The 227,711-nt window shown below is 72.4% G+C and carries 210 protein-coding genes and 3 pseudogenes (1 of these 213 running past the window's edge); 134 read left to right on the top strand and 79 right to left on the bottom strand.

From position 1 onward, the window contains the following. Nucleotides 1-336, bottom strand: the beginning of a protein-coding gene (locus ABZV00_RS12025; RefSeq protein WP_355604753.1) for a DUF3866 family protein. It extends 750 nt beyond the left edge of the window; 336 of the gene's 1,086 nt are visible here — the first part of the coding sequence; it begins with the start codon at nt 334-336; its stop codon lies off the left edge, out of view. Nucleotides 337-396: 60 nt separating this feature from the next. Next, nucleotides 397-1,398: a cation diffusion facilitator family transporter gene (locus ABZV00_RS12020; RefSeq protein WP_355604751.1), complete on the bottom strand. Its 1,002-nt coding sequence runs from the start codon at nt 1,396-1,398 to the stop codon at nt 397-399. 127 nt (nt 1,399-1,525) lie between these two features. On the opposite strand from ABZV00_RS12020, the gene ABZV00_RS12015 reads away from it, so the two are divergent. The 6 genes from ABZV00_RS12015 to ABZV00_RS11990 all read left to right on the top strand — a co-directional run bounded on the left by ABZV00_RS12015 (nt 1,526) and on the right by ABZV00_RS11990 (nt 6,424). Beyond that, nucleotides 1,526-2,524 (top strand): WYL domain-containing protein, encoded by a 999-nt coding sequence (locus ABZV00_RS12015; protein ID WP_328416862.1) that lies wholly within the window; start codon nt 1,526-1,528, stop codon nt 2,522-2,524. Next, nucleotides 2,521-3,615 carry a YafY family protein gene (locus ABZV00_RS12010; RefSeq protein WP_355604748.1) on the top strand — a complete coding sequence of 365 codons (1,095 nt, stop codon included), beginning with the start codon at nt 2,521-2,523 and terminating at the stop codon, nt 3,613-3,615. Before ABZV00_RS12015 ends, ABZV00_RS12010 begins: the two co-directional genes overlap by 4 nt. A 10-nt stretch (nt 3,616-3,625) precedes the next feature. Further along, nucleotides 3,626-3,871: a hypothetical protein gene (locus tag ABZV00_RS12005; RefSeq protein WP_328416858.1), complete on the top strand. Its 246-nt coding sequence runs from the start codon at nt 3,626-3,628 to the stop codon at nt 3,869-3,871. 181 nt (nt 3,872-4,052) lie between these two features. After that, nucleotides 4,053-4,346: a Sec-independent protein translocase subunit TatA gene (gene tatA, locus ABZV00_RS12000; protein WP_252414657.1), complete on the top strand. Its 294-nt coding sequence runs from the start codon at nt 4,053-4,055 to the stop codon at nt 4,344-4,346. Nucleotides 4,347-4,364: 18 nt separating this feature from the next. Beyond that, nucleotides 4,365-5,318 (top strand): twin-arginine translocase subunit TatC, encoded by a 954-nt coding sequence (gene tatC, locus ABZV00_RS11995; protein ID WP_328416852.1) that lies wholly within the window; start codon nt 4,365-4,367, stop codon nt 5,316-5,318. Between the two features lie 167 nt (nt 5,319-5,485). Further along, complete coding sequence (locus tag ABZV00_RS11990; protein ID WP_355604743.1) at nt 5,486-6,424, top strand: diacylglycerol kinase; 939 nt, start codon at nt 5,486-5,488, stop codon at nt 6,422-6,424. Here ABZV00_RS11990 and ABZV00_RS11985 read toward each other — a convergent pair. Continuing rightward, the gene (locus ABZV00_RS11985; protein ID WP_328416848.1) at nt 6,387-7,301 is read right to left on the bottom strand and encodes an EamA family transporter; all 915 of its coding nucleotides are present in this window, start codon (nt 7,299-7,301) and stop codon (nt 6,387-6,389) included. The two genes, ABZV00_RS11990 and ABZV00_RS11985, sit on opposite strands and share 38 nt — an antisense overlap. 70 nt (nt 7,302-7,371) lie before the next feature. On the opposite strand from ABZV00_RS11985, the gene ABZV00_RS11980 reads away from it, so the two are divergent. After that, entirely contained in the window at nt 7,372-8,226 is an 855-nt protein-coding gene (locus tag ABZV00_RS11980) for a LysR family transcriptional regulator (RefSeq protein ID WP_328416846.1), read from the top strand. Nucleotides 8,227-8,276: 50 nt separating this feature from the next. On the opposite strand, the gene ABZV00_RS11975 is transcribed toward ABZV00_RS11980, so the two are convergent. Beyond that, nucleotides 8,277-9,023, bottom strand: coding sequence for an HAD-IA family hydrolase (locus ABZV00_RS11975; protein ID WP_355604786.1), 747 nt, complete (start codon nt 9,021-9,023; stop codon nt 8,277-8,279). Nucleotides 9,024-9,133: 110 nt separating this feature from the next. Between ABZV00_RS11975 and ABZV00_RS11970 the strand changes: the two genes are divergently transcribed. From ABZV00_RS11970 to ABZV00_RS11960, 3 genes are all read left to right on the top strand, one after another. Next, nucleotides 9,134-11,935, top strand: coding sequence for a DEAD/DEAH box helicase (locus tag ABZV00_RS11970; protein WP_355604740.1), 2,802 nt, complete (start codon nt 9,134-9,136; stop codon nt 11,933-11,935). Between the two features lie 164 nt (nt 11,936-12,099). Next, nucleotides 12,100-12,993, top strand: coding sequence for an MHYT domain-containing protein (locus ABZV00_RS11965; RefSeq protein ID WP_355604737.1), 894 nt, complete (start codon nt 12,100-12,102; stop codon nt 12,991-12,993). Between the two features lie 16 nt (nt 12,994-13,009). Further along, nucleotides 13,010-13,381 (top strand): metalloregulator ArsR/SmtB family transcription factor, encoded by a 372-nt coding sequence (locus ABZV00_RS11960; protein WP_328416840.1) that lies wholly within the window; start codon nt 13,010-13,012, stop codon nt 13,379-13,381. Nucleotides 13,382-13,406: 25 nt separating this feature from the next. Here the strand turns inward: ABZV00_RS11960 and ABZV00_RS11955 are convergent, their stop codons facing one another. Both ABZV00_RS11955 and ABZV00_RS11950 read right to left on the bottom strand, forming a co-directional pair. Continuing rightward, a complete protein-coding gene (locus ABZV00_RS11955) occupies nt 13,407-14,069 on the bottom strand; it encodes a response regulator transcription factor (RefSeq protein ID WP_355604734.1) in 663 nt (220 codons plus the stop codon). Next, nucleotides 14,066-15,196, bottom strand: a complete 1,131-nt coding sequence (locus ABZV00_RS11950; RefSeq protein WP_355604731.1) for a histidine kinase — start codon at nt 15,194-15,196, stop codon at nt 14,066-14,068. Before ABZV00_RS11950 ends, ABZV00_RS11955 begins: the two co-directional genes overlap by 4 nt. 274 nt (nt 15,197-15,470) lie before the next feature. On the opposite strand from ABZV00_RS11950, the gene ABZV00_RS11945 reads away from it, so the two are divergent. Further along, nucleotides 15,471-15,869 (top strand): DUF6223 family protein, encoded by a 399-nt coding sequence (locus ABZV00_RS11945; protein ID WP_355604728.1) that lies wholly within the window; start codon nt 15,471-15,473, stop codon nt 15,867-15,869. A gap of 74 nt (nt 15,870-15,943) precedes the next feature. Here ABZV00_RS11945 and ABZV00_RS11940 read toward each other — a convergent pair whose 3' ends face one another. After that, nucleotides 15,944-18,580 (bottom strand): AAA family ATPase, encoded by a 2,637-nt coding sequence (locus tag ABZV00_RS11940; RefSeq protein WP_355604725.1) that lies wholly within the window; start codon nt 18,578-18,580, stop codon nt 15,944-15,946. A gap of 321 nt (nt 18,581-18,901) precedes the next feature. On the opposite strand from ABZV00_RS11940, the gene ABZV00_RS11935 reads away from it, so the two are divergent. The 7 genes from ABZV00_RS11935 to ABZV00_RS11905 all read left to right on the top strand — a co-directional run bounded on the left by ABZV00_RS11935 (nt 18,902) and on the right by ABZV00_RS11905 (nt 26,786). Continuing rightward, a complete protein-coding gene (locus ABZV00_RS11935) occupies nt 18,902-19,084 on the top strand; it encodes a mersacidin/lichenicidin family type 2 lantibiotic (protein WP_328416831.1) in 183 nt (60 codons plus the stop codon). 91 nt (nt 19,085-19,175) lie between these two features. Then, nucleotides 19,176-22,358, top strand: a complete 3,183-nt coding sequence (locus ABZV00_RS11930) for a type 2 lanthipeptide synthetase LanM family protein (protein ID WP_355604722.1) — start codon at nt 19,176-19,178, stop codon at nt 22,356-22,358. Nucleotides 22,359-22,402: 44 nt separating this feature from the next. Beyond that, entirely contained in the window at nt 22,403-24,571 is a 2,169-nt protein-coding gene (locus tag ABZV00_RS11925; RefSeq protein ID WP_355604784.1) for a peptidase domain-containing ABC transporter, read from the top strand. Beyond that, nucleotides 24,553-25,176 (top strand): flavoprotein, encoded by a 624-nt coding sequence (locus tag ABZV00_RS11920; protein WP_355604719.1) that lies wholly within the window; start codon nt 24,553-24,555, stop codon nt 25,174-25,176. The genes ABZV00_RS11925 and ABZV00_RS11920 overlap by 19 nt, the downstream gene beginning before the upstream one ends. Beyond that, a complete protein-coding gene (locus ABZV00_RS11915) occupies nt 25,169-25,825 on the top strand; it encodes a DUF3105 domain-containing protein (protein WP_355604717.1) in 657 nt (218 codons plus the stop codon). Before ABZV00_RS11920 ends, ABZV00_RS11915 begins: the two co-directional genes overlap by 8 nt. A 125-nt stretch (nt 25,826-25,950) precedes the next feature. Continuing rightward, nucleotides 25,951-26,196: a hypothetical protein gene (locus ABZV00_RS11910; protein WP_355604714.1), complete on the top strand. Its 246-nt coding sequence runs from the start codon at nt 25,951-25,953 to the stop codon at nt 26,194-26,196. Between the two features lie 119 nt (nt 26,197-26,315). Further along, the gene (locus tag ABZV00_RS11905) at nt 26,316-26,786 is read left to right on the top strand and encodes a phage holin family protein (protein ID WP_355604711.1); all 471 of its coding nucleotides are present in this window, start codon (nt 26,316-26,318) and stop codon (nt 26,784-26,786) included. Nucleotides 26,787-27,214: 428 nt separating this feature from the next. On the opposite strand, the gene ABZV00_RS11900 is transcribed toward ABZV00_RS11905, so the two are convergent. Then, nucleotides 27,215-27,721, bottom strand: coding sequence for a MarR family transcriptional regulator (locus tag ABZV00_RS11900; RefSeq protein WP_355604709.1), 507 nt, complete (start codon nt 27,719-27,721; stop codon nt 27,215-27,217). Nucleotides 27,722-27,813: 92 nt separating this feature from the next. Between ABZV00_RS11900 and ABZV00_RS11895 the strand changes: the two genes are divergently transcribed. The 4 genes from ABZV00_RS11895 to ABZV00_RS11880 all read left to right on the top strand — a co-directional run bounded on the left by ABZV00_RS11895 (nt 27,814) and on the right by ABZV00_RS11880 (nt 31,189). Beyond that, a complete protein-coding gene (locus tag ABZV00_RS11895) occupies nt 27,814-29,127 on the top strand; it encodes an MFS transporter (protein ID WP_355604706.1) in 1,314 nt (437 codons plus the stop codon). 38 nt (nt 29,128-29,165) lie between these two features. Next, on the top strand, nt 29,166-30,086 hold the full coding sequence (locus ABZV00_RS11890; protein WP_355604703.1) for an EamA family transporter: 921 nt from the start codon (nt 29,166-29,168) through the stop codon (nt 30,084-30,086). Between the two features lie 76 nt (nt 30,087-30,162). Next, nucleotides 30,163-30,612 carry a hypothetical protein gene (locus tag ABZV00_RS11885; protein ID WP_355604700.1) on the top strand — a complete coding sequence of 150 codons (450 nt, stop codon included), beginning with the start codon at nt 30,163-30,165 and terminating at the stop codon, nt 30,610-30,612. A gap of 139 nt (nt 30,613-30,751) precedes the next feature. After that, the gene (locus ABZV00_RS11880) at nt 30,752-31,189 is read left to right on the top strand and encodes a nitroreductase/quinone reductase family protein (protein ID WP_355604697.1); all 438 of its coding nucleotides are present in this window, start codon (nt 30,752-30,754) and stop codon (nt 31,187-31,189) included. Between the two features lie 267 nt (nt 31,190-31,456). Here ABZV00_RS11880 and ABZV00_RS11875 read toward each other — a convergent pair whose 3' ends face one another. From ABZV00_RS11875 to ABZV00_RS11865, 3 genes and pseudogenes are all read right to left on the bottom strand, one after another. Further along, on the bottom strand, nt 31,457-32,383 hold the full coding sequence (locus ABZV00_RS11875) for a 5'-3' exonuclease (protein WP_355604694.1): 927 nt from the start codon (nt 32,381-32,383) through the stop codon (nt 31,457-31,459). 58 nt (nt 32,384-32,441) lie between these two features. After that, the gene (locus ABZV00_RS11870) at nt 32,442-32,669 is read right to left on the bottom strand and encodes a hypothetical protein (protein ID WP_328416802.1); all 228 of its coding nucleotides are present in this window, start codon (nt 32,667-32,669) and stop codon (nt 32,442-32,444) included. Between the two features lie 189 nt (nt 32,670-32,858). After that, nucleotides 32,859-34,135, bottom strand: a pseudogene (locus ABZV00_RS11865) (MFS transporter). Nucleotides 34,136-34,218: 83 nt separating this feature from the next. Here ABZV00_RS11865 and ABZV00_RS11860 point away from each other — a divergent pair. After that, a complete protein-coding gene (locus ABZV00_RS11860) occupies nt 34,219-35,100 on the top strand; it encodes a winged helix-turn-helix transcriptional regulator (protein ID WP_355604691.1) in 882 nt (293 codons plus the stop codon). A gap of 62 nt (nt 35,101-35,162) precedes the next feature. Here the strand turns inward: ABZV00_RS11860 and ABZV00_RS11855 are convergent, their stop codons facing one another. Further along, the gene (locus ABZV00_RS11855) at nt 35,163-36,533 is read right to left on the bottom strand and encodes a glycosyl hydrolase family 18 protein (protein WP_355604689.1); all 1,371 of its coding nucleotides are present in this window, start codon (nt 36,531-36,533) and stop codon (nt 35,163-35,165) included. Nucleotides 36,534-36,767: 234 nt separating this feature from the next. Here ABZV00_RS11855 and ABZV00_RS11850 point away from each other — a divergent pair, with 234 nt between their 5' ends. From ABZV00_RS11850 to ABZV00_RS11840, 3 genes are all read left to right on the top strand, one after another. Next, the gene (locus ABZV00_RS11850; RefSeq protein WP_355604686.1) at nt 36,768-37,883 is read left to right on the top strand and encodes a Xaa-Pro peptidase family protein; all 1,116 of its coding nucleotides are present in this window, start codon (nt 36,768-36,770) and stop codon (nt 37,881-37,883) included. Then, entirely contained in the window at nt 37,880-39,022 is a 1,143-nt protein-coding gene (locus ABZV00_RS11845) for an acyl-CoA dehydrogenase family protein (RefSeq protein ID WP_355604683.1), read from the top strand. The genes ABZV00_RS11850 and ABZV00_RS11845 overlap by 4 nt, the downstream gene beginning before the upstream one ends. Before the next feature lie 115 nt (nt 39,023-39,137). Further along, nucleotides 39,138-39,644, top strand: coding sequence for an Lrp/AsnC family transcriptional regulator (locus ABZV00_RS11840; protein ID WP_355604681.1), 507 nt, complete (start codon nt 39,138-39,140; stop codon nt 39,642-39,644). On the opposite strand, the gene ABZV00_RS11835 is transcribed toward ABZV00_RS11840, so the two are convergent. Next, entirely contained in the window at nt 39,574-40,185 is a 612-nt protein-coding gene (locus ABZV00_RS11835; RefSeq protein ID WP_328416788.1) for a histidine phosphatase family protein, read from the bottom strand. The genes ABZV00_RS11840 and ABZV00_RS11835 overlap by 71 nt on opposite strands. A 194-nt stretch (nt 40,186-40,379) precedes the next feature. On the opposite strand from ABZV00_RS11835, the gene ABZV00_RS11830 reads away from it, so the two are divergent. Further along, nucleotides 40,380-40,574 carry a CsbD family protein gene (locus tag ABZV00_RS11830; protein WP_355604678.1) on the top strand — a complete coding sequence of 65 codons (195 nt, stop codon included), beginning with the start codon at nt 40,380-40,382 and terminating at the stop codon, nt 40,572-40,574. A gap of 192 nt (nt 40,575-40,766) precedes the next feature. Then, entirely contained in the window at nt 40,767-41,663 is an 897-nt protein-coding gene (locus ABZV00_RS11825) for a polysaccharide deacetylase family protein (RefSeq protein ID WP_355604675.1), read from the top strand. A gap of 77 nt (nt 41,664-41,740) precedes the next feature. Here ABZV00_RS11825 and ABZV00_RS11820 read toward each other — a convergent pair whose 3' ends face one another. Continuing rightward, nucleotides 41,741-43,147: a lysine 2,3-aminomutase gene (locus ABZV00_RS11820; RefSeq protein ID WP_355604673.1), complete on the bottom strand. Its 1,407-nt coding sequence runs from the start codon at nt 43,145-43,147 to the stop codon at nt 41,741-41,743. 152 nt (nt 43,148-43,299) lie between these two features. Here ABZV00_RS11820 and ABZV00_RS11815 point away from each other — a divergent pair, with 152 nt between their 5' ends. The 9 genes from ABZV00_RS11815 (at nt 43,300) to ABZV00_RS11775 (ending at nt 53,614) form a co-directional block, all read left to right on the top strand. Continuing rightward, nucleotides 43,300-44,349 carry a zinc-binding alcohol dehydrogenase gene (locus tag ABZV00_RS11815; protein ID WP_355604781.1) on the top strand — a complete coding sequence of 350 codons (1,050 nt, stop codon included), beginning with the start codon at nt 43,300-43,302 and terminating at the stop codon, nt 44,347-44,349. 4 nt (nt 44,350-44,353) lie between these two features. Further along, nucleotides 44,354-45,916, top strand: a complete 1,563-nt coding sequence (locus tag ABZV00_RS11810) for an amidohydrolase (protein WP_355604670.1) — start codon at nt 44,354-44,356, stop codon at nt 45,914-45,916. A 100-nt stretch (nt 45,917-46,016) separates the two neighbouring features. Beyond that, on the top strand, nt 46,017-47,579 hold the full coding sequence (locus ABZV00_RS11805; protein WP_355604668.1) for a lysine 5,6-aminomutase subunit alpha: 1,563 nt from the start codon (nt 46,017-46,019) through the stop codon (nt 47,577-47,579). Beyond that, nucleotides 47,576-48,340: an OAM dimerization domain-containing protein gene (locus tag ABZV00_RS11800; RefSeq protein WP_355604665.1), complete on the top strand. Its 765-nt coding sequence runs from the start codon at nt 47,576-47,578 to the stop codon at nt 48,338-48,340. Before ABZV00_RS11805 ends, ABZV00_RS11800 begins: the two co-directional genes overlap by 4 nt. Next, the gene (locus ABZV00_RS11795) at nt 48,337-48,729 is read left to right on the top strand and encodes a hotdog domain-containing protein (RefSeq protein WP_328416777.1); all 393 of its coding nucleotides are present in this window, start codon (nt 48,337-48,339) and stop codon (nt 48,727-48,729) included. Before ABZV00_RS11800 ends, ABZV00_RS11795 begins: the two co-directional genes overlap by 4 nt. Then, entirely contained in the window at nt 48,726-50,063 is a 1,338-nt protein-coding gene (locus ABZV00_RS11790; RefSeq protein WP_355604662.1) for a glutamate mutase L, read from the top strand. The genes ABZV00_RS11795 and ABZV00_RS11790 overlap by 4 nt, the downstream gene beginning before the upstream one ends. 578 nt (nt 50,064-50,641) lie before the next feature. Next, complete coding sequence (gene lnt, locus ABZV00_RS11785; protein ID WP_355604779.1) at nt 50,642-52,180, top strand: apolipoprotein N-acyltransferase; 1,539 nt, start codon at nt 50,642-50,644, stop codon at nt 52,178-52,180. A gap of 34 nt (nt 52,181-52,214) precedes the next feature. Beyond that, the gene (locus tag ABZV00_RS11780; protein WP_355604659.1) at nt 52,215-53,024 is read left to right on the top strand and encodes a polyprenol monophosphomannose synthase; all 810 of its coding nucleotides are present in this window, start codon (nt 52,215-52,217) and stop codon (nt 53,022-53,024) included. A 65-nt stretch (nt 53,025-53,089) separates the two neighbouring features. Then, nucleotides 53,090-53,614 (top strand): FxsA family protein, encoded by a 525-nt coding sequence (locus tag ABZV00_RS11775; protein ID WP_328416771.1) that lies wholly within the window; start codon nt 53,090-53,092, stop codon nt 53,612-53,614. 64 nt (nt 53,615-53,678) lie between these two features. Here ABZV00_RS11775 and ABZV00_RS11770 read toward each other — a convergent pair whose 3' ends face one another. After that, nucleotides 53,679-54,020, bottom strand: coding sequence for an RNA polymerase-binding protein RbpA (locus tag ABZV00_RS11770; RefSeq protein WP_007460094.1), 342 nt, complete (start codon nt 54,018-54,020; stop codon nt 53,679-53,681). Nucleotides 54,021-54,242: 222 nt separating this feature from the next. Here ABZV00_RS11770 and ABZV00_RS11765 point away from each other — a divergent pair, with 222 nt between their 5' ends. Then, nucleotides 54,243-55,724: a peptide MFS transporter gene (locus ABZV00_RS11765; protein WP_355604656.1), complete on the top strand. Its 1,482-nt coding sequence runs from the start codon at nt 54,243-54,245 to the stop codon at nt 55,722-55,724. A 23-nt stretch (nt 55,725-55,747) separates the two neighbouring features. Here the strand turns inward: ABZV00_RS11765 and ABZV00_RS11760 are convergent, their stop codons facing one another. Both ABZV00_RS11760 and ABZV00_RS11755 read right to left on the bottom strand, forming a co-directional pair. Next, the gene (locus ABZV00_RS11760) at nt 55,748-56,905 is read right to left on the bottom strand and encodes a hypothetical protein (RefSeq protein WP_355604654.1); all 1,158 of its coding nucleotides are present in this window, start codon (nt 56,903-56,905) and stop codon (nt 55,748-55,750) included. A 46-nt stretch (nt 56,906-56,951) separates the two neighbouring features. Continuing rightward, nucleotides 56,952-58,301: an MFS transporter gene (locus ABZV00_RS11755; protein WP_355604651.1), complete on the bottom strand. Its 1,350-nt coding sequence runs from the start codon at nt 58,299-58,301 to the stop codon at nt 56,952-56,954. A 71-nt stretch (nt 58,302-58,372) separates the two neighbouring features. Here ABZV00_RS11755 and ABZV00_RS11750 point away from each other — a divergent pair, with 71 nt between their 5' ends. From ABZV00_RS11750 to ABZV00_RS11740, 3 genes are read left to right on the top strand one after another with little or no spacing between them, the layout of a single operon-like run. Continuing rightward, nucleotides 58,373-59,020: a TetR/AcrR family transcriptional regulator gene (locus ABZV00_RS11750; protein ID WP_355604648.1), complete on the top strand. Its 648-nt coding sequence runs from the start codon at nt 58,373-58,375 to the stop codon at nt 59,018-59,020. Nucleotides 59,021-59,076: 56 nt separating this feature from the next. Next, a complete protein-coding gene (locus ABZV00_RS11745; RefSeq protein WP_355604645.1) occupies nt 59,077-60,441 on the top strand; it encodes an NAD(P)-binding domain-containing protein in 1,365 nt (454 codons plus the stop codon). Continuing rightward, nucleotides 60,438-61,262: an SDR family oxidoreductase gene (locus tag ABZV00_RS11740; protein WP_355604642.1), complete on the top strand. Its 825-nt coding sequence runs from the start codon at nt 60,438-60,440 to the stop codon at nt 61,260-61,262. Before ABZV00_RS11745 ends, ABZV00_RS11740 begins: the two co-directional genes overlap by 4 nt. A gap of 13 nt (nt 61,263-61,275) precedes the next feature. Here ABZV00_RS11740 and ABZV00_RS11735 read toward each other — a convergent pair whose 3' ends face one another. Further along, nucleotides 61,276-61,926: a LysE family translocator gene (locus tag ABZV00_RS11735; protein ID WP_355604640.1), complete on the bottom strand. Its 651-nt coding sequence runs from the start codon at nt 61,924-61,926 to the stop codon at nt 61,276-61,278. A gap of 225 nt (nt 61,927-62,151) precedes the next feature. On the opposite strand from ABZV00_RS11735, the gene ABZV00_RS11730 reads away from it, so the two are divergent. Next, nucleotides 62,152-62,637, top strand: a complete 486-nt coding sequence (locus ABZV00_RS11730) for a DUF1992 domain-containing protein (RefSeq protein WP_328416746.1) — start codon at nt 62,152-62,154, stop codon at nt 62,635-62,637. A 51-nt stretch (nt 62,638-62,688) separates the two neighbouring features. Beyond that, the gene (locus tag ABZV00_RS11725) at nt 62,689-63,240 is read left to right on the top strand and encodes a GNAT family N-acetyltransferase (RefSeq protein ID WP_355604637.1); all 552 of its coding nucleotides are present in this window, start codon (nt 62,689-62,691) and stop codon (nt 63,238-63,240) included. A 7-nt stretch (nt 63,241-63,247) separates the two neighbouring features. Here the strand turns inward: ABZV00_RS11725 and ABZV00_RS11720 are convergent, their stop codons facing one another. The 5 genes from ABZV00_RS11720 to ABZV00_RS11700 all read right to left on the bottom strand — a co-directional run bounded on the left by ABZV00_RS11720 (nt 63,248) and on the right by ABZV00_RS11700 (nt 69,537). Continuing rightward, the gene (locus ABZV00_RS11720) at nt 63,248-63,814 is read right to left on the bottom strand and encodes a maleylpyruvate isomerase N-terminal domain-containing protein (RefSeq protein ID WP_355604776.1); all 567 of its coding nucleotides are present in this window, start codon (nt 63,812-63,814) and stop codon (nt 63,248-63,250) included. A gap of 117 nt (nt 63,815-63,931) precedes the next feature. Beyond that, nucleotides 63,932-65,737, bottom strand: a complete 1,806-nt coding sequence (locus ABZV00_RS11715) for a serine hydrolase (RefSeq protein WP_355604634.1) — start codon at nt 65,735-65,737, stop codon at nt 63,932-63,934. A gap of 11 nt (nt 65,738-65,748) precedes the next feature. Continuing rightward, nucleotides 65,749-67,053 (bottom strand): DUF1343 domain-containing protein, encoded by a 1,305-nt coding sequence (locus ABZV00_RS11710; protein ID WP_328416740.1) that lies wholly within the window; start codon nt 67,051-67,053, stop codon nt 65,749-65,751. An 11-nt stretch (nt 67,054-67,064) separates the two neighbouring features. After that, a complete protein-coding gene (locus ABZV00_RS11705; RefSeq protein WP_355604631.1) occupies nt 67,065-68,852 on the bottom strand; it encodes a glycoside hydrolase family 3 protein in 1,788 nt (595 codons plus the stop codon). Nucleotides 68,853-69,054: 202 nt separating this feature from the next. Further along, complete coding sequence (locus ABZV00_RS11700) at nt 69,055-69,537, bottom strand: hypothetical protein (RefSeq protein ID WP_355604628.1); 483 nt, start codon at nt 69,535-69,537, stop codon at nt 69,055-69,057. 126 nt (nt 69,538-69,663) lie between these two features. Between ABZV00_RS11700 and ABZV00_RS11695 the strand changes: the two genes are divergently transcribed. Together ABZV00_RS11695 and ABZV00_RS11690 are read left to right on the top strand one after the other, a co-directional pair. Continuing rightward, complete coding sequence (locus tag ABZV00_RS11695; protein ID WP_355604626.1) at nt 69,664-70,563, top strand: 2-hydroxyacid dehydrogenase; 900 nt, start codon at nt 69,664-69,666, stop codon at nt 70,561-70,563. A 147-nt stretch (nt 70,564-70,710) separates the two neighbouring features. Next, nucleotides 70,711-71,274, top strand: coding sequence for a GNAT family N-acetyltransferase (locus tag ABZV00_RS11690; RefSeq protein WP_355604623.1), 564 nt, complete (start codon nt 70,711-70,713; stop codon nt 71,272-71,274). 91 nt (nt 71,275-71,365) lie between these two features. Here the strand turns inward: ABZV00_RS11690 and ABZV00_RS11685 are convergent, their stop codons facing one another. The 3 genes from ABZV00_RS11685 to ABZV00_RS11675 all read right to left on the bottom strand — a co-directional run bounded on the left by ABZV00_RS11685 (nt 71,366) and on the right by ABZV00_RS11675 (nt 72,363). Continuing rightward, nucleotides 71,366-71,683 carry a DUF1048 domain-containing protein gene (locus ABZV00_RS11685; RefSeq protein WP_328416732.1) on the bottom strand — a complete coding sequence of 106 codons (318 nt, stop codon included), beginning with the start codon at nt 71,681-71,683 and terminating at the stop codon, nt 71,366-71,368. A gap of 1 nt (nt 71,684) precedes the next feature. After that, nucleotides 71,685-71,942, bottom strand: a complete 258-nt coding sequence (locus tag ABZV00_RS11680) for a DUF1048 domain-containing protein (protein ID WP_355604620.1) — start codon at nt 71,940-71,942, stop codon at nt 71,685-71,687. 94 nt (nt 71,943-72,036) lie between these two features. After that, entirely contained in the window at nt 72,037-72,363 is a 327-nt protein-coding gene (locus ABZV00_RS11675) for a PadR family transcriptional regulator (RefSeq protein ID WP_328416728.1), read from the bottom strand. A 257-nt stretch (nt 72,364-72,620) separates the two neighbouring features. Between ABZV00_RS11675 and ABZV00_RS11670 the strand changes: the two genes are divergently transcribed. Then, nucleotides 72,621-73,628, top strand: coding sequence for an RNA polymerase subunit sigma-70 (locus ABZV00_RS11670; protein ID WP_355604617.1), 1,008 nt, complete (start codon nt 72,621-72,623; stop codon nt 73,626-73,628). Between the two features lie 324 nt (nt 73,629-73,952). On the opposite strand, the gene ABZV00_RS11665 is transcribed toward ABZV00_RS11670, so the two are convergent. From ABZV00_RS11665 to ABZV00_RS11655, 3 genes and pseudogenes are all read right to left on the bottom strand, one after another. After that, nucleotides 73,953-74,537, bottom strand: coding sequence for a dihydrofolate reductase family protein (locus ABZV00_RS11665; protein ID WP_355604773.1), 585 nt, complete (start codon nt 74,535-74,537; stop codon nt 73,953-73,955). Between the two features lie 156 nt (nt 74,538-74,693). Then, nucleotides 74,694-75,611, bottom strand: a pseudogene (locus ABZV00_RS11660) (Tn3 family transposase); the annotation flags it as partial. 338 nt (nt 75,612-75,949) lie between these two features. Then, entirely contained in the window at nt 75,950-76,909 is a 960-nt protein-coding gene (locus tag ABZV00_RS11655; protein ID WP_355604770.1) for an AraC family transcriptional regulator, read from the bottom strand. A 168-nt stretch (nt 76,910-77,077) separates the two neighbouring features. Here ABZV00_RS11655 and ABZV00_RS11650 point away from each other — a divergent pair, with 168 nt between their 5' ends. Continuing rightward, nucleotides 77,078-78,832, top strand: a complete 1,755-nt coding sequence (locus tag ABZV00_RS11650) for an NAD(P)H-binding protein (protein WP_355604614.1) — start codon at nt 77,078-77,080, stop codon at nt 78,830-78,832. A gap of 212 nt (nt 78,833-79,044) precedes the next feature. Here ABZV00_RS11650 and ABZV00_RS11645 read toward each other — a convergent pair whose 3' ends face one another. From ABZV00_RS11645 to ABZV00_RS11635, 3 genes are all read right to left on the bottom strand, one after another. Further along, on the bottom strand, nt 79,045-79,506 hold the full coding sequence (locus ABZV00_RS11645) for a hypothetical protein (protein ID WP_355604612.1): 462 nt from the start codon (nt 79,504-79,506) through the stop codon (nt 79,045-79,047). A gap of 115 nt (nt 79,507-79,621) precedes the next feature. Beyond that, the gene (locus ABZV00_RS11640; RefSeq protein WP_355604610.1) at nt 79,622-80,281 is read right to left on the bottom strand and encodes a dihydrofolate reductase family protein; all 660 of its coding nucleotides are present in this window, start codon (nt 80,279-80,281) and stop codon (nt 79,622-79,624) included. A gap of 39 nt (nt 80,282-80,320) precedes the next feature. Further along, nucleotides 80,321-80,962: a helix-turn-helix domain-containing protein gene (locus tag ABZV00_RS11635; RefSeq protein WP_355604607.1), complete on the bottom strand. Its 642-nt coding sequence runs from the start codon at nt 80,960-80,962 to the stop codon at nt 80,321-80,323. Between the two features lie 185 nt (nt 80,963-81,147). Here ABZV00_RS11635 and ABZV00_RS11630 point away from each other — a divergent pair, with 185 nt between their 5' ends. Further along, nucleotides 81,148-81,537 (top strand): VOC family protein, encoded by a 390-nt coding sequence (locus ABZV00_RS11630; RefSeq protein ID WP_355604604.1) that lies wholly within the window; start codon nt 81,148-81,150, stop codon nt 81,535-81,537. Between the two features lie 84 nt (nt 81,538-81,621). On the opposite strand, the gene ABZV00_RS11625 is transcribed toward ABZV00_RS11630, so the two are convergent. From ABZV00_RS11625 to ABZV00_RS11615, 3 genes are all read right to left on the bottom strand, one after another. Beyond that, nucleotides 81,622-82,077 carry a pyridoxamine 5'-phosphate oxidase family protein gene (locus tag ABZV00_RS11625; RefSeq protein ID WP_355604602.1) on the bottom strand — a complete coding sequence of 152 codons (456 nt, stop codon included), beginning with the start codon at nt 82,075-82,077 and terminating at the stop codon, nt 81,622-81,624. 55 nt (nt 82,078-82,132) lie between these two features. Beyond that, nucleotides 82,133-82,759: a glyoxalase gene (locus ABZV00_RS11620; protein ID WP_355604599.1), complete on the bottom strand. Its 627-nt coding sequence runs from the start codon at nt 82,757-82,759 to the stop codon at nt 82,133-82,135. Nucleotides 82,760-82,834: 75 nt separating this feature from the next. Further along, nucleotides 82,835-83,245: a VOC family protein gene (locus ABZV00_RS11615; protein ID WP_355604596.1), complete on the bottom strand. Its 411-nt coding sequence runs from the start codon at nt 83,243-83,245 to the stop codon at nt 82,835-82,837. On the opposite strand from ABZV00_RS11615, the gene ABZV00_RS11610 reads away from it, so the two are divergent. Further along, nucleotides 83,244-83,438: a hypothetical protein gene (locus tag ABZV00_RS11610; protein ID WP_355604594.1), complete on the top strand. Its 195-nt coding sequence runs from the start codon at nt 83,244-83,246 to the stop codon at nt 83,436-83,438. The genes ABZV00_RS11615 and ABZV00_RS11610 overlap by 2 nt on opposite strands. Here ABZV00_RS11610 and ABZV00_RS11605 read toward each other — a convergent pair. Then, entirely contained in the window at nt 83,423-84,370 is a 948-nt protein-coding gene (locus tag ABZV00_RS11605) for an EamA family transporter (protein WP_355604592.1), read from the bottom strand. The two genes, ABZV00_RS11610 and ABZV00_RS11605, sit on opposite strands and share 16 nt — an antisense overlap. Before the next feature lie 64 nt (nt 84,371-84,434). Between ABZV00_RS11605 and ABZV00_RS11600 the strand changes: the two genes are divergently transcribed. Further along, nucleotides 84,435-84,926: an Lrp/AsnC family transcriptional regulator gene (locus tag ABZV00_RS11600; RefSeq protein ID WP_355604767.1), complete on the top strand. Its 492-nt coding sequence runs from the start codon at nt 84,435-84,437 to the stop codon at nt 84,924-84,926. Nucleotides 84,927-84,952: 26 nt separating this feature from the next. On the opposite strand, the gene ABZV00_RS11595 is transcribed toward ABZV00_RS11600, so the two are convergent. Beyond that, entirely contained in the window at nt 84,953-85,414 is a 462-nt protein-coding gene (locus ABZV00_RS11595) for an HNH endonuclease (RefSeq protein ID WP_328416705.1), read from the bottom strand. A gap of 4 nt (nt 85,415-85,418) precedes the next feature. Then, on the bottom strand, nt 85,419-86,042 hold the full coding sequence (locus ABZV00_RS11590) for a nucleotidyltransferase family protein (protein WP_355604589.1): 624 nt from the start codon (nt 86,040-86,042) through the stop codon (nt 85,419-85,421). Between the two features lie 142 nt (nt 86,043-86,184). Here ABZV00_RS11590 and ABZV00_RS11585 point away from each other — a divergent pair, with 142 nt between their 5' ends. From ABZV00_RS11585 to ABZV00_RS11570, 4 genes are all read left to right on the top strand, one after another. After that, nucleotides 86,185-87,249: a phosphate acyltransferase PlsX gene (locus ABZV00_RS11585; RefSeq protein WP_355604587.1), complete on the top strand. Its 1,065-nt coding sequence runs from the start codon at nt 86,185-86,187 to the stop codon at nt 87,247-87,249. A 77-nt stretch (nt 87,250-87,326) separates the two neighbouring features. Continuing rightward, entirely contained in the window at nt 87,327-88,298 is a 972-nt protein-coding gene (locus ABZV00_RS11580; protein WP_355604584.1) for an ATP-binding cassette domain-containing protein, read from the top strand. Next, a complete protein-coding gene (locus tag ABZV00_RS11575) occupies nt 88,295-89,068 on the top strand; it encodes an ABC transporter permease (RefSeq protein WP_355604582.1) in 774 nt (257 codons plus the stop codon). Before ABZV00_RS11580 ends, ABZV00_RS11575 begins: the two co-directional genes overlap by 4 nt. Next, nucleotides 89,065-89,829: an ABC transporter permease gene (locus ABZV00_RS11570; protein ID WP_355604579.1), complete on the top strand. Its 765-nt coding sequence runs from the start codon at nt 89,065-89,067 to the stop codon at nt 89,827-89,829. Before ABZV00_RS11575 ends, ABZV00_RS11570 begins: the two co-directional genes overlap by 4 nt. Before the next feature lie 57 nt (nt 89,830-89,886). Here ABZV00_RS11570 and ABZV00_RS11565 read toward each other — a convergent pair whose 3' ends face one another. Continuing rightward, entirely contained in the window at nt 89,887-90,726 is an 840-nt protein-coding gene (locus ABZV00_RS11565) for a thioesterase family protein (RefSeq protein ID WP_355604576.1), read from the bottom strand. A gap of 78 nt (nt 90,727-90,804) precedes the next feature. On the opposite strand from ABZV00_RS11565, the gene ABZV00_RS11560 reads away from it, so the two are divergent. Then, nucleotides 90,805-91,965, top strand: coding sequence for an acyl-CoA dehydrogenase family protein (locus ABZV00_RS11560; protein ID WP_355604574.1), 1,161 nt, complete (start codon nt 90,805-90,807; stop codon nt 91,963-91,965). Between the two features lie 29 nt (nt 91,966-91,994). Continuing rightward, nucleotides 91,995-93,050 carry an acyl-CoA dehydrogenase gene (locus ABZV00_RS11555; protein WP_355604571.1) on the top strand — a complete coding sequence of 352 codons (1,056 nt, stop codon included), beginning with the start codon at nt 91,995-91,997 and terminating at the stop codon, nt 93,048-93,050. Between the two features lie 35 nt (nt 93,051-93,085). Here ABZV00_RS11555 and ABZV00_RS11550 read toward each other — a convergent pair whose 3' ends face one another. Next, nucleotides 93,086-93,481, bottom strand: coding sequence for a VOC family protein (locus tag ABZV00_RS11550; protein WP_355604569.1), 396 nt, complete (start codon nt 93,479-93,481; stop codon nt 93,086-93,088). Nucleotides 93,482-93,560: 79 nt separating this feature from the next. Between ABZV00_RS11550 and ABZV00_RS11545 the strand changes: the two genes are divergently transcribed. Next, nucleotides 93,561-95,099: a GMC family oxidoreductase N-terminal domain-containing protein gene (locus ABZV00_RS11545; protein WP_355604567.1), complete on the top strand. Its 1,539-nt coding sequence runs from the start codon at nt 93,561-93,563 to the stop codon at nt 95,097-95,099. On the opposite strand, the gene ABZV00_RS11540 is transcribed toward ABZV00_RS11545, so the two are convergent. Then, the gene (locus ABZV00_RS11540) at nt 95,096-96,373 is read right to left on the bottom strand and encodes a condensation domain-containing protein (RefSeq protein ID WP_355604565.1); all 1,278 of its coding nucleotides are present in this window, start codon (nt 96,371-96,373) and stop codon (nt 95,096-95,098) included. The two genes, ABZV00_RS11545 and ABZV00_RS11540, sit on opposite strands and share 4 nt — an antisense overlap. 78 nt (nt 96,374-96,451) lie before the next feature. Here ABZV00_RS11540 and ABZV00_RS11535 point away from each other — a divergent pair, with 78 nt between their 5' ends. From ABZV00_RS11535 to ABZV00_RS11495, 9 genes are read left to right on the top strand one after another with little or no spacing between them, the layout of a single operon-like run. Further along, entirely contained in the window at nt 96,452-97,420 is a 969-nt protein-coding gene (locus ABZV00_RS11535; protein ID WP_355604562.1) for a ferritin-like domain-containing protein, read from the top strand. Between the two features lie 16 nt (nt 97,421-97,436). Beyond that, nucleotides 97,437-103,871, top strand: coding sequence for an amino acid adenylation domain-containing protein (locus ABZV00_RS11530; RefSeq protein WP_355604559.1), 6,435 nt, complete (start codon nt 97,437-97,439; stop codon nt 103,869-103,871). Further along, complete coding sequence (locus ABZV00_RS11525; RefSeq protein ID WP_355604557.1) at nt 103,868-108,889, top strand: amino acid adenylation domain-containing protein; 5,022 nt, start codon at nt 103,868-103,870, stop codon at nt 108,887-108,889. The genes ABZV00_RS11530 and ABZV00_RS11525 overlap by 4 nt, the downstream gene beginning before the upstream one ends. Before the next feature lies 1 nt (nt 108,890). Beyond that, nucleotides 108,891-109,997: a saccharopine dehydrogenase NADP-binding domain-containing protein gene (locus tag ABZV00_RS11520; RefSeq protein ID WP_355604554.1), complete on the top strand. Its 1,107-nt coding sequence runs from the start codon at nt 108,891-108,893 to the stop codon at nt 109,995-109,997. Next, nucleotides 109,994-111,181 (top strand): Gfo/Idh/MocA family oxidoreductase, encoded by a 1,188-nt coding sequence (locus tag ABZV00_RS11515; RefSeq protein WP_355604552.1) that lies wholly within the window; start codon nt 109,994-109,996, stop codon nt 111,179-111,181. The genes ABZV00_RS11520 and ABZV00_RS11515 overlap by 4 nt, the downstream gene beginning before the upstream one ends. After that, nucleotides 111,178-111,954 carry an alpha/beta fold hydrolase gene (locus tag ABZV00_RS11510; protein WP_355604549.1) on the top strand — a complete coding sequence of 259 codons (777 nt, stop codon included), beginning with the start codon at nt 111,178-111,180 and terminating at the stop codon, nt 111,952-111,954. Before ABZV00_RS11515 ends, ABZV00_RS11510 begins: the two co-directional genes overlap by 4 nt. Further along, entirely contained in the window at nt 111,951-112,775 is an 825-nt protein-coding gene (locus ABZV00_RS11505; protein WP_355604546.1) for a xanthine dehydrogenase family protein subunit M, read from the top strand. The genes ABZV00_RS11510 and ABZV00_RS11505 overlap by 4 nt, the downstream gene beginning before the upstream one ends. Then, nucleotides 112,772-113,275: a (2Fe-2S)-binding protein gene (locus tag ABZV00_RS11500; protein ID WP_355604543.1), complete on the top strand. Its 504-nt coding sequence runs from the start codon at nt 112,772-112,774 to the stop codon at nt 113,273-113,275. Before ABZV00_RS11505 ends, ABZV00_RS11500 begins: the two co-directional genes overlap by 4 nt. Nucleotides 113,276-113,303: 28 nt before the next feature. Continuing rightward, nucleotides 113,304-114,995: a carbamoyltransferase C-terminal domain-containing protein gene (locus ABZV00_RS11495; RefSeq protein ID WP_355604540.1), complete on the top strand. Its 1,692-nt coding sequence runs from the start codon at nt 113,304-113,306 to the stop codon at nt 114,993-114,995. 54 nt (nt 114,996-115,049) lie between these two features. On the opposite strand, the gene ABZV00_RS11490 is transcribed toward ABZV00_RS11495, so the two are convergent. Continuing rightward, nucleotides 115,050-115,541, bottom strand: a complete 492-nt coding sequence (locus tag ABZV00_RS11490; protein WP_355604537.1) for a VOC family protein — start codon at nt 115,539-115,541, stop codon at nt 115,050-115,052. A 10-nt stretch (nt 115,542-115,551) separates the two neighbouring features. Further along, the gene (locus ABZV00_RS11485) at nt 115,552-116,625 is read right to left on the bottom strand and encodes a methyltransferase (protein WP_355604534.1); all 1,074 of its coding nucleotides are present in this window, start codon (nt 116,623-116,625) and stop codon (nt 115,552-115,554) included. A 59-nt stretch (nt 116,626-116,684) separates the two neighbouring features. Here ABZV00_RS11485 and ABZV00_RS11480 point away from each other — a divergent pair, with 59 nt between their 5' ends. Next, complete coding sequence (locus ABZV00_RS11480) at nt 116,685-118,082, top strand: LLM class flavin-dependent oxidoreductase (protein ID WP_355604531.1); 1,398 nt, start codon at nt 116,685-116,687, stop codon at nt 118,080-118,082. 97 nt (nt 118,083-118,179) lie between these two features. On the opposite strand, the gene ABZV00_RS11475 is transcribed toward ABZV00_RS11480, so the two are convergent. Beyond that, on the bottom strand, nt 118,180-119,331 hold the full coding sequence (locus tag ABZV00_RS11475) for an acyl-CoA dehydrogenase family protein (RefSeq protein WP_355604528.1): 1,152 nt from the start codon (nt 119,329-119,331) through the stop codon (nt 118,180-118,182). 92 nt (nt 119,332-119,423) lie between these two features. Here ABZV00_RS11475 and ABZV00_RS11470 point away from each other — a divergent pair, with 92 nt between their 5' ends. From ABZV00_RS11470 to ABZV00_RS11460, 3 genes are read left to right on the top strand one after another with little or no spacing between them, the layout of a single operon-like run. Then, on the top strand, nt 119,424-121,151 hold the full coding sequence (locus ABZV00_RS11470; RefSeq protein WP_355604525.1) for an AMP-binding protein: 1,728 nt from the start codon (nt 119,424-119,426) through the stop codon (nt 121,149-121,151). 24 nt (nt 121,152-121,175) lie between these two features. Then, nucleotides 121,176-121,481, top strand: a complete 306-nt coding sequence (locus ABZV00_RS11465; protein ID WP_355604522.1) for a phosphopantetheine-binding protein — start codon at nt 121,176-121,178, stop codon at nt 121,479-121,481. Then, nucleotides 121,478-122,614: a methyltransferase domain-containing protein gene (locus ABZV00_RS11460; protein ID WP_355604519.1), complete on the top strand. Its 1,137-nt coding sequence runs from the start codon at nt 121,478-121,480 to the stop codon at nt 122,612-122,614. The genes ABZV00_RS11465 and ABZV00_RS11460 overlap by 4 nt, the downstream gene beginning before the upstream one ends. Before the next feature lie 46 nt (nt 122,615-122,660). On the opposite strand, the gene ABZV00_RS11455 is transcribed toward ABZV00_RS11460, so the two are convergent. Beyond that, nucleotides 122,661-124,253, bottom strand: a complete 1,593-nt coding sequence (locus ABZV00_RS11455) for an AMP-binding protein (RefSeq protein ID WP_355604516.1) — start codon at nt 124,251-124,253, stop codon at nt 122,661-122,663. 95 nt (nt 124,254-124,348) lie between these two features. Here ABZV00_RS11455 and ABZV00_RS11450 point away from each other — a divergent pair, with 95 nt between their 5' ends. The 3 genes from ABZV00_RS11450 to ABZV00_RS11440 are packed head-to-tail and all read left to right on the top strand — an operon-like array spanning nt 124,349 to nt 126,619. Then, a complete protein-coding gene (locus ABZV00_RS11450; RefSeq protein ID WP_355604513.1) occupies nt 124,349-125,386 on the top strand; it encodes a methyltransferase in 1,038 nt (345 codons plus the stop codon). Between the two features lie 9 nt (nt 125,387-125,395). After that, a complete protein-coding gene (locus ABZV00_RS11445; RefSeq protein ID WP_355604510.1) occupies nt 125,396-126,421 on the top strand; it encodes a methyltransferase in 1,026 nt (341 codons plus the stop codon). A gap of 3 nt (nt 126,422-126,424) precedes the next feature. Further along, on the top strand, nt 126,425-126,619 hold the full coding sequence (locus ABZV00_RS11440; protein ID WP_355604507.1) for a ferredoxin: 195 nt from the start codon (nt 126,425-126,427) through the stop codon (nt 126,617-126,619). A gap of 43 nt (nt 126,620-126,662) precedes the next feature. On the opposite strand, the gene ABZV00_RS11435 is transcribed toward ABZV00_RS11440, so the two are convergent. Genes ABZV00_RS11435 through ABZV00_RS11425 form a run of 3 tightly spaced genes read right to left on the bottom strand, consistent with a single transcriptional unit; the run spans nt 126,663 to nt 131,395 of the window. Continuing rightward, entirely contained in the window at nt 126,663-128,927 is a 2,265-nt protein-coding gene (locus ABZV00_RS11435) for a xanthine dehydrogenase family protein molybdopterin-binding subunit (protein ID WP_355604504.1), read from the bottom strand. Nucleotides 128,928-128,978: 51 nt separating this feature from the next. Then, nucleotides 128,979-130,187: a cytochrome P450 gene (locus ABZV00_RS11430; protein WP_355604501.1), complete on the bottom strand. Its 1,209-nt coding sequence runs from the start codon at nt 130,185-130,187 to the stop codon at nt 128,979-128,981. Further along, nucleotides 130,184-131,395 carry a cytochrome P450 gene (locus ABZV00_RS11425; RefSeq protein ID WP_355604498.1) on the bottom strand — a complete coding sequence of 404 codons (1,212 nt, stop codon included), beginning with the start codon at nt 131,393-131,395 and terminating at the stop codon, nt 130,184-130,186. The genes ABZV00_RS11430 and ABZV00_RS11425 overlap by 4 nt, the downstream gene beginning before the upstream one ends. A 78-nt stretch (nt 131,396-131,473) precedes the next feature. Here ABZV00_RS11425 and ABZV00_RS11420 point away from each other — a divergent pair, with 78 nt between their 5' ends. The 18 genes from ABZV00_RS11420 to ABZV00_RS11335 are packed head-to-tail and all read left to right on the top strand — an operon-like array spanning nt 131,474 to nt 149,195. Next, nucleotides 131,474-132,748, top strand: coding sequence for a cytochrome P450 (locus ABZV00_RS11420; RefSeq protein ID WP_355604496.1), 1,275 nt, complete (start codon nt 131,474-131,476; stop codon nt 132,746-132,748). Between the two features lie 37 nt (nt 132,749-132,785). Continuing rightward, entirely contained in the window at nt 132,786-133,925 is a 1,140-nt protein-coding gene (locus tag ABZV00_RS11415) for a steroid 3-ketoacyl-CoA thiolase (RefSeq protein WP_355604493.1), read from the top strand. 18 nt (nt 133,926-133,943) lie between these two features. After that, entirely contained in the window at nt 133,944-135,203 is a 1,260-nt protein-coding gene (locus ABZV00_RS11410; RefSeq protein WP_355604765.1) for a CoA transferase, read from the top strand. Nucleotides 135,204-135,215: 12 nt separating this feature from the next. Continuing rightward, complete coding sequence (gene fabG, locus ABZV00_RS11405) at nt 135,216-135,968, top strand: 3-oxoacyl-ACP reductase FabG (protein ID WP_355604491.1); 753 nt, start codon at nt 135,216-135,218, stop codon at nt 135,966-135,968. Further along, on the top strand, nt 135,965-136,435 hold the full coding sequence (locus tag ABZV00_RS11400; protein ID WP_355604489.1) for a hypothetical protein: 471 nt from the start codon (nt 135,965-135,967) through the stop codon (nt 136,433-136,435). The genes fabG and ABZV00_RS11400 overlap by 4 nt, the downstream gene beginning before the upstream one ends. Then, nucleotides 136,435-136,905 carry a beta-hydroxyacyl-ACP dehydratase gene (locus ABZV00_RS11395; protein WP_355604488.1) on the top strand — a complete coding sequence of 157 codons (471 nt, stop codon included), beginning with the start codon at nt 136,435-136,437 and terminating at the stop codon, nt 136,903-136,905. The genes ABZV00_RS11400 and ABZV00_RS11395 overlap by 1 nt, the downstream gene beginning before the upstream one ends. A 21-nt stretch (nt 136,906-136,926) precedes the next feature. Then, nucleotides 136,927-137,181 carry an acyl carrier protein gene (locus ABZV00_RS11390; RefSeq protein ID WP_355604487.1) on the top strand — a complete coding sequence of 85 codons (255 nt, stop codon included), beginning with the start codon at nt 136,927-136,929 and terminating at the stop codon, nt 137,179-137,181. A 3-nt stretch (nt 137,182-137,184) separates the two neighbouring features. Then, nucleotides 137,185-138,390: a beta-ketoacyl-[acyl-carrier-protein] synthase family protein gene (locus tag ABZV00_RS11385; protein WP_355604484.1), complete on the top strand. Its 1,206-nt coding sequence runs from the start codon at nt 137,185-137,187 to the stop codon at nt 138,388-138,390. Continuing rightward, nucleotides 138,387-139,421: a beta-ketoacyl synthase N-terminal-like domain-containing protein gene (locus tag ABZV00_RS11380; RefSeq protein ID WP_355604481.1), complete on the top strand. Its 1,035-nt coding sequence runs from the start codon at nt 138,387-138,389 to the stop codon at nt 139,419-139,421. The genes ABZV00_RS11385 and ABZV00_RS11380 overlap by 4 nt, the downstream gene beginning before the upstream one ends. 3 nt (nt 139,422-139,424) lie before the next feature. Continuing rightward, complete coding sequence (locus ABZV00_RS11375; protein WP_355604478.1) at nt 139,425-140,540, top strand: beta-ketoacyl synthase N-terminal-like domain-containing protein; 1,116 nt, start codon at nt 139,425-139,427, stop codon at nt 140,538-140,540. After that, nucleotides 140,537-141,532, top strand: a complete 996-nt coding sequence (locus ABZV00_RS11370) for a beta-ketoacyl synthase N-terminal-like domain-containing protein (RefSeq protein WP_355604476.1) — start codon at nt 140,537-140,539, stop codon at nt 141,530-141,532. Before ABZV00_RS11375 ends, ABZV00_RS11370 begins: the two co-directional genes overlap by 4 nt. After that, the gene (locus ABZV00_RS11365) at nt 141,529-142,338 is read left to right on the top strand and encodes an alpha/beta hydrolase (RefSeq protein ID WP_355604473.1); all 810 of its coding nucleotides are present in this window, start codon (nt 141,529-141,531) and stop codon (nt 142,336-142,338) included. Before ABZV00_RS11370 ends, ABZV00_RS11365 begins: the two co-directional genes overlap by 4 nt. Continuing rightward, entirely contained in the window at nt 142,335-143,243 is a 909-nt protein-coding gene (locus ABZV00_RS11360; RefSeq protein WP_355604471.1) for a thioesterase family protein, read from the top strand. The genes ABZV00_RS11365 and ABZV00_RS11360 overlap by 4 nt, the downstream gene beginning before the upstream one ends. Beyond that, a complete protein-coding gene (locus tag ABZV00_RS11355) occupies nt 143,243-143,944 on the top strand; it encodes a DsbA family protein (protein ID WP_355604468.1) in 702 nt (233 codons plus the stop codon). The genes ABZV00_RS11360 and ABZV00_RS11355 overlap by 1 nt, the downstream gene beginning before the upstream one ends. Next, a complete protein-coding gene (locus ABZV00_RS11350; RefSeq protein ID WP_355604465.1) occupies nt 143,937-144,695 on the top strand; it encodes a class II aldolase/adducin family protein in 759 nt (252 codons plus the stop codon). Before ABZV00_RS11355 ends, ABZV00_RS11350 begins: the two co-directional genes overlap by 8 nt. Before the next feature lie 3 nt (nt 144,696-144,698). Beyond that, the gene (locus ABZV00_RS11345; protein ID WP_355604462.1) at nt 144,699-147,479 is read left to right on the top strand and encodes a cytochrome P450; all 2,781 of its coding nucleotides are present in this window, start codon (nt 144,699-144,701) and stop codon (nt 147,477-147,479) included. A 4-nt stretch (nt 147,480-147,483) separates the two neighbouring features. Further along, nucleotides 147,484-148,614: an LLM class flavin-dependent oxidoreductase gene (locus tag ABZV00_RS11340; RefSeq protein WP_355604459.1), complete on the top strand. Its 1,131-nt coding sequence runs from the start codon at nt 147,484-147,486 to the stop codon at nt 148,612-148,614. A gap of 23 nt (nt 148,615-148,637) precedes the next feature. Continuing rightward, on the top strand, nt 148,638-149,195 hold the full coding sequence (locus tag ABZV00_RS11335; RefSeq protein ID WP_355604458.1) for an NAD(P)H-dependent oxidoreductase: 558 nt from the start codon (nt 148,638-148,640) through the stop codon (nt 149,193-149,195). Here ABZV00_RS11335 and ABZV00_RS11330 read toward each other — a convergent pair. Both ABZV00_RS11330 and ABZV00_RS11325 read right to left on the bottom strand, forming a co-directional pair. Beyond that, the gene (locus ABZV00_RS11330; RefSeq protein WP_355604455.1) at nt 149,182-149,748 is read right to left on the bottom strand and encodes a hypothetical protein; all 567 of its coding nucleotides are present in this window, start codon (nt 149,746-149,748) and stop codon (nt 149,182-149,184) included. The two genes, ABZV00_RS11335 and ABZV00_RS11330, sit on opposite strands and share 14 nt — an antisense overlap. A gap of 177 nt (nt 149,749-149,925) precedes the next feature. Beyond that, the gene (locus tag ABZV00_RS11325) at nt 149,926-152,736 is read right to left on the bottom strand and encodes a LuxR C-terminal-related transcriptional regulator (RefSeq protein ID WP_355604453.1); all 2,811 of its coding nucleotides are present in this window, start codon (nt 152,734-152,736) and stop codon (nt 149,926-149,928) included. A 578-nt stretch (nt 152,737-153,314) separates the two neighbouring features. On the opposite strand from ABZV00_RS11325, the gene ABZV00_RS11320 reads away from it, so the two are divergent. Next, nucleotides 153,315-153,977, top strand: coding sequence for a hypothetical protein (locus ABZV00_RS11320; RefSeq protein ID WP_355604450.1), 663 nt, complete (start codon nt 153,315-153,317; stop codon nt 153,975-153,977). 82 nt (nt 153,978-154,059) lie between these two features. Here ABZV00_RS11320 and ABZV00_RS11315 read toward each other — a convergent pair whose 3' ends face one another. Together ABZV00_RS11315 and ABZV00_RS11310 are read right to left on the bottom strand one after the other, a co-directional pair. Beyond that, nucleotides 154,060-155,613, bottom strand: a complete 1,554-nt coding sequence (locus tag ABZV00_RS11315) for a glycosyltransferase family 39 protein (RefSeq protein ID WP_355604448.1) — start codon at nt 155,611-155,613, stop codon at nt 154,060-154,062. Between the two features lie 59 nt (nt 155,614-155,672). Further along, nucleotides 155,673-156,155, bottom strand: coding sequence for a hypothetical protein (locus ABZV00_RS11310; protein WP_355604445.1), 483 nt, complete (start codon nt 156,153-156,155; stop codon nt 155,673-155,675). Nucleotides 156,156-156,957: 802 nt separating this feature from the next. Between ABZV00_RS11310 and ABZV00_RS11305 the strand changes: the two genes are divergently transcribed. Genes ABZV00_RS11305 through ABZV00_RS11295 form a run of 3 tightly spaced genes read left to right on the top strand, consistent with a single transcriptional unit; the run spans nt 156,958 to nt 159,108 of the window. Continuing rightward, entirely contained in the window at nt 156,958-157,995 is a 1,038-nt protein-coding gene (locus ABZV00_RS11305) for an aldo/keto reductase (protein WP_355604442.1), read from the top strand. After that, nucleotides 157,992-158,498 (top strand): DUF664 domain-containing protein, encoded by a 507-nt coding sequence (locus tag ABZV00_RS11300; RefSeq protein ID WP_355604439.1) that lies wholly within the window; start codon nt 157,992-157,994, stop codon nt 158,496-158,498. The genes ABZV00_RS11305 and ABZV00_RS11300 overlap by 4 nt, the downstream gene beginning before the upstream one ends. A gap of 25 nt (nt 158,499-158,523) precedes the next feature. Then, nucleotides 158,524-159,108, top strand: coding sequence for a GNAT family N-acetyltransferase (locus tag ABZV00_RS11295; RefSeq protein WP_355604436.1), 585 nt, complete (start codon nt 158,524-158,526; stop codon nt 159,106-159,108). Nucleotides 159,109-159,154: 46 nt separating this feature from the next. On the opposite strand, the gene ABZV00_RS11290 is transcribed toward ABZV00_RS11295, so the two are convergent. Both ABZV00_RS11290 and ABZV00_RS11285 read right to left on the bottom strand, forming a co-directional pair. Then, nucleotides 159,155-160,438: an MFS transporter gene (locus tag ABZV00_RS11290; RefSeq protein ID WP_355604433.1), complete on the bottom strand. Its 1,284-nt coding sequence runs from the start codon at nt 160,436-160,438 to the stop codon at nt 159,155-159,157. Nucleotides 160,439-160,613: 175 nt separating this feature from the next. After that, the gene (locus ABZV00_RS11285) at nt 160,614-161,879 is read right to left on the bottom strand and encodes an MFS transporter (protein WP_355604430.1); all 1,266 of its coding nucleotides are present in this window, start codon (nt 161,877-161,879) and stop codon (nt 160,614-160,616) included. A 66-nt stretch (nt 161,880-161,945) separates the two neighbouring features. Between ABZV00_RS11285 and ABZV00_RS11280 the strand changes: the two genes are divergently transcribed. The 5 genes from ABZV00_RS11280 to ABZV00_RS11260 all read left to right on the top strand — a co-directional run bounded on the left by ABZV00_RS11280 (nt 161,946) and on the right by ABZV00_RS11260 (nt 164,724). Further along, nucleotides 161,946-162,470, top strand: a complete 525-nt coding sequence (locus tag ABZV00_RS11280) for a MarR family transcriptional regulator (RefSeq protein WP_355604428.1) — start codon at nt 161,946-161,948, stop codon at nt 162,468-162,470. Between the two features lie 97 nt (nt 162,471-162,567). After that, nucleotides 162,568-163,083: a DUF2087 domain-containing protein gene (locus ABZV00_RS11275; RefSeq protein WP_355604425.1), complete on the top strand. Its 516-nt coding sequence runs from the start codon at nt 162,568-162,570 to the stop codon at nt 163,081-163,083. Nucleotides 163,084-163,135: 52 nt separating this feature from the next. Continuing rightward, entirely contained in the window at nt 163,136-163,612 is a 477-nt protein-coding gene (locus ABZV00_RS11270; protein WP_355604422.1) for a MarR family transcriptional regulator, read from the top strand. Between the two features lie 76 nt (nt 163,613-163,688). Then, the gene (locus ABZV00_RS11265; protein WP_355604419.1) at nt 163,689-164,108 is read left to right on the top strand and encodes a DUF6069 family protein; all 420 of its coding nucleotides are present in this window, start codon (nt 163,689-163,691) and stop codon (nt 164,106-164,108) included. A 121-nt stretch (nt 164,109-164,229) separates the two neighbouring features. Continuing rightward, the gene (locus ABZV00_RS11260; protein ID WP_355604416.1) at nt 164,230-164,724 is read left to right on the top strand and encodes a GNAT family N-acetyltransferase; all 495 of its coding nucleotides are present in this window, start codon (nt 164,230-164,232) and stop codon (nt 164,722-164,724) included. A gap of 21 nt (nt 164,725-164,745) precedes the next feature. Here ABZV00_RS11260 and ABZV00_RS11255 read toward each other — a convergent pair whose 3' ends face one another. Beyond that, nucleotides 164,746-165,810, bottom strand: coding sequence for a WYL domain-containing protein (locus tag ABZV00_RS11255; protein ID WP_355604413.1), 1,065 nt, complete (start codon nt 165,808-165,810; stop codon nt 164,746-164,748). Nucleotides 165,811-165,907: 97 nt separating this feature from the next. On the opposite strand from ABZV00_RS11255, the gene ABZV00_RS11250 reads away from it, so the two are divergent. Both ABZV00_RS11250 and ABZV00_RS11245 read left to right on the top strand, forming a co-directional pair. Next, nucleotides 165,908-166,906 carry a tyrosine-type recombinase/integrase gene (locus tag ABZV00_RS11250; RefSeq protein WP_355604410.1) on the top strand — a complete coding sequence of 333 codons (999 nt, stop codon included), beginning with the start codon at nt 165,908-165,910 and terminating at the stop codon, nt 166,904-166,906. A gap of 30 nt (nt 166,907-166,936) precedes the next feature. After that, nucleotides 166,937-167,782 carry an LLM class flavin-dependent oxidoreductase gene (locus ABZV00_RS11245; protein WP_355604407.1) on the top strand — a complete coding sequence of 282 codons (846 nt, stop codon included), beginning with the start codon at nt 166,937-166,939 and terminating at the stop codon, nt 167,780-167,782. A 41-nt stretch (nt 167,783-167,823) separates the two neighbouring features. On the opposite strand, the gene ABZV00_RS11240 is transcribed toward ABZV00_RS11245, so the two are convergent. From ABZV00_RS11240 to ABZV00_RS11230, 3 genes are all read right to left on the bottom strand, one after another. Next, on the bottom strand, nt 167,824-168,195 hold the full coding sequence (locus tag ABZV00_RS11240) for a VOC family protein (protein WP_328416661.1): 372 nt from the start codon (nt 168,193-168,195) through the stop codon (nt 167,824-167,826). A 77-nt stretch (nt 168,196-168,272) separates the two neighbouring features. Continuing rightward, entirely contained in the window at nt 168,273-169,448 is a 1,176-nt protein-coding gene (locus ABZV00_RS11235; RefSeq protein ID WP_355604404.1) for a PQQ-binding-like beta-propeller repeat protein, read from the bottom strand. A gap of 30 nt (nt 169,449-169,478) precedes the next feature. Beyond that, complete coding sequence (locus ABZV00_RS11230) at nt 169,479-171,182, bottom strand: acyl-CoA dehydrogenase family protein (protein WP_355604401.1); 1,704 nt, start codon at nt 171,180-171,182, stop codon at nt 169,479-169,481. A gap of 142 nt (nt 171,183-171,324) precedes the next feature. Between ABZV00_RS11230 and ABZV00_RS11225 the strand changes: the two genes are divergently transcribed. Continuing rightward, nucleotides 171,325-171,783: a hypothetical protein gene (locus ABZV00_RS11225; protein ID WP_355604398.1), complete on the top strand. Its 459-nt coding sequence runs from the start codon at nt 171,325-171,327 to the stop codon at nt 171,781-171,783. Further along, a complete protein-coding gene (locus ABZV00_RS11220; RefSeq protein ID WP_355604395.1) occupies nt 171,770-173,002 on the top strand; it encodes a low temperature requirement protein A in 1,233 nt (410 codons plus the stop codon). The genes ABZV00_RS11225 and ABZV00_RS11220 overlap by 14 nt, the downstream gene beginning before the upstream one ends. Here the strand turns inward: ABZV00_RS11220 and ABZV00_RS11215 are convergent. From ABZV00_RS11215 to ABZV00_RS11195, 5 genes are all read right to left on the bottom strand, one after another. Next, nucleotides 172,969-173,577: a thymidine kinase gene (locus tag ABZV00_RS11215; RefSeq protein WP_328426627.1), complete on the bottom strand. Its 609-nt coding sequence runs from the start codon at nt 173,575-173,577 to the stop codon at nt 172,969-172,971. The two genes, ABZV00_RS11220 and ABZV00_RS11215, sit on opposite strands and share 34 nt — an antisense overlap. Nucleotides 173,578-173,739: 162 nt before the next feature. Further along, nucleotides 173,740-175,131 carry an MFS transporter gene (locus ABZV00_RS11210; protein WP_355604392.1) on the bottom strand — a complete coding sequence of 464 codons (1,392 nt, stop codon included), beginning with the start codon at nt 175,129-175,131 and terminating at the stop codon, nt 173,740-173,742. 16 nt (nt 175,132-175,147) lie between these two features. Then, on the bottom strand, nt 175,148-175,915 hold the full coding sequence (locus ABZV00_RS11205) for a glycerophosphodiester phosphodiesterase (protein ID WP_355604389.1): 768 nt from the start codon (nt 175,913-175,915) through the stop codon (nt 175,148-175,150). Between the two features lie 146 nt (nt 175,916-176,061). Next, complete coding sequence (locus ABZV00_RS11200) at nt 176,062-176,637, bottom strand: hypothetical protein (protein WP_355604386.1); 576 nt, start codon at nt 176,635-176,637, stop codon at nt 176,062-176,064. A 28-nt stretch (nt 176,638-176,665) separates the two neighbouring features. Then, nucleotides 176,666-177,442, bottom strand: coding sequence for a lysophospholipid acyltransferase family protein (locus tag ABZV00_RS11195; RefSeq protein WP_355604384.1), 777 nt, complete (start codon nt 177,440-177,442; stop codon nt 176,666-176,668). Between the two features lie 202 nt (nt 177,443-177,644). On the opposite strand from ABZV00_RS11195, the gene ABZV00_RS11190 reads away from it, so the two are divergent. The 3 genes from ABZV00_RS11190 to ABZV00_RS11180 all read left to right on the top strand — a co-directional run bounded on the left by ABZV00_RS11190 (nt 177,645) and on the right by ABZV00_RS11180 (nt 181,349). Next, complete coding sequence (locus ABZV00_RS11190) at nt 177,645-179,057, top strand: cytochrome ubiquinol oxidase subunit I (RefSeq protein WP_328426623.1); 1,413 nt, start codon at nt 177,645-177,647, stop codon at nt 179,055-179,057. Between the two features lie 14 nt (nt 179,058-179,071). After that, a complete protein-coding gene (gene cydB / locus ABZV00_RS11185; RefSeq protein WP_355604381.1) occupies nt 179,072-180,070 on the top strand; it encodes a cytochrome d ubiquinol oxidase subunit II in 999 nt (332 codons plus the stop codon). Nucleotides 180,071-180,155: 85 nt separating this feature from the next. Continuing rightward, the gene (locus ABZV00_RS11180; protein WP_355604379.1) at nt 180,156-181,349 is read left to right on the top strand and encodes a GNAT family N-acetyltransferase; all 1,194 of its coding nucleotides are present in this window, start codon (nt 180,156-180,158) and stop codon (nt 181,347-181,349) included. Here ABZV00_RS11180 and ABZV00_RS11175 read toward each other — a convergent pair whose 3' ends face one another. Then, nucleotides 181,350-181,808: a MarR family winged helix-turn-helix transcriptional regulator gene (locus ABZV00_RS11175; RefSeq protein WP_355604376.1), complete on the bottom strand. Its 459-nt coding sequence runs from the start codon at nt 181,806-181,808 to the stop codon at nt 181,350-181,352. Nucleotides 181,809-181,904: 96 nt separating this feature from the next. On the opposite strand from ABZV00_RS11175, the gene ABZV00_RS11170 reads away from it, so the two are divergent. Beyond that, the gene (locus ABZV00_RS11170) at nt 181,905-182,357 is read left to right on the top strand and encodes a MarR family winged helix-turn-helix transcriptional regulator (RefSeq protein ID WP_355604373.1); all 453 of its coding nucleotides are present in this window, start codon (nt 181,905-181,907) and stop codon (nt 182,355-182,357) included. A gap of 40 nt (nt 182,358-182,397) precedes the next feature. Here ABZV00_RS11170 and ABZV00_RS11165 read toward each other — a convergent pair whose 3' ends face one another. The 3 genes from ABZV00_RS11165 to ABZV00_RS11155 form a co-directional block, all read right to left on the bottom strand. Then, entirely contained in the window at nt 182,398-183,093 is a 696-nt protein-coding gene (locus tag ABZV00_RS11165; protein ID WP_355604370.1) for a hypothetical protein, read from the bottom strand. Between the two features lie 83 nt (nt 183,094-183,176). Further along, a complete protein-coding gene (locus tag ABZV00_RS11160; RefSeq protein WP_355604367.1) occupies nt 183,177-183,638 on the bottom strand; it encodes a peroxiredoxin in 462 nt (153 codons plus the stop codon). 45 nt (nt 183,639-183,683) lie between these two features. Beyond that, entirely contained in the window at nt 183,684-184,517 is an 834-nt protein-coding gene (locus ABZV00_RS11155; RefSeq protein ID WP_355604364.1) for a patatin-like phospholipase family protein, read from the bottom strand. An 88-nt stretch (nt 184,518-184,605) separates the two neighbouring features. On the opposite strand from ABZV00_RS11155, the gene ABZV00_RS11150 reads away from it, so the two are divergent. Next, nucleotides 184,606-185,334 carry an SDR family oxidoreductase gene (locus tag ABZV00_RS11150; RefSeq protein WP_355604361.1) on the top strand — a complete coding sequence of 243 codons (729 nt, stop codon included), beginning with the start codon at nt 184,606-184,608 and terminating at the stop codon, nt 185,332-185,334. A 46-nt stretch (nt 185,335-185,380) separates the two neighbouring features. Here the strand turns inward: ABZV00_RS11150 and ABZV00_RS11145 are convergent, their stop codons facing one another. Next, entirely contained in the window at nt 185,381-185,506 is a 126-nt protein-coding gene (locus ABZV00_RS11145; protein ID WP_328416631.1) for a hypothetical protein, read from the bottom strand. Further along, nucleotides 185,503-186,925, bottom strand: a pseudogene (locus ABZV00_RS11140) (OFA family MFS transporter). The gene ABZV00_RS11145 and the pseudogene ABZV00_RS11140 overlap by 4 nt, the downstream one beginning before the upstream one ends. Before the next feature lie 224 nt (nt 186,926-187,149). Here ABZV00_RS11140 and ABZV00_RS11135 point away from each other — a divergent pair. Next, a complete protein-coding gene (locus tag ABZV00_RS11135; protein ID WP_355604358.1) occupies nt 187,150-187,869 on the top strand; it encodes a VOC family protein in 720 nt (239 codons plus the stop codon). A 70-nt stretch (nt 187,870-187,939) separates the two neighbouring features. On the opposite strand, the gene ABZV00_RS11130 is transcribed toward ABZV00_RS11135, so the two are convergent. Then, complete coding sequence (locus tag ABZV00_RS11130) at nt 187,940-188,572, bottom strand: TetR family transcriptional regulator (RefSeq protein ID WP_355604355.1); 633 nt, start codon at nt 188,570-188,572, stop codon at nt 187,940-187,942. Nucleotides 188,573-188,659: 87 nt separating this feature from the next. Between ABZV00_RS11130 and ABZV00_RS11125 the strand changes: the two genes are divergently transcribed. Beyond that, on the top strand, nt 188,660-189,931 hold the full coding sequence (locus tag ABZV00_RS11125) for an NAD(P)/FAD-dependent oxidoreductase (RefSeq protein ID WP_355604352.1): 1,272 nt from the start codon (nt 188,660-188,662) through the stop codon (nt 189,929-189,931). 28 nt (nt 189,932-189,959) lie between these two features. On the opposite strand, the gene ABZV00_RS11120 is transcribed toward ABZV00_RS11125, so the two are convergent. After that, nucleotides 189,960-190,337 carry a DUF4267 domain-containing protein gene (locus ABZV00_RS11120; protein ID WP_355604349.1) on the bottom strand — a complete coding sequence of 126 codons (378 nt, stop codon included), beginning with the start codon at nt 190,335-190,337 and terminating at the stop codon, nt 189,960-189,962. 112 nt (nt 190,338-190,449) lie between these two features. Here ABZV00_RS11120 and ABZV00_RS11115 point away from each other — a divergent pair, with 112 nt between their 5' ends. Beyond that, the gene (locus ABZV00_RS11115) at nt 190,450-191,037 is read left to right on the top strand and encodes a TetR/AcrR family transcriptional regulator (protein WP_355604346.1); all 588 of its coding nucleotides are present in this window, start codon (nt 190,450-190,452) and stop codon (nt 191,035-191,037) included. A 61-nt stretch (nt 191,038-191,098) separates the two neighbouring features. Here ABZV00_RS11115 and zwf read toward each other — a convergent pair whose 3' ends face one another. Then, nucleotides 191,099-192,478: a glucose-6-phosphate dehydrogenase gene (gene zwf / locus ABZV00_RS11110; protein WP_355604343.1), complete on the bottom strand. Its 1,380-nt coding sequence runs from the start codon at nt 192,476-192,478 to the stop codon at nt 191,099-191,101. Nucleotides 192,479-192,701: 223 nt separating this feature from the next. Between zwf and ABZV00_RS11105 the strand changes: the two genes are divergently transcribed. The 4 genes from ABZV00_RS11105 (at nt 192,702) to ABZV00_RS11090 (ending at nt 197,595) form a co-directional block, all read left to right on the top strand. After that, the gene (locus ABZV00_RS11105) at nt 192,702-194,297 is read left to right on the top strand and encodes a beta-N-acetylhexosaminidase (RefSeq protein ID WP_355604340.1); all 1,596 of its coding nucleotides are present in this window, start codon (nt 192,702-192,704) and stop codon (nt 194,295-194,297) included. Between the two features lie 308 nt (nt 194,298-194,605). Next, nucleotides 194,606-195,394 carry a hypothetical protein gene (locus ABZV00_RS11100; protein ID WP_355604337.1) on the top strand — a complete coding sequence of 263 codons (789 nt, stop codon included), beginning with the start codon at nt 194,606-194,608 and terminating at the stop codon, nt 195,392-195,394. 2 nt (nt 195,395-195,396) lie between these two features. Next, nucleotides 195,397-196,596 (top strand): NAD(P)/FAD-dependent oxidoreductase, encoded by a 1,200-nt coding sequence (locus ABZV00_RS11095; protein ID WP_355604335.1) that lies wholly within the window; start codon nt 195,397-195,399, stop codon nt 196,594-196,596. A gap of 93 nt (nt 196,597-196,689) precedes the next feature. Continuing rightward, on the top strand, nt 196,690-197,595 hold the full coding sequence (locus ABZV00_RS11090; RefSeq protein WP_355604332.1) for an IclR family transcriptional regulator: 906 nt from the start codon (nt 196,690-196,692) through the stop codon (nt 197,593-197,595). On the opposite strand, the gene ABZV00_RS11085 is transcribed toward ABZV00_RS11090, so the two are convergent. Next, the gene (locus ABZV00_RS11085; protein ID WP_355604329.1) at nt 197,526-198,146 is read right to left on the bottom strand and encodes an isochorismatase family cysteine hydrolase; all 621 of its coding nucleotides are present in this window, start codon (nt 198,144-198,146) and stop codon (nt 197,526-197,528) included. The two genes, ABZV00_RS11090 and ABZV00_RS11085, sit on opposite strands and share 70 nt — an antisense overlap. A gap of 171 nt (nt 198,147-198,317) precedes the next feature. Here ABZV00_RS11085 and ABZV00_RS11080 point away from each other — a divergent pair, with 171 nt between their 5' ends. The 16 genes from ABZV00_RS11080 to ABZV00_RS11005 all read left to right on the top strand — a co-directional run bounded on the left by ABZV00_RS11080 (nt 198,318) and on the right by ABZV00_RS11005 (nt 216,028). Beyond that, nucleotides 198,318-199,112 (top strand): ABC transporter ATP-binding protein, encoded by a 795-nt coding sequence (locus ABZV00_RS11080; protein ID WP_355604326.1) that lies wholly within the window; start codon nt 198,318-198,320, stop codon nt 199,110-199,112. Nucleotides 199,113-199,133: 21 nt separating this feature from the next. Then, nucleotides 199,134-200,006 carry an ABC transporter permease gene (locus ABZV00_RS11075; protein ID WP_355604324.1) on the top strand — a complete coding sequence of 291 codons (873 nt, stop codon included), beginning with the start codon at nt 199,134-199,136 and terminating at the stop codon, nt 200,004-200,006. 123 nt (nt 200,007-200,129) lie between these two features. Beyond that, a complete protein-coding gene (locus ABZV00_RS11070; RefSeq protein WP_355604321.1) occupies nt 200,130-201,203 on the top strand; it encodes an ABC transporter substrate-binding protein in 1,074 nt (357 codons plus the stop codon). Further along, nucleotides 201,200-202,921, top strand: coding sequence for a thiamine pyrophosphate-dependent enzyme (locus ABZV00_RS11065; RefSeq protein WP_355604319.1), 1,722 nt, complete (start codon nt 201,200-201,202; stop codon nt 202,919-202,921). The genes ABZV00_RS11070 and ABZV00_RS11065 overlap by 4 nt, the downstream gene beginning before the upstream one ends. Then, entirely contained in the window at nt 202,914-204,338 is a 1,425-nt protein-coding gene (locus ABZV00_RS11060) for an aldehyde dehydrogenase family protein (RefSeq protein ID WP_355604316.1), read from the top strand. The genes ABZV00_RS11065 and ABZV00_RS11060 overlap by 8 nt, the downstream gene beginning before the upstream one ends. After that, a complete protein-coding gene (locus ABZV00_RS11055; RefSeq protein ID WP_355604314.1) occupies nt 204,325-205,614 on the top strand; it encodes an MFS transporter in 1,290 nt (429 codons plus the stop codon). Before ABZV00_RS11060 ends, ABZV00_RS11055 begins: the two co-directional genes overlap by 14 nt. A gap of 79 nt (nt 205,615-205,693) precedes the next feature. Beyond that, a complete protein-coding gene (locus tag ABZV00_RS11050) occupies nt 205,694-206,893 on the top strand; it encodes a CoA transferase (RefSeq protein WP_355604311.1) in 1,200 nt (399 codons plus the stop codon). A gap of 30 nt (nt 206,894-206,923) precedes the next feature. After that, complete coding sequence (locus tag ABZV00_RS11045) at nt 206,924-207,790, top strand: cyclase family protein (RefSeq protein WP_355604308.1); 867 nt, start codon at nt 206,924-206,926, stop codon at nt 207,788-207,790. Further along, on the top strand, nt 207,783-209,213 hold the full coding sequence (locus tag ABZV00_RS11040) for an MmgE/PrpD family protein (RefSeq protein WP_355604305.1): 1,431 nt from the start codon (nt 207,783-207,785) through the stop codon (nt 209,211-209,213). Before ABZV00_RS11045 ends, ABZV00_RS11040 begins: the two co-directional genes overlap by 8 nt. 40 nt (nt 209,214-209,253) lie before the next feature. Continuing rightward, complete coding sequence (locus ABZV00_RS11035) at nt 209,254-210,720, top strand: dihydroorotase family protein (protein ID WP_355604302.1); 1,467 nt, start codon at nt 209,254-209,256, stop codon at nt 210,718-210,720. Beyond that, a complete protein-coding gene (locus ABZV00_RS11030) occupies nt 210,717-211,601 on the top strand; it encodes a CoA ester lyase (RefSeq protein ID WP_355604299.1) in 885 nt (294 codons plus the stop codon). Before ABZV00_RS11035 ends, ABZV00_RS11030 begins: the two co-directional genes overlap by 4 nt. Before the next feature lie 129 nt (nt 211,602-211,730). Next, nucleotides 211,731-212,645: an FAD:protein FMN transferase gene (locus ABZV00_RS11025; RefSeq protein ID WP_355604296.1), complete on the top strand. Its 915-nt coding sequence runs from the start codon at nt 211,731-211,733 to the stop codon at nt 212,643-212,645. Continuing rightward, complete coding sequence (locus tag ABZV00_RS11020) at nt 212,626-213,156, top strand: flavin reductase family protein (protein WP_355604293.1); 531 nt, start codon at nt 212,626-212,628, stop codon at nt 213,154-213,156. Before ABZV00_RS11025 ends, ABZV00_RS11020 begins: the two co-directional genes overlap by 20 nt. 66 nt (nt 213,157-213,222) lie before the next feature. Beyond that, complete coding sequence (locus ABZV00_RS11015; RefSeq protein WP_355604290.1) at nt 213,223-214,065, top strand: alpha/beta fold hydrolase; 843 nt, start codon at nt 213,223-213,225, stop codon at nt 214,063-214,065. Then, nucleotides 214,062-214,820, top strand: a complete 759-nt coding sequence (locus tag ABZV00_RS11010; protein ID WP_355604287.1) for an alpha/beta hydrolase — start codon at nt 214,062-214,064, stop codon at nt 214,818-214,820. The genes ABZV00_RS11015 and ABZV00_RS11010 overlap by 4 nt, the downstream gene beginning before the upstream one ends. Further along, the gene (locus ABZV00_RS11005; protein WP_355604285.1) at nt 214,817-216,028 is read left to right on the top strand and encodes an LLM class flavin-dependent oxidoreductase; all 1,212 of its coding nucleotides are present in this window, start codon (nt 214,817-214,819) and stop codon (nt 216,026-216,028) included. The genes ABZV00_RS11010 and ABZV00_RS11005 overlap by 4 nt, the downstream gene beginning before the upstream one ends. 7 nt (nt 216,029-216,035) lie before the next feature. On the opposite strand, the gene ABZV00_RS11000 is transcribed toward ABZV00_RS11005, so the two are convergent. Continuing rightward, a complete protein-coding gene (locus ABZV00_RS11000) occupies nt 216,036-216,788 on the bottom strand; it encodes an FCD domain-containing protein (RefSeq protein WP_355604282.1) in 753 nt (250 codons plus the stop codon). 268 nt (nt 216,789-217,056) lie between these two features. Between ABZV00_RS11000 and ABZV00_RS10995 the strand changes: the two genes are divergently transcribed. Then, nucleotides 217,057-217,839, top strand: a complete 783-nt coding sequence (locus ABZV00_RS10995; protein ID WP_355604279.1) for an alpha/beta hydrolase — start codon at nt 217,057-217,059, stop codon at nt 217,837-217,839. Between the two features lie 14 nt (nt 217,840-217,853). Here ABZV00_RS10995 and ABZV00_RS10990 read toward each other — a convergent pair whose 3' ends face one another. The 5 genes from ABZV00_RS10990 to ABZV00_RS10970 form a co-directional block, all read right to left on the bottom strand. Further along, complete coding sequence (locus ABZV00_RS10990) at nt 217,854-220,637, bottom strand: hypothetical protein (protein WP_355604277.1); 2,784 nt, start codon at nt 220,635-220,637, stop codon at nt 217,854-217,856. Between the two features lie 14 nt (nt 220,638-220,651). Next, complete coding sequence (locus tag ABZV00_RS10985) at nt 220,652-222,217, bottom strand: hypothetical protein (RefSeq protein ID WP_355604274.1); 1,566 nt, start codon at nt 222,215-222,217, stop codon at nt 220,652-220,654. After that, complete coding sequence (locus tag ABZV00_RS10980) at nt 222,214-223,893, bottom strand: hypothetical protein (protein WP_355604271.1); 1,680 nt, start codon at nt 223,891-223,893, stop codon at nt 222,214-222,216. Before ABZV00_RS10980 ends, ABZV00_RS10985 begins: the two co-directional genes overlap by 4 nt. A 214-nt stretch (nt 223,894-224,107) precedes the next feature. Next, entirely contained in the window at nt 224,108-225,172 is a 1,065-nt protein-coding gene (locus ABZV00_RS10975) for a hypothetical protein (protein WP_355604268.1), read from the bottom strand. 415 nt (nt 225,173-225,587) lie between these two features. After that, nucleotides 225,588-226,022 carry a hypothetical protein gene (locus tag ABZV00_RS10970; protein ID WP_355604265.1) on the bottom strand — a complete coding sequence of 145 codons (435 nt, stop codon included), beginning with the start codon at nt 226,020-226,022 and terminating at the stop codon, nt 225,588-225,590. 37 nt (nt 226,023-226,059) lie between these two features. On the opposite strand from ABZV00_RS10970, the gene ABZV00_RS10965 reads away from it, so the two are divergent. Continuing rightward, nucleotides 226,060-227,223 carry a hypothetical protein gene (locus tag ABZV00_RS10965; RefSeq protein WP_355604263.1) on the top strand — a complete coding sequence of 388 codons (1,164 nt, stop codon included), beginning with the start codon at nt 226,060-226,062 and terminating at the stop codon, nt 227,221-227,223. Nucleotides 227,224-227,711: the final 488 nt, after the last annotated feature.

Here is a 227,711-nt window from a genome sequence, read left to right as displayed (position 1 = left end):
GGACGCCTCCTCGTCGACGCCGAGCAGGATCGGTTGCAGCGGGGTGTAGCGGGCCTTGACGAGGTGCCCGGTGTCGCGGGTGTCGCCGGAGGCCGGCGGGTCGGGCGGCAGCCGGTCCGGCAGCGCCACCACCAGGGCGTACCCGCCGGTGCCCAGCCCCATCAGCAGTGCACCGACGTTGAGCAGCACCCGGTCGCCGGGCTCGGGCGTGCCGACCAGCTCCGGGTAGGCCAGCGCCCGCATGCGGGTGCCGTCGGGCAGGTCGACGTCGAGCTCCATCGCCCCGGTCCACTGCCGCCGCAGCGCCGCCACCGTCCCCGCCCGCCATCGCACCATGACGGGCACGCTAGCCGCGCGGGCCCGGCGACCCGCGCCCGGGTGGTCTGGCGACGTGGTTCAGGTCGGGTCGGGTGCGCCGCCGGCGTCCGGGCTCGGGCCGGCCTGGGTGTTTCGGGCCTGGCCGCCGGCGCCGGGCAGCGAGCGGGTCGGGTCGAGGAAGACGTAGCGGATCTCCGGGAACCGCCCGGTGAGCCGCCGCTCGGCCTCGTCGGCGGTGGCCTCGATGGCCGCGCCGGTGGCCTCGTCACGGAAATCGACCTTCGCGGCGACCAGGATGTCGTCCGGGCCGAGCTGCATGGTCAGCAGGGTGTCGATCCGCTCCACCTCGGGCAGCCCGGCCATCTCCTGCTCGATCACGCGGCGCAGCCGCTCCGGGACCGCCCGGCCGACCAGCAGGGACAGGTTGTTGCTGGCCAGGATCCCGGCGACCGTCAGCAGCAGCAGCCCGATCAGAATCGACGCGACGCCGTCCCACACCTCGTCGCCGGTGGCCTCGGACAGGCCGACCCCGAGCCCGGCCAGCAGCAGACCGATCAGCGCCGCGCTGTCCTCCAGGAAGACCGCCTTGACGGTGGTGTCGGCGGTCAGCCGCAGGAACCGCCGGGGAGTGGTCTTCCAGCGCCGGGACTCGCGGCGGACCTGCCGCACGGCCCGGGCCAGCGAGATGGACTCGATGACGAACGACACCCCCAGCACGATGTACGAGACCAGATAGTCGCCGCTGTGCTGGTGCACCAGGATGGTGGTGACGCCGTGGGTGACGGCGAAACCGGCGCCCGCGACGAAGGTGAACATGGCCGCGAAGAACGCCCAGACGTAGCTTTCCTTGCCGTACCCGAAGGGGTGCCGGGTGTCCGCGGGCCGGGCGCCCCGGCGCAGCGCCTGGTAGAGCAGCACCTCGGTGGTGGTGTCGGCGATCGAGTGTGCCGCCTCGGAGAGCATCGCGGCCGAGCCGGAGATCAGCCCGGCGATCAGCTTGGCCACCGCGATGGCGAGGTTGGCGGCGCCGGCGACGACCACGGTGCCGACGCTCTCGGTCTTGACGCCCGCTTCCGCCATGAGAGTCACCCTATGACCGGCGACGACACCCCGCCGGGCTGCCGGCCCGGACACCCCGATCCGAACAGATGTGCGGCACGCCCGCGCGGATGCACGTCCCGGGCGCGTCGGCTGCTAGCGTCTACCCGTGTCGCGGACCCGCACCGAACGCCTGGTCAACCTGGTGATCTGCCTGCTGTCCACGCGACGGTTCCTGACCGCCGCGCAGATCGCCGCGACCGTGCCCGGCTACGAGCACGATCCCGACGACGCGCGCGACCACGAGGCGTTCCAGCGCAAGTTCGAACGGGACAAGGCCGAGCTGCGTGAGCTGGGCGTGCCGCTGGAGACCGGGACGGCCAGCGTCTTCGACGCCGAGCCCGGCTACCGGATCGCCCACCGCGAGTACGCGCTGCCCGACATCCCCCTCGAACCGGACGAGGCCGCCGCGGTCGGCATCGCCGCGCGGCTGTGGCAGCACGCCGGGCTCGCCGCCGCCGCGTCATCCGGGCTGGCCAAGCTGCGCGCCGCCGGGGTGGACGTGGACCCGCAGGCCACCCTGGGCCTGGAGCCGATGGTCACCGTCGACCCGGCGTTCGCGCCGCTGACCGCCGCCGCCCGGGATCGCCGCGAGGTCGGCTTCGACTACCGGGTGCCCGACCGGGACGCGCCCAGTCGCCGCCGGCTGCAGCCGTGGGGCGTGGTCTGCTGGCGCGGCCGGTGGTATGTGGTCGGCCACGACCTCGACCGTGCGGCGACCCGCTGCTTCCGGCTGTCCCGGGTGGTCGGCTCGGTCCGGGTGACCGGCGCGGCCGGCGGATATCAGCCGCCGGCCGGCGTCGACCTGATCAGCCACGTGGCCCGCTGGTCCGGCCCGGTTGAGCGCACCGGCCGGGCCACGGTGCTGGCCGCACCCGGCCGGGCCGCCGGGTTGCGCCGCTGGGCGGTGGAGGTGACCGCTGGGACGGACGGTGACCGGCTGGTCCTGCCGTACGCCGACCCGGACGGGATCGCCGGCCACCTCGTCGGGTACGGCCCGGACGTGCGGGTGCTCGACCCGCCGGAGGTCCGCGAGGCGGTCATCCAGCGTCTCAAGGAGATCGCCGCCCGGCACGACGACCTGGCTGTCACCGGGGGTGCCCGGTGACCCGGCCGGCCGCCCGCGGCGGCTCCCGGGCCTCCGCAGACCGCCTGGCCCGGCTTCTGAACCTGGTGCCCTACCTGCTGGCGCGACCGGGGATCGAGGTCGCCGAGGCCGCCGGCGATCTGGGCGTCACCGAGCGGCAGCTGCGCGAGGACCTGGAGCTGCTCTGGGTGTGCGGGCTGCCGGGTTACGGCCCCGGTGACCTGATCGACATGGCCTTCGACGGCGACCGGGTGACCATCACCTACGACGCCGGCATCGACCGGCCGCTGCGGCTCACCCCCGACGAGGCGTTGGCCCTCGTGGTGGCGCTGCGGATGCTCGCCGAGACACCCGGGGTGGCCAACCGGGAGGCCGTCGAGCGGGCCCTCGCGAAGATCGAGGACGCCGGGGACTTGGTGGGCGCGCCGGTGGCGGTCCGGCTGCCGGGGGACACCCGGCAGGTGGAGGCGCTGCGCGCCGCCGTGGAGGGCGGCCGGGCCCTGCGGATCACCTACTACACGGCGGCCCGGGACGAGACCACCGACCGTGTCATCGACCCGCTGCGGATGCTGATGGTCGGCGGCCGGGCGTACGTGGAAGCGTGGTGCCGGCGCGCCGAGGCGGTCCGACTGTTCCGGGCCGACCGGATCGACGCGATCACCGAGCTGGACGAGCCGGCCGCCGCACCACCGCAGGCCGTCCCGCACGACCTCACCGAGGGCGTCTTCCGTCCCTCGCCCGACCTGCCGCTGATCACCCTGCGGATCGCCCGCAGCGAGCGGTGGATCACCGAGTACTACCCGTGCGAGCGGGTGGAGGCCGGCGACGGCGACCAGTGGCTGGTCTCGCTGCGGGTGACCGACCTGGGGTGGGCCCGCCGGTTCGTGCTCGGCCTCGGCCCGGACGTCACCGTGGTCGCCCCGGTCGAGCTGGCTGAGCAGGTCCGGGCGACGGCGGCCGCCGCGTTGGACGCGTACGCCGTGCCGGCGCCCACCGCCGCACCCCGGCGGCCCGAGGCCGACCAGGCGACGCCCGAATCCGCGACACCTGGCCCGTCCGACCGGGCGGGCGCGCCCTCGGGCGACCCGGCGGTGGCCGGCCGCACCCAGTAGGCTGACCGCCGTGCTGAAATGGATCGTGCTCGCGGTGGTGCTGCTCCCGCTCGTGGCGCTCGCGCTGGCCGTGCGGCCGGTGCTGACCCGGCTGCCCCGGCTGCGCCGCGCCGCGGCGGCGTTGCAGCGACGGGCCGCCGAGGCCGAAGGGCTGCGGGAGACCGCCGAGGCGCTGCAGCAGCGCGCCGAGGGTGTCCAGCGCCAACTCGACACCGCCCAGCGGCGGCTCGCCGTGATCAAGGCCAAGCGCGGCTGATCGACCCCGTCCACGGCGCCTCGAGCGGCTGCCCGGCGGGTGGTTGACGGATCATCCCCGTTGGTCAAGACTTCACCGGCCGGGCCGGACCATCACCCCCCGGCGGGTGGCGTCCCGCCGATCCGCACGTACGATGGGCTGCGTACCACCCCCCGGACACACAGAGCGACTGGAGCTTCTCATGGGTGCCCTCAAGCCGTGGCACATCGCGGTTCTCGTGGTTGTGCTGATCCTGCTCTTCGGTGCGAAGCGGCTCCCCGACGCTGCGCGCTCGCTGGGTCGTTCGCTGCGGATCATCAAGGCCGAGACCAAGAGCCTGCAGGACGACGACCGCGACCTCGCCGAGAAGGCCGACGCGCAGGCCGGCTACCAGCCGCTGCCGCCGCACGCCGGGCAGCCGCAGCAGGCGCCGTACCAGGCCCCGCCGCAGCAGCAGCCGGTCGTCGACCCGGTGCACCGCGTCCGCGACAACTGATCGAGAGGCCCGAGCACCGTGGCCTTCGCACTGCGTAAGCGCGGCCCGAGCAGTTTCGAGCGGGCCGCCGACGGCTCGATGACGCTCATCGAGCACGTCCGCGAGCTGCGCAACCGCCTGTTCCGTGCCTCGCTGGCGATCCTGATCGGCTTCGGCATCGGCATCTGGCTGGCGACGCCGGTCCGGGTGCTGCTGTCGAAGCCGTACTGCGACCTGCCGGCGTCGATGGACCCGATCAGCGGGAAGTGCAAGTTCGTCCAGCTCGGCGTTGCGGACGTCTTCCTGTTGAACCTGAAGATCGGCCTGTGGGTGGGCCTGATCATCGCGGCGCCCATCTGGCTCTACCAGCTCTGGGCGTTCATCGCGCCCGGGCTGCACCGCAACGAGCGGCGCTACGCCTACATCTTCACGGCCCTGGCGGCGCCGCTCTTCGCCGCCGGTGCGGTGCTGGCCTTCTTCGTCACCACCAAGGGCCTCGAGTTCCTGCTGAATGTGTCCGGCGATGACATCTCGACCAACCTGGAAGTCACCCGGTACATATCGTTCGTCACCAACCTGATCTTGTTGTTCGGGGTGGCGTTCGAGTTCCCGCTGATCGTGCTGATGCTCAACTTCGTGGGCCTGGCCAGCGGGAAGAAGCTGCTCGGTTGGTGGCGGGTGGCGATCTTCGTGTTCTTCGCCTTCTCCGCCGTGGTGACCCCCACCCCGGACCCGTTCGGGATGACCGCCCTGGCGCTCTGCCTCTCCGCGCTCTACTTCGCCGCGGTCGGGGTCGCGTTCCTCAACGATCGCCGGCGAGGGCGCGGCAAGGAGGTCTACGCCGGCCTCGACGACGACGAGGTGTCGCCGCTGGAGCACGACGCCGAGCCGGTCGAGGCCGGGCAGCGGATCGACATGGCCACGCCGGTCGGCGCAGCCGATCCGATCGCCCCACCGGCCCCGATCGAACGTCGCTACGACGACATGACCTGACGGCCCCGCGCCGCCCGGTCCGCCGACGCCGTCCCCGCTTGCCGGGGGCGGCGTCGCCGCATGTGCCGGCGACGAGACCGCCACCCCCGCTGCACCGTGCGCGCGGACTCCGGCACCGATGGTGACGTCGCCGCCCCCGGTGACCGGCGGGCATCCGACCGGTTACGGTGCTGCCCGTGACCGCAGACGATCACCCGCCCGGCCCGCACACCGGGGGTCCCGTCGCCGTGCTCATCAACCCGACGGCCGGAAGGGAACGGCACCGCGCCCTGCTGCCCCGGCTGCTCGACGGGCTGTCCGCCGCCGGTCGACCGGTCCGGCTGCTGTCGGCGTCCAGTCCCGGCGAGGCAGAGGCGGCCTGCCACGCCGCGGTAGCCGACGGCGCCGGTGCGCTGGTCGCGGTCGGCGGGGACGGGACCGTGCACCGGGCGCTGCAGGCTGTCGCCGGCACCCATGTGCCGTTCGGCGCGGTGCCGGCCGGCACCGGTAACGACTTCGCCCTCGACACCGGCTTCCCGGCCGATCCGCTGGCGGCGGTGACGGTGATCGCCGAGGCGCTGCGCGCCGGCCGGAGCCACCTCGTCGACCTCGCCTCGATGACCGGCGCTGACGGCGTCCAGCGCTGGTACGGGGCGGTCCTCGCGGCCGGATTCGACGCGATCGTCAACGAGCGGGCCAATCGGATGCGCTGGCCGCGTGGCCCTCGCCGGTACGACCTGGCGATCCTCGTCGAGCTGGCACGGTTGCGGCCCCGCCGGTACACGCTCCGCCTGGACGGGGAGCAGCACGAGTTGGACGCGGTGCTGGTGGCGGTGGGCAACTGCCCGACCTACGGCGGGGGGATGCGAATCTGCCCCGACGCCGACCCGACCGACGGGCTGCTCGACGTGGTGGTGGGTGGCCGGATCAACCGGCGCACCCTGATCCGGGTCAAGCCGCGCATCTACCAGGGCACCCACGTCAGCCACCCCCTGGTCCGCACGTACCGGGCACGGACGGTGGAGCTGACCGCCGAGGGCATCACCACCTACGCCGACGGCGAGCGCTCGCTGGACCTGCCGGTGACGATCACTGCCGTGCCGGGCGCCCTGCGGCTGCTGCGCTGACCCGTACCGCGCCGATGCTGGCCGCGATGACCAGCACGATGGCGGCGCACTCCAGCAGGGTCAACGCCTGCCGCAGCACCAGCCAACCGGCCAGCGTGGCGATGGCCGGGCCGAGGCTCATCAGCACCGCGAACGTGGCCGTGGGCATCCGGCGCAGCGCCAGCAGCTCCAGCGTGTACGGCAGCCCGGAGGCGAGCACCGCGAGGGCCGTGCCGAGCGCCAGCACGGCCGGGTCGAGCAGCGCGGCGCCGCCGTCGATGATCCCGAGGGGCAGGGTGACGAGCGCGGCGAGGGTCAGCGCCAGGGCCAGCCCGTCCGCGCCCGGGAACCGGCTGCCGACCCGGGCGCTGAGCACGATGTACGCGGCCCACATGGCGCCCGCGCCGAACGCGAAGGCCACCCCGGCCGGGTTCAGCCGGTCGAAGCCACCCTGCCCGAGCAGCGCCACCCCGGCCAGCGCCAGCCCCGCCCAGCACCAGCTGGCCAGCCGGCGGGCGGTGAACACCGACAGCGCCAGTGGGCCGAGCACCTCCAGGGTCACCGCCGGGCCCAGCGGGATCCGCTCGATGGCCTGGTAGAACAGCGAGTTCATGCCGGCCAGTGCCAGCCCGAACGCGCCCGCCGCGGCCCAGGCCGCCCGGTCGTGGCCGCGCAGTCGGGGCCGGCAGACGATGAGCAGCAGCACGGCCGAGATCGTCAGTCGCAGGGTCACCGCGCCGGCCACCCCGCTACGCGGGAAGAGCAGGGCGGCCACGGCGGAGCCGAACTGCACCGACAGCGCCCCACCGAGCACCATGCCCACCGCGCCGACGCCACCGGCTCGGCCGGTCGGCGCGGGAGCGGGTGTCGGCCGGTCGGGCAGCAGGGTGTCGGTCACGGTTGCGACGCTAGGGGACGCGGCGCGGGGGAGGGAAATGCCGGTTCCACTGCGGTTATGCTCCCCAGTTATGACCGTGGAGCTGCGGCACCTGCGTGCCTTCCTGGCCATCGCCGAGGAGGGCAGCATCACCCGCGCCGCCGGGCGACTCCGGGTCACCCAGCCCGCGCTGTCGCGCACGCTCCGCCAGTTGGAGGACCATCTGGGGATCCGGTTGGTCGACCGGTCCACCCACCATCTGCACCTGACCCCGGCCGGCCGGTCGCTGCGTGACCGGGCCGCCGCCGCGGTCGCGGCCGTCGACGACGTGCTGGACCCGGGGTACGCCGCCGGGCGCCCGCTGCGGCTCGGGCACGCCTGGTCGGCGCTGGGCGGGCACACCGTCACCCTGCTGCGCCGGTGGCGGCGCGCCCACCCCGACACGCCGCTGGAGTTGCTCCGCATCGACGACCGCAGCGCAGGGCTGGCCCGGGGCGCCGTGGACGTCGCGGTGCTGCGCCAGCCGGTCGATCTGCCCGACGTACGCACCGTGCGGCTGCTCACCGAGCCCCGGCTGGCCACCGTGCCGGCGGACAGCCCGTTGGCCGAGCGGGCCGTACTCACCCTGGCCGACCTGGTCGACCAGCCGCTCGCGGTGAACACCGCCACCGGCACCACCACGCTCGACCTCTGGCCGGCGGGCGCCGCGCCGGCGACCGTGGTGCCGGTGGTGAACACCGACGACTGGCTCGCCGCGATCAGCGCCGGTCGGGCGGTCGGGGTCACCACCTCCGCGACCGCCGCGATGTATCCCACCCCGGCGGTGGCGTACCGGCCACTCACCGACGCTCCCGACATCACCGTGCTGCTGGCCTGGCGGCACCCGCCCCGACACCCGGGCGTCGCCGACCTGGTCGCACTCGCCCACGAGGTCGTCGCCGGCTGACCGCACCGCCTGGTGTGATGACCCGGTGAGCCCGGGTCGATCAGGCGCGCTCAGGCCGGCAGGGCCAGGTCCAGCACGGCGCCCAGCCCGTTCTCCCGGCCGGGGTCGGCGGCCGGCAGCACCAGCACCGCGCAGCCGGCGGCCACCGCGCCCGCGTCCGCCGGCGAGTCACCGACCATCAGCGTCTGCTCCGGGTCGACGCCGAGCATCCCGCAGGCGCGCAGGAAGATCGCCGGATCGGGCTTGCACCGCCCCACCTCGTACGAGAGCACGAACGCGTCCACCAGCCCGGTCAAGCCCCAGGCGTCGAAAAGCGGCCGCAGGTCGAAGCCGATGTTGCTGACCACCCCCACCCGCACGCCGGCGTCGCGCAGCGCGCTCAGGGTGGGGGCGGTGTCCGGGTACGGCACCCAGCCCTCGGCGATCAGCAGTCGCTCGTACAGGGCGTCGGCGAACCCCTCGATGCCCGCGTCAACGGTCTCGGCCAGCCCCGTGTACGCGCCCCGGTGGGCGTGCTCGTAGAGATCCCGGTCGGACCACAGCTCGGCCAGCCGTGGCGGCACCCGGGCCGGCAGTGGGCCGCCCGCCCGCCCGGCGGTCAACAGCCGGTCGGCCAGCGAGGTGGCCCGGACCCGATCCAGGGTGACCCCGCACGCCGCCGCGGCCGACAGCACCCATTGCCGGGGCTCCTCCACCTGCGCCAGGGTGCCGTGGAAGTCGAAGAGCACCGCCTTGACGGGCCGTCGGGACGCCCGGGGGGCGGCGGCATCTTCGGCGCTGCCCGGCGGACGAGTCAGGGGCGGTTCGGCATGGTCCGGCACGCCGTGCACCCTACCGACCGCCCCCGGCGGCGCCTCCAGACGGCCTTGTCGGGTGTCCTGTCCCGGCACGCACTAATCTTGGAACCATGTCGAGCCCCGCCGAGCGGTACGTCGCGGCGCGCCGCCGGGCCGCACAGGCCTCAGAGTTTCCGGCGCTGGACGAGTTCGCCCTTGACCTGGGGTTCGACCTCGACGACTTCCAGCGGGAGGCGTGTCAGTCCCTGGAGCGGGGCAGCGGGGTGCTGGTGTGCGCCCCCACCGGAGCCGGCAAGACCGTGGTCGGGGAGTTCGCCGTACACCTGGCGCTGCGCGGGCGGCCCGGCGACCCGGCGGCGTCCGACGATCCGGCGACCCCACCGGTCCGGCGCAAGTGCTTCTACACCACGCCGATCAAGGCGCTGTCCAACCAGAAGTACCACGACCTGGTCGCCCGGTACGGCGCCGCGCAGGTCGGTCTGCTCACCGGCGACAACGCGATCAACGGCGACGCGCCGGTGGTGGTGATGACCACCGAGGTGCTGCGCAACATGCTCTACGCGGGCTCCAGCACCCTGCAGGGGCTGGCCTACGTGGTGATGGACGAGGTGCACTACCTCGCCGACCGGTTCCGCGGCGGGGTGTGGGAAGAGGTGATCATCCACCTGCCCGCCTCGGTCACCCTGGTTTCGCTGTCGGCGACCGTCTCCAACGCCGAGGAGTTCGCCGACTGGCTGGTCACCGTGCGGGGCGAGACCGCCGTGGTGGTCAGCGAGCACCGGCCGGTGCCGCTGTGGCAGCACATGCTGGTCGGCAAGCGGATGTTCGACCTGTTCCACGACGCCGACGCCGCCCGCAAGCACGACGTGCACCCGGAGCTGCTGCGCTACACCCGCGACACCGTCCGCCGCCTGGAGCTGGGGGAGGGGCGCAGCGCCGGACCCGGCGCCGGCCGGCGCGGCCCGCGCTGGCGTGGCCCGATGCGCCCGGACATCGTCGACCGACTCGACCGTGAGGGTCTGCTGCCGGCGATCCTGTTCATCTTCAGCCGGGCCGGCTGCGCCGCCGCGGTGCAGCAGTGCCTCGCCGCCGGGCTGCGGCTCACCTCGCCCGAGGAGCGGGCCGAGATCCGCCGGGTGGTCGAGTCCCGGGTCACCGCCATCCCCGGCGAGGACCTGTCGGTGCTGGGCTACTGGGAGTGGCTCGACGGGTTGGAGCGCGGCCTGGCCGCCCACCACGCCGGCATGCTGCCGGTGTTCAAGGAGATCGTCGAGGAGCTGTTCGTCCGGGGCCTGGTCAAGGCGGTCTTCGCCACCGAGACCCTCGCGCTGGGCATCAACATGCCGGCCCGCTGCGTGGTCCTGGAGCGGCTGGTCAAGTACAACGGCGAGGCACACGTCGACCTGACCCCGGGGGAGTACACCCAGCTCACCGGGCGGGCCGGCCGGCGCGGCATCGACGTCGAGGGGCACGCCGTGGTGGTGTGGTCCCCGGAGACCGACCCGCGGCACGTGGCCGGGCTCGCCTCCACCCGCACCTACCCGCTGCGCTCCAGCTTCCGGCCCTCGTACAACATGGCGGTGAACCTGGTCGGCACGGTCGGGGCGGAGCCGGCCCGAGCCCTGCTGGAGTCCTCGTTCGCCCAGTTCCAGGCGGACCGGTCGGTGGTCGGCCTGGCGCGGCAGGTGCAACGCAACACCGAGACCATCGAGGCGTACGGCGCGGAGGCCGCCTGCCACCACGGCGAATTCGACGAGTACTTCGCGCTGCGGGTGGCGATCGCCGACCGGGAGAAGGCCATCGCCCGGCAGGGGCAGTCCCAGCGCAAGGCCGCCGCGGTGGCGTCTCTGGAGCGGCTGCGGATCGGTGACGTGATCCGGGTGCCGTCGGGCCGGCGGGCCGGGCTGGCCGTTGTGCTGGATCCGGCGACCGGCGGGTTCGGCGAGCCCCGGCCCCTGGTGCTCACCCAGGACCGTTGGGCCGGGCGGGTCAGCCCCGGCGACTTCACCACCCCGGCCGAGGTGCTGGCCCGGATCCGGGTGCCGAAGCACTTCAACCACCGCTCGCCGGGCGCCCGGCGCGATCTCGCCGCCGAGGTCAGCGGCACCGGCCTGGACCGGCACGGCGGCCGACGCGGTGGCCGCTCCCGGCAGGTGACCGGCGAGGACCACCGGCTCACTCAGCTCCGCACCGAGCTGCGCAACCACCCCTGTCACGCCTGCCCGGAGCGGGAGGAGCACGCCCGCTGGGCGGAGCGGCGCCGGCGCCTGGAGCGCGACACCGAGGAGTTGCGCGAGCGGGTCTCCGGGCGTACGGGCTCGTTGGCCCGGACCTTCGACCGGATCGTCGCCCTGCTGACCGAGCGCGGCTACCTCGCCCGCGACGGCGCGGTCACCGACGCCGGTCGGATGCTCGGCCGGATCTGGACCGAGGCGGATCTGCTGGTCGCCGAGTGCCTGCGCCGGGGCGTGTGGGACGGGCTCTCCCCGGCCGAGCTGGCCGCCGCGGTGTCCGTGGTGGTCTTCGAGGCGCGCCGCGACGTCGACGAGCGGGCGTCGCTGCCCCGCGGGCCGGTGGCCGACGCGGTGGACGAGACGCTGAAGCTGTGGGGCGAGATCGAGGCCGACGAGGCGGCGCGCGGCCTGACCGCGACCCGGGAGCCCGATCTCGGCTTCGCCTGGCCGGTCTTCCGGTGGGCCCGAGGCGAGGCGCTGGCCAAGGTGCTCGGCAGCGGACACGAGATCGACGGGGAGATGCCGGCCGGTGACTTCGTCCGGTGGGCGCGGCAGGTGGTCGATCTCCTCGGTCAACTTGCCGACTCCGGCGGCGCGTCGCCGGAGCTGCGCTCCACCGCCCGGCAGGCGATTTCGGCCATCAACCGGGGTGTGCTGGCCTACCACACCTCCGCCTGATCATCACTTTCGGTCATTGCCGCTGAGCAATCGATGCATCAGACGGTCACCGCAACAGCACCCCCCGAATTGGGCCCGGGGCGCTGTTGCGCCTGCTCCGGGCACCCCCGATCATTGCCCGGGCGCTTCCGTACGCGCCGGTAACGAAGGGGGAGAAGGCCGCCGTGGCGGAGATCAATCACTTTGAGTACGGGTGGATCACACCCGCGCTGAGCTACGCGCTGTCCGTCCTCGGTTCGGTCCTCGGGCTCATCTGCGCCGGGCGTATCCGTACGGCCGGAACCGCCGGCCAGCGTGCCTGGTGGGGGCTGCTGGCCGCCTGGGCCATCGGCGGCACCGCCATCTGGGCGATGCACTTCATGGCCATGCTCGGCTTCGCCGTCGACGGCACCCGGATCCGGTACGACGTACCGCTCACCGCGGCCAGTACGGTCATCGCCGTGGTGGCGGTCGGCATCGGTCTGGCCATCGTGGGCACCGGCCGGCTGAACCCGGTACGGCTGGTCGCCGGCGGCATCTTCACCGGTGTCGGCGTGGCCGCCATGCACTACACCGGGATGGCGGCGATGCGCCTGAACGGCAGCCTCGGCTACGACACCAGCCGGGTCGCGCTCTCGGTGGTGATCGCGGTCGTGGCGGCCACCGTCGCGCTGTGGCTCGCCATGAGCGTCCGCCGGCCGCTGGCGATCTTCGCTTCCGCGCTGGTCATGGGCGTCGCCGTGAACGGCATGCACTTCACCGGCATGAGCGCCCTCTCGGTGCACCAGCACGAGGCTGAGGGTGGCGTGACCGATGTGGCCGGCACCGGGATGGGCACCCTGCTGGTGCCGATCGTGTTGGCGGTGATCTTCGGAGTGGTCGGTCTGCTCTACGCCCTGCTCGCCGCGCCGACCGACGACGACCGGGCCGCCGCCGCGTACCTGGACGCCCGGCGGGCCCCGGAGTCGGCTGTCGCGCCGCCCACCGCCGCCCCGGACCCGGTCGGGCTGCGCGCCCGATCCACCCTCGGTCAGCCCGGCACGCCGTTCCCGTCCCGGCGGGAGATGCCGCCCCGCTGACGCCGACTGTGAAACGATGGAAGACGTGGGAGCTGCGAAAACTGGTATGCCTGCAATCTCGCCGCTGGCCGGCGAGCCGATCAAACGCGCCGATGCCGAGCGGCTCGCGGGAGTGCTGAAGGCATTCGCCGACCCGGCCCGGCTGCGACTGCTCAGTCTGATCCAGGCCGCTCCGCAGGGCGAGGCGTCCGTGACTGACCTCACCGCGCCGCTTGGCCTCTCCCAACCGACCGTGAGTCATCACCTTCGGATCCTCACCGAGGCCGGCCTGCTCGAGCGCGAGAAGCGCGGCGTCTGGGCGTACTACCGCCTCGTGCCCTCCGCGATCGCGGCAATCGCCGACCTGCTGACGCCGCCTCGCAAGCGGGCAACGAAGAAGACCCGCTGAGCCCCACCATCGAGGTCGGCGGGCGTCAGCGGTTGCGCGGGACCACCAGGCCGGATTCGTAGGCGAGGACCACGAGTTGGGCGCGGTCACGGGCGTGGAGCTTGGTCATCGCCCGGTTGATGTGGGTCTTGGCGGTCATCGGGCTGATCACCATGCGTTCGGCGATCTGGTCGTTGGACAGGCCCTGCGCGAGGAGGGCGACGGTCTCGCGTTCGCGGGTGGTCAGCCCCTTCAGCGTCGTGCCGACGCCGGTGTGGAGCGGCTCGGTGACGTACCGGTTGATCAGCTTGCGGGTGATCGACGGTGCGAGCAGCGCGTCGCCGCGCGCGGCGACCCGGATGGCGTGCAGAAAGTCCGCCGGCTCGATGTCCTTGACGAGGAACCCGGCGGCGCCGGCGCGCAGCGCGTGGAAGACGTGTTCGTCGAGGCCGTAGTTGGTCAGGATGACGACATGCACCCGGGCTAGGGTCGGGTCCGCGGCGATCCGCCGGGTCGCCTCGATGCCGTCCATGACCGGCATCTGGATGTCGATGAGCGCGATGTCGGGCAGGTGTTCCCTGGCGAGAGCCAGGCCCTCCCTGCCGTCGGCGGCCTCAGCCACCACCTCGATGTCGTCTTCGACGTCGAGGAGCGCGCGGAAGCCACTGCGCAGCAGCGGCTGGTCGTCGACCAGCAGTACGCGGATCATGACGTGCGGCCCACGGGGAGTTCGGCGTGGACGGTGAAGCCGCCCCCGTTCCGCGGCTCCGCCCGCAGGCGACCGCCGAGGGCGGTGACTCGTTCGCGCATCCCGAGCAGCCCGACGCCAGGCATCGGGGCGGTGTCCGGCGTGGCCTCGCCGTCGTCGTCGACTCGGATCGCGAGGGCGTCCGGACGGTAGTCGATCCGGACCGACGCCGTCGCGGCGGCCGCGTGACGGGCGATGTTGGTGAGGGACTCCTGAACGATCCGGTACGCGGTCCGGTCCACCGCGGCCGGCACCTCGTGGCGTTGCCCTCCGATCGTCAACGTCGCGTCCAGGCCGGTCAGCCGGGCCCGTTCCACCAGTTCCGGGAGATGGTCGAGCCCATGCGGCGGGGTCGTGTCGTCGTCGCGCAGCGCCTCCAGGGTCGCTCGCAGCTCCCGGGTCGCCTCGCGACCGGCCTCCCGGATCGCCAGCAGCGCCTCCGGCACCTCTTCACCCCGTTTGCGGGCCAGGTGGACGGCCACCTCGGCCTGCACCTTGATGATCGAGATCTGGTGGGTGAGCGAGTCGTGCAACTCCCGCGCGATGTGCAGCCGCTCCTCGTCGGCGCGGCGGCGCGCGGTCTCCTCCCGGGTGCGCTCGGCTTCGTCCGCCCGCCGCTCGGCCTGCCGTAGCGCTTCACCCGCGGCACCGGCGGCGACCAGCCAGGCCACCTCCAGGGCACCCCGGGCGCGAGCGAGCGCCTCGGCCACGGACATGTCCTGCGGCAGGGCGAGGGCCGCGAGCGGGAGAGCGGCCAGCATCAGCACCGCCGCCAGGACCGTGCTGACGCGGTGGCCCGCCCGTACGGCGGCGTACACCGCGAACAGGAACGCGACGGCGGGCACGTCAAAACCGACCGCCTGGTAACCCACCGCGCACAGCCCGGTGACGGCCAGGACGGGAACCGGAGCCCGGCGGCGCGCGACCAGAGCCAGCCCACCGGCCACCAACAGTACGTAGCCGAGTAGGTCAAGGTCCGTGGTGGAGTGGTTCTCGGACAGCCCGGCGACCACCAGCACCGCCGCCACGCAAACGGCGATCGCCCAATCGGTGACAGCGGCCCGATCGCCGAACCGTCCTGTGCTCATGGCCGCACCTTAGTCCGATGTCGCTGCTGGCGACTCCTGCTCACGGACGAGCGGCTGTCTACCGCGAACGCAGTACCTTCCCGGCGCCTGCGGCGTCGGCAGTAGTCGGGTGCGTCATCGGCGGCAGCGCAAATTGCCTGCATCTGCTGGACGACTGGCGGTGCGCCCGGCGACATGATCAGGCGGCATCCGAAACCTCGGCAGCCAGCCGCACGAAAGGGGAGAGAACATGAACCCACCGGGAGCCCTGACGTCAGTCCGACGTGTACTTACCGTGGCCGGAGCCGTCCTGATCGGAGGTTTCGGGTTCGCCGCACCGGCGGTAGCGAACGTCTCGGCCCAGCCGACCGCCGCCGATGTCTACGCCATGAGCGCCGGGCGACTCGGGGCAAGCGTGGCCGCCGTGCTGGGGCTGGCCGGCGCGATCATCGGTGGGCTGGCGCTGGCCCGCCCCACCGGTCGTATCGGCACCAGCAACGGGCTCCTCGGGGCCACCATGGCCCTGGCCGGAGGGCTGATCGGCCTGGCCCTCGGCGGGCTGGTGGTGGCCACCTCCGACAGCGGCATCGGCACCGGCAACGGGCGAGGCGGCGCCTACGTGGCCCTGGTGGTGGGGCTGATCGCCATGGTCCTCGGTGGGCTGGCGCTGGCCCGCTCCCGGCGCACCGGCTGACCGGCGCACCGGCTGACCCGGCATGGTGCCGGGTCACCGGATGCTGGACGGGTGCCGTGCGGTCGCAGCCGCCCTCAACCGGCCTGCCGTGCGTCGATCGCCTCGGTCAGTCCGTTCCGGCCCCGCACGCCGAGCTTGACGTACGCCCGCTGGAGATGGTTCTCCACGGTCCGCACCGACAACACCAACTCCGCCGCGATTGCCGCGTTGTCGTGCCCGGTCGAGGCCAGTTCGCAGATCTGCCGTTCCCGCGGAGTCAGCCCGTCCCGGTCCGTTGGCCGAGGGCTCAGGGGCGGCCAGTAACCGTCGCACCGTTCCCGTAGCAGATCCGCCCGCCGGGCCAGCAGGTTCGCCCGGCGTTGGTCGCCTCGGCGCCCGCACGCCGCCTCGGCGGCGACCACCGCCTCCAAGCCGAGCGTCAGGTATCCACTGGCCTCCAGCGCGGTGCCGACCCGTTCCAGCGCCGCCGGGTCGTCGCCGGCGAGCGCGTGGGCGTAGTCGGACCACAGTCCGAACAGCGGACTGTCACAGTCGGCCGTGGCCTTGGCCAGTTGCTCAGCGGTCGCGACGCTGGGCTCCAGGCGGGAGAGCAGGTGCAGGCACTCGACCGTGACCGTCGTCGCCTGCTCAGCCCGCCCGTGCAGCTCGCGCAGCATGGCGGTCGCCGTGGCCGGCCGTCCCTCGGCGGCGGTCAGCCAGGCCGTGGTCAGCTCGGCGTCGATGGCCACCAGGCCGCCGGAGTGCCCGTCGCCGTCGGCACGGTCGTCGATGAGCTGCCGCAGCAGTCGTCTGCTCTCGGCCAGCTCACCCAACTGCGCCGCCACGTAGGCGTTGGCCGACAGCACGTAGTCCCGGATCGGGAACAGGGTGTTGGCGGCGAGGGTGCGCGCCTCGTGCAGCCAGCGCATCGACCGGCGCATCTGCCCGGCGTGATAGGCACACTTGCCCCGGGAGAAGGCGAGCAGCCCGACCGCGTCCGCGACGCCCCGGGCCACCGCGTCCTGGTAGTAGCACTGAGCCAGCCGTTCGGCCTCGTGCAGCCGTCCGGACAACAGCAGGGACTGCACGTGGCAGGCCTGCGTCGCGGCCCGCATCGTCGGCCAGGTCTCCGGGATGTCGACGTCGCCGGTGTCGAACATCCGCACCGCCCGTCCCGGCTGCCCGCTGAACAGCAGGAGGTACGGGAGCAGCGCCGCGACGGCCGTCGCCAGCAGGGGGTCCCGGGGCCGATCGGCGGCCAACCGCGCCATGGACGCCCGGGCACCGCCCGCGTCGCCGCCGAACGCCGCGACCCCCACCTCCGCGGCGAGCAACCCGGAAAGTGCCTCGGTGGGCAGCTCGCGTCGGCCCGCGTCGATCACCGCACGGGCACGGTCGGGCCGTCGACCTCCCCAGTACATGTTCAAGGCCCGCAGCGCTGTCGCCTCCGAGCGGTCCCGCGGGTCGGTGAGGTCGGCCGCCGCGCGGGCCAGGTACCCGTCCGCTTCGTCGCTGCGCCCCTGGGCCACCAGTGCTCGACCCACCTGCCAGTCGCCGCGCGCGGAGTCGATTCGGCGGCCCAGCCGTTCGGCCAGCACCGCGTCGTGCCGGCGTAGCGCGTACTCCGACGCCACCAGCAGGTCGTCCGCGTTGACCGGCAGATCCGCCTCGCAGCGCCAGGCCGCGATCCGTGCCCGGTCGTCAGTGCCGCCGTCCACCGCGGCGAGTGCCTCGGCCAGGGTCCGGCGCAGCCGGCGGGCCCGCAGCGCCCCGGTGCGGTTGCGGACCACCTCGGCGTACAGCGGGTGGCCGGTCTGCACCAGCACCGCCGCATCGTGGCGGACCAGGCGGATCAGGCCCCGTTCCTCGAGCCGTTCCGCGACGAGCGGGTCCACCGTCCGCTCGATCAGGGCCAGTGGCGCCGGTTCGGCATGAGCGACGTACTGCAGCGCCTCGGCCTCCTCCGGGGTGAGCGTGCCGAGGGTCTGCTCGATGAGGTCGGCCAGATGAGTGGGACACAGTGACTCGGCCGGCCACGTCCACATCCCGTCGCGCTGGACCAGGCCGCCGTCGCGCAGCCCACACCGCACCGCCTCGCGCAGGAAGAGCGGGTTGCCCTGACTGATCCGCCACAGCGCGCCGAGGGTCAGACCGTCGACCGGGCCACCGAGCCCTTCGCGGACCAGCAGGGCGGTCTCGTCCGGGTTCAGCGGTGGCACGTGGACCCGGTCGACGGCTCGGGACCGTCGTAGCGCCGCCACCGGCGCGGCGTCCAGGGCGGCGCCGCGCACGCTCGCCACCACGCGCACGGTGCCCCCCGCCACGAGACGTTCGAGCAGTGCGGCGGACGCGTCGTCCAGCCAGTTGAGGTCGTCCACGCCGACCACCACGCCCCGGCCCGCCGCGACCTCGCGCAGGCGGCGCTCCGCGTCCCGGAAGACGTCGGCCACGCTCGCGTCCGACGGCTGCGGCAGGCGGCTGGCGAGCACGCCGAACGGTACGCCGCGCCAGCCTGGCGTGGCGGTGACCCGCAGTACGACATGTTGCCGTCGTAACGCGTGATCCAGCACCTCCTCCAGCAGCCGGCTCTTTCCCACCCCGGCATCGCCGGTGAGCAGGACCCCCTGACCCGCCGGCGCGGTGAGGGCCTCGACCGCCCGGTCCCGCTCGCGCATCCTGCCAACGAAGGGCCATCCGGTGTCTCCGTCGACGAAGCCTCCTGGTGCAGACACGGAACCCCTTCAACCCGGCCGGGTTCCCGCCCCGGGCCCGGTCGCCATCTCCGTCTCGACCCGCTCTCACAGCCGGTCGTGCGCACAGCGGTCTGGGTGGCGCGGGCCTCACCCTCACACACCCCGACGGGTGGTGCCGTCGCCTTCCAGACACGCCTGCACACCTGACGCCCCGATCCGCCGATTTGGTTGTCACGACCGTGACAGCGCCGGTCGGGGGTGAGGTACCGGCTACTCATGTGCCGGCACCCCCCTGGCACGGAGGCTGTTTCTGCCAGCGACCGCCGGGCAGGCCGGCGGTCGTCGTGAAAGGAGCCCTGAATGTCCATCACCGACATCGTCAGCAGCTGGAAGGACGAGTATCGCCGCGCCGCCTCGGCCGAGGCCGTGGAGAGCCACCCGGCCGGCGTGGTCGAGCTGGACCGTGACCAGCTGGAGACGGTGGCCGGCGGTGCCGCCGCGACCACCGGCCACACCACGGCCTGCTGCCACTGCGTCTGCTGATTTCGAACGACCGACCCTCGGGTCCGCACGGGGTCCGGGCCTGGCCCGGACCCCGTCGTCCCGCCCGAATCCACCGCCACGGGAGCACCGAATGTCCGTACCATCGCACCGCGCCGACGACGACCCGACCGCCCGCGCCGAGGAGCGCCTCCTGGCCGCGCTGACCATCACGGAACGGCTGGCCGCGCCCGTGTCGACGGAGACGCCGCCCGGCGAGCGGGCGCGGTGGCGGCTGTCCCGGTGGCGCACCGGCGGCGCGTTCACCGACGATGAGGACTGGCGACGCCGGCTGGCGGCGGAGGGTGCCGACGAGCAGGTGCTCCTCGCGCTCCTGGACGAGACGCCGGAACGGCTCGCCGCCCGCCTCGGCCGGCCCCCGGAGTGGATCCGCCGCCTGCTGGCCTGCTACGGCCACCCGATGGGCGGGGAGATTGAACCCGAGCTGCTGCCCGGCCGCCCGCTGGATGCCTGCCTCGCCCTGGTGGCGCCACTGGTCGCGCAGGCCCGCGCCCGGGTGGCGCGACGGACCCGCCAGCTCGCCGACGACGCCCCCGACCTGCTGCCCGCCGACTCCGACCGGCTGGGCCTGACCGGCCTGCTCGACGAGCTGGTGGTGGTCCTCAGCCGGGCCGTCGTTCTGGAACTCAACATTGACCGGCTGCGCGGCACGTCGCCCGGCGAGACGCCGCAGGAGCGCTTCGCGGCCTTTTTCCGCCGGTATCGCTCGCCCGAGGCCGCCCTGACCCTGCTGGCCGACTACCCGGTCCTGGCACGTCAGGCGTACGAGCTGACCCGCAACTGGGCGGAGCGCACGATCGAGTTCCTGGAGTGGCTCAGCAGTGACGCGCCAACGCTCGGCGCGATCTTCCACGCCGGTGCCCCGGTCGGTCGCCTGGTCGAGGTCCAGGAGACCGGCGACCCGCACCGCGACGGTCGCAGGGTGCTGGTGGCCACCTTCGACACCGGCCTGCGGCTGGTCTACAAGCCCCGCCCCGTCGACGTCGAGGCACGGTTCCAGGACCTGCTGGCCTGGCTCAACGAGCGCGGCGCCGACCTGCACACCTTCACCGTCCTGCCGCGCGGCGAGCACGGCTGGGCCGAGTACGTCGACCTGCGGACCCCCAGCACACCGGCCGGCCACCGCGACTTCGCCCGCCGGTTCGGCGCGTTGCTGGCCCTGCTGCAGGCCGTTGGCGCCACCGACTGCCACCAGGAAAACGTGATCGCCCACGGCGAACATCCCGTCCTGGTGGACCTGGAGACCGTGTTCACCCCGTCGGTCGTCCGGGCCGCGAGTGCCCGTGGTGGAGACGCGATCGCCGACTCGGTGCTCGCCGTCGGCCTGTTGCCACGCGCCGACGAGGCGGCGGGACCGGCCGGCGACGGCTGCAACTGCTCGGCCTGGCAGGCCGAGGGGACCGACGAGATGCGGCTGTGCGCACCCGGCCACCACCATGAGGAGGCCGCCTCCCACGACCCCGCCGCCGCTCCGCCGGTGACCGACGTCGCCCCGCATCTGCCGCAGGTGCTGGACGGCTTCGACGCGATGTACCTCCTCCTTGCCGACGTACGCGACGAACTGCTGGCCCCGGACGGGCCGGTCACCGCGTTCGCGGCCGACGAGATCCGCGTCGTGCTCCGCCCCACCCGCACCTACCTGCGGCTGCGGGACGCCGCCCTGCACACCGACGCCCTGCAGGACGGCCTCGACACCGAACGGCTGCACGACTGGCTCTGGTCGGGGGTGGCCGAACTGCCGCTGCTGGCGGCCACCGTCGTCGAGGAACGGGCCGAGTTGGCGCGGCGTGACGTGCCGATGTTCACCACCAGGGTGGACTCCCGGGACCTGTGGACCGGTCGGGGACGGCGACTGCCCGGACTGCTGGCCCGGTCGGGCCTCGCCGAGGCGCGTCGTCGGCTCGCCCGGCTCGACGCGGCCGACCTGGCCCGGCAACGCTGGCTGATCGAGGCCGCCTTCGCCTCCCGGGTGGACGCCACCGACGCACCTCATGCACGGGTGCGCTGGCGGCTCGCGGACGTACCACCGGCACCGACGCCTCCGCCGGCGGCGTACCTGGCCGCCGCGACCGAGGTGGCGGCCCTCGTGGCCGGGCTCGCCGGCCCGGGTGCCGAGCCGACCTGGTTCGGTCTCACGCCCAGCACCGCGGACCCGGGTCGGTGGGCGCCAGCGCCGTTCGGTCCGCACCTCTACGACGGCGTCGCCGGGGTGGCACTCTTCCTGGCCCACGCCGGACGGCTGAGCGGTGAGCAGCGCTTCACCGACCTCGCCGATCGCGCGGCGGCCGGGCTCGCCGCCCGCGTCCTCGACCGCCGGATCCCCGGCGACCGGATCGGCGCGTTCACCGGCTGGGCGGGGCTGCTCTACACCTTCGGCCACCTCGGGGCGCTGTGGCAGACCCGCCGGTTCACGCCGGTCGTCGACGTGGCGCTCGCGCGGATCGTCACGCTGGCCGCCACCGACCAGGCCCCCGATCTGGTCGACGGGTACGCCGGTGCCGTCCTCGCCGTGTCCCGTGCCGGCCTGGATCCCGAGCGGGTCGGGCCGGCCGTGCGCGCCGCTGCCCGACGACTGTGCGTCGCCGCCGACCGCTACTCGCACCCCGCCGGAACGGCGACCGGCGTCCCCCTGGGCGGGCTGTCCCACGGTTCGGCCGGGATCGCCGCCGCGTTGGCCCAGGCCCGGCAGGCGACCGGCGAGCCCGGGTACGCCGACGCCGCTGCCCGCGCCCTGGCCTACGACCGCAGCCTGTTCCGCCCGGCGCTGGCGAACTGGGCCGACCTGCGCCGCCCCGGGCAGAGCACGGTGACCTGGTGCCACGGCGCCCCGGGGATCGGCCTGTCGCGGCTGCTCGTCCGCGACGCCCTCGGCACCGACGAGGTCCTGGACGTGGAGATCTCCACGGCGGTCGCCACCACCCTGGCCATCGGCTTCGGTCGCAACCACTCGTTGTGCCATGGCGACCTCGGCAATCTCGACCTGCTGCTGGCGGCCGCCCCGCAGCAGGTGGCGGCACCCGCCGCAGCGGTGCTGCGCGACGGTCTCGCCGGCGGCTGGCGCTGCGCGAACCCGACGGCGCTCGCCTCACCGGAGCTGATGACCGGCCTGTCGGGGATCGGACTTGCCCTGCTGCGGCTGGCCGCACCCGGCCGAGTGCCGTCGGTGCTCCTGCTGGCGCCCCCGACGGATGCGCCGGTGCGCGACCGCATCACCACCAGCAGGCTCGGCGATCGGGGGCGGCAGTGCGCCGCCTGACCGTCGTCCCGGGGTGGCCGGGCCGGCGGCGGGTGCCGCTGGTGATGCAGATGACGGACGCTGACTGCGGCGCCGCCTGCCTGGCCATGGTCTCCCGCCGGCACGGCGTACGCGCCTCGCTGGCCCGGGTGCGGGAAGGGCTGGACGTCGGCCGTGACGGGGTCACCGCGCGGGCGCTGCTGGCCGCGGCCCCGCGGTTCGGGTTGCGCGGCCGGGCTTTCCGGGCCGACGCCGGTCAGGTCGGGGCACTGCCCCTGCCGGCCATCGTGCACTGGGAGGACGCCCACTTCGTCGTGGTGGAACACGTCGGTCCGAGAGGGTTCCGGCTCGTCGACCCGGCGCTCGGGCGTCGGCTGCTCACCCCGGCCGAGTTCGCCGCCGGCTTCAGCGGAACGGTGCTGACCTTCACCCACGACCCGCAGTCCGCACCCGAGCCGCCCCCCACCCGGCCTGGTCCGCTGGCCAGGTGGCGGCGCGCTCACCCGCTGCTGCGACCCTTCCTGCCCCGACTGGGAGCCGCGTTCAGCGTCTCGCTCGTGCTCCAGGCGCTGGGACTGGCACTGCCCCTGGCCACCACGGTCGCCTTCGACCAGATCATGCCGGCCCGGGAGACCGCCCTCATGCCGTACCTGGCGCTGGGCATCGCGGCACTGGTGCTCACCCAGTTCGGTGTGGCCTACCTGCGGTCCCGGCTCCTGGTCATGCTGCAGGCGAAGGTGGACGCCGCGCTGATGACCCGACTGTTCCGGCATCTGCTGCGCCTGCCGTACGCCTTCTTCCAGCAGCGGGCCAGCGGTGACCTGATGCAGCGGCTGTCCAGCAGCATCCTGCTGCGCGAACTGGTCACCACCCAGGTGCTGACCGCGGTGATCGACGGCGTGCTGGTGATCGCGTACTTCGGTGTGCTGTTCGCCAAGGACCTCGCCTTCGCCGGACTCGCCGCCGCGATCGGCGTCACCCAGGTGGTGGCCGTCGCGGTGGTCAACGGCCGGCTGCTGCGGTTGAACCAGCGCCACCTGACCGTGCAGGCTGACGCGGAGAGCGCGCTGATGGAGGCGCTGTCGGGCATCGCGACCGTCAAGTCGATGGGTGCCGAGCGGCAGGTGTTCGACGGCTGGCTGCGCCGCTACACCACGGCACTGGACGCCGACGTCGCCCAGAACCGGCTCTCCGCAACGGTCGCCAACATCACCGCGAGCGTCCAGCTCGCCGGGCCACTGGCGCTGCTGTGGCTCGGCACCGGTCGACTCTTCGACGGCGCTGGCCTCGGCCAGACCCTGGGCCTGCAGGCGCTGGCGCTGTCCGCGCTCATCCCGCTCGCCTCCCTGGTGGCCAGCGCCCAGGTCCTCCAGTCGGTCGTGTCGCACCTGCAACGCCTGCGCGATGTCTTCGCCGCCCAGCCCGAACCGGCCGGGGACCCCGACCTGCCCGCGCCTCGGCTCACCGGCCGGATCAGTGTCCGCGACCTGAGCTTCCGCTACGACGGCGGCGCCGCGCCGGTGTTGCGGGACGTCTCCTTCGACGTCGCGCCGGGGGAGAAGGTCGCCGTGGTGGGTCCGTCGGGCAGCGGCAAGAGCACACTGGCCATGCTGCTGACCGGCCTCTACCGGCCCACCGGCGGGGAGATCCTCTTCGACGGGGTGCCGCTGTCGCGGATCGACCCGACCGCGCTGCGCCGTCAGTTCGGTGTGGTGCTGCAGGAGAGCTACCTGTTCCGGGATTCCATCCGGCGCAACATCAGCCTCGTGCACCCGGGCGTCGGCATGCCGGCGATCCGGGCGGCCGCCGAGGTCGCCGCGATCGACCAGGACATCGTGGCGATGCCGATGGGGTACGACACCCAGGTCGCCGAGCGGGGCCAGGCCCTCTCCGGCGGGCAGCGGCAGCGGCTGTCCATCGCGCGGGCCGTGGCGGGGCAGCCCGCCGTGCTCCTGCTCGACGAGGCGACCAGCCACCTCGACGTGGCCACCGAGCGGCGCGTCGACCAGGCCATCTCGGCGATGCGCTGCACCCGGATCGTGGTGGCCCACCGCCTGAGCACCGTCCGTAACGCCGACCAGATCCTCGTCGTCGCCGCAGGCCGAATCGTGGAGCGCGGGCGGCACGACGACCTGCTGCGTGCCGGGGGCGTCTACGCCGACCTGGTCCGGTGTCAGTTGACCGACGACGAACCCGCCCGTTCAGGAGGCGACCCGTGGATACCCGTACCGTGACCGCCGGCGAAGCGCCGGACCGCCCCGCCGACGTCGACCCGAAGGCGTTCCCGGCACGGCGGGTCCTCGTCGCCGCCTGTGGCTCCGCGGACGTCCTGACCCTGCCCCAGTCGATCATGGTGATGCGACACGCGTTGGGGCTCGACGTCCGGGTCGTGCTCACCGCCGCCGCGGCCCGCTTCGTCCCGGCCCGTTCGTTCGCTCTGCTGACCGGACACCCGGCCCTCACCGACGAGGAGGCGATGACGGAGGTTCCGCACCTGGCCCTGTCGGCGTGGGCGGATCTGGTGCTCGTCATGCCGGCCACCGCCAACACCCTGGCCAAGGCGGCTCTGGGGATCGCCGACAACCTGGTCGGCACCTGCGTGCTGGCCGCCGCCGCTCCCGTCGTGCTGGTGCCGTCGATGAACTCGGCGATGTGGCAGCGCCCGGCGGTGCAGCGCAACGTGGCGCAGTTGCGCGCCGATGGGTACGGCGTGGTGCCGCCCGTACCCGTGCTCGCCCTGAGCACCGGCACCCTCGCCGGCCGGGGGATGCCGGCCGTCGAGGTGGTACTGGAGTGGGCCGCCGTCCACCTGCGCGGCGGGGGAGAAGGTCGTGGCTGAGGCGCGCGCCGGGTACGGGCCGCGGATCGCCGCGGTGGCCGTCGCATTCGGCGTCGTCCTGCTCGTGGTGGCGATCAGCCCGTTCCTTCGCGCGTACGCCGACCCGGTCGCCCGCCGGCCCGCCGCCGCGATCGGGGTCGCCGCCGACCGGGCCGGCTGCGACCCGGAGTTGACCGACCCGATCCGCGGCGCTGGCGTCCACGTCGGCCCCGGCACCGCCGAGCCGCACGTCACCCGGATCCAGTACGACCTGGTCCCGCCGTCGTCCGGGCCACACTTCGTGGTGCCGGCCCCGACCGTGCGCCGGTTCTACACCACCCGGGACCGTCCGCCTGTCGAGACGTTGGTCCACAACCTCGAACACGGGTACACCATCCTCTGGTACGTCGAACCGCTCGCTCTCGACCAGATCGAGGCACTGCGGGCGCTGGCCCGAAAGCTCGGTGGCGACCGGTACGGGGGCAGGTTCGTGGTGGCGCCGTGGGACCCCGGGTACGGGGCGTTTCCGGCCGGCCGCCCGATCGCCCTGTCGCACTGGGGCGCGCATGCCGGGTACCGGCAGTTCTGCGCCTCGGTCAGTGGCGCCGCCGTGGAGCGGTTCGTCCTGGCGCATCCGGCGGGCGACGCGCCCGAGCCGACCGGGATGTGACGCCCAGATCGTCAACCGGGCAGGAGGCCGGACGTGTGGTGTGGCGTGCCCGCCGGGCGGGTGGTGGACACCGGGGCGGCAGGGCAGGTGGTCTTGGTGTCCTCCACTGACGCAACGGTGGCGAGATGGACGGATACCTCGCGTTACTGCCAGGCCTCGCCGCTCCGGGCGCGACCGTCTTCGTCCTGGCGGTGTCACTGAAGGCGGGCCACGGCTGGGGCGTGACTGAGGAGTTGCTGCGGACGGGATTCCCCGAGCCGGAATGGGTCGACACGCAGGTCGAGGAGATCGAGGTGGCCGCAAAGACAGGCGGCCAGGAACTCATTCTGCCCGGCTACCTGCTCCGCACGATCCGGGCATCCGACACCTAGCCTCGACCGGCGACGGCCGGAACGCATTGTTCGTCCCTGCCCGGAACAGCCCTGGACAGGCATGGCGGTGACGTTCGTGGGTAAGCGGCTGCCCGCAGCGGACGCGGAAGGGGTGACCCATGAGTGACCCGGCGGCGGAACGGTCCCGCGGAGCCGAAAGGCCGGTCGGTGCGACAGATCGCCTGGCCGCGGACGTGGCCGAGGTGGTGCGTGAGGAGGTCCGGGAGGTACGCAGCCAGTTGATGAGGGTGGCTCGTCCGACCGGAGTGGGGCTGGCGCTGCTCGCGACCGCCGGGGGATGTCTCGTCCTGGGAGCCGGCGCAGCTTCGGCGACCGCGCTGCGCATGCTGGAGACCTTTCTGCCCCGCCGGCTGGCTACCGCGGGCCTCACCGGCGGCTACCTCGTGGCCGCCGTTGTACTGGGACGGGCCGGCCTGCAGCAGCTGCGGGCGGCCGGAGGCGGCTCGGCCTGGCTGGCCGACGAGATGCAGCAAGCCGTCTCCACCACCGCGAGTCAGGTGGTGCCGGCCGGTGCAGCCGCCGTTCGGGACGAACTCGACAAGTGGGGTTCCAGGCGGGACGACCGCTGATGTGGAGACGCGGGGACAGGTAGCGTCGCTGGTGGACGGTGCCGCAGTGCGAGCGGCTTCAGTACGCCGACGAAACGCAGGGTTCCGGGATCCGGCGATGACTGACGGGGCTTACTGCGCCGTGCCGGCGAGCAACCGCCGTCGGACGACCCGCCGGAGGGCCAGGTATGCGGCCCCTCCGGCGGTGATCGATCTCCGGGTGACGGTTGAGTGCGAGATCGCCGAGCCAGATCCACTGCCGATGCGCTTCTCGGTCCAGACCGCGGACCAGCGAACCCACGAGATCAGCTATACCGTCTCGGTTGAGGGAAGCGCTTGGCACCAGCGTGTCGACGCACTGTGCGACCCTAGCCCAGGTACGACAGGATGACCGGTGCGGAGCGTCCGGAGAAGCCACGCCGCGCCGCGCCGCGCGGCAGTGGTGCGATTCAGCAGGCGGCGAGCAGCGTACGGAGCAGTCCGGCGAGTTGCTCGCGCTGCGTCGCCGGTAGCTGGTTCAGTGCCGCCGCCTGCTCGGCGAGCCCGGCGGTGAGCGCCTCGTCCACCACCTGTCGACCCTTGGCGGTCAACCGGGCACGCAGCGCACGCCGGTCGGCCGGATCGGGAATCCGCTGCACCAGCTCGGCCCGCTCCAGCTTGTCCAGTCGGCCGGTCATGCCGCCGGTGGTGAGCATCAGGGCCGCCGACAACTGGCTCGGCGACAGCGTGTACGGCTCGCCGGCGCGGCGCAGGGTGGCGAGCACGTCGAACTCTCCGCGTCCGATACCGCTCGGCGCGTATGCCCGCTCGACCCGGTCTCCCATCAGGCGGGAGATCCGGTAGATCCGGCCGAAGACCTCCATCGGGAGGGTCTCAAGCTCGGGGCGCTCGGCCGCCCACTGACCGACGATCACGTCCACCCCGTCGCCGGTTGCCGTCACTCTCTTCTGCCGCATGGTCCGATTGTGTCACACCTCATACGAGCTCAGATGCTCCTGACTAAGTTTCTTAGTCCTAAGCTATCTGCAAGCTAACGGGAGGCGGCACGATGACCAGACGAAACCCCGGCGAGCGGGCCCTCATCACCGGCATGACGATCGACGCGCTGGGCTCCGGGATGTACGTCCCGTTCTCGCTCGTCTTCTTTCAGAGGGTCACCGGCCTCCCGCTCACCGCCATCGGCGCGGTGCTGACCGTCGCCGGACTCGCGGGCATGGCGTTGCTGCCGTTGGCGGGCGCTGCCGTCGACCGGTTCGGCGCGCGCCGGATGCAGTTGGTCGGGTACACCGTGCGGGGCCTGGGCTTTGCCGCGTACCCGCTCGCGGTCACCCTGCCAGCGTTCGCGGCCGTCGCGTTGTTCACCGCCGCCGGCGACCGGGCCTTCCCGGCAATCCAGCAGGCGACCATCGGGGACATCGCCGAGGGAGTGGACCGTGACCGCCTCAACGCCCTGGCCCGCAGCCTGCGCAACGCCGGTCTCGGCGCCGGCGGGCTGATCGCCTCAGTGATCATCGGGCTGGCCGGCGACACGGGCTTCACCGTCACCGCCTGGCTCAACGCGGCAAGCTTCCTGGTCGCGGCGCTGTTCGCCCGTCAGGTGCCCCGCCGGATGCCGATGATCCGCTCGCGCGCCCGGATCGGCTACCGCGAGGTGCTCGCCGACCTGCCGTTCCTCGGCCTGACCGGGGCGAATTTCCTCATCGCGCTCGGCTACTCGGCGTTGTCGTTGCTGCTGCCGGCGTACGCGATCACCGTCCTGCACGCCCCGGCGGCCACCGTCGGCGCGCTGTTCGCGGTCAACACCGCGCTCTGCGCGCTCGCCGGCGTGCCGGTGACCCGGCTCGCGGTCCGGATGGGACGGCGGACCCGGGTGGCCGCGACCGGGGCGGCCGTGTTCGCCCTGGCGTTCCTCGGATTCATCCTGCTCGGCACCGCCCGCCCCGGCGGCACCGCCGTGCTGCTCGTCGTGCTGGTCGGCACCACGGTCCTCTACACCGGCGGCGAACTGCTGCACAGCCCGGCCGCGAGCACCTTGGCGATCGCCGTCGCGCCGGAGGACGCCCGGGGTCGATACCTGGCCGCCTACCAACTGTCCTGGTCGCTCGCGGCCACCGTCGCGCCTGCGCTGTTCACCACGCTGCTGGTGGTCGACGGCCGGCTGCCCTGGCTGTTCCTTACCGGATCCGTGCTAGCCGGTGCCGCGCTGATCATTCGACTCGAACGGCGACTACCGGCCGCGGCGCTCAACACCTCCGAAGCCCCGACCGTCAACCAAAACCGCCCCGGCGTTCTCGTCGAGCCGAGCGGCACCGAGCCGGGTCACCTCCGGCCCGCCCAGGTCCCCGTGACCGCTGCCGCCTAGTGAGCCACAACCGCTGCCGCCTGTGAGGGGATACCGCGATGAACCGGATGCTCGTCAGCACCGCCGTCACACCGATCGTCTGGGGCACGACCTATGCCGTGACCAGCGAACTCCTACCGGACAACCGGCCGTTGCTGGCCGCGGCGCTACGGGCACTGCCGGCCGGCCTCGTCCTGCTCGCGGTGACCCGCCTCCTGCCCCGCGGATCGTGGTGGTGGAAGGCGGCGGTCCTCGGCACGCTGAACATCGGGGTGTTCTTCGCGATGCTCTTCTTCGCCGCCTACCGGCTGCCCGGCGGCGTCGCGGCCGTGCTCGGCGCCACCGGCCCGCTGCTCACGGTCGCCCTCTCGGCCGCCCTGCTCCGGATCCGACCCACCATGATCGCGGTGGGCGCTGGACTGCTCGGGGTGCTCGGCGTCTCCTTCGTGGTCCTGCGCCCGGATGCCCAGCTCGACCTGTTGGGCATCCTGGCGGGTCTGATCGGTACAGCCTCGATGGCCACCGGCACCGTCCTGACGAAACGATGGGGACGCCCGGACGGGGTCGGCGCACTGCCGTTCACCGCGTGGCAGCTCACCGCCGGTGGTCTGCTGCTCGCCCCGGTGGCACTCGTCGCGGAAGGACTGCCGGCCGCCCTGACCGGCACCCATCTAGCCGGGTACGGATACCTGGCCACCGTCGGCACGGCGCTGGCGTACTGGCTCTGGTTCCGCGGGATCGCCGCGCTGCCGGCGACCTCGGTCGCGTTCCTCGCCCTGCTCAGCCCGATCACGGCGGCGGTTCTGGGTTGGCTGGCGCTCAGTCAGACGCTGCGCCCGGTGCAGGTGTTGGGATTGGTCGTCGCGCTGGCCGGCACCCTGCTCGGTCAGTTGCCCGGCCACCCGAGGGTCGGCCTCGCGGCGCGGGCCACACCGTCTCGGACTACCCCGACCGCGCCTCGATCGCCAGTCGCGAGCTGAGGGTCGGGGTGTTCGCCGACCAGCCGCTGATGAGTCAGGGCGGCGGCGTCGATGGCGCGCCGCATACGATCGCCAGATGGGAATCTTTTCCACAAAGGACGATTGGCGACCGCCACAACGTCCCGATTGCGCCTGCCACGAGCATCTGGAGGATGTGCTCACGTTGGTCATCCCCAGCCAGGACTGGGATGAAGACCCCACCTTCGAGCAACTGCTTGCGACCGGGTCGCTCGGCGTGCGGCCGGTGAACGCGAAAGAGCGGTTCATGACCGTCTTTGACGAAGAGCAGAACGAGTCTCAGCTTGGCCCGCTGCACTGGGGCATGTGGGCCGCCGATGAGATCTACGGCTGTTATGACGATGACGCCGAGCTGCCCGTCGACAGGTCAATCGCCGCTCGGCCGGGTGTGGACCTGGTCGAGTGGTATGACCGGGAGGAGTTTCTGATCGGAGCACCCGGTTTGTGCGAAAGCGGCATGCTCGCTGCCATTGCGCGGGCGCTGCAAGACCCGAGGGTGCGCGCTTAAGTTCTAGCGCCCGGGGAAACCCGATCTGGTGTGGGAGTTACGGCGACCTGAACACCTCGACGGGACGGGGCCATGACGGAATTCGACAGTCGGTGTGGGCGGCACAGCTGTCCGTCGGCGCGAGCGGACGGTTGCTGAGGTGTCGTGGCGGGTCGCGCTGCTCCGCGCGCTCCAGCAGCGCCTGATCAACCCGATCGTCCGATTTGCGTGGGACGTGAAACTCCCGATCCCCGGCGACGCGCTGTTGGAGACCACCGGACGTCGTACCGGCCGGCTGCGGTACACCCCGGTGTGCGATGGCCTGGACGGTGACATCTTCTGGCTGGTCGCCCAGCGGGGGCGCCGCGCCGACTGGGTGCGAAACCTCGAGGCCGATCCCCGGGTCCGGGTCAAGACGGGCGGCGGGCGGAGCGCACGTTGGCGGACCGGGACGGCGCACATCGTCGACGACGATGACCCGCGCGAGCGCCAGCGGTACATCGCGCAGAGCAGTCTCGCTCGTCGGCTCTGTGTCAGTACCTCCGAGGCGGTGGCTACGAGCCCGCTGACGGTGCGCATCGAACTGGACCAACCCTGACGTCGGGTAGCACGGCGGTTGCCGCGGCCTGGGTAGTGACCGCAGGACCACCGCCGAGGAAGGTCGTGACCCTGATCGCCAGCAGGACGATCACGGCCAGCTGCCACGGGCCGGTGCCGAAGGCCTAGATGAGCCGTCGCCGAGCCCGATGCCGATCGCAACACCGATGATCAACTGAACGAACGGCGGAACCGCTGCCCGCAGGAGGACCGCGCGGGTGATGTCACCGGCGGGCCGTCACCGGCACCGGAGGCGGCGGATCGGTGGTCAGGCGTCGGCGCGGGCGGCGAGGGCGTCCACCAGGCGGCGGGCGGAGCCGGCCAGGTTCCACGTCCCGGCCAGCTCCAGCAGCCGGTCCGGATCGACGGGCGCGGTCGGCAGTGCGGTGGGCAGCTCCGGTAGTGGCACGTCCAGCGCGACCCGCACCACGGTCGGCGCGACGGCCAGGTAGTCGCGGGCGGCGGCCAGCTTGGCCCGCAGGCCCGGCGCGAAGGACGAGTCAGAGTCGTCCAGGGCGGCCAGGATGCCGGCGATGCTCCCGTACCGCTCGATGAGCCGGGCGGCGGTCTTCTCGCCCACGCCCTGCACCCCCGGCAGCCCGTCGCTGGGGTCGCCGCGCAGCGCGGCGAAGTCGGCGTACCGGTCGGCCGGCACGCCGTAGCGGGCCCGCACCGCGGCGTCGTCGCAGTCGTCGAGCTTGGCCACGCCGCGCCCGACGTAGAGCAGCCGGACCGGCCGGGCGTCGTCGATGAGCTGGAACAGGTCCCGGTCGCCGGAGACCACCTCCACCGGGCCTGGCTGGGCCACCGACAAGGTGCCCAGCACGTCGTCGGCCTCGTAGCCGGTCGCGCCGACGACGGTGATGCCGACCGCGGCCAGCACTTCCAGGATCATCGGCACCTGCGGGGAGAGGGTGTCCGGCACGACCTCGCCGCCCTGCGGGGCCACCCGGTGCGCCTTGTAGGACGGCAGTAGCTCGACCCGCCACGCCGGGCGCCAGTCGTAGTCCATGGCGCAGACCATCCGGTCCGCACCGCGACCCCGGATCAGGGTGGCGAGCATGTCGAGGAAGCCGCGCACCGCGTTGACCGGGGTGCCGTCCTCGGCCCGGGCGGCCGATTCCGGGATGCCGAAGTATGCGCGGAAGTAGAGGCTGGGTGCGTCGATCAGCAGGATCGGGGATCGGTGTGCCACGCCCGACAGCCTGGCACAACCCCCCGACGATCAGGGGTACGCCCGGCCGCCGGCGGCGTCAGCGCCGCTCGTCGTGCTGGTAGACGGTCTCCCGCCGGGCCAGGTACTGCACGACGTAGCTCGCCACCAGCAGCAGGATCGCGACCACCACCTCGACCCAGGCCGCGACACCGTCGGCCACGGTGAGGCCGATGACCAGCAGGACCAGGCCGACCAGCGCGAGAACCCCGGCCCACAGCTGTCGGCGACGGCGCGTCGCCGCCCGGTCCGCCTCGTTCGGTGCCACGTCGGTCCTCCCGGTCGGGATGCCCGCGCGGGCACCCGGATCCAGGCTATGACCCTTCGGGGCGTCCGGCCCGGAAAACCGTCGTGCGGGCCGGTCACCGTGCGGCGCAGGGCGCTCGGTACGCCGTTTCTCCGGCCGGACACCGACCGCCGGGTACGCAGGCTGGCCGACTGCGAAAGGCCGTGCGGTTCACCGACCTCCGACGGTGACCGTCGGCGCGGCCGGGAGCGTCGGGTCGTCGCCCCGGTCGTGGTCGGTGAGGTCACGCAGGTGCCGGACGGGGGAGAGCAGCAGCACCAGCGGCGCGGCGACCACCACGCCCGCGACGATCAGCAGGGTGGCCCGGGCGCCCAGCGACCCGGCCACCGCGCCAGCGACCAGCCCGCCGACCGGGATCGCGCCCCAGGAGACGAACCGGACGGTCGCCATCACCCGGGAGAGCAGGTCGGGTGGGCTGGCGATCTGCCGGTAGGTCCGGGTGGTCACGCTGAGCACCACCGTCCCGAGGGAGAAGACGACGTTGCCGGCGGCGAAGGCGGCGTACGCCAGCCAGCCGGTGCCCCAGGGGATCAGGAACGCGCCGGCGACCGTGGTGAACCCGGCGACGATCAGCGCGCGTGCGGTGCCGATCCGTGCCGTGATCCGCGAGGTGAACGCCGCCCCGACCAGCGCGCCGACCCCCTCGACGGCGAGCAGTACCCCGACCAGGCCGGCCGGGCGTTCAGCTCACGGACCAGGTAGAGCGGGTAGAGCGCGAACTGCGCGCCGCAGACGAAGTTCATCGCCGTCGCGGCCCACATGCCCGGCCCCATCACCGGATGGTACGCGACGAAGCGCCAACCCTCGCGGATCAGCTCGCCGACCGGTGGCCAGCGGTCCGGCGCGTCGTCTCGGCGGGCGGGCAGGGTGCGCAGCAGCGCCGCCGAGACGAGGTAGCTGACGGCGTCAACGAGCAGGGTGGGCACCGCGCCGAGTGCCTGTACGGCGAGCCCGCCGAGGGAGGGGCCGCTGAGCTGGGTGGCGGCGTGGGTGGCCGAGGTCAGGCTGTTGCGGGACTGCAACTGCTCGCGGTCAACGATGCTGGGCAGGAAGGTCGAGTTGGCCACGTCGAAGAGCACGTTGGCGAAGCTGATCACAAGAGCGGTGATCACCAGGTGGGCGACGATGAGGTGGCCCCACCACCAGGCCAGCGGGATCGACGCGACGGCGACCGCGCGGGCCAGGTCGGCGCCGATCTGGGCGCCGCGCAGCGGCAGGCGCTGCACGATGACGCCGGCGGGCAGACCGATCACGATCCAGGCGACGTAGCTGGCCGCGGCGATCAGGCCCATCTGGAACGCGGTGGCGTCGAGCACGGTGAGCGCGGTCAGCGGCAGGGCCACCGCGCCGACCGCCGACCCGACCATGCTGGTCGTGCCGGCGGTCCACCATCGGCAGAACACCCCGGCCCGCTCTCCGACGTGCATGTCGTCCGCCCCCGTTCGCGCGCACCAGTGCGTTCCAATCTGGAACGGACTATAGTCGAGGGCGGGACAGATGGGGGTGACGGGTGCGGCGGGAGGATCTTGCCGACGCGGACTGCGGCATCGCGCAGGCGCTCGGCGTGCTGGGGGACTGGTGGACGTTCCTCATCGTGCGCGACGTCGCCGGCGGGACGACCCGCTTCGACGCGCTCCAGCGCGAGCTGGGCGTCAGCCGGCGGGCGCTGACCGAACGCCTCGCCGCGCTGGTCGAGCACGGCGTGCTGGAGCGCCGGCCGTACTCCCAGCACCCGCCGCGCTACGACTACCTGCTCACCGCCAAGGGTGAAGGGCTGCTGCCGGTGCTGATCGCACTGCAGGACTGGGGAACGAGGCACCTGATGGGCGATGGGGAGCTGACCGCGACCGCCGACGCCGCCTCGGCCGAGGCGCGCCGGGTGCACGACCTGCTCGGGCGGCGGCTGCCCGAGGTCGGCCTGCCCGGGCCCGACGGCCAGTCGGTCGCGCTGACCGACGCCGAGGCCTGGAGCGTCCTGTACTTCTTCCCCGGGGCGTACGCGCCGGAGACGCAGGGCTACCCGCCGGGCTGGGCGGACATTCCCGGGGCCCGCGGCTGCACCCTGGAGTCGAACACCTACGCCGCTCGGTACGCGGACTTCCAGGCCGCCGGGGCGGACGTGCGGGGGATCAGCACGCAGCGGCCGGACCAGCTCGCCGACTTCGCCGCGCACGCCCGGGTGCCGTTCCCGCTCCTGTCCGACCAGGACGGTCGGCTCGCCGCCGGGCTGCTGCTGCCCACCTTCCGCGCCGGTGGGGTCTCACGGTTCAAGCGGCTGACGCTGCTGGTCGACCCGTCGGCGGTGGTTCGCGCCGTGCAGTTCCCGGTCACCGACCCGGCCGGGTCGGTGGACGAGATGCTCGACCTGGTCCGCGAGCACCGCCCCGCCTGATCCGCCGCCACGGGCGTGGGAAGACCCCCCGCGCTACGCGGGGGGCCTTCCATGCGGCCGGGTCAGGCCGGGAGAGTCCAGCGTTGGTTGGCGCCGGCGAAGCAGTCCCAGATCTGCAACCGGGTGCCGTCGGCCGAGCTGTTGTCGCTGGCGTCCAGGCACTTGTTCGACTGCGGGTTGCGGAGCGTGCCATTGGACTGCGCCTGCCAGACCTGCGCGCCGCTGCCGTTGCAGTCCCACAGCTGGATCTTGGCGCCGTTGGCGGTGGAGCCACTGGTGATGTCGGCGCACTTGCCGAGGGCGCGCAACGTGCCGTTGCTCGCCACGGTCCAGCTCTGCGCGGCGGTGCCGTTGCAGCTCCACAACTGCACGGCCGTGCCGTTGGCGGTGCTCGCCGAGGCGACGTCGACGCACTTACCGGCGATCCCGGTGATCGGGCCGGTGCGGCCGGTCGGCGGCGGGGTGGTGCCGCCCATGATGGTGTCGTACATCGCGCTGACCAGCGAGGTGGAGCCGGTGGTGTCCTGGGACAGCTCCCAGTTCATCACACCGCCGGCGTTGGCCAGCGCCCACTGCGTCTTGCGCTTGACCGTCGGGATGCCGTTGTAGCACTGCTGCGCTCCGCCGACGGTGGTGCAGTCCCGGTTGGCGTTGGCCGGGTCCATACCGACCAGTGCCGAGTAGGTGTAGTAGCCGGGGCGGCTGTAGAACGGGATCCCGAGTACGGCCTTGCTGGCGGGCAGGCCGCGTGACTTCCACAGGTTGATGCTGGCGATCGACCAGTCGTAGTTGGCGTGCGGGTTGCCGCCGTCGTACGCCATGATGTTGAGCCAGTCGACCTGGCCGAACACGGCCGTCTGCACGCCCTGGACGCTGCCGCCCTCGGAGACCACGGCGGCGGTGAGCAGCTTGCCGCGGCTGTGCATGGCGCTGCCGAGTTGCGTCATGAGCTGGGTGTAGTTGTTCGCCGAGGCGCCCGGGTCCGGGTACTCCCAGTCCATGTCGACGCCGTCCAGGTTGTACTGATTGACGAAGTTGACCAGGTTGTTGACGAAGTTGGTCCGACTGCCGGCGTTGGCGGCCAGCGCCTCGAAGGCGGAGTCGTTGCCGTCGTTCCAGCCGCCGACCGCGATCGACACCTTGACGTTGTTGGCGTGCCCGAGCGAGACCAGCGAGGAGAGCTTGCTCGGGTTCTCCACCGCGCGCAGGCTGCCGTCGTTGTTGGGCAACACGAACGCGTAGTTGATGTGGGTGAGCTTGTTGTACTGGATGGTGTTGACGTTGCCAGCCCAGGAGGGCATGTAGCCGACGCTCTTGAAGTTGTTCGGCAGCACCACGGCCTGCGCGGCGGTGGGAACGAGAGCGAGGGTGGCGCCGGCCGTGGCGAGCGTGAGCAGGCCGGCGGCGAGGGCGCGGCGTGGTGATGGGGACATCGGGGGCCTTCCCGTGGGCGGGGGACGACAGCCGCCCGTGCAGGGTCGTCGCGGGCGGGGGTGCGAGTGCGGTACGCAGGGACGGGTGGCCTCGAGGCAGCCAAATCTTAAAGAATGTTAACTGTCCGCGTCAATCAACGTCGGTGAATTTCCGGGTTTTTGGCGGCCGAGATGTACGGGACGCGGCCAAGCGCCTACCCCCGGGTATCCCCAAACGACCGTTAAGCTGACCGCGTGGGAATCGACGAGCTGTACCCGCCGGACCGGCTGACCGCCGCGCAGCGCGCCACCGCCGCCGCCGGCCTGGACGCTTTGCTGCTCACCCCCGGCTCCGACCTGCGCTACCTGACCGGGTACGACGCCCACGAGGGGGAGCGGCTGACCTGCCTGGTGCTGCCCGCCGAGGGCGAGCCGACCCTGATCGTGCCGACCCTGGAGCGCCCGGCCGCCGAGGCGTCCCCGGCGCCCGCCACCGGGGTACGCATCGTCGACCACCCCGACGGCACCGACCCGTACCCCCTGGTCGTCGCCGCCCTCGACGGGCCGCTCGCGACGGTCGGGCTGGCCGACCGGATGTGGGCCGAGCAGGTCCTCGCGCTGCGCGCCGCGTTGCCCACCGCCGCCCAGCGGCTCGCTGGCGAGGTGCTGCGCGAGCTGCGGATCCGCAAATCCCCCGCCGAGATCGCGGCGCTCGCCGAGGCCGGCGCGGCGATCGACGAGGTGCACCTGCGGATGGGGGAGTGGCTGCGCCCCGGGCGTACCGAGGCCGAGGTGGCCAGCGACATCGCCGCGGCGATCCGGGCCGCCGGGCACGTCACCGTCGACTTCGTCATCGTGGCGGCCGGGCCGAACGGGGCCAGCCCGCACCACGGCACCTCGGACCGGCCGATCGGCGCCGGCGAGCCGGTGGTCGTGGACATCGGCGGCACCATGCCGTCGGGCTACCGTTCGGACTGCACCCGCACCTACGTCGCCGGCGGGCCGGCACCGGCCGAGTTCGTGGACTACTACGCGGTGCTGCACGACGCCCAGCGCGCCGCGGTGGCGGCCGTGCGGCCGGGGATCACCGGCGCGGCAGCCGACGCCGCTGCCCGGGAGCCGATCACCGCCGCCGGCTACGGCCCCGCGTTCCTGCACCGCACCGGCCACGGCATCGGCCTGGACGGTCACGAGGAGCCCTACCTCGTGGCCGGCAACGACCGGCCGCTGGAACCCGGGATGGCGTTCTCCATCGAACCGGGCATCTACCTGGCGGGCCGGCACGGCGCCCGCATCGAGGACATCGTCGTCTGCACCACGGACGGCGTGCAACGGCTCAACACCACCCCCACGGAGCTCATCGCACTATGACTGTCGACCGGATCCTCCCCACCGACGAGGCCCACGATCTGCTGGACCTCGCCACCGAGCTCGCCGACCGCGAGCTCGCACCGAAAGCCGCCGGCTTCGAGGAGCGCGCCGAGTTCCCCCGCGACGTGCTGCGCACCCTCGGCCGGGCCGGCCTGCTCGGCCTGCCGTACCCGGAAGAGCACGGCGGTGCGGCCCAGCCGTACGAGGTGTACCTGCAGGTGCTGGAGATCCTGGCCAGCCGCTGGCTCGCCGTCGCCGAGGCGGTCAGCGTGCACACCCTGTCCTGCTATCCGGTGGCCGCGTTCGGCACCGATGAGCAGCGCAAGCTGCTGCCGGACATGCTCGGCGGCGAGCTGCTCGGCGCGTACTGCCTCTCCGAGCCGCAGGGCGGCTCCGATGCCGCGGCGCTGAGCACCCGGGCGGTCCGCGACGGCGACGCGTACCTTGTCTCCGGCACCAAGGCGTGGATCACCCACGCCCGGGCCGCCGACTTCTACAACGTCTTCTGCCGCACCGGCGGGCCGGGCCCGAAGGGCATCTCCTGCCTGCTCGCCGACGCCGGCACCGCTGGCATCACCCCGCAGGCGGCGGAGCGGACCATGGGGCTGCGCGCCTCGCCGGTGGCACAGATCGCCTTCGACGAGGCGCGCGTGCCGGCCGAACGGCTGATCGGCGGCGAGGGAGCGGGCTTCACCATCGCGATGTCCGCACTGGACTCCGGCCGGCTGGGCATCGCGGCCTGCGCGGTCGGGCTGGCCCAGGCAGCGCTGGACTACGCCGTTGGCTACGCCCGGGAGCGGCAGCAGTTCGGCCGGGCCATCATCGACTTCCAGGGGCTGGGATTCACCCTCGCCGACGCGGCCACCCAGATCTCCGCCGCCCGTGCGCTGACCCTCGCGGCGGCCCGGCTGCGCGACGCCGGGCGGCCGTACTCGATCGAGGCGGCCAAGGCGAAGCTCTTCGCCACCGACATGGCGATGCGGGTGACCACCGACGCGGTGCAGGTGCTCGGCGGCGCCGGCTATGTGGCAGACCACCCGGTGGAGCGGTACATGCGTGAGGCCAAGGTGCTGCAGATCGTGGAGGGCACCAACCAGATCCAGCGACTGGTGATCTCCCGCGCGCTGGCGCAGGGCTGAGCGCGGTCGACGGTACGTGGCGGCGCGGCTGCGGTGGGTCCATCGCAGCCGCCGTCGGCGCGGTGCGGTGGAAGCGTCGTCGCCGTCGGGCGTTTTTCCCGGTAGGTTGCTCGCCGTGGAGGAGATCGACCGCGCCATCGTCGCGGCACTGACCGCTGACGGCCGGCTGTCGTACACCGACCTGGCCGAGAAGGTGGGTCTGTCGGTGTCCGCCGCGCACCAGCGGGTGCGCCGGCTGGAGCAGCGCGGGGTGATCAAGGGGTACGCCGCCCGGGTCTCCTTCGAGGCGCTGGACTTGCCGCTGACCGCGTTCGTGGCGATCCGGCCGTTCGACCCGTCGCAGCCGGACGACGCGCCCGAGCGACTGGCTCACCTGCCCGAGATCGACTCCTGCTACTCGGTGGCGGGGGAGGACTTCTACATGCTGCTGGTGCGGGTGGCCAGCCCGACCGACCTGGAGCGGGTGCTCCAGGAGATCCGCACCTCGGCGAACGTGACCACCCGGACCACGGTCGTGCTGTCCACCCCGTACGAGAACCGGCCGCCGAAGATCAGTGCCGGGGCACCGAGTCGGTCGCGGTCCCGGGTGCCGGAGGAGCCGGCTGGTTCCACCGCAGGATGACACGCCGCCCGTGCTCGTGACCGAGCGCGCTGACCGTGGCGGTGTCCAGCCGCAGCAGGCCGCCAGCGGACGGGGGCAGGCCGATCCAGCGGGCGCCGAGCACCCGCAGGCTGTGCGCGTGGCCGACCAGCGCCACGGTGCCCCGGTCGAGCAGCGGGGTGACTCGGGCCAGCACCCGGTCCAGCCGGGCGCCCACCTGCGCGGGTGACTCCCCACCGGGGCAGCCGTCGGTCCAGATGTTCCAGTGCGGGTGGTCCTCGTGGATGTCGACGGTGGTGCGTCCCTCGTATTCGCCGTAGTTCCACTCGCTGAGGTTCTCGTCGACGGCGTCGACGGTGAGCCCGGCCAGCTGCGCGGTGCGCAGCGCCCGGGAGCGGGGGCTGGCCAGCACGGTCACGAACCGCCGGCCGGCCAGGAACGCGGCGAGGGTGCGGGCCTGCCGCTCGCCGTCGGGGGTCAGCTCCAGATCGGTGTACGAGGTGTGCCGCCGGGTGGCGCTCCAGGTGGTCTCGCCGTGCCGGATCAGCAGGAGCTCTCCCATGTGGCCAGTTAACCACCGCTGGCAGGGCGGCACCCGGTGGCCACCGATGCCGCGTCCCCATCCGCTCAGGCTTGGTCAAAAACCCTACCTATCTTCCTAGGATGCCTTACAGGGTGTGCCGACCGGCGCCGCCGGTTTCGGCACCGGCAGAGCGGGCAAGCGAGCCGGAACAGTCGCCAGACGGAGGAGGCGCGATGAGCTTCACCGAGAAGGCACGTAACAAGGTCGAGCAGGTGGCCGGTGCCGCGAAGGAACGGATCGGCGATGCGACAGACAATGAGCGGATGCGTGGCGAGGGCGCCAGCCAGCAGAGTGACGCGCGCGCCAAGCAGGCCGGTCAGAACGTCAAGGAGGCGGGCAGCAACGTGAAGGACGCCTTCAAGAAGTGACCTGAACGGGTCCGCGGGTCCCCGGGCGCAGCATCGCCCGGGGACCCGTCGTGTGCCGCGGCTAGGGCCGCGGGGTGACCGTGCTCCGTTCCCTGGTGTTGTTCGCGCTGGCGGAGATCGGCGTCGCCGTCGTCATGTACGCCCCCGCAGCGGGGACAGTGAGCGGCCTTCGCGTCTGGGATGATCACCGTCGTGATCCGACCTCGGCTGCGCCCGCTGCTCGGCGTACTGGTGGCGGCGGCCATTGTCGGCACCGCGGCGTCCGCGATCGCGCTGTCCACGGCACCAGGGCCGTCCACATCGACCGTCGGCGGATCGTTCGTCCAACCCACCGCCTCGGCAGCGCCGTCGGTCAGCGCCACTGGGCAGGAGCGCCGACCGGCGGCCACCGTCCCTGGAGCGACGCGGGCGGGGACGCGTCCGCCGGTGGTGGACCACGGACCGCGCAGCGGCAACCGGGTGGCGCTGACGTTCGACGCGGACATGACCGACGGCATGCTGCAGAACCTGCGTACCGGGCGGGTGAAGTCCTATGCCAACCTGCGCATCCTCGACCTGCTGGAGCGGGAGCAGGTTCCGGCCACCTTCTTCCTGACCGGCAAGTGGGTGGAGCGGTATCCGGACCTCACCCGGCGGATCGCCGACAACCCGCGCTTCGAACTGGCCAACCACACCTACGGGCACGCGGCGTACACCGGCAACTGCTACGACCTGCCTCGCGTGCCCCCGAAGGGCATGACCGGCGACGCGGCGAAGACCTTCGAGGTGATCGAACCGTACGGAGGTCGGCAGACCCGGTACTTCCGCTTTCCGGGGCTCTGCCACGACGCGGCGGCGCTGGCGGCACTCGCACCGCTCGGCGTGACGGTGGTCGACGGGGACGTGGTCAGTGGGGATCCCTTCGCCACCGCCTGGGAGCCGATCGTGCGGGCGGTGCTGGACCACGTACGCCCCGGGTCGGTCGTGATCATGCATGTGACCGAGGCGAACGCCCGGATGACCGACGAGGCGCTGCCGCGCATCCTGGCCGGGCTGCGTGAGCGTGGCCTGGTCCCGGCGGCGCTGTCCGAGGTGTTGGCCGCCGGCTGACCGGCCCGGCGTCGGTCAGCAGCACCGCAACGGGTGACACCCCCGGGAAGGTGATCCCGGGGGCGTCGCGCGGGTGGTCAGTCGTCGCGGTGGTCGGCCCACCACTGCTGCCCGCTGTCGGGCAGCGTGTCGATCGGGTCGTAGTAGGCGTAGCGCTTGTTGAGCGCCTCCAGGTCGGCGGACTCGATGGAGGTGCGGTAGTTCTTCGTCCAGTAGGAGATGCCGCGGTCGCGGTCGTAATCGGTGAGCATGTGCACCCAGCGCTTGCCGACGAATGGGACGTCACAGACGATCCGCGGGGTGGCGTAGCCGGGCAGGTAGCCCATGATGTCGTGCTGGAGCTGCTGGGCGTGCCAGACCGGGACGCGCCAGTGCTCGGCGTTGGGGATCATGTCGCACATGTAGAAGTAGTACGGCAGGATCCCGGCCTCGCCCTGGAGCGCGAAGCAGAGGTCGAGCAACTCGGGGGTGGTGGCGTTGACGCCGCGCATGAGCACGCCCTGGTTGCGGACGTCGCGGACGCCGACGTCGAGGGCGGTCTGGGCGGCGCGGGCGACCAGTGGGGTGAGCGACTGGGCGTGGTTGACGTGGGTGTGGATGGCGAGGTTGACGCCGCGCCGCGCGGCGGTGCGGGCGACGCGTTCGAGGCCCTCGACCACGTCGGGCTGCAGCCAATGCTGGGGCAGGCCCATCAGGGCCTTGGTGGCGAGCCGGATGTCGCGGACCGTGTCCAGTTCGAGCAGGCGCATGAGGTACGACTCGAGGTTGCGCCAGGGCACGTTGGCCACGTCGCCGCCGGAGACGACGACGTCACGGACGCCGGGGTGGGCCTTGAGGTAGCTGATGTGGGCGTCGTAGCGCTCGACGGGCTTGAGGGTGAGCTTGAGTTTGTCGACGGTGGGGGTGGAGTTGCCGACCAGGTCCATGCGGGTGCAGTGCCCGCAGTACTGGGGGCAGGTGGAGAGCAGTTCGGCGAGGACCTTGGTGGGGTAGCGGTGGGTGAGCCCTTCGGCGACCCACATGTCGTGCTCGTGCAGGGAGTCGCGGCTGGCGTAGGGGTGTGACGGCCAGTCGGTGCGTCGGTCGGAGGCGACCGGGATCATGTAGCGCCGGATGGGGTCGGCGATCAGCGCCTCGGTGGTGAGGGGCGCGAACGGCACCATCGTGTTGATCATCTGGGGTGGCACCAGCATCGACATGGTGGCCAGGGCCTTCTGGTCGGCCTCGAGGTCGGCGTAGAAGCTCTCGTCGATGAGGTCACCGAAGACGGTGCGGAGCTGCTTGATGTTCTTGACGCAGTTGACGCGCTGCCACTGTGCGGATTCCCACTGGTCGCGGGTGACGTGGCGCCAGCCCGGGAAGCGGGTCCAGTCGGGTTCGACCAGGGGGCGGCGGTGGTATTCGTATGGCTGCCCGGCGGTCGGCACGGCGACCGGGGCGTGACGGGGTTGAGGGATGGTCTCAACCGGTTGGGTCTGGGTCACGGCCCCTCCTCGGTGCTGCGGCTGATCACGAAACCCGAAGGCTACTGGAAAATATTCGGTGAAGAAATTAGTCTGCCGTAAGTTTTCCCGTTACGCGAGCCTTGACCGGGGCTTCGGACGGCTGAGCAGGGGAGGTGGACGTGACGTCACCGGTGGGACTGCACCGCGTCGTGGAACCGGCGGGGGTGCTGCCGCAGGCGGCCTGGCGGTTGGACACGTCCGCCGTGATCGCACCGAACGAGGTGCGGATCCGGGTACAGCGGCTGAACCTCGACGCGGCGAGCTTCCGGCAGTTGTCGGAGAAGCACGGCGGTGACGGTGACGCGGTCCGCGCCGAGGTGTTGGAGATCATCTCCACCCGGGGGAAGATGCAGAACCCGGTGACCGGTTCCGGCGGGATGCTGATCGGCGTCGTCGAGGAGGCCGGCCGGCGCTCCCCGCTCGGCCTCAAGCCCGGGGAGCGGGTCGCCACCCTGGTGTCGCTGACGCTGACCCCGCTGGTGGTGACCGATGGGCTGGCGCGCTGGGACGGGCGCAGCGAGCAGGTGCCCTGCGACGGGTGGGCGATTCTGTTCGCCCGTTCCATCGCCGCGGTGCTGCCCGATGACGAGGACCCGCAGCTGTCCCTGGCGGTGCTGGACGTGTGCGGGGCGCCCGCGCTGACGGCGCGGGTGGTGTCGCGTTACGTCGAGGATCGTCGCCGGACCGGTGACCCGACGCCGGTGCGCGTCGCGGTGATCGGTGGGGCGGGCAAGAGCGGCTCCCTGTCGCTTGCCGCGGCGCGGCGGGCGGGTGCCGCGCGTACCGTCGGGGTGGTGCCGGTGGCGGCGGAGCGCGACGCGCTGACGGCCGCTGGCCTGGCTTCGGCGGTGGCGTTGGCCGACGCCCGGGATCCGGTGGCCCTGTCCACGGCGGTGACCACCGCCCTGGGCAGCCCGGCGGACGTCACCGTGGTGTGCGTGGATGTGCCGGGCTGCGAGCACGGAGCGGTGCTGGCCACCGCCGACGGTGGCACGGTGATCTTCTTCTCGATGGCGACGAGCTTCTCCGCGGCGGCGTTGGGCGCCGAGGGGCTGGCGGCGGACGTGACGATGTTGGTGGGTAACGGGTACGTGCCGGGGCACGCGGAGCTGGCGTTGGGGCTGCTGCGCGCCGAGCCGGGGGTGCGTCGGCTGTTCGCGGCGCGGGTCGCGGCAGACTGAGGTCATGACGAACCCCTCGACCTTGTACCGCGGCGGCGTGCTGCACTGTCCCGCCGACCCGAGCGCGACCGCGCTGTTGGTCTCCGGTGGGCGGATCGCCTGGCTGGGGACCGACGGTGACGCGCCGCCGGCTGACCGGGTGGTGGACCTGGGCGGTGCGCTGGTGACGCCGGCGTTCGTCGACGCGCACGTGCATGCCACCGACACCGGGTTGGCGCTGTCCGGGCTGGAGTTGTCCGGGGTGCGTTCGGCGGCGCAGTTGCTCGACGCGGTTGCCGCGTTCGCGGCCGGTCTGCCGGTGGACGCGGTGGTCCTGGGGCATGGCTGGGACGAGTCGGGCTGGCCGGATCCGGCACTGCCGGACGCGGCGGCGCTGGATCGGGCGGCCGGTGGTCGGCGGGTGTACCTGTCGCAGGCGTCGATCCATTCGGCGTTGGTGTCGACGGCGCTGCTGGCGGCGTGCCCGCAGGCGGCGGCCGAGGCCGGGTACGACCCGTCGGGGTGGTTGCGTCGTGACGCGCATCACGTGGTGCGGGCGGCGGCGCAGGGTTCGGTGAGCCGGGCGCAGCGTGTCGCCGCGCAACGGGTGGCGCTCGCGCACGCGGCGTCGCTGGGTATCGCGGCGGTGCACGAGTGCGGTGGCCCGGAGATCTCCGACGAGGAGGACTTCACCGGTCTGCTGGGCATCTCCGGCGCCGGGTTGCCGGAGGTGTACGGGTACTGGGGTGAGCTGGGTGGCGCGGCGCGGGCCCGGGAGTTGGGTGCGGTGGGCGCTGGCGGTGACCTGTTCGCCGATGGGGCGTTGGGTTCGCGTACGGCGCACGTGTCGCAGCCGTACGGCGACGGCGACGGGTGCGGGCACGGGTACCTCTCGGCCGAGCAGGTGCGGGATCACCTGTTGGACTGCGCGGCGCACGGCATGCAGGGTGGGTTCCACGCGATTGGTGACGCGGCGATCGGCACGGTGCTGGAGGGCTTCGCGGCGGCGCGGACGCTGGGAGTGGAGCGGTTGCGCGCCGCCCGGCACCGCATCGAGCACGCAGAGATCATGAACAAGCGGATGATCGCCCAGTTCGTGGAGTACGGGGTCGTGGCGAGCATGCAGCCGGCGTTCGACCGGCTGTGGGGTGGCGCGGGCCGGATGTACGAGTCGCGGTTGGGTCTGGACCGGTCGTTGGAGTCCAACCCGATGGGCTCGATGCACGGGGTGGGCGTGGCGTTGGCGTTCGGTTCGGATTCGCCGGTGACGCCGCTGGATCCGTGGGGGTCGGTGCGGGCGGCGGCGGCGCATCACAACCCGGCGCAGCGGATGGGTGTGCGGGCGGCGTTCGCCGCGCACACCCGTGGCGGGTGGCGGGCGGTGCACCTGGACGTCGAGGGTGTGTTGGCGTTGGGTGCGCCGGCGACGTTCGCGGTGTGGTCGACGCCGGCCGGGGTGGAGCGGGGCCTGCCGGTGTTGTTGGCCGAGGACCCGGAGTTGCGGGGTCCGGAGGACCCGACGCCGCTGCCGGTGTGCCGGAGTCTGGTGCTGCGCGGTGAGGTCATCTATCAGGAAGGGTCGTCGTGAGCGAGCAGAGCGAGCGAACCGGTACGGACAGCAGCGGGGTGCTCGCGCCGCGAAGCGGTGGCGTGAGCGGGCGGATGATCGATGTGGCGGGGGCGACAGCGTGACCGGCAAGCTTGATCTTGACCCGGTGCTGGTGGCGCGGGCGCGGGAGTTGGCGCGCCGGGCCGGGCAGCCGGTGGTGGACCTGGCGCGCAGCCACACCACGGTGTCGGTGGAGCGGGCGGTGCTGCGGTTGGCCGGGGTGAGCGGCGCGGACCCGGACGGCATCCCGTGGGTGAACCGGCTCGTCGACGCGGTCGTCGCGGACGTGGGGCTGGGTCACGGGGTGGCGGTGCCGGTGTTCGACGCGCTGGCCCGCGAGGGCATCTCGGATGTGACGCTGCTGGCGCAGAAGGCGGCGGCCGGGTCGGTGCGTTTCGGCCTGCCCACCGGTCGGGCGGCCACGGCGGCCCGGTCGGAGGCGCGTCGGTCGGTCGGCGCGGGTATCCGGCGTATCGACCGGCGGCGCGCGGAACGGGACCGCCTCATCAAGCGGCACGGGGACCCGAAGCAGCGGCCGTGGATCTACCTGATCGTGGCGACCGGAGACATCTACGAGGACATCCCGCAGGCGCAGGCGGCGGCGCGGGCGGGCGCGGACGTGATCGCGGTGATCCGCTCCACCGGGCAGTCGCTGCTGGACTACGTGCCGGAGGGCGCGACCCGGGAGGGGTTCGCCGGTACGTACGCGACCCAGGAGAACTTCCGCCTGATGCGGGCGGCGTTGGACGAGTCGTCGAAGGAGTTGGGCCGCTACGTGCGGTTGACCAACTACGCCTCCGGGCTGTGCATGCCGGAGATGGCGGCCCTCGCCGGGTTGGAACGACTCGACATGATGTTGAACGACTCGATGTACGGGATCCTGTTCCGCGACATCAACCCGATCCGCACCTTCGTCGACCAGCGGTTCTCCCGGCAGGTCCACGCCCGCGCCGGGATCATCATCAACACCGGTGAGGACAACTACCTGACCACCGCCGACGCGGTCGACGAGGCACACACGGTGACGGTGTCGCAGCTGCTCAACGAGTTCTTCGCCCACGAGGCGGGCTTGGCGGACTGGCAGTTGGGGCTGGGGCACGCGTTCGAGATCAACCCGGAGGTGCCGGAGTCGTTCCGGTTGGAGTTGGCGCACGCGCTGCTGGCCCGGGAGCTGTTCCCGGACGCGCCGTTGAAGTGGATGCCGCCGACGAAGCACATGACCGGCGACGTGTTCCGGGGCAACCTGCTCGACGGGTTCTTCAACCTGGCGGGCGCGATGACCGGGCAGGGCATCCTGCTGGTGGGGATGATGACCGAGGCGGTGGTGACGCCGTGGTTGTCCGACCGGGACATCGCCCTGCAGAACGTGCGGTACGTGCTGGGCGCGGCCGGTGGGTTGCACGAGGACTTCGTGCCGGCGCCGGGCGGGTTCATCCGGCGGCGCGCCAACCAGGTTCTCGGTGAGGCGCTGGACCTGCTGGAGCGCATCGGGGAGCAGACGCTGCTCACCGCGATCGCCGAGGGGACCTTCGGGATCATGAAGAGGCCGGCGGACCGTGGCAAGGGCCTCGCCGGGGTCGCCGCGCACGAGGCGGACTACTGCAACCCGGCCACCGAGATCCTGGAAGGGGATGCGGCATGAGCGCCACCGACGCCGCGAAGAAGATCGTGCGGCCGTACGGGGACACCACCGGCGACGGGATGGTGCAGGTGTCGTTCACCCTGCCGGTGTCGCATGACAAGCGGGCCGAGGGCGCGGCGGTGCAGTTGGCCAACCGGATGGGTATCGACCCGGCGATGGTGGTGCACGCCAAGCCGATGGGTGACGGGTTCACGTTCTTCGTCGTCTACGGGCGGGTGAACCACCTGGTTGACCTGAACGCGGTGCAGGTGGTGGAACGGGACTTCGCGCTGCTGTCGGCCAAGGACGTCAACACGGTGATCAAGCAGCGGCTGCGGCGCAAGCTGTCCGTGGTCGGGGCGTGCATCGGCACCGACGCGCACACCGTGGGCATCGACGCGATCCTCAACGTGAAGGGCATCGCGGGGGAGAAGGGCCTGGAGTACTACCGGGAGCTGAAGGTCACCAACCTGGGTGCGCAGGTCAGCGTGCCGGAGTTGGTGGAGGCCGCCCGGGTGGAGAAGGCCGATGCGGTGCTCGTGTCGCAGGTGGTCACCCAACGCGACGCGCACCTGCACAACACCCGGGAGATGTCGGCGGCGTTCCGGGAGGCGATGCCGGCCGGGCGGCGGCCGCTGCTGATCGTCGGCGGTCCCCGGTTCGACGAGACGATGACCGACGAGTTGGGCGTGGACCGGATCTTCGGTCGGGGCACCACGCCCGGCGAGGTGGCCAGCTATCTGGTGCACGCCCTGATCACGCAGCGGAAGGCGATGGTATGACCGACTCCAGGCTCGGGTTGACGGTGACGCACCGGCGGTACGTGCCGTACTCGCACGCCCACTACGCCGGCAACCTCGTCGACGGGGCGTACGCGTTGGCGTTGTTCGGGGACGTGGCGACCGAGGTGTGCATCCGCACCGACGGCGACGAGGGCCTGTTCGCCGGCTACTCCGATGTGCGGTTCACGGCGCCCATCCGCGCCGGTGACGTGGTGGAGGTGACCGCGCAGGTGTCCCGGGTGGGCACCCGCAGCCGCACCCTGGAGCTGAGCTGCGCGGTGGTGTGCCGGGGCCGCCCGGACCGCTCCGAGTCCGCCGCCGAGGTCCTGGACCCGCCGGTCGTGGCGGTCACCGCGACCGGCACCGTGGTCGTTCCCGCCGCGTCGTGACCCTGGCGGTCTGCGCGGACGTCGGCTCCACGTACACCAAGGCGGCCGTGGTGGACCTGGCCGCCGGTGTGCTGGTGGGCGCGGCGGCGGCGCCGACCACGGTGGGCACCGACGTGCTGCACGGCCTGGACGCCGCGGTCGCGGCCGCCACCGCCGGGCTGGGCGGGCGGGACCTGCCCTGGTACGTCTGCTCGTCGGCCGGCGGTGGGCTGCGGCTGGCCGTGATCGGCTACGAGCCGCTGGTCACCGCGCAGGCGGGCCGGCGGGTCGGGTTGTCCGCTGGCGCGCACGTGGTGCACGTGGCGGCCGGCCGCCTCGGTGCGGCGGACCTGGCGGCGCTGCGGGCGGCCCGGCCGGATGTGGTGCTGCTCGTGGGTGGCACCGACGGCGGTGACGCCGAGACGATCACCCACAACGCGACCCGGCTGGCCCGGGCCCGCTGGCGGGTGCCGGTGGTGCTCGCCGGCAACGGCGAGGTACGCGCCGAGCTGACCACGCTGCTGGAGTCCGCCGGTGTGCCGGTGACGGCTGCGGACAACGTGCTGCCCCGCATCGGGGTGCTCGCCCCGGCGCCGGCGCGCGCGGCGATCCGCGCGGTGTTCCTGCGGCACGTCATCGGCGGCAAGCGGTTGTCGCGGGGCACCCGGTTCGCCCGGCTGGTGCGCGCGGCCACCCCGGACGCGGTGCTCACCGGCGTGGAGGTGCTCGCCGACACCATCGGCGGGGACCTGGCCGTGGTCGACGTGGGTGGGGCCACCACCGACGTGTACTCGGTGCTCACCCCGGACGAGCGGGCCACCGGGCCGGGCCGGGAGGTCGCCGGCAGCCTGTGGCGGGCCCGGACCGTGGAGGGGGACCTGGGCATGCGGTGGAGCGCCCCTGGGGTGGTCCGCGCCGCGGCGGAGGAACGGCTGCTCGCCCCCGGTGAGCACGACGCTCTGACGGCGGCCGCGGTACGTCGTGCCGCCGACCCGGCGTTCCTGGCCGCCGACGAGCCCGAGCGGGCCGTGGACCGGCGCATCGCCACCCTCGCGGCGACGGTGGCGCTGCGCCGGCACGCCCGGGGTGCCGCCACCGGGGAACGGGCCGGACGGGACCTGCGCGACGTGCGGCTGATGGTGGGTTCCGGTGGGGTGCTGCGGCACGCCCCGGCGGGCACGGCGGGGCAGGTCCTGGCGAGCGTCCTCGGCGACCACGCCGGGGGGTGGGCGCTGCCGCGCGCCGCGCGTGCGGTGGTGGACGTCGACTATGTGCTGGCCGCCGGTGGGCTGCTCGCCGAGGAGCACCGGGCGGCGGCGGGAGCGCTGCTGCGCCACCATCTGGCCACGCATTGAGACTCGCCGACCCGACACGCCGTGTCGCAACACACGACAGGCCGGGGGCGGGTTGACAGGGGGCGGGGTGCAACACGTACCGTCTTTGAGTCCTACCACGGGAAGCGGCTGTTGTTCGCTTCGTCCCTTCGTCCGCTGGCCGAGCGACATTTTTCAGCGTCATCGTCGCGGCGGCCAGGTCCAGCGGGCGGGGGTCGGCGGGGCGGCGCGAACCGGTCGCGGTTACCGGTGTACGGGCAGGGTGAGGTGCACGGCCAGTAGACAACGGCCCGGCGGGGGCAGCCAGTCCGCGTCCGGTCGGTCCGAAGGTCGGCGTGCCTCGTTCTCGCCGCACCGGCCGGGGAGGGCCTGGGAGCATCGGGGCGCGGCGCGAGCCGCGCCCCGATTTCATGTCCGCCGGGTGGTTCGTCCCCGGCGGCCCGATGCGGTCGACGCGCCCGCCGGCCAGGTAGCCTTCGCCCCGTGATCGAGGTGAAGCTGCGGTGACGACACTGGACCGGGATGAGGCCCACGCCCCGGCGGTGCCGGCTGCGCCGGTCGTCGCCGGCCGGCCACTGCCGCTGAAGGTCGCCGCGCCGATGGCGCTGGCCGCCGGTCTGGCCCTGCTGGTGGCGTTCCCGCCGTACGGGGTGTGGCCGCTCGCGCCGGTCGGGGTGGCGTTGCTGGCCGCCGCGGCGCACCGGCGACGGTTGCGCGCTGGCGCCGGCCTGGGTTTCCTCACCGGGCTGGCGCTCTTCGGGCCGCTGCTGGCCTGGACGAACCTGCACACCGGTTACCTGCCGTGGCTGCTGCTGTCGCTGTTGCAGGCCGGCTATCTGGCGCTGCTCGGCATGGCCACGGCCTGGGTGTCGCCGCTGGCCGACCGCACCCGGTGGGCGTGGCCGGCGCTGACCGGGCTGCTCTGGGTGGGGCAGGAGGCGCTGCGCGACCGCACCCCGTTCGGTGGGTTCCCGTGGGGGCGGCTCGCGTTCAGCCAGGACTCGTCCCCGCTGCTGCGCCTGGCCGCGTTGGGTGGCGCGCCGCTGGTCACCTTCGCGGTGGCCCTCGTCGGCGGGCTGCTGGTCACCGCCGCCTGGCGTGGTTGGACCGCCGTCCGGGCAGCACCGGGGGACGCCGCTCCGGCGCGCCGGTGGCTGCCGGTGGCCGTACCGGCCGCCGCCGCGGTGGCGCTGAGCGCGGCGGGCCTGCTGGTGCCGGTCGCCGCCGTGGGCGACGGCGCCCCGGTCACCGTGGCGATCGTGCAGGGCAACGTGCCGCGCCTCGGGCTGGACTTCAACGCCCAGCGGCAGGCGGTGCTGAACAACCACGTCGACGCCACCGTGGAGTTGGCCGCGCGGGTCGCCTCCGGTGAGCAGCGCCAACCCGATCTGGTGGTGTGGCCGGAGAACTCCAGTGACATCGACCCGCTGCGCAACCCCGCCGCCGGGGACCGGATCTCCCAGGCCGCCGACGCCATCCGCGCGCCGATCCTGGTCGGCGCGGTGCTGCTCGGCCCCGGCCCCGGCGAGGTCCGCAACGCCGGTGTCCTGTGGCAGCCGGGCACCGGCCCGGACCTGACCCAGGTGTACGCCAAGCGGCACCCCGTGCCGTTCGCCGAGTACGTGCCGCTGCGCAACGTGGCCCGCATGGTCAGCGACAAGGTCGACCTGATCCGGTCGGACTTCGTGGCCGGCAGCACCCCGGGCGTGGTACGCGCCGGCTCGACGGTCCTCGGCGACGTCATCTGCTTCGAGGTCGCCTACGACGAAGTGGTCCGCGACACCGTCACCGGCGGCGCGCAACTGCTCGTGGTGCAGACCAACAACGCGACGTTCAACGTGGCCGAGGCCCGCCAGCAGTTGGCCATGGTGCGGCTGCGGGCGGTGGAGCACGGCCGGCCGGCGTTGATGGCCTCCACGGTCGGAGTGTCCGGGTTCGTGGCCCCCGACGGGCGGGTAAGCGACGCCACCGGGTTCAACACCCGGGAGGTCGTGGTGCGGCAGCTACGGCTCGACGGCGGAACCACCCTCGCCACCCGGCTCGGCTGGTGGCCGGAGGTGGCGCTCGCCGGGCTGGCCGCGGCCGCCCTGGTCGGCGCGGCGGTGCTGCGTCGGCGGCAGCGGGTCATGCCCGGATAGCAGCAGCCGGTACGCCGGCGGGAGCGGAGGAACCGTGATCCAGGCGACCGATACGGTCCGGCGTTCGGATGAGGTGCCCGGCGTGGGCCGGGTGCTGGTGGTGATCCCCACCTACAACGAGGCCGACAACGTCGCCGCGATCGTGGGCCGGGTCCGCCGGGCCGCCCCGGCGGTGCAGATCCTGATCGCCGACGACAACAGCCCCGACGGCACCGGCGCGATCGCCGACGCCCTGGCCGACGCCGACCCGCAGGTGCGGGTGCTGCACCGGGAGGGCAAGCAGGGCCTCGGGGCGGCGTACCTGGCCGGGTTCGGCTGGGCCCGCGAGCGCGGCTACCACGCCGTGGTGGAGATGGACGCCGACGGCTCGCACGCCCCGGAGGACCTGCCGGCGCTGCTGGAGGCCGCCCGCGACGCCGACGTGGTCATCGGGTCGCGGTGGACCAGCGGCGCGCAGGTGGTGAACTGGCCGCTGCGGCGGCTGCTGCTGTCGCGCTGCGGCAACCTGTACGCGCGCCTCGCGCTGGGCATGCCGGTGTCCGACGCCACCGGCGGCTACCGGGTGTACCGGCTCAGCGCGTTGGACGCCATCGACCTGGCGTCGGTCTGCTCCCAGGGCTACTCGTTCCAGGTGGAGTTGTCCCGGCTGGCGCACCAGGCCGGAGTACGGATCGTGGAGGTGCCGATCACCTTCGCCGAACGGGAACGCGGGGACAGCAAGATGAGCCCGCGGATCGTGGCGGAGGCGCTGTGGCGGATCACCACCTGGGGGGTGCAGGACCGGCGGCAGGCGGTGCGTCGGGGCCTGCACGGCACCCCCACCGGTCAGGTGCGGTGGCCGTGAGCGCGGCCGTGTCATGCTGGAAGGGCGGTACTTGTCCGTGTGCCGCGGGATGGCGATGAGGTGAGATGCGCCGAGGACTGAGGTTCGTACCGTTGGCCCTGTTGCTGGCGGTGGTGCTGGAGCTTGCGGTGTTCGTCCTGGTGGGGCGGGCGTTGGGGTTCGGCGTGGCGGTGCTGCTGGTGTTCGGGGCCTCGCTGCTCGGGCTGGTGCTGCTGCGCCGCGAGGGCATGCGCGCCTGGCGTGGATTCCGCTCCGCGACGCAGGCGGGACAGCCACCGGGCCGGCAGGTGACCGACGGGCTGGTCGGGTTGGCCGGCGCGCTGCTGTTGGCGGTGCCCGGTCTGGTCAGCGGCGTGGTCGGCCTGCTGCTGCTGGTGCCGCCGCTGCGGCGGTTGGCCCGCGCCGGGATGCAACGCACCACCGAGCGGCGGGTGTCGTCGATGGTCGCCGGTGACCTGTTCGGCCCGCGTACGGTGCGGGTGCGCCAGGGTGCGCCGCGACCGACGCCCCGTCCGGAACCGGAGCAGCCGGTGGTGGTCGACGGCGGCCGGGCCATCGAGGGCGAGATCGTCGAGCCTGGCCGTAACTGACCGGTAGAGACACGACGGCGCCCCCGGGGGGAAACCCCGGGGGCGCCGTGTCGTGCGGTGCGGCTCAGGCGCGGCCGCGGCGGGTACGGACCTCCTGCAGCCGCTCAGCGAGGATGTCCTCGAGCTCGGCGATGGAGCGCCGCTCCAGCAGCATGTCCCAGTGGGTACGCGGCGGCTTGGCCTTCTTCTGCTCCGGCTCGTTGCCGTCGACGAGTCGAGCGACGCTGCCGTCGAACTTGCATTCCCAGGTCGTCGGGACCTCGGCGTCGACGGCGAACGGCACCTCGAACTGGTGGCCCTTGGCACAGAGGTACTCGCGGGTCTGACGCGGCGCGAGCTCCGTGTTGCGGTCGGATTCATAGCTGACCGCGCCCAGGCGGCTTCCGCGCAGCATACGCTCGCCCATGATCGACTTCCCCTCGTTCGTGGTGCTGGTCTTCTGGGTGTAACGGTGCGTTCCCGCCCAGCCATTCCCGCCCGGGGGCGTGAGGCGTCCACGGGTGGGCCGGGACCAAGGGTAGCCGGCCAGGACGACCACCCCACCAGGTGATCCCCGGCCGGTTCGCAACGGTGGAGTGTTTCGGCTGCCACCGGGGATGTTAACCGCCCGAGTGCAGCGGAGGTTGCGATGGCCCATGACGTGCCGGTCGAGCGCGGTGCCCCGACCGAGCGGACGTTCTTCGGTCATCCCCGCGCACTGGCCACCCTTTTCCTCACCGAGATGTGGGAGCGGTTCAGCTTCTACGGCATGCGGGCGATCCTGGTGTTGTACCTCACGGCCGAGACCACCGACGACGGGCTGGGGCTGGGCGATTCCAGCGCCACCGCGGTCTACGGCACGTACAACGCGATGGTGTACCTGATGGCGCTGCCCGGCGGGTGGGTCGCCGACCGGCTGATCGGCGCCCGGCGCAGCGTGCTGTGGGGTGGGGTGGTGATCGCCGCCGGGCACTACGTGATGGCGGTGCCCACGCGGTGGAGCGTCTTCGCCGGGATGGTCCTCATCGTCCTCGGTACCGGCCTGCTGAAACCGAACATCTCCACCATGGTCGGCGCCCTGTACGACCGGGACTCCCCGCGCCGCGACGCCGGCTTCTCGATCTTCTACATGGGCATCAACCTGGGCGCGTTCATCGCCCCGCTGATCACTGGCCTGCTCGGCGAGAAGATCAACTGGCATCTGGGGTTCGCCGTGGCCGCGGTCGGGATGACCTTCGGTGTGATCCAGTACGTGCTGGGCCGGCGCAACCTGGGCGACGCCGGGGACCGGCCGGCCGACCCGCTGCTGGGCGCGGACCGCCGCCGGGCGCTGACCCGCGTCGGCGTGGCGGTCGCGGCGCTCGTCGTACTCGTCGCCGCGCTCGCGCTGGCCGGACTGTTCACCATCGACTCGGTGGTGAACCTGCTCACCGCGGTCACCGTGCTGGTTACCATCGGCTACTTCGCCCGGATCATGACCGACCGGGAGCTCAGCACGACCGAGCGCAGCCGGATGAAGGCGTACCTGTGGCTGTTCGTGTTCGCCGCCGCGTTCTGGCTGATCTACGACCAGGCCGGGTCGGTGCTGAACATCTTCGCCGCCGAGCGCACCGACCGGAACGTGGCCGGCTTCACCTTCCCCGCGTCCTGGCTCCAGTCGGTCAATCCGATCCTGGTCATCATCGGCGCGCCGCTGTTCGCGCTGCTGTGGCTGCGGGTGGGCCACCGGGTGTCCACGCCGGTGAAGTTCGCCGTCGGTCTGGTGCTCAACGGCCTGTCGTTCGTGCTGATGGCCGCCGCCGCGCAGGCCGCCGTCGGCGGTGGCCAGGTGTCCCCGTGGTGGCTGGTGGCGGTCTTCGCCCTCCAGGTCGCCGGTGAGCTGTCGCTGAGCCCGGTCGGCCTGTCCGCCACCACCAAGCTGGCGCCGGTGAAGTACGCCAGCCAGATGCTGGGGCTGTGGTTCCTCGCCACCGCCGTCGGCGACGCGATCGGCGGGCAGGTGGCCCGGCTCGCCGACACCTGGTCCGAGCCGACCTACTTCCTCACCTTCGGCCTGGCGTCGGTGGCGTTCGGGCTGGGCGCGGTGATGTTCGCCCGGCACATCCGCGCGCTGATGGCCGGCATCCACTGACCGGGCCTGAGCGCCGGGCCGGGTCAGCGGGTGGCGTCGTCGGCAGTGGCGGCACCGAGCCGGGCCAGCGCCAGGGCCAGGTCGCTGACCTGGTCGCCGAGCTGCGCCACCCGCCGCTGGGCCAGGTCCCGGTCGGTCTCGGCGGCCTCCAGCCGTACCGTCAGGGCGGTGAGCCGGCCCTCGGCGGTGGCCGCGGCCTGCCGGGCGGCGCCCACCTCGGCGGCGAGCGCGTCGCGCTGCGCGGCCGTGGCGGCCAGTTCCGCGCGTAGCTGCGCGGCCAGCTCGGCCGCCTCCTGCCGGGCGTCGTCGGCCTCGCGGGCGGCGACCTGCGCGCGGTCGCGGGCCCGGTCGGCCTGCTCCCGGGCGCGGGCGGCGTCGGCGGCCTCGGTGCGGGTCCGCGCGGCGTCGGCGCGGGCCTGCTCGATCTGGCGCCGGACGTCCTGCACCTCGGCCTGCCACCGCTGCGCCCGCTCGGTGGCCTCGGCGGCGGCCCGGGTGGCCCGCTCGGCGTCGGCGCGCACCGCGTCGCGCTCGACGGTCAGGTCGGCCACCCGCTGCCGCTCGGTGTCATGGTGCGCGCGCAGGTCGCGCAGGTCGTGTCGCGCCTGGTCGCGGTCCCGCTCGGCCTGGCTCCGCAGCGCTTCGGCCGCACTGGCGTCGTGGCGTGCCTGGTCGCGGGCGGCCTCGGCCCGCTGGGTCCGTTCGTCGGCCGCGCCGGCCTGCTGTACGGCCCGTTCGGCGCGCTGCCGGGCGTCCTCGGCGTCGGCCAGCGCACCACGGGCCTGCTCACGGGCCCGGGCCGCGTCCGCCGCCGCGTCCTCGGCGTCGCCGCGGGCCTCATCGCGTTCGGCCTGCGCGGCGGCGACCTCGGTGGCCGCCTCGGCGCGGGCCTGGGCCAACTGCCGCTGCACACCCACCGGGGACAGCTCGGCGTGCAGGGACTCGGTCAACGTCTCGACGATCTGGTCGAGCCGGTCCACCGCCTCCCAGGTGCGGGCCACCTGCCCGGGCAGGCCGGGGGCGTTGCGGTGGCGCATCCGGCTGTTGCGGGAGGCGCGCTGGCAGGCGCCGTCGTTGTCCCGGCAGTAGCGGAACGGTCGACCCGCGCCGACACGCTGCGGCACGGGCTGTCCACAGTGGGCACACGGGCGGGTTTCGGTGGGGGTGGGCTGGGCGTCCATCGAGGGCGAAGTCTAGTGCCGGGCGGCTGACGGCGTCGCCGCGCCGTCAGCCGGCCGTTCGGGCGGTCGCGTCCAGGGTGTAGCGGCGTTGCAGCAGCAGCGCCGCGAGCATCGCCACGGCGGGCAGCAGCCCGAACCCGTAACGGACCGCCGCGAGCGCCGCGTCCGGCTGGACCGGCGTCTGACCGGCCGTCGAGGCCACGAACCCGCCGACGGTCAGGCACAGGGCGTACGCGTACGGGCCGAGGGCCGCGCCGGTGGCCTCGGTGGCCGTCCACACCCCGGTGTAGGTGCCGGCGCCGGTCGTGTCGGCCGCGCGGATCACATCGGGCAGCATCGAGAACGGCAGCAGCTGCATGCCGGCGAACGCCACCCCGAGCACCGCCACCGCGCCGATCAGCAGGGGCAGGCCGGCCGGTCGGCCCACCGCCAGTACCAGCGAGCCGGCCGCGAACGCGCCCTGCGCGCCGAGCAGCGCCCGCTGCTTGCCGACCCGGCGGGCCAGCACCAGCCAGGCCGGGGTGACCAGCAGGGCCGGCGCCACGAACGCGGCCACCAGCACCGTGGTCAGGCCGGGGGCGCGCAGCTCGTACTCGGCGTAGTAGGGCACCGCGGCCAGTACCAGATGGGTGGTGGTGGACATGGCCAGGTAGGCGGCGACCAGCCAGCGGAACTGCCGGTCGCGCAGCGCGGTGCGCAACGCCCCCCACCCGCCGTGCCCTGCCGGACCGGTCGCCGCCGCGGAGCCGCGCAGCCGGGCGATGCCGGCGACGCCGACCAGCATGGCGGCCAGCATCCCCACCGCCAGGACCACACCCATCCGCTGGTAGCCGGTGCGGGTCGCGGCGTCGCCGCCGGTCAGCAGGGGGGCCAGCAGCCCGGAGACGAGGATGCCCAGGGTCAGCACCACCATCCGGAACGCCATCAGCCGGGTGCGTTCGTGGTAGCCGATCCGCAGGTCGGCCGGGGTGGCCAGGTAGGGGACCTGGTAGGCGGCGAAGAGCAGGTTGCCGGCGACGAAGAACACCGCCACCCACGCGGCGGCCGGTGCGCCCGTCAGCCCGCCGGGCACCGCGAAGATCGCGGCGAACGCGAGCGGCAGGACGCAGCCGAGCAGCAGCAGTCGCCGCCGGTCGCCCCGGCGGGTCTGCTCCACGTCGGCGCGATGCCCGACCCACGGGTGCAGCAGCACGTCGGCGACCTTCGGCAACAGCAGCGCCAGACCGGCCAGCCACGGCTCGACGGCCAGCACGTCGGTGAGGAAGTAGAGCAGCAGCAGGCCGGGCACGGTCACCCAGACACCCATGCCGATCGAGCCGGCGGCGAAGCCGGCCAACGGGCCGCGGGGCAGCGTCGCATCTGTGGCGGCAGCGGGCCGCCGGTCGAGCCCGGTCATCGCCGCATCCTCTCCAGGGCAGCAGCCCACCAATCCAACGGTTGATGGATTCTAGGGGCAGAATGGCGGCCATGACCATGCCCCAACGCCGTCCGGGTCGGCCCCGCCGGGACCAGAGCCGCCCGACCCGCGAGGTGGTGCTCACCGCGGCCACCGCGCTCTTCGCCGAGCGCGGCTTCGACGCCGTCGGGCTCCGGGAGGTCGCCGCCGCCGCCGGCGTGGACGTCGCCACGGTCGCCCACCACACCGGTACGAAGGCGGCGCTCTACGACGCCTGCTTCGCGCGGGTCTTCACCGCCGAGCGGGAGGTCCTGACGCAGGCCGCCGAACAGGCCCGATCGGCTCTCGACGCGGGGCCGGACGCGGCGCGGCGCGCCCTGCACGACCTGGTCGACGTCTTCGTCGACTTCCTGGAGGACCGTCCGGAGACCACCGCGCTGTGGCTGCGACGCTGGCTGGAACCGCAGCGGCACGCCGAGCTCGACCAGCGCTACGCCGAGCCGCTGTACCGGCTGGTGACGGAGCTGCTCACCGCCGCGGCGGCGGCCGGCGCGCTGGTCGAACCGACACCGCACATCACGGTGCGAAGCCTGGTCTGGGCCGCACACGGGCACGTGGTGGCGCTGGCCGCGGGTGCGCCGGGCGCCCGGGAGCGGCGCGAGTTCCGGGTGTTCGTGCACCGCTTCCTGGACGGGCTGTACGGACCGGCGGCCTCTTGACGGGCCGCCCGCTCACGACGATTATCCATCGGACGTTGGATTAAGTGGGGGCAGCGATGGGCGTACCACCCAGGGTGGCGGTGATCGGCGCCGGCGCGGCCGGGCTCGCCGCCGTCAAGGCACTGCGAGACGCCGACGTGCCGACGGTCTGCTTCGAGGCCACCGACCAGGTCGGCGGCCTCTGGGTGTACGGAGCGCCCGATTCGCCCGCGTACCGCACGCTGCACCTGAACACCAGCCGCGGCCGCACCCAGTTCGCCGACCACCCGATGCCCGCCGACTGGCCCGACTACCCCGACCACCGCCGGATCGCCGGCTACCTGGCCGGATACGCCGACCGCTTCGGGCTGGGCGACACCATCCGCCTGCGCCACACCGTCGAGCGGGTCACCCGGGATCCCTCGGGCACCTGGACCGTGCGGGCGAGCGGACCGGACGGGCCGGTCGAGGTCACCGTCGAGGCCGTGGCGGTCGCCAACGGCCACAACCGGGTGCCCCGGCTGCCCAGCCCGCCGTACCCCGGCGCCAGCACCGCCGAACAGCTGCACAGCCACGACTACCGGGGCCCGGAACAACTGGCCGGCAAGCGGGTCCTGGTCGTCGGGGGCGGCAACTCCGCGATGGACATCGCCGTGGACGCCTCGTACGCTGCCACCCGCACCCTGCTGTCGCTGCGCCGGGGCGTGTGGGTGGTGCCGAAGTACCTGCTGGGCCGCCCCTCCGACACGCTCAACGGGGCGCTGGCCCGCCGGCTGCCGTGGCGACTGCGCCAACGCATCAGCCAGACCATGCTCAGCACCACCGTCGGCAGTCCCGCCCGCTACGGGCTGCCCGCACCGACCCACGGCTTCCTCCAGGACCATCCGACGCTCTCCGACGGGCTGCTGTCCCGGCTGACCCACGGCGACATCGAGGCCCGCCCCGGCATCGCCGCCCTCGACGGCGACCGGGTCGAGTTCACCGACGGCCGCAGCGACCCGGTCGACCTGATCATCTGGTGCACCGGCTACCGGGTGGAGATCCCGTTTCTCGACCCGGCGCTGCTGAACGAGGGCGCGGACACCCTGTCGCTGTACCGGCACGTGTTCCACCCTGACGCCCCCGGCCTGACCTTCGTCGGGCTGATGCAGTCCACCGGGTCCGCGTTCCCCCTGGTGGAGGCGCAGGCCAAGCTGGTCGCCGCGCAGCTCGCCGGCCGGTACGCGCTACCGGAGGCCGACCGGCAGCGGGCCGTCTGCCGCGCCGAACTCCGGGCGGCGACCGCCCGCTGGGGTCAGCGCCGACCGGCGATGCGGGTGGACTTCGACGTCTACCTGGCCGAGCTGACCCGGGAGCTGACCGCCGGCGCCCGCCGCGCGCGCCCGACCGCACCGCGCGGTGGCGGTCCCGACGCCACCGCGCGGGTCGGAGCCGGACGGTGACCGGGCTGACCGGCCGCCGGGTGCTGGTGACCGGGGCGAGCGGCACGTTCGGCCGTCACCTCGGCGCCGCGCTGAACGCCGCCGGCGCCCGGGTGGTCGGGCTGGACCTGCACGCGCGACCCGACGACGACCTGCCCGTGCTCGGCTGCGACCTGACCGACCCAGCCGCCGTGCCGCCGGCGGTGCGGGCCGCCGTTGACCGGCTCGGCGGGCTGGACCTGCTGGTCAACAACGCCGGGGTCGGTGGCCCCGCCCCGGCCGAGCTGCCGCCCGATGAGATGGTCCGCCGGCAGCTCGAGGTCAACCTGCTGGCCGCCTGGCGGACCACCGCCGCGGCGCTGCCCGCACTGCTCGCCGCACGGGGACGGGTGATCTTCGTGTCCAGTCGGATGGCGGTGCTGCCGCTGCCGCTCGCTGCCGCGTACGGGGTGAGCAAGCGGGCGCTGGTCGCGTACGCCGACGCGCTGCGCCACGAGGTGGGCACCCACGTCGGGGTGAGCGTCGTCTACCCGAGCATGGTGGCCTCACCGATCCACGACAGCACCGCCGAGGCCGGCCTGTCCCTGCAGGGGGTGTCCCGGCCGGAGCCCGTCGAGGGGGTGGTCGCGGCGATCCTGCGCGCCGCCACCGCCCGGCGGGCACCCCGGGACGTGGCGACCACCGCGCGCGGCCGGCTGGAGATGGCTGTCGGCCGGCACGCGCCCGCGCTGGCCGACCGGCTGGTACGTCGTACCCTCGCCGCCCGGCTCGCCGCCGGCGACCTGGACGCCGCGCCGCTGGCCGCCGGTATGCTGCGCCGGCACCGCGACCTGGGCAACTGACCGTACTGCCGGCTCAGGGGGTGGCGACGGCGGCGCGGGAGCGGTCGGTGGCGATCCGGACGGCCAGCGCGGCCAACGCCGTGCCGGTCACCCAGCGCTGCACCCGCAGCCACAGCGGCCGGCGGGCGAAGAACCCGGCGAGGGAGCCGGCGCTGAGCACGATCAGCGCGTTCAAGGTCAGCGCGACGGTGATCTGGGTCAGGCCGAGCAGCAGGCTCTGCGCCGCCAGGTGTCCCCGCGCCGGGTCGATGAACTGCGGCAGCAGCGAGACGTAGAGGATGGCGATCTTCGGGTTCAGCAGGTTGGTGACCAGGCCCATGGTGAACAGCCGTCGCGGCTGGTCCGGGGGCAGCGGCGCGGGCGTGAACGGGGACTGCCCACCCGGGCGCAGCGTCCGCCAGGCCAGCCAGAGCAGATAGCCGGCCCCGGCCAGCTTCACCGCCGCGTACAGCGTCGGCACCAGGACGAAGACGGTGGCCAGCCCGGCGACCGCCGCCGCCAGGTAGACGCCGAACCCGGCGGCCACCCCGAGCAGCGAGATCAGCCCGGCCCGGCGGCCCTGCGCCACCGAGCGGGAGATCAGGTAGACCATGTTCGGGCCGGGTGTGAGCACCAGCCCCAAGGCCACCAACGCGATGCCCAGCAGTGCAGCCGTACCCACCATGACGCCCCCCGTTCACCGATACCCGCACCGACCGTAGGCCGGGCGGGCACCCCGGCCCAGGGCCACCTGCCAGACCGTGGCCTGCCGTTCGAACCGGTCTTTCGGTCCGAAACCACCCCCGACGGAGACCGACGGGAATGGTCACGGGCCCGACCGCGCTGTCCGTTGCGGGGCGCGCCACCGTCCGGAGGCGGCGCGTTACGGTGGCCAGGGAGGTGCCGCAGGGTGACTGAAGCGTGGGACGCGGCCGTGGAGGCGCAGATCCGGGGAGCCGTGCAACGCGGCGAGTTCGATGATCTGCCCGGCATGGGCAAGCCCATCCCCGGCCGAGGGATGCCGTACGACGAGTCGTGGTGGATCAAGAGCTTCCTGGAGCGCGAGAAGCTGCCCAGCGACCTGCTGCTGCCCACCCCGCTGCAACTACGCCGGCGCATCGAACAGGTGCCCGACGAGGTCCGCGACCTGCCCACCGAGCAGTCCGTCCGGGACTTCGTGGGGAACCTGAACGCACAGATCGTGGCCTGGCTGCGCAACCCGGACGGCCCCCGGGTCGTGGTGCGGCCGGTGAACGCCGACGAGGTGGTCCGCCGCTGGCGCGCCGAGCACACCCCGCCCGCCACCAGGGCACCCGCCGCCACGCCGGCGCCCGCCGTTGCACCGGCCCGCCGGTCCCGGTGGGCGTGGCTGCCGTGGCGCCGCCGGGCGACCTGAACCGCCAGCGGCGGGTCAGCCTGACCAGCACCGTCACGGCAGACTGTGCGGATGCGAATCGAGCTGCCCGCGATGGTTACCACTTCTGCGCCGGGCCTCGTCCTACGCCCCTGGCGTGACGACGACCTGGACGCCCTGCTGGAGGCGTACCGGGATCCGGTGCTGCAACGGTGGACCCAGAACCCGGTGACCACCGTCGACGAGGGGCGGCAGTGGCTGGAGCAGGCGCAGCAGGACTGGGACGACGGCCGGCGGTTCACCTTCGCCGCGCTGGAGGACACCGAGGACGGTCCACGGCTGGTGGCGTGCGTGGTGCTCAAGCGGGTCGCGCCCGGACGCCCGGTGGCCGAGGTGGGCTACTGGACGGCGGCGTGGGCGCGCGGTAGGGGCGTCGCCCCGCGCGCGGTCACCGCACTCAGCCGGTGGGCGTTCGACCGGTTCACCGGGTTGGAGCGCCTCGACCTGCTGCACCAGGTGGACAACCCGGCCTCCTGCCGGGTGGCGGAGAAGAGCGGCTACCTCTTCCAGGAGGTGCTGCCGGCGTACCCGCCGTTCCCGCGCGACGGTCACCGGCACTCGTTGGCCGCCCCCTCAGTGAGCTGAGGCTCGTTCAGTCCAGCGCGGCGCGCCAACTCCACGAGGTGCGCCGCGCCCGGCCGGGCAGTTCCCCGCGCCCGGTCATCCACAGCAGCACCTCGGGTGCGGCGCCGTCCGGGGCGTCCGGGAACAGTCGCCGCAGCACCAGCGTGCTCAGCCGTTGCGGCGGCAGCCACGGCACGCCGAGGCCGAGGGTGATGTCGTGCGTGTGCAGCAGGGTCTCCGCCACTCCCATGGCGGCGAAGCCGGCCGGGTCGCACGGGCCGAAGTGCCAGGCCCGGGTCTCCGGCGAGGCGGCGTCGACCGCGGCGGCGAGCAGGCCGGCGCAGGCCTGGACAACCGTCAGCACCTGCGCCGGGCTCGCGTCGGGGGAGACCCGCAGGTCGTACGGCAGGTAGGCGTCGTCGGGTCGGCCGGTGACCTGGCCGGCGTACCCGAGCAGGTCGTGTGCCACGTGGGCGGCGGTGGTCCAGCAGGTCCAGCGCAGCGTGCCGGCCGGCACCGACCAGTCCCGGTCCCGGTGCGGGTCCAGGACCCGGGTCATCTCCTCGGCCGCGTCGCGTACGTCGGCGCCGTCCATGGCTGGCATCCGTCGAGCCTCGCAGCGCCCGCCGGTCACTGCAACGCGATTCGACGCGCGGTTGCAGGGCAGCCCGTTCGCCCGGGGCCGGCCACATTCCGACCCCGGGCGAACGGCTCAGCTGCGCGCGGGTGACCACCCGTTGGCGACGAGCCGGGAGGCGTCGCCGCCTTCGCCCTGGAAGAGCACGCCGTACCGGTCCGCCGCGACGACCCGGTCGACGTAGACGCCACGTCCCTGGCCGGAGCCGTCTGTGCTGCTGCTCCACCGCAGGTGGGTGGCCTGGTCGGGCAGCGCCACCGAGACCTGCCACCACACCCGGCCCCCGTAGCCGGTGACCGTGCCGTCGGCGGTCCACCGTCGGCCGGCGTCGCGTAGCTGCATGGTCGCCGGCGCCCAGGTCTGCCCGCCGTCGGTGGAGACCTCGAACCGCGCGCTGTCGTAGCGGGGCTCGGTGTCGTACCAGAGCAGGAAGCTCGCCGTCGCGCCCCGCGCGGGCCGGCGCAGCGGCGCCGTGAGCGTGCTCGTCGCGGAGTCGCGTGGGTCGGCCCGCCAGGCGCTGGCCGAGCGCGGCCGCACCGGCATCGCCTCGGCGAGGTCACGCGCGACGGCCCGGCGGGCCACGTTGTTGCTGCCCCAGCCCCGGTCCGGGTGAACCCGGTTGCTCAGCATGACGACGAACGAGTGGGAGAGCGGGTCGATGACGATCGACGTTCCGGTGAAGCCGGTATGCCCGAAGGCCACCGGCGAGGAGAGCCCCATCATGTACCAGTGCTTGTTCAGCTCGAAGCCGAGCCCGCGGTCGCTTTCCGGGTAGGCCGACTCCAGCGGCGCGTTGTAGTTGACCAGCATCGTGCGCACCGTTTCCGAGCGCAGGATCCGCCGACCGCGGTACTCGCCGCCGTTGAGCAGTGACTGGCAGAGGACGGCCAGGTCCGTTGCCGTGGAGAAGACCCCGGCGTGCCCGGCCACCCCGCCGAGCGACCAGGCGTTCTCGTCGTGCACCTCACCCCAGACCATGCCGCGCCCGGCGTACGGCTGGTACTCGGTCGCGGCGATCCGCGACCGCCGCTCCGGGCCCGGGTTGTAGCCGGTGTCGGTCATGCCCAGCGGCCCGGTCACGCCGTCGCGGACCAGCTCGGCCAGCGGCCGACCGGTCACCCGTTCCACCAGCACGCCCAACGCGATCAGCCCGAGGTCCGAGTAGACGTACTGGGAGCCGGGTGTCGCCCCGGCGGCCAGGGGCGTGGCGAGCGTGGCGGCGAACCGTTCGGCCGGCGTCGGGTACCTGCTCCACAGCGCCGTGAACGCGGGCAGACCCGACGTGTGGGTGAGCAGCATCCGGACGGTGACCGTCGCCTTGCCGCCAGCGGCGAACTCCGGGACGTACCGGGCGACCGGCGCGTCCAGCTCCACCAGCCCTCGCTCCACCTGTTGCATGGTGACGATCGTGGTGAAAAGCTTCGACACCGACGCCAGGTCGAAGATGGTGTCGGGACGGGTCGCGATCTGCTGGTCGGCAGGGAGTTCCACGCCGACCAGGCCGGGCGGTGGCCCGACGGAGGCGTACTTCACCGCGCTGCCCACGGCGGCGTGCTCCACGATCACGCCGTCCTTCGCGGCCAGGACCACCGCGCCCGCGTACATCGGGTATCCGGGATGGTCGGGCGTCGGCTGGAGGTACGCCGCCAGGTCGGCGGGCAGGCGATCCACCTGGTCGGGGAGCAGGCCGACCTGGCGGGCGCTGCCGCGCCGCAGCGTGTCGTGTCGGAAGTGGATGTCGGCGGGCGTGACGGTCGGCGGTCCCGACGGGGCCGGGGGTGACGCGGCAACCGCGGCGGCGTCCGGCAGCGTCGTGCCCAGGACCACCAGGGCCAGGCCGAGCGCGAGTGAGCGGAGCGGACGACGGGTCGACCTGGTCATGACCGCACTCCTCAGTAGAGCAGGTAGGGCCGGCGTTGCCGGTTGAAGGTGGTCAGCTCGTCGGCCCAGGCGCCGACGACGTCGTCCACGTCGGCTCCGGCGTCGATCTGGGTACGCAGTCGCGGCGAGCCGGTGAGCTTGTCGATCCAGTACGGGCGCACGGTGTCCCACGAGTCGCGTCGCCAGGCGAATGCCGGGTACTTGTGCGCCTCCACCAGCATCGCGACGCCGGTGCGGATGGGGTCGTACACGGCCCGGTCGACGACCTTGACCTCCACGCCTGCGCAGAGCTTGTTGAGCAGGTCCGGCTTCTGCCCGGCTGAGGTCGGCGAGAAGTACGCCTCGCGGAACTCGACTCCGGGCAGGTTCCGGGCGTTGAGCCGGTCACCCCAGTGGTGGTCGAAGTCGGTCGCCAGCCCGCCGATCAGCTCGAACGGGCGGCACGTGCCGCGCCCCTCGGTGATCGACGCGACGCCCTCGAACAGCCCGGTGCCCGGGTAGACCAGCGCGGTGTCCGGGGTGGGCATGTTCGGACTGGGCATCACCCAGGGCACGTCGGTGTCGGCGGCGAGGTCGTCGCGCTTCCAGTGCCGGCACCGCACCACGTGCAGGTCGACCGGTCGCCCCGCCTCGGTTGGCAGGAACGTGGCGTTGAAGAACCGGGCCAGCTCCCCGACGGTCATCCCGTGCTGCTGGATGATCTCCTTCAGACCCACACCCGAGGTGTACGGCGTGGTCATCATCGGCCCGTAGGCCCGCCCGCCGATCGGGTTGGGCCGGTCCAGCACGACGTAGCGTTTGCCGACCCGTGCCGCCGCGACCATCGAGGTGTACATCGTCCAGATGTAGGTGTAGAAGCGGACCCCGACGTCCTGGATGTCGAAGACCACCGTGTCCACCCCGGCCTCGGTGAACATGGCTTCCCACCGGGCCTGCGAGGCGCCGTACGCGTCGTACACCGTGATGCCGGTGCGGGCGTCGACGCCGTTGCCCTCGCTGCCGCCGGCCTGCGCGGAGCCGCGGAAGCCGTGCTCGGGGCCGAACGCCGCGACCAGCTGAACCCGACCCGAGCCGTGCATCAGGTCGACGAGGTGCCGGTACGCCGCGTCGACGCCGGTCGGGTTGGAGACGACGCCCACCCGCTGGCCGGCGAGGTCGGCGAACCCGGAGGACACCAACTCGTCGAGACCGGTGCGGACCCGACGGCCACGGGAGCTGGCCGCCGCCGGTGCCAGGGCACCGACGCCGAGCGCTCCCGCGCTCGCCCCCAGCGCGCCCGTACCGACCGCGCCGACAAGGAAATTCCTCCGCTGCATTGGGTTGCCTCCTACCAGCTCAGACCGTGGCCGTAGGGGTAGAGCACGGAGCCCGCCCCCTCGGCCGTGGGGATCGTGACGGGCAGCCGCCCGCTCGGGGACAGCTCGCCGTGCAGCGCGCGGACGAGTGCGTCCATCGCCGCCCGGGTGTACGAGTAGGTCGCCAGGTAGGTGGTCACGCCCGGCAGGTACGCGATGTCGTAGGGGTCTCGGACGGCCACGACGACCACCGGCTTGCCGGTGCCGAGCAGCGCCGCGACGAGGCGCTGCTGGGTGGCGCGCGGGTCGGTGACAGTGGTGTCCCATGCCTTGTTCACCAGCACGACGGTGAGGTCGTGCTCGGCGGCCTGCGCGGCCGTCGCGGCGATCGCCGCGTCGGAGGGCAGCGTCGCCGGTCGGGCGGTGGCTCGGGCGCCGCGGGCGGTGAACCCGTTGGCGACCGTCGCGACCGGGGCGAAGGCGGCGCTGTCCCAGCCGGTGACCAGCACCGAACGGTCGACGCGGGGCAGCGGCAGTACGCCGGCGTCGTTGCGGACGGCGGTGAGCGTCGGGTCGGTGACCCGGGCGACGGCGGCGAGGTGCTCCGGCGCGCCGACCGTGCGTACCGCCTTCTCGACGTCGACCAGCGGTGAGCGGGCCAGCCCCTGGCGGTACTTCATGCCGAGGATGCGCTGGACCGACTCGTCGATCCGTCGCTCGGTGAGCTCGCCGGCGGCGACGGCCCGCAGCACCGCGTCCCGGGCCAGCGCGAGGTCCGGCGGCATCAGGAGCTGGTCGGCGCCGGCCTTGAGCGCCAGTACGGGTACCCGCTCGTCGCCGTACTTCGCGCGCACGCCAGCCATGTTCAGCGCGTCGGTGACGATGACTCCCCGGAAGCCGAGTTCACCGCGCAGCACACCGGTGAGGATCGTCGGCGACAACGTCGCCGGGTCGCCGGAGGGGTCGAGCGCGGGGACCACGATGTGCGCGGTCATGATCGATTCGACGCCGGCCTTGATCGCCCGCCGGAACGGTGGCGCGTCGATCCGGTCCCACTCCGCGCGGCTGTGGTTGATCACCGGTAGGCCGGTGTGGCTGTCGGTGGCCGTGTCGCCGTGCCCGGGGAAGTGCTTCGCCACGGCGGTGACCCGCGCCCGGTCCTGGAAGCCGGTGACCTGGGCGGCGGTGAGGTCAGCCACCAGGGTGGGGTCGGCGCCGAAGGACCGGACGCCGATCACCGGGTTACCCGGGTTGACGTTGACGTCGGCGATCGGCGCGTACGGCTGGCGGATGCCGACCGCGCGCAGCTCACGCCCGGTGATCTCCGCTGCCGTCCGGGCGGCCTCGGGGGACCGCGCGGCACCGAGCGCCATCGACCCGGGGAACTGGGCGGCAGGGGAGGGCATCCGTACTACCGCGCCCTGCTCCTGGTCGGTGGAGATGAGCAGGGGCACGCGGCCCTTCGACCGGTCGCCGAGCGCGGCTTGCTGAAGTCCGTTGGAGAGGGTCGCGATTTGGCGAGGACTGTCCAGGTTGTGCGACCAGGAGAAGTAGCAGACGCCGCCGAGGTGGTACCGGCCGATGACCTCGGCCGGCGTTTCGACGCCGAACGCGGCCCGGTTCGCGGCGCGGTCGGCGGCCGTGGGTGCGGTGGCGTCTGAGCCGTAGACGTAGGTGGCGAAGAGCTGCCCGACCTTCTGCTCCAGGCTCATGTGCCGCAGCGTGGAGGTGACCCAGCCGTGCTCGGCCGACGGGGGGTGTGCCGGTGCGGCCGAGGCCTGGGCGGGCAGGAGGGCGAGCGCGGTCGCCAGTGTGGTCACCCAGGTAGCTGCGGGAGTGAGTCGAGTCTGCATAGACGGCGGCCTCTCAGTCCGGGTGGCTGAAACTTAGCTACGCGTCCGCCGCACGTCAAGAAGGTAAGTTGCAAAATCGGGCGGTCACCCGGCTCGCGGGCGCGGATACCGGCGAGGTTGGCGACGGCCCCGCCGGCATGGCCCGACGTTCGCAGCGGTTCGCGGTCGACTACTCGCGCACTGGCCCCAACGCCTCGGTGGCGTTGCGGATGCCGGCGCGGATCACCTCGCTGTACGGGTCGTCCGGCAGCCGCCCGACGAAGCGCTCGGCCAGGGCCAGGTGTTCTCGGGCCCGGGTGTTGTTGCCCAGGCGGCGGTGGTCGTCGGCGAGGTTGAGGTGCAGCGACGGCAGGAAGTTGTGGACCTGAAGCGAGTGGTGGTACTGCTGGGCCCGTTCGTCGGTGAGGTCGGAGACCGCGGCCAGGGCACGCTCGTCCCAGCCGAGTTCAGCTTCGGTGGTGTCCTGGAGGTCGGCCAGGTAGTGCGCGAGGGTGCAGCGGTGGAAGGCGTCGCCGGCTTCGCCGATCTGATCCCAGAGCGCGGTGAGCGCCTCCCTGGCCTGCGCGCGCTGGCCTGAGCGGCCCAGCTCCACCGCGGCGACGATGCTCGCCATCGTCTCGTCGGGTGCGGCGTGTTCGTTCTGGATGTCCATGCCGCGACCCTGGGGCCTCGACCTACCCGAGGGTCAAATCCCTGCTCGTGAACCCGGTGCCGTGGCGGCGCCAGGGCAGATTGCAGAGGATTTCGGCCCGGGCGACGGCTTCGGGATAATGCCGCCGTGCGCTACCTGATCCCTCACCCCGACGCAATGGCCGAGCTCGACGATCTCGACATCGCGCTGTACGACGGCACTCAGCCCATGGCCGAGAACCTGGACGACGTCGAGTTCTATGCGATCCCGTACGGGATTATCGATCCGCGCCTTTGCGAGCCGATCGCCCGGATGCCCCGGCTCACAGTGGTGCAGACCGTGACCGCCGGCTACGACCACATCCTGCCGTTCCTGCGGCCCGGCCTGATCCTGGCCAATGGCCGGGGCGTGCATGACGCGGCCACCGCTGAGCTGGCCGTGGCACTCACCCTGGCCGCCCGGCGCCGGCTGCCGGACTTCGTCCGGGCGGGGGGCGAGGGCCGCTGGGCCTCGGGCTGGTCGACCGGGCTGGCTGACGCCCGGGTGCTGATCGTCGGGTACGGCTCGATCGGCGCCGCGATCGAGCGCCGGCTGGTGGGGTTCGAGGTGGAGATCAGCCGGGTGGCCCGGAGCGCCCGCCCCGGCGTGAGGCCGATTTCCGAAATTGCGGAACTGTTGCCACACGCCGATGTTGTGATCCTGGCCACCCCGCTGACCCCGGAGACCGCAGGCCTGGTGAACAAGGATTTCCTCGCCAGGATGGCCGACGGTGCCTTGCTGGTGAACGTGGCGAGGGGCGGGGTGGTGGACTCTGAGGCGCTGCTCGCCGAGCTCAACGCGGGCCGGCTGCACGCTGCTCTGGACGTCACCGAACCCGAGCCGCTGCCCGCCGATCACCCACTGTGGTCCGCGCCGAACGTCCTGATCAGCCCGCACGTCGGCGGCCTGACCGCCGCGTTGGCACCCCGGGCCCGCCGGCTGCTGGTCGACCAGGTACGACGGTACGCGGCGGGCAAGCCGCTCGCGAACGTCGTTGTCGGGCCGTAACTTTCGGTCCCAGCGGCGGGCCAATTCCGGCGCTTCCGCCAGAGACGTCGGGCCTTGTCGAGAAGTTGCGGTGGCACCATCCGCTTGGTTCGCGACGAGCGCAAAACCCCCTGCACCGCGCACGGGGTGCGGCTTACCCTGCGCACCATGTTCCCTCCAGTGAAGATCATCTCCGGCGGGTTGGAGATTCGTGAGTTCGGGCCGCAGGATGCCGTAGCTGTGGCGGCATTCGTGGCGGCCGGGGATCGCACGGCACTGCCGCCAGGCTTCCCTGAGGCGGTCGCTGACGTGGACGGGTGGCTGGCGGACAAGGTGCATCAGCGGCGTTTGGGCGGCGAGGGCGTACACCTGGCGATAGTGGAGCGGACCACCGGCAGGATTGTCGGCAGTACCGGGTTGCGGGACACCGACTGGCAGGCTGGTCGCACCGAGATCGGTTACGGAATACACATCAGTCAGCGAGGTCGCGGCTATGCGACCGAGGCGGCCCGGGCGGTTGGACGGTGGGCGCTTACCGACGGCGGGATGCGGCGGGTTCAGTTGCACTCCCGCGTTGACAACGTGGCGTCCCTGCGGGTGGCCGAAAAGGCCGGGTACCAGCGGGAGAGCACACTGCGGATGCCCGAGCAGGAGGGGCGCGAGGCTTATGACCTGGCCAGTTTTTCGATGATCGCCGAGGCAACCGCCGACAACCACCCGAAGGCCGACTAGGGGAGCGCGGATCTGCCGACGCGCTGGCAAGCTGCTCAGCTCGCCAGCGCGTCGTGCGGCCTTACGCCCGCTGCCATGATGACGACGGGTGTTACTTCTCGTCCGTTCCGCTGATGGACTCCTGAAAGACGTCCGCGTGGGTGCGCGAGTCCTTGACCAGGTCGTCGCAGAAGGCGGCGACGTCGGTGCCGATGAGTTCCAGAACCCCCTTGCCGGCCGCGGCACCCTCCTCGAAGAAGTCGACGATTCCGGCGAGCAGGCGCCCATCAAAAAGGTCGACCGGGCCGACCTTGAACAGGTACCTCTGCATCTCCTTGTAGACGATCTGGTAGTCCGGCGGGAGCGCCTTGACCCGAGCCACGTGCGCCCGCCACTGCTTCTTGCCCTCGATGATGTCCTGGATGCCCACGTCAGCCTCCTAGCCGGCCCAATTTCCTTGCGACGTTCCTGTTCAACTGCTCGCGCCACCGGTCGCGATAGGTACGGGCACCCTCTCCGCCGGCCAACGCCGTACAAAAGCCGGGGATGTCGTCGCCGAGCACCTCGTGGATGCTCTGCCCGTCCGCCGATGCTTCTTCGAGCAGCCCCAGGGCGGCGTCGAGGATCGGCATCAGGTTGCGACCTGTGAAGCCCGTGTAGGGGAAGAGGTTGCCCCTGATCGTTCCCATGCCGCCTGGTAGTCGGCCGGCAATGCCTCTGCCCGGGCTTCGAACACCTTCCATTCCCTGGTGAGATCGCTGCCTGTGATGGTCTCCCAGAAGCTCATCTCCCGCCCTCCTTGAGCCTGTCGATGCGTGATGAGACGTACTGCCATTTCGCCCAGAACGTCGCGAGTTCCTTGCGCCCGGCGTCGTTGAGCGCATAGAACTTGCGCGGCGGGCCCACCTCGGATGGTCGTTTCGTCACCTGGACGAGTCCGTTCCTTTCCAGTCGCAGCAGGATGGTGTAGACCGTCCCCTCGACGACGTCGGCGAAGCCGAGTTCGTTCAGCCGACGCGTGATGGCGTACCCGTAGGTCTCCTCGCCGCCGATGATCTCGAGCACGCAGCCCTCGAGCGTGCCCTTCAGCATCTCTGTCAGGTCGTCCATCGCGGCTCCTCTTCGACCCTCCGGTACCTCGTACTACCGAGTACCACTATACGGTACCACCGAGTAGTGCGTCCAGGTGCTCCCGACCAGCCGCGCCTTCCTGTACGCGAAGTGCGGGCTCAATGCCGGCGCGCGCGAGGCAAGCTGCCACAGCCCGCCTGGCGAACGGCCCGGTGTCAGTGGCTTCGCCGATCAGAAAACCTCCGTCACGTCGTCAGTTCTGTTAGCCTCTCGCACCGGTGGAAGGATTGATGACCATGACCGACGCCAGACTGCTGGGCGCCGACGAGGCCGCGTTCATCGCGGCGGCCCGCTCAGACGACACGGCGCGGTTTGCACTCATTACGGAGCGCCACCGGCGTGAGCTGCAGGTGCACTGCTACCGGATGCTCGCGAACTACGAGGACGCCCAGGACATGACGCAGGAGACGTTCCTGCGAGCGTGGAACAAGCGGGCGTCGTTCAAGGGCCACGCGGCCCTGCGGACCTGGCTGTACCGGATCGCGACGAACGCCTGCCTCGACTTCCTAGAGAAGCGCAACGACCGCACACCCGTACCGTCCGAGCTGGCGGACGTCGGCTCCGAGGTGCTCTACCTGCAGCCGTACCCCGACCGGATGCTCCCCGAGGACCCGCAGGAATCGGTGGTGGCGCGGGAAACGATCGAGCTGGCGTTCATCGTCGCCGTCCAGCACCTGCCGCCGCGGCAGCGGGCGGTGTTCATCCTGCGCGACGTCCTCGGCTGGCCGGCGGCGAAGGCCGCCGACGCCCTCGAGCTGACCGTCGCATCGGTCACCAGCGCACTGCAGCGGGCTCGCGTGACGATGCGCGAGCAGCTGCCCGACCGCCGCCTCGACTGGCGGAGCCCTGCCACCCACGAGCTGTCGAATGACGAGCGCGCCGTGGTGAAGTCGTATATCGACGCCCATGAGCGCAACGACCTCGACGGGCTGATGGCCCTGCTGCGCGACGACCTGCGCTTCGTGATGCTGCCCGAGGCGGGCACCTCGGTCATCACGGCCAAGGACGCGGTGGACGGCTGGGTCTCCGGTGGGCTCTTCCAGCCCGGCTACGACGACTGGCGCTGTATCACCACGACGATCAACCGCATGCCCGCCGCCGTGCTGTACCGCCGCACCCCCGACGACCCAAAGTACCGGTTATTCAACATCGCGGTCCTGCACATCGTCGACGGGAAGATCGCCGAGCTCACCGGATTCGACGCCACCGACAAACCGTGGCTGGACCTGCCCCCGACACTGTGATCACACAAGTCCCCATCGTCGACGAGTCCAGCGCACGGGCCGGCGTCACCGAAGTCACTGCGGAATGAGCACCCCGACCAGCTGAACACCAACGCGACAACGCGAACACCACCGCCCCGCCGGCAACGCTGGCGGGGCGGCGTTATGCCCGAAGAACATCGTCACAATCAACGACGCCGTCGTCCTCATCTCCAGCAAGTCGGTCAACATCTGACTGGAACGCAAGGAAGGGCCCGGGGAAGGTTCCCTCATAGCCGAGGGTCACGGTCAGCACGTCAGGAAGGATTTCGACCCGGCCTCACGAGCCGAGCAGCTGGCCCGTGCTCATCGCCTCGTCTCGTATCGGGTCAGCACTACGCCGCCGGAAAAAGTCCGCGTCTCCACGAGGTTCAGGTTCACCCAGTTGTCCAGCGCGGTGAAGAACGGCGTGCCGCCGCCCACCAGGACCGGGTAGGTGACCAGGGCGTATTCGTCGATCAGCCCGGCCCGCATGGCCGCCCCAGCAAGCATCGCGCCGACGATGTCCATCGGGCCGCCGTCCTCGGCCTTGAGCCGGGTGATCTCGGCGACCGCGTCGCCGGTGACCAGGCGCGTGTTCCAGTCGACCGTCCTGGGCGTCGAGGAGAACACCACCTTCGGCATGTCCCGCCAGCGGCGGGCGAACTCGATCTCCGCCGGTGTGGCACCGGGCTGCTGGTCGGCGGTCGGCCAGTGGGAACTCATCGCCTCCCACAGCTTGCGCCCATACAGCGCCAGGCCAGTCGCCCCCACCCGGTCGGACCACCACTGGAACAGCTCGTCGCTTGACGACGAGTCCGGTCCCTCACCCCCACTCCAGCCGAGGTCGTCGCCGGGCGCGGCGATGTAGCCGTCCAGGGTCACATTCATGCCAAAGGTCAGTTTCCGCATCATGCCAGCCTCTCGTGAGTCGTTCTTATACGTACAGACGGGCGCGGCGCGGAAACCTAATCGGTGCGCGATCTGCGTCCGCAGATAGTCCTCGCGTTGCGGACTCGGCACGGCGTACTCGGCTGGGCTCGAGCAGCACCCACCGGATCTCGATTTCACCCTCGTACGGGCAGCAGCGCATGTAGCGGGTGTTCCACAGCACGATCGCGTTGAGCACGAGGCCGAGCGCGCCGAGCTGGTCTTCTTGCCCGGCCCGGTACGCCTGGGAGATCTCGCCCCGGTTGCCGTGCAGGATCTTGCGTGCGAGGGCGTGGCGGGACTCGACGATGTTCTGCTGGCGGATGACGGTACGCCGGTAGGTCTCGTCCACTGGATCGATCATCGCCAGCAGGTGCAGGGTCTTCGGGATGCGCCCGTACTCGGCCAGGGCCTGCCCCAGTGGGGTCGGGGTGCCGTCGCGGGTGAGCATCCGCAGCAGGTCATACGCCCGGACCGGCTGGTGACCAGCGATCCGGCGATGCGCAGCATGTCTGGCCAGTGCGTGCCGATCCGGCTGAGGTTGACCTTGTTGCGGGCGATCGCATTCAGTGGCCCGTAGTCGCCCGGCTCGGCGCAGGGCAGGTCGGCACGCCAGAACCCGGTGCCGCCGATGTAGGCGATGCGCGGTGAGAACCGGTACCCGAGCAGCCGGAACAGGCCGAACACGATGTCGGAGTACGAGGCCGTATCTGTGGTGATCATCTCCGGGCGGGGTCCGGCGTCGAGGTTGAGCAGCGCGTCCAGGATGTGCAGGCTGTCGCGCACGGTGCCCGTCACGATGGTCGCGCCGAGCCCGGCGAACCGGGCGTTGACCGCGTTGAGCCAGGTGATGCCACGCTTGTAGCCAAAGAACCGTGGGCTCGGCGCGGCCTGGATCGTCTGGACCGGCACGACGAACCGCAACCCGTCGACGCCGGCGACCAGGCCGCCGCCCCACAGGTCGGTGATGCCGATCTTCTCCTGGTAGGCGACCAGGGTTCGGAGACCCCGCGGATGGATTGCCGGATAACCGGTAACGATAATCCGGCAATCCATCCGCTCAAATGGGGCATAACGGCAAAACATCATAATGACAGTTCTTGTGCGTAAGGTTTCAGGCTGGTGTATCAGCGGCCGCGGTGCTCCGAGAACGTGGCGATCCACTGTGGGCGGGAGGCAGAACTGCCCGGCTCCGACCGGGAGGCGCAGGAGATCTCCATGCTGACCCTGCACCTGCACGGCCCGGTTCGAGCTGGACCTGGACAAGCGTCTGGACTGCGACCGGGTAACCGCAACGGCTGGCCCTCTGTAGGAACGGTGGCGTTCTCGCAGGTAGACGGTCTGCCGGGCTGGCGGTGGCGTGTTCTGGAGCAGGGCGACTGGCTGAGGTGTGGTTACGCCGAGTTCTGTTCTTTGTTCGGGGTTCCCGCTTGGCTGCGTCGGCGGTATCTGCCGGGAGCGGTGCCGTACTCCCGCTTGAAGGCGTTTGCGAAGGCGAATTCCGAGGTGTAGCCGGTCTGGGTGGCCACCTCGCTAAGTGGGGCGTCGGATCCGTGGAGCAGCCGTGCCGCGGTGGTCATGCGCCACCAGGTCAGATAAGTGAGGGGTGGTTGGCCGATCATGGCGCTGAATCGCTTGGAGAAGGCCGCGCGGGACAGTCTTGCCTGTGCGGCCAGTGTCTCGACCGTCCAGTGGTGTGCGGGGTCGCGGTGGATGGCGTGCAGCGCGGCGCTGATCGCCGGGTCGGCCAGTGCCGCGGACCAGCCGGTGACGGTGCCCCGCTCGGGTTGCTCGTCGAACCAGGCTCGCAGGATGTAGAGGAGCAGCATGTCGAGCAGGGCAGGCACGATGGTGTCGGCGCCGAGACGGGGGCGATTGAGTTCGCTGCCGAGCAGGTCGACGGCGGCGCGGACTTCGGCGCGGTGCCCGAGCCGGGCGGGCAGGTGGACCATGCCGGGTAGGTCGTCCAGCAGCGGATGAGCCCGGGCCGGGTCGAGCCGATATCCGCCGCAGAGCGTCACGGTGGGGGTGCCGTGCACAGGCTGGCCGATGGACGCTGAGGCGTAGAGGTCGGCCTCTTCAAGCGGATCGCAGTCGGGTTCGGCCAGCGAGGTGGCGGGGTTGTCGGCCAGGCCGTATCCGTGCCCGTGGGGGAAGAACACCACGTCGCCGACGCCCAGCGCGATGGGTGCGCCGCCGTCGGGCGGGGTGAGCCAGCACGAACCCTGCAGGATCACTTGAAAGCCCGCGGAGCCGGGGGCGGAGGGGAAGCGCTGTCCCCAGGGAGCGTGCCATTGAACGCGCGCTGAACGGGGCCGTCCGGTGCGCATGATGGCGATCACATCGCTGAGCACATCCACCGATCGAGTCTATCGCTGACATTCGGCGAAGACGTTTGCGTATGAATCAGAGATTTTTGCGCATAGGAAGTCTCCTGCGCTCCTCGTACGGTGGATCGCAAGAGAAGTGATCAACCCCGCGGCCGTGAGGCCGGGCCGAGACAACTTAGAAGAGGCACCGTCATGGCACGGCGACACAAGATCGTGGTAACTGGGGCGACCGGCACGGTCGGCCGACAGGTTGTGACTCAGCTGATGGACGCGGGAATCGAGGTTCGGGCGTTGGCCCGCGATCCCGAATCGGTGGTCCTGCCGCCCGGCGTCCAGGTCATGCGCGGTGACCTGTCCGAGCCAGACACCCTGCATGCGCCCATGGCCGGGGTCGAGGCGGTGTTCCTGGTCTGGCCTTTTGCCACGGCTGAGGGCGTGTCCGCAGTCCTGGATGTGGTCGCCGAGCACACCGGTCGCGTGGTCTACCTTTCGTCGGCGGCCGTACGCGACCACGAACAGCAGGTCGAGCACTTGATCAAGCGGTCCGGGCTGGAGTGGACGTTCCTACGGCCCCACGTCTTCGCGGCCAACACCCTCAGGTGGACCGAGCAGATCCGCACCGAGGGCATCGTGCGCGCGCCCTACGGGGCGGCCGTCATGCCCCCGCTGCACGAGCGCGACATCGCCGCCGTCGCGGTACGCGCACTCACCGGCGACGGGCACGCAGGAGCGATCTATGAGCTGACCGGTCCTGAATCACTCACCCAGGCCGACCAGGTGCGCATCATCGGTGAGGTGATCGGCCGCGCGGTGCGCTGGGTCGAGACCTCACCGGACACTGCGCGGCAGCAGATGCTAGCCCAGGGCTGGCCGCCCGCGGCCGTTGACGGCGTCCTCCAGGCCCAGTCCGAGATGGTGACGGAGCCGAGGCCGGCCACCTCCACGGTGCAGGAGGTCACCGGAGCGCCGGCGCGCACGTTCCGGACCTGGGTGACCGACCACGCCAGCGCTTTCCGCGACACCATGAAGGCCGCACGTATCCACCAGTACGGCGATGCCGGCATCATCCGTTACGAAGAGGTGCTGCGGCCGGTGCCCGAGCCGGACCAGGTACTCATCCGGGTCGCCGCGGCCTCCTACAACCCCTCCGATGCCGCGCTCCGATCAGGGTTCCTGCAGGCCGTGCTGCCGGTGGACCTGCCATACACCCTCGGCTTCGATGTCTCCGGCACGATCACCGAGACCGGCAGCGATGTCAGCTCCTTCACCGTGGGCGACCGGGTGGTTGGCCGCCTCGACTACGGCGGGGCGTCGGCCGAGTACGTCGTCGCCGCCGCCGGCACCCTGGTCAAAGCACCCACCACCATCCCGTTGGCTGACGCCGCCGCGATCCCGGTCGCCGCGCTCACCGCCTGGCAGGCGCTGCATGAGCATGCCCATCCCACTGCGGGACAGCGTGTCCTGATCAACGGCGCCGGCGGAGGCGTCGGTGTCTTCGCCGTCCAACTCGCCAAGCACACCGGAGCAACAGTGATCGCCACGGCCAGCGGCCGCAGCGCTGCCGCGGTCCGCACCTACGGCGCCGACCAGATCATCGACTACACCCGCACGCCCCTCGCCGACGCGCTCGACGGCCAGGTCGACGCCGTCATCAACCTCGCCGCGATCAGTCCCGAGGCGGCTGCGGAGCTTGTTCCCCTGGTCCGGCCCGGCGGCATCATCGTCTCGATCGCCACGCCGGTCGATCCGCCAGCTACTGCGCAGGTCACCGCCGTCCACTTTGTCGCCCGCAACGACATCGAACAGCTCGCCGGGATCGTCGAGCTGATCGACATGGGCGCGCTCACTGTCGGCGTCACCGAGTCCCACCCGCTGTCCGACCTTGCGCTCGTCCACCGCAAGGGCGAGGCGGGGCAGACCCACGGCAAGATCACCATCATCCCCTGAGCGCCGAATTCGCGGCACCGGTCCTGGGCATGGGGGATGACCATGCCCAGGACCCCACTCCGGGACCGATGCCACCATGCGCCGGATGAGGCCGTCTTCCGACCGCCAACGGTCGGCGCGCGGCCTGCCCCTGTAGCGACGAAGGAGGACCCCGTCATGACCTCAATCCAAGCGCCGCTGGTTGTCGGGTGGTCTCTGGCGGCGGCGAACGGTTACTTGGAAGTCAGCAGCTGCGTCAGCCGATCCAGTCCGCCCCTGATCAGCTGTGCGTACTCGTCATCGCCAAGCGCGCCGATCCCAGTCTGCGCGAGCTGGAGGTGCTCCCGGGCGCGGCCGAGATCGCCGAGCTTGCGGTAGCACTCAGCCAGATTGAGGTGCAACGACGGATACAAACCAGCCACGGGCAGCATCACCCCGGCCTCTGCCACCCGAACCTCCGTGAGCCGGTCGGCCGCCGTCAGCGCCCGTTGGTCCCAAACCAACTCCTCGTGGACATCGTCCTGCACGTCAGCCATCTCGTGCGCGAGGACGCGAACGTGCAACGGATCGCCCTGCTCCCCGTTGATCTCATCCCAGATCTGCGCGAACAGGTGGCGAGCGGCCTCACGCTGGCCTCGACCATGGTGCAGCTCCACCCCCTGGCCGATGCGGACGAGCGTTGGATCGGTGATCATCGGCGGCTCCTTCACTGGCTCAACTCGCGACGGTGCCATGGTTCGTATCCGCGCGGACACCCCAGATCGCCACCTCGGCCAGGTAGACGCAGGTGCGTCCCTCATGTGCGGAGCGTCAGGACTCGGCTGTGGTGTAGGTCGCGATGATGACGCCAGTGGTCGTCACCTGGCTCCCGGTGAGCCGCAGCCGCCGGAGCGTGCCGTCCTCGGGGAAGATGCGCTTGCCGCCGCCGACGAGGACCGGCTCGATGAAGATGCGGAGCTCGTCAACGAGGTTGTGCTCGATGAGAGTCCTGGTCAGCTGGGAGCTGCCGACGACGTGCAGGGCGCCGCCGTCTTCCTGCTTCAGCGACGCCACGGCCTTGGCGACGTCGCCCTGAAGGACTGTGGAGTTCTGCCACGCGAGCAGTTCGGTGAGCGTCGTCGAGGCAACGTATTTCGGCCGGTTGTTGAGCACCTCGGCGAGCGTGGCGAGTTCGGCGGGAGCGGTCGGCCAGAACGACGCGAAGATCTCGTACGTGCGGCGGCCGAACAGGAAAGCACCGGTCTCGACTGTGGTCTTGGTGACCCAGTTCGTCGTGATGTCGTCCATGTGGGGCATGTGCCAGCCGCCGTGCTGGAAGCCGCCGTCGCTGTCCTCCCCGTCGTAGCCGGGGGCCTGGACGACCCCGTCGAGGGTCATCCATTCGTCTGCGATCAATTTCCGCATGTCGGTCTCCCACGGGTCGCTTGCGCTGCGCGGCCAGCTGCCGGCCGCCAGCACCGTCGCCGCCACATTCTGCCGAACAACCGATGACGTCGATGGCCGATCGGCTCAGGGATTAGCGGGCTGCAAGAGCTGACCGAGCATGGCCTCGTCGCCGCTGATGACAGCTGTGCCGGTCGTGAGTGCGGTGGCCAGTGTGTTGGAGCCATCGAGGAGGGCATTGAGCGTCGTCGGATCGGTGCGCAGGCAGGCTTGCGACTGGGCCGGCTCGCCGGGCTCGATGTGGACCTGCCCGTCCTGGGTGCGGACAGTCCACACCCGGTCGTCGAGCTCGAAACGGTAGGTGGCCGGTGGTGCCTGGGGATTCGGGTGCAGTGAACCGCGTAGGAAGAGCAGCACCGAGGTGGCACTCAGGTGGACCGGAGCCGCGGGTAGGGGGATGCGTAGGCCCCAGCCACCGAGGGCCAGCACGATCGGTTCCAATTCGCGTCCGGACTCGGTGAGTTCGTACACCACCGAGGCCGCGGGGGGCGGCAGTCGGCGCCGGTGCACCACGTCGCGGCTCTCCAACTCGCGCAGTCGGTCAGTGAGCATGTTGGAGCTGGCCCCCGGCAGTGCGCGGCGCAGGTCCGAGAAGCGCTGCCGCCCGAGAAGGAGCTCACGGACGACGAGCAGCGCCCACCGCTCTCCGACGACGTCGAGGGCGCGGGCGATGCCGCAGGCGTCGCCGTAGGTACGACTGGTCGGCATGCCGCCTCCTCCTGACCTTGATCCGGGTTGCATGTTAAACGCTACCATCCAGTTGTTTTTTGCAACCATGAGCGTTACGGTCCGGACAGACAGGGCTCCCGCACCGGACGGCCCGCACGGGCCACGACGACCTGCCGCGAGGGCCGAAGCAGTCGGGCGCCGCGGCGCAGGAAAGGAGCACGTCCATGGGATGGCCAGTGGTGCACTTCGAGATCATCGGGACGGATCCGCAGCGGTTGCGCAGCTACTACGGGGAGCTGTTCGGCTGGCAGTTCGACATCGGGGACGCCGCCGCCGAGGCGGTCTCGGCACCGGGCAACTACGGGTTCGTCCACCCGGAAACCAGCACCGACGGCGGTGCCGGGATCCCGGGCGGCGTCGGCGGCGGCGCGGGTTACCCGCACCGGACGTTGTTCTACGTCGACGTGCCCGACGTGGAGGCGGCGCTGCAGCAAGCGGAAAGCCTCGCCGGCATTCGCGTGTCGGGGCCGCACCGCAACCCCGCCGAGACGTTGGTGGTCGGCTTCTTCACCGACCCCGAAGGCCACCTCGTCGGGCTGGCCGCCGCCGGATGACATTGTCGGCAGAGGATGAGTCGGGCCGATCATCCTGAGGCCACCCGGTCGGTCGGACTGGACGGTGAACCAACCCGCGCTGGGTCAGCCGAGCCAGCGGCCGTCGCGCAGGAGGACTCGTCCCTGCAACTCGTTCGCCTCTCGCCAGGCCTGGATGCGCCGCGGCCGGATCAGGAAGTACTGGTAGGGCTCGTCGGATTCGCGCGGGTCGAAGCCGGTCCTGGTGGCGAACGCGTGGCCCAGGTCCGGGTCGAGGTCGGCGATGTCCACCGGCTCGGCGGTGCCGTCGATGACGACGACGTCGCGCGTCGGCCCCAGGCTGAGTCGCACCCGGCCATCCGCCAACAGGTTGCGGCCGGTCACCGAGGTGCGCGGCGTCGAAATGAGGAACGCCGTCCCGTCCCAGAGGTACGAGAGCGGAATGAGGTGGACGCCGCCCGGGGAGCCGGACGTCGCGACCCAGAGATCGACCTCGCTCTCCAGCTTCGCGCGGGTGTCCCGCAGTCTCTCCGCAAAGCCACGCGGCGGCGCGCCCGTCATGCTTTCTCCATTCACTCGTGCGGCCATCTCGTGATCGGCAGACAGCAGTGCCACATCAGGGCGTGGTTGCCAGCGATGCGGCCTCCCACGCGAACCCGTCCGGGTCGGTGAAGTGCCCGGCACTGCCGCCGATCATGAGCCGGTGCGATCCGGTGCCGTCGGGAGCGACGCCGAGGTCCTTGGCAAGGGCACGGCGCCGGTACAGCGCCAGCTTGACCGGACTCGACCCAGCGGCGAACTCGACGTACATGCGGGCAAAGCTCTTGGCCACGGCAAGGCCGTGCTCGACGTAGAACCGCTTGCTCGCGGCCACGTCCGCCACTCCCAGCAGGAGCACCATCTCGTCGATCTGCGGGGTGGCCGGGCCGGTGTCCTTCTTCGCCGAGGTCGCGACCTTCCAGATCGTGCCGTCCGGGGCCTGTACGACACCGCCGTAGCCCCAGAGCGACTTCGCGGCAGGCTTCAGCGAGGTGGCACCGGCGTCCAGGGCAGCGCCGATGAGGCTGTTGACGGTGGCTGGCTGGGACACCGTGAGCGCCAGCGTGAACCCCCGGAAGCCGGTCGTCGGCGCCTCCGAGGCCCGCAGGCGTATCTGCGTGTCCAGACCGAAGGCAGTGGTGTAGAAGCGGTTGGCGGCCGTGGGGTCGGCCACGTCGAGGGTGACGGATTCGATGTTTGCCATGCCCATCACGCTAGGTGCGGCTCGGCGACCGGTGCTTCTTGATTCCTGACCGGTCTTGGGCCGCAATGGGACCGCTCAGCGAAGCTCCTGGACGCGGACCAGGTTGCCGGCGGGATCGCGGAAGGCGCAGTCGCGGATGCCGTACGGCTGCTCGGTCGGCTCCTGGACGACCTCGGCGTCGCTGGCCTGCACCTTCTCGAACGTACCGTCGAGGTCCCGGGTGGCCAGCAGGATCCAGCCGTAGGTGCCCTTGGCCATCATCTGGGTGATGGTCTGGCGCTCGTCGTCGGTGACGCCGGGGTCGGCGGCCGGTGGCGCCAGGAGGATGGATGTGCCGGGCTGGTCGACGGGGCCCACCGTGATCCACCGCATCGTGCCCTGTCCGACATCGCTGCGGACCTCGAAGCCGAGGGCGTCGCGGTAGAAGGCCAGGGAGGCGTCCGGGTCGACATGCGGAAGGAAGCTCGTGTGAATGGTGATGTCCATGAAGATCATGCTAGGGGCGGCTCCCCGGCACGCGGCCTATTTCCCGTACGCCCCGCGCGCCTGGGCCACCTCGGCGGGCGGCGCGCTCACGCCAACGGCGTTGGGCCTCCAGGTTGCACGCGCGGCGGACCCGACGATATCGGCCCGTGGCGTCGTCGAGCGCGCGGTCGTGGCGCGTCAGGCGGGCTGTTGAGAGGGCACTGGGTTCGGCTGCTCGGTGTGCTCCGGCCCCGGCCCCGGCGGGCGTTCTTGGTGTACGGCGATGCCGGCGACGACCATCGCCACGCCGATGATCTCGGTGGCGGTGGGGATCTGGGTGAGCACGATGACGCCGATGACGGTGGCCGTGGCCGGCAGCAGTGACACCATCAGGGCGTAGGTGGCGCGGGGCAGGCGGGCCATGGCGAGTTGGTCGCTGACGTACGGGATGACCGACGAACAGATGCCCACGCCGGCGGCGGCAGCCAGCGCGACGGGGTCGAGGAAGGCTGACGCGGCTTGCCCGATGCCGATCGGCAGAGCGATCACCGCGGCGATCAGCATCGACAGGGCGAGGCCGTCGATGCCGGAGACGTGCGGGCTGCGGGCGACGCGGTGCCCGAGCACGATGTACAGCGCGAACAGCACGGCGTTGGCGACGGCGAAGCCGATGCCCAGCGGTTCGGCGACCAGACGCACGTCGGTGAGCAGATACACCCCGCCCACCGCGGCGCACAGCGCGGCGATGTTGCGGCGGGTCCGGGCGACGAACGCGGCCAGCACGATGACCGGCAGGAACTCGATCGCGGCGACGGTGCCCAGCGGGAGCCGGTCGATGGCCAGGTAGAACACGCTGTTCATCACCGCCAGCACGGCCGCCCACCCGACCAGCAGCCACCGGGTAGGCCGGTCCAGGCGCTGCCACAACCGCCACGGCCGCCGCCACAACGCGAACACCGCAGCGGCGGTCGCGATCCGCAGCCACGCCACCCCGAGCACGTCGATGCGCGCGAACAGCAGCACCGCCAGCGCCGGCCCGAGGTAGTGGAACAACGCGCTGACCACGAAGTACGCGTGCGGCGGCACCCGACCTGCCAGCCGTAGCACCGGCGCCTGGCCGCCACGAGTCGAACCGGTCTCCGCCATGCGTCTATTCTCGAAAGAGATACGGCACAGGACCATGCCGGATCGAAAGTGGAGGGCAGCAGATATGGCCTTAGGGGAAGGCAAGAGCCCTTCTGGCTTTCTTGAGGGAAAGTCGCTGCTTGACGCGACGAACCGGCGGCTGCTCGACGTGCTGAGCGCCGATCCCCGCGCGACCGCCGCCGAGCTGGCCCGCCGGGTCGGCATGTCCGCACCCGCCGTCCGCGAGCGCCTCGCCCGGCTCGAGCAGGCCGGCGTCATCCGCGGCTACCGCCTCGACATCGACCCCGCCGCGATCGGCCTGCCCGTCGCCGCCTGGGTGCGCATTCGACCCGGCCCCGGCCAACTGCCCAAAATCGCCGAGCTCGCCGCCCGCACTCCACAGGTCAGCGAGTGTCACCGCATTTCCGGCGAGGACTGCTTCCTGCTCAAGATTCACGTGCCCGCCATCGAAGACCTCGAAGCCGTACTCGACCAGTTCCTGGTCCACGGCCAGACCCACAGCTCCTTTGTCGTGGCCACACCCGTACCACCACGTAACCCCACCACGGGACGATAAGCAGCAGCCGCCTGGAGCAGGAGTGGCTAGGTCCGGACGTACGCCCCGCGGGCCTGGGCCACCTCGGCGGCCTGGCGCTCCCGCCACCGGCGCTGGCTGTCCCGGTTGCAGGCGCGACACGTCCGTCGGTACCGCCCCGTCGACTCGTCGACCTCGCGGTCGTGCCCGTTGCGGCAGGTCGGCGCCTGCGCGCGCGTACGGCAGTTGTCCGCATGACTGACCTGCCGTAGGTGAGTGGGCTCGACGCAGTCCGGGGCGTCGCAGAGGTGGTCGACGTCCAGGGTCGGGTCATAGCCTCCGACGAAGGCGGCGTAGGCCGCGATGTGCGCCCAGGCCCGGCCCGCCACCTTCTGGTAGACGCCGCGCTCGGCGCCGTATCCACGGATGATCAGGCAGCCGTCGTCCTGTCGGACCGAACGCTCCAGGAGATAGTGGCGGAGAGTGTCCTCAGTGAAGTGTCGTGACAGACCGTTGACCCTGCTGAGCACGCCGTCACTCTAGCCCAGGGCCCGCGTGCCGGGCGTCCGCCGTACCCCTGGTGAGACCGAAGCGGGCCGCCTGTTCGGGCAGGTCCACGTCGGTGTCGTCGGCGACGTCCGCACAGGGGACCAGCCGCACCGCGTCACCCTGTGCCCGCAGATAGTCCCGCGCGCCCCGGTCGCCGGTGGCCGCCGCGGCCACGCCGGCCCAGTGGTGCCGGCCGAGCACAACCGGATGTCCGCGGCGACCGTCCTGGTAGGTGGCCACCGTGAGGGAGTCGGCGGTGGCGTCACGGGCCACCCGGCGTACCGCCTCGGGGGTGAGGCCGGGCATGTCGACCAGGGTGACCACGGCGGCCACGGCGGTGCCGGACGTCAGGGCGGACAGCCCGGCCCGCAGGGTCGAGCCCATGCCCGTCGTCCAGTCGTCGTTGTGCACCACGCCGGGCAGCCGCGTGCTGGCGCGGACCAGTTCGGCCTGCGCGCCGAGCACCACGACGACCGGCCGGCAGCCGGCGGCCGTGAGGATCGCCGCGGCGTGCTCCACCAGGGGCCGTCCCCGGTAGGACAGGAGGGCCTTCGGCATGCCGAACCGGCGGCCGGCACCGGCTGCGAGGAGCAGTCCCGCCGTAGCCATGCGCCGAGCGTAGCCCGCTGTTGCGGTCCGGCCGGTCACCCACTGGAACCCGATCGGGGAGAGCTGCGGGGGTGATCCGGCCGGCCGGGACGGCTAGCATGCATCTCGTATCTGCTGTCACGTATTTCGGGTGAGGTGCCGGATGACACCGGACGAGACGCGCCACGGCGACCGGCCTGGTCGGCGGCTGCGGGTGGCAGTCGACGCCTCCGGTGCGGACCTCGGCCCGGAGCCCGTCGTCGCCGGAGCGTTGGCCGCGGCCGCGACGGTGGATGTGCTGCTGGTCGGCCCGCGCGCGCTCATCCGCCCCCTGCTGCCCGGTGGCGTCCCGCCGGCCGGTGTCCGACTGGTCGACGCCCTGGACGTGGTCGGGATGGCCGAGGATCCGGTGGCCGCGACGTACACCAAGCGGCGTTCCTCGCTCCTGGTCGCGGCGGGGGAGGTGGCGGCGGGTCGGGCCGACGCCATGGTGACCCCGGGTAACACCGGCGCGGCGGTGCTGGCGGCTGCCGTCCGGCTGGGCCGGGTGCCGGGGGTGAGCAACCCGGCCCTGGCGACGGTGCTGCCGGTGCCGGGCGCCGGCCCGACCGTGTTGCTGGACATCGGTGTGACCGCCGCCGCCGTGCCGGAGTGGCTGGTCGAGTTCGCGGTGCTGGGCGCGGAGTACGCGCGTGGGCGGCTGGGGCTGGCCCGGCCGCGGATCGGCCTGCTGTCCAACGGCCACGAGGCGGTCAAGGGCGGGCCGGTACGTCGGGACGCGCACCTCCTGCTGACCACGATGCCCGGTTACACCGGCCAGATCGAGGCGTACGACGTGCTGGGCGGCCGGGTCGACGTGGCGGTGACCGACGGTTTCACCGGTGACGTGGCGCTGAAGATGTACGAGCGGACGCTGGACGCCACCGTCGGCCTGGCGCTGGACGCGGTGCGGGCGTTCTCGCCGATCGGCGCGCTGGCCCGGGACCGGCAGCGGCGGGTGACCCGAGCGGTGCGCGACGGGCTCGCGGCCGAGCCGGGCGGGGCGCTGCTCGGGGTACGCGGTGTGTGCGTGATCTGCCACGGGACGGCCGGGGCGGCCGACGTCGAGGCGAGCGTGGGAATCGCCGGCGAGTGCGTCCGCTCGGGTGTGGTGGAACGGATCACCGCCGCCTTCGCGGCTTCCTCCCGGCAGCGACTCAGGGCCCGACGCAGCCCCGCCGAACGGTGAGCGGTCCATTCTTGTATCTGGCTTTACCGAGATGAGCGTTGATATGGTTCCGGCATTCCTGGCATGAGGGTGGTGCGATGTCACAACAGATGATCCAGGTCAGCGATCTGCGCCGGTCGTTCGGCACGACGGCGGCGGTCGACGGGGTGAGCTTCGAGGTCGCCGCGGGTGAGGTGGTCGGTCTGCTCGGGCCCAACGGCGCGGGGAAGACCACCACGATCCACTGTCTCACCACGCTGCTGAGACCGGATGCCGGCACCGCCCGTGTCGCCGGCTTCGATGTGGTCGGCCAGGGCGCGGAGGTACGCCGCAGCATCGCCGTCACCGGGCAGTTCGCGGCGCTCGACGAGTTGCTGACCGGGCGGGAGAACCTGGTGCTGTTCGGCCGGTTGCTCGGGCTCGACCGACGTCCGGCCGCCGAGCGGGCCGACGAGTTGGTCGAGCGCTTCGACCTCGGCGAGGTGGCGGGCAAGGCGGTACGTACCTACTCTGGTGGCCTGCGCCGCCGACTCGACCTGGCCGCGAGTCTGGTGGTCGACCGGCCCGTGCTCATCCTCGACGAGCCGACCACCGGGTTGGACCCGCGCAGCCGGCGGGCGCTCTGGGAGATCGTCCGGGAGTTGCGTGACGGCGGCACGGCCGTCCTGCTCACCACGCAGTACCTGGAGGAGGCCGACCAGCTGGCCGGTCGGGTGCTGCTCATCGACCACGGCCGGGTCGTCGCCGAGGGCACCCCCGACGAGCTGAAGCGTCAACTCGGCGGCGCGGTCTGCGAGGTGCGGGTGGAGGATCCGCGGGCGCGGGCGGTCGCGGTCGAGCAACTGCGCGCGGCCTTTGCGGGGCTGACCGAGGACGAGGACGTGCTGCGGCTGGCCGCCGGCTCGGGCACGCTGACCGAGGTCGTCCGGCGGCTCGAATCGGCCGGTGTCGAGGCCGACGACGTCACCGTCCGGCGGCCCACCCTGGACGAGGTGTTCCTCTCCCTGACCGGATCCGTCGACGCGGACCGGTCGACCGTGGCGCCGGGTGTGGCGGGGGCCGGCCGGTGAGCACCACGGCCGCTGCGGCGGCCAGCCCGCTGCGGCAGTTCGCCGTCCTGGCCGCCCGTAACCTGCGGCAGGCCCGCGCCGGTCGGTCGGTCGGCCTGACCGTCGTCTTCCCGCTGGCCTTCTTCGCCGGCTTCATGGTGGTCTTCCGGCGGCTGATGTCCGACTACGGGATCGCCTACGAGCAGTTCCTCCCGCCGGCGATCGTCGTGCAGACCACCGCCCTGGTCGCCATGTCGGCCTGCTACCTGATCGCCGGTGACGCCCGCAGTGGCCTGATCGCCCGCTACCGGACGCTGCCGATGAGCGCGGTCGTGGTGCCGTCGGCCCGGCTCGTGGTGGACGCGGCCCGGGCCGCCGTCGCGGTGGCGGTGATCCTCGTCGCCGCCGTGCTGGTCGGTTTCCGGTTCACCGCCGGGGCGGCCCGCGCGGCGGGTTTCGTGCTGCTGGCGGTCGGCTTCGCGGTGGTGCTCGCGGCCGGCTGTGCGGCCCTGGGGTTGGGCGCCCGTGACCCCGAGCAGGTGTACTCGGCGCTGACCCTGCCGTATCTGGTGCTCACCACGGTCTCCACCGCCTTCGTCCCGGTCGACGCCTTCCCCGGCTGGCTGCAACCGGTGGTCGAGGTGTCACCGTTCTCCGCCCAGGTCGACGCGCTGCGCGCGCTGTCCACCGAGGGGGCCGACCAGAGGGTGTGGCCGGCCCTCGTCTGGCTGCTGGTCCTGGGGCTGCTGTTCGGCGCGGCCGCGGCACGTTCGTTTCGGAGGAGCCGATGAGCACCGTCACGCAGGCCTCACTGTTCGCCGGACGTAACCTTCGCCGGTTCTTCCGGGCCCCGCCCGCGCTGGTCTACTCGTTCGCGTTTCCGGTGCTGCTCCTGCTCACCCAGTACGCGGTCTTCGGCCGGATCGTCGGTGACGGCGACCGGCAGCACTACCTGCAGCGGCTGGCCCCGCTGGTGGTGCTGTCGACCGCCGCGTTCGGGTCGCCGTCGAGCGCCGTCGGTTTCCTGCGCGACCTGCGCGGCGGGCTGGTCGACCGGCTGCGCACGATGCCGGTGACGCCGGGGGCGCTGCTGGCCGGCCGGGTCGCCGGTGACGTGCTGCGCATCGTCCTGATCGGAGCGCTCACCACGGGCGTGGCGTTGCTGCTGGGTTTCCGGTTCCGGGAGGGGCCGCTGGCCGTCGTCGGTTTCTTCGCGGTGATCGCGCTGTTCGGGCTGATGTGGGCGGCGATCGCGCTGTGGCGAGGGTCGGGGTCCGGTGACGAGGAGTCGCTGCCGCCGTCGCTGACCGGACCGGCGACTCTGCTGTTCATCTTCTCGTCGGGTTTCGTGCCGGTGTCGGCGTTCCCCTCGGTGGTGCAGCCGGTGGTGCGGGCCAACCCGTTCTCGGTCGCCACCGAGGCGCTGGTCGGCCTGTCCAGCGGCGGGCCGGTCCTGGTGCCGGTGCTGCAGACGCTCGCCTGGGTGCTCGGGTTGGGCACGGTCTGCCTGCTGGTGGCGGTACGCCGCTTCGGTCGACGCACCGATCACTGAGGCCGGCCGCACGCCGGGGGGTACGGCTGGCTGAACCGGCCGTATCCCCGGGACCGGTCAGACCGGGCTGGCCATCCGGTAGAGCATCTGCTGACCGCCGGTGGCCAGCAGCAGCCCGGTGTCCGACCAGACGCGGGCGCGGGCACCGAGCACCCCGCCGGTGGCGGCGGCGGCTTCCCCCTCCACCAGCAGCCAGCCGGTACCGTCGTCGCCGCCCTGGAAGCCCACGTACAGGTCCATACTCGGGGCCATGAAGGTGGTCTGCTCGAACGCCTGCACGACCGCCGGGAACTGCACCACGTCGACGGCGAAGACCAGCCGGGCCGCCGCCAGCCAGGGGTCGGCGTCGGCGGGTAGCTCGTCGTACAGGCGCAGCCAGCCCCGGATGGTCGGCACGCCGTCGCGTTGCGGGGTCCAGCCGCCGGCGGGCCAGCCGGCCAGCCGTACCTCGTAGCACCGCTCCCAGATCGGCAAGACCGGCAGGCCGTCACGGCGCATCAGCTCGACCAGGGTGGGCAGCTCGTCGGGCTTGGGCAAATCCGGCGGCGGCATCCAGCGCCGCTCCGGGCCGAGCAGCCCGGCGGCGATGGTCCAGACGTGCGCGGTGAGCAGGGTCCGGCCGCGTTGCCGAAGAGTGACGTGCAGGGCGGCGGCGCGACGGGTGCCGTGCACCCGGGCTACCTCGATGTCGACCTCGCCGTAGCGCGGTGGCGCGAGGAACTGGCAACTCAGGCTCACCGGCAGCATTCCGCCGGCCTCCTCGCCCGCCGCGCGCAGTGCGATCGCGGCCAGATAGCCGCCGTTGGGCCCCCACACCGACCAGTCCTCCGCCAGGTGGGCGCGGTATCGGCCGGGTTCGGTCTGCCGCACCGCGGCGTCGTCCGCGAGACTGGCCATCGTGGACCCCTTCCAGCATCGGGACGCGTGAAAACAAGATACTGCAGATCAAAAGCAGATACGAGTACGATGCGGCGCATGGATCTGCGTGACAGCACCGAGGAGGCCGGGTTCCGGGCGGGACTGCGCGAGTGGCTGGCGGGCGTGGTGCCGGTGACCACCGGCGCGGACGGGGCTCCGCTGCAGGGGCGGTGGGGCGACATCGCCGCGGTGCGGTCGTTCACCTCCGCGCTGCACGCCGCCGGGTACGCCGGCCTGACCTGGCCGGCCGAGTACGGCGGGCGAGGGTTGTCCCCGGCGTACTCGGCGATCTACCTGGAGGAGACGGCCCGGGCCGAGGCCGCCGAGCACATCGGGGTCATCGGCCTCGGCATGGTCGGGCCGACGATCATCGCCTGCGGGTCGCCGGAGCAGCGTGCCTGGTACCTGCCGCGAATCCTCACCGGGGAGAGCATCTTCTGTCAGGGCTTCTCGGAGCCGGAGGCCGGCAGCGACCTGTCCGCCGTGCGGACCGTCGCGCGGCGCGACGGCGACGAGCTGGTGGTGACCGGGCGCAAGGTGTGGTCGTCGTACGCACATCTCGCCGACCACTGTCTGCTGCTGGCGCGCACCGACCCGGAGCAGCGGCGCCACCGAGGGCTGTCCTGCCTGTTGGTGGATCTGCGGTCGCCCGGCGTCACGGTCCGCCCGATCCGCCAGATGACCGGTGAGGCGGAGTTCGCCGAGATCGAGTTCGACGAGGTCCGGGTGCCGCTCGACGCGGTGGTGGGCGACCTCGGTGACGGCTGGCGGGTCGCGATGACCACCCTGGCGCACGAGCGGGGCACGTTCGGGTTCACCCTGACCGCCCGGCTGGAGGTGGCGTTCCGGCGGCTGGTCGCCACCGCGCGGGCCCGGGGCCGGGACACCGACCCGCTGGTCCGCGACCAGATCGCCGCCCGCTATGTCGAGCTGGAGGGTCTGCGCTGGACCAACCGGCGTGGCCTGGCCGAGCTGGCGCGTACCGGAGTGCCGGGCCCGGAGACCTCGGTGATCAAGCTGCGCTGGTCGCAGGCGCACCAGCGACTGACCACGCTGGCCGTGCAGTTGCTCGGCGCCGGCGCCGAACCGGACGGCTGGGACCACTACTGGCGGCACCAGATGCTGCGTAGCCGCGCCAACACCATCGAGGGCGGCACCTCGGAGGTGCTGCGCAACCTGGTCGCCGAGCGGGTGCTGGGCCTGCCCCGGTCGTATTGACCCGCGCCTCCCACGACGAGGAGAGACCCATGGACTTCGCACTGACCGGTGAGCAGGAGGCGCTGCGGGACACCGCGGCGAAGTACCTCGCCGACGACCGGTCCTCCGGCGACGGCCCGGCCTGGGCCGAGATGACCGGCCTCGGCTGGCTGGATGTGGAGCTGGGCACCGTCGAGCTGGCGCTGCTCGCCGAGCAGCTCGGTTGGGCGCGTAGCCCATCGCCGTGGTGGGCCACGGTGGGCCTGGCCGGGCCGTCGCTGCGGGCGGCGGGCCGCCCGCTCGGCGCTCCCGCGACGCTGGCCTGGGCTGGGGACAACTGGCCCGGCACCCTCGCCGACGCCGTGGCCGCCGCCCGCCGGCCGGCGTCCATCTCGGAGGTCGACTGCGCCGTGGCGGCCGACGGGACGCTGACCGGACGCAGGATCTGTGTGCCGCACGTGGCCGACGCCGTGGACCTGGTGGTGGCGGCGAGCGGCCCGGACGGCGTCGAGCTGCGACTGGTCGACGCGTCCGCGTTGCGGCCGGCACCGGCCGGCGTCGGCGGGCAGGCGCTCGACCCCACCCGGCCCGTCGCGACGGTGGAGCTGACCGGCGTACCCTCGGCGCCCCTCGTGGCCGCGGACGCCGCCGCCGACGTGCTCGCGGTGACCCGACGGCGGATCCTGGCGCTCCTGGCCGCCGAGGCGGTCGGCGTGGCGGCGAGGGCGCTGTCGTGGGCGAGCGGGTACGCCGCCACCCGGACCCAGTTCGGCCAGCCGATCGGTGCGAACCAGGCGGTCGCGCACCCGTTGGCCGAGAGCTACGGGCAGGTCGAGACCGCCCGGTCGCTGGCGTACCGGGCGGCGTGGTCGGTCGACGCGGAGTCGGGCCTGGTCGCCGACCGGGCGGTGCTCACGGCCAGCGTGGCCGCCCGCGAGGCCGCGATGACCGCCTGCGAGGCGGCGATCCAGACGTACGGCGGCAGTGGCTTCACCTGGGAGCAGCCGCTGCACCACTGGTACCGCCGGGCGTGGTGGCTGGCCACCTTCGACGGCACGGTCGCCGACGTCCGGGCCGAGCTGGCCGGACTGCTGCTGGACGGTTGACCCCGCCGGCCGCGCGCGGGATCAACCGGCGGTGGTCAGGACGAACCGGGTCGGTAGGAGCCGAAGCTCCACAGGTTGCCCTCGGCGTCGCGGATCGAATAGCCCTGACCGCCGTAGTCCTCGTCGCGGAGCTTCTGCACGACCTCGGCGCCAGCGGCGACGACCCGCTCGTAGTGCGCTGCCACGTCGTCGAGCACCACATAGGTCGCGCCGGGCCCGGTGTCCAGAACGAGCCGGCCGTCGCTGCCGTCCGTCTGTGAACCGAGCATGACCATGCCGTTGCCCCAGGTCAGCTGCGCGTGACTGATGGAGTCGTCCGGGCCGGGGACGACCAGCTCCGCGTGGAAACCGACGACGTCGACCAGCCACCGGATGGCGGCCGGAGCGTCGCGGTAGCGCAGGGTGGGGATGACTTCCGGACCTCTACTCATACACGAGAGTCTAATGAAGAAACGCGGATAGCACATGTGATGCGTCCTGGCATGTCGTGTGTTCGGCTACGCTGAGCCCATGCTTCGCTACGACTACGTCATCGTCGGCGCGGGTGCGGCGGGCGCGGTGCTGGCGGCCCGCCTGAGCGAGGACGCGGGCCGGTCCGTGCTGCTGCTGGAGGCCGGCCCCGACCTCGTCGGAGCAGCCGTGCCCGAGGCGTTGCGCACCGGCTCGGTGGAGGCAGAGGACGGCTTCGACTGGGACCTGCGGGCGACCGTCGTCGCCGGGCGGGACGCGCCGCTGCGGCGCGGCCGGGTGGTCGGTGGCTCCACCCAGATCAACGACCGGGGCGCCATGCGGGCCCCGGCCGCCGACTTCGTCGGGTGGGGTGCCCTCGGCCTTCCAGAGTGGGACTGGCCGGCGGTGCTGCCGGCGTTTCGCCGGCTGGAGGCCGACCAGCAGTTCGGCGACCGCGACTACCACGGCGCCGACGGTCCCGTCCCGATCACCCGCTGGTCGCGCGGTGAGCTGACACCGGCGATGGACGGCTTCCTGCAGGCCGCGCTCGGCCTGGGCCACGACTACCAGGAGGACATGAACGCCCCCGACGCCGTCGGCATCGGGATGTATCCGCAGAACCGGCACGACCGGCTGCGGATGTCCACCGCCCTCACCCACCTCGACCCGGCCCGGTCCCGGTCCAATCTGGTCGTCCGGGGCGACGCCGAGGTCGACCGCGTGCTGCTGGCCGACGGGCGGGCGGTGGGCGTGCAGGTCGCGGGGGAGACCATCGGCGCAGGCGAGGTCATCCTCTGCGCCGGCTCTCCGTACAGCCCGGCCCTGCTGCTGCGTTCGGGGATCGGCCCTGCCGACGAGCTGCGCGCCGCCGGGATCACGCCGCTGATCGACCTGCCGGGCGTGGGCACCGACGTGATCGACCAGCCCGGCGCGATCATCCTGGTGGTGCCCGAGCCGGAGACGGTGGGCGGCGACTGGCCGCGTACCCAGCTCATCGCGCGGCTCGCCGGCATTCCGGGCCACGAGGCCGACCAGGCGTTCTACCTGAGCCTGTTCACCGGGATGAGCACCTCCCGTGGCGCCGGCGCGGGTCTGGACCGGATCATCGGCGCCGACCAGGTCAACACCGTGATGATCGGCGACATGGCGATGGCGTCGCGAGGGCGGATCTCGGTGCGCGGCGCCGACGGGACGGCCCCGCCGGTGGTCGACCTCGGCTTCTACTCCGCCGACGGTGACCTCGCCCGGATGCGCGACGCGTACCGGCACGCGTGGGAGATCGCCAACCAGGCCGCCTTCACCAAGACCGTCGCCCGGTTCGCGCTCGTCGACGACGCGGTCGTGGGCGACGACGAGCAGTTGGACCACATGTTGCGCGCCACCACGTACAGCCGGTTGAACCTGGTCGGCGGCGCGCGGATGGGCGCGGCGCACGACCCAGGCGCGGTCGTCGACGGCCAGTGCCGGGTGCGTGGCGTGGCCAACCTGCGGGTGGTGGACGCCTCCATCGTTCCGGTGCCGCTGCGCGCGCCCGCCGCGTTGACCAGCATCATGATCGGCGAGCGCGGCGCCGAGCTGATCGCCGGTACGCCCCGCTAACGGCGCAGCAGCGTCGACAGTGCCGCAGCGGGGTTGGCCACGACGGCCCGCGCGACGGTGAGGTAGCCGTCGAGCAGCCGGACGGCGTCGGCCGGCGCCAGCCGTGGCGTGTGGAACAGCACCACCCGTAGCCCGTCCCCGCGCGGGGCGAGCGCCAGCTCGGTGCCGAAGCGGCTGCCGATCGCCTCCGGGACGAGCAACTCGAACTCGGTGTCGCCGGCCCGCACGCGGTGCGTCAGCTCGGCCATCATCTGGAACACCACGTCGTCGACCCGGCCGCCCAGGTTGGCGCTGCCGGTGGACACGGCCTGGTAGGGCTGCTCCTGGTTGGCGAAGGCGGCGGCGGTCGTCGCGTGGGTCGCCTGTAGCAGGGCAGCGAAGGTGGCGAACGGCGGCAGCCGGGTGCGCAGCACGACCATGTTGGCGCAGAAGCCGACGGTGCGTTGGCTCTCCGGCCGGCTCCGGTTGGCGAACAGCGAGGCGACGGCGAGGTCGCCCTGCCCGGTGACGCGGTGCAGGACGGCGTAGTAGACGGCCAGGGCCACGGTGAACAGCGTCGTGCGGTGTCGCCGGGCCAGGGCGCGCAGTCCGTCGGCGACGACGGCGTCGAGATCCCGGGCCAGCACGCCCGGGGTGGCTCCCGGTGGCGGCTCGCGGTACGGCAGCCGCGGCAGCCGCAGCCCGGTCAGCTGCGCGCGCCAGAACTCGCGTTGCCGGTCCAGTTCGGTGCCGGCCAGGCGATCCTCCTGCCAGGCCACGAACTGCGGGTACTGCCAGCGCATCGGGGGCAGCTCGGCGGGCGAGCCGGCGTAGAGGATGCGCAGCTCCTCGAAGAGCAACCCGCACGACCAGGCGTCGGTGACCAGGTGGTGCATGGTGAAGCAGAGGATCACCTCGTGGTCGGTGACCCGCCAGGCGGTGGCCCGGGTCGGCCAGTGCGCGACGTCCACCCGGGTGGCCAGCTCCGCGGTGACGGCCGCGTCGGCTGCGACGTGCGGATCCGGCTCACCGCGCAGGTCGACCACGGTGAGCTCGACGGGCCGCGGGTCGTGCACGAGCTGGGACAGCCGTGGCCCCCGGCCGGCGAAGGTGGTCCGCAGCGCCTCGTGCCGCGCGGTCAGCGCGGTCAGCGCCCGCCGCAGCGCCGCCAGGTCGATCTCGCCGGAGAGACGGCAGAGCAGCGGGCAGGTCAACGCCCCGTGGTCCGCCCGGTAGTGCTCGATGATGCCGAGCAGCCGCTGTCCCACGGAGGCCGGTACGGGTTGGGGTGCCACGGCACGACCGTACCGCCGGTCGTTGTATCTGTCATCAAGGGTCTGGCATCTTGTGTTGTCTCTCGGTACCTTGGGCGCATGTCTGGTCTGTCGGTGACCACCCCCGTGCGTGCACAACTGACGTGGCGGTACGAGTCCGAGATGCCCCGGGTGCTCTCCCTCTACGAACGGGCCAAGAGCGCACAGTGGAACGCCAGCACGGATGTCGACTGGTCGATCGAGGTGCCGTTCGGTGAACCGTTGCCCGACGACTCCGCGTTCGCCATGGCGTCCTTCGAGGCGTCCCCACTGGCGCGGCGGGGCCGCCCGATGTGGGACACCTTCCGATGGGAGCTGCAGTCCTGGATGGTGAGCCAGTTCCTGCACGGTGAGCAGGGGGCGCTGGTCGTCGCCGCGCGCCTGGTCGAGGTGGTGCCCGACCTCGACAGCAAGTACTACGCCGCGAGTCAGGCCGCCGACGAGGCGCGACACGTCGAGGTGTTCTCCCGCTACCTGCGCGAGAACGTGCCGCATCCGTACCCGATCAACCCGGCGCTGGCCGAACTCATCGAGGACCTGCTCTCCGACTCCCGGTGGGACATCACCGCGTTGGGCATGCAGATCGTGGTCGAGGCCCTGGCGATGGCCGCGTTCCGGCTGGCCAACAGCACCTTCCACGACCGTCTCATCTGCGACATCACCCGGCTGGTCGCCCGCGACGAGGCCCGGCACGTGTCGTTCGGGGTGCTGTCGCTGGAGGGCATCTACCGGGAGATGACCAGCGCCGAGCTGGCCGACCGCGAGGAGATGGTGCTGGACTCGGCGAGCCTGATGCGACGCCGGTTCCTGCTGGAGGACGTCTGGGAGCGCATCGAGGTCGACCGGGCCGAGGGCGTCGACTTCGCCTCGCACAACGAACTGATGATCAAGTATCGGCAGGCCATCTTCGCCCGGGTGGTCACCGCCCTGGCCAACATCGGCCTGCTGACTCCCCGGGTCCGCGACGGCCTGGAGCAACTGGACCTCATCGGGTTCGCCGACCGCTCGATCCGCGTCCCCCGCGCCTGACCTGTCGGGAGTAGACATGCCAGTGCTGACCACGCTGACTCTGGACGGCATGTGCGCCGACGCCGCGTCGCTGCTCGAGGAGCCGGTGTCGCCCGACGACGACCTGCTGGAACGCGGCCTGGACTCGATCGGGCTGATGCGGCTCGCCGCCCGCTGGGCCGGCGCGGGGCTCACCTTCGCCCAGCTCATCGAGCATCGCAGCGTCCGGCAGTGGCACGCGTTGGCCCAACCGACGGACGAGGACGCGGCACCCGCCGACGGGCCGGCCGAGGACGACGACGAGGTGACGGTCGACCCGGCCGAGCCGTTCGCTCTGGCCACCATGCAGCACGCGTACTGGGTCGGACGCGCCGGGGACCAGGCGCTCGGCGGTGTGGGCGCGCACTTCTACAACGAGTTCGACGGCCGGCAGGTGGACCCGGACCGACTACACCAGGCGATCCGGGCGCTGGTCCGCCGCCACGACATGCTCCGGGCCCGCTTCCTGGACGACGGCCGGCAGCAGATCACCCCGGACAGCGCCTGGCCCGGCCTGACCCTGCACGACCTGCGCGACCTGCCGGCGGACGAGCGGGACCCGCGGCTCACCGACCTCCGCGCCACCCTGTCCCACCGCACCCTGCGGGTGGACCGGGGAGAGGTGTTCGACATCCAGCTCTCCCTGCTGCCCGATGGGGCGAGCCGGGTGCACGTGGAGATCGAGATGCTGGTCGCCGACGCGCACAGCTTCCGGGTGCTCCTCGCCGACCTCGCCAGCCTCTACCGCCGGCCCGACGAGCCACTGCCGGCCATCGGCTACAGCTACCCCCGCTACCTGGCCACCCACGAGCGGCGCCGGGCCGACGCCCGCGAGGCCGCAGCCCACTACTGGCGGCAGCGGGTGAGCGACCTGCCCGGCGGGCCCGACCTGCCGGTGGCCGTGGCCCCGGAACGCATCTCCGGGCACCGGGTGCTCCGGCACCACCACTGGCTCACCGGCGCCGACCGGGACCGGCTCGCCGCCCGCGCACGCGAGCACGGCGTCACCCTGTCGATGGTGTTCCTGACGGCCTTCGCCGAGGTCCTGGCCGCCTGGAGCAGCCGGCAGCGTTTCCTGCTCAACCTGCCGCTGTACGACCGCACGCCGTACCACGCGGACGTGCCGTTGCTCAGCGGGGACTTCACCAACCTGCTGCTGCTCGAGGTCGACGCCACCGACGAGGTGCCGTTCGTCGACCGCGCCCGCCGACTTCAGGAGCAGTTCGCCCGGGACGTGGCGCACAGCGCGTACTCCGGGGTGGACGTGCTGCGCGACCTGGCCCGCGCCCGGTCCGACCGGGGCGTGCTCGCCCCGGTGGTCTTCACCAGCGCGCTCAGCCTCGGCGACCTCTTCGGCGCCGACGTCCAGGAGTGCTTCGGCGACCCGGTGTGGACCTCCTCGCAGACCCCGCAGGTGTGGCTGGACAACCAGGTCACCGAGCGCGAGGGCGGCCTCTACCTCAACTGGGACGTGGTGGCCGAGCTGTTCCCACCCGGCGTGTCGGAGGCGATGTTCGGCGCGTACGTCCGGTTGCTGACCTGGCTCACCGACGGCGACTGGACCGGGTCGCCGCTCGCCCTGCTGCCCGAGGGGCAGCGGGCGGTCCGGCGGCGGGCCAACGACACGGCGGCGACACTGCCGGTGGGCCGGCTGCACGACGGTCTCTTCGGTTGGGCGGCCCGGGAGCCGGGTCGGGTGGCGTTGCTCGGTGACCAGGTGGCGGTGTCCTACGGTGACCTGACTGGGCGGGCGTTGACCCTGGCCGGCGCCCTGACGCGGGCCGGTGTCGGTCCGGGGGACGCGGTGGGGGTGTGCCTGCCCAAGGGCGTCGACCAGGTCGTGGCGGTGCTGGGTGTGCTCGCCGCCGGCGGCGTGTACGTGCCGGTCGGGGTGGACCAGCCGGCCACCCGGCGCAACCGGATCTGGCAGCGGGCCGGCGCTACGGTCGTCGTGGGCGACGGCGGTCTCCACCCGGCCGGCGACGGCGGTCCCGCCCTCGACACGCGCGTGCCGGTCGAGGCGACGGCGCTGGCGTACGTCATCTTCACCTCCGGCTCCACCGGCGAACCGAAGGGCGTCGAGGTCCCGCACAGCGCCGCCGGCACCACCATCGAGGCCATCCGCCAGCGCTTTCACATCGGTCCGGACGACCGGGTGCTCGCGGTGTCGGCGCTGGACTTCGACCTGTCGGTCTTCGACATCTTCGCGCTCCTCGGCGTCGGCGGCGCCGTCGTGCTGATCAGCGAGGAGCAGCGGCGCGACGCGAGCGCCTGGCGTCGGCTCGTCGGCGCGCACCGGGTCACCGTCTGGCAGTCCGTCCCCGCGCTGCTGGACATGCTGCTGACCGCCGCCGAGTCGGAGGGCGGCCTGGACCATCTCCGGCTGGCGCTGCTCGGCGGCGACTGGGTCGGTCTGGCCCTGCGCGACCGGCTGGTGGCGCTGCGCCCGGAGGCACGGCTGGTCGCCCTGGGCGGCACCACCGAGACCTCCATCCACTCGACCGTCTTCGAGGTGGGCGAGGTGCCCGCGCACTGGCGGTCCATTCCGTACGGGCGTCCGCTGCCCAACCAGCACTGCCGCGTGGTGGACGGGCGGGGTCGGGACTGTCCGGACTGGGTGGTGGGGGAGCTGTGGATCGGCGGTGCGGCGGTGGCGGCCGGCTACCGGGGTGATCCGGAGCGCACGGCGCAGCGGTTCGTGGCCTATGACGGGGTGCGGTGGTACCGGACGGGTGATCTGGGTCGGTACTGGCCGGACGGGACGTTGGAGTTCCTCGGTCGGGCGGACTTCCAGGTAAAGATCCGCGGACACCGCATCGAGTTGGGCGAGGTCGAGGCGGCCCTGACCGAGTGCCCCGGTGTTCGTGAGGCGGTGGTGGTGGCCGTCGGCAGCAGCGCCCGCCGGCTCGCCGCCGTGGTCGTGCCCGACGCGTCCGACCTGGACCCCGAGGCGTCACAGGCGTTCGTCGTCGACCGGCTGCCCTCGTACATGGTGCCGGAGCACATCTCGGTGCTCGACCAGTTGCCGTTGAGCGGCAACGGCAAGATCGACCGGGCCGCGGTGGCCGCCCTGCTCGCCGACCGCACCGACCGGCCCACCACCGTCGAGGCACCCGTCGGGCCGGTCGAGACGACGCTGGCCACCCTCTGGGCCGACCTGCTCGATGTGCCGACCGTCGGCCGCACCGACAGCTTCTTCACCCTCGGCGGGGACAGCCTGCTCGCCACCCGACTACTCGGCCGGATGCGGTCGGCCGGGCTGACCGGCGGCCAACTGCGCCGCCTCTTCGCCGAGCCGACACTCGCCGGGTTCGCCGCCGGGGTACGACTCGACCCGAAAACCGGGCTCACCGGCACGTTCGCCGCCGACCCCGCGCACCGCCACGAGCCGTTCCCCGCGACCGACGTGCAGCGGGCGTACTGGATGGGCCGGACCGGCGACTTCGCCCTCGGCGAGGTCGGGTCCCACTGGTACTGGGAGTTCGACGGCGCGGACGTGGACCTCGACCGGCTCACCGCGGCCTGGAACCGGCTGGTCCGGCGGCACGAGATGCTGCGGGCCGTCTTCGACCCCGACGGACGCCAGCACGTCCAGCCCGAGGTGCCCGAGGTGCGGATCCCGGTCGGCGAGGGCGAGGCCGCGCTCGCCGACCTGCGCGAACGGCTGTCGCACCGCGTCGCCGACCCGACCCGCTGGCCGCTGGTGGCCATCGAGGCCGCCCGGTACGGCGAGCGCCGCGTACGGCTGGCGTTCAGCTTCGACTACATCGTGCTCGACGCGCTCAGCATCGTCACCGTCTTCGCCGAGCTGTCCGCCCTCTACGTCGACCCCGACGCGCCGCTGCGCCCGATCGGCGTGTCGTTCCGCGACTACGTGCTCACCGCCCAGCCCGACGAGGCCGCCGTCGAGGCCGACCAGCGCTACTGGTCGGCGCAGGCGGCCGAGCTGCCGCCCGCGCCGCAACTCCCGCTCGCCGTCGACCCGGAACGGGTACGCGCCCCCCGCTTCGTCCGCCACGAGGCCCGCCTCAACCCCGCAGCGTGGACGGCCCTGGTCGACGCGGCCCGCGCCCACGGCGTGAGCCCGGCCGCCGTGCTCGCCACCGCGTACGCCGAGGTGCTCTCGGCCTGGAGCGGGCGGCCCGACCTCACCCTCAACCTGACCCTCTTCGACCGTCGGGAGGTCCACCCCGACATCGACCACGTGCTCGGCGACTTCACCTCGCTGCTACTCGTCCCACACCGACCCGGCGCCGCCGACGACTTCCTGACCCTGGTCCGGCGGTTGCAGGAGCGGATGTGGGACGGCATGGAGCACAACGGGGTCTCCGCCATCTGGGTGCTGCGGGAGATCGCCCGCCGCACCGGCGCCCCCGCCGCCACCATGCCGGTGGTCTTCACCAGCGCATTGGGCATCAGCGACGACCTGGTCAACATGTCCCTGCCGTTCGGTGAGCAGATCTGGGGCGCCTCGCAGACCCCGCAGGTGTGGCTGGACAACCAGGTGATGGAACGCGACGGCGGTCTGAGCATCAACTGGGACGTGGTGGCCGAACTGTTCCCACCCGGCGTGGTGGAGGCGATGTTCGCCGCGTACGTCGAACTGCTGACCACCCTCACCGCCGGTGACTGGGCGCGGATCGTGCCGGTCGGGCTCCCCGAGGGGCAGCGGGCGGTCCGCGACCGCGTGAACGCGACCACCGCGCCGATTCCATCGGGTCGGCTGCACGACGGGTTCTTCGCGTGGGCGGCCCGGGAGCCGGGTCGGGTGGCGCTGCTCGGTGACCAGGTTGCGGTGTCCTACGGGGACCTGGCCGGGCGGGCGTTGACCCTGGCCGGCGCGCTGACACGGGCCGGGGTGCGTCCGGGGGACGCGGTCGGGGTGTGCCTGCCCAAGGGCGTCGACCAGGTCGTGGCGGTGCTGGGTGTGCTCGCCGCCGGCGGCGTGTACGTGCCGGTCGGTGTGGACCAGCCGGTGGTCCGCCGGGAGCGGATCCTCACCCGGGCCGACGTGAAGACGGTCATCGGCGCGGACGGGCTCGACCCGGCCGGCGACAGCGGTCCCGCCCTCGACGCGTGCATGCCGGTCGAGGCGACGGCGCTCGCGTACGTCATCTTCACCTCCGGCTCCACCGGCGAGCCCAAGGGCGTCGAGGTGTCCCACGCGGCGGCCGTGAACACCCTCGCGGCCGTCAGCAACCGCCTGCGCCTCGACGCGGACGACCGGGTGCTGGCGGTGTCCGCGCTGGACTTCGACCTGTCGGTGTTCGACATCTTCGCGCTCCTCGGCGTCGGCGGCGCCGTCGTACTCGTCGAGGAGGGGCAGCGGCGGGACGCCCGCACCTGGCTGCGATTGGTCGGCGAGCACGGCGTCACCGTCTGGAACACCGTGCCCGCCCTGCTCGACATGCTGCTCACCGCGGCCGGCGACGAACCGCTCGGCACGCTGCGGCACGCCCTGGTCTCCGGCGACTGGGTCGGTCTGGACCTGCGCGACCGGCTGGTGGCGCTGCACCCGGACGCCCGGCTCACCGCCCTCGGCGGCGCCACCGAAGCGGCCATCTGGTCCAACGCGTTCGACGTGGACGGGGTGCCGGCGCACTGGCGGTCCATTCCGTACGGGCTTCCGCTGCCCAACCAGCGCTACCGGGTGGTGGACGGGCGGGGTCGGGACTGTCCGGACTGGGTGGTGGGGGAGTTGTGGATCGGCGGTGCGGCGGTGGCGGCCGGCTACCGGGGTGATCCGGAACGGACGGCGCAGCGGTTCGTGACGTATGACGGGGTGCGGTGGTACCGGACGGGTGATCTGGGTCGGTACTGGCCGGACGGGACGTTGGAGTTCCTCGGTCGGGCGGACTTCCAGGTAAAGATCCGCGGACACCGCATCGAGCTGGGCGAGGTCGAGGCGGCCCTGACCGAGTGCCCGGGTGTCCGCGAGGCGGCGGTGGTGGCCGTTGGCAGCAGCGCCCGCCGGCTCGCCGCCGCTGTCGTCGCCGAGCCGGGCGTCGTCCTCGACCCGGACGTCACCAGCACGTTCGTCGTCGACCGGTTGCCGTCGTACATGGTGCCGGAGCACATCGCGGTGCTCGACCACCTGCCGTTGAGCGGCAACGGCAAGATCGACCGGGGCGCGGTGGCCGCCCTGCTCGCCAGCGGGGACAGCGGGCCGGCCGACGAGCCACCCCGACCCGGGCTGGAGAACGACCTCGGGGCGCTCTGGGCCGACCTGTTGAACTGCCCCGTCCCCGGGCGCACCCGGAACTTCTTCAGCCTCGGCGGGGACAGCCTGCTCGCCACCCGGTTGCTGGCCGTGCTGCGCGAGCGGTACGGCGTCGACCTGCCGATGCGGGGCCTGCTCGACCGACCGACCATCGCGGACCTGGCCACCGCCGTGCAGCACGCCGCCGGTACGTACGAGGAAGGGGCCATATGAACGGGCAGGACCTGGTCGCCGAGCTGGCGCAGTTCGGCGTCCAACTCTGGGAGGAGGACGGCCAGCTCCGCTTCCGGGCCCCCACCGGCGTTCTCACCGAACAGCGACGCGCCGCGCTGCGCCAGCACAAGGAACAGGTGCTGGCCGTGCTGCGCGACGCCGCAGCGCCCACCGCGGTGCCGCACCCGGAGCAGCGCTACGAGCCGTTCCCGCTCACCGACGTGCAGAGCGCGTACCTGCTCGGGCGGGGCGACAGCTTCGCCTACGGTGGGGTCGGCTGCCACGGGTACGGCGAGCTGGACTTCACCGAGCTGGACGTCGACCAGCTGGAACGTGCCTGGCACGAGGTCGTCGCCCGGCACGACATGCTGCGGGCCGTCGTCAACCGTGACGGCTCCCAGCAGGTACGGCCCGACGTGCCGGCGTACCGGATCGAGGTGCGCGACGCGGACGCGGCCGGCTTCGCCGACGCGGTGGCCGCCACCCGGGCGGAGCTGGACCACCGCCGCTACGACCCGCAGCAGTGGCCGCTGTTCGCGCTGCGGGTCACCCGCGGCCCGCAGCGCTGCGTCCTGCACTTCTCGATCGACTTTCTGATCTGCGACTTCGTCAGCATCAACATTCTGCTCGACGAGCTGGGCCGCCGGTACGCCGGTGACCCGCCCACCGACGAGCTGACGCTGACGTTCCGCGATCACCTGCTGGCCACCGAGCCGCTGCGCGGCGGCCCTCGCCACGAGGCCGACCGGGGCTGGTGGCTGGCCCGCCTCGACGACCTGCCGCCCGCTCCGGAGCTGCCCCTGCGCGGCGACGGCACCGCCGCGCCGCCCCGCTTCCGCCGCCTCGACCTGCGGCTGGACCGGACCGAGTGGGCCGGGTTGCGCCAGCGCGCCGGGCAGCACGGGATCAGCGCCTCCGGGGCGGTGCTCGCCGCGTACGTCGAGGTGATCGCGGCGTGGAGCGCCCACCCGCGCTTCACCGTCGACGTCACCCTGCTCAACCGGACGCCGACGCACCCGCAGGTGGACCGGATCGTCGGCGACTTCACCTCGGTCAGCCTGCTCGCCGTGGAGCAGAGCCCGGACGTGCCGGTCCAGGAGCGGGCCAAGCGGATCCAGGCGCAGCTCTGGTCCGACCTGGACCACCGCCGGTTCTCCGGCGTCGACGTGGTCCGCGAGCTGGCCCGCCGGCGAGGCGCCGACGCCGCGCTGATGCCCATCGTCTTCACCAGCGCCATCGGGCTGGGCGGCGACACCGGCGTGGAGGGCTTCGGCGAGCTGGGGTACGGCATCAGCCAGACCCCGCAGGTCTGGATCGACTGCCAGAACATCGAGCGCTCCGGCGGGCTGGCCACCAACTGGGACGTCCGCGACGGCGTCTTTCCCGACGGCGTGGTCGACGAGATGTTCGCCGCGTACGCGGCGCTGCTGCGCCGGCTGGCGGGCACCGACGAGGCGTGGGAGGAGCTGGCCCCGGTCGCGCTGGCGGAGGCGACTGCCCGTCGCCGCGCCGAGGTCAACGCCACCGCCGCGCCGCTGCCCGGCGGGCTGCTGCACGAGGGGGTCCTCGCCCAGGCGCTGCGGACCCCGGACCGGGTGGCGGTGGTGGCCCGGGACGGCACGCTCACCTACCGGCAGCTCACCGGTCGCGCCATCGCGGTGGCCGCCCGGCTCACCGAGGAGGGCTGCCGGCCCGGCGCCCTGGTCGCGGTGGTCGCCGACAAGGGCTGGCGGCAGGTGGTCGCGGTGTTCGGCGCGCTGCTGGCCGGCGGCGCGTACGTGCCGGTCGACACCAACCAGCCGCGCGCTCGCCGCGACCTGATCCTCGATGGTGCGGGGATCCGGCACGTCCTCACCGAGGCCGCCCGGGTGGACGGGGACTGGCCGGCGGGCGTGCTGCCGATCGGGGTGGACGACCTCGACGGGCCGGCGCCGACGGAGCTGCCGGCGCGGCCGATCGGCCCGGACGACCGGGCGTACGTCATCCACACGTCCGGGTCGACGGGCACGCCGAAGGGCGTGGTGATCACCCACCGGGCGGCCCTGAACACCGTGGCGGACATCAACAGCAGGTTCGACGTGACCCCGGACGACCGGGTGCTCGGCCTGGCCAACCTCGGTTTCGACCTGTCCGTCTACGACCTGTTCGGCCCGCCCGCGGTCGGTGCGGCGCTGGTGCTGCCCGCGCCCGAGCGGCGGGGCGACCCCACCCACTGGGCGGAGCTGGTCGCCGAGAACGAGGTGACCGTCTGGAACTCGGTGCCGGCGCAGCTGCAGATGCTCGCCGACTACCTCGCGGCCGCGCCGATGGTCCGGATCCCCTCGCTGCGGTTGGCCCTGCTCAGCGGCGACTGGATTCCGGTCACCCTGCCGGACCAGATCCGCGACCTGGTCCCCGGCCTGGCCGTGGTCAGCCTCGGCGGCGCGACCGAGGCCGCCATCTGGTCGATCATCCACCCGATCGGCCGGGTCGACCCGTCCTGGCGCAGCATCCCGTACGGGGTGCCGCTGACCAACCAGACCTGGCACGTGCGCGATGCCGCGTTGCGGCCCCGTCTGGACTGGGTCACCGGGGAGTTGTACATCGGCGGGGCCGGGCTGGCCCTCGGCTATCTCGGCGACGAGGCACGTACCGCCGAGCGGTTCGTCACCGACCCGGCCAGCGGCGAACGGTTGTACCGCACCGGCGACCTCGGCCGCTACCTGCCCGACGGCACCATCGAGTTCCTCGGCCGGGAGGACTTCCAGGTCAAGATCCGCGGCCATCGGATCGAGCTGGCCGAGGTCGAGTCGGCGCTGCTGGCGCACCCCGCCGTGGGCGGGGCGATCGCGGTGGTGGACGGTGACCGTCCACTGGAGAAGCGGCTGGCCGCCGCCGTCCAGCCCGCCGCCGTCGAGCCCGGCCCCGGGCAGCCGCTCGACCCGGCCGGGCCCACCGCCGCCGGGGCCGCCCTGGTCGCCGGCACCGACCTGGGCGCCTACGAGGCGTACCTGCACGAGCTGGACCGCCTCGGTCTCGCCGCCATGCTGGACACCCTGCGCGCCGCCGGCCTCGCGCTGGACGACCGCCCGCACAGCCTGGCCGAGGTGTACGCCGCCACCCGCGTCGCGCCCCGGCACCGCCGGCTGCTGCGTCGCTGGTTGCGGGCGCTCACCGACTCCGGGGTGCTGCGGCACGACGACGGCTACCGGCTGGTGGCCACGCCGCCGCCGACCGCGCGGGCCTGGGACGCGGCGGCCGAGCGGGCGGCGGCGGTCGGGGAGTCCCCCGAACTGGTCCGGTACTTCCAGGCCAGCGCCGTCGCGCTGCCGGCGCTACTGCGCGACGACGAGGACCCCCTCGCGCTGCTCTTTCCCGGCGGCGAACTGGCCGTGTCGGACAACCTCTACGCCGACGCCCTGTTCAACCGGTGGGCCAACACGGTCGCGGCCGCGACCGTCCGGGCCCTCGTCGAGCGGCTGCCCGGACCGGTGCGGATCGTCGAGGTCGGCGCCGGGTCCGGCGGTACGACCGCGGCCGTGCTCGACGCGCTGGACGGCCTCGACGTCGACTACCTGTACACCGACCTGTCGGCGTTCTTCCTCGGTGCCGGCCGGCAGCGCTTCGCCGACCGGCCGGGCATCCGCTTCGCGCAGCTGGACCTGGACGCCGACCTGGCCGGGCAGGGGATGCCGCCGAACAGCGCCGACATCGTGATCGCCGGCGACGTCCTGCACGCCACCCGGGACGTACCGGCCACCCTGGCGCGGCTGCGCGGCCTGCTCGCCCCCGGCGGACACCTGGTGCTGCTGGAGATGACCCGGGAGCACTACCAGATCATGACGTCGCTGGAGCTGCTGGTCCGGCTCGACGACGACCTCGGGGACTTCGCCGACCTGCGGCAGGGCACCGACCGGACGTTCCTCACCGGCGACGAGTGGCGGGGTCTGCTCGCCGCCGCCGGTGCGGCGCCCGTGCTCGACCTGCCGCCGACCGGTGACCCGATGGCAGGGCTCGGCATGCGGATCATCGCCGCGCAGGTCAAGGCCGACCGGCGGCGGGTGGTGCCCGACGAGCTGCGGACGCACCTGGCCGACCGGCTGCCCGACTACATGATCCCGGGCGTGCTGCAGGTGGTCGACGAGCTGCCCCGCACGGCGAACGGCAAGCTGGACCGGGCAGCCGTGCACCGGCTGCTGGTGGCGGCCACGACGGCCGGTCCCGAGGCGGCCGCCACGGCGCCGCTCACCGAGCTGGAGGAGCAGATCGCGGCCGTCTGGGCCGACGTGCTGCGGGTGGAGCGGGTCGGGCGGGACGCGGACTTCTTCGCCCTCGGCGGCGACTCGCTGCTCGCCGCCAAGCTCGCCGGCCAGCTCACCGAGCGGGTGCCGGCCGCCGCCGACGTCTTCTTCGACGAACTGCTGCGCCGGATCCTGGAACACCCCACCGTGGCCGACCTGGCCGACCACCTGGCCGCTGGCGGCGTCGCGGCGGACGAACAACCGGCGGCCAGCGACACCGGCGAGGTGGTGCCGTTGGCCGGTGCGGGCCCGCCCCGGTACATCCTGGTGCACGACGGCAGCGGCAGCCTCGACGGGTACGCCGGGCTGGCCGAGCGGCTGGCCGACTCGGGAACGGTGTGCGGGATCGCGGACACCGGCCTGCAGCGGTACGCCGGTCTCGACCCGGCGCCGCTGGTGCAACGCCTCGCCGCCGACTACACGGCGGCGCTGGCCGAGCACGTCTCGACCGGGGCGGTGGTGCTGGTGGGCCGGGGGGAGGCCGGGGTGCTGGCGTTGGAGCTGGCCCGGCAGCTCACCGAATCCGGGGTGGATGTCGCGCTGGTGATCGCCGACCCGTTCACCGGCGACGGCTACGGCAGTTCCCCGTACGCGGGAGACGTCACGCTGCTCTGCCCGTCCGAGCCGGACCCGGCGGGGGTCGACTGGTGGCGCGACGTGTGCCTGGGCGAGCTGATCGTGCGCCGGGTGCCGGACGACCCGGCCGGGTGGGCCGGACCGATCGCCGGGGACGGCTGACGTGGGGACGGTAGCCCTGGTGGGCGCCACCGGCGGGGTGGGCCGGAACGCCCTGACGCACCTGCTGCTCTGGGGCACCGACACCGTACGCGCCGGCACCCGTGACCCCGCCCGACTCGTCGCCAACGACCCGAGGGTCCACGTGCGGGCCGTGGATGTCACCGACGCCGCGAGCCTGGACGCGTTCTGCGCCGGCTGCCACACCGTCGTCAACTGCGCCGGACCGGCGGCCTCGATCGGCGACACGGTGGCCCGCGCGGCGGCGCGCACCGGCGCCGCCTACGTCGACGCGGCCGGTGACGACCCGCTGCACGCGGCGGTGTCCGCCCTGCCCGCAGCCGCGGACCGGGTCGCGCTGCTCTCCGCCGGGCTGATGCCCGGGCTGTCCGGGCTGCTCCCCGCCTACCTCGCGACGCAGGTGCCGGGAGCGCGGCGGATGACCGGGTACGTCGGTGGTCGCGACGGGTTCACGCCCGGCGCCGCCCTGGACTTCCTCGCCGCCGGGAACGCCGACTACGGCGAGCCGTCGGCCGCGTGGCGGGACGGCACGCGGCGCAGCCGTGCCCTCGCAGCCCGGGCGGACGTACCGGTGCCGTTCTTCGACGAGCCGGTGCTGCTGCAGCCGTACCTCAGCACCGAGACCGAGCGGGTGGCCCGCCGGCTCGGCCTCACCGACGTCGACTGGTGGTCGGCATTTGCCGGCAGCCGGCTGCCGGCCGCGCTCGCCGCAGGTGCCCGACGGGCGCGCGACGGCGCGACGGCGGCGCAGCTCGCCGACGCCGCGGCCGAGCTGTGCCGGGCGGCGGAGCTGGACACCTTCGGTCGACCCCGCTACCAGTTGCTGGTCATCGAAGCGACCGGCCCGGCGGGCAGCCGCGTGCTGGCCTGCCGGGGGGTCAGCGCGAACGCCCTCACCGGCGCGGCGGTCGCCCTCGGCGCGCTGGCGGTCGCCGCCGGCACCGTGCCACCCGGGGTGCACCACCTCGCCGAGGCGGTGGACCCGGCATGGACGGTGGACCTGCTGCGCACGAGCCCGGCGGTCACCTCGCTGCACGTCGACGACGGTCCGCTGGGGTCGCACGACCTGATCGAGGAGGGGGTGGCGTGAAACCGAGAGTGCTGGTCGCCGGCACCAAGTTCGGCCAGGTGTACCTGCAGGCGTTCCGGCAGCCCGACTTTCCGTTCGAGCTGGCCGGGATCCTTGCCGGGGGCAGCGCCCGCTCGGTCGCGTGCGCCCGGCATTACGGGGTGCCGCTGTGGACCGACGTGGCCCAGGTGCCCGACGACATCACGCTGGCCTGCGTGGTGATCCGCGGTGGCCTGCTCGGCGGGCCGGGCGGCGAGGTGGCTCGTGCGCTGATGCAACGCGGGCTGCACGTGCTGCAGGAGCATCCGCTGCACCACGACGAACTGGTCGAGTGTCTGCGGACCGCCGGCCGCGCCGGTGTCGTCTACCACCTGAACTCGTTCTACGTGCACACCGCCCCGGTGCGCCGGTTCCTCGCCGCAACCCGGGCGCTGCTGGCCCGGCAGCCGGCGCGCTACGTCGACGCGGCCTGCGGCTTCCAGGTCGCGTACGCGCTGCTGGACATCCTCGGCCAGGCCCTCGGCGGGGTACGCCCGTGGGGCCTGGCCCCGGCGGTCGAGCTGCCCGATCAGGTACGCCGACTGTCCCGGGTGGACGTGCCGTTCCGCAGCCTCGACGGGGTGCTCGCCGGGGTGCCGCTGACCCTGCGGGTGCAGAACCAGATGGACCCGGCGGACCCCGACAACTACGCGCACCTGCTGCACCGGGTCACCATCGGCACCGAGGCTGGCAACCTCACCCTGGTCGGCACCCACGGACCCACCGTGTGGAGCCCTCGGCCGGACTTCCCCCAGCAGGTGCAGGACCGGGGGGTGGGCCGGCCGCACTTCGCCGACGGGGAGAGCGCCGAACCCGACCACCTGGACGTGCCGAGCGCGCAGCCGCTGGCCGACGCCGTCGCGCCCAGCTACCGCACCGTGTTCGAGGAGGTCTGGCCGGCCGGCGTCGGGTACGCGCTGGGCAACCTGCACCGGGCGGCGCTGGGTGGGGAGAAGCTGGCCCGACACGGCCAGTACCACCTGAGCCTGTGCCAGTTGTGGCAGGACGTCACCACCCGGTTGGGGCCGCCCGACCTGGTGCACTCGGTCCCGCCGCGGATGCTCGTCGCGTCCGACGTGGCGGAACTGGCCGACGCCGCCGCCGGGGCAGTTGACGCGCCGCCGGCCGCGTCCCAGCTGCCGGAGCGGATCGGGGCGCGCCCGTGACCCCCGCCGTCCGCACCTGGCTGCGCTGCCCCCGGCCCCTGCGCTGGCCGGCGCTGCGTCTCGTCTGCTTTCCGCACGCCGGCGGCAACGCCGCCTTCTACCGGCCGTGGTCGGGTCAGGTGCCCGACGACGTCGAGGTGCACGGTGTGCAGTATCCGGGCCGGATGGACCGGGCCGGGGAACCCTTCGCGGCCGACCTGCCGACCCTGGCCGAGGGAGTCGCCGGGGAGGTGCGGGCGTTGCCGGCCGACGCGCCGGTCGTCCTGTTCGGGCACAGCCTCGGGGCGTCGGTGGCGTACGAGACGGCACGCCGACTGGACGGCCCCGGCAGCGTGCTGCGGGCGCTGGTGGTCTCCGGCCGCCCGGGGCCGGGCCGGCTGCGGGACACCAGCGTGCACCTGGCCGACGACGACACGCTGTGGGCGGAGACCGGACGGCTCGGCGGCACCGGTCGCGAGGCGCTGGAGCATGAAGGGATACGTGCGATCGCCCTGCCGGTGCTGCGCGCCGACTACCGGATCGCCGAGACCTACCGTCCGCAGCCGCCGGTGCCGCTGCGGGTGTCGGTGCTGGCCTGCGTCGGCGCGGACGACCCCGAGGTCACCGCGGACGAGGCCGGCGACTGGGCCCACCGCACCCGCGCCGGGTTCGCCCTGCACACGTTCCCCGGCGGCCACTTCTACCTGCTTCCGCGCCGCAACCAGCTCATCGAGACGATCCTGCGCGCCACGCACCGCAGCCCGGTGCCCACCTGGTCGGCGGCCGGCCCGTGATCCCGGCGAACCTGCACTACCACCGTGCCCGGGACCTGGCCGAGGCGCTGGAGCTGCGCCAGGCGTACGGCGACCAGTTGCGGCCGCTGGCCGGCGGGCAGTCGCTGCTGCCGGCGCTGAAGCTGCGCCGGGACCGCGTCGACACCCTGCTGGACCTCGGCCGGGTCGCCGAGCTGTCCTTCGTGGCGCACCGCGACGACCACCTGGCCGTGGGCGCGCTGACCCGTTACCACCGGCTGCTCTCCGACCCGCTGGTCGACCGGTACGCCCCGATGTTGGCCGTCGCGACGGCGGCGATCGGTGACCCGCAGGTGCGGCACGTGGGGACGGTGGGCGGCGCGCTCGCCCACGCCGACCCGGCCGGGGACCTGCCGCTGGCCCTGGTCGCGTTGGACGCGGTCGTGGTGCTGCGCAGCGTGGCCGGCACCCGGCAGGTGCCCGCCGCCGAGCTGGCCGTCGCGCCCGGGGTGACGGTCTGCCGTCCCGACGAACTCGTCACCGAGGTACGGGTGCCGCTGCCCGGCCCGGTGCGGTGGAGCTACCGGACCTTCGCCCGGCCGGCGCTGGAGTGGTCGGTGGTGGCCGTCGCGGTCGCCGACGGTCGGGTCGCGCTGGCCGGCATGGGCCCGACCATCCGGCGGGCGCACGGGGTCGAGGCGGCCCTCGCCGAGGGCGCCGGTGTCGCTGCGGCGGCGCGCGCTGACGAGGGGTGCGACCCACCCGACGACGTACGCGCCTCGACCGCCTACCGACGGCACCTGAGCCGGGTGCTGGTGGCCCGCGCCCTGGCCGATTCCGGCACCGTGGAGGGATCACGATGAGCATCGACGCCCGGCCCGGCACGACGAGCGTCACCGTCACCGCTACCGTCAACGGCCGCCCGGACAGCCGGCGGGTGCCGGCCCGCACCCTGCTGGTCCACCTGCTGCGCGAGGAGCTGGGGTTGACCGCCACGACGGTCGGCTGCGACACCTCCTCCTGCGGGGCGTGCACCGTGCTGCTCGACGGGCGGTCGGTCAAGTCGTGCAGCCTGCTGGCGGCGCAGGCCGACGGCGCCGAGATCCGCACCGTCGAGGGGCTCGCCGACGGCGACCGGCTGCACCCGGTGCAGGAGGCGTTCGGAGAGCACCACGCCCTGCAGTGCGGCTTCTGCACCCCCGGCATGGTCCTCGCGGTGGTGAGTTTGCTGGAGGAGAACCCGGGTCCGCTCACCGAGCACGACGTGCGGCACGCCCTCAAGGGGAACCTGTGCCGCTGCACCGGCTACCACAACATCGTCCGAGCCGTGCTCGCCCTCGACGAGGCCCGACAGGTCGGATGACCGCCAGACACCGGAAAGGAGGCCGACCATGTCGGCGCGCTACGTACTCGGGGTGAACATCGGCTTCCACGACTCCAGCGCCGCGCTGGTCCGCGACGGTGCGCTCTGCGGCCTCGTCGAGCAGGAGCGGGTCAGCCGCCGCAAGCACGCGGTGGGTCAACCGCCCGCCGAGGCCATCGCCGCGTGCCTGGCGATGGCCGGCATCGGCCCGCAGGACGTGGACACCGTCGCCATCGGCTGGGACTTCCGGGACATCCCGCTCGGGCGCAACCGGCGCTTCACCACCGACGGGCTGCGGGCCATGCTCTTCCCCGACCACGAGGACCTGATCATGCCGGCGGTCCGTTGGGTGCCGCACCACGTCGCGCACGCGGCCAGCGCCGCGTACAGCTACGACTGTGACGAGGCGGCGGTCCTGGTCCTCGACGGCGCCGGCGAGACGCAGTCGACCTCGTTCGGCCGTTACGCGAACGGGGAGATTGAGATCCTGCGCGAGTGGCCCGTCGAGCAGTCGTTGGGCTTCTACTACAACGCCGCCGCCGAGTGGGCCGGGCTGGGCTACTGGGGCACCGGCAAGCTGATGGGCCTCGCCGCCTACGGAAGGCCGGGCCCGGGCGCGCCGGTGCGGCCCGTTCCCGGCGGGTACGAGCTGGTCCGAGGCATGCCGACCGCCGAGGTCCCCACCCGGCGGGCCGCGACCCTCGGCCCGCTGATGGCGTACTACCCGGCCGTCGCCGAGTCCCTCACACCCGGGTTCGGCAAGCTGTTCCCGTACGCGCCGCGCACCGGGGAGGAGCCGATCGCGTACGCGGACTTCGCCGCGACAATTCAGCAAGGGCTGGAGGAGACGGTGCTGTCCCTGGCCGCCGAGCTGCGTCGGCGGGTCGACACTCCGGTGCTGGCGCTCGCCGGCGGGGTGGCGATGAACTGCACCATGGTCGGCGTGCTGGTCCGCAGTGGACTGTTCGACCGGGTCTACGTGCCGCCGGTGCCCACCGACGCGGGAGTGTCCCTGGGGGCCGCGCTGGTCTCCGCGCGGGAGTGCGGTGAGTTCGCGCCGACCCGGATCGACCATGCGTACTGGGGACAGCCGATCACTACGGAGGCCGGCGAGGCGGCGGCGGCTCGAGCCGGCATGGTGCACCGCCGCCTCGGTGACGACGCCCTGGCCCGCGCCGTGGCCGGTGAACTCGCCGATGGCCGGATCGTGGGCTGGGCGCGCGGCCGGGGTGAGATCGGGCAGCGGGCGCTCGGCGCGCGCAGCCTGCTGGCCGACCCGCGTGGCCGGCGCAGCCTGGAACGCCTCAACGTGCTCAAGGGGCGGGAGATGTGGCGGCCGGTGGCACCCAGTGTCCTGGCCGAGCACGTGTCCGAGCTGATCGACGGGCCGGTTGGCGATCCGTCGAGGTTCATGCTGGCCGCCGCCTCGTTGCGCCCGGAAGCGCGGCTGCGGGTGCCGGCGGTGACCCATGTGGACGGTTCGGCCCGGCCGCAGACCGTGCACCGTGACACCAATCCTGGCTACTGGGCGCTCATCGAGCAGTTCCGGCAGCTCACCGGCGTGCCGGCGGTGGTCAACACGTCGTTCAACCTGGCCGGTGAGCCGATAGTGAACTCGGCCGCCGACGCGGTGGACACCTTCGTGCGGGCCAAGGAGATCGACCTGCTGGTGCTCGGGGACGCGGTGGTGGCGCGAAGTGAGGCCGACCTGCCGGCCTGACGTGCGGAGGGGCCGCCCGACCGGGCGGCCCCTCCTTTCCCGCGGGTCCGGTGCTCAGGCGCGGGCCATCCGGCGGTCGCGCCGCCACACCTGCCGGAGCCGGTCGACGAAGAAGTCCCGGTTCACCCAGTAGAACTCCAGCCAGATGTTGTCCGGGTCGCGCAGCCAGATCTGCGACCCGGCCTCGTGCTTGGAGGTGGTGATGCCGGAGTGCGCGACGTCGATGGCGTCCAGGTGGGCGACCCACTCGTCCAGGTCGGCGCGCTCGGGCACGTGGTAGGCCAGGTGGTGCAGCCCCGGGTGCCGCTCGTCGAAGCGCTGCGGGCCGGCCTCGCCCACCTGGACGTCGGCCGGGCCCTCGATGCAGCCCAGCACGACCGAAGCGAACGACGCCGTGTGTAGCAGGGTGCGGAAGCGGAAGCCGGACTCGGGCGGGGTGACGTCGTTGACCACCACCATCTCGAACACCGAGCAGTAGAACGAGGTGCTGCGCTCCAGGTCGACGACGGTGAGGTTGATGTGGTTGCGACCGTCCAGGCGCGGCATCGGGCTCTCCTCAGGCCGTCGGGCCGGCCGCCGCGACGGCCGGTCTGCCGGCGGCCGGTTCGCCGTCGGGAGCGGGCACGGCCTCGAGGACCGACATCGACGAGGTCGGCGTGACCCGCGACAGGTGGAACCCGGCGCCGTCGAGCAGCGCCCGGAACTCCGGCTCGGTCCGGGTCCGCCCGCCGAACAGGGCGAGTGCCTTGACGTCCATCACCTTGCCGGTGTCGTCGTGGTTGCCGTACCGGCTGACCGACTCGATGATGACCAGCCGGCTGTCGGGCCGGGCGGCGGCACGGACGTTGCGCAGGATCACGGCGGCCTGCTCGTCCGGCCAGTCATGGATGATCGTCTTGAGCAGGTACACGTCGGCGCCGGCGGGCAGCGGGTCGAAGAAGCTCCCGCCGCGGATCTCGCACCGGTCGGCGACACCGGCCCGGGCCAGCACCTCCGGCGCCTCGGCCACCACGTGCGGCAGGTCGAGCAGGATCGCACGCAGCTCCCGGTGGCGGGCGAGCAGGCCGCTGGCGAAGGTGCCGTGGCCGCTGCCCACGTCCACCATCGTCCGGGCCGTGGCCAGGTCCAGCACCGACAGCACGGTCCGCAGCACGAACGGGTTGACGCTCTCGGCCGATTTCTCGAACCGGACGCACTCGTACGGATGGTCGGCGAAGTGGTCGTAGTACCGGGTGCCGCCGTGCACGTGCCCGAAGGCCGTCTCGCCGGTGCGGATGCTGTGCGTGAGCCGGGCCCAGGAGTAGATGTCCGGCGGCATGAGCGGAAAGCACTCGCGTACCGAGAACGGGTGGTCGCTGCGCAGCGGCTCGGCCAGCGGGGTGAGCCCGAAGACCTCGGGGGTCACCTCGGTGAAGATGCCCCGCCCGGCCAGCGCGCGCAGGCCCCGGGTCAGCGCGCCGGGGTGCGCGCCGACCCGCTGAGCCAGCACGTCCACCGGCAACGGGCCGTCGACCAGGTGGTCGGCGACGGCCAGGTCGCACATGACCCGGATGGTGAACGGAACGATGTAGTCGGCCAGTTCGGTGAGGCGGGTGACCGACGCGAGGTCGATGCGAGGCGTCGCGGACATGTTCGTACCGTATCCGGTCGAGCGTTGCGATACCAGATAGCATGCGAGACACTTGATACGTGCATCTCAATCTGTTCACCCAGTGCTCGCCGTCGCCGCAGTTCAAGGGGTTCTGGCGGCACCCCGCCGACCGCAGCGCCACCGGCTACCGCGATCTCGGCTACTGGGTCGAGCTGGGCCGCCGGCTGGAGGCGGCCTGTCTGGACGCGCTCTTCTTCGCCGACGTGCACGGGACCTACGACGTCTACCAGGGCTCCTGGCGGGCGGCCGTACGGCACGCCGTGCAGATCCCGTCGATCGACCCGCTGCTCGTGCTGCCCGCGATCGCCGCCACCACCTCCCGGCTGGGCCTCGCCGTCACCTACTCGACGACCTACCACGCCCCGTACGAGTGCGCCCGGGTGTTCAGCTCACTGGACCACCTCACCGGCGGACGAGTCGCCTGGAACATCGTCACCTCGTATCTGCGGTCCGCGTCCGCGAACGGCCTCGGGTCGTACCTGGACCACGACGAGCGCTACGACCGGGCCGACGAGTACGTCGAGGTGGCGCGCCGGCTGTGGGAGGAGAGCTGGGACGACGACGCGGTGGTCCGCGACGTCACCGCGAACGTCTTCACCGACCCGGACCGGGTGCGCGAGATCGGCCACGACGGGCGCTGGTTCTCCGTCCGGGGCCCGCACCAGTGCGAACCGTCGCCGCAGCGCACCCCCGTGCTGTACCAGGCCGGCGCGTCCGGGCGGGGGATGACCTTCGCGGCCCGGCACGCCGAGGTGGTCTTCCTGACCATGGCGGACCCGGCCAGCGGCGCGGCGCAGGTGGCCCGGCTGCGGTCCCAGGTGGCCGCGCACGGGCGCGATCCGCGTTCGGTCAAGGCTTTGCAGGGCAGCATGGTGATGGTCGCCCCGACCCGCGCGGAGGCCCGCCGGCGGGCCGAGGAGTACGTCGCGCTGTGGAGCGGGGACGGCCAGCTGGCCAAGTGGTGCGGCTGGATGGACGTGGACCTGGCGGCGTACCCGGACGAGACGCCGGTGGCCGAGATCGCCGGCCAGGGCAGCCAGAGCTTCGTGGGCTTCCTGCGCCGGCTCGGGCCCGAGCGCACCTGGACGGTCGGCGACGTGCGCTACCTGGTGGCCACCGCCCGCCGGCCCCGCACCAACGCCCCCGTGACCCTCTTCGGCACGGTCGAGCAGGTCGCCGACCGGATGGAGGAGTGGTGCTCGGTGGCCGACGTGGACGGCTTCAACCTGATTCCCTGCCCGACCACGCAGGGCATCGACGACATCTGCGACCTGCTGGTGCCGGAGTTGCAGCGCCGCGGCCTGTTCCGGACCGCGTACGACCCGGCGGAGCGGACGCTGCGGGAGCGGTACTTCGGTGCGGGGGCGCCCGTGCCGGCCCGGGTGCCGGCGCTGGACCCGCAGGCGGCGCCCGAGCCCACCCCCGCCCGCGGCTGACCGCCGGGCCGGCCCTTCCGGCCCGGCGCGGTGAATCCGGTTCCAGGGTCCGACCTCCGTCCCCACGGGGTGCGGTGCGTCCGGTTCCGGGCCGCGGTCAGAACATCGTGGTGTCGACGTCCGCGCCGGCCAGTAGCGCGCCGACCGTGGCGTAGCTGTCCCGGCTGTTGACGAAGTGCTGAGTCGCGGTGTTGATGTCGCGCAGTCGCCGTTGCAGCGGCGCGGAGTCGAACACGGTCGACGCGCCGGCCAGCGCGTACGCCGTCTGCACGGCCTGGAGCGCGGCGGCCGTGACCTGTGCGGCGGTGGCGCGCAGGCAGGCCCGGTCCAGTGCGCTGAGCACCTCGCCGCGGCGGGCGGTCTCCCAGGCCGCCTCCGCTTCGCGGTGCAGCAGTGCCCGGGCCGCGCGCAGGGCCACGTGGGCCTCGCCGAGGCGGTCGTGGAACACAGGGGAGTCGGCCAGCGAGCGGGTGCTGAAAGTACGCCGGCGGCCGGCGGCGGCGTGGGTCGCGGCGTCGCGGACGGCGCCCTGCGCGATCCCGAGGTCGACCGCGGCGATGAGCAGCCCAGCCTGGGCGATCCGAAAGACCGTGCGGCGCACGTCGTCGCCGTCGCCGACCAGGCTGAAGCCGCGGTGCTCGGGGCAGATCCGGTTGGCCGCGCGCACATCCTGGCTGGCCGTGCCGCGCAGGCCGAGCACCTGCCAGGTGTCGATCTGCTCCAGCTCGCCGGCGGGGAAGAGCACCATCCGGGTCAGCGGCGCCCCGTTGGGCAGAGTCCGGGGCGTGCGGCCGTCGAGCACGATGCAGTTCAGGTAGATCCAGCTCGCCTGGGGGCTGCCGGTCACGAACGGCCACTGGCCGTTGACCCGCCAGCAACCGGCGCCGTCCGGTGCCGCCCGGCCCTTCGGCGCGACCGCGCCGGCGCCCAGCACGTCCGGACCACCCGCGTAGATCTCGTCGCGGGCGGCCTCGGGAAAGCAGGCGAACAGCAGGTGCGCCAGGCCGACCTGGCCGATCAGCCAGCCGGTGGAGGCGTCCGCGATGGACAGCTGCTCGATGACCCGCAGCGCCTCGCCCAGCGGCAGGTCGGCGCCACCGTACGCGGCCGGCACCAGCATCCGCAGGCAGCCCGCGGTGCTGAGGTCGGCGAGAACGTCGTCCGGGAGCCGGCCCGCCCGGTCAATCTCCGCCGCCCGCTCGGCGAGGGCGGGGAGCAGTCCGTCGACCCGGGGAAGCGTACTGGTCACAGATGCACTCTATCGCCTCACTCGTATCTTGTTTAGCCTTGTATCTGCTATCAATCTCAGATAGACGTACTGGGGGAGGAGGTGACGAGCCGATGACCGTACGCGCCGTTGCGGGCTCGCCGCTGCTGAGCTGGCTGGAGCGTCCCCGGCAGGACCGGGGTGTGCACTTCGCCGCCGGGGGCGACGACTGGACCTTCCTGTCGTACGCCGAACTGGCCGACCGGACCCGGGTGATCCTCGCCGGCCTGCGGGCGGTCGGGGTGGTCCCCGGCGACGTGGTGTCCATCGTCGAGCCCGCCGGCCCCGACTTCGTGGCCGCGCTGTTCGCCGCGATGGCCGCCGGGGCGGCGCCCTCACCGATCGCCCCGCCGCTGGCCTTCCAGGACCGCGAGGTCTACGGCGAGCACGTGCTGGGCCTGCTGCGCGCCGCCGCGCCACGGGTGGTGGTCTGTGCGGCCACCCTCACCGGAGCCATCGAGCCGCTGGCCGCGACCGCCGGGGTGCGCCGGGTCCTCTCCGCCGACGAGTTGGCCGACGCCGCCGGCGGTGCCCGGGGCGCGGTCGCGGACCCGGGCCCGCTCGCCCTGCTGCAGTTCACGTCCGGCTCCAGCGGCCGCGCCCGGGGCGTGCAGGTGCCGCACGCGGCGCTGGCCGCCAACGTCTCGGCGATCCGGCGGTGGCTGGCCATGACCCCGGACGATCCCACCGCGTCCTGGCTGCCGGTGCACCACGACATGGGCCTCATCGGGTGCCTCGTCACCCCGGTGGTCAACACCAGCGACCTGTGGTTGATGCCGCCGGAGGAGTTCGTCCGCAACCCCGGGCGCTACCTTCGCTGCTTCGGGGCACGCGGCGCGCGCCTGACGTCGATGCCGAACTTCGGGCTGGAGTACATCGCCCGCCGGGTCCGCCCCGAGGCGCTGACCGGGCTGGACTTCTCCGCCTGGCGGGCCGTCATCGTCGGCGCCGAGCGCATCGACGCCGAGGCGCTGCGCCGGTTCTGCGCGCTGCTCATCCCATACGGCTTCGACCCGCGTGCCCTGCTGCCCGCGTACGGGCTGGCGGAGGCGACCCTGGCGGTCACCGGGCTGCCACTGGACGAGCTGTACCACGCCGTCGAGCTGCGCCCCGACCGGCTACAGCTGGGCGCGCGGGCGGTGCCGGACCCGGCCGAGCCGGTCGACGACGCCGTCCAGGCGTACCCGGTGGTGGGCTGCGGCCGGCCGCTGACCGGGGTGCGGGTCCAGATCGTCGACGAGGCCGGCGCGCCGCTGCCGGACGGGGTGGTCGGTGAGATCGAGGTGCACGGCCCGTCCGTCGCGCAGGGGTACGTCAACGAGGGTGACTCGGCGTCGCAGACCGCGCTCGGCGGTGGTGTGCTGCGCACCGCCGACGCCGGCTTCCTGCACGACGGGCAGTTGCACGTGCTGGGCCGGCTCGGCGACAGCATGAAGGTGCGGGGTCGGGCGGTCTTCGCCGAGGATCTCGAGTGGGCCATCTGCCGCCCCGGTGTGCCGGCCCAGCGGATGGCCGCGCTGCTGGGCCACCGTGCCGGCACCGCGACCGTCGTGGCCGTGTTCGAGCAGGCCCAGCCCGAGTGGCTGGCGCAGGCGGAGCGGGAGCTGCGCCGCCGGGCGGAGGGCGCGCAGGTGGTCATCGTGGACGCCCCGCGCGGCACCATCGCCCGCACCTCCAGCGGCAAACCCAAACGGCGCCAGCTGTGGCAGGCGTTCGTCGATGACCGGCTGCCCGGCACCGTGGTCACCACGGCACCGGCCGGTCAGCGGGACCAGACCGAGCAGACGACGACGGCGTCCTGAGGGACGTTCGGACAGGAGGCGGGAATGACCGACGCGACCAGGTCGACGACAGCCGAGGTGCGTACCGAGGTGGAGGTGCGCGACTCGGTGACGGCGATCGTCACCGAACTGGCGCCGAACCCGGAGCAGATCGAGGGGTCGGGTGACTCGCGGCTGGTCGAGGACCTCGGCTTCCACTCGCTCGCGCTGCTGGAGTTGGCCTTCACCCTGGAGGACGAGTTCGATCTGCCGCCGATCGACGAGACGACGGCACGCAAGATCGTCACGATCGACGCCGTGGCGGAGCACGTCAGCGACATCCTGCGGTCCCGCGGCGAGCTGGCCAGTTGACCGGGCGCCCGGGGCACGCACCGGGCACGGCGACCCTGCGCCCGTCTGCGCCCGGCGACGGGGACCAGCGGGCCAGGGCGCTGTCGCTGCGGCTCTTCCTGGCCATGCTGCACACCCAGGAGCTGCTGGCTGGCTACCTGGGTGCCCGGCTCGGGCTGTACGAGGCGCTCGACCGTGGCCCGGCCGACGTGGCCGAGCTGTGCGCGCGTACCGGGATCGACGCCCGGTACGCGCGGGAGTGGCTGGAACAGCAGGCGGTCGCCGGGTTCGTCGAGGTGGACGACGTGGCGGCCGCACCCGAGCGGCGGGTCTACCGGCTGCCGCCGGGGCACGCCGAGGTGCTGCTGGCCTCGGACAGCCCGCTGTCGCTGGTGTCGCTGACCATGATGCCGCTGGGCGGGGTGGCCGGGGCGTTGCCGGCGTTGCTGGACGCGTACCGCACCGGAGCCGGGGTGCCGGACGAGGTGTACGGCGACGACTGGCGGCACGGGCACTCGGGTGCCAACCGGGCGCTGTTCACGTACGCCCTGCCCGGCTGGCTCTCCTCGGCGCTGCCGCAGATCCACCAGCGGCTCCTCGCCGCACCGAGCCGGATCGCCGACATCGGTTGCGGCGCGGGCTGGGCGGCGATCGCGCTGGCCAGGGCGTACCCCCTGGCGGAGGTCGACGGCTACGACCTGGACGCGCCGACGGTGGCCGCGGCGGTCGCGAACGCCACGGCCGCCGGCGTGGCCGATCGGGTCCGGTTCCACCGGCGCGACGCCGCCGACCCGGAGCTGGCCGGCCGGTACGACCTGGTCTGCGTCTTCGACGCGCTGCACGAGATGAGCCAGCCGGTGTCGGTGCTGCGGGCCTGTCGGCGGCTGCGCGGTGAGGGCGGTGCGGTGCTGGTGCTGGACGCGAAGGTGGCGCACCGGTTCGTCGCCCCCGGCGACGAGGTCGAGCGTTTCCAGTACGCCACCAGCGTGCTGCACTGCCTGCCGGCCGGTCTGGCCGGGCCCGGCTCGACGGCCACCGGGACGGTCCTGCGTCCGGCCCAGGTGCGCCGGTTCACCACCGAGGCGGGCTTCGCGGACGTGCAGATCGTGCCGGTGGACGACCGTTTCCACCGGCTGTACCACCTGACGGGCTGATGCGGGCGGTGGGGAAGGGGCGACCGGCTCCTTCCCCACCGCCCGCTCAGCCGGTCAGGTCGGCGCCCAGCGTCCGCTTGTCCACCTTGCCCACCGGGGTGTACGGCAGTGCGTCGCGCAGCTCCAAGCGGTCGGGCAGCTTGTACGCGGCCAGCCCACGGTCGGTGAGGAAGTCGCGCAGCTGTCCCAGCGTGGGGGCTTCCGAGCGCGGCACCACGACCGCGCAGGTCTTCTCGCCGAGCACCCGGTCGGGGACGGCGAGCACGGCGACCTCACGGACCGCCGGGTGAGCGAGCAGGTGCTCCTCGACCTCACCTGCCGGAACCTTCTCGCCGCCCCGATTGATCACCTCCTTGATTCGGCCGACCACGACCAGCTCACCGGTCGGGGTCCAGCGGACCAGGTCCCCGGTGCGCAGGAAGCCGTCCTGGGTGAAGGTGCGCGCGTTGTACTCCGGCACCCGGTAGTAGCCGCGCAGGGTGGTCGGGCCGCGCACGATCAGCTCGCCCACCTCGCCGGCGGCGACCTGCCGGCCGGTGTCGTCGATGACCTGGAACTCGTCGGCGCTCGACAGTGGACGACCCTGGGTGTGCGCGGCGAGCTCCGGCGGGTCGTCGGGGCGGGTGCAGCAGATCGGGCCCTCGGCCATGCCGAAGAAGTGCGCCAGGCGGATCCCCAGCTCCCGGGTCACCCGGTCGGCCACCTCCGGGCTGAGGTTGGCCCCGCCGACCTCGACCACCAGGCCGGTCAGGTCGGCACCGAGCATCGGCGCGAGGTCGGCCCACAGCGGCAGGAAGGGCGGCATCAAGGTGGTCAGGGTGACCCGCTCGCGGGCGATCAGCCGGAACGCCTCGTCGGGGCTGGGACTGCCGGCCAGCACGGCCGTGGCGCCGACCCACAGCGCGCCGAGCACGCCTGGGCAGCCGAGGGCCGCGTTGTGAGCGACCGGCAGTGCGGCGAGATAGACACCGCCCGGCCCGAATCCCATCGCCGCGGCGGTCGCCCGCAGTTGGTACGCGTAGTCGTCGTGGGTCCGCGGGATCAGCTTCGGCAGGCCGGTCGAGCCGCCGGAGAGCAGGAAGAACGCGACGTCCGACGGGTCCGGGGCCGCCAGCGGCACCGGATCGGCGTCCACCTCGGCCAGGGCGGTGAACTCGCCGGGGTCGCCGACCACGAACACCTCCCGCAGCGACGGCGTGTCGGCGCGTACGTCGGCGGCGAGCTTGCGCAGGTCGTACCCCTGGACCTGGTCGACGGTCACGTAGGCGACCGCCTCGGTGTGCGCGCACAGGTGGCCGATCTCGGCACGCCGGTGCGCCGGCAGCGCCAGCACGGGCATGGCGCCCAGGCGGAACAGTGCCAGGCATACCACCACGAACTCGACGCTGTTGGGCAGTTGGACCACCACCCGGTCGTACCGGCCGACGCCGCGAGCCAGCAGCCCGGCGGCCATCCGGTCGGCGCGGCGGTCGAGGTCGCCGTAGGTCACCCGCTGCTCGCCGGTGACCAGCGCGGTGCGCTCAGGGTCCGTGCGGGCCCACTCCCGGCCCAGGTCGGCGAGCGACTCGCCGCGCCAGTAGCCCTCCGCGCGGTAACGCTCGGCCAGCTCCCGCGGCCAGCTCACACATCCGTCCAGCATCCAGTGCCTCCCGCGAACGACGGTGACAGCGACCCTGAACACAAGCTAGTGTGCAGATACACGGGATACAAGACACGTGATAGTGGAGGCGGTTGATGCTGGCGGCGCGGCCCCGTACCAACCTTGGTGCGTTGACCCGGCTCACCGAACTCGCCGACTACATCGTGCCGTTCGCCCTCCGGGTGATCGCCGAGCTGGGCGTGGCCGACCAGCTCGTCGACGGGCCGCGACCGGTGACCGACCTGGCCGAGGCCACCGGCGCGCACGCGCCGTCGCTGCTGCGCGCCCTGCGGGCACTCGCCGGCAAGGGCATCTTCACCGAGGTCGAGCCGGAGGTGTTCGGGCTGACCAGACTCGCCGAGCCGCTGCGCACCGACCACCCGTTGTCGCTGCGCGACGCGTACCCGCTGATGGCCGCGGACGTGCGCGCCTGGGCCGTGCTCGGCCGGTGCCTGCGCACCGGGGAGGCCGCCTTTCCCCGGGTCCACGGCACCGACTACTGGTCGTACCTGGCCGGGCATCCAGCGGACAGCCTCGCCGTCGACCGGTGGATGTCGAGCCTGACCCGGCTGCATCTGCGTACCGTCCTGCCGGCGTGGCCCTGGGCGCAGGCCCGGGAAGTCGTCGACGTCGGCGGCGGCGACGGCGCGTTCCTGGCCGGCATGCTCACCCGCTGCCCGCAGCTGTCCGGCACACTGCTCGACCTGCCCCACGTGGTGGCGGCCGCGCCAGCGCTGCTCGCCGCCGCCGGGGTGACCGATCGCTGCCGGATCACCCCGGGCAGCTTCTTCGACCCGGTGCCGGCGGGCGCCGACCTGTACGTGCTCAAGACCATCCTGCCGGGCTGGGACGACGCCGACGCCGCGGCCATCCTGCGCCGGATCGCCGAGGCGATGCGGCCGGAGAGCCGGCTGCTGCTGCTGGAGGCGATCATCCCCGCCGGTGACGCCTTCGACGTCGCGAAGCTCGTCGACCTGCACACCCTGGTGCTGACCGGCGGCCGGCACCGCACCCGCGACCAGCTCGTCGACCTGCTGGCCAGCGCCGGCCTGTCACTGGACCGCATCGTCGCCACCCCCACGCTCACCGTGATCGCCGCCGGTCCCGCCGGGGCGCAGCTGACGTTCCCCTAGGAGGTATCGATGGCCCCGACCCGACCCCGGATCGACATCGAATCGGTGTTCCGACTGACCGAGCTGGCCGACTACATCGTGCCGTTCACCGTGCGTGCCGTCGCCGAGCTGGGCGTGGCCGACCAGCTCGTCGACGGGCCGCGACCGGTGACCGACCTGGCCGAGGCCACCGGCGCGCACGCACCGTCGCTGCTGCGCGCCCTGCGAGCGCTCGCCGGCAAGGGCATCTTCACCGAGGTCGAGCCGGAGGTGTTCGGGCTGACCAAGCTCGCCGAGCCGCTGCGCACCGACCACCCGTTGTCGCTGCGCGACGCGTACCCACTGCTGGAACCCGACATCGAGGCGTGGGCGCACTTCGACCACAGCATCCGCACCGGGCAGGCGTCCTTCGACCAGGTCCACCCCGAGGGCTACTGGCCGTACATGGCCGCCCATCCGCACGACAGCGCCCGCTTCGATGCCTCCCAGCAGGCGGCCACCCGGCTGGAGCTGCGGGCCGCGCTGCCGGCGTACCCCTGGGGTGAGCTGGCCACGGTGGTCGACGTCGGCGGCGGCAACGGAGCCTTCCTCGGCGGCATCATGGCCCGCTTCCCGGCGTTGCAGGGCACCCTGTTCGACCTGCCGCACGTGGTCGCCGAGGCCGAGCCGGTGCTGCAGAAGCTCGGTGTCGCCCAGCGGTGCACGGTGACCGGCGGCAGCTTCTTCGAGACCATCCCGGCCGGCGCGAACGCCTATCTGCTCAAGCGGATCCTCTACGGCTGGGACGACGACAACGCCGTACGGCTGCTGAGGGCCGTGCGGGCGGCGATGCGCCCGGACAGCCGGCTGCTGGTGCTGGAGCCGGTCGTCGAGGCGGGGGACCGGTTCGACGTCGGGCGCCTCTACGACCTGCTCCTGCTGGCCATGGTCGGCGGCGGCGCCCGCTCCCGCGAGCACATCGAACGGCTGCTGGACGTCGCCGACCTGCGGCTGGCCCGCAGCGTGCCCACCATGATGTTCCCGATCCTCGAGATCGTCGCGAAGACGGAGGCGTGAGCAGTGCGACTGGTTGTGGACTTCTCCCGATGCGAGAGCAACGCGATCTGTGTGGGTCAGGCGCCGGAGGTGTTCGACGTCGGCGAGGACGACCGGCTGCAGATCACCGAGCAGCCGCTGGAGGGCTCGCTGGCCGCCCGGGTGCGGGAGGCCGCGCGCCGCTGCCCCAAGCAGGCGCTGTCCGTCGTGGACGACTGACGTCGGTGGGCCGCCCGGTGACCCGGGCGGCCCACCGGGGGAGCTAGCTGGCAGTGCCCGCCGCCTGGATCGCTGCCCAGACCCGCTCGGCGGTCACCGGCATGTCGATGTGCCGCACGCCCAGGTGCCGGACGGCGTCGGCCACGGCGTTCTGCACCGCCGGCGGAAACCCGACCGCGCCCGACTCGCCCAGCCCCTTGGCACCGAGCGCGTTCACCGGGGTCGGGGTCTGCATCACGACCGTCTCGAACGAGGGCAGCTCGGCCGCACCCACCATGGCGTACCGTTGCAGGTCGCCGTGCAGCGGCGTGCCGTCGGCGGCGAAGCGGACCTCCTCCACCAGCGCCTGGCCGGCGCCCTGCGCCAGCCCGCCGTGCACCTGCCCCTCGGCCAGCAGCGGGTTGAGCAGCACGCCCGCGTCGTCGACCGCCACCGCCCGCAGCAGGGTCACCTGACCCGTCTCGGTGTCCACCTCCGCCACGGCCAGGTGCGCGCCGAACGGGCAGGTCGCGGCGGACGGCTGGAAGGTCGCCTCGACGCGCAGCCCGCCGTCCGGGCCGGCGTCGTCGGCGGCCAGCTCGGCCCAGTCGACGACCCGCCCGCCGGGCGCCCGGAACCGTCCGGCGGTGAACTCCACCTCGTCGCGGGGCACGCCCAGCCGGACGGCTGCCACGTCCCGGCCCCGCTCCACCAGGGCCAGGGCCGCCTCGCGGACCGCCATCCCGCCGGTCTGCAACGACCGGGACCCGCCGGTGCCGCCGCCCTCGGCGACCGTCGCGGTGTCGGAGTGGCGCACGTCGACGCGGTCCATCGGCACGGCGAGCACGTCGGCCGCGATCATCGCCCAGGCGGTCACGTGACCCTGCCCGTGCGGGCAGGTCCCCGAGTGGACGGTGAAGCGGCCGGTGTCATCGACCCGCGCCGAGGCGTACTCGCTGCGGGTGTCCGCGCCGGTGATCTCCACGAAGGTGGACAGGCCGATGCCGAGCTGCTGGACGTCGCCGCGCGCGCGGCGGGCCGCCTGCTCGGCGCGCAGCGCCGGATAGTCGGCCTCGGCGAGCACCCGCTCCAGCGCCGCCGGGTAGTCGCCGGTGTCGTAGCGGGCGCGGGTCACCGTGGTCACCGGGAAGCTCTCCGGTGGCAGCAGGTTGCGCCGGCGCACCTCGGCCGGGTCCATGCCGATCTCCGCCGCGTACAGGTCGACCATCCGCTCCAGCGCGGCGACCGCCTCGGGCTGCCCGGCGCCCCGGTACGACACCACGGGCGTGGTCGTGGTGGTGACGCTGGACGAGCTGAACTTCGCCCGCCTGATGGCGTACGGGCCGGTCAGCATGGTCCGGGTCCAGAACGGCAGGATCGCCCCGATGCGCGGGTACGCCCCGGCGTCCTGCACCACCTCCAGCGCGTACGACACGATCCGCCCGTCGCGGGTGCCGCCCAGCTCGGCGCTCTGCTGCTGGGCCCGGCCGTGCCCGGCGGCGATCATGCTCTCGCTACGGGTCTCCGCCCAGCGCACCGGACGGCCGAGCCGGCGGCCCGCCCAGGCGACGAGGACGTCCTCCCGGCTGGCGAACGCCTTGGAACCGAACGCCCCGCCGACGTCGCCGTTGACCACCTGGACCCGCTCCTCCGGCTCGCCGAGGGCCGTCGCGAGCTGCCCGCGCCACAGGTGAACGGCCTGGCTGCCGGCCCGGTAGCGCAACCCGTCCGGGCCCCACTCGGCCTGCCCGGCGCGGGCCTCCAGCGGGCACGGTGCGACCCGTGGGTTTCGCATCCGCTGCCGGACCACCACGTCGGCGCCCTCGTGTAGCTCGGCGCGCCCGGCCGGGCGACGGAAGCCGAGTTTGAGCACCATGTTCGTGCCGGCCTGCGGATGCAGAACCAGATCGTCGGCGAGCGCCCGATCCACGTCGACCAGCGCCGGCAGCGGCGCGATGTCGAGGTCGACGAGGGCGGCGGCGTCCACCGCCTCGGCGCGGCTGGTCGCCAGCACCGCGGCGACCGGTTCGCCGACGAACCGCACCACGCCGTCGGCGAGCACCGGTGTGGTCATCTTCTGGTTCAGCACGCCGGCCTCGGGCGGCAGCGGCGGCAGGTCCACGTCCGCCGCGGTGAACACCGCGACCACGCCGGGCGCCGTCCGGGCGGCGTCGGCGTCCACGCCGACCAGCCGGCCGTGCGCCACGGGGGAGCGGACGAAGACCAGCTCCAGGCAGCCGGGCACGACCACATCGTCGACGTACGTCCCGCCGGTGGTGAGCAGGGCCCCGTCCTCGGTACGCCGGACCGGTCGGCCGATCAGTGACATCTCTGCGACTCCTGGTTCTCCCGGCCCTAGGGCTCCCGGCGCGACGCCGGCTCAGGCCGGGGTGACGGCGAGCGGGATCGACTCGTACGACCGGAACAGGGCGTTGGGCTCGCGTACCGGCTCGGCGGCCAGGTCGATGCCGGCGAGCCGTCGGGCGAGCCGGTCGAAGACGACCGCTCCCTCGATCCGGGCCAGCGCGGCGCCGAGGCAGCCGCGGACGCCGCCGCCGAAGCCGACGTGCGGGTTGGGGTGACGGCCGATGTCGACGCGGCCCGGGTCGGCGAACACGTCCTCGTCGTGGTTGGCGCATCCGAGCAGGAGGAAGACCGAACGACCGGGCCGGATCACCCGGTCACCGACCGGGATCGGCTCCAACGCCAGCCGAGCGGTGTACTGGATCGGGGCGTCGAACCGGACGAACTCCTCCGCCGCGGTGGCCGCCAGCGCTGGGTCGTCGCGCAGCCGACGCCACTCGTCCGGCCGCTGCGCCAGCGCGATGCTGCCGGTGCAGACCATGTTCATGGTCGTCTCGTAGCCGGTGAAGCAGAGAAAGACGATGTTGTCGACGACCTCCTCGATCCCCTCGGCCGGGTCCGCCACGGCGAGCATCCGGTCCAGCAGGTCGCCGTCCGGGTCGGCGCGCCGGCCGGTGAGCAGGTCACGGACGTACCCGCGGAGCCAGGCCAGCGCCTCGTCCGCCGCCGCGCGGTCGGCCTCGGGCAGGAACGGTGTGAAGGCCCGGCCCAGGGCCGTCGAGCGGGGCCAGACCTCGGCCCGGGTCCGCCCCGCCGGCAGCCCGATGAGTTCGCAGACCACGGTCGCGGCGACCGGGAAGGCCAGCTCGGCCACGGCGTCCAGACGCCCGGTGTCCAGGGCCGGCGCGAGCAACTCGTCGACCAGCTCACCGACACGGCCGGCGGTGCGCCGGGCCACGCCGGGGCTGAACGCGCGGACGATCTGCTGGTGCAGTCTGCTGTGGTCGTCCGGGTCGCGGGTGGGGATGATGCGCCGGAACACGTCGCGGGAGAGGTCCTGCGCCATCCGGAACTGCGGGTCGTCCTCGGGGAAGGTGTTGCTGAGCCGACGGTCGCGCAGCAGCGCGGCCACGTCCCGGTGCCGGGTCACACCCCAGCTCGCTGGGCCGAACCGGCACAGCGGGCCGGCCGCCCGCATCCGCGCGTACGTCGGGTAGGGGTCGGCGACGACCTCGGGCGAGAGGGGGTCCATCCGCGCGGGCAGGACCCGCCCGGCCGGGCTCACCGCCGCACCGCCACGGGAACGCTGGCGTACGAGCGCAGCGTCCCGTCGGTCTGCCGGCGGGCCGGCCCTGCCGGGGTCAGTGTCGGGAAGGTGCGCAGCAGGGTCTCGAACGCGACCTGCGCCTCCACCCGGGCCAGGTAGCCCCCGAGGCAGTGGTGGTTGCCGCCGCCGAAGGACAGGTGCGGGTTCGGGTCGCGGGTGACGTCGAGACGGTCCGGATCGGCGAAGTGCTCCGGATCGCGGTTGGCACTGCCGATCAGCAGGATCAGCACCCGACCGGCGCGGATGGTGCGGTCGCCGACCTCGACGTCCTCCCGGGCCAGCCGGGCGACGCCCTGGATGGGGGCGTCGTAGCGCAGGAACTCCTCCACCGCGCGGGGCGTCAGGGTCGGGTCCGCTCGGAGCAGGGCGAGCTGGTCGGGGTGGTCGAGCAGGGCGGCCACGCCGGTGGCGATCAGGTTGGTGGTGGTCTCGAAGCCGGCGAAGAAGGCGAAGACCGCGTTGTCCACGATCTCGTCGTGGTCGAGCACGGCGCCGTCGTCGTCGGTCGCGGCGAGCATCCGGGACAGCAGGTCCTCGCCGGGTTCGGCGCGACGCTCGTCGAGGATCTCGCCGAGGTAGCCGCGCAACCACTCCACCGCGCGGTCGGCGGCCGGGCGGTCGTCGTCCGGCACGATCGCCGCGAACGCCTTGCTCAGGTCCAGCGCGTACGGGCGGATGCGTTCGTGGTCGGCCGGCGGGATGCCCATCAGGGCGCACACCACCATCACCGGCAGGGGAAAAGCCAGATCCGAGACCGCGTCGAAGTGTCCGGTGCGGGTCGCCGGGGCCAGTAGGTCGGTGACCATCGCCTCGATTCTCGGGCGCAGCCGGCGGACCAGTGCCGGGCTGAACGCCTTGGCCATCAGTCGCCGCAGCCGGCCGTGCTCGGGCGGATCGCGGTAGAGGATGATGCTGCCGAAGAAGGAGCCGGCGGCACCGTCCCCGGCCGACATCCGGTGGTAAGCCGCCGGAAACTCGCTGCCCAGGCGCGGGTCGCGGACCAGCCGGGCGACGTCGGTGTAGCGGGTGACGCCCCAGCTGCCCGGACCCATCCGGCACAGCGGGCCGGCCGCCCGCAGCGTCGCGTAGGTGGGGTAGGGGTCGGCCAGCACGGCAGGGTCGCGGGCGTCGAATCTCGGCGGCATGCCGGTACGGGCCGAGGTCATGCCCGTCAGTATGCTCAACCAAAGATACGAGAAGCAAGTACTTCCGAGATACGCGAAACACTATTAGGCTTCCGAGCCATGACCGAGACCGTGGTGAGCGCTGACCCCCGGATCATCGCGATGGAGTTGCTGATGAAGGCCCCGGCCACCGTCAGCAGCCCGTATCCGCATTACCACGCGTTGCGGTCCGCAGCGCCGAAGTACCGGATGGAACAGCCCGGCCAGGGCGTGGGATGGGTGCTCACCACGTACGACGACTGCCGTGCGGCACTGCGTAACCCGTCGCTGGACAAGTCGGCGCAACGCCCCCGGATGGGCGACTCCCGCGGCCGCGAGGGCGCCCGCACCCTCTTGTTCCTCGACGGGCCGGAGCACACCCGGCTGCGCGGGCTGGTCAGCCGGGTGTTCACCCCCCGCCGCACCGAGACCCTGCGCCCCCGGCTGACCTCGTTCGTCGACGGCCTGCTCGACGACATCACCCGCCAGATCGGCCCCGGCGGCGGCGAGGTCGACATCGTCGGCTCGTTCGGCTTCCCGCTGCCGGTCATGGTGATCGGCGAACTGGTCGGCGTGCCGCCGACGGACTGGCCGCTGCTGCGCCGGCTGACCCGCGCCGCCTCCGGCGGGCTGGAGATCTTCGCCCCGCCAGAGGTGCTCAAGGCATCCGACCAGGCGCTCGGCGAGATGGAGGAGTACTTCGCCGACCTGGTTCGCAAGCGTCGCGAGGATCCCCGCGACGACCTCGCCTCTGCCCTCGGCCAGGTCGAGATCGACGGTGACCGGCTCTCGGTCGACGAGCTGATCCAGGTCATCGTGCTGCTCTTCGGCGCCGGCTTCCAGACCATGACCGACCTGATCGGCCTCGGCACGCACGCGCTGTGCCGCAACCCCGACCAGCTTGAACGGCTGCGCGCCGAACCGGAGCTGACCCGGTCCGCCGTCGAGGAGCTGCTGCGCTTCGACTCCCCGGTGCACGTGCTGGGCCGTGCCGCGTTCGAGGACACCACCTTCGTCGACGGCACCCCGCTCGCCCGGGGCGAACACGTGATCACCCTGATCGGCGCGGCCAACCGTGACCCGGCCCGCTACGCCGACCCGGACGTGCTTGACATCGCCCGCTTCGCCGGCGCAGAACCGCCGGAGACGCCGCTGTCGTTCGCCTGGGGACCACACCACTGCCTCGGCGCGCAGCTCGCCCGCGCCGAGGGGCAGATCGCCTTCCGCCGGCTGGTGGACCGGTTCGCGGTGATCGAACTGGCCGACCCGGACGCCGACGAGATCGACCTCGAGTGGCGGCACAGCAGCACCTTCCGGGGCCTGGAGGAGCTGCGCATACGGCTGGTCCCGGCCTGAGCATCCCGAAACACGCGCCGACCAGGAAGGGAAGTCCATGCCGGAGGCGGTGATCGTCGAGGCGGTCCGGACGCCGATCGGCCGGCGCGAGGGTATGCTGTCCGGCCTGAAGGCCGTCGAGCTGCTGCGGCACGTCCAGGTCGAGGTGATCCGCCGGGCCGGTATCGAACCGGGCGAGGTCGAGCAGATCATCGGCGGCTGCGTCACGCAGGTGGGCGAGCAGAGCCTGAACGTCACCCGCAACGCCTGGCTCAACAGCGGGCTCGACTACGAGGTCGCGGCGAGCACGGTGGACGCCTCCTGCGGCTCCGCCCAGCAGGCCAACCACCTGATCGCGGCGCTCATCGCCGCCGGTGCCATCGACGTGGGCATCGCCTGCGGAGTGGAGTCGATGAGCCGGGTGCCCGTCGGCACCAACCTCTACCAGGGGCCCGGCCACTACAAGACCCCCGACTACCCGTACGACGACCCGCCGAAGGCGCAGTTCGGCGGCGCCGAGCGGATCGCGGCCCGGCAGGGGCTGACCCGCGCGGACGCCGACGCCTACGGGCTGCGCTCGCAGCAGAGGGCGGCCCACGCCCGCGCCGAGGGCCGGTTCGACCGGGAGATCATGCCGTTGCCGCTGCCCGACGGCACGGTCGTCGACGTCGACGAGGGCATCCGGGAGACCACCCTCGACGGGCTGGCCGCCCTGCGGCCGGTCATCCCCGACGGCATCCACACTGCCGGCACCATTTCGCAGATTTCCGACGGCGCGGCCGCCGTGCTGTGGATGTCGCGGGAACGGGCCACCGCGCACGGCCTGCACCCTCGGGCCCGGCTGGCGCACCAGGTGGTCACCGGCGCCGACCCCTACTACCTGCTCGACGGCCCCACCGTCGCGACCCGCAAGCTGCTCAAGCGGGCCGGGATGAACCTCGACGACGTCGACGTCGTCGAGGTCAACGAGGCGTTCGCGTCGGTCGTGCTGTCCTGGGCCGCGCACCACGACGCCGACCTGGACCGGGTCAACGTCAACGGCGGCGCCATCTCGCTCGGGCATCCGCTGGGCAGCAGCGGCACCCGGCTGCTGGTGACCGCCCTGCACGAGCTGGAACGCCGCGGCGCCGAGGTCGCCCTGGTCACCATGTGCTGCGGCGGCTCGCTCGGCACGGCGTCGCTGCTGGTGCGGGAGTAGGCGGGCATGGACATCGACATGCGCGGCGTGCCGACGCCGCCCGCCCCCGCGACCCGCGACGCTGCGGCCTTCTACGCCGACGCCCGCCACGACCTGACCGGGCCGTTGCACGGCGTACGGGTCCTGGACGTCACCAAGGTGTGGTCCGGCCCGGTGGCGAGCTGCGTCCTGGCCGACCTCGGCGCCGACGTGCTGCGGGTGGAGATGCCCGGCAACCGGGAGGGGCTGATGCCCCCGGACATCCCCGGCACCGGGCTGTCCTGGTTCCGGCAGAGCGTGCACCGCAACAAGCGCAGCATCGGCCTGGACCTGCGGCGCCCCGGCGCGGCCGAGGTGTTCCTGCGGCTCGTCGCCACCGCCGACGTGGTGGTGGAGAACTACAAGCCCGGGACGCTGGACGCCTGGGGCGTCGGCTACCAGGCATGCCGCGCGGTCCGACCGGACGTCGTGCTGGTCTCCGTCTCCGGCTACGGACAGTTCGGCCCCGACGCGGGACGGCCCGGCTACGACCCGACCACCCAGGCCGCCGCCGGCTGGATGGCACTCAACGGCGAGCCCGACGGTGCGCCGTTGAAGGCGCCCACCTTCCTGGCCGACGACCTCGCCGGCCTGCACGCGGTGATCGGCGCGCTGGCCGCACTGCGCCACCGCGACCGCACCGGCGAGGGCCAGCACGTCGACGTCAGCATGCTCGACTCCCTGCTCTTCTCCAGCAACGGCTACCTCACCCTCGGCGCCACCGGGGTGCCTTTGCGCCGCTGGGGCGACCAGGCCGACTTCGTGGTGCCGGCCGGCTGTTTCCGCTGCGCCGACGGTCACGTCTACGTGGCTGTCGCCCTGGACCGCTCCTGGCGTCGGCTGGCTGAGGTGGTCGGTCGCCCCGAACTGGCCCGGGCCCCCGGGTACGCCACCAACGAGGAACGCCGCGACAACCGCGCCACGGTCAACGCGGTCCTCGCCGACTGGTGCGCCGGGCGGAGCTGCGCCGAGGTGGTCGACACCCTCGACGCGAACGGGATCACCGCCGAGCGGGTCCGTACCTTCGCCGAGGCCGCGACCGACCCGCAGGTCCACGCCCGGGCGATGGTGCAGGAGACGGTGCTGTCCAACGGCAGCACCGCGCCACTGACCGGGCCGGCGGTCAAGTTCTCCCGGACGCCGACCGCCGTCCGCTCCGGCGCACCGGAACCCGGCGCCGACACCGAACGGGTCCTCGACGAGATGGGCGTCGACGCGGCCACCCGGGAACGGCTGCGCGCGCAACGGGCCATCGGATGAGGAGGAGGTGACATGGCAACGGCAGGTGACGCGCCGCGCTGCGCGCTGGTGACCGGGGTGTCCCGAGGGATCGGCCGGGCCGTCGCGCTGCGGCTGGCCGCCGAGGGGTACGCGGTGGCGGGCTGCTACAGCACGCCGAGCGAGGCCGCGGAGAAGACCCGGGCGGAGGTCGAGGCGTACGGCGTCGGGACCTGGTTCGGGCCGTGCGAAGTGACCGACCCGGCCGCGGTCGACGAGTTCGTCTCCGCCGCCGAACGGCACCTCGGGCCGCTCACCGCGCTGGTCAACAACGCGGGCATCACCCGGGACCGGCCCCTGGTGCTGATGGCGCCCGGCGAGTGGCACGACGTGATCGGCACCAACCTGACCGGCACCTGGAACACCTGCCGGACCGTCGCGTTCCGGTTCCTCAAGCGACGCCGCGGGGCCATCGTCAACCTCTCCTCCGTCGCCGGGGTCACCGGCAACACCGGGCAGACCAACTACGCCGCCAGCAAGGCCGGCGTCATCGGGCTCAGCCTGTCCCTGGCCAAGGAGGTCGCCGGGTACGGCGTTCGGGTCAACGTGGTGGCCCCCGGCTTCATCGAGACCGACATGACCGCCGCGCTGCCGGCCGCGCTGCGCGCCCGGGCCCTGGGGCAGATCCCGCTGGGCCGTTTCGGCGCACCGGCCGACGTCGCCGAACTGGTCGAGTTCCTGCTCTCCGAGCGGGCCGGCTACGTCACCGGCCAGGTGATCCGGGTGGACGGGGGGATCGTGCTGTGACCGCCGCACCCACGTTCAGCGCCGGGACCCGCCCCGCCGAGACGTACCAGGCCGCGGCGGCGCCGCTGCCCGCGATCGGCTGGGTCGAGGTGTCCGCCGGGCCGCGCGGCGGGATCAGCCTGCGCGCCGGCACCACGGTCGATCCGGACGACGTCTACCTGGGCGGGCACTTTCCGGAACTGACCGTCTATCCGGGCGTGTTCACCCTGGAGACGATCGGGCAGGCGGTGACCGCGGCCGTCGGCTACTGCGCGGGCCGGCTGCCCCAGCTGCACCGGTTGCGCTCCGCCCGGTTCCTCGCCCCGCTGCTCGCCGGGGACACGCTCACCGTCGAGGCGTCGGTCGGCCCGGTCGCCGAGGACCAGTCCTTCGAGGTCGCCGCCCAGTGCGTTCGCGGCGACGGGGTCCGCGCGGCGACGGTGCGGGCCGTGTACCGCTGGCCGGCCCCGGACGGGGAGGGCACCTGATGAGACTGGAGCACGGCGAGCTGCGTGCCCTGCTGCCGCACCGGTACCCGATGCTGCTGCTCGACCGGGTCGACAGCATCGAGCCGGGAACGAGCCTGGAGGCGGTCAAGGCGGTCACCGGCTGCGAGCCCTGTTACCGGGGGATCGCCGAGGGGCAGGCCCCCGACCGGTACGCGTACCCCGCCTCGCTGCTGATCGAGTCGTTCGGTCAGGGCGCGGCGGTGCTGTGGCTGCTGTCCCGCGGCCCGGGCGAGGCCGGGCTGCCGATGTTCACCGCGGCCCGCGACTGCGTGCTGCTGCGCCCGGTGTATCCGGGCGACGTGATCCGGCACCGGGTCCGGCTGGAACAGGTCGTGCACGGTGCCGCGTTCGCCTCCGGGTCCAGCTGGGTCGGGACCGACCAGGTGGCGGAGTTCGGCTCGATGATGGCGGTCGTCCGACCGGCCGACGCCATCGCCGGAGCCCGATGATGAGAGGAAGAGGGAACCCCGATGAGTGAACGGGAACAGCACGTGGCGGAGCTGCGGGAGATCGTGGCCGAGGTGCTCGAGTTGGAGCCCGAGGAGGTCGCCGACACCGCCGACTTCGTCGAGGAGTACGAGGCGGACTCGTTGCGGGCGATCGAGATCCTGGCCCGGATCGAGAAGAAGTACCGGGTGGAGATCCCACAGGCCGAACTCAACGAGATGCGCAGCCTCAAGGCCGTCCACGAGGTGGTGGCGCGACACGCCGGCTGGCAGGACTGACCCGTGCACCGCGTGGTCGTCACCGGGCTCGGTCCGGTGTCCGGCATCGGCATCGGCGTCGACGAGTTCACCACCGGGCTGCGCTCCGGCCGGTCGGCCGCCGCGCCCATCACCAGCTTCGACGCGAGCGGGTTCCCGCACCACTACGCCGGCGAGGTGCCGGCGTTCCGGCCGGAGGCGCTGCTGCAACGGCTGCGGGTCGCCGACTGGGGCCGCTCGGCGCTGTTCGCCGCAGCGGCCGCGCGGCTGGCCGTGACGGACGCGGGCCTGCCGCTGCCCACCACCGATCCGGGGCGCTTCGGCGCGGTCGTCGGCACCACCAGCGGCGAGTCGACGGTGGTGGAGCAGCTCACCGCGGAGCTGGTCGCGGGGGGCTACCCGGCCATGTCCGTCGAGGCGCTGCGGCAGGCGCCGGCCGAGCGGTTGTCCTACGCGGTGAGTGCGGAGCTGGGCCTGGCCGGGGAGTCGGTCACCCTCACCACCGCCTGCTCGGCCAGCAACTACGCCATCGGGTACGCGTACGACCTGCTCTGCTGGGGTGAGGCGGACGTGATGGTGGCCGGCGGCGCCGACTCGGTGTGCCGCTGGGCGCACGCCGGCTTCTTCCGGCTCGGCGCGCTGACCGAGCGGGCGTGCCGACCGTTCGACCGGGACCGCTCCGGCATCCTCACCGGCGAGGGCGGCGCCGCCCTGGTCCTGGAGACCCTGGAGCACGCGCAGGCCCGGGGCGCCCGGATCTACGCCGAGGTGCTCGGTTACGGCGTCAACTGCGACGCCCACCACATGGTCGCGCCCAACGAGGAGAGCGTCGCGGCGTGCATGCGGCTGGCCCAGGACAACGCCGGGGTCAAGCCGGAGGATGTCGACTACATCAGCACGCACGGCACCGGTACGCCCGCCAACGACCTGTGCGAGGCGCGGGCCATCCGGGCGGTGTTCGGCGACCGGGTACCCCCGGTCAGCTCGATCAAGTCGATGCTGGGCCACACCATGGGCGCGGCGAGTGGGTTCGGCGCGATTGCCACCACGCTGGGCATCCGGCACGGGTTCCTGCCACCGACCATCAACTGGGCCAACCCCGATCCGGAGCTGTCCTGGATCGACCCGGTGCCGAACACGGCCCGGGCGGCCACGGTACGGGTGGCGCAGAACAACGGGTTCGCCTTCGGTGGCAACAACGCCATCACGATCTTCGGGGCGATCCGGTGACCGGCCTGGTGACCGGCTGGGGGATTCTCTCGGCCGCCGGGGACTCCGTCAGCGAGTTGCTCGCCGCCGTGCGGGCCGACACCGTCGTCCGCACCGACGTCCGCGACCGCTTCGAGGAGCCGCTGCCCACGGCCGAGGCGCCGGCGATCACCGACTTCGACGTACGTCGGCTGCTCGGCCGCAAGGGCACCAGCTTTCTGGACCGGGCGACCGCGCTGGCCATGGTGGCCTGCGGGCGGGCGCTGGCCGACGGGGAACTCACGCCGGACGACGACAACCGGCACCGCGTCGGCGTGGTGCTGGGCACCACCACCGGCAGCCTGAAGTCCACCATGGACTTCTCCCGCGAGACGCTGGTGCAGGACAAGCCGTACCTGGTCAACCCGGTGTTGTTCCCGAACACGGTGATGAACTGCGCGAGTGGCCAGGCGGCGATCCGCTACGGGCTGCGCGGCGTCAACGCCACCGTGGCTGGCGGTCCGCTCGCCTTCCTGTACGCGCTGCGCTACGCGCTCAACGCCCTGCGCCGGGGCTACGCCGACGCCCTGCTGGTCGGCGGGGTGGAGGAGTACACGCCCAACACGGCGTGGGCGGCGGAGCTGACCGGCAGCGGCCCGGCCGGTGAGGCCGCGGCCGTCTTCCTGCTGCGCCGCCCGACGCCCGGCGTCACCGTGGCACCGCGCGCGGAGGTGCTCGCGGTGGCCACCGGTTTCCAGCCGGAGCAGACCGCCGACGGGCTCGCCGGCTGCGTCCGCCGTGCGCTGGCCACCGCGAAGGTCCGCCCGGCCGATGTCTGGGCGGTGGCCAGCGGTGACCGAGACGGCGACAGCCTGTCCGACGTGGTGCCGGCCGCCGCGCAGCGGCTGTCGGTGCGCCCGGCGCTCGGTGACTGCCAGGCCGCCGCGGGCGCGCTGGCGCTGGGCGTGCTACTGGCCCGGTACGCCGAGGACCCGGCCGCGCGGGGACGACCCGCGTTGATCATCGGCCAGTCCCGTGACGGCGCGGTCGCCGCGGCCGTGGTGCGGGGGTAGGACATGCCGGCGACCATCACCGCCAGCGCGGTCCGTACCTGCTTCGGCGACGGCCCAGCCACCTTCGCGGCACTGCTGCGGGGTGCCTGCGGTGTCGCCCCGCTGGGGCGGGCGGACCCGGCTCGGGTGGGTGTCGGCCACGGCTACCCGATCGTCGACGACCGGCCGTTCGGGCCGAGCCGCTGGCTGACCGACTGCGTGGGCGAGGCACTCGCCGCCGCCGGTGTCGATCCGCGCCGACAGCGGGTGGTCAGCCTGGTCGGCAGCGGACTGCGCGAGTCGGCGGAGGTGGAGCGGGCGGCCCTGGAGGGCAGGGTCGACTTTCGGACCGAGCGGCTGCACTTCGCCGGGGCGGTCAGCACCGCGGCGCCCGGCGTGCAGCGGGTGGTCACCCTGGCAAACGCGTGCAGCGCCGGCGGGCACGCCCTCGCCCTGGCGCAGGATCTGGTGGAGACCGGCGAGGCGGACGCGGTGCTGGTCGGCGGCACCGACGGCAGCACCGCCTCCATGCTCGCGATGATCGGTCGGGTGGCCAGCCGGCCGGCACAACGGGTGCAGCCCTTCGACGCCGACCGGGCCGGCGTGCTGCTCGGCGACGGCGCGGCGGTCCTGGTGGTCGAGCCGGAACGGCCCGGCACCGGCCTGGCCCGGTTGCTCGCCACCGGGCTGTCCTGCGACGCCGGGCACGAGACGGCCCCCGACCCGGCGGGCATCCTGCGGGCCGTCCACGACGCGCACCGCCGTGCCGCCCGCCGGCCCGACCAGGTCGACGTGGTGCTGGCACACGGCACCGGCACCGCGTTGAACGACGAGACCGAGGCACGCGTCATCGCGGAGGTGTTCGCCGGCTGCGAACCCGGCCCCCTGGTCACGGCCGTGAAGGGCGCCGTCGGCCACACGTCCGGCGGGTCGGCGCTGCTCAGCGTCGCCATCGCCGTCGAGATCCTGCGGACCGGCCGGGTTCCGCCGGTGGTCGGGCTGACCCGGCCGACGCCCGAGGCGGCCGGGCTGCGGCTGGTCCGTGACGCGACCGTCCGGGCCGACCCGCGGGTGGCCCAGGTGGACGCGTTCGGCTTCGGCGGCCTCAACGCCGTCACCCTCCTGGAGGCGTTGCGATGACCGGCCGCACCGACGCTGTGCACCTCGCGCCGAGCCGGTCCACGCCGGGCGGGTCGCCCGCCACCGAAGCGGGCCGGGTCGCCGGGGCCGGCACCGATCCGGATCGGCCGGTGGCCGCCGTCCTCGCCGCCGCACTGCACCTGCCCGGAGTCGACCTGCCAGACCTGGTGGGCCTGCCGGGCGGTGGAGCGGGGTCTGGGGCCGCCAACGAGGAGTCGGCCTGTCCTCCCGAGCGTGCCGCCGACCTGCTCGGCCGCAAGGGCCTGCTGGCCAAGGAGCCGGCCACCCGGCTCGCCCTCTGCGCCGTGCACCGGACGCTGGGCCTGCCGCCGAAGGCGCCGCGCAGGACCGGACCGGCGGATCCGCGTACCGCCGTGGTGGTCAGCTCCAACCTGGGCAACGTCGCCACCGTCGGCGACATCGCGCGCCGGCTGCGCGAGGGTGGCCTGCGGGAGGTCGGGCCGCTGGAGGCGCCGAACGCCTCCAGCAACGTGATCGCTGGGGCGATCGCCATCTGGTTCCGCTTCGGCGGACCGAATCTCACCGTCTGCTCCGGGGCCACCGCCGGTCTGGACGCGATCTGGCTGGCCGGCCTGCTGCTGCGTACCGGGCGCGCCGACCGGGTGATGGTGGTCGGCACGGAACCGGACGATCCGCAGGCCCAGACTCTGCACGCCGCCCGGGAGGGTGCCGTCGCCGGGCGGCCACTGCGGGCCGGCGCGGCCTGCCTGCTGCTCGGCCCGGCCGACGCGCCGCAGCGACCGTTGGCCCTGCTGGGGCCGGTCCGGACGGGCGTACCCGTCGACGGCCCCCCGCACGCGCCCCTGGTCGACTCGACCGTCCTGGCGGGTGACCACTACGGTGCCGCCGGAGTCGTGCACACCGCGCTGGCCGTACGGCTGAGCGGCGGCGAGGCGACGAGCGTGACGGTCCGCTGCGGCGACCCCGTCGACGGTGTCCGCGAGCTGAGCGTCCTGGCGGCCCGGCGATGAGCGGCACGCCACCCCCGGTCGCCGTGCACCGGCTCGCGGGCCCGGACGCCGGGGCGCCAACCGTGCTGCTCGCGCACGGCATGTCCGACGCCTGGCGGAGCTGGCGGCCCCTGGCGGCGCGGCTGCCCAGCGGCTGGCGGCTGCTCGCGGCCGAGCTGCCGTGGAAGGCCGGAACCGACCACGGCTGGCGGCGTCGGGGCACCCCCGGGTCCTGGCTGGCGGCCACCGTACGCGCCATGGCCACCCCGCCCGACGTCGTGGTCGGGCACTCGCTCGGCGCGAACGCCGTGCTGGAGATGCTGGCCACCGAACCGGACGTGTCGCCGCGTGGCGCGATGCTCATCGCGCCGTTCTACTGCCCGCCCGACCTGCCGATCACCTGGGCGGTGCACGAACGGGCGCAGGCCAACTTCGTCCAGATCATCGACGACGGGCTCCGCAACCGCCTCGGCTCCCGGCTGGCCGACCTGGACGCGGAGACCCTGGCCGCCATGCGGGACATCATGGTGGACCGGATCGGGCCGGTCGGCTTCACGACGCTGTTCGACCACTTCACCGCGACCGCCAGCCTGCCGCTGCACGCGGTGACCGTGCCGACCATGGTGCTCACCGGAGGCCGGGACCCCGGCCTGGACGGCCCGCGCGTCGGCGCGCTCCGGGCACAACTGCCCGACGCGCACGTCGTCGTCGAGTCCGAGTTCCACCACTTCTGTCATCTCGACCGGGCGGCCGAGGTGGCCCGACACGTCGCGGGCTTCGTCGAGAAGGTCTGCCCCGACCCCGCGATCCGAGGAGGTACGCCGTGACCACGGCGGTTGAGAAAACATCCGTGACGCTGTCCGCCCGGCCGGGGTTCGAGGGCGCGAACATCCGCACCTGGATCGGGTTCAAACACTTCGCGTACCTGGTGGAGCAGGGCGTCCTGCGGTGGTTCCGGGAGCACGGGCACGGCCCTGGCCGGCTGTACCACGAGCACGGGGTGGGGTTGTCGATCCGGGACTGCTCGCTGCTGCTGCCCGCCGTACTCGACGTCGACGACGAGGCCTCGGTGGTGGCGACGCCCGCCGCCAACGGCCGGTTCGCGGTCCGGATGAGTGTCCGCCGCGACGCGGACGTCACCGTGTGCCGGGCCCGGGTGCGGGTCGCGCTGGTCCGGGAGGCGGACGTACCACACAGGGCGCCGCTGCCGGCTGAGCTGTCCGGCCTGGTCGAGGAGCCGGCCGCCGGCGAGCCTGGCGTCGCCGCCGGCACGGATCCGGCCGAGACCCTGCGCGCCGTCGGCGCGGGCTTCGTGTGGCCCTGGCGGGTGCCCTACTTCTACTGCCAGTACTCCCAGCGCATGCAGCACTCCGGGTACGTCCGCCTGCTCGAGGAGGTGGTCGACCGGTACCTCGCCGACCGGGGCGTGTCGGTGGGCCGGATGCTGCGCGAGCGGGGCTGGATCCCGGTGGTCTCCCGGGCCCGGATCGAGGTGCTCGGCGACGCCCACCTCGACGAGCCCATGTGGATCACCTTCACCGTCACCGACGTGCTCAAGGACGTCACGTACGACGCACGGATGGACTGTCACGTGCTGCGCGCGGGACGCCTGGTCCGGGTGGCGACGGCCAGCATCCTGCACGGGTACGCCGTCAGCCGGGGCCCGGAGGCGGGCCGGCTGGCCACCCTCGACCCGGACACCGTGGCGGCCCTGACCGGCGAGGTTCGGTGATGGCCGCGAAGCGACCCCGCCTGTACTTCTCCTTCCGCAGCCCGTACAGCTGGCTGGCGGTGGAGCGGCTGACCCGGGCGCTGGGCCGGCCGCAGGAGGTGCTGGAGTTCGTCCCCTACTGGGATCCGGACGCCCGGACCGAGGCGGCGCTGACTGCCCGTGGCGGCACCTTCCACTACGTCCAGATGAGCAAGCCGAAGCACCTGTACCTGCTGCAGGACGCCAAGCGCCAGGCCCAGCGGCTGGGCCTGGCGATGCGCTGGCCGATCGACATCGACCCGTGGTGGGAGGTGCCGCACCTGGGCTGGCTGGCCGCCCGGGAGCGGGGTGCGGGGGAGGCGTTCTACCGGGAGGTGATCGCCGCCCGCTGGCAGCGGGGCGAGGACGTGTGCACATCGGAGGTGATCGCCCGGGTCGCCGAGCGGGCCGGGGTGGACCCGGCTGTGGTGCTCGACGCGGTCGAGAACTCCGCGGTCCGGGCCGCCGGGGTGGACTGCCTGCTGCGGGCGTACGAGGAGGACATCTTCGGCATTCCCTACCTGCGGCTGGGGCCGCACCGGTTCTGGGGCGTGGACCGGGTGGACGACTTCCTCGCCGCGTATGCCGAGCGGACCGGCACGCCGGTCACCACACCCGCGCCACCCGCGGTGCCGGCGGGCGTCGGCGGGTACGACACCGACACCGGAGGCGGCTGTGGCTGAGCGACGAGACCCGCTACAGGAACGCGCTCACCGCCGGCGGCAGTTGGTGCTGACGTTGCGTGCCTTCGCCCTGGCCGGGTTCGACGAGGGCGCCGGAGGCCACGTCACCGCCCGGGACCCGATCGAGCCGGACACCTTCTGGATCAACCCGTTCGGCCGGCACTTCGGCCACGTCCGCGACGACGACCTGCTGCGGGTCGACCACACGGGGGACGTGGTCGACGGCTCGGGCCGGATCAACCCCGCCGGGTACGCCATCCACTCGGCCATCCACAAGGCACGCCCGGACGTGGTGGCCGCCGCGCACACCCACTCGATCCACGGTCGGGCGTTCTCGGCGCTGGGCCGGCCGCTGGCCCCGATCACCCAGGACGCCTGCGCCTTCTTCGAGGACCACGAGGTCCACGACGAGTACGGCGGGGTGGTCCTGGACGGCGCGGAAGGTGACCGGATCGCGGCGACGCTGGGCACCGGCAAGGCGGTCGTCCTGCGCAATCACGGCCTGCTCACGGTCGGCGGTTCGGTGGCCGAGGCGGCCTGGTGGTTTCTGGCGATGGAGCGCTGCTGCCAGGTCCAGTTGCTCGCCCAGGCGGCCGGTGACCTGGTGGTGATCCCCGCCGACGCGGCCCGGGCCGCCCGGGCGGACATCGGCACCCCGCAGATCGCCCGACTGAACTTCCGGCCGGTCGCGGAGCACGTCCTGGCCGTCAGCCCCGACCTCACGAACCGAACCACGCGCAGACAGGAGTGACGAGTGGCCGAGCTGCTGAAGACCATGGTCCGGGACCGGGCCGGCGACGTCGCGCTGACCGACGAGCGGACCACGCGGACGTGGGCGGAGCTGGACCGGTCGGTCGACCGGTGGGTCGGCGTGCTGCGCGGGGCCGGCCTGAACGAGGGTGACCGAGTGGCGTTCGTGCTCGGCAACCGGCACGAGACCTTCGAGGCGTTGCTGGCGTGTGTGCACGCGGGACTGGTGGCGGTGCCGGTCAACTGGCACCTCACCGCGCCGGAGATCGCCCACATCCTGACCGACTGCGACGCCCGGGCGGTGCTCACCGAGGCGACGTACGCCGCGACGGTGCGCGAGGCGGTGGCTCGCACAGCGGCGGGGCCTGACCTGTTGGTGACGGTCGACGGTGGGGACGGGTTCACAGCGGTGGACGACCTGCCGGCAGGCCCGGCGGTTCCGGCGGTCTCCGGTGGCGTGCTGCTCTACACCTCGGGCACCAGCGGACGCCCCAAGGGAGTGGTCAATCCGCTGCTCACGGTCGGCGCCCCGATCGATCGGGTGGCCGCCACCACCGAGGCGCTCGGCGGCGGGCTGGGCATCCCGACCGAGGGGCAGGCCCTGCTGGTCGGTCCCTGGTACCACTCGGCGCAGCTGTTCTTCGCCCAGTTTCCGCTGCTGCGCGGCTGCGGGCTGGTGATACGCCGCGGGTTCGACCCGGTCGAGGTGCTGCGACTCATCGACGAAGAGAAGATCACGATCAGCCATCTGGTGCCGGCCCAGTTCATCCGCCTGCTCCGGGTCGACGCCGCCGCCCGGGCGGCGTTCTCCGGTGCCAGCCTCACCCGGATCTGGCACGGCGGCGGCCCCTGCCCGCCGGAGACCAAACGGGCGATGATCGACTGGTGGGGGCCGGTGTTCGTGGAGTACTACGCCGCAACCGAGGCCGGCATCGTCACCCTCGCCGACTCGCACACCTGGCTCGCCCGGCCGGGCACGGTGGGCCGGCCGGCGCCGCCCACCGAGGTGATGGTGGTCGACGACGAGGGCCGGCCGGTGCCCGCCGGGCAGGAGGGGCGGGTTGCCGTCCGGCGGCCACCGGGCCGCGGATTCCACTACCACAACGCCCCGGAGCAGACCGAGCAGGCGCACGTCGCCCCGCACACCTTCACCGTCGGCGACCTCGGCCGCCTGGACGAGGACGGCTACCTGTTCCTCACCGGCCGCTCGGCGGAGCTGATCGTCACCGGCGGGGTGAACGTCTACCCGGCCGAGGTGGAGGCGGTGCTGCTGACCCACCCCGCCGTGCAGGACGGGGTGGTCATCGGGGTGCCGGACGAGGAGTTCGGCGAGCAGGTCCGGGCGGTGGTGCAGCTCGATCCGGCGTGGCCGGCCAGGGACATCGACCGGGTCCTGGACGCGTATTGCCGGGCCAGCCTGGCCGGGTTCAAGGTGCCGCGCTCGTATGAGGTGGTCGACCGGATCCCCCGCGAGCCCACCGGCAAGCTGCCCCGGCGGGCGTTGCGGGACCGCTACCGGCAGGCTCCGGTGTCGCCGAGTCTGCTCGCGGACCCGGCCAGCTACCTGAGCGGCGTGCCGCACGACGAGTTCGCCCGTCGCCGACGGGAGGCGCCGGTGGCCTGGGTCGACGAGGTCGAGCTGACCCGCACCGACCAGGACCGGTCGGTGCGCTCCCGGGGCCGGGGCTTCTGGGCGGTCACCCGGTACGCCGCGGTGTCCGAGGTGTCCCGCGACCCGGCGACGTTCTCGTCGGCGGCCGGCGGGGCGTTCCTCGCGGACCCCCGGACCCCGGAGGACCTGCACCGCAACAGGCAGCTTCTGATCAACATGGACGCTCCCGAGCACGCCTGGGTGCGCCGGCTGGTGTCGGGGGCGTTCACCCCGCGCGCGGTGGGGCGCCTGGGCGAGCTGGTCACCCGGCACGCCGAGGAGGTGGTCTCACGGGCGGTGGCCGCCCGGGAGGTCGACGTGGTGGCGGACCTCGCGGCCGAGTTGCCGCTGCTCGTCCTCACCGACCTGCTCGGCATGCCGCAGGCGGACCGCACGCTGCTGTTCGAGTGGAGCAACAACCTGGTCGGGTTCGACGATCCACGCTACGGCGGTGGCAGTGTGCAGCGGTACCGGGACACCTTCGCCGCCGCCTTCGGGTACGTCCGGGAGCTGGCGGCCGAGCGGCGGGCCCGGCCGACCGACGACCTGCTCAGCCTGTTGGTGCACGCCGAGGCCAACGGCCGGGGCCTGACCGACGCGCAACTGTGCCAGCTCTGGCTGCTGCTGGTCATCGCCGGCAACGAGACCACCCGGCATCTGATCTCCAACGGGGTGCAGTCGCTGCTCGAGCACCCCGAGCAGCGGGATCGGCTGATCGCCGACCCCGACCTGACCGGGACCGCCGTGGAGGAACTGCTGCGCTGGACCACGCCGATCATGCAGTTCCGGCGAACCGCCACCCGCGACACGGTCCTCGACGGCACCCGGATCGCCGCCGGGGACAAGGTGGTCATCTACTACGCCTCGGCCAACCGCGACCCCGCCACGTTCACCGACCCCGACCGGCTGGACCTCGGCCGCGATCCCAACCCGCACCTGGCGTTCGGCATCGGCCCGCACTTCTGCCTGGGCGCGCACCTGGCCCGGCTGGAGATGGCGGCCTTCCTCACCGCGATCCGTCCGCATCTGGCCCGGCTGCGACTGACCGGACCGGTGCGCCGGATGCGGACCAATTTCATGAACGCCATCACCGCGATGCCCGCGCGCTTCGACGCCCCGCCGGAAGGGGAGTGACCTCATGCCACTGGACCTGCACTGGTTCCTGCCGTCGCACGGCGACGGCCGTGACCTGGCCGAGCCGGCCCGGGGCGGCGCCCGGCCGACCCGGGTGACCCGGCGGCCGCCGGACATCGGCTATCTGGCTCAGGTGGCCCGCGCCGCCGACCGGCTGGGGTTCACCAGCGTGCTCACTCCGGCCGGACTGTTCTGTGAGGACCCGTGGGTGGTGGCGTCCGCGTTGGCCGCGCAGACCGAGCGGCTGAAGTTCATGATCGCGCTGCGGCCAGGGCTCGCCTCGCCCACGCTGGTCGCCCAGATGGCCGCGACCCTGCAACGTCTCTCCGCCGGCCGGGTGCTGCTCAACATCGTCGCCGGCAGCGACCCGGACGAGCAGCACCGCTACGGCGACTGGCTGGACCACGACGCCCGCTACGCCCGGGCGGAGGAGTTCCTCGCCGTGCTGGGTGGCCTCTGGGGCGGCCAGCCGGTCGACCACAGCGGCGAGCACTACCGGATGAAGGGCGCGTTGCTGGCCCGGCCGCCGGCCACCGCGCCGGCCGTGTTCCTGGGCGGGTCCTCACCGGCGGCACAGCGGGCGGCGGCCCGGCACGCCGACGTGTACCTGGCCTGGGGTGAGACACCGGCCCAGCTCGGAGAGCTGCTGGGTCGGGCGCGTGACCTGGCGGCGGAGGGCGGTCGGACGCTGCGCACCGGAAGTCGCCTGCACGTGATCACCAGGGACACCGCCCGGGAGGCGTGGGCCGAGGCGGACCGGCTGCTCGCCGGCGTCGACTCGACGCGGATCGCCGCCGCCCGCCAGCGGTTCGCGCGTACCGACTCGGAGGGGCAGCGGCGGGCGGCGGCGCTGCACGCGGGCGGCAACGCCCGGATGGAGGTGTACCCGAACGTCTGGGCGGGCTACTCGCTGGTCCGACCGGGTGCCGGCGCTGCGCTGGTGGGCAGCCACGAGGAGGTCGCGGAGCGGATCGCCGAATACCACGCCGCCGGGGTCGAGCATCTGATCCTGTCCGGACAGCCGCACCTGGAGGAGGCGTACTGGTTCGGCGAGGGGGTGCTGCCGCTGCTGCGGCACGACGGTCTCCTCGATGCCGAGGCCGCGCGGCCCCCGGAGCTGGCGGTGGGCCGATGACGCCATCCGTCACGGAACGGCCGATGACCGTGCTGATCGGCAATCCGAAGCCGCACTCCCGGACGCGGACCGTCGCTCTGGCCACCGCGGCGGCCCTGCATGCCCGGCTGACCCACTGCCCGACCCCGGTCGGCGCGCCGACGATGATCGACCTGTCCGAGCTGACGGCCGAGCTGGTCGGTCAGGGCAGCCGGCCGGAGACCCTCGACGAAGTGTTGGAGGCGGTACGCCGACCAGGGCTGCTACTGGTGGCCAGCCCCACGTTCAAGGCGGCTTACAGCGGCCTGCTGAAGCTCTTCGTCGACGTGCTGCCTCGGGGCGCGCTTACCGGGGTGGTGGCCGTGCCGTTGATGACCGCAGCCCGGTCCGGTCACCGGCACGTCGTCGACACCTACCTGGGCGTCCTGTTGGCCGAGGCGGGTGCGTGCGTACCCGCGCCAGGTCTGTGCGTACTCGAGCGGGAATTCGACACGGCGGAGGTCGGCATCGAGCTGTGGGTGGACCGGGCGGCGCCTGCCGTGGTGGACGCGCTGGCCGACGTGCCCGACCCGGCGGCCGAGCCCGGCGTCAGCCGGCGTTGACCTCGGTGTCGTGCTTGCGGCGCATCCGGCTGATCCAGCCCTGCGCCGTGTGCACCGGGACGTCGAAGTGCTCGGCCACCCGGCTGATCGTGCCGACCTGCTCGTAGACCGCCTCCAGGTCCGCCGGGTCGGGTGCCCGGCGGTAGGCGCGCCCGGCCTTGAGCCGACTGAGCCGCTCCGGTTCGCCGGCCCGACGGGCCGGGCGGGGCGGTGGGGGCACGGCGGCGGTGGTCGCGGCGGTGCTGGTCGCGGCGGTGGTCGCGGGGACCGGCCCGACCGTCACGGCCGGGCGGGAGGCCGTTGGCAGGGCGCCGCCGACCGGGCGGCTCTTCTCCCGGTCCTGCGGCGGGATGAAGGCGCGCAGCAGGGCGTCGAAGTCGACGTACGGCAGCTCGCCGGTCAGGCCGGCGCTCTGTGGCGCCCGGACGGTGAGCTCCCGCACGACCGGGTGGCCGTTTCCGGTCTCCAGACGGACGACGGTCTGCGCCACCGGGCCGGTGATCTCCTCACCGTCGTCCTGCACGGGCACGATGGTGATGATGTATTGACTCACGACGATGCCTTTCCTGCGCATCTCCGGTTGAGCCAGTGCGGCTTCCGGCCCGCCGGTCAGCCCTGTCGGGTCTGGCCGGTAGTGGGAGACAAGATATCAGATTCTGGCTGCCAGAAGGCGAGATATCCGACACTCGCCACGGTACGCCTATCCTTCATCTCCGTTTGATTGTGGGCATCACCGATCAAATCGGGTTCTCCGGGGGGTGGACCCACGATCCTCGCCAGACCCTTGATGGTTGACTGCCCCGGAGACCAGCAGCGCCGCCAGCCCGGCCCGCGACGACACCCCGGTCTTGCGGAAGATGCGGGTGAGATGGGCCTCCACCGTCTTGACCGTCACGTACACCTGCTCCGCCGCCTCGGCGTTGCTCGCACCCGCCGCCACCAGGCGGGCGATGTCCCACTCCCGACGCGTCAGGGTCAGTTCCCCACCGGCGGTCGCGTCCGGCAGGCGCCCCGCCGCCCCGGCCGCGCGACTCTGCTCGCTGGCCACCGCCCGCCGCAACGGCGGGGAGTCGATCAGCTCAGCGATGCGGCGTGTCTCGGCGAGTTCGACCTCCGCCGCCGCCCACTCCCGGGCCTCGCACAGGGCCCGTGCCCGCACCAGCCGCGCCGACGCCTCCTCCAGTCGCCAACCCAGGGTCGCGAACGTGTCCGCCGCGGCGGCGGCCAACTCCGCCGCGCGCCGCGGATCGACCTCCAGGGCCAGCCGGGCCCGTGCGGTCCGGGTCAGGGCGCTCTGCCCCCGCAACCCCAACCGCTCGGCGTACCGCTCCGCCACGTCCAGCCAGCGCGTCGCCTCGTCCCGACGGCCGGCCTTGTGGGCCATCTCGGCCAGGGCCGAGGCCCAGCACGCACGGTTGGTCAGCTCGACCTGATCGAGATCGTCCCCGCCGCAGGCCCGCAGCAGCATCGACGTCGAGCCGGCCCGGTCACCGGAGAGGAACCGCAAGCGGATCGACACGCGCTGGCTCGCTCCGTCGTACCAGTTTTCCCGCCGGGTGCTGGAATCCAGAACGGCGATGTCGGCCAGATGGCGGGCCGCCGCCGGGCCGCTGCGCCACGCCACCCCGATCGCCCGGTACGCGCGCGCCAGCGCCACCAACGGGTCGATGCCCATGGCGACGGCCACCTCCTCGGCGTCCTCGCCCTCGACCTGGGCCCGGTCGAGGTTGCCCAGCCTGCCGGTCACCGCGCACCTGCCGATCAGCAGCCAGGGGGTCAGCGCCACCAGGCCAGCACGGCAACAGATGTCCAGCGCCCGGTCGAAGTGGTGCAGGGCGGAGCGTTCCCGCTCGTGGAAGTACTCGGCCCAGCCCAGCAGGGCCAGCAGGTCCGGGTGCCGGGCGAGGTCGGTGTCGGCGAACGCGTCCACCTCGGCCGACGCCCGGTCCAGCGTCTCCCGCACCGGGATCCCGCAGTCGGTGTACGCCGCCACGAACGCCTGCACCACCGCCGCCGTCGTGGCGCAGACGGGCTCGCCGGTCTGCTCGGCCAGCAGGTCCAGGCGCCGTGCGTGCTCCGCCGCGCCCGCCGATCCACAGAGGACACCGGCGATCGCCGCCTCGACGGTCAGCGAGAAGTGGGTGTGCGGCTCGACCCCTTCGTCCCGGTGCGGCAGCAGCAGCGCGTACGCGTCGAACGGCCGGCCCAGCAGCCGCTCCACGCGCGCCCGCGCGGCCAACGCCCGCAGCCGCTGGTCGCAGTCGGCGAGCGGGCGGCGGCTGAGCTCCTGCAGCAGGGTGCGGGCCTGGCGCAGTTGGCCCGTGCCGACCAGCGCGTCGGCCATGGCGAACTCCAGCCGCGTGCGGCGTGGCTCGGTGACCTCGGCGGCGGGCAGCAGCCGTTGGACGTTCGTCAACCACCGGATCGCGTCGAGTCGGGGCACCAGCCTGGTCTCCGCCGCCTCGATCAGCGCGTCGGCGGTCGCCGGCTCGGCGCACTGCCCGCTGGCCGACAGGTGCTCGGCGTACCGGGTGACCGGATGTCCGGCGTCGCGCAGGACGCTCGCCGCAGTGGCGTGCAGGCGACGCCGCCGGCCAGGGGGGAGCGGGCGGTACACCACGGCGCGGTCCACCTCGTGCCGGAACCGCAGGGTCGACGCCTCGGTGGAGTCGGTTCGCAACAGGTCGGCGGCCACCAGCGCGTCGAGCAGGTCGCTGGTGACCTCCGGGCCGCGTTCGGCCAGCGCCCCGGCCAGCGCCGGCTCGAACCCGTCCGGGCACACCGAGACGGCCTCCAACATCTGCCGCTGCTCGTCGGTCAGCCCGTCGAGGTCGAGCTGGACGGCGCTGGTGACGTCGACAGGCAGCTCTGCGGGCAGGTCACGCAGGGCGGCGACCGGGCCGTCCAGGGCGCCCGGCCGGTAGGCGAGCACGTACCGGGGCACACCGCCGGAGAGCCCGTGCACCCGCTGGGCGGCGCGTCCCTCCGGCAACCCGAGCAGCGCGGCGACGCTGGCGGGATCGAGTGGAGTCAGGGTGACGGCCCGGCGGCTCAGCTGGATCCCGGCGGCGAGCGCGACCCGTACGCGGGAGGGCATCTGCCGCGGCCGGTACGCGGTGATCCACAGCAGACCGGGGGGCGGCGCCTGCGCGAGTCGGCCCAGCAGTGCCGCCGTAGCGGGTGACACGGTGTGCAGGTCGTCCAGGAGCAGCAGCAGCGGCGGGCACCTCTGGGCCGCCCCGGGCGGGTCGGTTGCCGGCGGGCCCAGCAGTGTGCCGAGGGCCCGCTCGACCTGGTCCCCGTCCCGCCCGGCAGCGGCGAGCACCGGCACGCCGGCGCGTCGGGCCCGGGCGGCGACCTCGCGCAACAGCCGCGTCTTGCCCGTGCCGGGGTCGCCCACGAACTCGATCATGGTCGGCTGACCGTTGCGGACACCGGCCAGTGCCCGGTCGAACAGGTCGAGCGCGCAGTTGCGGCCGACCAGGGACTCGAGAGGGTCGCCCGACGGTGTCGGGGCGAGTTCCTCCTCGCTGGTGTTCATCGGCCACCCACGGCGCACCCTCGCGCGGCGCCGCCGGCCGACGCACGCCGCCGGGTGGGCGCGGTCGGAGGCACGCCGTGCGGGGCGGGAACGGCCGGGCGGCCTGGTCGGGCGCGACAACGCGGCATGCTTCGGTCCAGCTTCAACTGCCACCCTCCAGGATCTGTCCCGTTCGGGCCTCTCGGCATGCCCGATACCAGCGGTGCCAATTGCCGGCGCTCGGGTGAGCGGCAGATGCAACTCTATGTGAGCAAGCCAACAACGGCGATCACGCGACCGGTTGGTCCTATTGCCGAAGAGAGCAGATGTTGATACCCAAAAATCGAAAATGCGGACTTCGTTGTCGACGCAGCGCGTACCCGCCGTCGCGCTGAGTTCACGACAATGTGGGGTTTCCCCTACTGTCGCATCGGTCCTCGTCGCTTAATGTCGAACCCGGCGGTGCGACGCCTACGGGGGGACTTCGGATGACCGTTCATTACCGATCCTATCTGGACAATTCGTCGGATGCGGAGGTGATTCTGAACGACTCGGAGCGATGGCACGCATTTCAGTGTCTTTTGCCGCCCCGCGCCGCGGTGGCCGACGCGTTTCTCACCCGTGGGCTCAGCCCACTGCTGCACGACCTCCAGGCCGCTGGCGAACTGTCCGGCTGGTCATTCACTCGACAGTCCCCACGGTTGGTCAACCTCCACCTGCTGGGCAGCGAACCGCGACTGTTGTCGGCCCGACTGGCCGGGCTGTGTGTGGCGGTCGGGGCGAAGGGTCCCGTCCACGCCCCGCACCTCGCTGCCCCGCCGACCCGCGACCCACGGCTGGTCGGCGTGGCGGTCGACCTGATCGGAATGACCCCGGGCCGGCAGGCCCGGCTCTCCGCCGCCGTGGACCTCGCGATGGTGGCGGCCGTACACAACTGTCCCGCGCTGCGCGACGGGGGCGTGGCCGTCATGCCGGGCGCGCGCTGGCGGCGGATCACCGACGCGCTGGCCACCGAGTGTCACCCGTTGACCTGCTGGTCGCAGCTGCTGGAGGCGTGCCGTCGCGCGCCGGGGTACGACGGCGCGATGACGTTCGACCTGGTCCACCTGCTGCACAATCAGCTCGGGCTCAGCCCTCGTGACGAGCAACGGGTGCACGCCGACCTGATCCGCTCGCTGTCCCGACGGCGGAACGGCCCACGCCGCTCGCCCCGGTCACACCTGAGCGTGCTGCATCCCGGCGTGGTCCGCCCGAAGAGTTGAGTGCGCGGCGCCGGGGCGACGGATCGCCCCAGCGCGTGGCGTCAGGCCCTGGCCGGCGTCCGCGACTGGCTCATCGGCGAGGTCAGCCGGTGTGGCGTACCTCGGTGTCCCAGATCTGCGCCCACGGACGCCGCAGCCCCCGGCACACGTAGATCGGGCCACCGTTCTCGTCGTTGTCCACCTCGACCCGCTGATCCACCCGTCCGCCGAGCACGCATGCGTCGAACCAGGCGGTCAGCGGGTCGGGGCGCTCCCAGCCGACGACGATCACCACGTCGGCGTCGGCGGGTGGCCGGCCGAACTCGACCATGCTGTTGTGCCCGGAGTACGCGCGGGGCAGGTCACGGGCCGGGCCGTAGCGGGCCAGCGCTCCAGCCTCGCCGTAGTTGCCGGTAAGGATGACCGCCCGCGAACGCTCCTCGGGTGGCAGGCCACGATGGACGGTGGCGACCGAGTCGGCGAACGCCGGCCACCCGATGGTCTCGCCAGCGTCATAGTTGACGTCGAGCACGAAACCGGGCAGCCGGTCGGCCGGCAGCACCGGCAGCAGCAGCACGACGGTGGGCAGGAGGAACGGCACCGCGCCCAGCGCGAGCAGGCCCCGACGCAGCCTCAGTGCGCCACGCGACGCCCACGCGGCGGTGACCACCGCGCCAGCGGCGGTGAGCACCAGCAGCAGCGGCGCGTCGTAGTAGCCCTTGCCGCCGGCGAGCAGCACGATGCCGACGACGACCAGCCAGGCCCAGCCCACCGCCCGGTACGCCCGCCACTGGGGCCGGCGTAGCAGCGCGACGAGGCCGGCGATCCAGATCGGCACGGCGTACGGGCTGATGATGACGAACTGGAGGATGAGCGCGTCGAGGCGGCCACTGTAGGAGCTGTCACCGTCGGAGATCGAGGCGGCCACACCGAGCTGCGGGAAACCGTGTGCCGCCTGCCAGATGAGGTTCGGCGCGGCCAGTAGCGCGGCGAGCCCGGCGGCGGCCAGCACCCACCGGTCGCGCAACAGCCGGCGTGGCCCGGCGATTGCCAGCCCGGCGATCAGGCCCACGGCCAGCAGCGCGGGCAGCACCTTGTTGAGCATGCCCACGCCGAGCGCCAGCCCGATGCCGAGTGCCCACCGGCTGCCGCCGGTGCGCAGCAGCCGCACCGCGCACAGCGCCGCGGCCAGCCAGGCCAGCAGGTCGACGGTGGTGGTGCTGAGCAGGTGGCCGCCGGCGAGCACGATGCCGGAGAACGCGGCGAGCACCGCCGCGAAGGTCTGCCCGCCCCGGCCGGCGCCCAACTCCCGGGCGATGGCGGCGACCAGCAGGACCGCTGCGCCGGCCAGCAGTGCCGATGGCGTACGCAGCACCACCAGGTTGCCCGGCGCGATGGTGTCGAGCAGCCGGGCCAGCGCCGGGACCAGTGGACCCTGGTCGACGTAGCCCCAGTCGAGGTGCCGGCCGCAGAGCAGGAAGTACAACTCGTCGCGGTGGTAGCCGTAGCGGCCGGCGAGCAACAGCAGCGTCAGGCTGACCGCGCCGGCCACCAGCCACGGCCCCAGCGTGCGCGGGCCGGGCGACGGTGGCCCCGGCGGCCGGGACGTTGGGACCGGATGCTGGGGGCGGTCGGTGGTGGCGGCGGCTTCGCTCACGCACACATCATCACCGATGGGCCGCCGTAGCACTGGCCCGCCGCGTGACTGCTGGGGTATCAGCGCCCGACCCGGCAGTGCGGGACCGATCCGGCGAGAGTTCCATCAGCCCGCCTGTTGTTGGCCAGGGCGACGTCAACGAATGCTCCGACGCTGACCTGCGCGGCGTCCGCCAGCAGGGCGATGAGCAGTAGTCGATGCTGAGTGTGCTCCGGTTCGTCGGGTACGTCGGTGGCCGGCGGTCGGTGACCATCAGGGAGCAGTGCGGTCAGCAACTTCCTGTCCACTTTTGGTAGCCAGGCCTCAGAGTGGTCGACCTGCGCCTCCAGACGTGGCCACTGGTCCCGCCCGTCCGGGTCGAGTTCCTCGACGAGCAGCCCTGCGGTGTCCCTGAGGACCTGGTGCGCCCACGCGTGGGGCAGCAGCAGGAGGCGCCCGACGGACGTCTGGAACTGCCCGTGGTCCGTCCGGTTGGCCGCTCGTACCCCGGCCACCACGGCGTTCCACAGCTCCTGCTCTGCCGGTGTAGGCAGCTGCCACATCACCATCTCCTCTCCGTTGCTGGTCGGGCCGAGGCCTGCTGGCCCGGACCTCGGCGGCACTATGCCTTCTGTTGGAGTGGCCGGCACGGGCCCGTAGGAGGCGAGACCCGTGCCGGCCGACGGTGATCACCCCCATCACCGTCTCCCGCCGGCGGCGGCTCAGCCGGACCCTGTCGATTCCCGGCCGTGCCGTCGCGGCGTGCTTTCGCGCCGAACAACACTCACGTCAGTACTGATCGGGCGTGTTCGTGGCGCACCTCTGGAACGTCCTGCTCATCAGCCGCGGCCGCACCCGAAGCCGGCTGTACTGCCCGATCCCGCCCTGTCGTTCGCGGCGGCCGGGGCCAGGGCAGCAAGCGAGGCGACCGTCGGGCGCACCGGTTCGATGGGTCGGGACAGGACAGTGGACAGGACGTGCTGAGGGCGACCTGGCAACCCATCGAAAGACATGTGAACAGCCACCGGTCGATGTTATGGGGAGCTTGTCGGTGTATGTCCTGATTCGAGAGACGGTCTCCGACGGATACTTCGCCATTCGCATATCCCGAAATATGGGCTGTCAAAGGTCGAACGGAACGATCGCGCGTCGAGTGACGAAATAGGAGTAAGAGCGCAGAGGCTCCCGAATCACGCACTATGTAGTGTAAATGGGCAAACAGGACAGACACCCCAGGGCTCCCTTACGAGCGGACGTGCCGCCTCTCTCTCGCCTCGGGTCCGGGTCCCGCAAGCGGCCGCCCCCGCCGTCAGGGTCAGGACGGCGGTGGCAGGATCGGCCAGTTCGCTCGACCGGAAGGAAGACATGCGCTATCGCACTCTGGGCGCCACCGGCACGGTGGTGTCGACCCTGTGTCTGGGCACCATGACCTTCGGCGCGGAGACCGACGAGGCGGGCAGCTTCGCCCAGCTGGACCGGTTCGTCGAGGCCGGCGGCACCTTCATCGACACGGCTGACGTCTACTCCGCCGGCGTCTCCGAGGAGATCGTCGGCCGCTGGCTGCGGGCGCGGCCCGACCTGCGCGACCGGCTGGTGATCGCCACCAAGGGACGGTTCCCGATGGGCCCCGGGGCGAACGACGCCGGCCTGTCCCGGGTACACCTCACCCGCGCCCTGGACGCCAGCCTCCGGCGACTCGGCGTCGAGGCCGTCGACCTCTACCAGGCGCACGCCTGGGACCCGCTGACCCCGCTTCCGGAGACGCTGCGGTTCTTCGACGACGCGGTCCGCGCGGGCAAGATCCGCTACGCGGGGGTCAGCAACTTCACCGGTTGGCAGTTGCAGAAGGCCGCCTTGCTCACCCAGCACCTCAACCTCACCCCGATCGTGACCCTGCAGCCGCAGTACAACCTGCTGGCCCGGGAGATCGAGCTCGAACTGGTGCCGGTCTGCGAGAACGAGGGCATCGGCATCCTGCCGTGGTCCCCGCTGGGCGGTGGCTGGCTGACCGGCAAGTACCAGCGGGACAGCGTCCCTACCGGTGCCACCCGGCTCGGCGAGAACCCGCAGCGCGGCGTCGAGGCGTACGCGGGGCGCAACGCCGAGGAGCGCACGTGGCGGGTGATCGACGCGGTCGGGCAGGTCGCGAAGGAACGTGGCGTGTCCATGTCGGCGGTGTCGCTCGCCTGGTTGGCGGCCCGACCGGCGGTCACCTCGGTGATCCTCGGTGCGCGGACCACGGCGCAGCTCGACGACAACCTGACCGCCGCTGACCTGATCCTCGACGTGGAGCAGACCCGGCTGCTGGACGAGGCGAGTGCCCCACTGGTGGGGGACTACCCGTACGGCCGGGCCGGAGTGCAGCAGCGCGGCCGCGAGCTGCCGACCACATCCGCACAATGATCGTCTTCCCGGAGCCCACCACCCCCGCCGGCAGCCGCACCGAGGTCTTCCTGCGCTACCTGGACTACTTCCGGGAGTCCGTGGCGGCCAAGGTGTCGGCGCTGCGCGAGTCGGAGCTGCGATGCAGCCGGCTGCCGTCGGGGTGGACCCCGCTGGAGCTGCTCAAGCACCTGCGGTACGTCGAGCTGCGCTGGATCGAGTGGGGCTTCCAGGGTCGGGACGTCGCCGAGCCGTGGGGCGACCGCCGCGAGGACCGCTGGTACGTCGCCCCCGACGAGACCCGCGCGGACCTGGTGGCGGCGCTGCGGGCGCAGGGCGCGCACACCACGACGGTGGTGACCGCGCACGACCTGGCGGAGATCGGCGCGCCGGGCCCGCGCTGGAACGGCGCAGATCCGGCGTCGCTGGAGCGGGTGCTGTTCCATCTGGTCCAGGAGTACGCCCGCCACCTCGGCCACCTCGACGTGGTCACCGAACTCGCCGGTGGCCCGGCCGGAGAGTGAGTGAACCCGCCCCGATAATGGGCGAATGCCGCTGCTCGTCGCGCCCGCCATGCCCGCCGGGAGCCTCGGCGCCCAGACCCAACCCCACCTTCCGGTACGCCCCGGACTGGCGCTGCGGGGGTGGCGCGACGACGACGCCTCGGCGGTCCGGGTCGCCTTCGGCTGTCCGGCGATCCAGCGGTGGCACGTCCGCCGCCTCGACGACGACGAGGCGAGGGCGTGGACGGCGCAGTGGGCCGGCCGTTGGCGCGACGAGACGGCCGCCAGTTGGGCGATCGTCGACGCCGACGACCGACCGGTCGGTCAGGTGGGGTTGCGGGGCGTGCTGCTGGCCGAGGCGTCGGCGCAGGTGTCGTACTGGGTCTTGCCCGCCGCGCGTGGTCGGGGAATCGCCACCGACGCGCTGCGGGCACTGACCCGGTGGAGTTTCACGCGGGCCGGTCTGCACCGGTTGGCACTGGAGCACTCGACCGCCAACGCGGCGTCGTGCCGAGTGGCGACCCGGGCCGGCTTCGCAGTGGAGGGCGTGCTCCGGGGGTCGGTTCGCCACACCGACGGCTGGCACGACATGCACCTGCACGCACGGCTGAGCACCGACGGCCGGATCTGATCAGCGGACGCCAGCTAATAGGCCCCGCGCCTGGGTACGTCCCGACCTACTCGATGACCGGCGCGGATACCGTCAGCGTCGCGCCATCCTCGTCGGCGCGTCGCATCGCCCGTGGCAATCGCAGCGCGACGATACCGGTAGCCACCAGGCCGCCGACACCCGCGATTATCAGGGTCACTGGGGCGGAGGTTGCGTCCAGCAGCAGGCCGCCGGCGATGTAGGACGTCGCGGCGGCGACCCCGATTGCGCCGTACAGATTACCGAAGACCCTGCCGAGCATGCCCGCTGGAACCGTACGTTGTAGCAGCGTGCTGGAGGCGACGTCCATGGCAGCCAACCCCAACCCACGGACGGCCTGCAGGGCGATCGCGGCGGCGACGGCCCAGGCGAGCCCGGTCAGCAGGTTACCGACACTGCTGACAGCGAAGCCCAATATCAGCAGCAGCGGCATCGACGCCCGCGTGCCCCATCGGGACAACATGGCATAACCGGCCACAAGTCCGAGGCCGACCGCTCCCAGCAGAAGCCCGACCGCGGAATTGCCAGCCTGAAAGGTGTCCCGGGCCAGCAGCACCAGCGCCACGTCATCGACCCCGTTGAAGGCGACCACCGCAGTGAAGCCAAGAAAGATGACCCGCACCGTCGGAACACGTAACAGATAACCAATCCCCGCTTTGGCCTGTCGCAGCAAGGACGGCTGGTGCCCATCGCCGGTCGCCGCCGGGAGTGAGGGAAGCGCCGTGAGCAGCACGGCCGAGACCAGAAACGACACGGCGTCGACGAGCAGCAGACCACGCACTCCGACCAACGGGAACAGGGCCGCAGCGATCAGCGGGCCGACCGCCTCTGCTCCGTTGGAGCCGAACCCGACGGTGGAGTTGGCGGTCTCCAGGTCACGGTCACCAACCAGTGCAGGCACCGCAGCCCGAGACGCCGGTTGAAAGACCTGCGAGGCGGTAGCGCGGATCGCTACGAGGGCCAGCAGCACCGGCAGCGGAGGCAGGGTCAGCACAATTACCAGCAGGACCACAGCTTGGATGAGTTCGCAGACGACCATCAGCCGGCGGAGATCAAGCCGATCGGTGAGGGCGCCGGTGAAGGGACCCAACAGGGATGGAGCGAAATCTCCGACAAGCAACAGGAGGGAGATTGCCAACGCCTGGCCTGTCGTGTCGGCGACGTGGAGCATGAGCGCGACAAGGCTGAGTGAATCGCCTGCGTAAGAAACAACCCGTGCCGAGAAGAGGGCTCGGAAGGGCCCGTTGCGGCGAAGCAGCTGGGTTGGACGCAACGACTCAGCGCCTGCCGTGGCGGCCGCCGCGCCTGACATGTCGAATCTCCTCTATCGATGAGAGCTGAGGTGAGGCACCGTAATGCCGTCGCCAAACCGGCACGCTCAGCGCGGTGTCCAACCGATGCGCGGGACGGGGTGAGCTGCGCGCGGTGCCGTTCACCGACCAGCCTGTGGCTGAAACGTAATCATCTAAGCGTCGGTGAGCGCGTCATTAATGCCCGTCTGCACGAGCGGGGGTTGAGGCACTGCCGACGCCGGCGGGTTCGGCCGCTTGCGGTTGCGGGGCCGCGGGCCAGGTGAGCCGGCGTACGCCGGGGACGAGCGCGGTGCCGGCGCAGGCGGTCAGGACCAGCAGGCCGGCGATCGCCAGCGGTACGGGCGCGCCGAACGCGTCGGCGGCCAGCGGCGCCAAGGCGTAGCCCAGCGGCATCGCGCCCAGCGACACCAGCCAGTCGTACGAGGTGACTCGTGCCAGGACCTCGGGCGGGAACTGGTGCTGCACGACGGTCTCCCAGACCGGGTTGAGGTAACCGAGGGCGGTCAGCGCCACCCCGTAGGCGACGATCACCGCCGGGGCGGGCGCGGCGACGGCGAGCAGCAGCAGTGGTGCGGCGTAGCTGGCCAGCCCGAGGTTGGCCAGCAGCACCGGCCGGTGGAGCCGGACCCGCCCGGCCAGCAGCGAGCCGGTGAGCATGCCGATCGCGCCGGCCTGCAACAGCAGCACCCAGGTGGCCTCGCCGCCGAGGCGGTCGATGGCGATGGCCGGCCCGAGGGTCATCAGCACGGCGGCGGCGCCGTTCCACATGCCGTGCCCGATCAGGCTGGTCCAGAACCAGTCGCGGGCGCGTACCTCGCCGAAGCCGTGCCGCAGGTCGGCGAGGACGGAACGGCGGGGTACCGGCACATGCCGGACCCGGACGAACGCGAGCAGCGTGGCGCTGAGCGCGAACGACGCGCTGTCGATGACGAACGCCCAGCCGGGGCCGGCGGCCCAGATCAGCAGGCCGGCCAGCGCCGGGCCGGCGAGCCGGCTGGTGTTGGCGGTGATCCCCATCAGGGCGTTGGCACGCTGCCGGGCGGCCGGTTCGACGGTGCCGGCGACCAGCGGGGAGGCGGTCGGCATGGCGAACGCCGAGGCGGTGCCACCGAGCGCCGAGGCAACCACGATGGTGCTCAGCGACGGGTCGCCGCCGAGCAGCTCCACGCCGACCGCGAGCTGGGTCGCGCAGCGGACCAGGTCGGCCACCAGGGCGACCCGGCGGGCGTCGAACCGGTCGGCGACGACGCCGCCGAGGGGCAGCAGGAGCAGCCGGGGAACCATGGCCGCGGCGAGGACGACCGCGAGCGCACTGGTGGAGCCGGTGGCCCGCAGCACGGCCAGGGCCAGTGCGGCGGGCACCACGGCGTCACCGACCGAGGAGACGGTCCGGCCCAGGAACAGCAGCCGGAAGGAGCTGACGCGCAGAGGGTTGGTCACCACCGCAAGGTACTTCGACACCGAATATTTCGTCAACGAATATTTCGGTTGCGATAGGCTCTGCGGGTGACCACCGCCCACGACTCCGTCGACCGGCATGTCGAGCGCTGGTTGCCCGTCCTGCCCGACCTCGACGCCGACGTCGAAGGCGCCGTGACCCGGATGGGCGTCGTGACCCGGCACCTGCGCACGGTGAAGGAGCGGGTCCTTGCGGACTTCGACCTGCCGGCGCACGAGTACGACACGCTGCACGCGCTTGCCGGCCGGCAGGGGCGTGCCGCACCCTCGGAACTCGCCGCGGATCTGGCGATGGCGCCGGCCTCGATCACCGCGCGGGTCGACAACCTGGTCGAACGCGGCTACGTGCGGCGGACGCCGTCCACTGTCGACCGGCGTCGGGTGGATGTGGAGCTCACCGACGCGGGCCGGGCCGCGTGGCACGGGGCGATGGACGTCCGGGGCGCCGAGGAGCACCGACTGTTCGGCGCGCTCACCCCGTCGGAGCGACAACTGCTCTCCGACCTGCTGCGTCGGGTACTTCTCGTCGCCGAGCAGCCGGCCGACGCCGCGGGCATACCGGACCCCGACTGAGCGCCGGCCCAGCGCACACCGATCCACCTCCGGCCGCCGCCACGCGCCCCGAAAATCGCCTGGCGGTCCGCGTACCGCTGGTGCAAGGGTGACCGGCGTGACAGCGAATGCTCTGGCCGGTGCCCTGGCCGACGACGGACGACGGCGGGTCTTCGCGGCGATCGTGCTCGGCGCGGCCGGCGCGGCCCAGATCGCCGAGCGGACCGATCTGCCGGCGCGGGCGGTGCACACCGCGATTCGCCGGCTCACCGACGCGGGCCTGGTGACCGGCCCCGACGGCGCCCTGGCGGCCGACGAGGTGTCGCTGCGGGCGGCGGCGCGCGAACGCCGTCCGGCCGACGACGCCGGCCCGACCGACGACCCGGTGCTGCGCACCTTCCTACGCGGTGACGTGCTGGTGGGGCTGCCGGCACAGCGCGGCCGGCGGCGGGTGCTGCTGGCACACATCGCCGAGCGGTCCTTCGAGTCGGGCACGCGGTACCCCGAGCGGGTGGTGGACGAGGCGCTCAAACCGTGGTGCGCCGCCGGCGGGTCCGACCACGCCACGCTGCGCCGCTACCTGATCGACGAGCAGTTGCTCACCCGCGAGCACGGGATCTATCAGCGGCCCTGATCGTCCGCTGCGCGAACCGTCCCGTCTCGGAACATGTTGCTAGCCTCCGTGCATGACCTCCTGTACGCCCACCGACGGCCCGCCCGACCTGTTGTTCCTGCTCTCCTGGGCGAGTCACGCGCTCCAGGCCGAGCACGCCGCGGGCCTGGCCGAGCTGGGCATCTCGCCGCGGGCGCACTACGTCCTGGCGCAGGCCCGCATCGGGGGCCTGACCCAGCGGGAGATCGGCGAACGGTGCGGCGTGGACAAGACCACCATGGTCGTCACGCTGGACCAGTTGGAGCGGGCCGGGCTGGCCGAGCGTCGACCGGCGCCGACGGATCGCCGCGCCCGGCTGATCACGGTGACGGCCGCCGGGGAGCGGGTCCTGGAACGGGCGCAGGATGTCGTGCGCCGCATTCAGGCCGATCTCCTCGCCACCCTGCCCGTGCAGGACCAGGAGGCATTCCTGCGCGCGCTCACCGCGTTGGTGAGCGGCCCGTTGGCCAACACCTCCCCGTACGCGCCCGGCAGCCGCTCCGGATGCTAGTTCCGTAGCAGATAGTCTTGGACGGGACTATCTGCTACGGTCGCACTTGTTCGTGCCCCCCGATCGAGGAGCCGTCATGAGTGCGACCGCCGAACCAACCGTCACCACCGCCACCTCGTCACTGCGCCGTGGCGTCGTCGGCGTCGCCGCCGCCGTCCTGGCCTGCCTGGTCATCTGGGGGATCGGTGAGGTGGCCGGAGTCGACTACACCGTCGAGAGTCCGGGGCAACCCGCGTTGGTCATCGGGCCGGGCCAGATCATCGGGATCGCCCTCGGCGCGGCCCTGCTGGGCTGGGCGGCGCTGGCACTGCTGGAGCGGTTCGCGCCGCGGGTCGCCCGCATCGTCTGGATCTCGCTGGCCGTCCTGGTGACCGTGCTCTCCTTCGGGCCGCTGTTCGGCATCGAGGCCACCGCCGGCGCCAAGTTCGCCCTCGGCGCCATGCACGTGGCCGTGGCGGTCGCGCTGATCGCGCTGCTGCCGTCCCGCCGCCCGTAGCGTGCCGGGCCGCCGGCACCCGCCGGAGTCGGCGGCCCGGGAACGTTCGCCCTGCTCGCCCTGCCACCGGCGGCCCTGGGAAGGCGGAAAATGCCGTTGACCGGGCGCTGATGATCGACAGGTGACCACAACCGTCCGACCCGACTGGGTGACCACCACCGTCCGTCCCGATCAGCCCGATGCGGCACGGCTGCTCCGCGAGTACATGACGGAGATGGTGGTCCGCTACCACCGTCGCCCGGCTCTGCCCGGCGAGGTCGACGAGGCGCTGGCCGAGCTGCCCAGCGACGACCTGACGTACCCGAGCGGCCTGCTGGTGCTCGCCCACCACGGCGCGGAACTGGCCGGCTGCGCCGGGCTGCGGTGGTATCCCGACTGGGCCGAGCTGACCAGGGTGTTCATCCGCCCCGCTCACCGCGGCGCCGGCGGGGGCGCCGCGCTGCTCGCCGCCGTGGAGCGGCACGCCGGGGCGGCCGGGGCGGACCGGATCCGGCTGGACACCCGCGCCGACCTGGTCGAGGCCCGCGCCCTGTACGCCCGGCACGGCTACGTCGAGATCCCGGCGTACTCGCAGGGCCCGTACGCCGAGCACTGGTTCGAGAAGCGGCTCCGCTGAGGGGTTGAGCCAGCAGCGTGCTCAGCGTCCGCCCCGAGCATCGATCGTCTCCGCAGAACCACCGCCCGGGTGGTCGGCGTCCACCTCCGGCTCTCCCGCGCGGTCGGCGCCGGTCGGCGGATAGAGCGCGGCGAGCGCGTGGGCGGTGTCGGTGAGACGTTCTCGCAGCTCGGCGGGGGCGAGCACCTGCACCCGCGCGCCGAGTTTGAGCAGTTCGACATGACCGTGCCGGATGGACTCGATCGGCACGGTGGTGAGCAGCCAGCCGTCCGCGTCCGGCGCGCCGGCGGCCGCGTGCGCCGCCCGGCTCATCGCCGGCGGGAAGAGATGCACGGTCTGCGCCAGCGCCGCTGCGGTCATCCGTACCCGCGCCTCGGCGCGGTAGACGCTGCTCTCGTAGCGCTCGGCGTGCTCCCGCCAGCAGGCCGCCAGGTCGAACCCGGTCGGCCGGTCGACGTGCTCGGCCAGCACCGTCAGCTCCAGGATGGCGCCCACCCGGTAGGTGCGTACCTGCCCGTCGGCGGCGGCGACCAGATACCACCGGCCGGCCTTGAGCACCACGCCGAGCGGGTCGAGGGTGCGGGTCACCTCCCGGGGCACCTGCCACCGCCGGTAGCGCACCCGGATCCGGCGGTCCTCCCACACCGCGTCGGCCAGGGTGGCCAGGTGCGGGGTGGGCTCGGGCTCGCGGAACCAGCTCGGCGCGTCCAGGTGGAACCGCTGCCGGATCCGCCCGCCCCGGTCGGTGAGGTCCGCCGGCAACGCAGCCTGCAACTTCAGCTCGGCGGCGGCCAGCACCGAACCCAGGCCCAGCTCGGCGGCCGGACCCGGCACACCGGCCAGGAACAGCGCCTCGGCCTCGCCCGCGGTCAGCCCGGTCAGCCGGGTGCGGTAGCCGTCGAGGAGTCGATACCCGCCCGCGGGACCGCGCTCGGCGTACACCGGCACCCCGGCGGCGCCCAGCGACTCCACGTCCCGGTACACCGTCCGGACCGAGACCTCCAGGGCCTCGGCCAGCTCTGGCGCAGTCATCCGCCCCCGGGTCTGCAGAAGCAGCAGCAGGGAGACCAACCGACTGGCGCGCACCCGCCCGACGGTAGCCGGCACGCCGCACCCCGACACCGGGCGCATCCCTCGGCGCGCCTTCAGGGTCTTCCCATCCGGAGCTGAGAAACTTTTTCACATGGTGTCCTCCGACGCTCCGGTGCTCGCCCGTCCGACCGCCCGACCGGCCCTGCCCGGCGGGCCGGTCGACGTCACCGAGGCCTGGCTGCGCAACCGCCGGCTGTCCGAGCACACCCGCGACGCGTACCGGCGCGACATCACCGGCTGGCTCACCTGGTGCGCCGGCCGCGACCTGGACCCGCTGCACGTCACCTTCCTGCACGTCAACGAGTACGCCCGGGCCCTGGAGTCCACCCTCGGCGCCCGCAGCGGCCGACCGCTGACCCCGGCGACCGTGGCGCGCCGGCTCTCCGCGCTGTCGAGCTGGTACGACTTCCTCGTCAAGCTCGGCGCGGTGCCGGCCAACCCTGTCTCCGGCGCGGACCGGCCCCGCGTCGACCGGGACCACTCCGCCACGGTCGGCCTCACCCCGGAGGAGGTGGACGCGCTGCTGAGCGCGGCCGACGCGGACACCGGCCAGACGGCCGCCCGCAACCGGGCCGCGATCGCGCTCCTGGCCGACCTGGGCCTGCGGGTCGGCGAGCTGATCTCACTGGACCTGGCCGACCTGGGCACCGAACGTGGGCACCGCAGCGTGCGCTTCATCGGCAAGGGCGGCAAAGCACGCCGGCGCGCCCTCACCCCGGGCACCGGCTACGCGGTGGACGCCTACCTGGCCCAGCGGGCCGCCGCCACCGGCGTGCCGGTGCCGCAGCTGAGCGGGCCACTGCTGGTCACCGCCAGTGGCGCCCGGATGGACCGGCACTCGGTGTTCCGGCTGGTCCGCCGCCTGGCCCGGACGGCCGGCATCCCCGCCTGGGCGAGGCTGTCCCCGCACTCGCTGCGGCACGCCTTCGCCACCACCGCCCGCTCGGAGGGTGTCCCGCTGGAGGACGTGCAGGACGCGATGGGGCACGCCGATCCGCGTACCACCCGCCGCTACGACCGGGACCGGCACAACCTCGACCGCGACCCGTCGTACGTGGTGTGGGCGGCTCGGTCCCGCCGCCGCGGCTGAGCCGTCGTACCCCCGCCATACGGTCGATGGATGAGACACGGCCTGGAGCTTCCCTGCGGCGGCGCCTCCGTCACGGTGTCCACCCTGGTCGAGCTGGGCGAGCTCGCCGAGCGCGCCGGGTGGGACGGTGTGTTCCTGGAGGACTACCTGATCCACCACGCCGGTGACGACCCGTCCACCTACGACCCGTGGCTGGTGCTCACGGCGATCGCCGGGCGCACCAGCCGGGTACGGCTGGGCACCGCGGTCACCGCGCTGCCCCGACGGCGTCCGGCGAAGCTGGCCCGCGAGGTGCTCACCCTCGACCACCTCAGCGCGGGCCGGGCCACCGTCGCGGTCGGTGTCGGCGACCCCGGCGACCGAGGCCTGGTCGCGTTCGGCGAGCCGACTGAGGTGGCCGTCCGGGCCGCCATGCTCGACGAGGGTCTCGATCTGCTGACCGGGTTGCTCAGCGGGGAGGCGGTCAACCACCAGGGCACCCACTACGGCGCTGACGGGGTGGCGCTGCGGCCGGCTCCGGTGCAGTCGCCCCGGGTGCCGGTCTGGGTCGGCGGCAGCACACAGGCCGGGGCGGTGCGACGCCGGGCCGCCCGTGCCGACGGCATCGTGCCGTACAAGCTCACCGACACCGACGGGTGGTCTGACTTCACCCCCGATGAGGTACGCGAGCTGGTGGCCGTCCTGCCACCCACCCGCGCCGACGGCCAGCCGTTCGACGTGGCGATCGGCGGCCGGCGGCGCCGACCGGACGAACGCGCCGAGCGGGCCTATCTCGGTGAGCTCGCCGCGGCCGGCGCCACCTGGTGGCTCGAGTACGTCCCGGTCGGCGACCCGGCGACGATGCGGGTCGCCGTCGCCCGCGGCCCGCTGCGCTGACCCGCCGCCCAGCATCCAGCCGGCAAGTGGCGGCGGCAGCCTCAGCCCTGTGGGCGGGGGCAGATGCAGAACGGCTGCCCGATCGGGTCGATGAGCACCACCCACCGTTCGCCGCCCGGCTGGAACTCCGGCTTCGACGCGCCGGCCTGGACGAACTCCTTCTCTGCCACGGCCAGGTCGTCGACGTAGAGGTCGAGGTGGTAGCGCTTACCGCCGGCCGGGTCGGGCCAGGACGGCGGCTGGTAACCCTCTACCAGCCCGAAGCCGATCGAGACGCCACCGCCGCTGAGCATGGCGTATTCGGCTGCGCTGTGGGTGATCTCCCAGCCCAACGCGCGGTGGTAGAACGCGGCGTGCGCGGCCGGGTCGGAGCTGTCCAGGTTGACCATGGCGAGGTCAGCGGTTGTCGTCATACCGGCAGTCTGCCCTCACGTACCTGCCAACCGCTGTCAGGTACATCGGCGTTTCTCGCACCGAGAGAGGATGACGATCAGGGCGCGTCGAGCGGCCACACCGTCACCCGGGCGGCGCCGTCACGGCAGATCAGCCCGGCGCCGGCCTGGCGGCAATCGGTCAGCCCCGCCGGCAGCACCGCGCGCACCCGGGGGCCGTCCCGGCCCACCGTCGCGACCAGGGTGCGCCGGCCGTCCGACGCCGTCCCGAGCAGCAGCAGCGGCTCGGCGCCGATACGAGCGCCCGCCAGGGTGTGCCAGCGCGCTCCGGCCGGCCACGTCCAGCGCCGCATGCCGGTGCCCGCGTCCATCGCCCATCGGCCGAGCCGGTCGCGCCCGCAGACCAGGCCCTGGCAGGGCCGCAGAGTCAGCTCGCCCGGCTCGACCGGCACCTGCCAGCGCCGCGACAGCCCCGGCAGGTCGTACCCGGTCAGCGCCGCCCCGCTGCCGGTCGGGTGGCGCAGCACCAGGTGCCCGCCGATGACCTGCGGATTGTCCGGACCGTAGTCGGCCGGCGGAAGCCGCCCCTGCCCGCGGACCGCGCCGTCGCGGGCGTCGAGCAGCCGCGTCAGCCCGTCGTCCTGCACCAGCAGCACCCGCCCGGGCGTGCCGGGGAGCGCCCTCAGCACGGCCGTCGAGGGCACCGGCACCGACCATCGGGTCGCACCGGTGGCCGGGTCAACGCCGTGCACGGTGCCCTCGACCCGGCGTCCCGGCTCGGCGGCGCTGCGGACCTCGCTCACCGCCACCGCCGCGTCGCCGGCCGCGTACACCCGCTCGGGCCGCCGCCACAACGGCTGGCCGGTGCGTACCGACCGCGCGGTGGTCGCCGTCGCCCGGCCTACCTGGTCGCGTTCGGTGAGCAGTAGCAGGTCATCGGCCGCCTCGGCGGACCACCGGGTGGCCGGCGGCACGGTGACCCGCCACCGCGCCGGGCGGTGCGGCACGGCGGCGTCGTAGGCGCTCAGCGCCGGCGGGTCGGTGCCAGCGTCGACGACCAGCAGCAGCGGACCCGCGCTGAGCACGGTCGCGCGGGCGGGCAGCGCCGGCCCGACTCGGGGCGTCAGGTGTACGGGCGCGGCGGCGCCGCCGAGCAGGGCGCACGCGGCCAGCAGCAGCCCCACCCGCCCCGGCCGGGACGCCGCCGGAGACGGCGGTCCTAGGTCGTCCAGGGGCGCGCCCCGGTCGTCGCCCAGCTCGATCAGCACCGACATGGTGTCCACCCGCCCGCTCGCGCCGACCGGTCAGCAGAGCAGGTCCAGGTGGTTGTGGGCGTCCTCCGCGATCTCCTCGTGCCGCAGCCAGCGCCGCGCCCACAGCCGGGCGGCCAGTTCCGCCTGTTCGTCACCCCACGCGGCGTGCTCGACGAGCAGTGCGGTGGTCAGCGCGTACGCCAGGCGCAGCGCCAGGCCACGGGCGCCGGCGAGCACCGCCGCGGCGCCCGGGTCTGCGGTCACCGCGGTGACCGTGTCGCGCAGCTGCGCGGCGGCCGTGGCCAGGGTGTCGGCCAGTGCCGGCGACAGCGGCCGGGCCAGGTCGACGGCAGCGGCGAGTCGGCTCAGCAGCGGCGCCCCGGCGTCCTCTCGGGCCAGCGCGCGCAGCACGTCCAGGGCCAGAACGTTGGTGGTGCCCTCCCAGATCGGCAGCACCTGCGCGTCGCGCAGCAGCCGGGGTACGCCGGTGTCCTCCACGTAGCCGGCCCCGCCGAAGCTCTCCACGTACTCGCTGGCGGAGCTGACGGCGAGCCGGCCGGTGGCCAGCTTCGCCAGCGGCGCCACGATGCGCAGCTCCGCCTCGGCCGCTGGGTCGGCGCCGACCTCGACCCGGCCGAGCAGCGCGAACGCGTGCCCGGCCAGGGCGAACGCGCCCGCCGCGTCGACCGCGAGGGTGCCCAGGGTGGCCCGGTGCAGCGGCGAGGACGCCAGCGCGCCGCCGGCGACGTGGCGCGCGTCGGCGTACGCCCGGGCGTAGGCCAGGCCCCGCCGCATCCCGCCGGCAGCCGCGGCGGCGTTGTGCACCCGGGTCACCACGACCAGGGTCATGGCCCGGACCAGGCCGGGCACCGCCGGGTCGCCCAGCGGCACGGCGTACGCGTCGTGCAGGCCGATCTCGGCGGTCGGTAGTGCCCGGGTGCCGAGCTTGTCCTTGAGCCGGTGCACGGTGACGCCCGGCGCGGGCGCGCCCGCTGCGGCCCCGTCGGCCAGGGGCGAGTCGGCGGCGTACCGGGGGACCAGGAACGGGGCGAGCACCCGGCTGCCGCGCGCGGCGCCCTCCGGTCGGGCCAGCGCCACCGCCATCGCCGCGTCGGCGGCGGAGCAGAACCATTTCTCCCCGGTCAGCCGCCACGAACCGTCCGCGGCGGGCCGGCCGACGGTGCTGGAGCGACCCAGGTCGGAGCCGCCCTGCGACTCGGTCATCCACTGCCCGCTGGTGATCGCGGTGGCCGGGTCGGTGGAGATCAGCCGGGGCAGCCACGCGTCGCGGACCCCGGCGTCGACGTCGGGCAGGCTGAGCAGCGTCGCCGCCCCGTCGGCCATCGCCACCGGGCAGGAGAACGTCGCCGACTCCGGGCCGTACAGGTGCAGCAGGGCGTGCTGCACGACCCGCGCCGCAGCACCCCAGGTGCCGCGCGCGTCCGGCAGGTAGGGCAGTGCGACCACGGCGTGCCGGGCGGCGGCGGCCCGCTGCGCCTGCCAGCCGGCGGACGTGTCGATCCGGTCGACCCGGGCGCCCCACGGGTCGTAGCGGACCAGCCTCGGCGGGTGCGCCTCGGCGTCGGCGTGCGCCGCGCGCAGCGGCCCGGCGACGTCGGCGGCCAGGTCGGCGAGGCGGCCCTTCGCGGCGGCGTGCCCGGCCGGGCCGAGGTGACGCTCCAGCCAGGACCGCAGCAGGGCGTCACCGGCGTACGGGTCGGCGGGGGGTGGTACCGGCTGCACGAAGCGGCTCATCCATCGGCTCCCTGGCACTGGGGGTGTGCGCCGACGGTAGACGATCCGTGGCCGGTCCGAACAGGGCACACCCGCCCACCGGGCGCACCCAGTTTCCGGCTTGTCATGCTCTGCGCGACGACGTTCTCTACGGTCGGTAGTCGTGAGTGCCGGCCAGCCGTGGAGCCGACCGGCCCGGCGGCACCGCCCGATGCGCACCGGGCTGGCCTTCGCCGGGTTCGGCGTGGCGCTGTGCTGCGTCGGGGTGGCCGGGCTGGGCGCCTGGAACCTGCAGACCGTACGCCAGGCCGCCGGCCCGATCCGGGAGACCGCCGACGGGTTCCTGAACGAGGTGGCCGTCGGCGACACCGCCGGGGCGTACGAGCGGCTCTGCGCGGACGCGCGCACCCGGTGGAGCTCGATCGGCTTCACCAGTTGGGTGCGTACCCCGCCGATGGTCACCGACTACGAGATCACCGACGTGTCGGTGGCCACCCGTGGCGGACGCCCGCACGGCACGGTGACCGTGCGGTTGACCCGCGCCGGCGGCACCAGTGAGGAACGTCGGCTGCCCGTGATCCGCGAGGACGGGGACTGGCGGGTCTGCGGTGACCCGTTCTGAGTCGCCGGTCGTCAAGCCGGTGCGGCCCTGGTTGCTGCGCGAGCGGCGGGGTATGGAGCCGACCACCTCGACCGAACTCTTCTTCGACCTGGTCTACATCTTCACCGTCACCCAACTGTCGCACTATCTCATCGAGCACCCGGACTGGCCTGGCGCCGGACGGACCGCGTTGCTGCTGGCGATGGTGTGGTTCGTCTGGGTCTACACCGCCTGGCTGACGAACTGGCTGCAACCGAACGAGGCGCCGGTGCGGGCGCTGCTGATCGGGCTGATGTTGGGCAGTCTGCTGATGTCGGCGGCGATCCCCGAAGCGTTCGCCGATACCGGTCTGCTCTTCGCCGTGGTCTACGCGACGCTCCAGATGGGCCGCACCCTGTTCGCGCTGTGGGCGGTGCAGGGCCAATCGTGGTTGACCGACGGGTTTCAGAAAACGCTGCCGTGGTTCGTCGGGACGTCGGTGCTGGTGGTGCTCGGAGGCATCGCCGGCGGGGATGTCCGGGAGGCGCTGTGGGCGGGGGCGATCGTCATCGAAGTGATCGGCCTGTCGATCGGGTTTCCGGTGCCCGGTCTGGGGCGTAGCCGCGCCGAGCGGTGGATGGTGGAGGGCGGGCACCTGGCTGAGCGGTGCCAGGCGTTCATCCTGATCGCGCTGGGAGAGTCGATCCTGCTCACCGGGAGCACCCTCACCCAGCACCTGGACACGGTGACATCGGCGGCGTTCCTGTTGGCGTTCGCCGGCTCGGTGGCGCTGTGGTGGGTGTACTTCGCGCGCTCGGCGGCGGCCGCGACGGAGGTCATCGCCCGCGCCGGTGAACGCACCGGCGGGTTGAGCCGAGTGGCGTTCAATTACCTGCACCCGGTGATGGTCGCCGGCATCATCGTCACGGCGGCGGGCGACGAGCGGCTGCTGCGCGAGCCCGGTGCGGACGCCACCACGGTCGCCGCGCTGTTCACCCTGGGCGGTCCGGCGCTGTTCCTCGCCGGGCACGCCGCTTACCAGGCGGTGCTGTGGCGGATCCGGCCGACCAGCCGGATCGCGGCGGTGGTCGTACTGCTGGCGTTGTTGCCAGCCTGCGTCCTGCTGGCGCTGCCCGTCGCGGCGTGCGCGGCGCTGGCCACCATGGTGACCGTCGCGGTGATCATCGCGGACCGGTTCGCCGACCCCGCATGGCGTGAGCGCAGCGGTCAGTCGCGCGGGCCCAGGTCGCCCGAGCGGTAGTGCCGCCGGCAGAGCACCTGGTAGCGCACATCTGCGGTGTCCACGGTGTCGCCGATGACGACCTGCGCGCCCTCCCGGACCACCCGGTCGTTGACCACCCGGGCGTTGAGCAGCCCCTCCCGGCCGCACCAGCACAGCACCTCGACCTGGATGCGGGCGACCTCGTCGGCCAGCTCGAACAGCCGCTGCGCGGCGGGGAACAGGCAGGACCGGAAGTCGGTGGCCAGACCGAAGGCGAACACGTCCACGTCGTAGCTGTCGACCAGCTCGGCCATCTGCTCGACGTGCTCAACGGTGTAGAAGCACGCCTCGTCGCAGATCAGGTAGTCGACGCGTACCCCGTCGGCCCACCGGCCCCGGACCAGGGCCCGCAGGTCCAGGTCGTCGGTGACCTCGATCGCCTCGTGCGCCAGACCGATGCGGGTGGTGACCTGCGGGCCCAGCGACCGGTCGATGCGGGTGGTGACCAGCCCACGGCGGCCCTGCCGGGCGTGGTTGTAGTTCATCTGCAACGCCATGGTGGATTTGCCGCAGTCCATCGGCCCCCAGAAGAACTTCAACGCCGCGGCGTGCACCGGGCGCCCGTCGAGCCCGCGCGCAGCCGCGCACCCGGCCGGAGCGTGCGGCTGGCCGGGGAACGGGTGAGCCAGGCAGGTCGGGGCGGTGGCGTCGTCGTCGGTCACGGTCGGGCAGCCTAGCCCATCGGCAATCCTGGATCGGCGTAAGCGGGACGCTGGTCAGAGCACCCGGGGCGGGGTATTCCCGGCGGCGACGATGGCCCGGCGGATCGGCACGGCCAGGAGCAGCAGGAAACCGACCACGAAGAAGATCAGCAGGGAGACCAGACCCACCCGGTAGGAGGCGGTGAGCTGGAACACCAGGCCGAACGCGAGCGGCCCGAGCCAGCTGGTGCCCTTGTCGCTGATCTCGTAGAAGCCGTAGTACTCGCCCTCCTTGCCGGCCGGGATGAGCTGGCTGAACAGCGACCGGCTCAGCGCCTGGCTGCCGCCGAGGACCAGGCCGATGGCCGCGCCGAGGACCATGAACGGCACCGGCGCCTCGGCGGGCAGCCGGAACGCGCCGATGATCACACCGGTCCAGAGCACCAGGCTGAGCAGCACGGTCTTCCAGGCGCCGATGCGCCGGGCCAACGCGCCGAGGCTCAGCGCGCCACCGAAGGCGAGGAACTGCACCAGCAGGATCGTGACGATCAGGGTGCTCTGCTCCAGCCGCAACGCCTCGGTGCCGTACTGGCTGGCGAGGGTGATGACGGTCTGGATGCCGTCGTTGTAGACCAGGAACGCGAGCAGGAAGAACAGCGTCAGCGGGTACGCCTTGATCTCGCGCAGGGTGCGGGCCAGCTGCCGGAACCCGTCGGTGAGCACGTTGCCGCCGCGGGTCAGTGCCGCCGCGGTGGGGCGTTCACGCAGCCAGCGCAGCGGTATCAGGGTGAACGCCGCCCACCACACCCCGGCGGACACGATCGACCAGCGGGCCAGATCCAGGGTGCGTTGCGGGTTGTCGTCCTCGCTGAACAGGGTCACCGCGACCAGGTTGAACGCCAGCAGCAGGCCGCCGCCGAGGTAGCCCAGCGCCCAGCCGCGGCTGGAGATGCCGTCGCGCTCGTCGGGGCCGCCGAGCTGCGGCAGGAACGAGTTGTACACCACGATGGCCGCGCCGAAGGAGATGTTGGCGACCAGGAACAGCGCCCCGCCGAGCAGGTAGCGGTCGCCGGTGACGAAGGCCATCGCCATGGTCGCGCCGGCACCGGTGAACGCGGCGCCGCCGAGCAGTCGCTTCTTGTGCGCCGACCGGTCGGCGATCGCCCCGATGACCGGCAGCACGAAAACGGTGAGGAGCACCGACAGCGAGATCAGGTACGGATAGTAGGAGCCGGCGGCCACTCGGATGCCCAGCGGGTGCACGTAGCCGTCGCAGTCGTCCGCGCCCAGCTGGCAGCCGGCGGCCAACTCGGCGACGGTGGTGAGGAACGGGCCGAGGAACACCGTGATGACGGTGGTCTGGAAGGCGGAGTTGGCCCAGTCGTAGATGTACCAGCCGCTCCGCTCGCGGCGGGTGCTCGCCGGGGGCGGGGTCTCGTCCACCGTGGGGGTCACGGTCTCGGCCATCGGGGTCCTTCGCCGGTCAGGCGGCCCAGTGGCCGCGGCTGCGGTAGACGTCGCGCAGCACGCCGACGTGATCGGTCATGATGCCATCCACACCACGATCCAGTAAGTCGTGCATTTGGGCGGGTTCATCGATCGTCCAGACGTGCACCTGAAGGCCGAGTCGGTGGCAGTAGTCGAGGAACCGGCGGTCCACCACCGGCACCCGCCCGTAGCTGGGCGGCACCTGCGCGGCGACCACCGACGGGGGCAGCCGCAGGGGGCGGCCGTGCAGGGAGGCGACCCGCAGCCGGGCGACCCCGCGCATGCCGAGGCTGGTGGCGACCCGCCCCTCGGTGAGCGCCCGCAGCCGGGTCAGCCGGGCGTCGCTGAACGAGGCGAGCAGCACCCGGTCAGCGGCGCCGGCCCGGGTCACGGTGGCCACCGTCGGCTCGACGCCGCCGTCGGCCTTCACGTCGATGTTGAAGCGGACCTGCGGCCAGGCGCCCAGCACCTCGTCGAGCCGGGGTACGACGGCCGCACCGCCGACCCGCACCGAGGCGAGGTCGTCCCAGCGCAGGTCGGCGATGCGCCCCGGTTCGCCGGTGATCCGGCGCAGCGTCGAGTCGTGGAAGATCACCGCCACCCCGTCGGCGGTGGCGTGCACGTCGGTCTCCACGTACCGGTAGCCGAGGCCGATGGCGCGGGCGAACGCCTCGGTGGTGTTCTCGTCGCCCTCGGCGGCGCCGCCGCGGTGGGCGAACGCCAGCGGCGCGGGCGCGTCGAGGTAGCCGGATCGGGTCAGCACGCGACGCAGTATGCCCGCCGCCGGTGGACCTTGGGTGACCTGCCGGCGACATTCGTCGACCGGTGGTCGCCCTCGCCTCTCCTGCCGACCGGGCCGGCGGTGCTCGGCTCGGCGCCCCGATCCGGCGGCCGTCCCGTGCGGGCTGATCAGCTCCAGTCGGTCTGGTAACCGTCGTGGCGCAGCAGGTCCAGCAGTTCGACGTCGCTGGGCGGGTGCACGCGGGTGAGCGCGGCGATCAGGTCGTCGACCTCGACCGGGTCCGGCCCCTGCACCTCGATCGCCCGCACCCTGCCCCCGTCGGTGCGGTAGACGGCGGTGGACGGGTCGCTGTTGTCGGTCTGGTGGGTCACGATCAGCGTGCCCCGGCCGCCGAGGTCGGTGCAGGTGCGCAGCCGGGGCGTGTCGCAGTCGACGCCGTCGGGCAGCCCGGTCGCGGGTTGCGGCACGCGTAGCCGCCAGAGCACGGGCACGGCCCGGCCGTCGGCGGTGCGCAGCGGGTAGGCGATGTCGAGGCCGCCGCGCTCGAGCCAGCCGACGGTGCCGGGCCGGGTCACGCCGTCGGGGACCAGCAACTGCTCCCGGGGCCACGGCGACGTCCTGGTCAGGTCGGCGAGGTCCCGCTGGTCCTTGGCGTGGTGGTACGCGGTCCGCAGCCCGGCGTAGCCGAGCCCGCCCACGACGATCAGTACCAGCGCGACGAGGACGAGACGGCGGTGCGACACGTGATCACTGTGCCAGTCGCCCGCACGGTCAGTTGCCCGGCCGGCGGCGATGGGCGCGGCTGGGGTCGCTAGGGCGGCCCGGGTCGACGTGCCGGGGCGCGTCGGGTTCGTCGGGGCGCAGCGGGGCGAGGTTGTCGGTGAGCGCGTCGATGATCCGGTCGGTGGCCCGACGGGCGGCGCCGGGGCTGGCGGCGCTCACCTCGCCCAGGTCGACGGGTTCGCCGAAGTGCACGCGGATCACCGGGCGGCGCCACAGCGAGCGGGCGATGCCCCGCAGCGCTCCCCGGGGCGCCCGGTAGGGCAGCACCTCGTGGGCGCCCCACTGGGCGACCGGGATGACCGGGGCGGCGCAGGCCAGGGCGAGCCGGGCGGCGCCGGTCTTGCCGCGTTCGGGCCACATGCCGGGGTCCAGGCCGATGCGCCCCTCGGGGTAGATGAGGATCACCGAACCTCCTGCCACGGCGGTGGTGGCGGCGTCGAGTGCCCGGTGCACGGCGTTGGTGCCGCGGTCGACGCGGATGTGTCCGGCGCGGCGCATGAGGGTGCCGATCACCGGGGCGCGGAACAGCCCGGCGGTCGCCATGATCCGGGGAGCGATGCCGCGGGTCTGGCAGGCGGCGGCCATCACCACCGGGTCGAACGGGCTGATGTGGTTGGCGGCCAGCACCAGCGGTCCGCCACGCAGGTGCGCGGCGACGTCGCCGGTGACCTCGAGGCGGGCCAGCAGGCCGACCAGGGCCCGGGCCAGCAGTTGGGCGGCGCGCCAGATCAGCGGTGGTCGCCAGGGGGAGTGCGCGGTGTCCATCAGCGCGCCATCGTCGCACGCGGCGGCGGGGCCGCGAGGGCGGGTCGCCTGGTTGCCCGCGGCGGCCGGCGCCGGGCCGGGCGGCCGGGGTGATCAGGGTCATTGGTCCCGGGCCGGTTTGGGTCGCCCGGCCCTGCCCATCCTTCTACGACGAGCAGTAGTATTTACTACGTCTCGTAGTATGAACAGCTGGGGGTTTCAGGTGGACGCGTTGGACGTCGCCCGGTGGCAATTCGGTGTCACCACCGTCTACCACTTTCTCTTCGTGCCGCTGACGATCGGCCTATCCGTGCTGGTGGCCATCCTGCAGACCCTGTGGCACCGCACCGGCAACGAGCGTTACCTCAAGCTCACCAAGTTCTACGGCAAGCTGTTCCTGATCAACTTCGCGATGGGCGTGGTCACCGGCATCGTGCAGGAGTTCCAGTTCGGCATGAACTGGAGTGACTACTCCCGCTTCGTCGGCGACATCTTCGGCGCCCCCCTCGCCATCGAGGCGCTGGTCGCGTTCTTCCTCGAATCCACCTTCATCGGCCTGTGGATCTTCGGGTGGGACCGGCTGCCCAAGCGGGCGCACCTGGCCAGCATCTGGGCCGCCGCGATCGGCACCAACCTCAGCGCGTACTTCATCCTGGCGGCGAACTCGTTCATGCAGAACCCGGTCGGCTACCGGCTCAACCCGGACACCGGCCGCGCCGAGCTGACCGACTTCCTGGCCGTACTGACCAACAAGGTCGCCCTGGTCACCTTCCCGCACACCCTGGCCGGCTCCTTCCTGGTCGCCGGGTCGCTGGTCGTGGCCGTCGGCCTGTGGCACGTGATCCGCAACCGCGACTCCGCCGACACCGGCGCCTACCGCTTCGCCACGAAGTTCGGCTCCTGGGTGGTCCTGGTCGCCTCCGCCGCCGTGGTCTTCACCGGCGACATCCAGGGCAAGATCATGACCGACGTGCAGCCGATGAAGATGGCCGCCGCCGAAGGTCTCTACACCACCGAGAGCCCTGCCTCGTTCTCCGTGCTCACCGTCGGCAGCCTCGACGGCAGCCGCGAGGTCTTCGCCATCAAGATCCCGCACCTGCTGTCGTACCTGGGCACCGGCGACCCGAACGGCACCGTGCAGGGCATCAACGACCTGCAGGCCCAGTACGCCAGCCAGTACGGCGCGGGCAGCTACACCCCGATCATCCCGGTCACCTACTGGAGCTTCCGCTTCATGATCGCCTTCGGGTTGGCCGCCGGCGCGATCGCCCTGCTGGTGCTCTGGAGCCAGCGCAAGGGCCGCACCCCGAGCAGCAAGTGGCTGCTGCGCGCCGGGCTGGCCATGCCGGTGCTGCCGCTGCTGGCCAACTCCTTCGGCTGGATCTTCACCGAGATGGGCCGCCAGCCGTGGATCGTCTTCGGCGAGATGCTCACCCGCAACGGCGTGTCCCGCAGCGTCTCGCTGGCCGAGGTGGTCACCTCGTTCACCGCCTTCACGCTGATCTACGCCACCCTCGCCGTGATCGAGTTCAAGCTGCTGCTGCGCTACGCCAAGGCCGGCGTGCCCGACGTCAGCGAACAGCCCCCCACCGACGACACCGACGACGCCGAGCGTCCGCTCGCCTTCGCCTACTGATCCCGGAGCCCATCGTGGAACTGACCACCGTCTGGTTTCTCCTCGTCGCCGTGCTGTTCACCGGCTACTTCATCCTGGAGGGCTTCGACTTCGGTGTCGGCATGCTGCTGCCCGTGCTCGGCCGCAACGACCGCGAACGACGCGTCCTGATCAACACCATCGGCCCGGTCTGGGACGGCAACGAGGTGTGGCTGATCACCGCCGGCGGCGCCATGTTCGCCGCCTTCCCCGAGTGGTACGCGACCCTCTTCTCCGGCTTCTACCTGCCGCTGCTGCTGATCCTGCTGGCCCTGATCGCCCGCGGGGTGGCCTTCGAGTACCGCCACAAGCGCCCCGAGGCGTCCTGGAAGCGCCGCTGGGACGCGGCGATCGTGGTCGGCTCGCTGCTGCCGGCGATCCTGTGGGGCGTCGCCTTCGCCAACATCCTGCGTGGTGTGCCGCTGGACGCCGAGCACGAGTACGTCGGCGGCCTGCTCGACCTGCTGAACCCGTACGCCCTGCTCGGCGGCGCGACCACCATGGCGCTGTTCCTCACCCACGGCGCGGTGTTCCTCGCCCTGAAGACCACCGGTGACATCCGCGAGCGCGCCGGCGCCCTCGCGGTGCGCATCGGGGTCGCCGCCGCCGTGCTCGCGGTGGTGTTCCTGAGCTGGACGTTGAGCATCCGCTCCAGCCCGGCCGCCGTCGTGCTCGCCGTCGGCGCGGCCCTCGCCCTGCTCGGTGGCCTCGCCGCCGCCCGGGTACGCCGGGAGGGCTGGGCGTTCACCGGTACGGCCGTGGCGATCGCCCTGGCGGTGGCGACCCTGTTCGCCGCGCTGTTCCCGAACGTGCTGCCGTCCACCCTGGACGCGGCGGGCACGCTGACCGCCACCAACGCCGCTTCCACCCCCTACACCCTGAAGATCATGACCTGGGTTGCGGTGATCTTCACCCCGGTCGTGCTGGCCTACCAGGGCTGGACCTACTGGGTGTTCCGCAAGCGGATCGGTGTGGCCAACATCCCGCAACACTGACCGCGGAGGTGCGGGGCCGGCATCGGCCCCGCACCCCGTCGGTAATTCGGCAGCTCTCGAAGATCGATCCCGCTAGGGTGTGCCGATGCCCACCGCCGTGCACGTCCGCGAACTCACCGCCGACGACCTCGCCGATGCCTGGGAGCTGGGCAGGTTCGCCTTCGGGTCCGACCCGCAACGACCTCCGCACGCCACCGAGGCGGTGCCCGGCTTGACCCGCTACGGCGCGTTCGACGACGCCGGCCGGCTCGTCGGAAAGGCCGTCGACCTGCACCACGACCAGTGGTGGTCCGGACGGGCGGTGCCCGCCGCCGACGTCGGCGGCGTGGCGGTCGCCCCCGAGGCCCGCGGCCGGGGCGTGGCCCGCGCCATGCTCAGCGCCCTGCTCCGCGGTGCCCACGAACGGGGAGCGGCGATCAGCGCGCTGTACCCGACCGTCGTCGCCCCCTATCGCGCCTGCGGCTGGGAGGTCGCCGGCGTGCTGCGCGTCGTCAACCTGCCCACTGTCTCGCTGCCCCGGCACCGACCGGACCCCCGGTTCACCATCCGCGCCGGCACGCCCGCCGACCTGCCCGCCGTCGCCGCCCTGTACGAGCGGGTCACCCGGCACCGCAACGGTCCGCTCAGCCGCCGGGGTCAGCTGTTCGACTTCTTCGCCGCCGGTGGCGGCCTGCCCGGCGACGGGCTCACCCTGGTCGAGGACGCTGGCGACCTAGTCGGCTACGCCAGTTGGGAACGGGGCCGTGGCTACGGCGCCGACTCCGTGCTCACCGTCGACGAGGCCCTGGCCAGCACCGCCGAGGCCGCCCGGGAACTCGTCGGGGTGCTCGGCAGTTGGGCCAGCGTCGCCCCGACCCTGCGGCTGTGCCCGCTCGACGGCGACGCCGTCAGCGCCCACCTGCCGCTCGAGTCGGCCCGCGAGCACGAACGGAACCTGTGGATGCACCGGCCGGTGGACGTGGCCCGGGCGGTCAGCGCCCGCGGCTGGCCCACCCACGTCCGGGGCACCGTCGACTTCGCCCTCGACGATGACCTCGCCGACTGGAACACCGGCACCTGGCGGTTGACCGTCGCTGACGGCGCCGCCGAGCTCACCCGGATCAGTGGCGAGGCGGACCTGCGGCTGACCGTCCGCGGTTTCGCGCTGCTGTACACCGGCGCCGCCCACGCCCGCTCGGTCGCCCAGGCCGGGCTGCTGCGGCACTCCACCGGTACCGACCCGGCCGCCCTCGACCTGCTGGGCGCTGGCGGGCCGGCGCAGCTGCTCGACTACTTCTGATCAGGTCGGCACCGCCGCCAATTCGGTGTTCGCGCGGTCTGTGACCAGGGCGAGCACCCGGGCCGCCGTGCTCATCTCGTCGGTCGGGATGTCCACGTACAGCCGGGCGGTGATGTCCGCGACGGCGGCACCGATGCGGCCCTGTGTGACGCGACCGCTCTCGGTGAGCGACACCTGCGGCTCACCGTCGCCCGCTGGAGCGCGGTCGCCGACCTGCGCGAGGTCGGCGTCGACGAGTTGGGCGATCACCGCGTGCACCGCCGGCTCGTCGACCTTCAGGGTGCTGGTGATCCGGTGCACGAGCCGTGCCCGGTCGACGGCGCCGTCGGCGAGGACGTTGAGCGCGAGCGCCTGGCCGAAGCTGATCCCGAGCGGGGTGATGGCTCGTTCGAGCAGGGCTCGGGTGGCGTAGTGGGCCTGGCCGATGACCTGGCCGTTGAGGATGGGTGCGGTGGACATGCCGCCTCCTTCAAAACGTTGGCGAAACCAATGTTGGCGCGACCAACGTAGCATGAATCGTGGGTAGCACCAACGATTTCTGCTAGGCTGCGCCGCATGGAGTCCACCGGCCCGCAGTCACCCGCCGGGCTACGCACCACCCCCAGCTGGCTGCTCAACCAGACCGCCAGCCACGCCGCCCGACTGATCGGCGAGGGCTTCGCCGCGCACGGCCTACGCGGCTATCACTATCGACTGCTCGCCGCACTGGCCGAGGGCGGCCCGGCCAGCCAGGCGGACCTCGGCCGGCGCTGCGGCATCGACCGCAGCGACGTCGTGGCGGCCATCAACGACCTGGCCGGCCGGGGGCTCGTGGTGCGCGCCCCCGACCCGGCCGACCGTCGCCGCAACGTCATCAGCCTCACTGACGCCGGCACCGACGAGGCCGACCGGATGGGGGAGACCGTGGAACGGGTCCAGCGCGATCTGCTCGCCCCGCTGTCCACCGACGAACGCGACCAACTGACCCGGCTGCTCACCCGGCTGCTCGACCACCACACCCGCCACTGACCCCGCATCAGGGGCCGGAACGGTCAGTGGACCGACGCGCTCAGCGGGCCTCGCGCAGCTCCGCCAGCCGTGCCTCGATCTCGGCCAGCTCCGCGCGCAGCTTCTCCGCCTGCTGCTCCGCCTCCGCCCGCTCGGTGCCGAGGATCTGCTCCACCGCCTCCTGCACGCCCGGCACGTCGACCAGCGCCACCATCTTCAACGCCTCCGCCGGCTTCACCACGTACGGCTTGGCGAGGGCCTTGCTGCCCTGCTGCGCGGCGACCGTCCACTCACCGTCGGCGTACGCCAGCGTCACCGTCAAGCCCGCCGGGCCCTTCGGCTTCACGGCCTTGACCGCCCGCCGTGCCGGCGCCTTCTCCACCTGTTCCACCTGCTCCACCTTTGGCTCCTCCCGCCGTGGCGTCGGCACCCGCGGCGTGTCCAACACGAACTCGGGCGCCGCCACCGCAGGCGGCTCCTCCGCCGGTGGCTCCGCCTTCGGCTCCACCACCCGACGACCGGCGCCCTTGGGTGCCATCGCCACATCCGCGGGGGAGAACGGCAACTCGTCGCGACCGAAGCGCACCACCACGAACTCGTCGGACACCTCGGGATCGGTCAGCTCCACCACCTGACCCCCCTGACCGGCGATCTGCCCCGCGGATGCGGTGAACACCACCCGCGGCTTACGCCCGGCCGCCAACGCCTCCCGCAGGCTCTGCACCTCGTCAGTGGACAAACCCTGGCCGGCATCCATCAGAACCCTCTTCCGTACACCTGTTTGATTGCTGTCTTGATATCAGCCGGCTGCGACACCCGCCGCACGGGGCTCCGGTCCGCTCAGCCGCCCAGCGCCCGCAGCGCCCGGTCCGCGTGGTCGTTCATGCTGACCTCACTGTGGATCACCTCGATCACCCGCCGGTCCACGCCGATCACGAACGTCATCCGCTTCGTGCTCAATGCCCCCAACGGCAGCCGCCGCCGCACCCCGAGCTGCTGCGCGACCGCCCCGTCCGGATCCGACAACAGCGGATAGTCGAAGCCGTGTCGCGCGGAGAACTCCGCCTGCTTCTCCACGGTGTCCCGGCTGATGCCCACCCGGGTCGCGCCCACCGCCGCGAACTCCGCCGCCAGATCCCGGAAGTGGCAGCTCTCCGCCGTGCAACCCCGGCTCAAGGCCGCCGGGTAGAAGAACAGCACCACCGGCCCCGCCGCCAGGAACTCCGACAGCCGCCGTGGCGTGCCCGTCTCGTCCGGCAGCTCGAAGTCCTCCACCACGTCGCCGACACTCACATCCGCCACCGCGCACCTCCGTTGTCAGACCGGACAGGCGGTGAGCGTAAGCGATCACGCCCAGAGCGTCGGCACCTCGTCCGCCACCACGGCGGCCTGCGCCCGCCCCGCCCGCGCCGCTCCGGCCCGCCGCGCGGGATCCAGCACGTTGCGGCCGATCGCCTTGCGCGCCCCCGCGTCCGGCGTCACCACCGCGACCCGCGAGCCGGCCGCCCGCAGACCGGCCACCTGCGCCGACAGCCGTGGCATCGGCCCGAACGCCCCCGACGTCGGCGCGATCACCAGCACCCGCCGGGCGCCCGCCGCCAGGTCCGCGTTCACCGCGGAGCGCATCCCGCCGTCGACGTAGTGGCGCGCGCCGATCGTCACCGGCGGCCACACCCCGGGCACCGCGCAACTGGCCCCCACCGCGTCCACCAGAGACACCCCGCTGTCGGCGTCGAACACCACGAACTCACCCGAGGACGCGTCCACCGCGGTCACCAGCAGCCGCCGCGCCGGCCACTCCCGGGCCGGCAGGCGGGCCTCGATGACCGCTCGCCGCGACGCCTCCGAGGGGGTACGGGCCGCCACCGCCATCGCCCCGATCCGCGCCCGTGACCGCACCGCGTCGCGGGTCCGACCACCGGCCCACACCATCCGCGCCAGCGTCGCAAACCCCAGCCGCGCCGTCCGCTCGCCGGACGGTGGCGCCAACTGCGCCTCGTACAGCTGCTCCAGCGGCATGCCCGAGCACACCTGCGCGCCGACCACCGAGCCCGCCGACGTGCCCACCACCAGATCCGCCTCGGACACCACGACGCCCCGGTCGGCCAGCCCCGCCAGCAGGCCCAGCTCCCAGGCCACGCCGGTCACCCCGCCACCACCGAGCACCAACGCCCGCTCCATGTGACTCTCCTCTCGACGACCGAGCCGCGCCGGTCACGGTAGCGTCGGCGCGACCCCTACGCGGCCCCAGGAAACAGCGGGAGGCACCATGACACCCGTCACCGTCATCACTGGCGGCGGCCGCGGCATCGGCGCGGCCACCGCCCGCCGCCTCGCGGCGGCCGGGCACCACGTCGCTCTGTGCTACCGGCGCGACCACGCCGCCGCCAGCGCCGTCCTGGCCGACCTGCACGCCACCGGCCGGCAGGCCATCGCGGTGTGCGCCGACACCACCGACCCCGCCCAGGTCGACGACCTGTTCGCCGCCGCCGCGCAGCTCGGCCCGCTCACCGGTCTGGTCAACAACGCCGGCGTCACCAGCCCCATCGGGCCCTTCACCGAGCTGCGCGTCGACGACCTGCGCCGGGTCGTCGACGTCAACCTCATCGGCTACGTCCTCTGCGCCCAGCAGGCCGCCCGCCGGATGACCGACGGCGGCGCCATCGTCAACGTGTCCTCGGCCGCGGCCACCCTCGGCAGCCCCGGAGAGTACGTGCACTACGCCGCGGTCAAGGCCGCCACCGACACCCTGACCGTCGGCCTGGCCAAGGAGCTCGCCCCGCGGCGCATCCGGGTCAACGCCGTCGCGCCCGGCATCGTGCGCACCGACATCCACGCCGACTCCGGCGTACCCGACCGCGCCGACACCGCCGCCGGCCGCATCCCGCTCGGCCGCGCCGGGGAACCCGACGAGATCGCGGCCGCCATCGCCTGGCTGCTCGGCCCGGACGCGTCGTACGCCACCGGCACCGTGCTGCGCGTCTCCGGCGGTCTCTGAACCGACCTGGGGTGGGTGCCGCGTCAGCGCGGCACCCACCCGGCGGTCAGTGGGTGAACAGCTTCGCTGCCGTGATCACCGTCTGCGCCACTCCGTAGCCGAGCAGCGCCGCCACCACCAACCAGGAGATCCACAACCGGGCCTGCTGCCCGTGCCGGCCGTCGTCGCTCATCGCGTGCCACTCCTCTCCGCCGCCACCGGCGCCGTACCCTCGTCCGCGTCCCCACCGGTGGGCGGCTCGTGGAACCGCTGCGGCACCGGCCGGATCAGCAGGTTCGCCACGAAGCCCACCGCCAGCACACCCACCATCGTGAACAGCGCCGGCCGGTACGCCGCCGCCGTCAACGTGCCCGGCTCGCCCTCGGCGTCGAGGAACCCGTTGACGATCAGCGGGCCGGCGATCCCCGCCGCCGACCAGGCGGTCAGCAGCCGGCCGTGGATCGCGCCCACCTGGAACGTGCCGAACAGGTCCCGCAGGTACGCCGGCACCGTGGCGAACCCGCCGCCGTAGAACGACAGGATCACGCACGCCAGCAGGACGAACAGGGCCGTGGCCGTCTGCCCGACCAGGGCCAGCAGCGCGTACAGCACCATGCCCACACCCAGGTACACCAGGTAGATCGGCTTACGCCCGATCACGTCCGAGGTGGACGACCACACGAATCGGCCGGCCATGTTGAACAGCGACAGCAGCCCCACAAATCCGCCGGCCGCCGCCACCGTCACCGCCGAGGTGCCGTTGTCCCGGAAGAAGTCCTGGATCATCGGGCTGGCCTGTTCCAGGATCCCGATGCCCGCCGTCACGTTGCAGAACAGCACCACCCACAGCAGCCAGAACGACCGGGTCTTCACCGCGTTCGCCGCCGACACGTTCGCCGTGGTGACCAGCGGCTTCGCCGCCACCGTCGCCGGATCGAACCCGGCCGGACGCCAGTCCGGCGCGGGCACCCGCACGTTCGCCACCCCGAACATCATGATCACGAAGTAGCCCAAGCCGAGCGTCACGAACAGCCACACCAGTGCGCTGCCCGACGCGGTCGATCCTGCGTTGGCCGGGTCGTAGCCCGGGTCGTAGAACGACAGCAACTGCCGGGACAGGGGAGAGGCCACCATCGCCCCACCGCCGAACCCCATGATCGCCAGCCCGGTGGCCAGGCCCGGCCGGTCCGGGAACCACTTGATCAACGTGGAGACGGGGGAGATGTACCCGATCCCCAGACCGATGCCGCCGAGCAGTCCGTACCCCAGATACAGCAGCCACAGTTGCTTCGTGGCGATGCCCAGCGAGCCCACCAGGAAGCCCGTCGCCCAGAAGCAGGCGGAGACGAACATCGCCTTACGCGGCCCGTTCGCCTCCACCCAGGTCCCGGCGACCGCGGCGGACAACCCCAGCATCACGATCGCGATGCTGAAGATCACCCCGATGGGCGGTCTGACTGGCATCGAAGTGGGCGATCAGCGAGTTCTTGTACACGCTGGTCGCGTAGACCTGGCCGATGCAGAGGTGGATGGCCAACGCCGCAGGGGGGATGAGCCATCGGCTGTAACCGGGCGGCGCGACAGTGTGCCGACGATCGAGCGCGGAAAGCATCAGCTGCTTCCTCTCCGAAGCGGGCGAGAAACGTCCTCACCACTTGCCCACACATCGCGGAGCTGGCAAACCTCACGATCGCCGGACGGTCGGTCCGGTGAGCTGAGCGGTCCAGCCGCCCCGCGCGGCGCTACCCCGCGCTGCATCCGCCATTCGGATGGCCCGGGACGACGATCGGCCAGATCCATGTGCGACGGTCCGTTGACGGCGGCTAGGAAGAACGGATGGCCAACGAGGTGACCGTTCCGCTGCTGCCCTGCGCGTCCATCGACGACATCGTCGCGTTCTACGAGGTGCTCGGTTTCCGAACCACGCATCGGCAACGCAAGCCCAACCCGTACGTGGCCCTGCGGCGTGAGGACCTGCATCTGCACTTTTTCGAGATGCCGGGGTTCGATCCGGAGCAGTCCTACGGTTCGTGCCTGGTGCTGACGTCGGACACGGGTGAGCTGTACCAGGCGTTCGCGGCGGGCATGCGGGCCGCCTACGGCAAGGTGCTGATCTCCGGGACCCCGCGAATGACCCGGCCCCGGGCACGGAAGAACCACGACGGGTTGAGCGGGTTCAGCGTCATCGACCCGGGAGGCAACTGGATCCGCGTCGTTCAGAACGCGGCTGTCAGCCCCACACCGGCGCCCGTGCCGGTTGGACGGCTCGCCAAAGCCTTGGCGAACGCTGTCGTGCAGGGGGATTCCAGGAGTGACTTCCAGCAGGCCGCCCGGATCCTCGACAGTGCGTTGGCGCGTGTCGAGACCGGCGACGACCCGGTCGCGCTGGTGGAGGTCCTCGCCTATCGCGCCGAAGTGGCGATGGTGCTGAACGAGCCGGCGACGGCGGCGACAATGCTGGCCCGCGTCGACCGGGTCGCGCTGAGCACGGAGGAAACCGAGCGGGCCACGGGGGCACTCCAGAGCTCGGCCGACATCGCGGCAGCACTGGCCTAGCGCCTCGGGTGGCGGTCGCCCAAGGCCGCCGCCAACCGCTCTCGGCGCGCCGAGAGCGGTTGACCAGCCGTCAGGCTGCCGGCGTGGGACCGGCGAGGTGGGCCATGATCTTGCCGAGCTGGTCGGCATAGGTGTCGAGGAATTCCTGCGAGTCGGCGGGCAGTCCGGTCACCCGGCGGACGACCTGGGGCAGCACGGTCGGTGCGAGCGTCGCCGCGAACAGCATGAGCAGCACGTAGGGCGGGTCGAGGCTGGCCGCGAGCTCGCCGGCTTCCTGGCGGCGACGTACGTCGTCGACCATCGCCGTGAAGTAGGCCTGTGCTTCCTGCTCGCCCTCGGGGTCGGGTGTGGCGCCGGTGTCGGCGAGCCCCTCCCACGCGAGCAGCCGTGCCCAGGATCGCTGAGTGGCCCCGAGCCGGACGAAGCCGGTGACCACGTCGGCCATCGTCACGTCGGGCTGCGCGGCGCCGCTGGTCGTCTGCCATCGGCGCTGCAGCGCCTGGAACAGGCCTTCCTTGCCGTCGAAGTAGTACGAGATCAGCTGCTGGTTGACCCCGGCGCGGGCGGCGATCGCACTTGTCCGGGCGCCCGCGAAGCCGTGCTCGCCGAACTCGACCAGCGCCGCTTCGAGGATGCGCTCGCGGGTGCGCTCGGCGTCGCGTTTGCGCTCGTCGCCGCTGGGCGACCGGCGGGGTCCGCTCATGGCGATCATCATAACACAATTACGCATATGCCTGACGCAATCAATCATTCAGTTGACACGCACATGCGTGTGGATGACACTCGTGGCATGAACACCATCGATGTCATGATCATCGGCGGCGGGATCGGCGGCCTGTGCCTGGCCCAGGGCCTGCGCCAGGCCGGCGTCGCCGTCACGGTCCACGAACGCACCTACGTCCGCACCGACTGGCTGCAGGGCTACCGGATCCACATCAACCCGCATGGCAGCCGCGCTCTGCACGCCGCCCTGCCGCCCGCGACCTGGCAGGCCTTCCTCGACACCGTCTCGGTCGGCGACGGCGGATTCGGGTTCACCACCGAACACCTCGACGATCTGCTGCGGTTGCCCGCCGACGAGATCACCTCGGGCGACGGCCCGCAGGACCAGCACTACGGCGTCAGCCGGATCAGCCTGCGCGAGGTACTGCTGTCCGGAATGGACGACGTCCTGCGGCTGGGCAGCGAGTTCACTCACTACGAGATCACCGGCGACGGTCGGGTCACCGCACACTTCGCTGACGGCAGCACGGCCACCGCTGACGTGCTCATCGGCGCCGACGGGGCCAATTCACGCGTACGCGGCCAGCTGATCCCGCACGCGCGGCGCGTCGACACCGGCGTCATCGCGATCGCCGGCAAACACCGCCTGGACGGGGCCACCCTGCCTCGCGTCCTCACGCACGAGACCAACCTCGTGATCCCGAAGGATCGCGGTTCCCTGTTCACCGCCGTGTGGCGCCCGGACCGGAACCTGCTCGCGCAGCGGGATCAGATTCCCGCCGAGTTCCTGCTCGACAACACGACCCCGTTCGTGCTGTGGGGTTTCAACGACGCGGCGGCCGCCTTCCCGGTAGACGTCGAGAAGCTCAGCGGCGCCGACCTCCGCACGGTGGTGCTGAACCGCGTGGCCGGCTGGGCACCCGCCCTGGGTGACCTCGTCCGCGGCTCCAACCCGCAGACGATCAACGCGATTCGCCTCCGCAGCGCCACCCCGGTCGACCCGTGGCCGACCGGGCCCGTGACGCTGCTCGGCGACGCGATCCACAACATGACACCGCTGGCCGGCGTGGGCGCCAACACCGCCCTGCGCGACGCCGACCTGCTACGCCGCAAGCTCACCGCGGTCGCCGCAGGCCAGGACAGGCTCGTCCCCGCGCTGCAGGACTACGAGCGGCAGATGCTCGACTACGGCTTCGCCGCCGTCCGGCAGTCGCTGCGCAACGCCAAGCAGACGGCGTCACCCAGCCGCCTCGGCCGGACCGCCTTTCGGACGGTGCTGCGCACGGTCAACGCGATTCCGCCGGTACGCCGCCGGTTCGCCGCACAACTCGGCCAGTGAGTCCCGACCCGAGCGGCGTGACAAGCGGTTACGCGACGAGCAGGAACACGCTGATCGCCAGCATCACCACGGCGGTGGCCCCGTGGATGCCGTAAACGGCCGCCTTGGGCCCGTTGCTGCGCAGCACGATCAGCGCGTCGCCGACGGGGATGACGGTGGCGGTCAGCATGAACCAACCCAACAGATGGGGTGTCGCTCCAGCCAGCAGGATGAAGATGAAGAGCCCCGAGGCTATGTCGCGCACCGCCTTGACGGTCAGCCAGGCCTGGAAGTTCCGGTCCTCGGTCGGTGTGCCGGGGATGCCAAAGCCGGCGGCGGCCTGCGGTGCCCAGAAGGCGCGCGCGCCGATGAAGATGATGCCCGCGCCGATCAGTCCGGCGAGCACGCTGGCGACGTTGGTGAGCATGGGTTGGGTCCCCTCCCGACGGTAGTGCCGCAGCGATTCCTAGCGGCACTAGTAGTGGTAGCGACGATAACCCTAGCCTCGACAGCATGTCTAGTGCTGCTAGGATGTTGTCATGTCCGCCATCAACGAGCGCCGTGAGCGTGAACGCGCCCAGCGCCATGAGCTGATCGTCACGGCCGCGCGCGAACTCGCGGAAGCCGAAGGCTGGGAGGCGGTGACGACGCGCCGGCTGGCTGAACGCGTCGAGTACAGCCAGCCGGTGCTGTACAGCCACTTCAACGGCAAGGACGCCATCGTGAGCGCCGTCGCCATCGACGGCTTCAGTGAACTCGCCGCCCACCTGCGCCGCGCGCAGCAGGCCGCCCCCGAGCCGGGGCAGGCCCTGCGTGCCGTCTGCCGCGCCTACCTGGAGTTCGCGACCGAACGACCTGCCCTGTACCAGGCCATGTTCGTCCTGCCCACTGACTTGAAGTTCGCGAGCGCCGAGACACTGCCCCCGCTACGGGCCGCTTTCGACGAGTTCGTGAGCTGCTTCCGCCCGGACAACGAGCGACGCGAACTGTTCGCCGAAGTCATCTGGAGCGCGTTGCACGGCATGGCTGTCCTGTCCGGCAGCGGCCGCATCCCCCCGGCCGGCCAGGAAGAACGGCTCGATTTCCTTGTCACTCAGATCGCCGACACCCCGAACGGGGGCAATTGAAAGGCCAGGGATCTGAGCCGAGGCGTTAGCTGGCCGCGTCCGCGCACCATGCCCGGCACGGTCACCGCAGGTGTGGGGCGTGCCAGCCGCCGGCGAGCGCGTCGGCGTCCACCGGACCCCACGTGCCCTTGTCGTACGCCTGCACCTCCGCCGGCAGATCCAGGATCGGTCCGACGACGCGCCACTCCTGCTGGATCGTCTCCTCGCGGGCGAACCGCAGGTGCTGCCCGTCCATCGCGTCGTCGAGCAGGCGCTCGTACGCCTCCTGCCGGTGCCCGAGTGCCGCGCCGAAGTCCACGGACAGGTCCACCGGACGGCTGGCCACCTCGGCGCCCGGGCTCTTCGCCTGGATCGACATGGTGATGCCGTCGCGGCGGCCGAGCCGGAACCGCAGTAGGTTCGCGGGTGCCACGGCGCCGCCCTCGGCCGGGATGAGGGACCGCTGCGGCTGCTTGAACTCGACCACGACCTCGGTCGCCGTCCCGGGCAGGGACTTGCCGGTCCGCAGGTAGAAGGGCACTCCCGCCCAGCGGGGGGAGTTGACCGTCAACCGGGTGGCGACGAACGTCTCCGTGTTCGAGTCCGGCCGTACGCCCGGCTCGTCCCGGTAGCCGGCGTACTGACCCCGCACGGTGGACTCTGGCGACAGCGGCTCGATCTGCCGCAGCACCGCGACCTCCGCCTCGCGGAACGCGTCGGTGTCGTCGGCGACCGGCGCTTCCATCGCGATCAGCGCGACGACCTGCAGGATGTGGTTCTGCAGCACGTCGCGGGTGGCGCCCACGGTGTCGTAGAAGCCCGCGCGGCCCTGGGTGCCGAAGCCCTCGGCGAGGGTGACCTGAATGTTGTCGATGTGCTCGCTGTTCCACAGCGGCTCGAACAGCCGGTTGGCGAACCGGAAGGCGTAGAGGCCTTCGACGGCTTCCTTGCCGAGGTAGTGGTCGATGCGGAACACGCGATCCGGGTCGAAGGCCGCGCGCAGCGTGCGGTCCAGCTCGTGGGAGGACTCCAGGTCGCGCCCGAACGGCTTTTCCACGATGACCCGGCCGCGGTCGGCCAGACCGACCGCCGCCAGGCCCTCGACGACGGAGCCGAACACCGCCGGGGGGATCGCCAGGTAGAAGATCGGACGGTCGGCGCCCTGCAGGCGGGCGGCCAGCCGCTGGTACGTGCTGGGGTCGGCGTAGTCGCCGGAGATCATCGAGAGGTTGCGCGCCAACGCGTCGAACGTCTCGTCGTCGACCTCGTCGTTGGCCTCGGCGACCGACTTGCGGGCGGTGGTGACGAGCTGCTGGTCATCCCAGGGGGAGCGGGCGACGCCGATCACGGGGACGTCGAGGCGGTCGCGCCTGGTCAATTCGTACAGCGCCGGAAACAGCTTCTTCGAGACGAGGTCTCCCGTGACGCCGAACAGCACTACCGCGTCTGAGCGCACGTGCATGGTTCTTCCATCCGATTGAGTAAACCTGATCATCCAACCGGAGAACCTCCCGACCCACGCTCGAATTCCCCCCGAGCAACCCGCGTGAGGACGGCGACAAGGCCCCGGTGGGCTCGGCCGTCCAGGCGAGCACAATAAGGAAGGTTTACAGTTCCGGCGTACCCCGGGTAGCGTGCGAATCGGATCGATCACCACCGATCGCCACGAAGGCCTGGAGGTATCCGTGCGTCGCCGACACACCATGACGCGGCTGCTGGTCATAGCCGCACTCGGACTGCCGTTCATCCTTCCGGGAGCCCCGGCCGTCGCCGCCCCGACCACCCCATCCCGGCAGCTGACCGACGTGGTCCCCGCACCCGTGGAGACCCGCCCCGACACCCGCGGCACCTTCCGGATCAGCCCGCTGACCGTCATCCGCACCGCACCCGGCTCGCTCGCCGCTTGGCAGGCGGGACGGCAACTCGCCGAAACCCTGCGCCCCGCCACCGGCTACCCGCTGCCCGTGCTGCCCGTACGTTCGACTCCGCTGCCCGAGATCGCCCTGGTCGTCGGGGGAGCGGACGCACGGATCGGTCAGGAGGGCTACCAACTCGACGTGACCCGCCGCGGCGTGACGATCCGGGCCAACACCGCGGCCGGGCTGTTCGCCGGCACGCAGACGCTGCGTCAACTGCTACCCGCCCAGATCGAAGCACCCGACCGGCAGCGGGTCACCTGGACGGTGCCCGGCGGACGGATCGTGGACTACCCCCGCTTCGCGTACCGCGGAGCGATGCTCGACGTGGCCCGGCACTTCCACACCGTCGACGAGATCACCGCGTACGTGGACCTGCTCAGCCAGTACAAAATCAACTACCTGCACCTGCACCTGACCGACGACCAGGGCTGGCGGATCCAGATCGACTCCTGGCCCCGGCTCACCACGGTCGGCGGCGGGCCGGGCACCGGAGTCGACGGCGTCGGCCCCGGGTTCCTCACCAAGGCCGACTACAAGGCCGTGGTCGCTTACGCCGCCGCCCGCCACATCACGATCGTTCCCGAGATCGACATGCCCGGGCACACCAACGCCGCCCAGTCGACCTACCCCGAACTCAACTGCGACGGCGTCGCACCGGCCCCGCGTACCGACACGGCGGTCGGCTACAGCTCGCTGTGCATCAACGACGACCTGACCTACCGCTTCGTCGAAGACGTCATCCGCGAGCTTGCCGAGATCACGCCCGGCCCGTTCCTGCACATCGGCGGCGACGAGGCGCACGCGACCACCGACGAGGACTACCGCACCTTCATGAACCGGGTCCTCCCACTGGTCGCCAAGTACGGCAAGCGCGCCTCCGGGTGGAACGAGGTCGCGCAGGCCGACCCGCCGACCGACGTCGTCGCGCAGTTCTGGGGCACCGGCACCACCAACGCCGACCTGGCCGAGGCCGCCGCCCGGGGCAACAAGGTGGTCATGTCGCCGGCGAGCAAGTCCTACCTGGACATGAAGTACGACGTCAACACCCGCCTCGGGCTGCGCTGGGCCGGCTACATCGAGGTGTCCGACGCGTACGGCTGGGATCCGGCCACCCGGGTCACCGGCGTCGGCGAGGAGGCGATCCTCGGCGTCGAGGCGCCGCTGTGGTCCGAGACGCTGCGCACCCTGGACGACATCGAGTACATGGCCTTCCCACGCCTGCCCGCGATCGCCGAACTCGGCTGGTCCACGGCAGCCAGCCACAACTGGGAGTCGTTCCGGACACGACTGGGGGAGCAGGCACCCCGCTGGCGACTGCAGGAGGTCAACTTCTACCCGTCCCCGCAGGTGCCCTGGCTCTGACCCGACTAGCCATCCCCACCGGCCGGCCCTGCGGTCAATGATCATCACTCAGTCCACCGGCGCCACCCTCCGCGTCGGTGGTGGCCTGTACATCACGCCAGCCCCGAGGACGTCGCGGCGTGGCGGGTGGCGCACGGTGGAAGGGCTGCCGTGTCGTCCGCGGCTCATCGGTGTCAGAGGCGTCCCGTGGCCCTGGTCAGGTACACCAGTCGCTGAACCCGGGTGGGTTGACCGCGTCCCACCGCAGCCCCTATCGTTCCAGTACGTTGAACGGCGTACGGCTCAGTCGAACGATTTGGTGGGATGTAGTGGTCGAGGCACCTCTGGGCATCATTGTTCCACCGGCCAACCCGACGGTTGAGCCCGAGCTTCGCCGCCTGCTGCCGCCCCGCGTCCGCTACCACGTCGCCCGCCTGCCAGTCGTGGACGGGACGCTCGCGCAGCGGCTGGATCGTTACGCCGAGTTGTTGCCAAACACCGCCGCCACACTGCGAGGCCTGGACCTGCGGGCCAGTTACGTCGCCTGTACCGGCTGTTACTACCGGTCGGGGCGGACCGACGTGAATCGCACCGACGAGGCGGCGACCGAGCGGCTCGGCGCACCGGTGTTCGGCGCCGCGAGCGCGGTGCGGCAGGTGCTCGACCGCCTCGGAGTGCGGTCACTGACCCTGGTCTCGCCGTACCCGGACTGGCTCACCGAGCAGGCGGCGGCCTTCTGGCGGGCGACCGGCCGCAGTGTCGGCACGCCCGTGCCGGTGCCCGGCACGGGCGCCATCTACGACCTTGCCTCGACCACCGTGCGGGACACCGTGCACCAGGCGCTGCGGGCGCCGGCCGACGGTTTCCCGCCCGGGCATGCGGTGCTGCTGACCGGAACGGGCGCGCCCAGCCTGGACGTACTCGATCAGGTCCTGCCGGAGGCACCCGTGCCGGTGCTCTCCTCGAACCTGGCGGGCGCCTGGCAGCTGTTGAAGATCGCCGGGGCGACCCACCTGGCGAGTGAGTCACAAAGCCCGGCGCTGCGGCATCTGGCCGCCGCCCTGACTCAGCCCTCCATGACCGGAATCGCCGGCGGTGTCGTCGGCGGGAAGGAGTGAACGTGGCGCCAGCCAGCCACCCCGTGGAAGCACCGGTCGTCGTCCTCGGCGGCGGACCGGTGGGCATGGTGACGGCCCTCGCCCTGGCCCGACGCGACATTCCGGTGATCGTTCTCGAACGCGGCCACGACGAGGTGCAGTCGGAGTGGCGGGGCTCGACCGTCCACCCGCCGACCACCGAGCTGCTGGACGAGCTCGACCTGGCCGCCCCGGTGCTCAAGGAGGCGGTCCGGGTGCACCGGCTGGACTACCGCGACCTCGAACTGACCGAGTCCGCCTGCTTCTCCTACGACGCGTTGGAGGGGGAGACCCGCTATCCGTTCCGGCTGCAGTACGAGCAGTACAAGCTGGTCCGGCTGCTGCGCCGCGCGGTCAGTGAGGCGCCGAACGTGGACATGCGGTTCGGGCACGATGTGGTCGGGCTGCGCCAGGACGACACACGCGTCGAGTTGGTCGTTGCGGTCGGCGACGCCCGAACCGCGGTGACCGGTCGTTGGGTGGTGGCCGCCGACGGCGCACACAGCACCGCCCGCAAACTGCTCGATGTCCCGTTCCCCGGCTTCACGTACCCGTCCCTGAGCCTGGTGGTGGCCACGCCGTTCCGCTTCGAGGACGCGGTGCCCGATCTCGGGGCGGTCGGATACTGGTCCGGCCCGAAGGGCCGCTTCTCGCTGATCAGGACACCGGACATCTGGCGGGCGGCGCTATCGACGGCGACCGGGGTCGACGACGAACCTCCTCCGGGTACCCATCCGGCCTTCCTGGCCGCCGTCGAGCTCCTGCTGGGCGGTCGGCCCGACGCCCGCGAGCTGCCGCTGAGCCAGCACCAGTTGTACCGCAGCCACCAGCGACTCGCGGCCTCCTTCCGGATCGGCCGTGTGCTGCTGGCCGGCGACGCCGCCCACCTGAGCAGCACCACCGGGGGCATGGGTCTGAACTCGGGAATCCACGACGCGATGGCGGTCGCCACCGCGTTGGCCGAGCCTGACCAGGACGCGGCCACCATCGGGTACGCGGAGCGTCGCAGATCCGTCGCCGAGCGTTTCGTCCAGCCGACCACGACGGAGAATCGCACCTCGGCGGACGGGGTCGAGCTGGCGGGGCGTCGCGAGCGGTTGATCCGTCTTCGGGCACTCGCCGAGAACCCCGAGGATGCCAAAATGTACCTGCGGCGTGTCAGTATGCTCGGGATCCAGCACTAGGCATCGGGCGTCCACCAAGACCAGATCCGGCCGTCCGCTGGCGTTCGGGAAATGCACGGACGAGAGGTGATCGAATGGGGATCAGCGGTGCCGGTGACTGAGCCAGAAGACGGTCATCGCTATACGACGAGCGGCCTGGGTCGCGCGCTGGCGGTGATCGATCTCCTCGCCGAACGCAGCCCGGAAATGATCGGGGTGTCCACAATCGCGCGAGAGCTGAACCTGCCCAAGGCGGTGGCCCACCGCATCCTCAAGGAGTTGACGGCCAACCAGTTCGTCACCTTCGACGAGGGTACCCGGCGGTATCGGCTCGGGCCGGGCGCTCTCGCGGTCGGCCTGGCCGCACTGCGCGCCATCGACGTCCAGGCGATCACGAACCGGCACATGCGACGGCTGGTGGAGGCCACGGGGGAGACCGCGACGCTGTCGATGCGGCAGGGCTGGGTGCGGGTCTACACCGACCAGGTGCTCTCGCCGCACGAGATCCGGATGTCCGTCACGCTCGGCTCCCGACATTCGCTGGTCGCCGGCTCGTCGTCCAAGGCGATCCTGGCGGCGCTGCCCGACGCCGAGGTGGCCGAATACCTCGCCACCCACGAGCTGATCCCGGTTACCGCGGCCACCATCACGTCGGTCGAGCAACTTTGGGCTGACCTGCGGACGGTCCGTCAGCAGGGTTACGCGGTAAGCCGGGGTGAACGGCAGGCCGGCGCGGCAAGCGTGGCGGCGCCCATCCGGCTCGCCTCGGGCGAGGTCTACGGGTCGCTGTCGCTGTGTGGCCCACAGGACCGCTTCTCATCGCGGCTGCTGGCCGAGTACGGCGACCTGGTGGCGGACGCCGCCCGCCAGGCCAGCGCCGAGTTGGGCTACCAGTCCGCCCCAGCCGAGGCGGACCAGGGGCCGGCGGAGAGGAAGCGGCTGGCCCGGCGTCAGGCGACCCGGTCCGCTGCGGACCAGGCCGCGACCAGCTCGGCCGAGGTCGTGGTCTCGCAGAAGTAGAACCCCAGATTGCGGATCGCCGCCTCGGCGAGGTCCGCGCGGGTCCAGCCGACCAGGTCGGTCGGCATCGTGGTTGCCAGGTCCGACATGTACGCGTCGCGGATGGTCGAGTCCACGCAGACGTTGGCAGCCGTGCCGACCACCACCACGTGGTCGCGTCCGTGCGCACGCAGCAGATTGTGCAGGGGCGTGCCGACGAAGGCGCTGTAGCGCGTCTTCTCCAGGTGACAGTCGCCCGACTCGGGCCGCAGGCCGTCGGCGAGCTCGGCGCCCCAGGAACCCGCAGCGCAGACGCTGAGCGGGCTGCGGCCCATCGCCTCGGCGCGCGCCCGCCTGGCCGGCGACACGAGCTGTTCGTGGGCGGCCTGGCGTACCCAGATGACCAGGCAACCGGCGGTCCGTGCCCGGTCGAGGAAGCTCGGCAACCGGTGGGCCAGATCGGTGTTGACGCCGACGTCGGCGCCGAGCTTCGCCATCGCCCCGGTGGGGGAGCAGAAGTCGTTCTGCATGTCGATGACCAGCACTGCTGTGCGCTGCGGCAGGTGTTCCATGGCAGTTGCTCCGAATTGGGGGATTGGTAAGGAAGCAGTGGTATCGACTCGGGTCCTACAGACCATTGACCTCGCCGCCGAAGATAGCTTACGTTCCCACCAACAGAACGGCGTACTGCACAAGCGAACAATCTCGCGAGAGACGCGGGTCGGCCGGTGACAGGGGAAGCCATGAGTGCGATCAAAGTGGAGGGCGTCAGCAAGGTCTTCGCCGGCGCCGGTGGGGAGTCGATGCTCGCGCTGAGCGACGTCTCGCTCGACATCGCCGACGGCGAGTTCGTCGTGCTGCTCGGTCCGTCCGGATGCGGCAAGACGACACTGCTGCGGATCATCGGCCAGTTGGAGGCCCCGACCGTGGGGCGGGTACGACTCGACCACGGAGGGCGGAGCGACGACGCCGACCGGCCGCTGGGTTTTGTGTTCCAGGAGGCCACTCTGATGCCCTGGCGGTCGACGGGCGCCAACGTCGCCCTCCCGCTGGAGATGGCCGGTGTCGGCAAGCGGGAGCGCACGAACAAGGTCCGCGAGATGCTGACCCTCGTCGGCCTTCCCGAGGCTGAGAACAAGTTCCCGCACCAACTGTCGGGCGGCATGCGACAGCGGGTCTCCATCGCCCGGGCGTTGGCGCACGACCCGCAGGTGCTGCTCATGGACGAGCCGTTCGGCGCCTTGGACGCGCAGACCCGCGACATGATGAACGCCGAGCTGCAGCGGATCTGGCTGGAGAACCGCAAGACGGTCGTCTTCGTGACGCACTCGGTCTCCGAAGCGGTGTTCCTGGCCGACCGCATCGTGATGCTGGGGACCAAGCCCGGCCACATCCACTCCATCACCGAGGTGACGCTGCCGCGGCCGCGCACCATCGCCATGACTGAGTCTGCCGAGTTCCGCCACCTCGCCGCGGAGCTGCGCCGCCAGATCGGCGAGGTGCAGGAAACCGAAACCCGACCCGCCGTCTCGGCCTGACCCGCACTCGAGGTGTCGCACGTGACCACTACTGAACAGCGCCACCCGGCGCCGACGTCGTCTTCTGGACAACCGCTGCGTCCCCCGCCGCCGACCTGGTCGCAGCGACTGCGCAACAACCGCTGGCTGTCCTTCTACACCAGTCCTCTGCTGGTCGCGTTGTTCCTCGTGGCCTGGAAGGTCTACGTCGAGGTCACGGACCTGTCCCGGTTCGTGCTGCCGGCACCGGAGGCGGTGTTCAAGTCGTTCGCCGAGCAGATCACCGACCCGTTCGTGTGGCAGACCCACATCTGGACGACCTTCTACGAGGTCATGATGGGCCTGGCGCTGGCGATCGTCCTGGGCGTGGGGCTCGGCCTGATGATCGGCAAGTCGCCGCTGTTCGACCGGATCGCCCGGCCGTTCATCGTCGCCACTCAGGTGGTGCCGAAGGTCGCGCTGGTGCCGCTGTTCATCCTCTGGCTCGGCTTCGGCCCGTCGTCGAAGGTGGTCATGGCGGCGTTGCTGGCCTTCTTCCCGCTGCTGATCAACACCTCGTTCGGCGTCCGCTCGGTGCCACGCTCCATGCACGACCTGATGACGACGCTGAAGGCATCGCGCTGGGAGCGGTTCTGGAGAGCAGACCTGCCGTACACGATGCCGTTCATCCTGGCCGGCATGGAGCTGGCGGTCGTCCAGGCGACCATCGGCGCGATCGTCGGCGAGTATCTCGGCGGCGACAAGGGCCTCGGCCGGTACGCGGTCAACCTGCAGAACGGCCTCCAGGTCGACAAACTGTTCGGCGCGATCCTGATCATGGCCCTGTTCGGCTTCACCCTCTACAGCGTCGTGACCGGCGCCCGCCGGCTCCTGATTCCCTGGCACGAGTCCGTGCAGCCGCGACGCACGCCCTGACGGGCCGCGCTCTCACCTAAAACCCGATCCATGGTCGGCGCCGCGACGCGGCGCGGGCAGGTCCCTCCTTGCCTTTTATCCGTCGCACACCATCCATCCATCCCTCGGCACCGGGAGATTCTCGTGAAATATGACCGTTCCATCGGCGCGCCGGTCTCGCGGCGCTCGTTCCTCCGGGTCGGCGCCACAGCGGGGCTCCTGCTGCCCAGCGCCGGCGGCATGACCCTGCTGCTCAGCGGTTGCGGTGGCGACGACAACAAGGTCAACGCCGACGGCAGCATCTCCGGCTCGTACATGACCGCCTCCGGCATGACGCTGAGCTTCGTGGAGACGATGGTCGCCAAGGAGCGCGGCTTCTTCGCCGAGTACGGCCTGAAGCTGGACATCAAGGGTGGGCAGGGCACAGCCACGGCCATCCAGGCGGTGCTCGGTGGTTCGGCCGACCTGACCCGGGCCAACGGCATCAACGCCATCATCGCGGTGGCCAACGAGCAGGCACCGTTCATCAGCATCGCCAGTGTGCGGCAGAAGTCGCAGTTCGAGGTGGTGTCCCTGCCGAACAGCCCGATCCGCAATCCGGCCGAGCTGGCCGGGCGCACCTGCGGCATCGTGTCCACCGGTGGCGCCACCGAGAACCTGCTCGACGTCATGCTGATCAATGCGGGCGTCAACCCCAAATCGGTGAAGCGCCCGGTCACCGGTGTCGGCACCGCCGCGTACGAGCTGGCCCGCAAGGGTGATGTCAATGCGTGGATCTGTGTCAACACCGATCGGGCCACCATCCAGAAGGAGGTCGGCGAGGTCGTCTTCTTCAGCACCGACGAGTTCGCACCGATGCCGTCGGACTCGTACAACACCAGTTCCCGGATGGTGGAGTCGGGCAGCGACATGCCGGTGAAGTTCCTTGCCGGCGTACTCAAGGCCATCGACTACGCCAGCAAGGAGGAGAACTGGGACCAGGTCATCAACGACCTGCGTAAGTACAACCCGGAGGCCGATCCGGCCCAGGCGCGCGCCGAGCTGCCGCTACTGGTGGAGAGCTGGCTGGCGGCCGGTCCGGACAAGGCCCTGCAGATGGACGACCAGACCTGGCTCAAGGGTCAGGAGAGCCTCATCAAGGCCAAGCTGGTGAAGTCCGCGGCGCCGATCGACAAGCTCATCTACCGGGATTACCTTGAGCGCGCGAGGAGCCTGTGACGGCCGGCAGCGGGGCCGCCGCGGTGCTGGCGGCGGCCGCGGCCAGCGGCGTGCAGCGACTGTGGTTCAACAGTGGCTCTGAGCTGACCTCGTTTCAGGAGGCCAGCGCGCAGGCCCGGCACAAGGGGGAGCCGACCCCGGAAGTCATCACCTGTCCGCACGAGCACGTCGCGCTCACCGCTGCGATGGGCGAGACCATGGTCTCGGGCCGACCCGCCATGACAGCGGCCCACGCCGACCTCGGCCTGTTGCACCACGGTGGCGCCATCCACAACGCGATGTGGGGCGACCACCCGATCATGATCATGTCGGGCTACCCGCCCACCCGGGCGGAGTCGCGCACCTCGCCGGTCTTCTGGAAGCAGCAGCGCTGGGACCAGGGCTCGATCGTCCGGCAGTACGTCAAATGGGACTACAAGCTGTCCGCCCTCGACGACGCTGCCCTGGTCGTGGCGCGCGGCCTGCAGGTTGCGCTCGCTCCCCGGCGGGGTCCCGTCTACCTGGCGATGCCAGAGGAAGTGGGCCGGCACCCGGTCGCGACCAGCGATCCGGTCCCTAGCGCCCAGATGCTCGGCATTCCGGTCCTCGGCCACGGCGATGCCGGCGTGGTCAGCGAGGTGGCCCGCCGCCTGACGACTGCCCGCCGGCCGGTCGTCGTCACCGACCGGGTAGGCGTGGACCCGCGGGCCGTGACGCTGCTGGCCGAACTGGCCGACACCCTCGGCGTGGAGGTGCGCGCCTCCCGCTACCGGATGAACCTGCCGGACGACAACCCATGGCATTCGACCGCGCCGCTGGACCAGTTCGACGTCATCATCGTGCTGGACCACCCGGTGCCCTGGATGCCCGCTGTGGAGCGGCCGCGTGACGACGCGTGGATCGGTTGGGTCGGACCCGACCCGATCGAGAGTCGCGTCCCGCTGTACGAACTGCGCGCCAACGCCCGGACCACCGCCGACCCGGCGGCGTTCCTCGCAGCCGTACTCGCCGAGGTCGGCGGGGCCGGGCCGGGCGACGCCGACGCCGTCCGGCGGCGCCGGCAACACCCGCCGGCCCGTGCGGCGGAGGCCGACCCCGGCGGTACGCCAGCCTCCGGCGTACCCACCCCCGCGCTGATCGCCGCAGCGCTGGACCGGCACCTGTGCCCCGACGACCTGCTGACCTGGGAGGTGTTCGACACCACTACGGTCCGCCGTACGAAGCCGGGCACCCTCTTCGAGAAGGGCGGCTCCAGCCTCGGCTGGTCCGTGGCGGCGGCGACCGGCGCCAGCATCGCCGCCGGTGGCGCCCACGCGGTGGCGGTGACCGGGGACGGTTCGTACCTGTTCGGCTCGCCGGACTCGTGCCTGTGGTTGCAGCAGCAGCACGACGCCCCGGTGGTCACTGTGGTGGTCAACAACGGCGGGTACCGCACCGGCACGACCACGCTGGCCGCGCACTACCCGGACGGCCTGGCCGTCACCGAACCCACGGTGATCGGCGGCCACCTCACCCCGTCGCCGGACTTCGCGGGGCACGCCCGCTCGCAGGGCTGCTATGGGGAGCGGGTGGTCAGGGCGGCAGACCTGGCCGCGGCCCTGGACCGGGCTCGCACGGCGGTCGCGCGTGACCGCGTCCCGGCTGTGCTGGACGTCTGGGTGCCCGAACACCTCACCGGGTCGATGGATCCGGGACGCCGGGTGCGCCCGGTGGACGACGAAGGGAACACCGATGGCTGATGTCGTCTCGCCTATCGACGCCCGGGTCCTGACCCACGTCGCACCCGCCTCGCCGGCCGAGGTGGACGCAGCCGTCCGGGCGGCGCGTGCCGCCCAGCCGGCGTGGGCCCGGCGCACCGGCAGCGACCGAGGCCGGATCCTGCACGCGGTCGCCGACCTCATCGAGGCCAGCCTCGAGGAGCTCGCGGAGACCGAGACCCGCAACACCGGCAAAATCCTCAGTGACACCCGGCGTGAGGTACGCCGGGCGGCGGGCAGCTTCCGCTACTACGCGGGCTGGGCGGAGCAGGTCCGCGGCGAGACCATTCCGGTCGGCCCGGATTACCACACCTACACGGTGCCCGAGCCGCACGGCGTCGTCGCCGGCGTCATCCCGTGGAATGTGCCGTTCTTCTTCGCCGCCAAGAAGATCGCGCCGGCGCTCGCCTTCGGCAACGCCTGCGTGCTCAAGCCGGCCGAGGAGACGCCGTTGACCGCCCTGCGGCTGGGTGAGCTGCTGGCCGAGGCGGGCGTGCCCGGCGGCCTGGTGCGGGTGCTGCCGGGCGGCCGCGAGACCGGGGCGGCGCTGGTGTCGCACCCGGACGTCGACCTGATCGTGTTCACCGGTCACCACGACACCGGAAAGGCGATCGCTCGCTCGGCGGCGGCCAACCTCACCCCGGTGGCGCTGGAACTGGGTGGCAAGTCGCCGCAGATCCTCTTCCCCGACTCCGACCTGGATCGGGCGGTCGACGCCGTGGTGCTGGGCGTCTTCGCCTCCTGCGGGCAGATGTGCATCGCCGGTTCGCGGTTGGTTCTGCACGAGTCCATCTACGACGAGGTCCTCGACCGGGTGGCCGAGCGGGTGCGGTCGCTGCGGGTGGGCGACCCGTTCGACGAGCAGACGGACCTGGGTCCGCAGATCACCGCGGCGCAGCGGGACAAGACGGTGGAGTTCATCGCCGAGTCCAACGCGGCTGGTCGGCTGGTCGCGCAGGCCGCGCTGCCGGACGACGAACGGTTGCGGAACGGCTTCTACGTACCGCCGACGGTGTTCGACCGGTTGGACGACGAGGCCCGCCTGCTTCGCGAGGAGGTCTTCGGGCCGGTGCTGGCGGTGTCGTCGTTCCGCGACGACGCCGAGGCTCTGCGGCTGGCCAACGACACCCAGTTCGGCCTCGCGGCCGGCGTATGGACCGCCGACATCGCCCGGGCCCACCGGTTCGCCGGCCAGGTACGGGCGGGCACGGTGTGGATCAACACCTACCGGGTGCTGTCCGACCTGGTGCCGTTCGGCGGCGTGGGCCTGTCCGGGTACGGCCGGGAGAACGGCACCGAGGCGGCCCGGCTCTACCTGCGCCCGAAGTCGGTGTGGACATCGCTGGCCAGCGGAACCCCGCAGGGGTACGGAATGGGAGGCGCGGGTGCGGCAGGCTGACCGTCAGGCCGGTCCACCGGTCGACGCGCCAGCCGACGAGAGGGGCCGCGGCGGTCTCGCGTTGTTGCGGGACCGCCGCTTCGGCCCGTACTTCTTCGGGTCGCTGGCGTCCAACACCGGCACGTGGTTCCAGAACGTCGCGGCGATCCTGACCATCTTCGCGCTGACCCGCTCGGCGTTCATGGTGGGTCTTGTCACCGCCCTGCAGTTCGCGATGCAGTTGGTCCTCGCCCCGGTGATCGGGGCGCTGGCCGACCGCACCGACCGGCGGCTGCTGATCATCGTGGGGCAGACGCTGGGTGGTACCGCCGCCGCTGTTCTCGCACTGCTGGCGTTCCTGGACGCGTTGAACCCGTGGCTCCTGCTCACCTTCATCGGACTGTCCGGGGTGGGTCAGGCGATCACCGGCCCGGCCGCGCAGGCGCTGGTGCCCAACATCGTCGGACGCGCTGACGTTGCCCAGGCGATCGCCCTGCACTCGCTCACCTTCAACCTGTCCCGCGCCATCGGCCCGGTCGCCGGGGCGGCCACGTACGCGGTGGCCGGCGCCGGCACGGCGTTCGCCGTCAACGCCGCCAGTTTCCTGGTGTTCGCCCTGGCGCTGACCGGCGTGCGGCTGCCCCGCTCGGGCGACGGGACCCGGGCGCGCGGCCGGCTGGGCGTGTTCGGCGGCGTCGCCTACGTGCGTCAGCAACCCGAACTGGTGCGCTGCCTGGTCGCCGTGGCCCTGATCGGGCTGGCGATGGAGCCGATCAACACCCTGTCCCCGCTGTTCGCCGAGGGTTTCGGCGGCGGTGAACTGCTGGTGGGCATCTTCATCACCTTCTTCGGGGTCGGCTCGGCGCTGATCGCCGGCTGGGTCGGCAAGCTGCGGCGGACGGTGGGCAGCGGCCGGACGGGGGCTCTCGGCGTGGCCGCGCTGGGTGCCGGGATGGTGGTGCTGGCGGTGAGTCCCGGACCGGTGGTGGCCACCGTCGGTATCGCCGTCGGTGGAGCCGGTTACCTGCTCGCCGTGAGCGACGTCAACGCCACCATGCAGCAGGGACTGGCCGACGCGGTACGTGGCCGGGTGATGGCGCTGTGGTCGATGTGTTTCCTCGGCATCCGGCCGGGTGCGGCGATGCTGCACGGCTGGCTGGGCGACACGTTCTCCGCCCGTACCGGCGCGTTCGTCGCGGCGGTGTCCGCGATGGCCGCCGCAGTGGTCCTGCGCGGCCGGCTGACCCGGTCCCGGTCGGCCACCGGGCCTGTCCAGGAGGAATGGCAGGCCCGTTGACCGCGAACGTCACCACAGCCTATTCTGCTGAGCGAAACACCGTTCGCTTCAAGCGAACGAATCGAGTTGGGGAGGCCCAGTGCACGACGGACCGCTGACCGGACTCCGTGTCATCGACGCCTCGACGATCCTGGCCGGCCCGCTGTGCTGCCAGATCCTCGGCGATTTCGGTGCCGAGGTCATCAAAGTCGAACACCCCGTCGCCGGCGACAGCATGCGCGGCCACGGCCACGCCAAGGACGGCAACCCGCTGTGGTGGAAGGAGATCTCCCGCAACAAGCGGACAGTCGGCCTCAAGCTGTCCACACCGGAGGGCGCCGACCTGCTGCGCCGCCTGGCCGCCACCGCCGACGTGCTGGTCGAGAACTTCCGCCCCGGCACCCTGGAACGGTGGGGGATCGGCCCGGAGCAACTACAGGAAATCAACCCCGGCCTGGTCGTCGTGCGCATCTCCGGCTTCGGCCAGCAGGGCCCCTACGCGCACCGACCCGGCTTCGGCACGCTCGCCGAGGCGATGAGCGGCTTCGCCCACCTGACCGGCGACGAGGACGGACCGCCGACGCTGCCGGCGTTCGGCCTGGCGGACAGCATCTGCGGCATCGCCGCCTCCTCGGCCACGATGGTGGCGCTGTGGGCCCGCGAACGCAACGGCGGCAAGGGCCAGGTCGTCGACCTGAGCCTGCTCGAACCGATCATGATGGCGGTCGGTCCCGGACCCACCGTGTACGACCAGCTCGGCGTGATCGAACACCGGCACGGGAACCGGTCGACGAACAACTCCCCGCGCAACACGTACCGCACCAAGGACGGCGACTGGGTGGCGGTGTCCACCAGCGCGCAGTCCATCGCCGAGCGGGTACTACGCCTCGTCGGCCACCCCGAGGTCATCGACGAACCATGGTTCGCCTCCGGACGTCAGCGGGCCGCGCACGCCGACCTCCTCGACGACTACGTGGGCGGCTGGATCGCCGCGCGTACCCGCGACGAGGTCATGCGCGCGTTCGAAGAGGCCGGCGCGGCCGTCGCGCCCGTCTACACCGCCCGCGACATCGTCGCCGACGAACACGTCCAAGCCGCCCGGATGGTCGTCACCGTCCGCGACCCCGACCTCGGCGAGGTGCTGATGCACAACGTGCTGTGGCGTATGTCCGACACGCCAGGCCGGATCCGCTTCACCGGTCGGCCCCTCGGGGCCGACACCGACGATCTTCTCGTCAACGAACTCGGCTGCACCCCCGACACCATCGCCGAGCTGCGCGCCCGGGAGATCGTGGCCTGACGGCCGCCACCACCGAAGCTAAGGATTGTCGTGACCACAACGAGCATCACCGCCGAAACCAGCCCGGCGACCGGGACGGGGGCGCTACTGGCCGCCGTCAACGCCGGAGTCCGGGTGTACGACCTGGGCCGTCGCCTGACCATCGGCATGCCGCAGTCGCCGAACCACCCGCCGTTCTGGCACGCCCTGCCCCGCCGGCACGGCGACTCGGTACGACCCGACGGCGGTTCCGCCGCCAACGACATCATCACCATGGGCACCCACGTCGGAACCCACGTCGACGCCTTCTCGCATGTGTCTCAGGACGGCCGGTTGTTCGACGGCTCCGACGCCGCCGCAGCCGGCCGCGGTGGGCGTTACGCCGAACTGGGTGCGCACACCATCGCCCCGATGGTCCGCCGTGGCGTGCTGCTCGACGTTCCGGCCGCCCTGGGCCTGCCCGACGGCTGCGTTCCCGGATACGAGATCACGCCGGAGGACCTGTCGGCCGCCGCCGAGCGGCAGGGCACCCCGGTCCGGCCGGGCGACGTGGCGCTGGTCCGCAGCGGCTGGGGACAACTGTTCGACCACGAGGACCGCACCCGGTACGTCGGGCACGGCACCGGCGTACCCGGAGTCGGCGCGGCCGGCGCCACATGGCTCGCCGACCAGGGCATACATGCCGCCGGGGCGGACACGATCGCCTTCGAGTGCCTGCGACCGGGCGCCGGGCACAGCGTCCTACCGGCCCACCGCGTGCTGCTGGTCGAGCGGGGCGTCTACATCATCGAGACGATGGCGCTGGAGGAGTTGGCCGCCGACGCCGTGCACGAGTTCCTGTTCGTGCTGTCGCCCCTGGCCATCTTCGGCGCCACCGGCTCGCCGGTTCGCCCGCTGGCGGTGATCGTCAATGGTTGAGCAGACCCTCGCCCGACAACTCGCCGCCTTCGCCGCCCGCACGGGCGCCGAGCCACTGCCCGAGCGGCTCGCCACCAGCGTGCGCCAACGGGTTCTCGACATCCTCGGACTGTGCGTGGCCGCGCACCGGCTGCCCACCAGCCGCGCCGCGCTGGACTACGTCGCCGACCAGGGCGGGCGCGGTCAGGCACACGTCGTCGGGCTGCCCGACCCGGTGCCCGCGGCGCAGGCGGCGTTCGGCAACGGCGTACTCGCCCACTCGCTGGACTACGACGACACCCACCTGCCCTCGGTGCTGCACCCCAGCGCCGCCGTGGTCCCGGCGGCCCTGGCCGCCGCGCAGGCCGCCGGCGCCGACGGCGCCGCGCTCACCAACGCGGTCGCGGTCGGCATCGAGGTGACCGTACGGCTGGGGATGGCCGGCTTCGATCCGGTGCTGAACAACTCGGTGTTCTTCGAGCACGGCCAGCACGCCACCTCCATCTGCGGCGCGATGGGCGGTGCCGTCGCCGCCGGCATGCTGCTGGGCCTCGACGAGAACGGGCTGCTGGACGTGCTCGGGGTGACCGCCTCCATGGCCTCCGGGGTGATCGAGGCCAACCGAACCGGCGGCACGGTCAAGCGGCTGCACTGCGGCTGGGCCGCACACAGCGCCGTCACCGCCGCCGACCTGGTCCGGCGCGGCTTCACCGGGCCGCCCACCGTCCTGGAGGGCCGGTTCGGCTTCTTCACCGCCTTCCTGCGCGGTGAGGCCGACCACGACCAGGTCACCGACGTGCTCGGAGAGCGGTGGGCGGTGCCGGACATCTTCTTCAAGCCGTACCCGGCCAACCACTTCACCCACGCCGCCATCGACGCCGGCCTGGCCCTGCGCGCGCAGGGCGTGCCCGTGGACCGGATCGAGCACATCGAACTGCGGGTACCCGCAGCGGTCATCCGCACCATCGGGGAGCCGATCGCCACCAAGCGCGCCCCGGACACCGGCTACCAGGCCCAGTTCAGCGGGCCCTACGCGGTCGTCGCCGGCCTGCTCGGCGGCGGCGGGCTGGGCCTCGGGCTGGGCGACTTCACCGACGACCTGGCCCGTGACCCCCGGCGCCGGGCGCTGATGGCGTGCGTCGACGTGGTCCCCGACGACGAGTGCACCAAGATCTTCCCGCACCAGTTCCCGGCCGTCGTGGCGGTACGCACCGACGACGGACGGACCTGGCGCGAGGCGGTGCTGACCAACCGCGGCGGCCCGCAGCGGCCGCTGTCCGACGCGGAGTTGGCGTTGAAGTTCCGGGACAACGTCGCCGGGCGGGTCGACCCGGACACCGCCGACCACGTGGTGGCTACGGTTCTCGGCCTTGCCGACGTCACCGACGTCGGCGACCTGCTGCGCCCGCTGGCCCGACTACGGACCGGCACCGGCTCCGACTGACCCCCCCCACTCCGCTGTCCGCCAACATCAGGAGCACACCGTGGAACCTTTCGATCTCGTAGTCAAGAACGTCAGAGTGGTGCGGCACGACCAGACCGAGCCGGCGGCGCTGGACATCGGTGTCCGCGACGGCCGGGTGGCAAGCCTCGCGTCGGCGATCGACCCCACCGGCGCGAAAGCCGTCGTCGACGGTGGCGGCAAGCTCGCCTTCCCGGGCGTCGTCGACGCACACCAGCACTGGGGCATCTACCACCCGCTGGCCGAGGACACTGGCACGGAGAGCCGCGCCTGCGCGCAGGGCGGCGTCACCTCCGCGATCAACTACATCCGGACCGGGCAGTACTACCTCAACAAGGGCGGACCGTACCGCGAATTCTTCCCGGAGGTGCGCACCGCCACCGACCAGAAGTCCTACGTGGACTTCGCCTTCCACGTCGCGCCGATGACCGCCGAGCACATCGACGAGATCCCCGAACTGGTCCGCGACCACGGGGTCACCTCGTTCAAGGTTTTCATGTTCTACGGTGGCCACGGGCTGCACGGGCGCTCGGCCGACCAGAGCTCCTTCCTCATGATCCCGCCGGACGCCCGGTACGACTACGCCCACTTCGAGTTCGTCATGCGCGGCGTGCAGGCCGCCCGCGAGCAGTTCCCCGACCTGGCCGACGAGATCTCGCTGTCCCTGCACTGCGAGACGGCCGAGATCATGCGTGCGTACACCCGGTTGGTCGAGGAGGAGGGAGCCCTGACCGGCCTGGCCGCGTACAGCGCCTCCCGGCCACCGCACTCCGAAGGGCTCGCGATCAGCATCGCCGCCTACCTCGCGCACGAGACCGGCCTGCCCACCATCAACCTGCTGCACCTGTCGTCGGCCAAGGCGGTCGACGCGGCGATGCGCATGGCCCAGGCGTTCCCGCACGTCGACTTCCGCCGTGAGGTGACCATCGGCCACCTGCTGGCCGACATCGACACCGCGTACGGCCTCGGCGGCAAGGTCAACCCGCCGCTGCGTCCCCGCGAGGACGTGGAGGCGCTGTGGGGCTACCTGCTCGACGGCAATCTCGACTGGGTCGTCAGCGACCACGCGTGCTGCCGCGCCGAGACCAAGTTCGGCGAGCCTAAGGACGACATCTTCGTCGCCAAATCCGGCTTCGGCGGGGCCGAGTACCTGCTGCCCGGCCTGATCAGCGAGGGCTCCAAGCGCGGCCTGTCGTACGCCCGCGTCGCCGAGTTGACCTCATGGGCGCCGGCACGTCGCTTCGGGCTGGCCACCAAGGGCGCCATCGCCGAAGGGTTGGATGCCGACTTCTGCCTGGTCGACCCGGACCACACCTGGACGGTACGGGCCGACGAGTCGCTCTCGGCACAGGACTACACGCCGTTCGAGGGCATGGAACTGACCGCCCGGGTCACCGACACCTTCCTGCGCGGCGAGCAGATCCTGCGCGACGGCACCGTGGTCGGGCAGCCACGCGGCCGGTACCTGGCCCGCCCCACCCGGCCGTGACCGCCATCGGGCCACCCCGGACCACCGCCCGCAGCTACCTGTACGTGCCGGGCGACCAACCGGACAAGGTGACGCGTGCGGCGGCCCGGGGCGCCGACGCCTGCATCCTCGACCTTGAGGACGCGGTGGCACCGGCGAACAAGGCCACCGCCCGGACCACCATCGGCGTGTTCCTCGCCGGTACCGCGGCGGCGCCCGGCGCTCCCCAATGGTGGGTACGCCTCAACTCGGACACGCCGGCCGCGGACATCGCCGCGGTGGCCGGCCCGCACCTGACCGGCGTGGTCGTGCCGAAGGCCGACGTTGACCTGTTGGCCGAGGTGCACCGGCTACTCGGCGACGCGGAACGGGATCACGGCCTCCCGGTCGGTCGCGTGGCGGTGTTCGCGCTGCTGGAGACAGCCGGCGGCGTGCTGCGCGCCGAGGCCGTGGCCGCCGCTCCCCGGGTCGAACGCCTCGGCTTGGGGGAGGCGGACCTCGCGGCCGAACTGTGCCTGCAACCTGGTCCGGACAAGGTGGAGCTGTGGCCGCTGCGCTCGCGCGCCGTCCTGGCCTGCGCGGCGGCCGGCCTCGCCCCGCCAGTGGGCCCGACGGAGACGGTCCTGCGCGACCCGGACCGACTGGAGGCAACCAGCCGGCTGCTGCTGCGTCAGGGATTCCGCGGCCGCACAGCGATCCACCCCGCGCAGGTGCCCGTCGTCAACCGGGTGTTCTCGCCGGCCGTGGCGGAGGTCGAGGCGGCCCAAGACATCGTCGACCGGCTGGCGGGCGCCGAACAGAACGGCTCGGGGGTGGCGGTCACCGCCGACGGGCGGATGATCGACGCGGCGGTCGCCCGCAGCGCCCGGGAGGTGTTGGACCGGGCCGCGGCAGGCCGCTAACCGGCGTGGACCCGGAGCACGTGGCCCGCGAAACAAGGGGTCGGCCGGCGTGAACTGTCCGGCCGACCCCTTGTTCCTAAACATTATCATGTTTAGCATGTTAAGGCTGGCGGTGAAGGGAGAGCCCACATGAACGCCGCGTCCATCGGACTGACGCAACACCGCACCCACCTCCCCACCGTGCAGCGGCACACCTGCCAGGTGTTCACCTGCGACGTGACGCTGGCCAGCCACGGGCCACCGGCCACGCCGTTCACCGAGGTGCAACGGCGGTTGCGGGCACTGGACGAGCGATACTCCCGCTTCCGCGCCGACAGCGAACTCTCCCAGCTCAACGCCGCCGCCGGGCACTGGCACGACATCTCCGAAGACCTGCACGCGATGCTTCGGCACGCACTGGTGGTGGCCGTCGCCAGCGCCGGCCTGGTCAATGTGGCGATGCTGCCGCGGCTGCTCGCCGCCGGCTACGTACGGTCATGGGCGACAGGAACCCCGCCCGCCGCACCGCCCGCGCCACCGATGTCAGTGCCACCGCTGGCCTCGGTGCTGGAACTGCGCGGCCACACGGCCCGGCTGGCGCCCGGATCCAGCGTCGACGTCGGGGCACTGGCGAAGGGCAGGTGGGCCGACGACGTCGTCACCTGGCTGGGCCCCAACTCGGCAGCCAGCATCGGGGGAGACGTGACCTGCCGCGGGCCCGGCCCGGACGGCGACGGCTGGCCCGTCGAACTGCCGAACAGCGAGGTACTGCTGGTACGCGACGGCGGCATCGCCACCAGCGGCACGGGCAAACGCCGCTGGGGCACCGACGGACACCACCTGATCGACCCGCGAACCGGACAGCCGGCCACCTCCGACATCACCCAGACGACGGTCCTTGCCGACACCGGCGCCTGTGCCGACTGGGTCGCCTCAGCGGTGGTGATCGGCGGCAGCCCGGCAGCGGACCGGCTCACCAGCCGGACCGACGTGCACCACATGTGGCTGAGCCGAGTCGACAACCAACCGACAGGGGAGAGGCACGATGAACCCCACCAGCCGTGACCTGACCGGCCGGGAACGCCTCGTCGAGACCCCCCGTTTCCGGGCCGCCTTTCGGCAGGTGCCCGCACCGGTGGCGATCGTGCTCGTGCCCGGCGGCCCGGCTGGCGTCACCGGCATCACCTGCACCTCCGCCACCTCGCTGTCCGGTCAGCCACCGATGGTGATGGTCGCCGTCGACCAGAAGACCGGCCTCGCACCGCTGGCCGAGCGAGCCGGCCGGTTCAGCATCAACTACCTCGCCGCAGACCGCGCCACTTGGGCGCAGGCATTCGCCGCCCGTGGCCGAGACCTCGACGAACTCGCCGCGGCCGTGGTCGCCGGCCGCACATCGGTACCCACCCTGGCCACCGGCACCACCGCAGTCCTTGAATGCCGCGCCACCGCCGTGCACCAGGGCGGAGACCACTGGATCCTGTGCGGCGAGGTGCTGCACGCCCGATCCCAGACCGACGCCCGGCCACTGCTCTACCTCAGCGGACGCTACGGCACCTTCCAGACCGACGACCTCTAACGGCCCGGATCCGGACCGTGGACGACGCACCGCGAACCGCAGCCAGCACACCCGGAGGCAGGAACGATGGCCCAACCACGTACGCACACCGTCGAAGCCGGCGGGTTCACCACCCGCTACTGGGAATGCGCGCCCAGGCAGCCACAGGGCACCGTCGTTCTCGTCCATGACGGAGCGTTCGGCGGCGACGCCATCGGCAGTTGGGCCGGCGTCATGTCCATCCTCGCCGAGCACTACCGGGTACTCGCACCGGACATGCTCGGATACGGCGACACCGACAAGGTCGTCTACCTGGACCGGTCGCCGTACTCCTTCCGCACCGCCCACCTGGCCGCGTTCTGCGCCGCCCTCGGCGTCGACGCCGCGCACTTCGCCGGCCAGTCATTCGGCGGATCCCTCGTACTGCGAGCACTGGCCACGGCAACACCGACCCTGCCAGCCCTGTCCGCAGTGAGCATCTGCGGCACCGGCGGCCCGTGGCGGTCGACCAAGGGAACCAGCGAACTCGGCCGGTTCGACGGCACCGAAGAGGACGTCCACCGCCTCGTCGCCCTCATGACCGACGACTACGCCGGCTTCGACGAAGCCGTCCAGGTGCGGTATGCCAACACCCGCAAACCCGGGCACGTACCGGCGTGCCTCGCCTCCCGCCTGCGCCACCCCACGCTGCCCAAGCCGGACGGCCCCGACAACTGGCCAGCCCCCCTGCGCGACTGCCGCGTGCCGGTACTGGTGGTCGAGGGCACCCGAGACGACCTACTCGAACCGGACTGGGGCCGACACTTCGAGAACCTGTCCGCACAGGTGCACGTACACCGGATGGACGCCCGACACGCGCCGAACCTCGACCAGCCCGCAGCGGTCGCCGACCTGCTACAGACATTCTTCACCGAGGGGAGCGCACCGTGAGCACACTGCTGTTCCTCCACGACGTGGACGTGCTACCCGGACCGGTCGGCGCGCTGAGCCTCCTAGCAGGCGACCTCGACGTCGTCGTGCCCCGACACCCCGGCTTCGGCACACCACTGGACGACACCGCGCAGGGATGGGACACCGTCGCCGACCTCGCTCAGCACTACCTGTCCGGCCCCGCCGCCGAGCTGGTACGCGCCCCGGCCACCGGCCCGCTACACCTGGCAGGCGCAGGCTTCGGCGGCTGGATAGCCCTGGAAATGGCGGTACGCGCACCACACCAGTTCGCCTCACTCGTCCTCGTCTCCCCGTACGGGGTGAAACTGTCCGGGCCAACCGAGCGCGACTTCGCCGACATCCTGCTGCTCGACCCGACCGAGGTGGTCGAGCTGGGCTGGGCCGACCCGGCAGCCTGCCGCGACCTGCGAATGCCCGGCTTTCCCACCGGCCTGACAGACAGCGAATACGAGCAGGCGTTCGCCGACCGAGCCGCCCTGTCGCGATACGCCTGGAAACCCTTCCTGCACGACCCCCGGCTACACCGGTGGCTACACCTAGCCACCATGCCAACGCTGGTACTGGCCGGCGCCCGCGACCGGCTGGTTCCGCCGCGGCACAGCGCCGCACTGGCCGACCTGCTGCCGTCGGCGCGCTTCGTCGACCTGCCCGACGCCGGGCACTACCCGTACCTGGAGCGTCCCGACGAGTTCCACCGGCTGGTCCGGTCCTTTCTGAGGGGAGATGCCCGGTGAGGCTCTACCACTTCACCGAGATGCCCTACCCGTTCGTCCCACCCGAGGCGGAAGAGGCGAACCGGGGACTGAAGTACTTCATGCCCAACCGGTACTATGACCCGGTACTCGGCCACGAGCTCTACCAGCGGTACCTCGACGAGTACGAACTCGCCAACGAACTCGGCTTCGACCTGATGGTCAACGAGCACCACCAGTCGGCGTCGACCCTGCAGGTATCGGCCACCCTCAGCGCCGCGTCAGTGCTGCACCGCACCCGACGCGGCCGGGTCCTGGTACTCGGCACCCCGTTGCCGCACCGGGAAAGCCCCATCCGAGTCGCCGAGGAGATCGCCTACCTGGATTCGGTCAGCGGCGGCCGCATCGACTGCGGCTTCGTCCGTGGCGTCCAGGGCGAAACGTTCCCCTCCAACCAGAACCCCGTGCACAACCTGGAGATGTTCATCGAGGCCCACGACCTCATCAAGAAGGCGTGGACCAGCGGCGACGTCTTCTCCTGGGAAGGCCAGCACTACCACTACCGGTACGTCAGCGTGTGGCCACGACCGTACCAACAACCGCACCCGCCAATCTGGATCAGCGGCACCTCCACCCGACTGGTCGAATGGACCGCCACACACGGCTACACCCTGTGCAACCTGCTCGGCACGTACGACGACACCGCGACCTCCTTCCGGCTCTACCGCAGAACCGCCGTGGCAGCCGGCCAACCTGAACCCGGCCCGGACCGGTTCGCCTACATGGCCCTGTGCCACGTCGCCCCGACCGAGGAAAAAGCCCGCGAGATCGGCCGCAAGCTCATGTACTACCTCAAGCCCGGCCAGTTGCGGCTCGGCGCGGCCAGCCCACCCGGCTACTTTCCGCCGTCCGCGGCCGTGGCCGCACTCCAAGGCCGGCTCGGAGCGGTCCGCCGGATGAGCTACGAGGACCTCATCGACGCCGGCATCCTGCTAGTCGGCACCCCCGACCAGGTGACCGCGCAAATCCACCGACTGTACGAGGAGACCGGCGCCGGGCACCTCATCCTGATGAACCACGCCGGCGACATGACGAGCAACGAGGTACGCGACCACCTCACCCTGTTCGCCCGGGAGGTGATGCCGGCGGTGTCCACCCTCGGCACCGACTGGCGCGACCAGGACACCAGTTGGCGGGTGGACCAGGACGACACGCCGGTGCAGGCGGTGCTTTCCAGCGCACTGTCCTGACCGGACATCACCACCAGCCGATCACCTCGTCGTGCAGACCGGTGTAGTCGCGTTCGAGGTGATCGGCCAGGGCGGTCATGTGCGCCCGCATCAGCTTCTCCGCCTCAGCCCCGTCCCCGTCGGCGATCGCCGAGGCGACCGCCTGGTGCTCGCGCCGCACGTCCTCCCAGCGCTCCGGGCGACGCTCGGCCGCGACGACCCGCTCGGTGTAGATCTCCTTCAGCGCCCGGCCGAACAGATCCAGCACCCCATTGCCCGACAAGCCCGCCACCACACCATGGAAACGCTGCATGACAACCAGATAGCTGGCCTCGTCGCGCTCCTCCAGCATGCTGTGCTCACGCATCGACTCGGCCAACTCGCGCAGGTGCGCGGCGTCACGGCGCTGGGCGGCCAACCTGGCCATCATCGGCTCCATGATCACGCGTGCCTCGACCAGCTCACCGAACCGGGTCCGGCCCATCTGCATGAACAACGCCATCGTCCGGCCGAAGGTGTGCGGATCGACCGCCCCGACGATCGGTCCGCCGCCGCGACCGGGCCGGACCCGCACCAGGCCGTTGATCTCCAGAATCCGCAGCGCCTCGCGCAGTGTGCCGCGGCTGACCCCGTACGCCCGCAGCATCTGCGCCTCTGTGGCAAGCGCCGCCCCAGCGGTCAGCCCTTGCTCGACGATGTCCTCCAGGATCTGCCGGGCCACCAGCTCGCCCATCTTCGCCGCGTGCTGACGGAACCGCGGGGTCGGCTGGGCCTCAGGCATGCCCTGATTCTACGGGGCCGCGATCTTGCAGCCGTCCACTCTTTGGCCCAACCAGCGGGGGAGCGGGAATCGCCACTCCGCAACGCGACCAGACGAACCGTGCGGCGCTGCGCCTCGGGTAGACAGGGCGGCTGGCGGTCACGGCAGGTAGCTCGCGGGCGACCGATTCTCCGACGTTGACTGGCACGCCCCTCCTGATCGACCCCCGCGTACGCCCGCCCACATCCGGGCCAGCGGCGAGGGCGAACACGCTCGCTAGGATCCCCACATGAACCTGGCGGTCGACGAGTCAGCGGGAGCCGGACCAACAGTGGTCTGCCTTCCCATGTTCAGCACGACGCGCGCCGCCACGGCCGCCGCCTTCGGCCCGGCGTTCGCGGGCGCGGGCCTGCGAGAGGTGTACGTGGATCTGCCGGGCCACGGCGACTCCCCAGTGACCTGCCGGCCCGCCTCCCAGGCCGTGCTGGACACCGTGTGCGCCTGGCTCGACCGCCACGTCGACGCGCCGGTCCTGCTCGCAGGTGCGTCCTACGGCGCCTACCTGGCCGCCGGCATAGCGCGCCAGCGGCCCGAGCTTGTCCGCGGTCTCCTCCTCGTCTGCCCGGGCGTCACCATCGCGCCAGCAAGCCGGACCCTGCCCGAGCTCGATCCACCCGAAGCGCCCCCGGGCTGGCTCGACGCCGCCCCCACCGGACTGCGGGCACACCTCAACGTGGCGCTGGGTCACCGCACGCCGGCTGTCGTCGCGACAGTGCTCGCGGCACTGGAGTCCGGCGGCCCCGGCGACGAGAAGTTCCAGGAAGAGCTCCGCGCGGGCACCGACTACGCCCTTCCCGACGAGGACGCCGACATCGCCTTCGACGGTCCGGTCAGCGTCATCACCGGCCGACAGGACGGCATCGTCGGCTACGCCGACCAGTTCCACGCCATGCGCCACTATCCCCGCGGCACCTTCACCGCGATCGACGCGGCCGGGCACTACCTCCCGTTCGAACAACCCACGCTGCTGCGGTCACTCACCCAGGACTGGCTGCACCGAACCCGCACCTGAGGACAGCCCGTCGGTCACGCGGGCTCCGGATTCAGCTCGGATCCCGTCTGCAGACAGATCAGCGCCGTCGGGGTGCAGACCTCCCAAGGCTCGTCGACGGCGACCTCCTCACCCGGGCGGTCGAGGGCGTCGCCGATCAGGTCCTCGATCGGCGGGTACGGGTTCCTGCCGTCCCGCCACGGGCGCGGCGTCAGCACCGGGATCTGCGACGTCTCCAGGTACCTCCCGACCGCATGCTCGTAGCCGGCACGCACCGGCACCGTCACCCGAGCGGCACCGGCCTGCAGGAACGCCTCATGAACAAGGTCCGAGCTGGTCCGGGTCCGCAGCGTCGCCCACCGCTCCCGGCCGGCCCACTGGTACGGGTAGAACAGGTAGACCATGTTCTCCCAGTCGAAGAGGTCCTCACCGAACTGGATCTGGTCCGCCTCCGCCGTGATCTCAAGACGGTTGATGCGCGGGGCTTCGTCAGCCGGGAAGGTCAGACTTCCGAACTGGTCGAACTCGTGGCCGAAGAGCACACTCTGGCAAGCCCGCTTCAACTCCAACTGTTCGACCCGCCGGTTCATCTCCGACGGCTGCTCGGACCGGTACACCGCGCGGGCCAGCCGCAGACGCTGGTCGTTGTCGTAGGCCGCCAACTGCGTCAGATAGCTGGCCCGGATCGCCTCGTACGCCCGCAGCCGCCAGGCCTCGTAAGCGGTGGTGGTGCGTTCGCAACGCACCCGCACCACCACCGTGAGACCACCACGCTGATCGGCGCTGATCCCGACGGGCAGCGGCCCGGGAAGCACCTGGTCGAGCGGGACGTGCATCTGGCCGTCACCGCCGTCGTTGCTGCTGACCCGCTTCTCACCGATCGCGATCTGCACAGCCTGCGGCGGGCTGCCCTCCTCCGCGGTGTACTCGCCGTCCACCAGCCCCCAGGTGGTGGTCACGTACGCCTCGGTGGCCTCGTAGCCGGCCGGCACCATAACCTCACCGACGTACGAGCTGTAACCCCACTCCGGCTGCGACTTGTCAGTGGAGTTCTGGGCGTAGTCGAACGGCCGCGCCGGCGGGTCGGCGAACGTGACGGTGGCCGACACCTCCGGCTCGGGCGGTGGCTCGACGCCGACCACATCCCAGCGCGCCGCCTTCTCGGCGTAGTTCTCCTCATTGAGGTCGGCGACGTCGAGGAACCAACCGGCCGGCTTCGCGACCGCACCCTCGTCGCTGCTCCGCTGCGCCAGGTAGACCAGCACGGCGGCCGGCTCAGGCACGATGAACTGGAGCAGCAGCCGTTCCCCGTAGTTGTAGACCTGAGCCTGGTCGACCTTCGTGAGCCAGCGGTAGACGCCGGTGATGTTCGCCAACCCGTCGGCGTTGTCGAACCGGTGATCGTTGGTCTCGGTCACCCGGGTCGTGCTGGTGATGGCGCGGCGCTCGGAAACCTCGCTGCGCAGCAGCTCGGAAGCCCGCTCGGTGAGGGTCTTGGAGTACGACACGGCCGAACTCATGCTGCTCGCGGTGGTCGTGGACCGGTCGGCGTTGATGTCGACGCCGGCCTGAACCGGGCCGAAACCGCCCGAGACGCTGACCCCCAACGACATCGAGGTGCTCTGGGTGGCAGCGGTGGTCAGCGCCCGATCGAGGCTGTTCTGATCCGTGGTCTCCAGCTCCTGGGTGGTCTCGGCGATCGACTGCGTCGACGTGGTGACCGACTCCCGGGTGCTGGTGTCGACCACGTGGGTGCGACCGCGTACCTCGCTGGCCAGCACGTTCTCGACGTGCGAGATCTCGCCGAACTCGTAGCGCAGATGCACGGTCCGGATGACCATGAGGTCGCCGCGGCCGGCGACCCGCGCCTGCGCGCTCAGCACCGGAACCCGTGGCGGAACGTACTCAATGTCGTCACCGACGACGACGGGCCCGCTCTCGACCAGCCGCCCCGGATCCATCGCCTCAGCCCGCCGGTCCGCACGACGGCGGGCAGCCTCGCGTTCGGTGTCGAACAGCTTGCGCAGGGCGCGCAGCGTGGCGGTGGCCGGCACGCCCAGTTCGGTGGCGCCGCGGGACGCCGCCTCGATGGCCGGGACGAGGTCGGCGAAGCCGGCCGCCTGGACGTCGGCGAGTGTCGGATCCGGATTACCGGTGACGCGTGCCCGGGCAAGCAGACGCCCGGCGTGAACGGCCAGGTCTCCGAAGTGCTGGGCGTAGCCGACGTCGGCGTCGAACTGCGGCGCCGGCTTCGGTGCGGGCGGCAACTCCAGGTCGCGGCCACCGATCAGCGAGCGGACCAGGCAGACGTCCTCGGCGTCGCTGCCAGCGAGACGGATCAGGGTGATGCCGCGCAGCAGCCGCAGGAGGACGGTCGACGCCACGCCGCGCGGCCGACCCAGGAACCGGCCGAGGGCGGTCATGTCCACGGTCCAGCGCGTGAGGGCGGCTGTCGGACCGCGCAGCTGTTCCGAGGTCACCTGCCGCTCGGCCGCCCACCCGGTGATGACCTGACGCAGCTTCCCGACGGTGAGGCTGGAGTCGACGGCGGCCCGCCGCAACAGGGCCAGGGCCAACCGACCGAGGTCCTCGATCGCGTCGTCCTGCTCCTTCCTCCGGGCGTCGTACAGTGCCCAGGCCTGCTCGACGTCGCGGCTGGCCAGCGCATTCCTGACCGGTGGTGACCAGTCGTCGCGGAAGTCGAGGACCGGTCCGATGACCTTCGGTCCAGTGGAGCAGGCGCCGTCCTCAGCACCCGCGGGGTCACCCGCCCGGCGCAACTGCACGAAACGGAGCGTGGCCTCTGGTGTTGCCGGCATGGCCGATCCTCCAGTCAGAGTTGGGGCAGGCGCAGCGCGGTCGGCATGCCGTAGCGGTCGACCTGGCTGTTGAGTCGTCGCACGAGCTCGTTCCAGGCCCCGGCCGCCTCGGGTGTCGAGGCCAGCGCCCGCTGCCACTCGTCGTCCCGCAGCGCGGCCATCAGCTCGGCCAGGGTCCGCTGGTCGAACGCGATGACCGGCTCGGTCACCCGGGCGATGTCGGTCAGGGGAAACGGCTCCGCGGTGGCGCCGTACGTGGACGTGTAGTCCTGCGCGCGCGCCGCATAGTCGTAGTCGGCCTCTTCCGCGACGGTCGGGACCACGCGGTTACCCCAGCGGTCCAGCCGGGTCATGCCGCCCATCATGCGTCCGGCGTAGAGGTCGGTCAGCGCGTGATCCCGTGGGGAGAGCAGGTGCAGATTGGCCGGCTCGCTCGCCCCGGTCAGCATCGACAGCCGGCTGCTCCACAGATCCTCGTCGAGCTTCTTCCGCAACGTCCGAACCCAGCGCTGCATCTCCTTGATGAACCGCTGAGGCCTCGCGTGTTCCCACTCGTAGACACGGATGGCCACGTTCCGCGCCGACGGAAGCCGCATGGCCGTCTCGAACAACTCATCGCGGGACAGCCGGAAGTACGGATCACGGCCGTAGCGGCTGCGCACGTCCAGCGGATCACCGCGCGGCGCGGTCGCGCTACGGCCGTGGTGATCCCACAACCGCTGCAGCTCGGCGTCGTCGCCGGTCAGGATCCGCTCGTCCTCCAACCGCGCCGCGAGCTCCCAACGCGCCTGCGTGACCGTCCGGGCGCTGGGCGGCCCCGTCTCGAACGAGAAACGGTAGATCGGGGCGTCCCCGGTGGAGATCATGTGGGCGATCTGCACCTCGGACATCAGCAGGTCGGGGTCGTAATCCCAGGCGTGCAACTCGTCCGAGCTCCGCACCTGCAGCTCCCGGAACAGCTCCGGACCCCGCGCGGTCAACGGGATCTCCCGGTCCCAGACCCGCGACGCCAGCACCGTGCTGATCGAGCGGTTGCCCCGGCCGGTGACCACCGCGCCGTACGCCGGGTAGCGCAGGCCCGGGCTGACCGGAGCGTTCATCGGCATGACGTTCAGATCATCGGGCAACTCGACGTGAAAACCCTCGTGGTAGCGGTAGGACCCATAGGACACCCCGCCGTCGAACGGCGTCGACACCGTCCGGAAATCGGCGTACGCCCGCCGCAGCGCGTCGACGTAGCGCGCCGGATCCGACGTACGCAGCAGCGTCGCGGACGCCTCCCCGAGCAGCGCGTCGACCACACCGGACAGCAGCGACCCCTGACCTGCGGCGGCCAGGAACCCCTCCATCGACATGCCCGGGAAGTCCCGGCGCGCCGCCTCGAAGGCATGCTGCAGGAAACCGGACCGAAAGCAGACCCCGGACCGGTCGATCAGCTGCTCGGGATCACGCAGGAACGCAGGCGACGGGACGTCCGGCCTCAGGAGCGCCCGGGCCTGGGGAGTCATGCGCTGGAGCTGGCCCAGCAGTGCGAGCCGCTCCGGTACGGACAGACCGGCGTTGGCCGGCACCCGCGTCATGGCTGACCCTCGACGCGTTCGACCAGCGAACGGGCCAACGCCGCGTCGTCGGGCACCACTGCCTCCGCCGCCTCCCGCAGACGCCGGCCGGGATCGTCGCCGAGGGTCGTGACCCGCCGGCCCGAGGCGAGCAGGGAGCCGACCGCCCGTTCGGCGACCTCGGGAAGGAGCACACCACCGAGGGTGATCGCCGCCTCCAGGCCGCCCATCGGCTCGCCGTAGAGATTCTTCCCAGTCAGCACGTACGCCGCCACGCTGCCCAGGTCACGTAGGTCGTACATGACCTGCAGGGGCGGAAACGGAACGAACTCGCCGACCGCCACGACGATGTGGACCAGCTCCTCGATCGTCGCCGGCCGTGCCTCCAGAACGGCCTCGGTGCCAACCTTGCCGTCGGCGATCAGCAGCGGCACGTCGTCGACATGCGTGACGACCTTCTCGCGGTACTGGACGACACCGTCGATGTCCGATTCACCCGCCGCACCGAGGGGCAGGTCCAGGACGACCCGCACGTTCTCGGTGCGGACCACGGTCAACCGGAAGCACGGCGCGAAGGCCGCGGTCGTGTCCGGCGGTTCGGGGGACACCTCGCCGTCCACGTCCAGAAAATCGAGTCGATAAGCGAAGCGGTCGTCCGCACTCGCCGGATCGACACGGATGCGGATCGGTACGGGTGCGGCCTCCGGCAACCCGCCGAGCCACTGGACGTAGGTGTCGAGCAGGCTCATCAACATCGCGAACACGGCATCGTCGACGACCTTCGCCGTCTCGACCAGCCAGTTCGGCTGCCAACTCCACGGGGTTCCCCGAGGCAGCCGGCGCGGGTCCGGCTTCATCAGCACCAGGTCGACGCCGTCCGGGCAGGTCTCCTGCACCGCCACGGGTTGCGGCTCGCCGAGTGCCCGGCCCATGGCGACGGCGTTCGCGACGATGTCCGGCTCCGCCAGCGGTACGGCACGCAACGGCGCGCCGAGCGGCGGCACCGTCATCGGATGACGGTGCCGCTCGAACTCGAAGCGCAGCGCCTGATCGCAGGTGACGGTGCCGTCACCCGGACGGTAGGCCGCCCGGACGACACCCAGGGCGACCTCGCCCAGCAGCGGCCGCTGCTCGAACGTAACGCCCGGCGCCGCGGCGACCCGCAGCGACATCGCACCCCAGTGGAAGATCGCCGACCGGTCCGTCGCCGGGTCGGTGCCCGCCAGCGCATCGGTGATACCGAAGCCGCGCGCGGGCGCGAACGCGTACCCGAAGGGGAGTGGCTCGTACTCGACCGGCTCGCGGCCCTGGGGGAGTGTGACGGTCTCCGCCGCACCCCCGATCCTGTGTTCGACGGTCAGGTCGAAGGCGAGCGGACGCGCGGTCGGGAGATCCAGCACGGTCACGGCGGACGGGTCGAGCGGCCGGCCCAGCGCGGCGGCCGTCGCCACCTCGTAGTACCAGCCGGGCAGGTACACGATGGAGAGGTTCTCCGGGTCGAGGTACCGCACGTGCAGCACGTTGCTCATGGCGTCGATGCAGACGAACACCGGGTCGACCGGCGACCCACGGCAGATCTCCATCCAGCGCCCACCGACGTGGTCCGGAGCGTCCACCGCCAACCAGACGTCCGCCAGCAGGCCGCTCAGGTGCCGTACCGCAGCACCGGCGGCTTCCAGGTTGGCGGCGTCGCCCATGGCTGGAGGCTAGCCCGCATCGAACTTCAACACTGTCGTCGATGCGCCAGCCGTCAATCCGGACCTGGTACAAGACCCGGGGGACCCCGACCACCCGGGGGACCGCCCTGGCAAGGACGTCTATCTGTGTCTATCTGCGCCAGTGTGGTCGCCCGCAGCCCCGCATCCGCTGCGAGTCGTTTCGGTCTGGGGCGGGGACAGGTGATCCGGCTCGTCAGCAGCCGATCCAGCGCGCCGGGCGGAGCCGGGTGCCGTTGGTGGAGCCCACGACCGTGCCGTCGTCGGCGATCGCCCAGCCGAAGATGATCAGGACGTCGGGGATGGCGCCGCGCAGCGGGACGATGCGGCCGTCGTGGTCGACCGCCCGGTCGCCGAGCACCGTGCCTCGGGCGTTGACGTCGGATGCGGGCCCCAGCGCGGGGTTGACCGCGACCGCCAGCCCGGTCCGCAGGTTCCAGCGCACCGAGGTACTGTCCTCGTACGGGCTGCCGGCGCCGATTCTGCCGACCGCCCAGTCTCCCTGGGCTGCGAAGACAGTGGACCACCGGGCACCGGGCGCGGTGAGCAGGACGGTCGTTCCGTCCGGGCGGCGTACCCAGCCGGAGCTCAGGGAACCGCCCGAGCCTCCCGCGCTGCCGACGATGGTGCCGTCGTCGAGGATCTCCGTCGCGCCGGCGTTGGGCGGGGCGTCGATCACCTCGACGCCACCCGGCCGGTCCGCTGGCCAGAGCAGCGGCAGGGACGTCTCGGTCTCCTCGACGGCGCCGCTGCCGACGATGTCGCCGCGGGAGTTGATGCCCTGCGCCGAGGCGCCGGAGACCGTCGGCGGGATGGGTAGCCACTCCAGTTGGCCGTCGCGGTAGCGCAACGGCCGGTGGGAGTTGTCGACGAAACCGCTGCCGATGATGACGCCGTGCCGGTTGATGCTCGCGAGTTGAAGCTCCGCCTCTGTCGGGACGATGGTGAGGCGCGGCTCGTCCCAGACCAGCGGCCGGCGCGGAGGGCCGTCCCGGCGCGCCAGGCCGTCCCAGAGCAGCAGCAGCGGGTGGCGGTCGTCGTCGGTGACCCGGTAGCCGACGCCGGCGGTGAACCGACCGGTCGGGTCGACCACCCGGGCGTAACCGTTCAGATCAGCCGGCAGCGGCAGCGGTCGCAGCGCGCAGACCCGGACTTTCCTGGGGTTCGGCGCGGCCGTGACGACGTCGGGCAGCCCCAGCATCGCGGTGAGGGCGGCGGCGGTGAGGACGGCCAGGACGCTGCTCCGAGCAATCCTGATCATCTGTGCTCCCAGGCGGTCTGTTGTGGTGTGTGCTCACCAAAGCACATCGATGTCCGTACCGGTAGTCACCGTCCCGGTGCCACAGGTGTCCCTTCTCATTCGTCCTGGGCCACCTGAACCGCCCCTGACCTGCAGTGGCTCAAAATAGTGAGAACTGCCCAGCCGACACTCTTCTCATTATCTTGAGCCAAGTCCAAGTCTTGCCGTCCGTCCGACGCTCGAGACGCTGGCCTCTATCGGCAATGAGACCCGCTTTGGAGTTACTATGCGTCACCTCCGCCAGGCGGATGGAAGGGTGGGTGGTGGTCGACGATCTGCCAGGGTTCGCAGATCGGCAGAATCCTGCGGCTGTGAGGTAGGCCGGCTCGCCGCGCAGACCCGGTGAACGGAACCGAGGACGCGTCGAAGTCGTATTTCACGACGCATGAGGCTGGGAGTTTCGAGGGTTGGATACCGTCCACTGGTGACGGGCAGACACGGTGCCGGAGAGCGGGGCAGGCTCCCACAGGTGTTCGCCCGTGACGTACGCCGCACCCCAGACGCGCCGCTGGTGCGCCTCGGAAGAGGCGATGCAGCGGCGCTGCGCCGGGATGCGAACGCCGGCTTTCTGCAATGCCCGGTCGACGGCTGCCCAGACCCGAGGTTCGGTACCCGTGGCGGCTCGCGCCGCGACCACTTCTACCACCGCGTGGCCGACGGAAGCCACGGCGCCGAGACGCTCGCGCATCACACATCCAAGCACCTGCTGGCTGCGCGGATTCGCGAGCTCTACCCCGACGCGCAGGTTTTTCCGGATACGAGAGAAACCGAGGACGGGCGCCCGCCCCGACGTGTACTTGATTCTCAGCAACGGGGAAAAGTTGGCCTACGAGGTGCAATTCGCGGCGATGACCGTCGAGGACTGGCAGCGCCGACACGACCGGTACAGGAGCGAAGGCATCACCGACGTGTGGCTGTTCGGCGGCACCCGCTACCTGCGGGCACGGCACACAGGATCGGACGCCACTGAGCCGGAGCACGCTGCTCTGCTGGCGTGGTCGCCGTTGTTCACGGCGGTCGCTGCCGCGCACAGACCGGTGCTGTTCATTGACCCCTTCGGCGAGGCCCTCGGCGTCGCATACGGAGAGGTCGTTACCGGTCTGCTGGCCACCCGCGACCCAATGATCGCCAGCTGCTGCCTCCAGAGGGAGCCGGTGGTGTGGTGGTCGCCGCTGGCGACGTGTAGGGCGGCGGCCGGGCGGCTACTCCCGGTTGGAGTGCGTGAGCAGTTCGGGGACGCAACCCGCCACCGTAGGCATTTCACCGCACTTGCTGAGATGCAGGCGGAACGGGCCCGCACCGAGTCGGGGAGACGGCAGGAGGCAGAGGCGGCTCGTGTGCAGGCACGGATAGCGCGAGCCGCCTCTGCCGTGGATTGGGTTGCGGAGCGTGCAAGGTGGGAGGACGAGCAAGGTGTCGCCTTCCCACTGATCGTGGACGAGGATCCTCACCCGGACGAGGACGACCTCGGACTCACAGGCGATCAATGGCGGATCGCAGTCCTGCGCGTCTTGTCCGCGCGCCCCGGCAGCGTTGTGCCGACGCGGGTTCTGCTCCAGGCGCTGGAAGTCTGCTGTCGAGCGCCAGTCACGCGGCCTGTTTGGGCGGGGAGTAGGTCGGCAACCGAACAGTTGCTGCGCACGTTCCTGTGCAGGCTCCGCGCCGCAGGCTGGGTCGCCTTCGCCGGAAAGACGGGACCGCTCGCCGCTGAAGGTGTTTGCGCACTACGGACACTTGCGGATCCGCCACCAGACGGGTTCGTGCAGGACCTCGCCTCGCTGCACATCAAAACGCGCAGTGGGGTGACACGAGTCCAGGCGGTTGTTGCGGGCCAGTTCGTAGAGTGGCGATGCCGTCGGGCAGCGCGTCTCACACCAGACGAGCTTCTTGCCGCGCTACCGGCGGAGCCGGCCGCCCGATGGCAGGCTCCTGCTGCTGGGTTCAGGGCGTCCGATCGTCCGGGAACGGGCTCCGGCCCCGTGAATGGGAAGATCCACTCCCGGCGGGGCTGAGGAGATCACCTGCACCCAGGCATCCAGCATTTTCAACGCACAGACGCTGACGTTACGAGAGGTCCCTTAGGCAGTTCATCTCGCCGCTGCACCACCCGCGGCACCATCTGATGCGGTCGCTGGAGGCGGACAACGGCGGCCGGCTCCCGACGCCATGGATGGGCGAGGCCGGGGCAGCCCGGGACATGTGCTGAGCTACGACGTGCTGCATCCGGACGTGACGGGTCGAGCGGCGTTGGCTCACCGAGCAGCCGCCGCCGAGGCGAATGCCGGGCTAGTACTCCAGCCGCACTTTCAGGTTCGGAGTCTGCGCTGGTAGTGGCTGGTTCGAGCGCGGTATTGGTGGCGGCGTCGCCACTGGGACCATCGCCAGATATGATCTTGGTGGCGGATGATGGTGATCAGGTGTGCCAGGAGACGTCGGACCTCGCCGAGGGTGAGGGGGATGAGTCTGTCTCGTTCGGGATCGCTGCCCCTTTTGAGGCCGC

Origin of the sequence: Micromonospora sp. NPDC005173 (assembly GCF_040608515.1) — a bacterium.
Taxonomy (GTDB): Bacteria; Actinomycetota; Actinomycetes; order Mycobacteriales; family Micromonosporaceae; genus Micromonospora.
The sequence above is the reverse complement of the archived record's forward strand: the minus strand, read 5'-3'. Positions and strand labels throughout refer to the sequence as shown.

Excerpts from the sequence above, each read along its gene's own strand:
- ABZV00_RS11195 (WP_355604384.1), bottom strand. The coding sequence starts at position 177,442 with ATGGACACCGCGCACTCCCCCTGGCGACCACCGCTGATCTGGCGCGCC.
- ABZV00_RS11755 (WP_355604651.1), bottom strand. The coding sequence starts at position 58,301 with ATGACCGGGCTCGACCGGCGGCCCGCTGCCGCCACAGATGCGACGCTG.
- ABZV00_RS11250 (WP_355604410.1), top strand. The coding sequence starts at position 165,908 with ATGGTGTCCTCCGACGCTCCGGTGCTCGCCCGTCCGACCGCCCGACCG.
- ABZV00_RS11425 (WP_355604498.1), bottom strand. The coding sequence starts at position 131,395 with ATGACCTCGGCCCGTACCGGCATGCCGCCGAGATTCGACGCCCGCGAC.
- ABZV00_RS11970 (WP_355604740.1), top strand. The coding sequence starts at position 9,134 with ATGTCGAGCCCCGCCGAGCGGTACGTCGCGGCGCGCCGCCGGGCCGCA.
- ABZV00_RS11155 (WP_355604364.1), bottom strand. The coding sequence starts at position 184,517 with ATGGAGCGGGCGTTGGTGCTCGGTGGTGGCGGGGTGACCGGCGTGGCC.
- ABZV00_RS11630 (WP_355604604.1), top strand. The coding sequence starts at position 81,148 with ATGGGATGGCCAGTGGTGCACTTCGAGATCATCGGGACGGATCCGCAG.
- ABZV00_RS11645 (WP_355604612.1), bottom strand. The coding sequence starts at position 79,506 with ATGATCACCGATCCAACGCTCGTCCGCATCGGCCAGGGGGTGGAGCTG.
- ABZV00_RS10980 (WP_355604271.1), bottom strand. The coding sequence starts at position 223,893 with ATGGGCGACGCCGCCAACCTGGAAGCCGCCGGTGCTGCGGTACGGCAC.
- ABZV00_RS11600 (WP_355604767.1), top strand. The coding sequence starts at position 84,435 with ATGGCCTTAGGGGAAGGCAAGAGCCCTTCTGGCTTTCTTGAGGGAAAG.
- ABZV00_RS11885 (WP_355604700.1), top strand. The coding sequence starts at position 30,163 with ATGGGAATCTTTTCCACAAAGGACGATTGGCGACCGCCACAACGTCCC.
- ABZV00_RS10975 (WP_355604268.1), bottom strand. The coding sequence starts at position 225,172 with ATGATCAGGATTGCTCGGAGCAGCGTCCTGGCCGTCCTCACCGCCGCC.
- ABZV00_RS11310 (WP_355604445.1), bottom strand. The coding sequence starts at position 156,155 with ATGTGGCAGCTGCCTACACCGGCAGAGCAGGAGCTGTGGAACGCCGTG.
- ABZV00_RS11295 (WP_355604436.1), top strand. The coding sequence starts at position 158,524 with ATGCCGCTGCTCGTCGCGCCCGCCATGCCCGCCGGGAGCCTCGGCGCC.
- ABZV00_RS11170 (WP_355604373.1), top strand. The coding sequence starts at position 181,905 with ATGGAGTCCACCGGCCCGCAGTCACCCGCCGGGCTACGCACCACCCCC.
- ABZV00_RS10990 (WP_355604277.1), bottom strand. The coding sequence starts at position 220,637 with ATGCCGGCAACACCAGAGGCCACGCTCCGTTTCGTGCAGTTGCGCCGG.
- ABZV00_RS11745 (WP_355604645.1), top strand. The coding sequence starts at position 59,077 with ATGGGCGTACCACCCAGGGTGGCGGTGATCGGCGCCGGCGCGGCCGGG.
- ABZV00_RS11670 (WP_355604617.1), top strand. The coding sequence starts at position 72,621 with ATGACCGACGCCAGACTGCTGGGCGCCGACGAGGCCGCGTTCATCGCG.
- ABZV00_RS11415 (WP_355604493.1), top strand. The coding sequence starts at position 132,786 with ATGCCGGAGGCGGTGATCGTCGAGGCGGTCCGGACGCCGATCGGCCGG.
- ABZV00_RS11420 (WP_355604496.1), top strand. The coding sequence starts at position 131,474 with ATGACCGAGACCGTGGTGAGCGCTGACCCCCGGATCATCGCGATGGAG.
- ABZV00_RS11810 (WP_355604670.1), top strand. The coding sequence starts at position 44,354 with ATGACGAACCCCTCGACCTTGTACCGCGGCGGCGTGCTGCACTGTCCC.
- ABZV00_RS11955 (WP_355604734.1), bottom strand. The coding sequence starts at position 14,069 with ATGATCCGCGTACTGCTGGTCGACGACCAGCCGCTGCTGCGCAGTGGC.
- ABZV00_RS11950 (WP_355604731.1), bottom strand. The coding sequence starts at position 15,196 with ATGAGCACAGGACGGTTCGGCGATCGGGCCGCTGTCACCGATTGGGCG.
- ABZV00_RS11495 (WP_355604540.1), top strand. The coding sequence starts at position 113,304 with ATGTCGGCGCGCTACGTACTCGGGGTGAACATCGGCTTCCACGACTCC.
- ABZV00_RS11135 (WP_355604358.1), top strand. The coding sequence starts at position 187,150 with ATGGCCAACGAGGTGACCGTTCCGCTGCTGCCCTGCGCGTCCATCGAC.
- ABZV00_RS11550 (WP_355604569.1), bottom strand. The coding sequence starts at position 93,481 with ATGAGTAGAGGTCCGGAAGTCATCCCCACCCTGCGCTACCGCGACGCT.
- ABZV00_RS11795 (WP_328416777.1), top strand. The coding sequence starts at position 48,337 with ATGACCGACTCCAGGCTCGGGTTGACGGTGACGCACCGGCGGTACGTG.
- ABZV00_RS11530 (WP_355604559.1), top strand. The coding sequence starts at position 97,437 with ATGCCAGTGCTGACCACGCTGACTCTGGACGGCATGTGCGCCGACGCC.
- ABZV00_RS11605 (WP_355604592.1), bottom strand. The coding sequence starts at position 84,370 with ATGGCGGAGACCGGTTCGACTCGTGGCGGCCAGGCGCCGGTGCTACGG.
- ABZV00_RS11130 (WP_355604355.1), bottom strand. The coding sequence starts at position 188,572 with ATGAGCGGACCCCGCCGGTCGCCCAGCGGCGACGAGCGCAAACGCGAC.
- ABZV00_RS11565 (WP_355604576.1), bottom strand. The coding sequence starts at position 90,726 with ATGGCCAGTCTCGCGGACGACGCCGCGGTGCGGCAGACCGAACCCGGC.
- ABZV00_RS10965 (WP_355604263.1), top strand. The coding sequence starts at position 226,060 with ATGACCGTCGAGGACTGGCAGCGCCGACACGACCGGTACAGGAGCGAA.
- ABZV00_RS11855 (WP_355604689.1), bottom strand. The coding sequence starts at position 36,533 with ATGTCCCCATCACCACGCCGCGCCCTCGCCGCCGGCCTGCTCACGCTC.
- ABZV00_RS11015 (WP_355604290.1), top strand. The coding sequence starts at position 213,223 with ATGGCCCAACCACGTACGCACACCGTCGAAGCCGGCGGGTTCACCACC.
- ABZV00_RS11800 (WP_355604665.1), top strand. The coding sequence starts at position 47,576 with ATGAGCGCCACCGACGCCGCGAAGAAGATCGTGCGGCCGTACGGGGAC.
- ABZV00_RS11890 (WP_355604703.1), top strand. The coding sequence starts at position 29,166 with ATGAACCGGATGCTCGTCAGCACCGCCGTCACACCGATCGTCTGGGGC.
- ABZV00_RS11120 (WP_355604349.1), bottom strand. The coding sequence starts at position 190,337 with ATGCTCACCAACGTCGCCAGCGTGCTCGCCGGACTGATCGGCGCGGGC.
- ABZV00_RS11145 (WP_328416631.1), bottom strand. The coding sequence starts at position 185,506 with ATGAGCGACGACGGCCGGCACGGGCAGCAGGCCCGGTTGTGGATCTCC.
- ABZV00_RS11895 (WP_355604706.1), top strand. The coding sequence starts at position 27,814 with ATGACCAGACGAAACCCCGGCGAGCGGGCCCTCATCACCGGCATGACG.
- ABZV00_RS11455 (WP_355604516.1), bottom strand. The coding sequence starts at position 124,253 with ATGCTGGACGGATGTGTGAGCTGGCCGCGGGAGCTGGCCGAGCGTTAC.
- ABZV00_RS11765 (WP_355604656.1), top strand. The coding sequence starts at position 54,243 with ATGGCCCATGACGTGCCGGTCGAGCGCGGTGCCCCGACCGAGCGGACG.
- ABZV00_RS11300 (WP_355604439.1), top strand. The coding sequence starts at position 157,992 with ATGATCGTCTTCCCGGAGCCCACCACCCCCGCCGGCAGCCGCACCGAG.
- ABZV00_RS11960 (WP_328416840.1), top strand. The coding sequence starts at position 13,010 with ATGGAAGACGTGGGAGCTGCGAAAACTGGTATGCCTGCAATCTCGCCG.
- ABZV00_RS11305 (WP_355604442.1), top strand. The coding sequence starts at position 156,958 with ATGCGCTATCGCACTCTGGGCGCCACCGGCACGGTGGTGTCGACCCTG.
- ABZV00_RS11830 (WP_355604678.1), top strand. The coding sequence starts at position 40,380 with ATGAGCTTCACCGAGAAGGCACGTAACAAGGTCGAGCAGGTGGCCGGT.
- ABZV00_RS11325 (WP_355604453.1), bottom strand. The coding sequence starts at position 152,736 with ATGAACACCAGCGAGGAGGAACTCGCCCCGACACCGTCGGGCGACCCT.
- ABZV00_RS11235 (WP_355604404.1), bottom strand. The coding sequence starts at position 169,448 with ATGTCGGTGCTGATCGAGCTGGGCGACGACCGGGGCGCGCCCCTGGAC.
- ABZV00_RS11375 (WP_355604478.1), top strand. The coding sequence starts at position 139,425 with ATGCCGGCGACCATCACCGCCAGCGCGGTCCGTACCTGCTTCGGCGAC.
- ABZV00_RS11650 (WP_355604614.1), top strand. The coding sequence starts at position 77,078 with ATGGCACGGCGACACAAGATCGTGGTAACTGGGGCGACCGGCACGGTC.
- ABZV00_RS11465 (WP_355604522.1), top strand. The coding sequence starts at position 121,176 with ATGACCGACGCGACCAGGTCGACGACAGCCGAGGTGCGTACCGAGGTG.
- ABZV00_RS11000 (WP_355604282.1), bottom strand. The coding sequence starts at position 216,788 with ATGCCTGAGGCCCAGCCGACCCCGCGGTTCCGTCAGCACGCGGCGAAG.
- ABZV00_RS10985 (WP_355604274.1), bottom strand. The coding sequence starts at position 222,217 with ATGACGCGGGTGCCGGCCAACGCCGGTCTGTCCGTACCGGAGCGGCTC.
- ABZV00_RS11230 (WP_355604401.1), bottom strand. The coding sequence starts at position 171,182 with ATGAGCCGCTTCGTGCAGCCGGTACCACCCCCCGCCGACCCGTACGCC.
- ABZV00_RS11210 (WP_355604392.1), bottom strand. The coding sequence starts at position 175,131 with ATGGCCGAGACCGTGACCCCCACGGTGGACGAGACCCCGCCCCCGGCG.
- ABZV00_RS11570 (WP_355604579.1), top strand. The coding sequence starts at position 89,065 with ATGAGCACCGTCACGCAGGCCTCACTGTTCGCCGGACGTAACCTTCGC.
- ABZV00_RS11080 (WP_355604326.1), top strand. The coding sequence starts at position 198,318 with ATGAGTGCGATCAAAGTGGAGGGCGTCAGCAAGGTCTTCGCCGGCGCC.
- ABZV00_RS11930 (WP_355604722.1), top strand. The coding sequence starts at position 19,176 with ATGTCCGTACCATCGCACCGCGCCGACGACGACCCGACCGCCCGCGCC.
- ABZV00_RS11910 (WP_355604714.1), top strand. The coding sequence starts at position 25,951 with ATGGACGGATACCTCGCGTTACTGCCAGGCCTCGCCGCTCCGGGCGCG.
- ABZV00_RS11060 (WP_355604316.1), top strand. The coding sequence starts at position 202,914 with ATGGCTGATGTCGTCTCGCCTATCGACGCCCGGGTCCTGACCCACGTC.
- ABZV00_RS11590 (WP_355604589.1), bottom strand. The coding sequence starts at position 86,042 with ATGGCTACGGCGGGACTGCTCCTCGCAGCCGGTGCCGGCCGCCGGTTC.
- ABZV00_RS11560 (WP_355604574.1), top strand. The coding sequence starts at position 90,805 with ATGGATCTGCGTGACAGCACCGAGGAGGCCGGGTTCCGGGCGGGACTG.
- ABZV00_RS11580 (WP_355604584.1), top strand. The coding sequence starts at position 87,327 with ATGTCACAACAGATGATCCAGGTCAGCGATCTGCGCCGGTCGTTCGGC.
- ABZV00_RS11450 (WP_355604513.1), top strand. The coding sequence starts at position 124,349 with ATGCTGGCGGCGCGGCCCCGTACCAACCTTGGTGCGTTGACCCGGCTC.
- ABZV00_RS11725 (WP_355604637.1), top strand. The coding sequence starts at position 62,689 with ATGCGAATCGAGCTGCCCGCGATGGTTACCACTTCTGCGCCGGGCCTC.
- ABZV00_RS11335 (WP_355604458.1), top strand. The coding sequence starts at position 148,638 with ATGACCGTGCTGATCGGCAATCCGAAGCCGCACTCCCGGACGCGGACC.
- ABZV00_RS11265 (WP_355604419.1), top strand. The coding sequence starts at position 163,689 with ATGAGTGCGACCGCCGAACCAACCGTCACCACCGCCACCTCGTCACTG.
- ABZV00_RS11980 (WP_328416846.1), top strand. The coding sequence starts at position 7,372 with ATGACCGTGGAGCTGCGGCACCTGCGTGCCTTCCTGGCCATCGCCGAG.
- ABZV00_RS11935 (WP_328416831.1), top strand. The coding sequence starts at position 18,902 with ATGTCCATCACCGACATCGTCAGCAGCTGGAAGGACGAGTATCGCCGC.
- ABZV00_RS11635 (WP_355604607.1), bottom strand. The coding sequence starts at position 80,962 with ATGCCGACCAGTCGTACCTACGGCGACGCCTGCGGCATCGCCCGCGCC.
- ABZV00_RS11715 (WP_355604634.1), bottom strand. The coding sequence starts at position 65,737 with ATGACCAGGTCGACCCGTCGTCCGCTCCGCTCACTCGCGCTCGGCCTG.
- ABZV00_RS11390 (WP_355604487.1), top strand. The coding sequence starts at position 136,927 with ATGAGTGAACGGGAACAGCACGTGGCGGAGCTGCGGGAGATCGTGGCC.
- ABZV00_RS11470 (WP_355604525.1), top strand. The coding sequence starts at position 119,424 with ATGACCGTACGCGCCGTTGCGGGCTCGCCGCTGCTGAGCTGGCTGGAG.
- ABZV00_RS11835 (WP_328416788.1), bottom strand. The coding sequence starts at position 40,185 with ATGGGAGAGCTCCTGCTGATCCGGCACGGCGAGACCACCTGGAGCGCC.
- ABZV00_RS11290 (WP_355604433.1), bottom strand. The coding sequence starts at position 160,438 with ATGTCAGGCGCGGCGGCCGCCACGGCAGGCGCTGAGTCGTTGCGTCCA.
- ABZV00_RS11040 (WP_355604305.1), top strand. The coding sequence starts at position 207,783 with ATGGTTGAGCAGACCCTCGCCCGACAACTCGCCGCCTTCGCCGCCCGC.
- ABZV00_RS11710 (WP_328416740.1), bottom strand. The coding sequence starts at position 67,053 with ATGCAGCGGAGGAATTTCCTTGTCGGCGCGGTCGGTACGGGCGCGCTG.
- ABZV00_RS11175 (WP_355604376.1), bottom strand. The coding sequence starts at position 181,808 with ATGTCCACCGCACCCATCCTCAACGGCCAGGTCATCGGCCAGGCCCAC.
- ABZV00_RS11525 (WP_355604557.1), top strand. The coding sequence starts at position 103,868 with ATGAACGGGCAGGACCTGGTCGCCGAGCTGGCGCAGTTCGGCGTCCAA.
- ABZV00_RS11485 (WP_355604534.1), bottom strand. The coding sequence starts at position 116,625 with ATGTCCGCGACGCCTCGCATCGACCTCGCGTCGGTCACCCGCCTCACC.
- ABZV00_RS11770 (WP_007460094.1), bottom strand. The coding sequence starts at position 54,020 with ATGGGCGAGCGTATGCTGCGCGGAAGCCGCCTGGGCGCGGTCAGCTAT.
- ABZV00_RS11760 (WP_355604654.1), bottom strand. The coding sequence starts at position 56,905 with ATGGACGCCCAGCCCACCCCCACCGAAACCCGCCCGTGTGCCCACTGT.
- ABZV00_RS12020 (WP_355604751.1), bottom strand. The coding sequence starts at position 1,398 with ATGGCGGAAGCGGGCGTCAAGACCGAGAGCGTCGGCACCGTGGTCGTC.
- ABZV00_RS11620 (WP_355604599.1), bottom strand. The coding sequence starts at position 82,759 with ATGGCAAACATCGAATCCGTCACCCTCGACGTGGCCGACCCCACGGCC.
- ABZV00_RS11435 (WP_355604504.1), bottom strand. The coding sequence starts at position 128,927 with ATGTCACTGATCGGCCGACCGGTCCGGCGTACCGAGGACGGGGCCCTG.
- zwf (WP_355604343.1), bottom strand. The coding sequence starts at position 192,478 with ATGCACGTGCGCTCAGACGCGGTAGTGCTGTTCGGCGTCACGGGAGAC.
- ABZV00_RS11240 (WP_328416661.1), bottom strand. The coding sequence starts at position 168,195 with ATGACGACAACCGCTGACCTCGCCATGGTCAACCTGGACAGCTCCGAC.
- ABZV00_RS11500 (WP_355604543.1), top strand. The coding sequence starts at position 112,772 with ATGAGCATCGACGCCCGGCCCGGCACGACGAGCGTCACCGTCACCGCT.
- ABZV00_RS11165 (WP_355604370.1), bottom strand. The coding sequence starts at position 183,093 with ATGGATGCCGGCCAGGGTTTGTCCACTGACGAGGTGCAGAGCCTGCGG.
- ABZV00_RS11675 (WP_328416728.1), bottom strand. The coding sequence starts at position 72,363 with ATGGACGACCTGACAGAGATGCTGAAGGGCACGCTCGAGGGCTGCGTG.
- tatA (WP_252414657.1), top strand. The coding sequence starts at position 4,053 with ATGGGTGCCCTCAAGCCGTGGCACATCGCGGTTCTCGTGGTTGTGCTG.
- ABZV00_RS11615 (WP_355604596.1), bottom strand. The coding sequence starts at position 83,245 with ATGGACATCACCATTCACACGAGCTTCCTTCCGCATGTCGACCCGGAC.
- ABZV00_RS11750 (WP_355604648.1), top strand. The coding sequence starts at position 58,373 with ATGACCATGCCCCAACGCCGTCCGGGTCGGCCCCGCCGGGACCAGAGC.
- ABZV00_RS10995 (WP_355604279.1), top strand. The coding sequence starts at position 217,057 with ATGAACCTGGCGGTCGACGAGTCAGCGGGAGCCGGACCAACAGTGGTC.
- ABZV00_RS11610 (WP_355604594.1), top strand. The coding sequence starts at position 83,244 with ATGAAGATCATGCTAGGGGCGGCTCCCCGGCACGCGGCCTATTTCCCG.
- ABZV00_RS11270 (WP_355604422.1), top strand. The coding sequence starts at position 163,136 with ATGACCTCCTGTACGCCCACCGACGGCCCGCCCGACCTGTTGTTCCTG.
- ABZV00_RS11025 (WP_355604296.1), top strand. The coding sequence starts at position 211,731 with ATGAACGCCGCGTCCATCGGACTGACGCAACACCGCACCCACCTCCCC.
- ABZV00_RS11680 (WP_355604620.1), bottom strand. The coding sequence starts at position 71,942 with ATGGGAACGATCAGGGGCAACCTCTTCCCCTACACGGGCTTCACAGGT.
- ABZV00_RS11370 (WP_355604476.1), top strand. The coding sequence starts at position 140,537 with ATGACCGGCCGCACCGACGCTGTGCACCTCGCGCCGAGCCGGTCCACG.
- ABZV00_RS11365 (WP_355604473.1), top strand. The coding sequence starts at position 141,529 with ATGAGCGGCACGCCACCCCCGGTCGCCGTGCACCGGCTCGCGGGCCCG.
- ABZV00_RS11690 (WP_355604623.1), top strand. The coding sequence starts at position 70,711 with ATGTTCCCTCCAGTGAAGATCATCTCCGGCGGGTTGGAGATTCGTGAG.
- ABZV00_RS11340 (WP_355604459.1), top strand. The coding sequence starts at position 147,484 with ATGCCACTGGACCTGCACTGGTTCCTGCCGTCGCACGGCGACGGCCGT.
- ABZV00_RS11395 (WP_355604488.1), top strand. The coding sequence starts at position 136,435 with ATGAGACTGGAGCACGGCGAGCTGCGTGCCCTGCTGCCGCACCGGTAC.
- ABZV00_RS11125 (WP_355604352.1), top strand. The coding sequence starts at position 188,660 with ATGAACACCATCGATGTCATGATCATCGGCGGCGGGATCGGCGGCCTG.
- ABZV00_RS11180 (WP_355604379.1), top strand. The coding sequence starts at position 180,156 with ATGCCCACCGCCGTGCACGTCCGCGAACTCACCGCCGACGACCTCGCC.
- ABZV00_RS11545 (WP_355604567.1), top strand. The coding sequence starts at position 93,561 with ATGCTTCGCTACGACTACGTCATCGTCGGCGCGGGTGCGGCGGGCGCG.
- ABZV00_RS11020 (WP_355604293.1), top strand. The coding sequence starts at position 212,626 with ATGAACCCCACCAGCCGTGACCTGACCGGCCGGGAACGCCTCGTCGAG.
- ABZV00_RS11925 (WP_355604784.1), top strand. The coding sequence starts at position 22,403 with ATGCAGATGACGGACGCTGACTGCGGCGCCGCCTGCCTGGCCATGGTC.
- ABZV00_RS11410 (WP_355604765.1), top strand. The coding sequence starts at position 133,944 with ATGCGCGGCGTGCCGACGCCGCCCGCCCCCGCGACCCGCGACGCTGCG.
- ABZV00_RS11535 (WP_355604562.1), top strand. The coding sequence starts at position 96,452 with ATGTCTGGTCTGTCGGTGACCACCCCCGTGCGTGCACAACTGACGTGG.
- ABZV00_RS11490 (WP_355604537.1), bottom strand. The coding sequence starts at position 115,541 with ATGCCGCGCCTGGACGGTCGCAACCACATCAACCTCACCGTCGTCGAC.
- ABZV00_RS11735 (WP_355604640.1), bottom strand. The coding sequence starts at position 61,926 with ATGGTGGGTACGGCTGCACTGCTGGGCATCGCGTTGGTGGCCTTGGGG.
- fabG (WP_355604491.1), top strand. The coding sequence starts at position 135,216 with ATGGCAACGGCAGGTGACGCGCCGCGCTGCGCGCTGGTGACCGGGGTG.
- ABZV00_RS11720 (WP_355604776.1), bottom strand. The coding sequence starts at position 63,814 with ATGGACGGCGCCGACGTACGCGACGCGGCCGAGGAGATGACCCGGGTC.
- ABZV00_RS11085 (WP_355604329.1), bottom strand. The coding sequence starts at position 198,146 with ATGGAACACCTGCCGCAGCGCACAGCAGTGCTGGTCATCGACATGCAG.
- ABZV00_RS11585 (WP_355604587.1), top strand. The coding sequence starts at position 86,185 with ATGACACCGGACGAGACGCGCCACGGCGACCGGCCTGGTCGGCGGCTG.
- ABZV00_RS11625 (WP_355604602.1), bottom strand. The coding sequence starts at position 82,077 with ATGACGGGCGCGCCGCCGCGTGGCTTTGCGGAGAGACTGCGGGACACC.
- ABZV00_RS11445 (WP_355604510.1), top strand. The coding sequence starts at position 125,396 with ATGGCCCCGACCCGACCCCGGATCGACATCGAATCGGTGTTCCGACTG.
- ABZV00_RS11355 (WP_355604468.1), top strand. The coding sequence starts at position 143,243 with ATGGCCGCGAAGCGACCCCGCCTGTACTTCTCCTTCCGCAGCCCGTAC.
- ABZV00_RS11555 (WP_355604571.1), top strand. The coding sequence starts at position 91,995 with ATGGACTTCGCACTGACCGGTGAGCAGGAGGCGCTGCGGGACACCGCG.
- ABZV00_RS11905 (WP_355604711.1), top strand. The coding sequence starts at position 26,316 with ATGAGTGACCCGGCGGCGGAACGGTCCCGCGGAGCCGAAAGGCCGGTC.
- ABZV00_RS11845 (WP_355604683.1), top strand. The coding sequence starts at position 37,880 with ATGACTGTCGACCGGATCCTCCCCACCGACGAGGCCCACGATCTGCTG.
- ABZV00_RS11665 (WP_355604773.1), bottom strand. The coding sequence starts at position 74,537 with ATGCGGAAACTGACCTTTGGCATGAATGTGACCCTGGACGGCTACATC.
- ABZV00_RS11245 (WP_355604407.1), top strand. The coding sequence starts at position 166,937 with ATGAGACACGGCCTGGAGCTTCCCTGCGGCGGCGCCTCCGTCACGGTG.
- ABZV00_RS11150 (WP_355604361.1), top strand. The coding sequence starts at position 184,606 with ATGACACCCGTCACCGTCATCACTGGCGGCGGCCGCGGCATCGGCGCG.
- lnt (WP_355604779.1), top strand. The coding sequence starts at position 50,642 with ATGGCGCTGGCCGCCGGTCTGGCCCTGCTGGTGGCGTTCCCGCCGTAC.
- ABZV00_RS11775 (WP_328416771.1), top strand. The coding sequence starts at position 53,090 with ATGCGCCGAGGACTGAGGTTCGTACCGTTGGCCCTGTTGCTGGCGGTG.
- ABZV00_RS11900 (WP_355604709.1), bottom strand. The coding sequence starts at position 27,721 with ATGCGGCAGAAGAGAGTGACGGCAACCGGCGACGGGGTGGACGTGATC.
- ABZV00_RS11700 (WP_355604628.1), bottom strand. The coding sequence starts at position 69,537 with ATGGACATCCAGAACGAACACGCCGCACCCGACGAGACGATGGCGAGC.
- ABZV00_RS11115 (WP_355604346.1), top strand. The coding sequence starts at position 190,450 with ATGTCCGCCATCAACGAGCGCCGTGAGCGTGAACGCGCCCAGCGCCAT.